We start from the raw sequence: 230,686 nt of genomic DNA, 5'->3' as shown, positions 1-230,686 counted from the left end.
CAACGCTGCTGATGCTGGTCAGCGCCTTTGCCGGACGTGAGAACGTGCTGGCGGCGTATCGGCATGCGATTGACCGGGAGTATCGGTTTTTCAGTTATGGGGATGCGATGTTTTTGGGGTGATGGGGGTGAAGTGTGGAGTGTGAAGTGTGGAGTGTGAAGTGTGGAGTGTTAGGTGTTAGGTGTTAGGTGTTAGGTGTGGTGGGGCGATTAGGGGTCTGAATGGTTGGGCTGGGAAGCAGTCGGGTAACAAGCGAGTAAGTGAAGCAACGGCGATGAATTTTGATTTGGTGACGACAGATGGACAGGCGCGGCGCGGGCGGCTGCGGTTTCCGCGGGGTAGCGTGGAGACGCCGGCGTTTATGCCGGTGGGGACTTACGGTACGGTCAAGGCGATGACGCCCGAGGAGTTGCGTGCGACCGGGGCCGAGATTGTGCTTGGCAATACCTTTCACCTGATGCTCAGGCCGGGCACGGAGGTGATCGGTGCGCATGGTGATCTGCACGATTTCATGGGTTGGTCGGGTCCCATTCTGACCGATTCCGGCGGCTTTCAGGTGTTCAGCCTGGCCGATCTGCGGAAGATGGACGAGGAGGGGGTGACGTTTGCTTCGCCGGTGGACGGTTCGAAGGTTTTCCTGGGGCCGGAAGAGTCCATGCGGGTGCAGCGCAAACTGGGCTCGGATATCGTCATGATCTTTGACGAATGCACGCCTTACCCGGCCACCGAGCAGCAGGCGAGCGAGTCCATGGAGCGTTCGCTGCGCTGGGCCGAGCGTTCGAAGACCGCCCATGGCGACAGTCCGGCCGCCCTGTTCGGAATCGTGCAGGGCGGCATGTATCCGGGCTTGCGTCAGCGATCGGCACAAGAGCTGATTCGCATTGGTTTTGACGGCTACGCCATCGGCGGGCTGTCGGTGGGTGAACCTCCCGAGGAGCGTGAACGGGTACTCGAAGCGACGACTCCACTGCTGCCCACCGACCGGCCCCGCTACTTGATGGGTGTGGGTCGCCCCGAGGATCTGCTCGCCGCCGTGGAGCGCGGTGTGGACATGTTTGACTGTGTGATGCCAACGCGCAATGCACGCAACGGACACCTGTTCACCAGCCGTGGCGTGATGAAGATACGCAACGCCCGATACCGAATGGATACCCGGCCGGTGGATGAAGAGTGCGAATGCTATACCTGCTCGAACTACTCCAGGGCCTATATCAAGCACCTTCACAAGTGTAATGAAATCCTTGGACACCGCCTGGCCACCATCCACAACTTGCACTACTACCAGCACCTGATGCGGCAGATGCGCGAGGCCATTGCCGACGCTACGCTTTCCGAGTTGAGCGCCGGTCTGAAAGCACAATGGGAGCAGGGCGTGCCGCCCTGAACTCGGTCTGTAATCGTGCCGGATTGACAGCAAGCACCTCCCGGACAGGCCGGGAGAAAGGGACCAGATCCTTGAACGACCCGGTGTCATTGCCAAGGATGAGCACGACATTTGCGACATAAGCGCGGCGCGCGTAGAGTTGCTTGCAGGGAGAACGTGCAGGTCATCAGATGGAGCACCGCCTGACCAGAATTCGACGCCGGGCGCTGAATCGGCTGCTGGATCAATACCTGGAACTCGATGGCCAGCCGGACCGCAACAGGTTCCGGGCCGAGTGCCGCAAGCGCTGGCCAAGACTGGGGCGTTGGTTCGAGGTGATGGTGCAGGCCAGCGAGTCGGATGCGACTCTCGCGGAACAGGTGCCGGAGTCTCTGGCTGCCAGTGCCGTGGAAGCTCGCCGCGAGGCGGTCGAGCCGGCCTCGCAGGTTCCGGGGGCTCTGCTGGGCCCATGGCGGGTTCTGGAAGAGGTGGGTGTCGGCGGTATGGGCCGGGTCTACCGTGGAGAGCGCGCCGACGGTGCGTTTGAAAAAGAGGTGGCCATCAAGCTGATTGCCTCGCCTCGCCCGGGGCTTTCCGAGCACCTGAAGCGAGAATGCCGCCTGCTGGCCCGCCTGGATCATCCGGCCATCACATCCCTGGTCGATGCCGGCATTGCCCAAGATGGGGCGCCGTTCGTGGTTATGGAGTGGGTCGAGGGGGCGGATCTCGAGCACTGGCTTCGTGAGCACCGGCCCGATGTGAGGCAGCGGCTTAAGGTATTCAGAAATGTCGTGGCCGCCGTTTCACATGCCCATCAGCGGCTCGTGGTTCACGGCGATATCAAGCCCGGGAATGTCCGCATGCGGGCAGACGGCCAGGTCAAGCTCATGGATTTTGGCGTCGCCTCCCTGCTGAGCGATCATGGAGAAACTTCTGCCCCCCTGCGCGGCGCCACCCCGGGCTATGCCGCGCCCGAACAGCTCAAGGGTGAAGCGGTCACCACGCGCAGCGACATCTGGTCGCTTGGTGCGCTCCTGTCATGGTTGCTGTATGGCCGTGCTCCCGACGAAGACGCTGAGCTTGAAAAGGTCGCGGATCTTTCCGGGAGTCGCGCGCGGGAGCTGGAGGCCATGGTCGCCATGGCCTGCGCCGAGGATCCCGAGCAGCGCTATGCCTCGGCCCAGGCGCTGGCGACCGATGTCGAGAATTACCTGGGGCATCATCCGCTTCTGGCGCTGCCGCCCTCACTGCCGGTACGGATACTCAAGTATGCGCGCCGCAACACCCTGGCTTTTGGCGCAATGGCGGCGGTCGTGCTGGCGCTGGTGACCGGCGTCATTTCATCGACCCTGCTCTATCTGCAGGCAGAAGCCGAGCGCGAGCGTGCCGAGCGGCACCTGGACGAGCTTGAGCAGGTGGCGCAGTTTCACGAACAGCAGCTTGGACAGATCGATACCGCGCTGATGGGTGTCCGCCTGCGCGAAAGCCTCGTGGAGGAAAGTCGAGGCGGGCTGCCCGGGCCGGACCGGGTTGAGTCGGCCGACGCCCCGGTCCCGCCGGAGTTCGAACGCCTGCTCGGCGAGGTCGATTTCACCGGCCTGGCACTGAACTGGCTCGACGAGATCGTGCTGGAAGAGGCGGTTCGGGGAATCGATTCCCAGTTCTCCGATCAGCCACTGATCCGGGCGCGGCTGCTGCAGGCCGTTGCCAGCACCTTGCGTTCGCTGGCGCTGATCGACCGCGCCTGGCCCTTGCAAAAGGAAGCGCTGGAAGTTCGCCGGAAGGTGTTGGGTGCGAAGCATCCGGCCACACTGGATTCGCTGGGCAGCAAGGCGCGCCTGCTTCGGGAGCAGGGCGATCTGGCCGATGCCGAAAAGCTGACCGGGAAGGTGTTGGAAGCGCGGCAGCGGGAGCTCGGTGAGGACCATCCCGATACCCTCGATTCGTTCCAGGAGATGGGGGCCACGCTGCGACAGAAAGGGCGTTTTGAGGAGGCTGAAGAGGCCTACCGCCAGGCGCTGCAAGGCCGGCTGCGCGTGCTGGGCGAGGATCACCCGAAAACCCTGTCTTCCAAGGGCAGCATGGGGGTGCTGCTGGTGGCCATGGGGCGGCTTGAAGAGGCTGAGCCTTACATGCGTCAGTCGCTGGAGGGCAGGCGACAGGTGCTGGGCAACACCAGTCGCGCTACCCTGATGTCCATCAACAACATGGGCGTGCTGATGCGCCACATGGAAGAGTACGCCAAGGCCGAGCGCTATTACCAGGAGGCGCTGGAGCGCAGCCTTGAGGTGCGGGGTGAGGACCATCCGTCAACGCTGGACATCATCAACAATATCGGTGCGCTGCTCGACCGGCAGGGCCGTGTCGAAGAGGCGGTGGATTACTACCGGCGGTCAATGGAGGGCAATCGCCGCATACTGGGCGACATGCATCCCAATACCCTGAACTCGACGCATAATGCTGCCTGGGCGTTGCGCGAGACCGGGCATCTTGACGAGGCCGAAGCGTTGGGCGCCAGGTTGCTCGAAGTGGGTCGCCAGGTGCTGCAGCCCGGGCACTGGCATGTCGGCATGTTTGCGGCCAACTACGGCAAAACGTTGCTCGAGTTGGAAGAATTCGGCCAGGCTGAGTCCTTGCTGCTCGAGTCATACGATATCCTTTCAGAAGCGCTGGGAAAGGATCACTCGCTGACCGGGGAAATCGCCGAGCATGTGGTCGATCTCTACAGCGTGTGGGACGATGCCGCACCCGGCGCCGGTCATGATCGGAGCCGCCGCGAGTGGGAGGCACTCGCGGGCCGGGGCAATTGATTCGGCTGCACTCGGACAGGGCCCCGGCAGGGCACGGTGCGGGTTTGCCGAACGGAAGGAGGGTTGACCATGAACAGCGATGATGCCGACCGGCAGCAGATGGACGATGCGGGGGAAGTCACCCACCTGCTGGAACGCCTCCAGCAATCACCGGAGTCACTGGAGCAGCTCATCGCGCTGGTCTACGATGACATGCGTCGAGTGGCTCACTTTCAGCGCGGCAACGCGAGCGGCGGGGCTCCGCAAACCACGATCCTGGTCCATGAGGCGTTTCTCAAGGTCTTCGGCAAGGACACCCCGGCGGTACAGAATCGCAAGCACCTGCTGCGCCTGACTGCCCTGACGGTGCGCCAGTTGATCGTCGATCATGCGCGCGCCAGGCTGAGTCAAAAGCGGGGGCAGGGGGCAGTACACGTTGAACTCAGCGACCACTCGGCATCGGTGTCTCGCGAGGAGGCCGAGCGCGTGCTCGTGATCGAGGAGGCCATCGACAGGCTGCAGGAGCATGACGCGAAGCTCGCCGAGCTGGTTGTCGGCAGCTATTTCGCCGGCTATTCCGCGGCCGAGCTGGCCGAGTTGAGCGATTGTTCGTCACGCACCATCAATCGCGAGCTCAAGCGTGCCCGGGCGTGGCTGCGGCTGGAAATGCACGCATCCTGAGCCGTCCCGGCTGGTCGGCTGACGATGGCTGTGCAATAATAGCCTGTTTGGATCCGACGCGATCCGTCCCAAGATAACCTGATACTCGAATACCCGAGGAAACCAACTATGGATTTTCTGATTGCCAGTGCCATGGCCCAGGATGCAGGCGCCCAGGAACCGAGCATGCTGGCCAGCCTGATTCCGCTGATTCTGATCGTCGTCATCTTCTGGTTTCTGCTGATCCGGCCGCAGATGAAGCGTAACAAGCAGCACCGTGAGCTGGTGTCCGGCCTGTCGGTAGGCGACGAAGTCGTGACCGCCGGCGGCATGCTGGGTCGCATCACCGAGGTTGGCGAAAGCTTTGTCTCGCTGCAACTGAACAAGGATGTCACCATCAAGTTGCAGAAACATTCCGTGGCGCAGGTGGTTCCGAAGGGAACCATGGATTCCGCCCACTGATCCAAGTATCGCGGGCCTGAAGTCTTGCGATCCCCGGAATTTTTGAAATATATCCCATGAACCGAACTCCCCGTTGGAAGTATGTCCTGCTGATCATCGTGATTCTTGCAGGCATCATTTACGCCCTGCCCAACATCTTCGGCGATGATCCGGCCGTGCAGGTGTCCTCGATGCGCGGCTTCGAGCTCGAGCCGGAACTGACCGGTGAGGTTGAGCGCAGCCTGGAAGCTGCCGGTATCGAGTACCGGCACATCGAGTTCGAACCACAGCGGCTTCTCGTGCGGTTCGAGAACACCGACCGTCAGTTGCGCGCCGCCGATGTGCTGCGTGAGGATCTGAGTGACGAAGATTATGTCGTGGCACTCAACCTGGCACCGGCAACTCCGCTCTGGCTGGCGCCGCTGGGCGCCGAGCCCATGGTGTTGGGGCTGGACCTGCAGGGCGGGGTGCACTTCCTCATGCAGGTCGACATGGATTCGGCCCGCGAGCAGCAGCTTGAACGCTATGTCAGCGATCTGAGAAACATCCTGCGCGATGCCGGCATTCGCTATCGCTCGGTGCGGGTTGATCGCAATGCCGTCGTGGCGGAGCTGCGTTCCGCGGAGGACCGGGATGCGGCCATGCAGGCCATCGGCCGCGAGATCGACGAGCTGGAACTCGAAGCCCGTGACGCAACCAACACCTTCAACGTCCGCGCCACCATCGACGAAGAGTATCTGGATGAACTCCAGCAGACCGCCCTGCGCCAGAACATCACCACCTTGCGCAACCGCGTCAACGAGCTGGGGGTTTCCGAGCCCATCATCCAGCAGCAGGGTTCGGATCGCATTGTCGTTCAGCTGCCCGGTGTCCAGGACACGGCCGAGGCCAAGCGAGTGCTGGGTGCCACGGCCACCGTCGAGTACCGGGCCGTGGATGAGCAGAATGACCCCTACGAGGCGCAGCGTACCGGGCGGGTGCCGCCGGGATCGCGGCTGTATTTCCATCGCAACGGCGAACCCCTGCTGCTGTCGCGCGAGGTCATTGCCTCTGGCGACAACCTGATCGGTGCCGCCGCCGGCTTCGATCAGCAGACCGGCCAGCCCAATGTCGTGGTCACGCTGGATGGTGTCGGTGCCCGACGCATGCTGGATCACACCAGCCAGAATGTCGGCAACCGCATGGCGGTGGTGTTCATCGAGCACCGGCCGGAGACGCGTATCGAAGATGGCGAGGAGGTGCATACCACCCGCCGTGTCGAGGAGGTCATTTCCGCGGCGGTCACGCGCGAGCCCTTCGGGCGTCGCTTCCAGACCACCGGGCTGGGCTCCTCGACCGAGGCCGCGCAGCTGGCCATGCTGCTGCGCGCCGGTGCGCTGGCGGCACCCATGCAGATCATCGAAGAACGTACGGTCGGCCCGAGCCTGGGGCAGGACAACATCGATCAGGGCTTCCGCTCGGTAATCATCGGCTTTGCCCTGGTGCTGGTCGTGATGGCCTTCTATTACAAAGTGTTCGGCCTGGTCGCCAACCTGGCGCTGACGGCCAACCTGGTGTTGATCGTCGCGCTGCTGTCGATGCTGGGGGCAACGCTGACCCTGCCCGGCATCGCCGGGATCGTGTTGACCGTTGGTATGGCCGTCGACGCCAATGTGCTGATCTTTGAACGAATACGCGAGGAGCTGAATAACGGCAACACGCCACAGGCGGCCATTCGTGCCGGTTACGAGAAGGCTTTCTCGACGATTGCCGATGCCAACGTCACCACGCTGATCGCGGCCATCGTGCTGTTCATGTTCGGAACCGGACCGATCAAGGGCTTTGCCGTGACCCTGAGCCTGGGTATTGTCACTTCCATGTTCACTGCCATTCTCGGCACCCGTGCTGTCATCGGCCTGATTTACGGTGGTCGCAAGCGGGTCAAGGCCCTGGCGATCTGAGGAATTATCACCATGCAAATCATCAAGCCAGATACCAAGATCGACTTCATGCGCCTGCGCAATGCGGCGCTGGTTCTTTCGGCCCTTGTCCTGCTGGTCGGCATCACCGCACTGGTGGGGCGCGGCCTCAATTTCGGCCTGGACTTTACCGGCGGAACGCTGATCGAGGTCGGTTACCCTACGGCACCGGAGCTGGCCGAGGTTCGCGAAGCCCTGGCCCAGGACGGTTTTGACGACTTCACCGTGCAGACCTTCGGCACGGCGCGCGAGATCGTGGTCCGCATTCCGGTCGGCGAAGCCGACGAGACCGGCGCCGACCTCAGTACCCGGGTGCTCGAGGCGCTTCAGCGCCATGAGGCCGGCATTGACATGCGCCGGGTCGAGTTTGTCGGCCCGCAGATTGGCCAGGAGCTGGCCGAACAGGGTGGGCTGGCGCTGCTCTATGCGCTGATCGGCATTCTGCTTTATGTGTCTTTCCGTTTTCAGTGGCGCTTTGCCGTGGGCGCGGTCGGCGCCCTCGTGCACGACGTGCTGCTGGTGGTCGGATTGCTGGCGCTGTTCCAGGTCAACTTCGATCTGACCGTGGTTGCCGCCATCCTGGCCGTGATTGGTTATTCGCTCAACGACACCATCGTGCTCTACGATCGATTGCGCGAGAACTTCCGCGTCAAGCGCAAGGGCACGCCGGAAGAGCTTTGCAATCTGTCGATCAACCAGATGCTGGGCCGCACCATCATGACCTCCATGACCACGCTGCTGGTGTTGTTGGCGCTGCTCTACTTTGGTGGCGAGATCATCCATGCCTTTGCCTTTACGCTGATCATTGGCGTGTTGGTCGGTACCTATTCCTCGATCTACATCGCCGGTAACCTGGCGTTGATCATGGGTGTGTCCAAGCAGGACCTGATGCCGGTCGAAAAGGAAGGATCCGACCAGCCTGATACGGAAGTGCTGCCCGAGCGCTTTCGCAACCGGGAGGCCTGACCGAGGTGAGGACGGGTCGGTACGCTCTGCTGCTTTGCCTGTTGTGGCTTGGCGCGGCACAGGCCAGTGATGAAGGGGCGCGCTTCCTGGTCGAGTTCGAGCTGTGGCTGCACGGCGAAGTCCAGGGCGAGCCCAGCATGATCGTGGAAGCCGGCCAGCCCGCCATGGTTGAAGTGGGGGGCAGCGATTCGGGCTGGCGCATCGAGGTCGAGGTAGAGCGGCCGGCTGCATACGAATCTGCGCCCGACCATGCCGTGTGGCTGCACCTTGCGGTGCATGAACAGATCGATGGCGAGTGGGAAGTGCTGGCCGATACCATGCTGGGCGTGCCGGAAGGTCAATCCGGGTTACTGATGGTGGCCGAAGAGGGGGCTGCCGAGCCTATCCCGGAAACCAGCACCGTTTTCCTGCGCGCAACCACATCACGCCTGCAATCGGGCGACATGCCCTCCGACTGAGTCCGGGTTCGGCGGCATGCGTTTGCCCGTGCAGACACGGCGTATCGGCCTTGCGCTGCTTAGCCTGGCTCTGATGGTTCTGCTGTTTGGGTGGCTGAGCGGGCAGCGTGATCCAGAAAACCACGTTCATATCGTGGCCACCGCCACGACCGGTGGCACGTTCTATCCCGTTGGCGTGGCCATTGCCACCCTGACCAAGCAGGTGCTCGAGGAAGAGCACGGCGTGGCGCTGGCGGCCATCAGCAGCGCCGGGTCCGAGGAGAATCTCAGGCTGATGCGCTCGGGAGAGGCCTCTTTCGCCATCCTCCAGGGGCTCTACGGCGCCTGGGCGTGGCGGGGCGAAGGCCGGCTGGAGGCCCAGGAGCCGTTTGCCGAGCTGCGCAGCGTGACTGCGTTGTGGCCCAATGTCGAGCACTTTCTGATTCGCCGGTCGCTGGCCCCGACCGGCACGATGGACGACCTGGGGCAGTTGGCGGGCCGGCGCTTTTCCATCGGCGCGCGCTATTCCGGCACCGAGGGCTCCAATCGACATATCCTGGGTGCACTGGGTATGGACCCGGATGCCGAGTTCCACCTGGTCTATCAGGGCTATGGTGCCAGCGCCGATGCCTTTCAGAATCAACTGATCGACGGCATGAATACGCCGGCGGGGGTGCCGGTCGGTGCGGTTACCCGAGCCATGGCTGCAGCGCGGGGGGAGGGCGTATTGCTATCATTCGAGCCGTCGCATCGCGATGCGGTCAATCGCAACTATCCCGAACTGTGGCAGTTCTTTGAAATCGAGGCCGGCACCTATCCGCACCAGGACGAGGCGGTCAGGACGATTGCCCAGTCCAATCTGCTGGCAGTGACGGCCGAGGTGCCTGATGCCCATGTCTACAAGCTGCTGGTCGCCCTGTACGACAACCTGGGTTTTCTGCACGCCTTTCATGCAGCGACCCGCTCCATGAGTCTCGAGGCAGCCCTGGATGGCCTGCCGGTTCCCCTGCACCCCGGTGCGGTGCGCTTTTATCGCGAACGGGGAATCGACATACCGGAGCCACTGCTGCCACCCGAGGAGCGGGCAGAATGAGTGGCTCGTCGTCCTGGCGCGAGCGCATCCTGGCTAGTGCACGATCCAGCCAGGGCACCGGAGCGCGGGACTTGCCACCCTGGGGGCAGGTGGTGTTGTTTGTGGGAGCTGCCGTCATTGCGGTGCTGCATGTCGCACTCAATACCTGGCTGATCTGGCCCGACCTGTGGGTGGCGACTTTTCATTTTGGCAGCCTTGGGCTGCTGGCTCTGGTGCTCTTCCCCAGCCGGGGTGTGGCCGTTGCGGGGCGAGCCGATATCGGTGGCTGGCTGGATATCGCCGCCGGGGTATTGCTGATTCTGGCCTGTGCCGCGGTCCTGTTGCTGGAGGAATATCTGTACGAACGCGGCCTGCATTTCTCGACGACTGACTGGGTGGCCTCTGTGGCCATCGTGACCCTGTCGATCGAACTGGCGCGGCGCACGGCGGGGGTGCTGATCCCGGCGCTGGTTGTACTTGGCCTGAGCTACGCGGTGTGGTGGGGGCAGCACATCGGAGGCATCTTCGCCTTTCCCGGTCTCAGTCTCGAGACCATGTTGTTCCGTTCGGTGTATACCTCGGAGGGAATGTTTGGGACGATTGCCCGGATATCATGGAGTTATGTCTTCATGTTCATCCTGCTTGGTGCATTCCTCGTGCGTTCCGGCGCCGGCGATTTCATACTGGCCCTGGCCAGGGCCACGGCCGGGCGGATTACGGGTGGCCCGGGTCTGGTCGCGGTGGCGTCTTCGGGCCTGATGGGGTCGATTACCGGTTCAGCCGTGGCCAATACGGCTTCCACCGGCGTGATCACCATTCCATTGATGAAGCGGGCAGGCTTCCCACCGAGGTTCGCCGGTGGCATCGAGGCGGCGGCATCGACCGGGGGTCAACTGATGCCGCCGGTGATGGGTGCCGGTGCCTTTCTGATGGCCAATTTCACCGGTATCGACTACCTGGCGATCATCGCCGTCGCGCTGATACCGGCGTTGATGTACTTTCTGTCGCTTGCGTTCTTTGTGCGTATTCGTGCGCGTCGGCTGGGGCTGGCGCCACGCGACGATGCCGACGGCATTCCACTGAGCGAGGCCTTGGCGCGCGGGTGGCCTCTGCTGCTGCCCCTGCTGGTGCTGATCGGGTTGCTGATCGCCGGGTTCACTCCGGTTTTTGCCGCCTGTATATCCATCGTCGCCGTGGTGGCTGCTTCGTGGCTCACGCCGGTGCGGATGGGGCCGTTGGCTGTGGTGGAGGCCATGGCCGCCGGGGTGCGGACCATGGTGCCGACCGCGATGCTGCTGATCGCCGTGGGCCTGATCATCAATGTGCTGACTACAACCGGAATCGGCAATACCTTTTCGATCATGATCGGGGAATGGGCCGGAATGAGCCTGTTGCTGGCGCTTGTGCTGGTGGCGCTGGCGTCGCTGGTGCTGGGCATGGGACTGCCGGTCACCGCGGCCTACATCGTGCTCGCTGCTATCTCGGCGCCCACGATCTACGGGCTGATGTTGCAGGCCGACCTGGTCAATGCCCTGGTTGCCGGCGAGATCAGCGACCGAGCACGCGAGGCCATTTTGCTGGCGCGGCCGGGTATCGAAAGCCTGCTGGGCTCGCCCATGCCCGTGGCCGAAGCCCAGGCCACGGTGGCGGCGATGACGCCGGAACTGCAGCGCACGGCTGCCGAGGCGATGCTTGACCCTGCAGTTCTGGCGGGTAGCCTGCTGGCCGCGCATCTGATCATTTTCTGGTTCAGCCAGGACTCGAACGTCACGCCGCCGGTGGCGTTGGCTGCGTTCACGGCTGCGGGAATTGCCGGGGAGCGCCCCATGCCGACCGGCCTGACGGCATGGAAGCTGGCCAAGGCGCTGTACCTCATTCCCGTCCTGTTTGCCTATACGCCACTGGTCAGTGGAACCTGGAGCGAAGCGCTGCAGGTGGCCGTGGTTGCCGTGACCGGCCTGTATGCTCTGGCCGGCGTGTTCGAAGGCTGGCTGGAAGGTCCGCTGAAGCCCGCGCAGCGCGTCTTGCTGGCCATGCTGGCGCTGGTGTTGCTGTTTCCGCACGACTGGTGGTGGGCCGATGTGATGGGCATGCTGCTGGTGGCGATACTTCTCTGGCGCAGCCGCCGGCTTTCCCCGCGCACGGTCTAGGTCTAGACTGATCATATGAGTAATCGTCCCGACTTGCTGCGATATCGACAGGCCAAGGACCTGGCCATGGCGGCGCTAGACCAGTCTTCCGTTGAGCGCGATGCATGGGTCAGGCAACAGTGTGGCGAGGACGGTGAGCTCCTCGACGAAGTGCGCTGGCTGGTGGCTGCGGCCGAGGACGATGATGCCGACGAGGTGCCCGAGCAGTTTCAGCAGGCCACCGAACAGGCATTGCGCCAGGTGTCCTTGCAGGTGCCGCTGCCGCGCGATTACCGCCTGATCCGGCGCATCAGCCAGGGTGGCATGGGTATTGTCTACCTGGCCGAACGGATCGACGGTGAAATGCGCCAGCGCGTGGCCCTGAAACTGCTGCACGTGACCGGGTCTCCCGACGAGGAGTTGAGGCAGCAGTTTGCCACCGAGCAGCAGATTCTGTCTCGTTTCACGCACCCCAATATCGCCCGCCTGATCGATGCCGGGATGACCTCGGAGGGGCGGCCATTCATGGCAACCGAGTATGTCGATGGTGAGCCCATTGATCGATGGTGCCGTCATCGCGACAGCGCTCTGAATGAGCGTCTGAAACTGTTTCTCCAGGTTTGCGATGCCGTCGACTATGCGCATCGTCACATGGTGATTCACCGAGATCTCAAGCCAGGCAATATCCTGGTCTCGAAAGAGGGTGAGCCCAAGCTGCTGGATTTCGGTATTGCCCGGCTGGTCGATGGTACCGACGGAGTGAGTGACGCGCCGTCGGCCGATTCGACGCAAGGTAATGCCCTGACCCTGGCCTACGCCAGTCCGGAACAGGTGGCGGGTCGGGACCTGGGCGTGGCATCCGATGTGTATTCTCTGGGCGTGGTGCTCTACGAGCTTTTGGCCGGGGTGGGTCCGTTTGCCGACAGTGGCTCTCCCGAGCAGCAGCGGGCGGCCATTCTCGCCGGAGAATTCGTCCCTCCGGCGAACGTGCAGAGCCAGTCAGTCGGTCGCATTCCCCGTGACCTGGAAGCCATCGTGCTCAAGGCCATGCGCAGCGATCCCGAGCATCGCTACGAATCGGTTCGGGCGCTCACCAGCGACGTGAAACGCTTTCTGGCTCATCGCCCGGTGCAGGCCCACCGGGCCGGAACCTTCTACCGCGTGGGCCGGTTTGTGCGCCGGCACCATCTTGCTGTGGTGGTCTCGGTTCTGGTGCTTGCGCTGCTGGCCGGGTTTCTCCTGGATCGGGAAGCACAACTCAGGCGAATCGCCTGGGAACGCGACCGAGCCGAGGCCGTCACCGATTTCATCGATGAGTTGTTCGCCGGTGCCGACTCCCTGCCATCGCGTGGCAACGAAGTGACCGTGCGCGAACTGCTGGATGTGGGCGCGGACCAGTTGCGCGATACCGATCATTACGGACCGGCGGTACTGGGTTCGCTCTACCTCGCCCTGGGGCGGGCCTACAACGGGCTGGGACTGGGTGAACAGGCCTTGCCGCTGCTCCGCGAGGCTCAGACGGCACTGGGAGACGGGATCAGCCTGCATGAGCGGGCCCTGGTTCAGGCCGAGATCGGTGCTGCACTGGATACGGCCGGCCGCGCCGTGGAGGCCATAGAGGCGGACCAGCGGGCACTGGACCTGTTTCAGCGTTCATCCGAGGGCCCCGAACGAACGTTGCTGGGCATTCGCATACGCCAGTTGCGAAACCATGCCAACGTCTTGGACATGCCGCTGGAAGAAACAGTGGCGCAGCTGGAAGACATTCTGTATGAGCTCGACAGTCGACCCGGGGAAGTGGCTGAATTGCGCTTCCAGGCGCTGACCGCGCTGGCCAGCGCTCATGTTTTCGGCCGCCGGGCCGAGGAGGCCATGGGCCATGCGCGCCAGGCCCGTGAGCTGGGCGAGGTGCTGTATGAACACCAGGACCCCCGGCGCCTGCGGGGGCGTTATGCCTATGCCAACGCATTGCTGTTGTCCGATCCTGAAGCAGCGGTGGAAGCCTTTGCCGAACTGGTGGCCGATCACGAGCGGCTCATCGGCCCCAGTCAGCGCCTGGCCAACATGATTGGCAACTACGGTGTGGCCCTTTCACGAACCGGTCGTGATCGTGACAGCATGGAGGCTTTCGGCCGGGCGGCGTCCATGATCGAGGACCTGGTCGGTCGTGATCACTACCTCTATCGTCTCTCGCAGTCCAACCTGGCTGCCTCGCACCTGCGTCTCGGCGAGCCCGAACAGGCCGAGGCCCTCGTCCGTGAAGTATTGGAAGCACAGGAATGGCCGATGGAAGAGGGCAGTGGTGTGGAAATCATGTACAGGGCATCGGCCCTGGACGTTCTGGGGGCGGCGCTGGCCCGTCAGGGCCGGCTGGAAGAAGCGGCCCAGGCTTACGAGACGGCGCTGGACATGCTGGACGCAAACGCCGACAGCACCTGGTCGGAGCTCAGGGCCACTGCTGCCTCGCGCCTGGCCGAACTGCGACAGGAACCCTGAATCATCCAAGCTGACGTTTCAGCCAGGCGCGGGCCATGCGCCATTCCCGGACCACCGTGGACCGTGAGATATCCAGGGTTTCGGCGGTATCCTCCATGCTCAGCCCCGCGAAATAGCGCAGTTCAACGATCCGGGCCTGGCGTGGGTCGATCTCGGCGAGTTGGCAAAGGACCTGGTCCAGGGCAATCAGATCACCACCGAAGTCCTCGCCGGGGTCCGAGATCTCGATATCGAGCTGCTGATGGCCCTGGGGACGCTTGGTGGCGCCACGGCGACGGGCATAATCGACCAGTACGTGACGCATGACCGTGGAGGCCACCAGCAGAAAATGCCGCCGGTCTTCCCAGTGCTGCTCGTCCTGACCGGCCAGTCGCAGGTAGGCCTCGTTGATCAGGGCGGTGGGCTGCAGGGTATGGCCGTGGCGCTGCCGGGCCAGCTGGCGTCCGGCCAGGGCCCGCAGTTCGTCATATACCAGCGGCAGCAACTCGTGAACGGCAGCCTCATCGCCGGAGGAATACTGCTGAAGTATTTTGTCCAGATCGCCCGCCGGGCCGGGAGCAGAGGAGGGCTGCGTGCTGTCAGCGTCGGTGTTCATGGGTGCTGGGTCTGCCGTGCCTGCCTGTTATCATGGTACACGAGATCGGGGTTTCCCTTGGCGTTGCAAGGCGCGTAAAATGGGGAGTAATTATTTGCACGCGGGGTCGTTGCAACAGGCATGAAGACAATCCGGCCGATAATAGGACTGTGGTGCGGCGCGGGGCTGATTTTGGCCGGGCTCGCCGCTGCTGTCAGTGCCGAGAGTGTCGGTGAGCGGGGTTGCCTGGGGCTTGATCTGTTGTCCGAATCCGCGCTGGAAGAGCAGCGGCTGGCTTTTCTTGCCACGGTCGATGACGAGGCGGGTCTGTTGCATCGTCTGGCTTGCAGCCGGGGCAGCGTGGAACGCCTGCAATTGCGTGCGGAGCCTGGCCAGCAGGCCCGGGTCGGGTTGCTGCTGGCCAACCCGGGCCCCGATCCGGTGCTGATCAGCCGGGACATGACGCGTGACGCCGCATGGGCAAGCGACTGGGTTTACCTGGAACTGCCGGGAGCCGAGATTCAGCCCGGTTCCTTTCTGCCTGCCACGCTGGTCATCACTGTGCCGGACGACTACAGCCCCGGAGAACGTTTCGAGCACCGCTTTGGTCTGCTGGAAGGCAGTGAAAAGCTGGAGTTGTCGGTGGCACTCGAGGTGATCCGTGAACAGCCCATGTTTCGCGACGATTTCGAGGTCGATCCGGTGATCGGACAGTTCAGCCAGTACTCCGGTCATTCGGACTCTGAGACTGTCAGCCCGGGGGGCTGAACTCTCCCGCAACCCAGTTTCCGTCCTTTAGTGTGGCCCGGCAGGCATTGGGCCGGAAGTGGTACAGCCAGTGGTTGATGTCGGGCGCGTCAATGATCGCCAGATCGGCGCGATAGCCCGGTTGCAGGCTGCCGTGGCTGTGTTGCAGGCCGATGGCGCGAGCAGCATGACTGGTCACCCCCCTCAGGACTTCACTCGGGCTCATACGCTGGTGTACCGCCGCCAGGGTCATGGCCATATGCAGGTGGTAGCTGGGCGCTGAACCGGGATTGAAGTCGGTAGCCACTGCCACGCGCGCGCCAGCCGCTATCCATGTCCTTGCCGGCAGAAACGGTTCGCGAAGATAAAGCGATGCGATGGGCAGGCTGACAGCCACCGTGCCGGCACTCGCCATGGCGGCGATATCGCGATCAGTGGCATATTCCAGATGTTCGGCCGATACCGCACCCAGCTCCGCGGCCAGTCCGGCGCCACCCCCGGCGGAGAGCTGGTCGGCGTGAATCTTCAGACCCAGGCCGTGCGCTTTCGCCGTCTCCAGGATTCTGCGCCCTTCATCCAGGGTGAAGGCGTTGTCCTCTATGAACACGTCGCAGAAGCGGGCCAGCTTGCGTTCGGCGACCTCCGGAATGATGTCCTGGCATAGCAGGGCGAGGTACTCGTCTCGTCTGTCGCGGTACTCCGCCGGCACCAGGTGGGCGCCGAGAAAGGTCGGTACGATATCCAGCGGTTGCACTGCATCGAGTGCCCGGTAGACCTCGAGTTGCTTGATCTCGTCATCTCGATTCAGGCCGTAGCCTGACTTGGCCTCGACCGTGGTCACGCCCAGGCGGGCCATGTCGGCCAGGGCAGCGCCTGCCTTGCCGGTCAGTTCGTCCTTGCTGGCTGCACGCGTGGCGTTGACGGTGGAGTTGATGCCGCCACCGGCGGCCTGGATGTCCTGGTAGCTGGCCCCCTCGAGCCGGGCGGCAAATTCGTCGCCGCGCCAGCCGCCGAAGCACAAGTGCGTATGGCAGTCGATCAGCCCCGGCACCACGCAGCGCCCGCCGGCGTCGAACGGTTCGGCATCGGAAAACTCGGACGGCAGCTCGGCAGCAGGTCCGGCAAAGCGAATCGTATCGCCCTCCCAGGCCACCACCGCATCGGCGATCGCGTCAACCTCATCATGCCCACCCTCGGCGGGCACGCGATACAGCATCGAGATGTTTTTCAGTAAGTTCATGGGGACCTATTGAACCGCAGATGAACGCAGATGAACACAGATGAAGGTAAAAAAGCAATGCGGCCAGTTCTATTCATCTTCATTAATCTGCGTTTATCCGCGTTCATCTGCGGTTGTAAATCAGTCGAGCGTCGTAATCGTGGACTGAACAGTCCGGGCCAGTTCGCCGGAGCGCAGCAGGCGGGTGCAGGTGTCTATGTCGGCGCCGACTTCGTAGTCTTCGTCGGCGTGGTTGACATGGTCGCGGACGAACTCGTGGGCGACAAGCACCCCCTTGCCCGGCTTCAGAGGCTTTCTGAAATCCAGTGCCTGGGCGGCGGTGAGCATTTCCACGGCCATGACACGCTCGACGTTGTGCAGCACATTCAGCAGCTTGAGCGCGCTGATCGAGCCCATGGAGACATGGTCTTCCTGGCCCAGCGAGGTCGGAATCGAGTCGACGCTGGCCGGGTGGCAGAGCACCTTGTTCTCGCTGACCAGCGCGGCAGCCGTGTACTGCGGGATCATGAAACCCGAATTGATGCCGGTGTCGGCCATCAGCAGCTTGGGCAGTCCGTCGTGGCCTTCCAGCAGCAGATAGGTACGCCGCTCGGAGATAGAGGCCAGCTCCGACAGCGCGATGGCGGCATAGTCCAGCGCCAGTGCCAGTGGCTGACCATGGAAGTTGCCGGCCGAGACGATATCGCCATTGTCGAACACCAGCGGGTTGTCGGTGACCGAATTGATCTCGCGCTCGACCACCTCGGTGGCATGGGCCAGTGCATCACGACTGGCGCCATGGACCTGCGGCATGCAGCGCAGGCAGTATGGGTCCTGGACCTTGCCGCAGTGGCGGTGGGACTCGAGGATCTCGCTTTCGACGAGCAGCTGGCGCATGTTGGCCGCCACCCTGATCTGGCCGGGATGCGGTCGCACAGCATGCACGCGCTCGTCGAAGGGTGCGGCCGAGCCCTGCAGGGCTTCCAGGCTCATCGCGCCGAGAATGTCGGCGGCGCGGATCAGGTGCAGGGCGCGGTGTAGGACAAATGCACCGTAGGACGACATCAACTGGGTGCCATTGATCAGGGCCAGCCCGTCTTTTGCCCCGGGCTCGACCGGCTTCAGGCCATGCCGGACCAGGGTTTCGGCAGCGGGCTCGGGACCTGTTCGTTCGGCATTCCAGCATTGGCCCTTGCCGATCAACGGCAGGCTCATGTGGGCCAGCGGCGCCAGATCGCCGGATGCCCCCACGCTGCCGCGGCTGGGGATGAAAGGCAGGATATCGAGCTCGCAGAACTTCAGAAGCTGCCGGAAGATCGGCAAGGAAATGCCTGAATTACCGAGACCCAAGGCGTGAGCCTTAAGCTGGAGCATCAGCCGCGTGATCTCTATCGGTACGGGATCTCCCGTGCCACAGGCATGGCTGAGCAGCAGGTTGCGTTGCAACTGCCCTAGCTGGTCGTCATCAATGCGCTTGCTGGCCAGCGCACCAAAACCGGTATTGACGCCATAGATGGCATGGCCACTTCCCAGCGCCTTGTCCACGATAGCTCGCGACCGTTCGACAGTCGAGGGGTCACTACTCAATCTCTGCAGGCGTTGGTCGAGTCGGCGGTCAAGGCCTTCAATGCGAATCATGTCGTTCATTCAGCCGCGGTCCATTCGGTAAGGGGTGAAGTCCGGTCGACCCCATGGCCGATCGGCACTAGCGAATGGTGGCAATACTAGCAAGTTCGGCTTCGGTCTATTGGGCTTGGCGGGAGGTGCCGGTCTCAGCCGGGTAGTGGTCGCCGTCGTCCCATAAAGGTATGCTCTGCACCTATCGTGCTCATGCGCACAATCAATTTCAACAATATAAGTAGTATCTTATACTGTGAAGCTTATTGGAGTTGTGGCTGGCGTACGCTTTCTTCAGCTCCGCAGGATTCAATACCAACGGAGGAAGCAGCAATGGCGAACCAAGGCAAGTGCCCGGTCATGCACGGTGGGCACACCGCGACCGGCAGCTCGAACATGGAGTGGTGGCCCGAGAACCTGAACCTGGACATCCTGCATCAACACGATGCCAAGACCGACCCGCTTGGAGAGGACTTCGATTACCGCGAGGAAGTCAAGAAGCTGGACGTCGATGCCCTCAAGAAGGATCTGGCCGAACTGATGACCGATAACCAGGACTGGTGGCCGGCCGACTGGGGTCACTACGGCGGTTTGATGATTCGCATGGCATGGCACGCCGCCGGCACCTACCGCGTGGCCGACGGCCGCGGCGGTGGCGGTACCGGTAACCAGCGTTTCGCGCCGATCAACAGCTGGCCGGACAATGCCAACCTGGACAAGGCCCGGCGCCTGCTGTGGCCGATCAAGAAGAAGTACGGCAACAAGCTGTCTTGGGCCGATCTTCTGATTCTGGCCGGCAACGTCGCCTACGAGTCCATGGGCTTCGAGACCTATGGTTTTTCCTTCGGTCGTGAAGACATCTGGCACCCGGAAAAGGACATCTACTGGGGTGCGGAAAAGGAGTGGCTGGCGCCCTCCGATGAACGCTATGGCGATGTCGAAAACCCGGCGACGATGGAAAACCCGCTGGCCGCTGTCCAGATGGGCCTGATCTATGTCAATCCCGAAGGTGTCAACGGCGAACCGGATCCGATCAAGACCGGTGCCCAGGTTCGAGAAACCTTCGCGCGCATGGCCATGAACGACGAAGAAACCGTGGCGCTGACCGCCGGTGGCCATACCGTGGGCAAATGCCACGGCAATGGCGATGCCGACAACCTCGGCCCCGAGCCGGAGGCCGCTGACGTCGAGGAGCAGGGCCTGGGCTGGAACAACAAGGTCAGCCGCGGTGTGGGCCGAGATACCGTGACCAGCGGTATCGAAGGGGCCTGGACCACCCACCCGACCAAGTGGGACAACGGCTACTTCCACCTGCTGCTCAACTACGAGTGGGAGCTGGTAAAAAGCCCGGCGGGTGCCTGGCAGTGGGAGCCGGTCGACATCAAGGAAGAAGACAAGCCGGTCGATGTCGAAGATCCCTCGATCCGTCTCAACCCGATCATGACCGACGCGGACATGTCGATGAAGATGGATCCGGAGTATCGCAAGATCTCGGAACGCTTCTACAAGGATCCGGAATACTTCGATGAAGTCTTTGCCCGTGCCTGGTTCAAGCTGACCCATCGTGACATGGGCCCGAAGACGCGCTACATCGGACCGGAGGCGCCGACCGAAGACCTGATCTGGCAGGATCCGGTGCCGGCCGGCAAGGCCGATTACGACGTCGACGCGGTCAAGGCGAAGATTGCCGAAGCCGGCCTGTCGATCAGTGAAATGGTCAGTACGGCCTGGGACAGCGCCCGGACTTTCCGTGGCTCGGACAATCGTGGTGGCGCCAATGGCGCGCGTATCCGCCTGGCGCCGCAGAAGGACTGGGAAGGCAACGAGCCCGAGCGTCTGGCCAAGGTGCTGAAGGCCTACGAGCAGATCGCAGCCGATACCGGCGCCAGCATTGCCGACGTCATCGTGCTCGGCGGCAACGTGGGTCTGGAGCAGGCGATCAAGGCAGCGGGCTACAGCGTCAGCGTGCCGTTCGCCCCGGGCCGTGGCGATGCCATCGAAGAGCAGACCGATGCCGACTCCTTCCAGTACCTGGAGCCGCTGGCCGATGGCTTCCGCAACTGGCAGAAGAAGGACTATGTGGTCAAGCCTGAAGAGATGATGCTCGACCGGGCCCAGCTCATGGGTCTGACCGCACCGGAAATGACCGCCCTGATCGGCGGCATGCGGGTGCTGGGTGCCAATCACGGTGGCAGCAAGCACGGTGTGTTCACCGATCGTGAAGGGCAGTTGACCAATGACTTCTTCGTCAACCTGACCGACATGTCGTACAAGTGGGAGCCCAAGGGCAGCAACCTGTACGAGATCCAGGATCGCAAGAGCGGCCAGACCAAGTGGACGGCTACCCGCGTCGACCTGGTGTTCGGTTCGAACTCCATCCTGCGTTCCTACGCCGAGCACTACGCGCAGGACGACAACCAGGAAAAGTTCGTGAAGGACTTCGTGGCCGCCTGGACCAAGGTGATGAACGCCGATCGATTCGATCTGGCCTGATTCATCGCCGTGGGCCGGTAACGGCCGCTGTATCAGCCCGGCACCGCACTACGGTGCCGGGTTTTTTCTCAAGGGGGGCGAGAAAGCCCGGTTTCCGGGCGAATCGATCCGGGGCTATCGAGAATTGACTCAGTCGAGCATCGGCACGTCCACGCCGCGTTCTTTCGCCGTGCTCACGGCTTCTTCGTAGCCGGCATCGACATGGCGGATCACGCCCATACCGGGATCGGCAGTCAAAACGCGTTGCAGGCGCTCGTAGCCTTGTTTCGTGCCGTCGGCCAGCGACACCATGCCGGCATGCAGCGAATAGCCGATACCCACACCACCGCCATGATGAACTGAAACCCAGCTCGCACCGCAGGCGGTATTGACCAGGGCATTGAGAATCGGCCAGTCGGCAATGGCATCCGAGCCGTCCTTCATCGCTTCGGTCTCGCGGTTGGGTGAGGCGACCGAGCCGCAATCAAGGTGGTCGCGGCCGATGACGATGGGGGCGTCGACCTTGCCTTTCTCGACCAGCCAGTTGAATTTCTCGCCAGCCTCGGCGCGTTCGCCATACTCCAGCCAGCAGATGCGTGCCGGAAGCCCCTGGAAGTGAATTTTCTCCCGGGCCTGGTGAATCCAGCGCTTCAGGTGTTCCTTTTCCGGAAATAGTTCGAGAATGGCCTGGTCGGTGGCGGCGATGTCGGCCGGGTTGCCCGAGAGCGCGGCCCAGCGGAAGGGGCCGGCGCCGCGGCAGAACAGTGGCCGGATATAGGCCGGCACGAACCCCGGAAAGTCGAAGGCATTGTTCATGCCGCGCAGGTCGGCGACCTGGCCGCGCAGGTTGTTGCCGTAGTCGAATGTGATCGCGCCGCGCTTCTGCATCTCGAGCATGGTCTCGACATGAACGACCATGGAATCGAGTACCTTTTCGTCGTAGGTCTTCGGGTCGGACTGGCGCAGGGATGCCGCTTCTTCCAGCGAGTATCCGACCGGGATGTAGCCGTGCCTGAGATCATGGGCCGAGGTCTGGTCGGTCAGGCAGTCCGGGACGATGTCGCGAGCCAGCATGTCCGGCAGCACTTCGGCAATATTGCCCAGCAGGCCCACTGACAGCGGTCCGTCCGATTTCTCAATCAGCGCCATGGCCTCGTCGATGGACGTGGCCTTGACGTCGCAGTAGCCGGTCTCGACGCGGCGGTCAATGCGCCATTCATCGACTTCCACCCCAATACAGTGCCCGTCGTTCATGGTGACAGCCAGCGGCTGGGCACCGCCCATGCCGCCGAGACCCGCGGTGACTGTGAGTTTGCCGGCGAGGGATCCGTCAAAGCGCTGGCGGGCCAGCTCGGCAAAGGTTTCATAGGTGCCCTGGACGATGCCCTGTGAACCGATGTAGATCCAGGAGCCGGCGGTCATCTGCCCATACATGGTCAGACCCTGCGCCTCGAGCTCGCGGAACGTGTCCCAGTTGCCCCAGCGCGGCACCAGGTTGGAATTGGCGATCAGCACGCGTGGGGCCATGTCGTGGGTGCGGATCACGCCCACCGGCTTGCCGGACTGGATCAGCAGGGTCTCATCGTCGTTGAGTCGTTGCAGTGTCCGAACAATCGCGTGGTAGCAGTCCCAGTTGCGCGCGGCCTTGCCCGTGCCGCCGTAGACAATCAGTTCATCGGGCTTCTCGGCCACGGCTGGATCGAGATTGTTCATCAGCATGCGCAGGGCGGCTTCCTGATGCCAGCCCCTGCAACTCAGGGTCGTGCCATGAGGGGCACGGATTACGGGTGCAGTGACACCCGATCGGGCGGTCTCATTCATGAAAACTCTCGCAGCAACTCGGTCAACCGTCCAAGTATAGCAATCGACCGCATTCCAGGGCAGTTCAGACTCGGGCAAGTTGCGCGAGGCGGCGGAGCTCTGCCATGTGTGCCGAGAAGGCCTTTCGACCCCGTGGTGTCAGCGACAACCAGGTGCGTTGGCGGGTATTGACGGTACGCTTGATCACCTTTACGTAACCGGCCTGCTCCAGGTGAGCCACCTGTTTCGACAGCACGGAATCCGAAACCCCCACCTCGTCACGCACCACGCCGAACTCGACATCGTCCAGCGGCGAGAGCACTGCACATATGCGCAGCCGGGTCGGCGGGTGAATGATGTCGTTGAAACGTGGTGCACTCATGATCCCGAAGTGTCCCGACGGTAGGCGCGCATCCAGGCCCGGCTCAGAATGAAGCTGATCAACACTGCGATGGCTGCCCCGGCAAATGCTGGCCAAATCAGTCCGAGTCTCAGTCTGATGATCCAGACCGAGATCATGATCGCGAACAGCAACACGCTGAGACTGATGGCGATGATGCGCGTACGTCCGCGACGATAGCCGGAAACCCACACGCCATATCGCTCCTGGTAGGAGCTCATCATCTTTGAAAGAGCGAACACCAGGGCGAACACGGCCAGCAGGTTGAAGGGCATGGGCAGCACCGGAGTAATCACCAGGCCGCCGATGCAGGCGAGCCAGATCAGTTCGTACCAGGAATCGTTTTCCGGCAGGCGCGCCGCGGCAGAGCGGCTGTGTGCTTCGGCATCTTCCAGTGCGTCACGTGCCTGATGGGGATCATTGGAATTCTGGGTCATTGGTTCACCTGTCACTTTCCACCGTGGAAAATGATAGCGGCGACTTGCTGCTTCGTCAAGTCATGATTTTCCGTAATGGAAAGTGCTGGCCCGCCCGCTCATGCGGGCTTGGGGGGGGGCGTGGTGCTGTCAAGTCGTCCTGGATTGGTTATCCTGCACCTTCTACTCCGTTCCGTTGATGCAGGAGATTGTTACCGTGTCGATTCGCAGCCTGTTCCTGACTTGCCTGTTCATCCCCCTGTTCTGCCTGGCCGGGGACCAGCAGCCCTGGCCCGGCGAGGTGCCGGAGCGCTCGGAAGGGGAGGGTCCCTTTCCCAGGCTGATTCTGCGCGGGCCCGTGGTCATCGACGGCACCGGTGCGCCTCCCTACGGCCCGGTGGACATCGTGATCGAAGCCAATCGGATCGTCGAGGTGCGTAACGTTGGCCTGGGTGGCGTGTTCTTCGATGATGACCGGCGACCCCAAGCCGATGAGGACACGCGGGAGTTCGATCTGACCGGTCAGTACGTACTGCCGGGATTTGTTGACCTGCACGGTCATGTTGGTGGGCGCGGCCAGGGCGTCTCGGCCGATTACGTGTTCCGGCTGTGGATGGCCCATGGTGTGACCACGGTGCGTGATCCGGGCAGCGGTGCTGGCGTGGACTGGATGGTCGAGCATCGTCGAAAGAGCGCGGACAACGTGATTACCGCACCACGGCTGCATCCATATGTCACTTTCGGCAGCGGACATGACGGGCCCATCACCACGACGGAGCAGGCACGTGAGTGGGTACGTGGCATTGCCGATGCCGGGGCAGAGGGCATCAAGTTCTTTGGCGCTCGTCCGGACATCCTCGAAGCGGCCATTGACGAGGCCGGGGAGGTGGACATCGGCACCACCATGCACTTGGCACAGCTGCATGTAACCCGCACCGACATGCTGGATGCCGCCCGCATGGGCCTGGACAGCATGGAGCACTGGTATGGCCTGCCCGAATCCCTTTTCACCGACCGGCGTATCCAGGACTATCCACACGACTACAACTACAGCGACGAGCAGGACCGCTTTGCCGAGGCCGGCAAGCTGTGGCGTCAGGCGGCAGGCCTGGACAGTGAGCGCTGGCAGCAGGTGCGCGATGAACTCATCGAGATGGACTTCACCATCGTGCCCACCTTCAATATCTACCAGGCCAATCGCGATTTCATGCGCGAGCGTACGGCCGAGTGGCATCCGCTCTATACCAAGCCGGCCCTTTGGGATTTCTTCGAGCCTTCGCGCACCGCCCATGGCTCGTACTGGTTCGACTGGACCAGCGGCATCGAGAACGACTGGAAGGACAACTTCCGTCGCTGGATGGAGCACATCAACGACTACAAGAACCACGGCGGCCGTGTGGTCACCGGCTCGGATTCCGGTTTCATCTACAAGACCTACGGGTTTGGCTTCATCAGCGAGCTGGAACTGCTCCAGGAGGCCGGCTTCCATCCACTGGAAGTGCTGCGTGCGGCCACGCTCAGCGGGGCCGAGGCGCTCGGCATCGACGACGAACTCGGCACCATCGAGCCCGGCAAGCTGGCCGACCTGGTGGTCGTGGAGGAAAACCCGCTGGCCAATTTCAAGGTGCTCTACGGCACGGGCGCCGTCCGCGTCGATGAGGACAACAACGTCTATCGCACCGGTGGGGTGCGCTACACCATCAAGGACGGCATCGTCTACGATGCCGAACAATTGCGCGAGGGCATTCGCGCCAAGGTGCGTGAAGCCTGGGAAGCCGAAGGTCGTGAACTGACCCAGCCGGGAATGTAGGGGCTTTCTCCCGCTTGCTGTAGCAAAGAATGCACCACGGAGACACAGAGATCACAGAGAAGGATTTCTTGTAAGTCGCAAAAATTGACGATTAAATGTAAAATATCGCCATAAATCGTCATAAGTGGCGCCATGAGTATTGCAAATACAATGTCCGATGAAGCGGTGTTGGCCGAGCTGGGGCGGCGGCTGGCGCAGCGGCGGCTGGCGCTTCGTCTGAGTCAGGCCGAGCTGGCCGAACGGGCCGGTGTGGGCAAGCGCACGGTCGAACGTATCGAGGCGGGGCAGTCGGCGCAGATGACCAGTGTGGTCCGGCTGCTGCGCGTGCTGGAGCTGATGCCGGCGCTCGATGCCATGATTCCGGCCGAAACCGTGCGTCCGATGACCCTGCTCAAGCAGGGCGGCAAGCTGCCGCAACGGGTACGCAAGCGCGATGATGAGCAACAGGTGCGGGAGGCTGGGTCCTGGGCCTGGGGTGAGTCCGAGTGAGTACGGTAGCCGAAGTCCGGCTGTGGGGGCGCACCATTGGTGCCGTTGCCCTGATGGACGGGGAGCAGACGGCCGTTTTCGAGTACGCGCCTGCATTCATCGGCAGCGGGATCGAGGTCGCTCCGCTGACCATGCCGCTGTCTGATCGGGTCTTCCGCTTTCCCGAGTTGTCCCGGCAGACATTTCACGGCTTGCCCGGGTTGCTGGCCGACTCGCTGCCCGACAAGTTCGGCCATCTGCTGATCAATGCCTGGCTGGCCCGGCAGGGGCGCTCACCCGGCTCGATGAATGCGGTCGAGCGCCTCTGCTATACCGGCCGGCGCGGCATGGGCGCACTGGAGTTCGAGCCTCGACTTGGTCCGAAGGCTCGTGAGTCACGTCACCTCGAGGTGGATGCGCTGGTCGAGCTGGCGTCTGAGGTGCTCAGTCAGCGCGATGAGCTGCAGGCCAGTTTCGGCGAGGACACCAGCGAACAGGCCATGGCCGATATCCTGCGCGTGGGGACCTCGGCTGGCGGTGCCAGGGCCAAGGCGGTCGTGGCCTGGAATCCCGAGACCGGCGAAGTGCGTTCCGGCCAGGTCGATCACGGCGCGGGATTCGAGCACTGGTTGCTGAAGTTCGATGGCGTGAGCGGCAACCGTGATCGCGAGCTGGATGATCCGCAGGGATATGGTGCCATTGAGTATGCCTATCACTTGATGGCTGTGGATGCCGGGATTGAGATGACTGAGTGCCGCCTGCTCGAGGAGAACGGCCGCCGGCATTTCATGACCCGGCGATTTGATCGGACATCCGATGGCGGCAAGCTGCACATGCAGTCGCTGTGTGCCATGGCCCACTTCGACTACAACCTGCCGGGTGCCTATAGTTATGAGCAGGCCTTTCAGATCATGCGTCAGCTTGGCTTGTCCATGTCCGAGCTGGAACAGTTCTATCGTCGCGCCGTTTTCAATATCCTCGGCCGCAACCAGGACGATCATGTCAAGAACATTGCTTTCCTGATGGATCGGCACGGCCAATGGCGCCTTTCGCCGGTCTTCGACCTGGTTTTCAGCTACAACCCGGAAGGTGACTGGACGGCCCGCCACCAGATGACGCTCAATGGTCGACGCGATCACTTCAGTTTTGATGATTTCCGCTCACTGGCCGCTGCCGCCGGGCTCAAGCGGGGCCGGGAGCGGCTGATCTTCAACGAGGTCCGCTCCTGTCTGCTGGACTGGCCGCACTACGCCAGCCGTGCCGGATTGCCGGCAGCGACTGCACGCCGTATCGAGCAATTGCTGCGTGCCGAGGACGTCAGCCCCGGAAAGTCGGGCTATTGATGTATGTTCTTGATCGTGTGCCACCATGGCAGTACCGTGCAGGATTGATCTGTAACCGGCCGAATATCCGGCGGAATGCGCTAATGACTCGAAAAACCCGGAAATGGCTGATCATTTCGGCATCGGCTGCGGTCCTTGTAACGGCGCTTTCGTTTCTCCTCTTTTTCAATGCGGTGCCGGAGCCGATGCGGGTGGCCGAACCACTTGCCGACGTTCCGGCGGTCGATAGCGAGGAGTTTCGGCATCTGCAAACGGTCACTCTCGGAGGTGCGGTCGTGGCGGGCAATCGCATCGAGATCTTCGAAAATGGCGAGGAGATCTATCCTGCCAAGCTGGAGGCCATCGAGAACGCAACGCGCAGTATCACCTTTGAAACCTATGAGTACTGGGGAGAGGAGATTGGCGCTGACTTTGCCGAGGCGCTGGCCAGTGCCGCCGAGCGTGGGGTCTCGGTCCACGCCATTTTCGATTACATCGGTTCCATCCAGGCCAGTCGAGACAAGTTCGACCGGATGGAGGACGCCGGAGTGGAGGTGGTGCGCTGGCGAAGACCGTCCTGGTACCAGTTGTCGCGTTTCAATCATCGCACCCATCGGAAGCTGCTGGTCGTGGATGGAGAAGTCGGCTTTACCGGCGGGGCCAACGTGGCCGATCCGTGGCAGGGGCATCCGGACGATGGCGGTTACCGGGAGAATCACTACCGCTTCGAGGGGCCGGTAGTGGCACATTTGCAGAATGCTTTCATGCAGAACTGGCTGAATGCCAGGAAGAAACTGCTTTACGGCTCCGAGTACTTCCCGCTGCTCGAAAATGCCGGTGAACTCGAGGTGCAGGTCGTCAACAGCTCGCCAAGCGAGGGAACGCACCGGATCCGGCTGATGCTGCTGCTGGCTTTTGCCGGTGCCCGTGACAATATTCGCCTGGCGACTCCGTACTTCTATCCCGACGACATGATCATGGATGCCTTGCTGGATGCGACCGAGCGCGGCGTGGAGGTGGATATCCTGCTGCCCACCGCCGAGCATTACAGCACCGCTGTTCGCGAGGCCTCCAGGAATCGATGGGGAAAGCTGCTGGAGGCGAACGTCCGCATTCACGAATACCAGCCCTCGAAGTACCACGCCAAGCTCTACATTGTGGATGACTACTGGGTCTCGATCGGGTCGTCCAACCTGGACAATCGCTCGTTTCGTCTCAACGACGAAACCAATGCCATCATCATGGACCGCGAGCTGGCCGGGACGCTGGCATCGCAGTTCGATCGCGATCTGGAGCGGACGGAAGGCTATGATCTGGAAAGGTGGGAAGATCGAGCCTGGACCCGTCGTTTTCTGGGCTGGCTGACGATGACCATTGGATGGCATCTGTGACGGGCGTTGGCACAACAGACGGGATCGCACATGTCAGGTGAACGTTCGCCTGCGTCGGCAATGCGCGCACAACTCCAATCCGGCCGTGAGCTGCTGGTGGTTAAGGTCGGTTCATCCTTGCTGATCGACCGGCGCGGTCGGTTGCGCAAAAGCTGGATCTATACGCTGGTCAGCCGGCTGGTGGCTCGTGGCGGACCGGCTATCGTGGTGTCTTCCGGGGCCATCGCGCTGGGGCGTGAGGCGCTGGGTCTGGCTGGTCGGCCGCGCATTCTCGCCCAGGCGCAGGCGGCAGCTGCCGTCGGACAGATTCATCTGGCGCGAAGCTGGGCCGAGGCTTTCGCTCGGCATGGCGGCACTGCTGCCCAAGTGCTGCTGACCCTGGGTGATCTCGAGCATCGTCCGCGCTACCTCAATGCCCGCGCCACCCTGGAAATGTTGCTGGAGCGTGGCATCGTGCCGATCGTCAACGAGAACGACACGGTGGCGACCGAGGAAATCCGCTTTGGCGACAACGACGGCCTGGCCGCACGTGTGGCGCAGTTGCTGGGCGCGAGGCTATTGCTGTTGCTCAGCGATGTCGATGGCCTGTATACCGCTGATCCGACCACCAGTCCCGATGCCCGCCGTATTGACCGCGTGGAATCGATCAATGAAGACATCGAAGCCTTGGCCGGTGCACCTCGGTCTGATGGCGTGGGGACCGGCGGCATGATCAGCAAGCTCCGGGCGGCGCGCATTGCCACTGAGGCGGGGGCGCATGTCTTGCTGGCTTCCGGTCTGCCAGATGATCCGCTGGGCGGACTGATCGAGGAAGCGCCGGCCACGCTGCTCGTTGCCGGCTCCAGGCCGAAGGCTGCTCGAAAACAGTGGTTGAGAACGCTGCAGCAGCCCGCGGGCCGACTGGATATCGACGCCGGTGCGCTGGCCGCACTGCAATCGGGTTCCAGCCTGCTGGCCGTTGGCGTGCAGGCGGTGCATGGCGAATTCGGGCGCGGAGACCTGGTCACCCTGGTCGGCCCCGATGGACCGTGCGGGCAGGGGTTGTGCGGCTACCGCTCCGAGCAGGCGCGGTGTATCGTTGGTTTGAGCAGCGACCGTATTGCCGAGGTGCTCGACGAAGCGGGGCGAGGCCCCCTGGTGCATCGGGATGATCTGGTGCTGTTTTGAGTTACCCGCTTTTACTTGACTCTTGCCTCCTGACCTTCTTTGGCTTCGAGGTCGACCCCAAGCGGCAGGAACTGCTTCAGTTCGACGCGGTGGCGAGGCCTTCAGCAGTTCCTGCCACTTGGGGCCGACACGCTGTGCCAGTGTCATTGCATTCGCCTTGTCAGAAGGGTGTCATTCCAACCAGTTAGAGAGAAGATATTTAGTCCAATGGGTTTTGACGATTTGATGGAGAAACTCGGCAAGGCCGCGCGCCAGGCGACCCGCAGCCTGGCGGCACTTGATGGTGAACATCGCGCGCAAGCGTTGCGCCGATGTGCCGCGGCCATCCGCAATCACCAAGCCGACTTGATGGCTGCCAATAAGCAAGACCTGGAAGCCGCCCGAGAGCGCGGTCTGGCCGGCGCCATGCTGGATCGGCTGGAACTTACGGCAGAGCGAATTGCCGCCATGGCCGACGGGCTGGAGGCCATTGCCGATTTGCCCGATCCGCTGGTCCGGGTGCTGGCCGAGTGGACCCGGCCCAATGGCCTCAGGATTCAGCGGGTGGCGGTTCCCATCGGCGTGATCGGGGTGATCTACGAGAGTCGGCCGAATGTCACCGCCGATGCCGCCGGCCTGTGCCTGAAATCCGGTAACGCGGTGGTCCTGCGTGGTGGCTCGGAAGCCGTTGCCAGCAACCGGGCCATCCTGGCGGCATTGCATGAAGGGCTGGAAGCAGCCGATGTCGATCAGGGTGCGGTGCAGATGCTGCCGACCCAGGACCATGAGGCGGTCGGCGCCATGCTCAGGGCGCATCAATGGCTGGATATGGTGGTACCGCGCGGCGGCAAGCGTCTGGTGGCCCGGGTGCAGGCCGATGCCCGTGTGCCGGTGCTCGCGCACCTGGATGGCAACAATCACCTCTACATCCACTCTTCGGCCGAAGCGGAGATGGCGGTGGAAGTGGTGGCCAACGCCAAGATGCGTCGCCCCGGTATCTGCGGTGCATTGGAAACACTGCTCATCGACAGCGATGCACTCCCGATGCTGCCGGCGCTTGTCGAGCGGCTGACCGAGCTGGGATGCGAATTGCGCGGCGATGAAGCGCTGTGTGATCTGGATGCGCGTCTGGTTCAAGCCAGCGAGGAAGACTGGGCGACGGAGTACCTTGATGCCATCCTGGCGATGAAAGTGGTGGATGGGCCGGATGAGGCGCTGGAGCATATCGCGCACTATGGTTCCGGTCATACCGATGGCATCATCGCGGCCGACGAGGCAGTCGCCGCTGCCTTTCTGGTGCGGCTCGACAGCGCGATCGCGGTACACAATACCTCGACCCAGTTTGCCGATGGCGGCGAGTTCGGTTTCGGTGCCGAGATCGGCATTGCCACCGGACGCCTGCACGCCCGCGGTCCGGTGGGCGTGGAACAACTGACCACCTTCCAGTACCGGGTCTTCGGCAGCGGTCAGACCCGATCCTGACGCGGGGTGGTGCATAATCCGGGTTCATCTGCGGTTTCATAAATCTGGACAGCGCATGTTCTACAATCATTCGTTCGTAACGTGCCGTTTATTCCACGACTGGTCTTTTTCATGAAAAACATCGTCCTGTTCAACATACTTGCAATTGTTTTCTCCCTGATTCTCTCTTCTGCCTGGGCGGATTCCCCGCTCCCTCAAAGAGCCATTGATCCCGAAAGTGCGGTGACCACGGAAGACCAGGTCACCATCGATGGGCAGCGCATCCGCTACGAGGCGACTGCCGGCACCCAGCCGGTCTGGGGCGAGGAGGGCGAGGCTGTGGCTTCGCTGTTCTATGTCTACTATCGGCGCAGCGATGTCGAGGACGTGGGGGAGCGGCCGCTGGTGTTTTCATTTAACGGCGGGCCGGGCTCGGCTTCGGTGTGGATGCATGTCGGCTACACCGGGCCGCGCTTTCTGCGGGTCGACGACGAGGGCTATCCCGTTCAGCCTTACGGCGTGACCGAGAATGAGCACTCCATTCTCGATGTCGCCGACATCGTCTATGTCGATCCGGTCAATACCGGATTTTCGAGGAAAGTGGGTGAAGACGTTGATCGCGATCAGTTTTTCGGTGTCGAGGCCGATGTTGAATACTTGGCCGGCTGGATCGAGAACTTCGTCTCCCGTCACGGTCGCTGGACCTCGCCGAAGTACCTCAAGGGCGAGAGCTATGGCACTACCCGCGTGGCCGGACTGGCGCGCGAGCTGCAGAGCCGGCACTGGATGTTCGTCAACGGCGTGATCCTGGTCTCGCCGACCGGGCTGGGCCTGGAGCCGCCGGCGATGCCGCCGCGCTCGGAGATTCTCAAGCTGCCGTATTATGCGGCCACCGCCTGGTATCACGAGGCGCTGGAGTCCGACCTGCAGGCACTCGACCTTTACGATCTGTTGCCCCGGGTCGAAGAATTCACCATTGACAAATACCTGCCGGCGGTCGCTCGTGGTGGTTCCCTGGACAGTGAAACGCGCGACGAGATCGCCGCCCAAGTAGCCCGTTACTCGGGCATCGACAAGCAGCACGTGATCAATCACAACCTGACCCTTCCGGTGAACTTCTACTGGAAGGAGCTGTTGCGCGACGAGGGCCTGACCGTCGGCCGGCTGGACTCGCGCTACCGCGGGATCGATCGCATGGACGCGGGCGACCGCTACGATCACGACCCGGCCCTGACAGCCTGGAACCATGCTTTCACGCCGGCGATCAATCATTACCTGCGCGAGCATCTCGGATACGAGACCGACCTGAAGTACAACATTTTCGGGCCGGTTCACCCCTGGAACCGCGACAACGACACCACCGGCGAGGACCTCCGGCGCGCCATGGGCGAGAACCCCTTCATGCAGGTGCTGGTGCAATCGGGCTACTACGACGGGGCCACCGACTACTTCTCGGCCAAGTACGTGATGTGGAACATGGACCGCAGCGGCAAGGTCGGCGACCGCATGCGCTTCGAAGGCTACCGCAGCGGACACATGATGTACCTGCGCCAGGAAGACCTGGCCACCTCCAACGAGCACATCCGCGAGTTCATCCGCGACTCGATGACCGGCGGTGAGCCGGCCCGTTATTGAGGTTTCGGTGCCATGGCAGGGTAAGGAAGCCTCTGAACAACTCGTCGCGCTCCGCGCAGAGTTGTTCAGAGGCTTCTTAGGTGAAGCGAGGGCACAGGAGGGGGTGGTACCTATCCGACGGGCACGGCCCGCATGTTGGCCGGGGCTGCGTCCCCGACGCATTGGCTGAGTCAGCAATTGCCGAGCGCAAGCACCTTGCGCTCGAGTTCGAAGACATGGGTATCGTCGGCACCGAGACCGCGCAGGGACCGGGCCAGGTCGAGCAGGTAGTCGCGGTTGCTGCCGCTGGGACCGTGGCTGTGATTGATGTGCCGGGCAATGTCGGCGATATCGGCCGGACCCAGCCAGGCAGGGTTGTTCCGGCCGGCAAAATAGGTCAGTCCGCCAACCGTGGCGTCTGCATCGTGCAGCCGGATTCTGACTTTCCGGCGCTCGTAGCCGTTCTTCTCTCGATGATCGAGATGCTCGAAGACCTCGTGCTCGATGAGATAGGCCATGCCCAGGCAGACCTGGTCGGGCGAGGAGGGCACGAGCGTGAGCACGCGTCCTGGAGATTCCGGTGTGCCTCGATGGTCGTGCGATCCTTGCCAGAATCGCCGTTCCCAGCCGCGGATGCTGGCCATGGAGCGCCGGACATACGGAAAGTCCACCTTGTAGATCAGTGAGCCGTATCCAAAGACCCAGTGTCGGCTGTCATTCGTCATCTTTGTTGGTCGATCAGACTACGATTTCCGATGATACCTGTCGCCGCACTCTCCTGAACCCCGATGCGTCGGTGAGGTCGGACGGAGAGTCCTATACAATTGCCGTCATGAACCGACTGATCGAAGGCCGTACCCCATTCTTTCTTGTGTTCCTGGCCTGTGCCGGGTTGCTTGCCTATGCCTACTATGCCCAGTTCGTGCTTGGGCTGGAGCCCTGTCCGCTGTGCATTCTGCAGCGCTTTGGCTTCATGATCATGGGTGGCGTGGCCCTGGTGGCCACGATTCACGGGCCGAAGGGCTGGTGGCGCTGGGTGTATGCCGTGCCCTTTGCCGCCGGCGCTGGCTGGGGGATTACCACCGCGTCCAGGCACGTGTGGCTGCAGAATCTGCCCGCCGACCAGGTGCCCGACTGCGGGCCCGGCATGTATTTCATGCTGGAGCTGGATTATCCGGTCATGGAGATCCTTCAGGAAGCGTTTACCGGTGCCGGTGAGTGTGCCGAGGTGGACTGGAGTTTCATGGGATTGTCCATGCCAGCCTGGACCCTGGTGTGGTATGTTCTGTTGACGGCTTTCATGCTATGGGCAATGATAGCCAGAAGATCCTGATTTTTGTCCACAATTAACCGCAGCGAGTAGAGCGGCATGAGCGAAAGACTGAAGACGATTACACCGGCAAAGGGCTGGAGTCCGGACTCCTGGCAGCACAAGGAAGCGAGCCAGCAGGCGACCTATCCCGACGAGCTGGACCTGGAGCGAACGCTTCGTCGCCTGTCGAACATGCCTCCGCTCGTGACCTCGTGGGAGATCAACGCGCTCAAGGAGCAGATTGCCGAGGCCCAGGCAGGGCGGCGCTTCGTGCTGCAGGGGGGCGATTGTGCCGAGCTGTTCGACGAGTGTGTTCCGTCGATCATCGCCAACCGCCTGAAGGTGCTGCTGCAGATGTCGCTGGTCATGCTGCATGGCATGGAAATGCCGGTGCTGCGCATCGGTCGATTTGCCGGGCAATACGCCAAGCCGCGTTCCAGTGACACCGAGACTCGCGATGGCGTCACCCTGCCCAGTTACCGCGGTGATCTGGTCAATTCGCCGGAGTTCACCGAGTCAGCGCGTCGTCCCGATCCGTCGCGTCTGATTCAGGCCCACTCCTGCTCGGCAATGAGCATGAATTTCGTTCGCGGGCTGATCGATGGCGGATTTGCCGATCTGCACCATCCCGAGTACTGGGATCTGGGTTGGGTCGAGCACTCGCCACTGGCCGACGAGTTCCATCGCATTGCCGATTCGATCGGCCATTCGGTTCGCTTTGTCGAAACCGTCACCGGTCGCACACCAGGCAGCCTCAAGCGAGTGGATTTCTACACTTCGCACGAGGCGTTGCATCTTGGCTTCGAGCAGGCACTCACCCGTCAGGTGCCGCGTCAGTGGGGCTGGTTCAACCTTTCGACCCACTTCCCCTGGATTGGCATGCGAACCGCCAACCTGGACGGTGCGCATGTAGAAATGCTGCGCGGAATTCGCAATCCGGTCGGTATCAAGATCGGACCGGCCATGACCCGATCCTGGCTGAAGGACCTGATTCGTACCCTCAACCCGGATAATGAAGCCGGGCGCCTGGTGCTGATCCATCGCATGGGGGCGAGCCAGGTGGCCGACAAGCTGCCACCGCTCATCGAGGCGGTGCGCGAAACCGGTTCGCCGGTCCTGTGGGTGTGCGACCCGATGCATGGCAACACGGAATCGACCTCTGGCGGGGTCAAGACCCGACGTTTTGCCAACATCGTGTCGGAGGTCGAGCAGTCATTCGAGGTGCATGCACGCTGCGGTTCGCGCTTGGGCGGTGTGCATCTGGAACTGACCGGTGAGAATGTGACCGAGTGTATCGGCGGGGCCAGGGCGCTGGACGAGGAAGACCTCAAGCGTGCCTACAAGACCACCGTCGATCCGCGCCTGAACTATGAGCAGGCACTGGAGTTATCGATGCGGGTGGTACAGAAGCATCGCAGCCTGACCTGAACGCCAGTTGGGCGTTCAGGCCGGGGAGAGGGGTGGAGGAGAAGAGGGGGAGAGGAAAAACACTCAAGGGCTTTCCCTCTCGTTCTTCCGTCTTCCCGTCTTCCCCTCTACCCGGAGCTCCTCGTCAGAGCAGTTCCTTCACCGCTTCGCGCTCTTCGCGCAGTTCCTTGTCGGTCGCGTCCATGCGCTGGCGCGAGAAATCGTCGATCTCAAGATCCGGAACGATGTTCCACTGGCCATTCTCGCAGGTGCAGGGGAACGAGTAGATCACACCCGGTTCGATGCCGTAGCTGCCATCGGAGGGCACGGCCATGGAAACCCAGTCGTCGCCGGTTCCCAGGGCCCAGTCGCGAATATGGTCAATGGCGGCACTGGCCGCACTGGCGGCGCTGGAGGCACCCCGGGCCTTGATGATGGCGGCACCACGTTGCTGGACGGTGGGTATGAACACGCTCTCGTACCACTTCTGTTCGACCTGATCGAGCGCCGGCTTGCCGGACACCAGTGTGTGGTGCAGGTCCGGATACTGGGTCGAAGAATGGTTGCCCCAGATAATCATCTGACGGATATGGGTGTGGTGCTGGCCGGTCTTCTCGGCCAGCTGCGCCAGTGCCCGATTGTGGTCGAGGCGGGTCATGGCGGTGAAGTTCTCCGGTGGCAGATCCGGGGCATTGGCCTGGGCAATCAGGGCATTGGTGTTGGCCGGATTGCCGACCACGAGCACTTTCACGTCGCGGCTCGCCACGGCATTGAGGCTCTTGCCCTGCGGTCCGAAGATCTTGCCGTTCTCAGCCAGCAGGTCGGCGCGTTCCATGCCCGGCCCACGCGGCTTGGCGCCCACCAGCATCGCATAGTCGGCATCCTTGAATCCTTCGTCGAGGTCGCTGGTGGCGACCACGCCGTGCAGCAGCGGGAATGCGGCGTCTTCCAGTTCCATGACCACGCCCTTTAGCGCGTCGAGGGCCGGAGGGATCTCCAGCAACTGCAGGATGACGGGCTGGTTGGGACCGAACATGCCGCCGGAAGCGATGCGGAAGCACAGCTGGTAGCCGATCTGTCCGGCTGCCCCGGTGATGGCAATGCGTACGGGTTGGTTCATGGAAGACTCCTGAATGCGGTGGGCTAGAACAACCGCGTATTTTAGCGCATCCGGGCCGAACCTTGTTGCGACAGCAGCGGACCCGGGTGAGTATGCGGGGTCCGTCGTGACATGTTCTGCAAAATGAGCCGGGTTGTGGTGGAATAGTCTGCCCGAATTGTCTGAAACCGAGGATACAAGCATGAAAAGAATCGCACTGACAACGCTGCTGATCGCCCCCCTTTCAATGGCCTGGGCGAGTCCGCTGGACGAGTACTGGTCCAACCTGGAAAGCCTGTGTGGCAACGCTTATGAGGGAGAGCTGATTCAGCATCCGGAAGGCGAGACCGATTTCGTCGGTCATCGACTGGTGATGCACGTTCGCGACTGCAGCGAGGATCGTATCCGGATTCCCTTTGTGGTCGGCGACGACCTCTCGCGCACCTGGGTGCTGACCCGCAAGGATGATCGCATAGAGCTCAAGCACGACCACCGTCACGACGACGGCACACCTGAAGAGACCACCATGTACGGTGGCACCTCGACCAACGAGGGCCGCGCCAACGAGCAATACTTTCCGGCTGGTGAAGACACCCGCCAGGTGATCGAGGCGGCGCTCTCCAACGTCTGGGTGATGCGTGTCTACCCGGACGAGAAGTTCACCTACGGCCTGTGGCGGCTGGGCACGCCGCGCGTCTTCCAGGTCGACTTCGATCTGACCGAGACGGTTGAGCCGCCGCCGGCACCCTGGGGCTGGGAAGACTGAATCCGTCGTGAATCCCTACCTGGAAGAAGTCATCGGGCTGCTCGATCTCGAGCAGCTCGAAGACAACCTGTTTCGTGGCGAGAGTCGTGATATCGGCGCGCCGCAGGTGTTTGGCGGACAGATTCTCGGGCAGGCCCTGTCGGCGGCGCATCGCACCGTCGACGGCACGGCGCCGCATTCCCTGCACGCCTACTTTCTCCGTCCCGGAGATTTTCACTGCCCGGTGGTCTACCAGGTTGAACGTTCGCGTGACGGCAAGAGCTACGCCAACCGTCGCGTGGTCGCCATTCAGCACGGCCGGCCCATTCTCAACCTGGCAGCAAGCTTCCATGGCGGGGAGCAGGGGTTTGATCACCAGGACGAGATGCCGGAGGTCGATGGTCCCGAAGGCCTGACCCGTTCGATTGACATCCACGCCAGCATCATCGACCAGGTGCCCGAAAAAATGCGACGCCTGCTGTCGCACAAGCCGCCGTTCGAGTTCCGTCCGGTCGAGCCGCCGAAGTTCATCGAGCCCGGGGCGCGACCGCCCCGCAAGCATGTCTGGATGCGAGCCTGGGACCGACTGCCCGATGCTCCCGAGTTGCATCACAATCTGCTGACCTACGTTTCGGACTACGAGTTGCTGGGGACCGCCACCCTGCCGCACGAGCTTAATTTCACCACCCGCGTGGTGCAGATGGCCAGCATCGACCACGCGCTGTGGTTTCATCGGCCCTTCCGGGTCGACGACTGGCTGCTGTATGCCTGCGATACCCCCTCCAATTGCGGAGGACGCGGCTTTGCCCGCGGCCAGATCTTCAATCAGTCCGGCGAGTTGATTGCCTCAACGGCCCAGGAAGGCGTCGTCCGCCCCTGGGATCCATCCCGGCGGAAACACTCACCACAGAGACACAGAAAGAAGAACTGATTTTTCTCTGTGCACTCTGTGTCTCCGTGGTGCATGTCGTTCAGAGGATTCTTAGCTGTCCCCGTAAGGAAAATCGTCGGCTTCCAGCGTTTCGGTGTAGTCGCCGACACGTTCGTGGGCGATATCGGTGCGGTGGAAGCGGGCGATGTGAAAGAGGGCATCACCCTCATTGACCAGCGGGAGATTCAGCCGGCCAATTACGATGCCTGAAAACGGCGCTGATATCTCTTGCTCGGATTCGCCAAAGGGATCGGAGATTGCCCCGAGCACGGTCTCGTCTTTTGCGATCCGGTCACCCAGGTGCGCGTAGGCGCGGAACAGGCCGCTCTGGGGTGCTCGAATCCAGCTGCTGGAGCGGGCCACGGCCGGATCCCGGGGTGCTTTCCTGCGTGTCTTTGGCAGCATGCCAAGCATGCGCATGACGCGGATGATGCCCTCGACGCCGCCACGAATCGAGATCTCGTCAAAACGCAGCGCCTCGCCGGCTTCGTAGAGCAGGATGGGGATGTCATGATCCTGCGCGGCACCGCGCAGTGACCCGTCGCGCAGGGCGGAATTGAGAATCAGCGGTGTGCCGAAGGCGCGTGCCAGTTCCAGCGTGACCGGATCGTCCAGGTTGGCCCGGATCTGGGGCAGGTTGGTTCGATGCACGGCACCCGTGTGCAAATCGATGCCGTGCGTGCACTGGCTGACGATTTCGGTCATGAACAGATTGGCAACGCGGGCGGCCATGGAGCCCTTCTCCGAGCCGGGAAAGCTGCGGTTGAGATCGCGCCGGTCGGGAAAATAGCGTGACAGGCTGATAAATCCGTGCAGGTTGACGATGGGCACTGCGATCAGGGTGCCCCTGATGCGCTTGAGCGCCGGCACCTTGAGCAGTCGGCGGATGATTTCCACACCGTTGAGTTCATCGCCATGAATGGCGGCACTGACAAACAGCACGGGCCCGTCCCGCTTGCCACACAGGACCTGCACCGGCATGGTGGTCGGGGAGTGCGTATACAGGCGACCGACTTCCAGGTCGATGCTGTGACGTTCGCCGGGGTTGACGGTCACCCCGCCGATCGTGATCGGGTTGTTCGTGTTTCGGGACGCTCGCGTGGGCACCTGGGATCCTGGGCTGGGATACGTCAGAAGGTTAACCCGGATCGCAAGGGGATTGCATGCGAGGTGGCAACAGGGCAGAATCGCCGGCCTTGCTTCCTGGAGAACTCAACGATGCCGAAACTCTCAAGTTTCACACCGATCATGTTCCTGATCCTGGCCGGCTCCGTTCAGGCCTCGCCCGCGGATGAATTCTGGGACAAGCTGAATTCGTTGTGCGGACAGGCCTTTGAAGGCCGGCTCCTGGCCTCTCCCGATGGCGACATGGAAGGTGAGCGCCTGGTCATGCATGTCCGTGACTGCACGCCGGAGCAGATCAGGATTCCCTTTGTCGTCGGAGACGATCTCTCGCGCACCTGGGTGCTGGCGCGCATGGGTGGACGAGTCATGCTTCGTCACGACCATCGCGACCGTGACGGTGAACCGGAAGAAGTGACCCAGTATGGAGGCGTCTCACCCAACTACGGCAGTGCCAACGCCCAGATTTTTCCGGCCGACGATTTTACCCTCGATCGCATGCCGGACAACTATCCCAATGTCTGGGTGATGGAAGTCCACCCCGGCGAAAAGTTTGTCTACTACGTCCGGCGCCTGGTCACCGATCGCTACTACCATGTCGAGTTCGATCTGACCGAAGCAGTCGACCCGCCCCCAGCCCCTTGGGGCTGGGAAGACTGAGCTGGCACGTCAACGTGGGTCAGTCGTCTGCTTCAAACTGGCTGTCGAAGATGCGGTCGATTCCCATATCGATGACCGGCAGGTCCGCACTGACATCCTCCGTATCGATGGAAACGACAAATCCGTCCGAGCTCAAAGGAGCGTCCATGCTGCCGGGAGATGTACTGGTGCTCGTGGCCGAGACCGTGCCTGACCCGCCACCCGCGGAAACGGATGTATAGGCAGGCGAAACGATCGGAACCAGTGTGTAGTCTCCGGGGGGCAGGGCGGTAGTCTGGTACTTTCCAGTAGTCGGGTTGACCCGATAGCTGCCGACGAATGCGCCGTTGCTGTCGTACACCTCGACCTGACCATTGCTCAGTTGCAGTCCGCTGGGTTGAGCCGTGATGCGTCCGCTGATCACCGGCCCCTGATCGACTCGCAGCTCGAAGGGACCTGCATCATCGCCGGTGAGGTTGATGGCGGTGCCGTCGACCGCGTTGCACAGCTGCTCGGAGCAGGGGGATGTGCTGCCGTAAAGGTGGTCGAAGTATGGGAGCTGCGGTCCGGTGTCGCCAAGACCCGGGCTGCTGGACATGGATGTTCTGAGATAGTACTCGCCGTCCGGAAAGCCGCCCACGAGAAACTCTCCATCCTCATCGGTGTACACGGTGGCAAGCGTTTCGTTGTTTGCCGACAGCACGCGGACGATTGCGTTGGGGATGGGCTCATCGGTTGCATCATCGACGATACTGCCCGTAATGCTGCTACCGGTTGACAGCTCGATGGTGATGGTGGTGATTTCTCCATCGGTGACCGATACCGTCTCAGCGGCGGACAGGTCGCATTTCACTCCTGCGCAAGCGACATCGGGGTACATGGCATCGACGTAGCCAGGCAGATATCCGGTGCTCGAATCGCCGGTCAGTCTCCGATATCCGATTCCGTCTCCGAAAAAGGTACTGTAGGTGCGCACGTAGTATTCCCCGTCCGGCAGGGCAGCCGAGGGCCACAGCAGCACATCGCCGTCATCCACCAAAATGGAGCCGCCTCCAACCACGGTGCCATCGTCGGAAACGATGTCATATGTGCCCAGGGAGTTCTCGCCGGCGATCACCGGCGCCTGGCCGGTGTCGGCATCGATCAGTTCGCCATCGATCTGCCCCCCGGACTCCAGGGTGATTTCGGGCAGGGTCAGGGAGGCTCCGGATGGAATTACCAGGGGAGAACCCGTGGCTCGGTCGCAACCGGAGAAAGGGCAAAGCAAGCCATTGTGCAGCACTCTGAGCCATGGTTCGGACGAGAGCATTGGGCTGAGTTCCACGTAGTAGCTTCCGCCGGCCAGTCCGGTGAACTCCCACTGGTCCTCGTTCGATTGCCATGACTCGAAGAAGTAACTGCCGAGCATTAATCCGCTACCGTCGTAGAGCCGGACCACCCGGTCGATATCGTCCGGTAACAGTGTGCCGGAAACCGTGGCGCCATCCTTCAGAGCAAAATCCAGATCGTCCGTGACGTTGCCAGCTGTAATCTCGATGGCGTCGGTGTCGAGTATCGGGCATTCTTCAAGCTGACACGAGTAGTCCTGCCAGGCCTGGATGACATAGTTGTCGCCATGGCCGGGGTGGGCCGTGAGGTGGTAATCTCCCGGCGCAATGGCCAGAGTGCTTTCGTAGGCTCCGGTTTCGTCGCTGAAGCCACGAAAGTGCGGACTGCGTAGCGCGTGCAGTGCATCGGGGGACAGGATCCTGACCATGGCGTTCTCAAGCGGCTGGCCGTCGCTGCTGCGGGTGACCGTGCCACTAAAGCGGCCTCCGGGCTCAAGACTGATGTCCAGCCCGGTGTAGGTCTCTTCCGGCTGGATGGTGAACTCGCCGTCACCACCACCACAATTGAAGTAACAATCGAAATCAACCGAGCCGCCGTGGCGATTCGGGGCGTGCTCCGGTCCGGCTGCTTCCACGACCACGGTCAACTCGGGCTGGCCGTTGAACTCGACTTCCGCGCTCCACTCACCGGCTGCGTTGGTGGTGGTTTCCTTCAGGGGTGGCATGGGCTGATCGATATTGCCAATGAACACGGTGGCGCCCTCGACAGGACCATTTGGGCCCGAGGCGGTGATCACGCCGGAGAGTGTAGCGGTGTCGTCGGCAAAAACACTGGTAAGCTGAAACGTCAGAGCGAGTAGTATTAGGGCAGGTGAAGCCCCCTTGTTGACATTTGTGAGCATGCGTTTCCTCGCAGAGCTAGCGGAGTCGGTTTATTGGTTTTCACCCTGACGTTACGCAAAAGGGTTGGAAATAGTGACAGTTCGCGGGGAAATATCAGCTTCCAGGGGCGCACAGGCTCTATAATGCGCACCCCACGGATTCCCACGAGTTGTTGATGAAGCTTCGCAATATCGCCATCATTGCCCATGTCGACCACGGCAAGACCACCCTGGTCGACCAGCTGCTGCGCCAGTCCGGCGAGTTCGCCGCCCATGAGCGCGTCGAGGAGCGCGTCATGGACTCCGAGGACCAGGAGCGCGAGCGCGGCATCACCATCCTGGCCAAGAATACGGCCATTACCTGGCGAGACTGGCGCATCAACATCGTCGACACCCCCGGGCACGCGGACTTCGGCGGCGAGGTGGAGCGCGTGTTGTCCATGGTCGATTCGGTGCTGCTGCTGGTCGATGCGGTCGACGGCCCCATGCCGCAGACCCGCTTTGTCACGCAGAAGGCCTTCGCCATGGGGTTTCGGCCCATCGTCGTGATCAACAAGGTAGACCGGCCGGGTGCGCGTCCGGACTGGGTGCTCAACCAGACCTTCGACCTGTTTGACAAGCTGGGTGCGAGCGACGAGCAGCTCGATTTTCCGGTGATCTACGCCTCGGCCATCAATGGTTATGCCGGCACCGAACAGGATGTGAGTGATGGCGACCTGTTGCCGCTGTTTGAAACCCTGGTCGAGCATGTGCCGGCACCGTCGGTCGATCCCGAAGGCCCGTTCCAGATGCAGGTCTCCTCGCTGGCCTACTCCAGCTATGTCGGACTGATCGGTATCGGTCGCATACAGCGGGGCCGGGTCAAGCCGAATCAGCCGGTCAAGGTCGTGGATCGCGATGGCAACACACGCTCCGGCAAGGTGTTGCAGGTACTGGGATTCAAGGGCTTGAAGCGAGAAGAAGTGCCGGAAGCGTCGGCTGGCGACATCATCGGGATCTCCGGCATCGAGGAAATCGGTATTTCCGATACGCTGTGTGATCCGTCCACGGTCGAGGCCCTGCCGGCATTGACGGTCGACGAGCCCACCATTCATATGACCTTCCAGGTCAACGATTCACCTTTCGCCGGCCGTGAAGGCAAGTACCTGACCAGCCGACAGCTACGAGCCCGACTGCTGCGCGAGGCCAGCCACAATGTGGCGCTGCAGGTGTCGGAAACAGGTGACCCCGATCAGTTTGACGTAGCCGGCCGTGGTGAACTGCACCTGGCCGTGCTGATCGAGGCCATGCGCCGTGAGGGTTATGAGCTGGCGGTCTCGCGCCCACGAGTTCGCAAGCGCGAGGGCGAAGACGGCTCGATCCAGGAGCCGTGGGAGCAGGTCGTGCTGGATCTGGAGGAGGACTTCCAGGGTGCCGTCATGCAGGCCATGGGCGAGCGCAAGGCCCAGCTGCAGGACATGCAGTCCGACGGTCGGGGCAGGGTGCGGCTGGATTACATCGCGCCCGCGCGCGGCCTGATTGGTTTCCAGAGCGCCTATCGCACGATGACTTCAGGCACCGGTCTGTTCTTCCGTGTCTTCGATCATTGGGGTGCAGCCACAGAGCGTGTGGCCGAGCGCTCCAACGGGACCCTGATCACCATGGAAAACGGCACCACGGTGGCATTTGCCCTGTTCAACCTGCAGGATCGCGGCAAGCTGTTCATCGGCCCCGGCGAGGATGTCTATGAGGGCCAGATCATCGGACTGCATGTCCGCGAAAACGACTTGATCGTCAATCCGATGAAGGGCAAGAAGCTGACCAATATCCGTGCTGCCGGCAAGGACGATGCCGTGCAACTGGTACCGCCCAACCGGATGACGCTGGAGCAGGCACTGGAGTTCATCAACGATGATGAGCTGGTCGAAGTCACGCCTGAAAACATCCGCCTGCGCAAGCGTCTTCTGAAGGAGCATGAACGCAAGCGCGCCAGCCGTTCCGGCGATCAGTCCTCAGCCTGAGTTTCCGTGGGCCGGTTGAAAGCGATCCTGAAACAGCAAGCCGGGATTGCGTTGCAGGCAAGTGGCGTTCTCGAGCCTGGGCTGCATTGCATCCAGGCTGCATTGAGAAAAGGTTTGATTTGAGACGTTGATCATCGAGTTCATGATGCCTGCCTCAGTGCCACTGGGGCAGTGCGATGAATCGTCGTGCCGTGCCCCGAAATTGTGGCCCAGCTCGTGAGCCAGTATCAGGGCGCTAATGGTATCGCTCCATAGACCCTCGTTGACTCCGACTCCCCAGTCCGTGCTGCAGGTTACACCGACATAGGCCATGCCCGCGGCATTGGTGATCGCTCGACCAGTCACTAGGTGAGCCTGGCCCTCGAAGGGAATGTTGCTGCCATCGTCCGAGGACATGAATTCCTGGAATTCACGCAGGCTGGTCCCGGTCAACGAGCCGTTGTCCTCCAGCGTTTCATGGTGCCAGAGCATGATTCCGGTACCCACCTGGCTTTCATAGATTCCATCGATAAAGTTCATTCTGCCCGCTACAACGGCCCCTGTGTCGGCGCCGTATTCATCTCCGAACTCAACATCTGTGACGATGGTCACCGGCACCATGTAGGCGGCAAAGTCCGCTCCCGACCTATTCGGGGATCCACGCGTCGATGGTCGGTGACCGGGCGGGTCTGCCAATTCGTCCGTTTCGGCGGGCTCATGATGGTGCTCGATGCCCCCGTCATCGATGCGCCAACCGGCAGACAGATCTTTCAGGCGAAAGGCTATGGTGCGATCGGGTTCAATCCTGCGCTCGTCCGGCAGCAGAAAACCCCTGGCCCGGTCGATCATGTAGAGATCCGTGCCATCGGAAAACATGCCGGTGAGCGTGTCGCCAATGCGGTTGATTCGCGCCCACGAGCGCGGATTGTCCGCCAGCCGCCCCCGGTAAAAGGCGTTTCGTCCATCGCGCAGCACCTGGTCCCTGCGCGCTGCTTCTTGCGGCGACCAAAGCGATTCATTGGGCACAAGCTCCAACACGAATCGCTTGTCGAACGCTTGAAGTGTCAATCGGGCATCGGCTGCGCGTTCATGCATGGAGGTGTCAGCAAGGCTGAAGGCTTTCAGTTCGGTGTCTTCGTTGGCCTGGCTCCATAGTGGTCCTGCCACAAACAGGAACAGCAGGAGCAGGGTGCGCAGCGAATACGTGATGACCATCCTGGATTCTCCGGATTGGCTTCGTGTTTTTCTTCATGGAATGCCGACCAACATGATGACGACGATCCCTTGGCTCGAGTTTACCCGGTGAGGGTGTCGATTTCGACCGGTACTTCCAGGTCGGCTGTTGTCAGCCCGATATCGGGACTGGCCGCTGGAGCAGCGCAACTTGGTAACATGCAGAGCGACCATCTGCCCGAGGAGCTGCCCGACATGGATTTCACACCCTCAGCCAAGGCACAGGAGATTGCCGGGGCGTTGGACCGCTTCATGCTCGACGAAGTGGAGCCGGTCGAGGCGGATTGTCTGCGTGATTTCAACGCAATGGACTATCCCTGGCAGGTCTCGCCGGTAGTAGAGGGGCTCAAGCAGAAAGCCCGTTTAGCGGGGCTCTGGAATCTTTTTCTGCCCGATGACGAGCTGGCGCAGGGGCTGGCCAACCTGGACTATGCGCCGCTGGCCGAGCGCATGGGACGTTCGCTGATTGCGCCGGAGATCTTCAACTGCAATGCCCCGGACACCGGCAACATGGAAGTGCTCTACCACTACGGCAGTGACGAGCAGAAATCGCAATGGCTGGAACCCTTGCTGGCCGGCGAAATCCGGTCAGCCTTTTGCATGACCGAGCCGGGCGTGGCCTCTTCGGACGCCACCAACATGGAGGCCACTGCCAGCATCGAAGGGGAAGAGGTGGTGCTCAACGGGCGCAAGTGGTGGTCGACCGGAATTGGCCATCCCAATTGCAAGGTGGTGATCTTCATGGGGCTGACCGACGCCCATGCCGATCGTCATTATCGCCACTCCATGGTACTGGTGCCCCTGGATACGCCGGGAGTGAAGATTGAGCGCATGCTCAATGCCATGGGGTATCACGATGCCCCGCTGGGTCATGGCGAGGTGAGTTTCAGCAATGTTCGGCTGCCGGTCTCGGCCATCATTGCCGGGCCCGGCAAGGGCTTCGAGATCGCCCAGGGGCGGTTGGGCCCCGGACGAATCCATCACTGCATGCGCCTGATCGGGCTGGCGGAAATGGCGCTGGAGCGGGCCTGCCGCAGGGCGCTGGAGCGCGAGGCGTTCGGTCGGCCGCTGGCAAAACTCGGCGGCAACGCCGAACGTATCGCCCAGGCGCGCATTGCCATCGAACAGGCCCGGCTGCTGGTGCTCAAGGCCGCCTGGTCGCTGGATCATCGCGGCATCACCCGGTCGATGAGCGAAGTCTCTCAGATCAAGGCGGCGGTGCCGTCCATGGCCCAGGACGTGATTGATCTGGCCATGCAGTTGCATGGTGGTGGCGGATTGTCGGATGACTATCCACTGGCCGCGGCCTGGACAGCGGCCCGCGCACTGAGACTGGCCGACGGTCCGGACGAGGTACACCGAGCGTTGGTGGCCCGGCTGGAACTGCGGGGGTATCGCTGATGGCCTTCTTGCCGCCCCCGATCGATTTTCGGCCCCGCATGGAGTGTCCCGAATGCGGATTGCTCAACCTGAAGAAAAACGAGCAGTGTGTGCACTGCGGGTACCGCTTCCCGGAAGCGTGGCGCCAGCGTCAGAAAGCCGCGGGAAAGGAGCGCAGGCGTCGCGCCACGTGGGCTGCGGTCATCATACTGCCGGCCCTGCTGCTGTTTCTTACGTTGTTGTTTCAGCTCGCCGAGACCTGAGACCAGCGCAAAAAAACCCGGCACCGAGTGGGTGCCGGGTGATTGCAGGGTGGTACATCGGGCCAGGTTTTTCTCGGGGAAGGTGTTTCGATCACCCCCGGCCCACTAGTTGTTGTCACTGCTGGCTTCGAACCGATCCTGAAACAGGATCTCGGCCAGTTCTTCGAGTGTATAACCCCAGAAGCCGCCGGTCAGTCGCCATGCGCCTCCCGACAGTGCGCGTGCCTCGGTGGCCTCCCACTGCCCGATGGTGCCGGACAGCTGCCACTGCCCGTTACTCGACTCCGATTCGAGGGTCCCGCCGCCGGCGATGGTCCAGGACGAAATGCAGAACTGCTCGCTTGCATCGCAGGACACACTGTTGTTTCCGGCACTGGCCACGGCCGGCATGAGAAATGCCGCGGCAAGGAGAAGTGCCGGCGCGAGCGGCAATGCATATCGGGGCCGGCAATGTTTTTTCATCATGTCATGGGCTCCGTGTTGGTCTCACCAGAAGGTTGTTTGTCGTTTTCCTGTTCTACTTAACGACAAAAGTGCACAGGGTACGCCATCGAAGTTGCCGCGGCGGCGGATCGAGCGGCTTGCGTCGGGGTCGCGATACACTGTGTTCTCGACATTTCTGCCATGGAGTCCCCATGTCCGACAGCGAGACGTTGCTAGACCAGCCCCGCTCATTGCGAGAAGAGGACCGTTTCGATATCGAAGCTGTCGATCAATGGCTCCGAGGGCGGGTAGCCGGGCTGGAAGGACAACCACAGGTCGAGCAGTTCTCACGCGGCGCTTCCAATCTGACCTATCGCCTGCGCTATGCCAACCGGGACCTCATCCTGCGCCGCCCCCCGCCCGGGACCAAGGCGAAATCGGCACACAACATGGTACGCGAGTACGAGATCCAGAAGGCACTCCGACCAATCTATCCCTATGTGCCTGAAATGCTGGCGCTGTGTACCAATGACTCTGTCATCGGATGCGACTTCTACGTCATGGAGCGTGTCCGGGGGATCATCCTGCGCAAGAACCTGCCCCCGGGCCTGGAGCTGGACCGGGAACAGACTGCCACCCTCTGTCGCAATGCCATCGAGCGACTGATCGAGCTGCACTCCGTGGATGTCGAGGCGGCGGGGCTGGATCGCATCGGCAAGGGCACGGGTTACAACCGTCGCCAGATCGATGGCTGGTCGGAACGCTACCAGCGGGCCAAGACCTGGAATGTGGCCAGCGGCCGCTACGTGATGCAGTGGCTGTCCGACCACGTTCCCGACGAGGTCGCCATACGCGTCATCCACGGCGACTTTCGCTTCGACAACCTGGTGCTGGATGCCGATGACCCGCTGCGGATCGTCGGGGTGCTGGACTGGGAGCTGGCCACGCTGGGTGACCCGCTGATGGATCTGGGCAACTCGCTGGCCTACTGGGTACAGGCTGACGATGATCGCTATTTCCGGGGATTCAGACGTCAGCCCACGCACAGGGCCGGCATGATGACGCGTGCCGAGGTAGTTGACTACTATTGCGATCGAATGGGTCTGAAACCGGACAACTGGGCCTTCTACGAGGTCTACGGGCTGTTTCGTCTGGCCGTGATCGCCCAGCAGATCTACTTTCGCTATCACCATCGGCAGACCCGCAACCGGCAGTTCCGGTACTTCTGGGTTGCGGTCAACTACCTGCTGTGGCGATGCCGTCGGATTATCCGTTCGGCGTGACCTTTGTCACTGATGCCGAGATTGGCTCGCCGGCTACAATGATGGTTGTTTGCCTGCCCAGGGAGTCTGTTTGCCATGTCATCGATACCTGATCCGCCAGCCGGGTTCAGCAACCGCAGTGTTTCGGTCTCGGAGTTGCCCGATTTCAGGGCTGTCAACCTGAACGACGTGGCGCCCGGATACCACCTTCATGTGCAACTGACCAACGCCGTGTTCTGGCTGGTCCTGGTCGTGATTGCGCAAGTGGTCAGCTGGTTGCCGGTCTGGGAGTTCAGTCTGCCATGGTGGGTCAGTGCTGCCCTGCTGGGGTTGCTCGCGCTCAGCGCGGTCCACGCGGTTTTCGATGCCCGGTTCCGTGGCTGGGCTTTGCGTGAACACGATTTCATCTATCGTCACGGTGTCATCTGGCGCAAGACCATCATTCTGCCCTTTACCCGTATCCAGCACGTGGAGACGGCATCGGGGCCGATTGAACGTCTGTTTGGTCTCATGCGGGTCAAGTGTTTCACCGCCGGAGGCACGACGGGGGATCTCACCGCCGTCGGGCTGCATGCCGACGATGCCAGACGGGTCCAGCAGTATCTGCTGGAACAGATCCGTGAGCACGGGGATGCCGCCGTCGGCCAGGCTCCCGGACACGAAGGATCGGACCATGTCGGAGATTGAGCTGGCGGTCTGGCAGCGGCTGTCTCCGTTGGCGCTGTTCGACCTGTTCATTCGCTCCCTGCTGAAGTTCGTGCGAGAAAACCTGTACCTGTTTGTCGGGGCAGGTGCCGGGCTGGCATTTCTGGATTGGCTGGGGCTGCGCGAATTGCTGCTCGGACTGATCGGCCTGCTGGCGCTGATCGTGGTGGGGGCGGTGATGTACTGGCGGCGGTTTACCTTCCGCCTGGAAGCCGATGCGGTGCGGGTACGCAGTGGCGTGTTCGAAAAGAAAGATCTGCGGGTTCGTTTTGCCCGGGTTCAGAACATTCAGATTGGCCAGCCCTTCTACTTTCGGCCTTTTGGCGTGGTGCGTTTCAGTCTGGAAACTCCCGGTTCGGGTGACAAGGAGGTGGAGCTGCCCGGGATCGAACGGTCGCTGGCCGCCTGGATGCGCGACAGAATTGCCGACGTGCAGTCCGAGACGCCGGGCGATGGTGCCGATACACCGGACCTGACCGGTGATGAACCGGCTCGAAGTGCTGAACACGCGAGCCCGGAGGAGGGCGATGAGCCGGTCTGGCGGGCCGGGCATGGGGCGCTGTTTCGGCATGGCCTGGCATCCAACCAGGTGTGGGTGCTGGCCGGGATTCTGGGTTACCTTTCCAGCCAGTTTTTCGGCCGCATGGAGGGCTGGCTGGAGGATCTCGGCGTGGATGCCTGGCTGGCCGGTCTGCTCGAGACCGGCTGGGCTTTCATCGTGGCCCTGGTGGTGGTCCTGGCCGTGCTGATCTTTGTTCTTTCCGGGATGATCGCGCTGGTGCGCTTCCATCGCTATGAACTGCATGACCGAGGCGATCGCCTGGTCGCGATCGGTGGGCTGCTCGACCGACGTGAGCAGACACTGCGCCGGGAGAAGATCACCGGTCTTTCGCTCAAGCAATCGGCCATCGGCCGTCTGCTGGGTATCTGGTATCTGGTAGCGCGTCAGACGCGGGCCAGTGACGAGGAGCTCGATGGGGGGCGCAAGAGTTTCATCGTTCCGGGCCTGGGCCCGGCTCGCGACGAGCTTTGCCGTGTCGTGCTGCCCGGAACCCAGCCCCCGGAGGAGCTGGCTCGCATCAGTTTTCACTACCGGCGTTTCTTCTGGACACGCGGTGCCGCGTTCTTCGTGCTGCTCGCGGCAGTGCTTTTCGCTCTGCCGGCCGCGGCAAGCTGGAATGCCTGGCTGGTCCTTGGGTGCCTGCCCCTGTGGCTGCTTTTGATCCAGTTGACCTACCGCCACTGGGGGTGGCGCGAGGAAGAGGGCGTGGTGTGGGTGCAGCATGGTCTTTTCGGGCGCCAACTGGATTGCTTCGCGCTTGAGCTGGTGCAACAAGCCTGGTTCCGACAGAGCCCTTATCAGCGTCGACACCAACTGGCTTCCGTACAACTGATTCTCCCTCAGGGCAGTGTGTCCATTCCGTGGATGCCGGCCGGGCAGGCCGCCGAGCTGGTGAACCTGGCCATGGCCCGGGCGGAGGTGGCCCCGATGCACCGGGTCTGACCGCGCCGTCCGACGGGAAAGCCTGGTCTTGCGTGGTAGAATGGCGGGCTATTTCGATCAGGATAGTTGCCCATGAGCCAGATCTCTCCCGGAGCCCGTTTTCGCAAGCTGGTGGCCGATCAGCCGCCGCTGCAGGTGGTTGGCACGATCAATGCCTACAGTGCCCTTTTGGCCGAGCGGGCAGGGCATCAGGCGATCTACCTGTCGGGCGCCGGCGTGGCCAACGCCTCTTATGGGTTGCCGGATCTGGGGATTACCCAGTTATCCGACGTGGTCCAGGACGCTGCCCGCATTACCTCGGTCAGTGACTTGCCGTTGCTGGTCGATGTCGATACCGGCTGGGGCAGTGCGTTCAATATTGGGCGCACCGTGCGCGAGATGGAACGCGCCGGCGTGGCGGCCATTCACCTGGAAGACCAGGTGGCGGCCAAGCGCTGCGGCCATCGACCCAACAAGGCGCTGGTCAGCCCCGAGGAAATGGCTGACCGTGTACGTGCGGGCGTCGATGCCCGCCAAGACGATAATTTCGTGTTCATGGCGCGTACCGATGCGCATGCCTCCGAAGGCATGGCCGCGGCCGTGGATCGTGCCAATCTCTACGTCGAGTGCGGTGCCGACATGATCTTCGCCGAGGCGCTGCACACGCTCGAGGAGTTCACCGAATTCACCCGCCAGGTGCCGGTGCCGGTGCTGGCCAACATCACCGAGTTCGGCCGCACGCCGCTGCTCAGCGTCCAGGAACTGGACTCGGCCGGCGTCAAACTGGTGCTCTACCCGCTGTCGGCCTTCCGTGCCATGAGCAAGGCGGCCCTGGCGGTCTACGAGTCCATTGGCCGCGAAGGCCACCAGAAGAACGTGGTCGACATGATGCAGACGCGCGAGGAGCTCTACGATGTCCTCGGTTACCACGATTTCGAAAATAAACTGGATCAGCTGTTCAGCAAGGAGTCCAAATGAGCGAAAAGAAAACCGGAGCCGGCCTGCGTGGTCAGACCGCCGGCAAGACCGCCATCTGCACCGTGGGTGCGGCGGGAAACAGCCTGCGCTATCGCGGCTATGCCGTCGACGACCTGGCCGAACACGCCAGCTTCAACGAAGTCGCCCATCTCGTGCTCAAGGGGCATCTGCCCAACAGCGAGGAACTGGCCGCCTACACGAAGCGACTGAAGTCGCTGCGCGGCCTTCCGGACTCGCTCAAGGAAGTGCTCGAGCGCATTCCTGCCTCGGCGCATCCGATGGACGTGCTGCGAACCGGCTGCTCCTTCCTGGGCAATATCGAGCCGGAGGGCGATTTCGACAACCAGCAGGGCATCGCCGACCGTCTGCTGGCTTCCTTCCCCTCGATGATCACCTACTGGTATCGCTACAGCCATGACGGCGTGCGCATCGACGTGGAGACCGACGACGAGGGCATCGGCGGTCACTTCCTGCACCTGCTACGCGGGGAGGCGCCCAACGAGCTGCATGCGCGCGTCATGGATGTCTCGCTGATCCTCTATGCCGAGCACGAGTTCAACGCCTCGACCTTTACCGCCCGTGTGTGTGCCTCCACCCTGTCGGACATGCACTCCTGCGTAACCGGGGCGATCGGTTCGCTCAGAGGCCCGTTGCACGGCGGTGCCAATGAAATGGCCATGGCCATGCTCGAGCAGTACGGCTCGGTCGAGGAGGCACGCGCCGATGTCATGCGCATGCTCGAGGCCAGGGAAAAGATCATGGGCTTCGGTCATGCCGTCTACCGCGAGAAGGATCCGCGCAACGCCATCATCCGCGAATGGTCGCGCAAGCTGGCCGACGATGTAGGCGACAAGGTGCTGTTCCCGGTTTCCGAAGAGGTCGAGCGCATCATGTGGGACGAGAAGCGCCTGTTCGCCAATGCTGACTTCTACCACGCCTCGGCCTATCACTTCATGGGGATTCCAACAGGGTTGTTCACGCCCATCTTCGTGATGTCGCGCGTGACCGGCTGGGCCGCCCACATCATGGAGCAGCGCGCCGACAATCGCATCATCCGACCGGGTGCTGAATACATCGGACCTGAGGACCGCGCTGTCCCGCCGATCGACCAGCGCTGAGTTGGCACAAGCCCCGGCCGTTGCTGGCCGGGGCTTTTCAGTTTTTTGGGGTCTATCCGGATCTCGCAACAATAGTTGACCAGAGTACGGTGCGACTTTACACACATGCTACCGTCAGACAGGCAAGTTTCTTCCACTCGTTGACCTCCACCCACCAGCACCCGATTCCTGTGCGCATTCCGCTGGCGATGTGCCCAAGAGAAAGTCTTCTACACCGTGAGTCGAATCAAGGCCCTCATGACATCAGCCTTTTGCACAATCTGGATATCGCCGTTTTTTACTTAATAGTTGTAGTCGACGCGGATGCCTTCCATGACCCAGCCATCAGGTGAAACTGCCTGAAAGCTTCTGTCACCCAGATTGCCGATGGGCATGTAGAAAAGGCGGATTTCATCATCCGGAACCGGATGGAACGTATATGCGATGCACAAGGGCTCATCACCGGTTATCTCAGGAAGTACATTCTGTCCGCTGAAATCGTCTGCCCGGCGGCAGTCAATGTCTCCAGCATGCTGAACATTGATATTGCCCTCGCGCTCCCAGAACGTCATGCTTAAGTGGCTTTCATCAGAGGGAACACGCATTTTTGCCATCAGTTCATTCCTGAGCACATGTGTTTCCCGTGAGTGGTCAAATTCATCCGGATCATCCTCGTTCTTGTAGAACATGATGATCCAGGAGGTTGTGACATCAAGCTCCACTCCTTCGTGCTCTGCAGTGTATTGCGGAAGTCGGTAGGACGCCTCGGGTTCAAATAGCGGGACCTGTCCGCTTCCGAAAACCTGCGGCACGAGGCGACGATAACTGCCCCCGTCAATACTGAACCGGATCAGGTGCCGCTGCATCACCTCGAAGTGAATATTGCCGACCACCTCGTAATCCGGATGCCGGTATTCGCCATTGATGACCTCGCCATTGGTGGTCCTGTACAGGTCGGCCTCTAGTTCCCGGTAGCTGTTATCGCCTTCCGATTTCTCCAACTTGCCGCTGAAGGTATACCAGACCGGTTCGCCGTCCTCCCGGTATCCGTAGTAGACCGCGGCCATGATGCCGTTCTGAACATCAATATTGATGCCGGTGCCTGAACGTTCCGGGTCGAACCAGAGCCCGGATTTAGGATATGGGGGCTTCTTGAACTCCGGACAGCCTGGGCAGGCGGGTGCGTAGGGGCCAACTTCTTCAGCCAGGACCGAAATGGAGCAAAGGGCCAGAACAAAAAGTGTGTAGAGGTGTTTCATCGAATACTCCAGGCCAAGTGTTGCCCGCGCATTGGCGGGCAACAAGGGTATACCAAAATCGATTAGAGACAGCCGGCATAGTAGGTCGTCGTAACTTGCTGGCTGTCGGCGCTGCATCCGCCGGCATTGCAGGCACGAACCACCAGAGTGGTTGGGCTACTGTAATTGACCAACGTCTGGGTGCCAGGTCCACTGTAGACCGGTACGCTCGAGTTGGTTTGGAAGACCCGATACTCGGTTGCATCAGGTTGGGCTGTCCACTGAAGTGTGTTCATGCCCCAGCAGAACTCTGGTTGGATGCTGACCGGGTTGGGCGGCTGCGGTGGTGTGGGCTGCGGTCCTTTCCAGCCTGCTGCATAGGGCATATTGGTGTCCAGCGCAGCTGCCATATTTCGGGATGTTTCACCCGTTTTCTCACCGATGTAGTTCACATCGGGATTGGACCATCTGGCAATCCTGACAGTTGGCTGCTGATCGGGCGGATCATTTTCTTCAAAATCGCAGTTTACATAGCCGCCCATTATGGTTTGCCAGTCACAGTGGCTCGGTGCATATCCACAGGCAAAAGTAGGTTGAGGGCTGCCGCCGCAGTCTTCATGCCTGCCATTGAGAACATGACCGATTTCGTGAATGGCAGTCAGGTCGGCCATTGCAAAAGTATGCGTTGTGTTGGCGTAAGGGAAGGGGTGTTCAGGATAAGCTGACTCCGGAATAAAGAAGGCAGCACCTCCATATGCTCTGGAGTACCATGGGCTGCACTCAGTGTAGCCGGTTTCGGTGGTCATGATAGTCAGGCCCATATCAGCCCAGTCCTCACTCATCCAGTCGGAAATGTTTGAGAAGGCCTCTTCCTCATTACTCTTGTCGAACAGAATTTCGTCTCTACATCTGTGACCAGATGTGGAGAGGTTATCGTTAATGTTTCGAAGGCCAGCAAGAGTGACAAAGTTGGAGCTGTTTACTCCGCTATACGACAGGCTTTGATTGAAGGTCGCAATGATATTGTTGGCCATCAGTGCAATGTTCTCTTGCTGGGCCACTGCGGGGGTATACATCACCAGTACCCTGACTTCCCCGCCCGACGACATGGGTTGGGCGGATTGATCTCGCCTCGTTGGCGCTTGCTTCTGCTCCTGCTCTACATTTTGCGGAGATAGGTGGTTGTGGTGCTTCTTTTCCGGCCGAGGAATCAGTGTTTGGTCGATTATGCTCAATGTGTATTGCGGGCTGTCGAGTCTACTTTCAAGGAGGTAGGTGAATCCCTCGGAGTGGTGTATCCTGCCCAGGAGGGCTTCTTGATCAACGGTGATGGCAACGAGTGAACCGTCATCACCATCAATCTTTCCCGCATAGGTAATCATGCCGTCTTTGCCTTCGTGGACCGTATCGATCTTGAGCTGAAGTGGAGTGCTCCGCTTCGGAACTGGCAGGGCCAGCCGTTGACCAGACAGGGGCGCGCCACGGTCTGTGGCGATACGTGTTCCGTTGGGGCCTTCTATGGCGGTCAGTGCATCCAGGTCAAGATTCACTGTCCATGATTGAACTGTTTCATCGCCGAGAAAGCGACGAAGTTCGTTGGCGCGGTCTGAATTCTCCGATTCAACCGCCATGAACTCTTGCGGGCCGCCTGTGGATGTTGTTAGGGGGGGTAGCCAGAACTGGCGCTGCCAACACGCTCGTCAAGAAAGAGAAAATGATGGGAACTTTTCGCATAATTACTGCTCCGTTGCTTTTGCCAATCCAGGTGCCAAGACCTGCCACGCATGTCGCCCCGTTCGCCTTGTGCTGCCAACAAGGCGACGGTAGATTTCTACCTGATTCTGTTGGTGGTTGTCAAATGGTCTCTGTGGCGGGGGTGCCAAGGATGACAGCTTGGGTGGACACTGCGGTCGAGCTCGTTTGCTGCACTTATGTGAAGCCTTTGGTTTAAAAATCGAGCCAGAAAAGCCTCAGGCCGCTCAATCCCGAAACAAGCAACGAGGACTGGTACAATCGGCAGGTGATTTCGGAACCGAAGGTTTCGCATGAACCCGCCGGATGCGTCAGTTCACCGCCTCACCGACGTCACGATCCCCGCCGTGTCATTGCCGCGGTCAGAATCAGTCTTACGGCATCCTCGAACGGCATGTCCACCGGTTCGCACCATTCCCTCGGCACGAAGATCGTGTAACCGGCAATCTGGTAGCTCAGGGGCAGGTAGACGGCGACCTCGTCTTCCTTGCCGAAGGGCAGGTTGGAAAAGTCCTCGCGGGTGACGAATCCCAGCAGTGAAATCTCCAGGCCGGGATGGCGCACCAGTACCACCTGGTTGAACTTTCCTTCATCATCGCCTGAGAAATACTCGACGAAGTCCTTGGTCGCACGATAGACCGACTTGACCACGGGCATGCGCGCGAGTATGGCTTCGCCAAAGTCGATCAGTTTCTGGAACAGCAGGACCTGGCTGAGCAGCCCGATGACAATCACGATGATGATGCCGCCAAACAGCCCCATCCCGCGGATATACCAGCTTTCCGGCAGCACCAGCTGTATGAGACTGCCGATGCCCCCCTCGGCCAGCCCGGCCAGCCAGAACACGATCAGCAGCGTCAGGGCGATCGGAATGATCGTGGCCAGACCCTTGAAAAACAGTCGGACGATCGTACCGGCGATGCCGGTGGCGTGATGGCTGTGGTCTTCAGAGCTCATCGATCTTCCGCTTCAGTTGTTCACGCTGGTCGATGACGATCCGTTCGAGCGTTTCGATACGCTCACGCAACTCGTTTTCGAGTTGGTCGATTCGCTCCCCGTCGATGCCGGGGTGGCGGCGCGACTCGAACCAGTATCGGGCAACAGCGACCACGCCAAGAATTGCGGTGATGGCGACCATGGCGGAAAAGAGATTCATTGTTTGGGGCTCCGGCCGGTTACCTGGGGACTGCCCCCATGATAACGGCAAATGCCCGTTGGGTGCTGCAGCGTGGAGTCCGGCATCCGGCCCGGCGGAGAGCTCGCCGGGCCGGGGATTCCGGATCAGTCCTCGCGGGACATGAAGCCGTCGCCGAAGATATCGTCGTTCGTCATGCGTGTGAACACCACGATGGCATTGTCTTCGTTGGCCACGACGTAAAGGTGGCGATTATCGGGGCTGACTGCCATGTCCGTCGGTCCACCCATGCGGGAAATATTGCCCTGGTTGTTGAACAGCGTTGCGCGTATCTCCAGCTCGTCGCTGTCGTCGTCGCGCAGGAAAATCGTCAGACTGTGATCGTCGAATCCGGTGACGAACATTTCCACATTGTCCGGCGTGAGCTGGAGATGCTGCGTACCACCCATGCCCGGCAGGTTGGTTTCTCCACGCTTCCAGCTTTCTACGATCTCGAGGTTGCCGTCGCCATCTCGGACCAGACGTGTCATGCCGGCTTCGTTCTCGGCAGCCACGTAGAGATTGGTGCCGGCACTATCTATAGCCACGTCAATCGCTCCGTCCAGGTCCGTGACGCCGGCCAGGCCTTGCTGAAGAGTCGTGTGATGAGTCAAACGGCCGTAATCATCACTTTCTGCGTCCTGTTCCCGGTCGAACACCAGTAGCGCATTCCCATGGCGAGCACTGACGAACAGTTGCGAGCCGTCGGGCGAGAGTGTGAGCCCGGCGGGACGGTCCATGCCCTGCGGAAGGTCACCCCCGGATCCGGTCGACTCGAGATAGGACAGTGATCCGTTGTCGGAGTCACGCTCGAATACGGCGACGGCCGCGGCGCCTGAGCCGCTGGCATAGAGATGATCGCCGTCGGCGCTGACATGCAGGCGCGAGACATCAGAAAGTGACTCGATTGCACCCTCGCCGCCCTGGATATTCTCGATATGGGTGAGCTCACCGTTGTCGATGTTCCTGGCGAAAACCACGATGGCATTGCCCTTCTTGGCCGCAACGTAGATGTTCTTGCCGTCGGGACTGATCACCAGGTAAACCGGGCCGTCGAGATTGACATCGGCGAATCCCTCGGTGCCATCATCGATCGTGGCAAGGAACTCTAGCGTGCCGTTCGCCTTGCGACGGAAGAAGCTGGTGATCTGACCACTGGACTCGCTGGTGACGTAGACATGATCGCCATTGGGGCTGACAACCACCGAAGTCGGGTCCGGAATGCCGGTCACGCCTTCTTCGCCATGGACGACATCCTGCTCGTGCCGCAGCAAGGGCTCTATTCCGGGATTGGCGATGATGCCGGCCACCGTGGAGCGTTCAAGCTGGCCCTGTCTTTCTGCATCGAGATGCAGGGTGAACGACTTCTGCGGAATATCGTCGTTGGTGGCATTGACCGTCACACGGATTTCGCTGCCGGTGCGCCCGGGCTCGATTTCGACCTGGCCGGAAGCGGCCTGGTAGTCCTGTGGGGCGGTGGCCGAGCCGTCCTGAGTCTGCCAGTCGAAGCTGACGGTGCGGTCATGACTGCGCGACAGGGTGACGTTGAACACCATTTCGGCGGTGCCCGATGACGGCACGTTGAGCCAGCCGTCGGCAACCCGGATGTCGGGAATATCGTCGTCGTCGATGATGGTGACTGTCGCGGTGGGTCTGGCGATTACGCCATCACTTTCGGCGTGTGGCTGGATATGGACAAGAAAGGTCTCATCGGCCTGGGGGACGGTGTCTCCGCAGACCGAGACTTCGATATTGCCACTGAGGGCACCGGCGGGGATGACAATCTGTCCGGTTTCATGGATAAAGTCGATTCCTGCACCACATTCGGGTCCCCCGACCGCAGTATCGTCTTCGGTTTCCCATTCGAGGACGATGTCCTCGTCATGGGTAGTGTTCATTTCCACCTGCAGTGTGGCCGTCGTGATGCCCGAGTCGCCCTCGAGTACCTCGGTATCATGAATGCTGATGCTCGGGCCGGTACCGAGATGCTGTGGATCGATGTCGAGTCGTACGGCCCGTCCGATGGCGCCGACAACCGGTTCGGCGGCAAGCTGGCTGCCGATATAGATTTCGACCTCGTCGCCGGGTCGGGCGCGGCCTTCGGTACGCGGATCAACATCGTCCATCCGAATCGGCAGCGCGTATTGGTCACCCAGTGCGGGATCTCGTCCCATTTCGTAGCGCACGAGAATATCGCCGTCGGGCACACTGCGGACCTCGATGTTGGTCCCCGATTCGACCGCTTGGCCGTAGAGCGTGGCGTTGCCGTAAAAGATGTGGCTGGGCTGGTCGATCCGTGCCTGGCCGGTGGTGGCTGCCAGAAGCAGGGCCAACCCGACCATGATGGTGCGTGTCGTTATCTTCATGGTCAGTTCCCCGGATAAGCGTAGGTTTCGAAGAAGATACGGATATCGTCAATTCCTTCTCCGTCGCGTTCTCCACCCGAATCGGGAATCTCCTCGCCGTGGATGAAGGTCTCCAGACCCTCGACCGGATCGTTGAGGAAGGTGCCGCCGGGAATGATCATTATCCAGCGCCGGTTCCAGACCGACCGTCCAATGAGCCGGCTGTCGGATATCACCTCGGAGTCGTCGAACGGTTCGGAAAAGTGGTGCGCCGGAATGCGTGCATAGCGCCGGATATCGATCGGTGACTCGGCCACCGTATCGGAGATCGGTTGCCAGTCGAATCGGCCAAGATCCTGCGACCCGATGGGGAAGGGGATGGGTACGGCCTGATCAACAATCTTCCATTCGCGAGTGGTGAAATCATGCGCATCCGGAGCCCGGAGCACATCGGCACCGACCGGGAACAGATAGATGCGGGGATTGTCAGCCAGCGGCAGCCCGGCGTAGTTGTCGAACCAGCTGCCGACCGAGCGCACCCGGGTCGAGAACTGGCTGGAATCATAAGAGCCGTCGCCCGGTCCGAGGTCCCAGCCGAAGAAGTTCAGTCCGAAAGTGACGTTGGTCGAAAACTCGATGACCAAGCCCGGTTGGGGGCCGGCAGACTGTGGCGCGAACGGGCGGGCGTAGCGACGGAACTCCGGAACATTCCACAGGTCATCGACGCGCGATTCCTCCAGCTTCCGCCTCCACTGGCGATCACCTGCCGAACCTTCGGGTATGCGGAACAACTCGCTGCGCAGTGAGAAACGATTGGTCTCGATCTGCGGATTGTTGAAGCCCATCTGGCCTTTCAGGACCTCGAAGTTGAGTTTGAGCTGACCGAGCGCATCGGCAAGTCCCGGTGTGCCGGGTATCGGTGCTCCGTCAATGAGCTGTCCCAGGCTGCGCTCGCGCACGATGTCGGTCAGGAACTCCTGACCCGATCGCCCGTCGCTGCCCAGCAGGTTGGTGTCGTAGTCGTAGGCGGTCGCGGCCAGGTAGACGTAGCGGGCGGCCATCTCGAAGGCGGCTCGATATTTCTGCAGCGCATCATTGCGGAAGATCCGGAACGCCATGTCCTGGTAACGGAACTCCTGGATCTCGGCTGCACCGGCCCTGCGGAAGTTGATCATTTCTTCCTGGATTCTCAGCCCTCGCGCCAGGGTGGCCTTGTAGTCACCGACCAGTTGCTGAATGGCTTCGGCGCGAGCGAAGATTTCCGACCGGAGGACCGGTTCTTCCCGCATCAGGGCATCGACCTGGCCCTTGGCATTGAAGATGTCCAGTCGCGAGTCGTTGATCATGGTCTGGATGCCGGCCAGCTCGGAAACATCTTCCTTGGCCGCTTCGGTGGCGTTGGCCGTGACATCGAGAAGGTCTGCGCCGGTGTCGAGCGCAAACTGCGCCTTGCTGCCACCAATCTGGATGGCACAGCGTGGTCCGGAGGTCATGTCGCCACCGGCGGCAACCCCGGCAATCGTGCTTTTTGGCAGGCACTCGGCCTTGTTCTTGAATGTCGTGCCAAGGAACTCGCCGATCCGGCGGGCCGCGATTGCACTGTTGCGCATCGTTTCGGTGGCGATGGTCAGGTCCCGCAGTTCGCTGCGTCTATTATTGGCAACCTTGAGGTTGGCATCGGCCAGATCGAAGGTTGCCTGGAGGGTCCGTATCTCGTCCTCGATCGATTCCCGCAACTGGTCGTACTCCACCAGCGCCTGCTTGAGTGATATCCGCGCCTGCAGCATCTGGTGAAGGATCTGCTGCAATTCACCGGGTGCGCGGCGTTCTCCGGTCCAGTCATCGGGTGTGGTGAACCAGAAACCAAAGTCCGGTGATTCGATGGTGGTGTACTCGACATCGAGCGGATCGGAAGTGTCGAGCTCGCCGAGCGCGCAGCCGGCCGCCAACGGTGCGAAAAGGCACAACTCGCCATCGGAACCGGTGCGTTCGACATCAGCCTCGACGGGCTCGACTTCGAAGAAATTGACGCCGTGCGGGGCCGGGTCGTATGAGGCGGTGAACTCGCGGATCCGGTTGATGCCGAGGTTGTTGATGTCGTCATCGAAGTCGAACTCGGTGCCGGCCAGCGCCGGAACATCGATATACATGTAGTGATACAGGTCCGGACCGTCATAGCCGGCGGGATAGGTGCCACCCGGACCGATGTCGTCGGGGTAGGGGTAGCCGAAGATCTCGATCAATTGGTTGGAGAAACTGGTCTCCTGTGCCGCGGCATCCGCACTGATGTCGTCGACCTCGTTCTGGTTGCGGCGCATCTGGTTGTCGAGCTGGTTGGCGAAATCCCAGACCTGGACGGCATTCTCCAGTGCTCGGATCGCACGGTCGGCGATCTGTTCGAAATGCGATTCGTTGCCGTCTATCCGGGACGGATCGATATCGAAGGGCACGACATCGCGTGCCAGTCCCAGCGGATTGAGGCCGGCGTCGGCCTTGTCGACCTGGCTCTGTATGTCCTCGTACTGGCTGGCGATTTCGCCAATCTCGCGCACCGTGTTGCGATCGATTCGCTGGATACCGACGTTGTCCGGATTCGGGTCGACCTCGGGTAGCAAAGAGTTGGCCGTCACCCAGTCGTAATAGGCGCCCGTGCCCGCGCGACGCCCCCACTCGGAGAGACCCCAGGCACGTTCGGGGTCGCTGTCCTCGTAGCCTTGCCATTGACCGTCAGGGTCCTCGACATACATCGATCGGTAGGTCAGGTCGACGATTTCCGCACCGGTCCGTGCCTTGGCGACGGCGGTTTCGGCGAACTGGCGTTCGTCGAGGAAATCGACCTGGATGGGAACACCGGCAACGGTGACCGCTTCGGGTCTCGGCTCCCAGGTGAAGAACGGATGGCGAAGCAGGTCGTAGTAGGTCTTGATGGCCGTCAGGTAGTGACCCCATGCATCGCCGTGACCCTGTGGAAACATGATGCGGGCATCGAACTCGTCGATGACACCGTCGTTGTTCTGGTCCGTGATGTCATAGGCCTGCTGGTAGGCGATCTCGCCATCGCCCATGGTGAAATTCCAGAACAGGCGGTTATAGACCGGTGATGCAGTGACCGGTCCATGAGAGGTGTCGCGGCCACGCAGCAGGACGAGCTCCTCTTCGAGCAGCGAAGGCAGCTGATTCTGAAAGGCGAAGATGCTCGGGGCCAGCGAGAGGAAATCGCCGTCGCTGGTCCCGATACCGATGGTCGGATCCTGTGCATCGGCGAACGCCTCGTTGCCGAGCAGGGTGTAGAAGTCGACCAGTCGGGAGGCGACCAGCAGGATGGCATTATTGGCCGGCCCATAGTCAACCGGTGGTGTGCCGCCAACCGACAGTTGCATGGCCCGGCGCATGACAGTGGTATAGGCTTCGATCAATCCGAGCTGATTGAGGTTGTCCGGATCGTCATTGAGTGCCACCGGGCCTTCGTAGCGTTCGCCGAGCTGGATGAGCATGCTCACGTAGTTGTTGGTTTCGGCCTGGGCGAAGTCCTGGACACGCGCCTCGAATGGATTGAGGCGGTCGAGAACCCGTTTGACCCAGCCTTCGGCAAGCTGCGCCAGCGGCTCAAGCGGGGTTGCGCCGGGATTGCCGGCGAACACGTTCCAGTTTTCCTGGTTGCCGCACTCCGGCAGCCCGCGGTAGCGCGCCAGGTACCAGTTGTCCGAAAGCGTCTGTATGTTGGCGCCCTCGATACTGATCTCGACCGCACCCTGGGGATCGTCAACCGGGTACTGCAGCCAGCCGTGCATCTGCCCGCCTTCGGGGTCGGGCGGTGGCATCGGCGGAGAGCCGTCGGTGTCGGGCTGGTAGAACCACTCGAACTCGACGGCGTCGGGATTGCCGCCGAAATCACCGCTATGGCGCAAGACCAGTTGTTCATCGAAAATGTTGTCGGGTGCGATAACGTTGATCTGGCCTTGATAGCTGGCGACAAGGTCGGGTTCTTCAGGAGGTGGCGGATTGACCAGGCAGCCCACTTCGATGATTTCCAGACTGACTGGAAGCGGGCTTAAGGACTGGTCGTTGTTGAAGGCAACCGTGATATAGCCGGTGTCCTGCGACAGGCCGGCAGTGAGTGCCGCATCGACACCCACTGCCTGGAATGGCTGGAGAATGCCGTCGTTGTCTTCGTCCTGGTAGCCGATCAGCACATCGCTGGCTTCCACGTCGCGACTCTGTTCGCAGATCAGCTCCCGGTCCATGGTCATTATTTCCTGGGTGCATATCTGCTCGATCTGCTGCGGATTACGAGACAGTCGGAACAGGGCCTCGACGGCTTCATCCCAGTCACAGCCGGAATCGGGCGAAAGACAGTCATTGGTGAATCCGGTCGCTTCCGAACCGTCGCCACCGTCAAGCGTCTTGAGTGTGACCCGGTCGCGCTTGGACAGCACGTTGAGCAGCAGGAACGGGTCGCCAGCGCCGCTCTCGTCGAAGATGCCCCTGACCGAAAGCCGGTTGTTGAGTGGATCGTAGCTGATGCGATCCCGTATCGAGACGGGCAGGTTGATGCTGCCATCCGCCGAGCCGAGAATTGATTCGGTACCGTCGGTCTGCATTTCGGTAGCGATCTCCGACGGAATCTCGTCGAGGTAGACATAGCGCGGATTGAGTGGGTCGATCAACTGCGCCAGCGTGTCGTCGGGAGTGGCCCCTTCGGTCGTTGCCTGATACTGATCAAATATGACTTCGACAGCAGCCTGATTGATGATGTCGGGCAGACCACGCTTGGGCGATAGCAGTGTCTCGCCGATGGTCAACAGTGGAATGTCGTCGGGCCACGCGATCTCGTAGGTGACCTTGATGGGCTCGATCGGCGAGCGCGATCCGCCCTCGTCTTCCGGCAGCCGCTCCAGCCAAGGCACGCAGTCGCCGGCTTCGATCTCGTTTTCGTCGTTGTTTTCCAGGTCCAGGAAAAAGTTGGGCTGAGCGGGATAGTAGTAATGCACGGCGCCTGATCCGGCCGACGAAGACCAGAGCTGATTGGAGTAATCCTGGAAAAACGGCGGTGGCGGTGGTTGTCCTTCCGCCTGGCCGTCAACGAATGTTTCGGCGCAGCCGGGCACGAGCAGTTCTACCGGGTAGGGCGGCGAGACGGTCGTGGCCGCAGTTCCGCCATAACGGAAATCGTTGAAACCGGCGCCAGTGGCATCGACCTTGTAAATCCGAAAGCGCCACTCCGAATCGGCATCGTCGAAATACTTGACCAGGACGTACGGGTCGGAAGCCGCACCGATGTCGCCTTCGAGATTGCTTCCGAAATCCGAGCGCAGGGCAAAGACCGCATCGTGCCCTGAGCCAGTGCTGGATGGCGCCATGAAGGCATGCTCATCGTTCGGGTTGTAGCCCGGCTGATCAAAATCATTCTGCACGTAGATTCGTGCCGAGGGATAGTTCTGCGGGTCCAGTGGCGTCTGGCCGAGCACTTCGCCGCCCTGTTCGCTGGCCACGATGATGCGATCGGGGTCGAAAGGCCAGCGTGGCGCATAGCGCACCGACTTGGCGGGCCAGTACACGCCCTTGGGGTTGTCGCGGTACCAGGCAACAACCAGTTCACGTCCCTGCTCCTGCGGGCGGGAACTGCTGTAGCGATTGACCGGGATGATGGATCCGGAACGGTTGCTGCGATTGTAGGCGGCATCGGAGCCACGTCCATCGTAATAGGCAAGTTCGTTGACGACCCAGCCGGTTCGACCGGGTTCATTATGGAAGGGATCCGAGATTCTCTGCCCGATCTCCACCTCGACTCCATCAACGAACTCCGGTGCGGCCGTGTAGGGAACCGAGCGCACCACCTCGACGACGACCGGGTGCTGGGTCGGATCGATTTCGGGGCCGTTGACATAGACGATGACCGCATTGCCGGTGCGTTCGGTTGTGAACGACCCGCCACTGAACTCCGGGCCGCTGGAGCCGGTATTGGGGTCGATGACTTCAAGTACACGGTAGTTGCCGGTGGCGGGTTCGGCCTCGACCGGGGCCCCGGCGATGTGGATCTGGTGACACTCGGAAGTGACGTCATCGTTGCAAGGCTGGTTCGGCCAGCCGATGCCGCCGAACTCGCTGATCCGGCCTTCATCCTGTATGTCTTCACCCTGAATTCGCCAGCGGACCTCGATTTCGGGGATCGGCTGCAGCGGAATGAGCCGTGCATCTTCGTTGCCGATTGGCGGGGCCCAGAAGAAAATGCCTTCGCCGAGCGCGTCGAACTCCTCGCCGCCCACGGCGAAATCCGGCTCGTAGGTAACATCATCGACCTTGGCGTCGGCCGGTGGGGTCAATGCAACCCCGGCAGTCCAGTTTGCTTCCGTGAAGAACCGTCCGTCGATGCCCAGACTGAGGAAGAAGGCATCGTCACCGCCGAGTGCGGCCAGCGTATCAGTGGGTCCGAAATCGGCAATGGCCCGAAACCGGCCGCCTACATACAGGCTGCCGGCATCATCGGTCGAGATCGCGGTGCCCGAGTCGTCCTCGAGACCACCGGCGTAGGATGGGATGCCGGTTTCCTCGTCGTGGAAGTTGCCGCCGGTGACCCACGACCAGTTTCCTTCCGAATCAAGCGAGCCGATGAACACGTCGCTACCGCCGTCGCTTTCCAGGGTGCCGCCATCACCGCTATGGAAAGTGGCACTATCGCGGAAACGTCCGGTCACGAAAACACGGCCCTGCGAATCGATCGTGACCGACTCGGGAGTGGCATCGTTGACGGCTCTGCGCCATTCGCACAGTTTGGTGTTCAGATCGATGGCCGCCAGCCACGTGCCGAGATTGTTCGACGGCGAGCACGGGCTGTAGCTGACCTCGCCAAATTGTCGCGCAGCGATGACCAGCTGATCGTTGTCAGCGTCAAGCGCGATGTCCCGGATCTCGAATTCCCCGGCCAGGTCCATGTCACCGGACAGGTTGGGGCCGTCCTCGTCGAGTACATTGGACACCTCGACCAGAAATGGTACCTGTGCACCAACGGCTTCGACCTTGATGTGATCCACATACCACCAGCTGTGGTACCAGGTCTCGTTGTAGAACGATTCGGTGCCACCGCCATTCATCAGACGCACTCGAATCCGAAAATTCTCGTGAAAGGCATTGCTGTTGGTTATGACAAGTGCCTCGGTACCCGAGTAATCCCGCTCTTCTGCCGCTGGTCCCGCTCCACCCTGCCATGATTGAGGTACAGGTCGCCAGCCGTCGCTGGCCGACAGGTATTCAAACCGAAGATTCTCACCGAAGTGCGGCTTGTCGGATATCAGCCCATGCAGAGGCCAGTCTGGATTGAAGCCGCGCATGGTCAGCGCGGAGACATTGAGTATCTCTGCATCTGAAGTGTCGTAGGTCGGGGAATAGGCATAGGAGTGTTCAGCCCGCAGTGCCAGTGCCCGGTTTCCCGTGAAAAAGGAATAGCCACGAGTGAATGACCCCCACCACCACCAGCTGATGGTCTTGACGCCCTCGGTATCGAAAAGCAGGGCATACTCTTCATTGGAAGATTGCCAGCCGCTCCAGCTATTGAAGTTCTGATCGATGATCGTTTCGGTTCCGCCCTCGACGCGCTGGCCGATGGCATAGATTCGGTTATTGCTGTCGATTTCCAGGTGATCGAATGACTCCACCCCGGAGGCGTCGTCTCCGCGATTAACCGCCCAGATCAAATCGCCGTCGGTGGCGGCGAAGCGCGCAAGAAAGACATCACTGGCACCCGGTGCGCAGTTATCATTCTCCAGGATATCGCCGTCGATCACTGCCTGGCATTGGTATTCGCCGCCAACGACCACGGATTCCGGAACGGGCGGGGCAATGGTGCTGTCGCCGGGGACGGTTACCACGTCATTGGCGCTGGCTCCTAAAATGCCGGCGATGTCTTGGGCCCATCCCCAGCTGCCCTGGTTGTCGATCTTGGCCACGAAACCGTTGTTGCCACCGCTGTCGAGATCTACGCCGCCAAAGCGGGCGTCTTCCATGTATTCGCCAACAAAATAGATGTTGTTGGCATCGTCAAGCGTCATGTTGTGAACAGTGATGTCGAACTGGCTACCAGCCGAATCGGCCCAGACCACCTGGCCGGCCGCGTCGACGCGTACCACGAAGATGTCCTGACCGCCCCGGGAAATGAGCGTGTGCTCGCCAAGTTCCATCGTGCCGTGAAAGTGGCCGACGACAAAGACGTCACCGCCGACCCCGTTTTCCATGGCGACGACCTTGTCGTCGCCGCTGCCACCGGCCGAAAATGGCCAATCGGCGTGGCCGGGCAGGGCAATGGAAACAAGCAGGGCCAGTACCACGGCCTGTAAAATGCCGGGGAAGGTGACGCGGTTGAATCGGGTTGAGCGCATGATCGTCGTCCCTCGAGAACTACTGGTTCAGAACCGGAATGGCCGAAATGCGGCGCATACGGAAAATGCCGGATGTAAAGATGGTGTTGCGGTGCAGCCCGGTCAGCGATCCTTCATAGACGCCGCCGACTATGGAGTCGCCCCAGCCCGGCGGCCTGCGGCCGAGTGGGTCTTCTTCGGTGAAGATCAGGCGCATGTCGCGCGATACCTGGTAGGCCTCTTTTTCAAAGTTCAGGAACTGCGCATCCAGATTGTCGTGGTCGGGGTGATAGCGATGCAGGAAGGGGTTGGTCGGAAAATCCGGTTCGGTGACGAGCGTCGTATTGAGCTGCTCGCCGGGACCGAAACCGCCGGAGAGGTCCTGCTCGGTGCCCTCGAAATCATAGCCAATGGTGCTGTAGCGCAATCCGACTGATCTACCGCCGCGCAGGGCCGCGCCCGAGTAAAGGGAGATCAGGTTCTTGTCGGTCAGCAGCACATAGCGGCCCGGTTCATCGACTTCATCGAAGTCCGGATCGAAGGCGCTTGGGGCAGTGGTGCCGTCTTCCCACATCTGGATGACATCCTTCAGCAGCCGGGCCTGTCCGGAGGAGTCAACATGGACAATGACCCGCTGAACGAAGCTGTCACGGGTCGGGGTCGGGGTCACGCCGGCCTGCTGCGATTCGCTGACCGCGTCGACTTCGATATCACCGACCCATAGTCCGGCATACGAGACCGTTTCCTGCGTGTCGCCGTCGCGCAAGGCCTGTATCGATTGGGTCGCCGGCCCGATCAGAGGCTGGATGGTATTGCCGCCGATATGCAGCAGAATGCGCTGGCCCTGTTCGTCGGTGACCTCGATGACCTGTTCCATACGCGAGCTGGTGAACTGCTCGCGCAGAATGGCCAGTGTGACCTGGACATCCTCGCCGGCCGGTGCCTCGAGCACCAACTGATTGCGCAGGGTGGGCCAGGAGGCTTCTCCGGTTTCAGGATCCTCTCTCTGCCAGGCAAGTGGCATGGTGTCACCGCCCACGCGGCGGATGAGGAAGGTGCCGTCCTGATCGCTCCGGTTTCTCAGGACCATGAGGTTCTCGGTCAGGGCGGCACTGAACTCCAGTGAATCGCCGGAGTCGAGCACAAGGTTCATCTTTCCCTGGAAGCGGGAACTGCCCTGTGTGCGGACCCAGTAAGCCTCACCGTCATTGATCGCGGTCGTCGCCGGATTGACTTCATGCCAGCTGCCGTCGGGGTCGAGCTGGTAGATCGGCTGTCCCTGGTGTGACGATGAACGTTCGAAGAACTCGGCGAAAGTCGGCGGAGCTTGTGGGTCGATCGACAAACCGGTCAGCGTGAATGAATCGGTTTCCCAGTTGATTCGCTGGAAGCGCGGACGTCCCTCGACAACAATCTCCCTGGTTTCGTTGCCTTCGAGCTCGATCAGATAGGCCTGGTTGGCATCGATCCGGAACAGATTGGACAGGAAAGCCTCAGGTCGCGGTTCCGGGAACCAGGCGAACCAGCCCTCAATATTGTCGAGCCCTTCCGACGGATCGCGCACGAAATCCGAACCCGCCTCGTCGGGAATCCAGCGCCAGACGCTGGCAACCGGAACGCCGGAGAACACCCGGCGGATGTCGCGGTCGACCGGATCGACGTTCATGTACACGGCGTTCCAGCCCGGCTCCAGTTCGATGGTCTGCTCGACCGTGCCATTGTCCTGGGCTGCCACCGGAGCGGCGAGCATCAGGGCGGTACCCAGCGCGGCGGTGGTGGTCATGATGGAGGATCTAATGGACATGGTCTGTCTACCTCTCCGAGCCGGAAGCAGGTACTGCCGGCGGTTCACGGTCGTCACGGGCCGGGGGACCCAGCGGCTCGATGGCTTCCAGGCGTGACATGCGAATGCGGGTATCGAAGCGCGAAAGCAGGTCCTCGCGGAACTCGTTCTCGATTTCCCGGTGCCGGTCGCGCAGGATCCCCTGGCGAATGCCAGTGGCTAGCTCGTCGACCGGTCGGCTGCGCTCAGGTTGATATTCGACAAGGCGAACGATGTACAGGCCGTCGTCACCCTCGAGAATGCCGGATGTCTCGCCGGAATCGGTCATCCGGTTGGCGGTCTCGACGACGACCGGATCAAAGCGATAGCGTTCTGTGGCATGCTCGCCGATCCAGCCGATGGCCCCGCCACGGTAGCGACTGGTCTGGTGATCGGAATACTCCCGCGCCACCGCTGCGAAGTGGACGACGTCCTCGTCAAGTTCCTGAACGGCTTCATAGGCCTCCGTGATCCGATTTCGGGCGGCCTGCTTCATCTCCTCGCTGGCCTGTTCGGGTACGCCAATTCGGATCATCGCAACACGTCGGCGTGCCGGCACACTGTATTCCTCGGCACGTTCGGCATACACCGCTTCGATTTCCTCGTCGGTAACGCGAAGCTCTTCCTGCCTGGGTCGCAGATTTTCCTGCACGTACTTGTTGACCAGGATTCGCTCCATGGCACGCAATGTGGCCGGTTCACGGTCCAGCCCGGCGTCGCGCGCAGCTCGCACGGCGGCCTTGCGATACAACAGTGAGTCGAGCAGCTCCTTCTTCTGGTCGAGCTCGTGATACTGACCGGGGCGCTGGCCACCACGGCGCTCCATTTCTGCAATGAACTCGGTTTCACCGACGTAGACGCCGTTGATCTCGGCAATCCAGTTGTCCGGTGGAGGCTCGGCTGATTGCTGCATGGCCAGCCACCAGCCGGCGGCCAGCCCGATGAGAAGTGTGGCGATTGCGGTCAATACGGCTTTCATCAATTGCCTCCATCGTTCGTTGCTTCAAACCGGTCTCGGAAAATGACCAGTTTGATCGTGGTCTTGTCGTAGTCCGAACTGTTATCCGGATTAATGTCGTCATTGCCGGCGAGGTTCGCTTCGGCCTGCTGGACCAGGATCACGGGGGAGTCGTGGTTGTCGAGATTCGGAGTGACTTGTGCGGTGAGTTCGTAAATGACAGTCTGACCGGCATCCAGGTGAACTGTATCGGCAAGATCTCCAACACCAGAGGCGGTGCAAGCCACATCACTTTCCTCCTGACAAATCCACTCCACATCGCTCAGGTCTTCACTGATCGTTGCGCTGATATTCACACTTTCTGCCATCTGTGAACCGATATTGGTTGCAGTGATGATGTAGGTGACCACTTCATTCAGCACAGCCACTTCCTGGTGATTGTCGATATCGACGGTGACATCCGGCCCATTGACCAGATCAATGACATGTGATGCGTCATTGTTGGAAAGATCGGGATCATCATGCACCGTCGATACCACGCCACTCAGCGTCAGGCTGTCCTCCACACCATCGAGCTCGGCAAGGTCCGAAACCTGTACTTCGATGCTTGTTGCTTCACCGACGGTAAGTGCGCCGCTGTCGCACATCCAGCCATCTTCTTCGGTGACACAAGCATTGTTGACCAGTGCCGAGATCGGCTCGTCAAAGGCAAACTCGACGATCGAGTCGATTGCGTCTGAAGGACCGAGATTGTCGATAGTCAGAATGAGGTTCAGCTCGCCGGAGCCATCCGGATCAAAGGCGGCGGGGCCATCAATGGACAGCGCGAGGTCGGGTGCAATGACGATCTCGTGGCTGGTCGACGACTCGTTGTTGTGCAGATCCGGGTCTTCAACCGGTTCGGCGGGCCAGGCTGAAGCCGTGTTTGATACCGTGCCCGTGGCCGAGGCGGGGAGCTCGCCGCCGACGGAGACCGTGACGCTGCCATCGGCCGGTACGTTGGCGTTGAATTCCGGGCTTCCACTTCCTGAGCCCGGGCAGCTGCCGCCATCGGTGCCAGTGCAGCTCCAGTTCACGTTCTCGATTTGAGCATCGACGAGGTCGGTCACGGCGACTTCGGGTGCGTCGCTTGGGCCGGCATTGTCGATCTGCAGGATCCAGGTCACGGACTCCCCGGCCACCACACTGTCGCCTTCGAGTGACTTGTGGATCGATACATCGGCTACGGCCGAGACTTCGGTGACATGCGAGGAAGTCTGGTCTTCCGGGTTGGGGTCGGTGGCGTCCTCTTCGGGAATGATGAACGCGGTGTTCTGCAGCTCACCGATCACCCAGGGGGCGATGGTTGCATCCACTTCGATGGTCAGCTCGTCGCCAACGAGCAGATCGGCGCTGAAATCGCTGCCGTCACCGCTGCCCGTACAGGTGGACGCGCCGGTGGCCGTGCAATTCCACTGCTGGTCAATCAGGGCATCAGCCGGGTCGGTTACATCATTGACGCCAATGCCCAGGGCGTCACTCGGACCGGCATTGGTGACAACAAAGGTGAAGCTTGCATGCTCCCCGGCCACTGCTTCTGCCGGCCCGGTCTTTTCGATGGCGAGGTCGGAAACCACCTCGATCTCGGTCACGGAGATGCCGTCGCTGTTGTCCGGATTCGGGTCCACTCCCTCGCCGGGAACGATGCCCGCCACGTTGATCAGTTCGCCCCGGGCCGAGGGATGCACCATGGCGTCATAGACGATTGTGGAATATCCGTCGACGCCAAGATCGATATCCAGATCGATGACATCCTGCTCGCCGCCAGCATCGAGACAACGTGACAGGGCCAGTTCCGGCCATGTCAGCAGCTCGTCGTTGGCAATAGACCACAGGGTGCCGCCGGAGCGGTCGCTGGCAAGCAAGCTGCCGCCGTTCAGGGGTTCACTGTGGCGATGATCGAGCATGCCGTCGGTCCAGTCGCGTGCAAACACGTGAATGGCCTGATCATCGACCAGGTAGAGGCGAGTGCCTGCCGGATCGAGATGAATGGCGGCGGTCTCGCCCATTTCCGGCAGGTCTTGCCAGGAATGAATCCAGGTCAGATCGCCATTGTCATGGCGGTCGAACAGTGCCAGTCCATCGTCGCCCAGGATGTAGAGATGACGATCGCCGGGACTGGTGGCCAGATCGAAGGCGCCATTCAGTGCAGCCAGGGCGCCGTTGTCCGAGTCTTCGCCATTGCGCCAGACCGTCTCGAAAGTCAGTGTGCCGGTCTGTTCGTCGCGCGTGAAATGCGCCACCGAATCCGAGCCCGAGGCGACCGAATACAGGTCGCGGTCGTTGGGCGCCATGCTCAGGGCCTCGATCTGAACGATGACCTCGCTTTCTGGCGCGATGGTGCCGGCACCATCGCCGATATGTGCGATGAAGGTGAGGCCGCCGGTGTTTTTATTGCGCTCGAACATGGCGATGGCACCGGCATTTAATGTGCCGGTGAAACGGCTGGCAACATAGACATGCTCACCGTTGCCGGAGAGCATGACATCAACCGGTTGCAACATTCCGAAAACCTGGTTGCTGCCGGAGACGTAGGATTCGAAAAACTCGAAGTGGTCGTCTGCTTCGGCCCGGGTGAATGCGGTCAGGGAGTCGGCCTGGTAGCCGGTCACGTAAACATTCAGTTCGTCATCACTGACATCCAGGGCCGAGGCACCTGCGATTGTCGGATCCGTGATGACCTGGGCTGACTCGAAGTCTGGCAAGCCATTGTCCAGCGGCGCGATCAGCAAAGAATCGGCTTCCGCGCTGACTGCGTAGAGTGTGTCCTGACCAAAGTGCACATCACTGAGCACCAGTCCGGAGTCATGGCTTTGCGGTTCGTCGAGTGGCGGATTGGCCTCGCATGACCATGTGCCGGTTCCCTCGATCAATCCGCCTTCCTCTTCGGGGTGAATGGGTGGCTCATCCAGGAACGCGGCCATCATCGCATCACTCGGTCCGGCGTTGGTGCTGTCGATGTAGTAGCGAATCGATTCGCCGGCCACGACCGGATCGGGTACGGCAGACTTGACGTTGGCCAGATCCTGGGTCGGAACCAGGGTGCTCACGTCGGTGCGTGTATTTGTTTCCGGATTGAGTTCCTGTTCGGGCAGCGGAGTATCCGCGTCGACGCGATAGTGGATCTCGCCGCTGGCATTGGCCTGGATCATGGCACTGACCTGGTAGACCAGCTGGCCATCTGCGGCGATTTCGACGGACTGGCGCCCCAGGTTGCCGTCGCCAAGCACCGGACAACGCGAACCGGTTTCGCGGCTCCAGGACGTGAGTTCACCGGCCAGGGTGTAGAGCTGGCTCTGATTCGGGCCCATGGCCACATTCGAAAGACCGGCAAGCTCTGGCTCACCGGAGTAGGTCTGGATAATTTCCGGTTCAGGCCGCATCAGCCCGATGAGCAGGACGCGCTCTTGTTCCTGAACGTAGAGCCGTCTGCGATCGGCCTCGTAGACCATCCGGTCGGGAGAGTCGAGATTGTCAAGATCCAGTGTGTCGGCGGTGAGGGCGCCGGTGTATTGCAGTTCGATCTCGTCGTCCTCGTCAATCACGATCTCGAATTGATCGATACGGTCGGCGTCCGGGGAAGAGATGAACAACTCATTGTCCTCGCTGACCACAATCGAGGTCGGGTCGGTCAGTGCCTCCGAGCTTTCGGTGATCTGGAAGTCAAGGCGGACGGCCTCCTGGCTGAGCGTGCCAGTGGCGGGGTTGCGACGGAATACACTCAGCGAGCGGTTGTCAGTCGCCGTCACGAAAAGCAGGTCGCCGTCGGCCGACCAGGCCAGGTCAGACGGTGTGTTCAGCCCATCGATACCATCTTCTCCCTGGCGCAACACTTCAATCGGCTCTAGCGATCCGTTATCGGTATTGATGTCGAAAACCACCAGTGCATCGTCGGCGCTGCCCAGCGCATACAGGCTGGCGCCATCCGGACTGGCCAGCAACTGACTGACTCCTCCCAGTCCGGAAATGTCCGGATCGGAATTATCGATGGCTTCGCGAAACTCCAGTTCTCCGCTGAGCGTGTCACGTTCGAAGATGGCGATGCTGTCAGCATCGCTGCCGGCTGCATAAAGGAAACGGCCGTCAGCACTCAGGGCAAGCGCGCTCACGCCCTGCAGTCCGATGATGTCATCCTGGCCCTGGCGCAGGGTCTGCAGCCTTTCCAGTCGGCCGCCGATGGCAGCGCGACGGAAGGCGGAAACGGAGGCTAGACCGCTGTCGATGCCGGCGACGTAGGCGTGCCGACCATTGGCTGCAAAGACGATGTCGTGATGGGCGGTCAGGGGCTCGTCCGCGGCTCTTGCCGTCCTCAGCATTCCCGGTCGTGGATCCGGCGTGCATTGCCAGGCAATGTCGTAGAGTGCCGCGGGAATGTAGTCCTGCAGCGCGATGCTGTGCGCGTAGGATGGTCCGAGGTTGGTCACCGTGATCTCGTAGTCGATGGGTGCGCCGGGAACAGCGGGCGAATCACCGGCATCGATATCGACAACCAGGTTCATGGCCGGAGCCAGGACAGTGTCGTCGTCGGTGTCCTGCTGGGTTTCCGGATTGGGATCGAGGAATCCTGAGCCACTGACTGATGCAGTATTGACCAGGGTGCCGCTGGCATCGTCCTTGATTCGACCGCCCGCGGTGAAGGTCACTCGGCCACCGGCCTGCAAACTGACGGTGGTATCCAGGTCTCCCTCGCCTTCATCCGCCACGCAACCGGCCAGCGGATTGGAAGTACACGACCAGGTCACATCTTCGAACTCATCGGGGAATTCGTCGATGACCACCGCGCTGGGCACGTCGCTGGGGCCCAGGTTCTCGACCACGATGGTATAGAAAACCATTTCCCCGGGTGCGATACCGCCAAGGCCGTCGATGAGGATATCGCGGAAATGCAGATCGCCTGCATCGATCAGGCCACGCTCGAAGGTGAGCAGGGCATCCGATCCCGCCGCGGTGGCATAGAGATGCTGACCACCGCTGCTGATCATCAGGTCGCTGATTTCCTGAACTCCGAAGACTTCACCGCCGGTCAGCGGGCTTTCATCGCCATTGGCGATCTGCTCAACCAGGCTGATGGTGGCATCTTCCGGGTCGATGGCATAGACAGTGATGGCTTCCTCGCCACCAACGTAGAGAAAGTCGCCGGAGTCGCTGATTTTGATCACGCCGGCATTGTTCAGGCCGGTGGTGTCACCGAATCCGTCCTGACGGAACTCGATGAATTCCAGGTGCCCATCGGATTCGTCTCGCTCGAACAGGGCAATGGTGCCGGCGTCGTCGCCGAGCACATAGAGGTCCAGCCCATCGGCCGACATGGCCAGGTCTCGCACGCCGCCAAGACCGGCCACGTCGTCGGATTCGTTGGTGTAGTGCGTGGTGTAGCTGAGCTGACCGAAGCCGGCGCTTCCTTCACTGGGATTACGTTGAAACAGTGCCAGCGTGTCGGAATCACGCCCGAGTACATACAGATGCATTCTGTTGGGCGAAAGCGCCAGAGACATCGGCGAGCCGATGCCCGCGACACCGTCGACGGCATCCTCGATACGTTGCAGGAACTCGAGCTCTCCGTAGTGATCATCATCGGGATCGTTGTTGCGTCTGAATGCCACGATGGAGTTGGAGAACTCGCTGGCGACATACAGGTGTGCCTCGTCGCCGCTCATGGTCATCACATGGGCGCCAGAAAGTCCGCTGACGTTGTCGACCCCGTTCTGCAAGAACTGCACGGGCTCTATTGCGCCCGTAACTGAATCTCTCTCGAAGACGATAACCATGTTGTCCGTGCGCGATACCGCATAGAGGTGCGACTGGCTCGAGTCAATCAACAGGTCCGTCACCCCGTTGAGACCGGTCAGTCCGGCATCGCCGTCGCGCACGACATCGTCGAACATCACCTCTCCGTAATCACTGGATCCGGGGTTGTCGTTGCGTCGGAAGATGGATATGGCACTGTCATCTCGTCCGGCCACGTAGACAAAGTCGCCTGTGCCGGCCACCGCAGCGGCGCCTTGCAGTCCGTCGTATTGGCTCAGGCCGTCGTCCTTGGTCAGCACCAGGTCGGCGACACGGGAGATCGGGTTGGTATGTGAGTCGGAGTGGTTGCTGGTGTTGCTGTCGCGGTCGGCCACGACCGTTGCCGTATTGGTGATCTGCTCGTCGACCGAGCTGAGTACATCAGCTTCGATATGGAATGTCACCGTGCCGCCGGCGCCGATGTTGAAGGGTTCGCTCTCGATGCTGCCGGTTCCGCTGGCGGTACAGAAGGAGTCGGCCTGACGGTCGAAACGGGCAAGCGCCGGTTCCTGGCTTCCGGCGACATAGAGTTGATCGAGTGAAGCATCGAAGACCATGTCCGATGCACCGAGCAGGCCTTCGACCAGGGCCGATGAATCGGCCCTGAGACCGCCGTAGTTCAGTGAGCCGTCTTCGGCATCGCGTACGAACCAGGCAACCGAACTGCCGACCGGGCTGGTGGCATAGAGGTGATTGTCGTCATCGGTCAGGGCCAGGTGCCGCACGCCGTTGAGGCCGAATATTCCGTCCTCGCCATGGACCATGGTCGAGGCGGTCGAGAGCTCACCATCGCTATTGCGATCGAGAACCAGAATCCGATCTGCTCCGGCAGCCGCGACATACAGATGCTGTCCGTCGCTGTCGAAGACGGCCGAGCCAATGCCAGCGGTCGGCTCGAGCAATGAAGTCTCGCCAAAACTGCGGTTCCACGCCAGCTCGCCGGTGTCGGCATCTCGCTCGAACAGGCCGATGCGCCCACTGCTGCCCGATAGTGTGTAGAGCTGCGAACCATTCGGGCTCAGCACGAGAAACTCGACATCAAGCAGGCCGTCGACGGTGCCGCCGTTGTCGTTCGGGTCGGAGATGCCGTGCTGTTCGGACTCGATGAAGCTCAGGCTGCCGTCAACTTCGTCGCGGCCGAACACGGCCACGGCATCGTCGTTGCTGCCGGCGACATAGAGCTGTTCATCGTCGGGGCCGAGTACCAGGTGAACGGCACGGTCCAGACCGGTATGGCCGTCCTGCACTTCAATCAGTTCCACGCCCGGCGTGCCGTTGTCCGCAATCAGCTCGAACACCGTCACGGTATCGGCAATCCGACTGGCGACATACAGGAAACGACCGTCGGCGCTGGCTGCCAGCGAGCGCGCCCCGGCCAGCGAAGCGACCATCTGTTCACCAACACCGACGACATCGCCGTCGCGGATGATGACCGGATCGGAAACGCTGCCATCGACCTCGTCGAGCGGGAACAGCAAAATGGCGTCGTCAAACGTGCTGGCGCCCGCGAGAATCGGCAGGTGACCGTTGACCGTTTGGATCTCGGTTCGGACCAGGCCGGTCAGATTGCCGATGGACTCGAATCCGCCGTTCTGCTCTTCCGTATCGGCCAGATAGGCATCGAGAAATTCCAGCGATCCCGAACCGCTGGCCTCGCAGCTCCAGGTGGCGCCGTCGACGTCGAATACGTTGGGGTCGAGCGAATCGGTCAGCGTCAGTTCGTGATCCGGTTCATTCACAAGGTTGCTCGGACCGGGATTTCTGATCGTGATTTCGAAAGCTGCCCGTTCGCCGGCAACAACCGAAAGGTCTTCGGACGTCTTGGTGACGCTGATATCGCCCTCGGGAATCAGGCTGATCAGGTCGGTGTCGGAGTTGTTGCCCGGATTCGGGTCATTGAAGCGCTCGGGTGGCGACACGATGGCGGTGTTTTCCAGCATGCCGGTGGCATCGGCCCTCACGGTGGCATTGGCGCGGTAGACCAGGGCACCGCCGACACCGATGTTGACCCGGTCGTCGATGTTGCCGCCACCGCCGGCGGTGCAGCTGGAACCGGCACCGAGCAGAAATGCCGACAGCGAGGCCCGATCGGCTGGCGGACTACCGAAACTGACGCTGTAGACATTGCGGGAATCGGGACTGACTGTCAGCGAGCGCACCTGGCGAAGTCCGGCCACGCCATCGACGCGATTGGCTCGGGTCTCGACCAGGCTGAGTTCGCCAAAGCGTTGCCCCGATTCATTGACGTCACGATCGAACACCAGGATGGAGTGATCGTTGGGGGAGGCGACATAGACACGGTTGCCGTCGGGGCTGACTTCGACATCGCGTGGGCCTGACATCGATTCGATGTCGTCTTCGTTGTTGTTCAGAATGGATATGGGCTGGATCTGGCGAAATGCCGAGCTGGTCGGATCGGTGACCCTGCGCAACACGGCGAGCGTGTGGCTCTGCTCGCTGACCACGTAGACATGCTCGCCGGCGCCCCGGCCGCCGGCCGGTGGCACGCTCAGCGCCACGGGACGATCGCCGATGCCGCCTTGCATGACCTGCAGCATCCTCAAGTCGCCGCGATCAGCGCTGACCAGGTCGTTGTTGCGTTCGAACGAAACCAGCGTATTGTCGGTCACGCTCACGCCGAGCAGTTGTTCGTCGTCGCCGGTCACGACCAGGTCGCGAATCCCGTCCAGGCCGCTGACCCCGCTTTGACCGCTGCGCACCGAATGTCGGTAGGAAAGCCCCAGGGTGTCGAGGTCGCGATCAAAAATCGCGATGGTGCGATCGAAACTGCCGGCAACATAGAGATTGCGTCCTTCCGAGTCCATGGCCATGCCCTTGGCGCCACCCAGGCTGTCGATGTCGCTGGCACGGAATTGCTCGCGGAAGGTGAGAAAGCCGAACTCGGCGCTCCCCTCGTCGGTATTGCGATCGAAAACGGCCAGTGAATCATGGTTCTGGCTGGTCACGAAGACGCTTCTTCCATCAGGACTGACAAAGACACGGCGGGCACCATTCAGGCCATCGATTTCATCATCACTGTCGAAGTAGCTGATGCGGTGGTCGAGATGCTGGCCCAGCGTGTCATCGGTCAGTCCCAGGGCCGGATTGCGGGCAAATACACTCAGAGAATCGTCTTCAAGGCTGACGGTGTAGACATGCGCACCGTCGGGGCTGGTGACAACATCATTGGGCGACTGCATGCCGTCGACTTCCTCGTCGATTTCTTTCTCGATAAAGGCAAACAGCGGGTCGGGCGCCTGGCGCGAGAATCGTGCCAGGGTTCCGGCGGGTGAATCGTCAACAATCACCAGCGCATGACGACCGTCAGGCGTGATCAGGATGTCGCTGGCCTGTTCGAGCACAGGACCATCGTCCTCACCCTCGCCGGGGTCGATGTCGATCTCGTCGTCTGTAATCAGTTCCTCGGGTGATAACCCGCCGCCGATGACATCGCGGCGATACCGGTACAGCGCGCCCTCGTCGCGGCTGGTCACCAGCACATGCTCACCGTCGATGGCAATGTCCAGGCGCGAAAACGGGCCGAACAGGTCGTCGCCAAGTCCGCCGGGTGGCTCATAGCGAAATGCAACGCTGATCTCTTCTGTCTCGTTGACATCCGAGTAGTCGATAACGATCAGTTCATTCGCGCCGGCCGACATGCCATAAAGATGAGCAGCATCAGGGGCCAGCACCAGGTCGACCAGATCTTCAGTTTCCGCATCGTCAATGGAATGGAGCTTGTCCAGGCTGCCTGCCGGATGACTGCCACCGGCCGGGCGGATGGTGAATGCAAACAGGCCGGGTGATTCGTCGTTGGCGGCAAACAGGATGTCGTTACGGTGGTCGATGATCAACGAGCCGGGACTATCCAGTCCGGGTTCTTCGTGATCATCCTGGTGTTCGGGCAGGCCGGTGGCCGGGTCCTGGTTGAATATCGCGATCTGTTCATCACCGGAAACGTAGATGTGACCGCTGGTCATCGTGATGCGTCGCGCATCCTCGGGCAGATCATCGCGAACCTGATCCTGGTAGGTCAGCGTGCCGTAGTCGGGATCGGCCGGATTGGTATTGCGCTCAAAGGTGGCAATGGCCGGTGCGATGGTTTCGTCGGGTATGTTCTCTTCCTCGTCTCCTTCCATGAACAGTTCTTCGGACAACACGTAGATGTATTCCCCATCGGGCGACATGACCATGTCGACCGGTGCGTGCAAGCCGCGCACTGTCGAGCCCGTACCCGGCGTCTGTATGCCTTCGATATGGGTTTCGAGCAGATTGATGCGCCCGAAAGTCGCGCCGGGCGTGGGATCGCGATCGTAGATCAGCAGCCGACCAGTATCCTCCTGTGCGGCTATTACATAGATCTGGCGCCCGTCATGGCTGGCCAGCGAGGCGCGTGCCCCGGACTCCGACGGGGAGTGCATGCGCTGAAAGGTCAGATCACCGGGTACCGGCGTGGTCGCCTCACAGCTCCAGGCAACGTCTTCGAGCTCCGGAGGGAAGATGTCGGTGACCGCGGCGCCAAATACATTGTCCGGCCCGTCGTTCTCGACCGTGATCACGTACTCGATCTCGCTGCCCGGGGCGATGAAAGTCCGATTCGATGTCTTGCTGATGGAAAGATCGGCTTCGCCGGCGAGGTTGGTCTCGATCGTGGTATCGGCAGTGCCGGCCGGGGAGGTGACCGAGGCAGTGTTGATCACGACTCCCTCGGCAATGACAACGGTCTCGACCTCGATGATCAGCCGAACTTCGCCGCCGGGTGCGATATCGACTGATTCCTCAACCGAGGAGACCCCGGTGATCGGCGTGTCCGGGCTGGTTGTCAGGCACTCGGTCTGGTCGACGGCTTCGGTAACCAGGCAATACCAGCTTGCGCTGCCGTCGGCGAACAGGTCACTGTCAAGCTCGTCGGCAATGGTCGCATCGAATGCGTAGCTGGGCCCGCGATTGGATACATCAATCTGGTAGGTCAGGGTGTAGGGAGGATCTCCCGTCTCCGGCTGGAAATCGATCAGCGACTTGTCGATTCGCAAGTCGGCTTCGGGGAAGACGTTGGTGGTGACTGTCGATTCGTTGTTGTCGAGATTGGGGTCGTCAAAGCCATCGGGCAGGATGATTTCGGCATGGTTTACAAGATCGCCTTCGGCGCGGGGATCAATGGTACCCACAACCGTGTAGACAACAAATGATTCGGACCCGAGGTCAATCAACTCATCGAGTTCGTCTGCCTCGTACCAGTCGGTGGGTTCCCCGCCGGTTCCGCTCTGGCCATCGAGATTGCAGTCGGCGTTGCCGAATGCCTGGCATCTGAACTGAATGCTGCCGGGAACAAAACCGACATCTTCTTCGTTTTCGTACAGCGGTAGAGGATCGACCACACCGACTCCTTCGGCCCCGATGAACCCCGGGTTGCTGACGACTATCTCGTACTCGTGTTCGGTGCCGGCAATGGCATTGTCGGTATCGTCCTCCTTGAGAATGGCCAGATCGGAGGCAACGATGACGTTCACGTCCACGGAGTCGATGTTGTCATCCGGTGAGCCTTCTTCGGTGACCGGACTTTCCGAATGCAGTGAAACCGTCGCCGTGTTCGAGATGGTTCCTTCCGAAGCGGTCGGGGAGGTCGACACGAATACCCGGACCAGGCTGGTGTTGCCGGCCGCAATCGAAAGCGCCAGGTCGGTGATGTTGCCTTTATCGAAATCGACATCGCCCGGGCAGTCGTCCGGGCCGAACTCCATGCCTTCACCCTGTTCGCCGGTATCGCCGTGGTCGGTGGTGCACCAGGTCCAGCATGGGGTGCTGCCGTCGCCGTCCGGGCACTCGCTTGCGATGCCGTTGAGCAGCGAGTCGAAAATGTCTTCTACCATCACGCTGTCTTGGCTGTCGGGGTCGTGGCCCAGGTCGCTCGGACCGCTGTTGGTGACGCGAATCTCGTATGCGAATTCGCTTGCCGGCGCGGTTTCTTCCTCGGTCGCGGTCTTCTCGACCGAGATTTCGGCACGGCGGTCAATATCGAAACTGGCCTGGTCGGCAGTGTTGCCAGTGTCGGTCTCGACGTCGTCATCCCCGGCAGCGATCGAGACGTTGATTTCCAGCGGGTCGGACAGGGCCCGGCTGTTGTAGTCAACCTGGAGTTGCAAGTCGATTTCCGCATCCGCTGCCAGCTCGACCTCGATTTCCAGCTCCCCGTCGTCTTCGGACAGTTCAGTGCAGTCCGCCGGCAAGCAGGAGTATCCGAGGTTGTCGATGTCGTCGGCCGGGTAGCTGATGGTGACCGTCGCTGCGGAGGCGTCGGCCGGGCCATCATTGGCCAGCGTCACGCTGTATGCCTGGCCGGTAGTGCCCGGGACGTAGTTGTCAGGCAGGCCGGGTGCGAAGGCTGCCGACAGGTCGACGCGGGCTTCGCGATGGAGTTCCACGCTGTCTTCCTCGGTCTCGCCGTCGGGATTATTGAGATCTGCGGGAATGGAAAGGGTTGCCGTGTTGGTCAGTGTTTCGCTTTCGGCATCGCTGTCGTAGCTGACATCGAGGTTGTAGATCAGGGTGCCACCGGCGGGAATGGCGAGCGTCTGGTCGATGTCTCCCGACCCGTCCGCTTCCGGGCAGCTTGCGCCGTCCTCGCCCGAACAATCCCAGGCATCGATGGTCATGCCCACGGGGGCGTTGTCGACCAGTTGCACGTCGGAGGCATCCGAAGGCCCGTCGTTGGTGACCGTGATGGCCATGGCTTCATCGACACTGGCTCCGGGAACGTAGGTTTCCTCGGTCGCGGTCTTGGTGATGCTCAGGTCGGCTTCGAGTCGCAGATCACTCTCAACCGTTTCGGACAACTCGTTAGTGTCACCATCGGTGACTTCCGCGGTCAGCTCCAGCGGATCATCGTCAAGATCGGAATCGAACTCGACGGTGAGGGTGTAGGTGATTGTCTGATTGGGAGCAATCTCGTTGCCGTCTTCGTCGATATTGCCGTTTCCGCTCTCCGGCGGGCTGCAATTGGAAGGGGAAGGGGCATTGCAGGTCCAGGAGACATCGAGACCTTCGGGAAAGTCGATTTCGACCGATACCTCGTCGTCGGTCTCCTCACCTTCGTTCTCGATTGCCAGCGTATATTCGATTCCGCTGGTGCCGGGGGTGTATTCAGACGGCCCGGTGAACTCGACGATGAGGTCGGATGCGGCGAGTGCCTGGCTTGCCAGCAATGCCGCGAGCACGATGCCGGTCCAGGTTGCGGTCATCACTGCGCCCGGAAAGCGGCCAGTCCCTGATCGAATTTTCACGGCTTCTCCCTCGAAGTTCCTGCAAGAACGAGCACACCGGTCCTGTGATTCCGGCTGCTCTCCAGCTGCCGTGCTGATTACCCGTTGCGCAGACTTCAGAAGGGGTGATGTTCCGGATTAGGCTGGATTCCAGCCCTCACGTCCCGTTGCGTGATGGCCTGGCGGCGTCCCTCGTTATGCTCCGGAAAACCTTGTGGCAGTTGCCGCTGTGGCAGGACCGGATGGTTGAAAATCCGGATCCGGGCGTGAACCAATTACCTCAAAGCTCGAATATCTGATGTTCTATTACGCTGGATGGATGTCGCACGAAAACTTGATGTTCGTCACACTTTCAGGGTACCTGCGTACTCCCGTGTTTTCAACCGCTGTCGGTTGCATCCGCGAAAATGTTGACGCTGCCGCGGCATCAAGTTGCTTTTTTTGAGAGGATTTTGCGGTATTCAGTAGCGTTTTTCGGGCAATGTCGACCGATGTCGGGCGTGTTCGGTCTCCATGCGCTCACTACTCAGGCGTTCCATCAGGTGACACAGGCAGTCCTGGCGAATGATGCGCTCCTCGGTTGTCAGCATGGCCGGCATCAGCGGCCTGCTGGTCACGATATCGCCATCACGGACCGAGAACCACTCGCCGGACACATCGTGACCATCATGAGTTACCGCTACCAGCGGCAGGCCCGAGTCTCCATTGACCCGGCCCAGGCGCGTACCGGGCGGCACTTCCTCGAAGTTGAGCCGGTCGAGGTCCGGGCGTAAGATCAGCGATGAACCGTCCGGAGCAAAGCTGAAGGAACGGTCAGGCGCGACGTTGACGGTTGCGATCATTTCGTAGAGTTCGAGATTCTCCGGAGATGGCGCCTGATCGGAAATCTGATCGAGGTTGAGAATGGTATCCAGGAAGGTCATGGCATGGTCAGTACCGTCGAGCCGGTGGGGCGGACCGCACTCCAGGGTGACCGCCGGGCAGAACTCGCCGAATGCCATGGATTGCACGCCCCGAGGACGCGTGAAATAGATGACGGTACGCGAGAACATGGAGGCCAGCCGCAAGGACTGCGGAGCGATGCGATTGACGGCAGCGTAGTGCGGGTTCTCTCCGCTGTTGTTGTGGATGTCGATGCTGGCCATGGGTCTGAGTTCGCGAACGTGCCGCGTGAGGTCGGCAAACATTCGGTGCCAGGGGGTGTCGCCGGCATCGGAGCCGGGCCAGCAGCGGTTGAAGTCGGGCTGGTCGGTCAGCTTGCGCTGCCGTCGCGAGGCCGCGCGTACATTGGCGATGAACAGGATCAGGCTGCGGGGCAGGGGGTCGCGCTGGTAGCGTCCCTTGAGCAGCCGGCGCACGGCGTCCCACCCGGAAACCTCGTTGCCGTGCTGGAGCACGGAGACAAAGACCGGCTGCGGACGCCGGCCCGACAGGTGGATCACGGTGGGCGCCTGGAGTCGGTTGTTGAGCTCGGTGGCGTGGCAGTCCAGCAGGCCGTCGGGCAGATGGTCAAGCATGACCGGCTGCATAGAATCTCCAGCAACGGAAAGCACAATAAACTACCCTGTCCCGGCGGGTCTGAAAAGGCCCGTGATTATCGAACTTGAATGCGGCGGCTGTTGTCCCCATTGCCATCCCGTTCCTGAAACGGCTGACACCAAAACGAAAACGAGGCTGAAACAAGGATGCTCAAGGCCAGTGAACTGACACGCCGCTTCGGTCCCCTGCTGGCGGTCGACCGGCTTTCCTTCGAGGTAGAGCCCGGTACGGTGCTCGGCTTTCTGGGTCCGAACGGGGCCGGAAAATCGACCACCATGAAGATGTTGACCGGCTTTCTCTCCCCCAGTTCAGGGACTGCCCGGGTTCTGGGGCACGATATCGTGCGCGAATCGGTGGCGGCCCGGCGGGTCATGGGCTATCTGCCCGAAGGCGCGCCGCTGTATGGCGAACTGACCGTCGGTCAGCTCCTGCGTTTTGCCGCCGAGGCTCGAGGCTTTCGTGGCGACGAGTGCCGTCAGCGCGTTGCCCGCTCGGTCGAGCGGCTGGAGCTGGGGAGTGTGCTCGGGCAGACCGTCGAGACCCTGTCGAAGGGTTTCAAGCGCCGGGTCGGGCTGGCCCAGGCCATCCTGCACGACCCGCCTGTGCTGGTGCTGGACGAACCCACCGACGGGCTGGACCCCAACCAGAAACACCAGGTCCGCGGCCTGATTCGCGAGATGTCACCTGATCGGATCATCATCATCTCGACCCATATCCTGGAAGAGGTTGATGCCCTGTGTTCACGTGCCATGATTATCGCCCGCGGTCAGCTGCTGGCCGATGACTCGCCACGCGGGCTGCTGGCCCAGTCGCGTTACCACAATGCCGTCAGCCTGGAGCTGGATGCGCTCGACCGGGCCGCCTCGCGTCTCGGAGAGTTGCCGGAAGCCCGTGAGGTCGAAGTGCGCCGTGGCCGACTGACGGTGTTCCCGTCCGGCCAGGGCAATCTTTTCCGGGCGGTGGGCCGTGTGATCGAGGATGAAGGCTGGCCGGTGCGCCATGTTCAGCTGGAGACCGGCCGGCTCGACGAAGTCTTTAGAACCATTACCCGCGAGGAGGCAGCATGAGCCCGGCAAACGTCATGGTCGTGCTGCGCCGTGAACTGGCCAGCTATTTCGCCACCCCGGTGGCCTACGTCTTCATCGTGATTTTCCTGGTTATGTCGGCGGCTTTCACCTTTTACCTGGGTGGGTTCTACGAGCGCGAGATCGCCGACCTCCAGCCTTTCTTCCAGTTTCATCCCTGGCTGTACCTGTTCCTGGTGCCGGCGGTCGGAATGCGACTCTGGGCCGAGGAGAGAAAGTTCGGAACCATCGAGCTGCTGCTGACGCTGCCGATTACCGCGACCGAGGCGGTGATCGGAAAATTCCTGGCGGCCTGGCTGTTCGTAGGCCTGGCGCTGGCCCTGACCTTTCCCATATGGATCACGGTCAACGTACTGGGTGATCCCGACAATGGGGTGATCGTGGCCGGGTACATCGGAAGCTGGCTGATGGCCGGCGGCTTTCTGGCCATCAGCAGTTGCCTGTCGGCCACCACGCGCAACCAGGTCGTTGCCTTTATCCTGGCGGTCGTGGTGTGCTTCGGCTTTCTGCTTTCAGGCTTGCCCATGGTGCTTGACCTGTTTCGCGGATGGCTGCCACAGCCACTGGTCGATGGTATTGCCAATCTCAGTTTCCTGATGCATTTCGATTCGATATCTCGCGGGGTGATCGACCTGCGCAACGTGGTTTATTTCATGCTCGTGATCGGCTTCTGGCTGGTTGCCAACCGTATCGTGCTGGAACTCAGGAAGGCGGACTGACATGAAGCATTTATACAGTGCAAGTGCCCTGCTGTTTCTCGCCCTGCTGTTTCTCGCCCTGACGCTGCTGTCGGGCGCGCTGCTCAAGGGAGCACGGCTGGACCTGACCGAGCAGCAGCTCTATACCCTCAGCCCGGGAACGATCAATCTGCTCGAAGCCATCGAGGAGCCGATCACGCTGGAGTTCTACTTCAGCGAAGGCAGCAGCAGCGATTTTCCCATGGTGCGCGATTACGCCCGTCGGGTTCAGGAGCTGCTCGACGAGATGGAGACTCGGTCGGGAGGGCAACTTCGGGTGCGCCGGATCGACCCGCGTCCGTTCTCCGAGGAGGAAGACCAGGCGGCACGGTACGGGCTGGAGGAAATCCCGGTCGGCACGGCCGGCGACAGCCTGTACCTCGGGCTGGTGGGAACCAACATGATTGACGGGCTGGAGGTTCTGCCCTTTCTGTCGCCTTCACGCGAAGCCACCCTGGAATACGAACTGGCACGCATGATCTACGTGCTCAGTCGGCCGGAGCGGCCGCGCGTGGGCTTGCTTAGCGGCCTGCCCATGGATGAACGCCTGGACATGCAGACCGGTCGGAGTCAGCCAGCCTGGGCGGTACGTGAGCAGATCGACGAGATGTTCGAGGTCGAAACGATCGAGCCTGTGGCCGATGGCTTGCCGCAGGATCTTGATGTGCTGGTCATCGTGCATCCGCCCGAACTCGATGAGGAACTGATGCGCGATATCGACCGGTTTGTGCTCGGGGGTGGCCGCTTGCTGGCGTTTGTCGATCCGTACTCCGAGTCCGATCCCGACCCCGAGCAGGGCGATCCTGCCGCCGCCATGGCCATGGAGCGTTCCTCGTCGCTTTATCCGCTGTTCGAGGCCTGGGGCCTGGAATTCGACCCGGATCGTTTCGTCGCCGATCTCGGGCAGGCCCTGCAGGTGTCCATGCAGAGTGGCCAGCGCCCGGTGCGCCACCCCGGCATCATCGGCGTGACCCGTGAGCACATGAGTAGCGAGGATGTGGTCACGGGGGAACTCGATGCGATCAACCTGGCCAGCCCGGGGGCCTTGTCTCTGGCCGAGGACAGTGCATTGACACTCAAGCCACTGATGCAGTCCAGCCCCAATGCCGGATTGATCGACGCCGAACGACTGCGGTTCCTGGAAGATCCCGGGAGTCTGATGGCCGAGGTGGCGGCGACCGGCGAACAGTATGTGCTGGCAGCACGACTGAGCGGGGAGGTTGACAGTGCCTTCGACGAACACCGCAATAGTCCTGGCCAGCTTGAAGCCATCGTCGTGGCCGATACCGACCTGCTGGCCGATCGTTACTGGGTGCAGCGACAACAGTTTTTCGGCACCAGTATCCTGGAGCCATTCGCGGGTAACGGCGATTTCGTCATCAATGCCATTGACAACCTGATGGGCAGTGCCGACCTGATCAGTGTGCGCAGTCGGGCGACTGCCGCGCGGCCTTTCACCCTGGTCGAGGCGCTGCGGCGAGAGGCCGAGCAGAACCTGCTGGCGACCGAGCAGCGACTGGAGGCGGAGCTTGCCGAAACCGAGGGTCGGCTGACCGAGTTGCAACAGGCGCGGGCGGATACCGATCTGAGTGTACTGACATCCGAGCAGGAAGCCGAGCTGGACCGCTTCATGGAACAGCGCATCGAGATTCGCCAGCAGTTGCGGCAAGTCCGTCGCGACCTCGATCGCGATATCGAAGCGCTGGGAGCGCGAGTCAAAGTGCTCAATATCGGATTGATGCCGGCCCTGGTTACCGTGCTGGCGCTTGTGCTGGCGTGGCGTCGGCGCCGGCGGGCAAAGCGTAGCGCGGAGGCGCAGCAATGAAGCCGGGAAGTGTTGTTGTTCTGGGCGTCATCGCTCTTGCGTTGCTGACGCTGGCCCTGATGATGGGGCGTGGTCCACAGCCGGTCGAAGTCGAAGACGACCGGGCGTTGCTGCCGGATTTGCGTACGCAGGTCAATGAAATCGATGCGCTGGAGATCATCGGGCCTGACGGCGAATACGTGGCCCGGCTGCATCGTGATGCCGAGCACTGGCGTGTGCGTGAGCGTGATGGCTTCCGCGCGGATTTTGCTCTCATTCAGTCATTGCTGCGCGATCTGCTTGAGGCGCGTCGCGTGGATGAGCGAACCAGCAACCCGGAATGGTATCCGCGGCTGGGCGTGGCCGATCCGGGTGAGGGCGGCGAAGGGGTTCTGATACGGTTTCCCGGTACCGGGTTGCCCGATGTCATTATCGGTATCCAGGATCAGTCGGGAACGGGCCGCTTTGCGCGGTTGGGAAACGAGGACAGGAGCTGGCTGATTGATCGCGACCCCGAGGTTCCGGCTGACCTTCGTGACTGGCTTGAACGTGCCGTGATGGATATTCCGGCCTCGGAGCTGGCCGAGATCACGTTGCGACATGATGATGGTGACACCGTGCGGTTGCGCTCGACCGACACCGAGGACCGTCGATGGGTATTGCTCAATGTTCCGGAAGACCAGGAGGTTCGACCGGAGTGGTATGTCAGCGAGCCGGCCACGAGCCTGACCGCTTTCGAGTTCGAAGATGTCCGTCGGCACGAATCGCTACCCGATGGCGCCACACGTGCGTTGTTCAGAACCGTGGACGGGCTCAATTTCCTGGCCAGCCTGTTCGAGGACGAATCCGGGCAGTGGGTGCATTTCAGTGTCAGTGCCGAAACCGCGGCGCTGGAGCCGGATGAGGCCGACGACGAGGCTACCGAACTGGCCGTTGATGCCGCGGCAGTTGACGCTCGCCTGTCCGGGTGGCAGTTCGCGATCGATGCCGACCGCTATGGCCGGATGACCCGGCGTCTCGAGGATTTTCTGATGGCCAAAGAAGAAGTGCACTGACTGCGGCTTACACGATATCAGGGCCAGACCAGCCCGACATGATCCGGTCGCGACGTGCATAGTTTCAACCGACCGGATTCGATCAGGTCGGGGATTGCCGGTGAAATTCTTTTTGGCAGGGGCTCGGGGCTGGATGGCTCGTTCCAGCAGACACCGACCCAGGCGTCGCGCCAGCTTTGCTTGGCGGCATACAGGCAGCGGTCGGCCACGTTGATGACTTCTTCCCAGTGGATGCGATCGGGATTGGCCGGGAACATGGGGTATTGGGCAAAGCCGATTGAACAGGTCAGATGAGTCCGCTCTCCCTGGCCAAGATCGAAGTCGTGCTCGGCCATGGTCTTGCGCAGGCGTTCGGCCATTGTGGGCGCGAAGTCGGCGTCGGTAAAGCGGGCGACGATCAGAAACTCCTCGCCGCCCCATCGGACCGCGGTGTCTGACTTGCGAATGCAGTGATTGAGTATCTGGCTCATCTGCTGCAACACTCGGTCACCGGCGGCGTGACCGTGAATGTCATTGACCTGCTTGAAGTGATCGATGTCGATCATCAGGAACAGCAGATCGGTGTTCTCGGCAACCCGGTCGCTGTCGTTGAGCTTGGCGTCCCGATACTGACGCTCGACCAGGGCGATGTCGGTCGGTGCCTGTTCTATCAGATAGCGACGGTTGCGCAGGCCGGTCAGGGGGTCGGTCAGGCTCTGCTCGGCCAGTGCTTCGTTGGCACGTGAGAGCTCTTTCGTCCGCTCTGCCACACGCTCCTCGAGGGTTTCCTTGGCTTCCTTGAGTGAAGCCAGGGCGCGCTTGCGCTCCAGGCTGCTGGCGATCTGGCTGGAGACAAAACGCAGCAGCTCAAGATCTTCTGTCCGGTAGATTCTGTCCTCACGGTAGCTCTGTACGGCCAGAAGTCCCAGGGTGCGACCTTCGCATTGTAGCGGCACGCCGATCCAGGCGTGAGCGTAAGGCCCGTGGATCTCGATCTTTCCGGTGTCGACCAGCTCCCTGATTTCGTCCTGCAGTAGCAAGACCCCACTGTCGGAATTTAGTGCATACTCGGTCAGGCCGGCGCCCAGAGATCTCTTCTTCTGAGACTTGAGGTACTTGTCTGCGTAGTAGCCAAATTCCAGTGCCGTGTCGTTGTCGACAAGCAGCGCAATAAAGAAGTTTTCGGCATAGATCAACTCACTGATTTCACGGTGGACCAGTTCGAAGAAGTCTTGTTCACCTCCGGTTTCGCCGGCCTGTTCGGCAATGTGATAGAGCGCCTTCTGCAGGTGCTCGTTGCGACGGCGCTGGTCCACCTCTTCCTTGAGCGCCTGGTTGGCTTCGGCCAGCTCGCGGGTTCGGGCCACGACCTCCCGTTCCAGATCGCGGCGCGTCTGGCGCCGCTGCAGCATGGTCAGGACATGGCTGGCAACGAAGCTCAGCAAGTTCTGGTCTTCGGCGCTATACAGGTTTTCCTGCTCATAGCTTTGCAGAACCAACATGCCCTTGACTTCGGTGCCGTCAAGCATGGGCACGCCCAGCCAATCGCGGGATTCTGCACCCAGTGTCTTGAGCGGTCCGGGCAAGGTGCGTTCGATTTCTTCAAGGGATCCGCGCAAGGGTTGGCCGTAGCGGATCACATACCAGGTCAGACTGCGAGAGATGCTTTCCAGAGGGATCTCCGCTGCGGTAATTCTGTCGGTACTGGCCTGGTCTCCGGGCTCACCATTTGGGTCGGAAAGATGAAGGTCCTGCGACAGGTCTCCAGGTTTGGTCGCTGAATCAGCAAAGTAGCGAAAGCGGACGGTATCTTTCTCATTGTTATAGAGAAAGATATAGAAATTTTCCGCATACATCAGATCGGAAATGATCTGGTGCAAGCGTTTGAGGATGTCATCCGTATCGAGTTCGGCGCCGGCTAGGTCGGAAATCCGGTAAAGGGCCTTCTGGATACGTTCGGCTTGCCGGAGTTCCTCGATGGTTTGTTCCAGCTGCTGGCTGTTGGAACCCTTGTCTGCAGGCATGAAGCGGAATCCAGTTCCTTGTGGATTGCAGTTTGTGTGCCGGGTCTGAGTCGAACGCCGGCATGCCATCGAGGCCACATCGGCCAGGCAATTTGGCCCTGCAGCCCTTGCGCGACAGTTTAGCAGCTTTTTGGTGCTTCGCAGGTGTCGTCTGGTAATCAGGATTCGAGCAGGCTGCCGTCAATCCCAGCGAAAATCGCGGACAATTCCTCGAGGAAGTCGGCCAGGGCCGTGGTTTTGCGCCATACCATGGCAATTCGCCGGCTGGGCCCCGGTGACGTGAATGGACGGGTGACGAGATTGGGCGTGGCCGCCACGGGCGGTTTGACCGCCAGCAGGGGCATCAGGGTAATCCCGGTGTTGGCCGCGACCATCTGGCGCAGGGTTTCCATGCTGGTGGCGTGAAAGTCCAGTTTCTCGTGCGCCCCGGCAAGCTGGCAGACTTCCAGGGCCTGGTCGCGCAGGCAGTGGCCATCCTCCAGTAGCAGAAGTTCCTCGTGTTGCAGTTCATCGAGGTCGATCTGCTTGCGTTCGGCCAGGCGATGGTGCTCGGGCATGGCCAGCAGAAATGGCTCTTCGAACAGCTCCCGCACCTGCAGTCCGTCATGATGGAGTGGCAGTGCAAGCAGGCCTGCATCGAGCCGGCCCTGGTCCAGCATTTCGAGGACGTCCTCGGTTTTTTCCTCGAACAGGCGCAGCGTCAGTCGTGGAAAGCGCTTGCGGATGCAGGGCACGACATGCGGCAGCAGATACGGCGCCAGGGTCGGGAAAATGCCAATGCGCACGGTTCCGCTGTGAGGATCGCGCGAGCGCCGCGCGATGGCCCGCATTGCCTCTACCTCGCTGAGAATGCCGCGGGCGCGTTCGACCACCTCCTCGCCCACCGCGGTCAGCATGACCTGGCGCGGATTGCGTTCGACCAGCTGAACACCCAACTCTTCCTCGAGCTTGCGAATCTGTGTGCTGAGCGTTGGCTGGCTGACGTGACAGCGTTCGGCGGCACGCGAGAAATGGCGCAGTTCAGCCAGCGCAACCAGGTACTGGATGGCGCGAATATTCATGGTAGCTGCTCTTCCGAAATTTGCTGCCACGGTCGGATGTGGACCCGTGGGCCTTGGTCTGGCCTGGACTCGGGCTGTTGCGGGCACTCAGCATGCCCGGCGCGTCGCTGCCCGTCATAGCCACTCTGGATGGTAATGATATAGAAAATCTATTTGAAGTGGGGGGCGGTCGTCCTCACCTGTTTGGGCTGGCGCACGGGGCCCGTGCGTCGTGTACGTGCTCAATCAGTTTACGAACCAACACACATAAGACAGGAGAACAGACAAAATGTTGACGATTGGTGACAAGTTCCCCAATTACAAGCTGAAGGCCGCCGTTGGCACCGACATCGAGTCGGCCTTTACCGAAATCGAGAACACCACCTACGAAGGCAAGTGGCAGCTGGTGTTCTTCTACCCCAAGGATTTCACCTTCGTCTGCCCGACCGAGATCAAGGCATTCAGCGACCTGTCGGACGAGTTTGCCGATCGCGACTGCCAGGTCCTGGCCGCCAGCACTGATACCGAGTTCGTGCACCTGGCCTGGCGCCAGCACCATGAGGACCTGAAGGACCTGCAGATTCCCATGCTGGCCGACGTCAAGCGTGAGCTCAGCTCCGCGCTGGGCATTCTTCATCCGGAAGAAGGCGTGGCTACCCGGGCGACCTTCCTGGTCGATCCGCAGGGCATTATCCGTCACGTTTCCGTGACTGACATGAGCGTGGGCCGCAACCCGAAGGAAGTGCTGCGCATCCTCGACGCGCTGCAGACCGACGAGCTGTGCCCGTGCAACTGGCAGCCGGGTGACGACGTGCTCAAGGCCGCCTGAGGCAGGTCTTGATAGCGACCATGCGGGAGCACTCTCGCTCCCGCATGCTTTATTCCCAGGGGTTTAGTCAGATTCAGGAGGCACAGCATGAACATCGATCACATCAAGCAGCGAATTCCGGATTACGCCCGGGATCTTCGAATCAATATCGGCAATGTGCTCGACCCGGAGCGTTCCGAGGGCCTGAGCGCCGAGCAGATTTATGCCACGGCCGTGGCCACCGCGCGCGCCAGCCGCAACCCCGGACTGATCGCCGCCATCGAAAGCGAGGCGTCGAAGCATCTGGATGATGCCTGGCTCAACGCCGCGCGAGCCGCGGCCGCGATCATGGGAATGAATAATATCTATTACCGGTTTGTTCACCTGGCCTCCAACGATGAATACGGCAAACTGCCGGCGCGTCTGCGTATGTCGGTCATCGGCAATCCGGGCATCGACAAGGCTGACTTCGAGCTGATGTCGCTGGCGGTCTCCGCCATCAATGGTTGTGGCATGTGCATTGACAGTCATGAGCGCGTTCTCAAGCAGGCCGGTGTGTCATCCGAAGCGATTCAGCATTCGGTGCGCATCGCCTCGGTGCTGCATGCTGTTGCCGCCGTGATGGATGCCGAGCAGGCGGTCGACATGGAAGCCGCTGCCTGAGCTTTGCCGAAAAGACCCTCCATCGGTTGAAGTTGCCCCAAACCTCGACCGTTTTTTGACCCCGCTTCGGCGGGGTTCTTTTTTCGGGTTCGAATAGTCGCCGACAGCCTGCCGCCATACGCTCAGCTCTCGTATACTTGCGCCCATGACAGAGCATGCTTCCAGAACCGAACAATCCCGCACCCGCATCACCAAGCTGGTGTTTCCGCAGGACACCAACCCCATCGGCACGCTGTACGGGGGGACTGCGCTGCAGTGGATGGACGAAGCCGCGTTTCTTGCCGCCACACGGTACGCGCGTTGCCAGGTGGTCACGGTGTCCATGGGACGTGTGGATTTCAAGGTCTCGATACCCGAGGGCGCCATTGTCGAACTGGTCGGTGAAGTCGTCAGGGTGGGTCGCAGCTCGATGACCGTCAACGTGAAGATCCTGAAAGAAGACACGCGGGCCAGCACCCAGGAGCTGGCCATTGAGGGCAGTCTGGTCATGGTCGCCGTGGACGAAAATCTCAGGCCGATTCCGCTGCCCGGGCAATCCTGAAGCTTCAGGCACCTGGCCGCTGTTGTTCCGAAGTCTGTTCAAGCCGCTCGATTGTTTCCTTCAACTTCACGGCCAGATTGTCGCCCTGTGCGATTACGTCACCCCCAACCAGAACGGCGCAGTCGTTGCCCAGGCGTTGGGCGGTATCCGGTGCTTCGGCCAGGGTCTTGCCGCCGCCCAGGCAGGGCAGGGTCGGATGCAACGGTCCCAACGGCTGGGTCAGGGTATGACAGGTTGCCGCTTCGTCATCGTCGTGACGGGACTGGATTCTGCCGCCGCGCCCGGGAAAAATACTGATATCGGCACCCGCCGCGCGCACCAGCGTACCCAGCAGGACTGCAGAGCTGACGCCGGTGTCTTCCGGCTCGGTCAGGCTGCCGGCCAGGGCCGGATGGGCCAGCCACATCAGGCCATGCTCGCGCGCCCGAGTCGCGGCCGTTTCCAGGCCCAAGACCCAGGGACACATGACCACGCCGCCCAGTCCCAGCCGTGCCACGTATTCCAGTTGGCGTTCCAGGTGGCTGCCGCTGCCGGCGACGTGGGGCAGGTACAGGCAAGCCCTTCCGGTTTTGTCCTGCGCCTTTTCAATGGCTTGAGCGCACAACATGACTCTGTCTCTGAATTGGTCCAGGTCGTGCTCGACCAGGTTCTGGTCGTCCTTGACCAGGTCGCCTCCGGCGCTGGCAAAAGCGCCGGCCAGTCCGGCCAGGGATTTCGGGGTGGAGCCGCGTGGCTTGAGAACGGTCATCAGCAAGGCGCGGCTTCGAATGCCGGTCCAGGAGCGGACACCGGGCAGACCGGCCATCGGGCCGGGCAGGGTGCAGAGCAGCTCTGGCGGCAGCTCCAGTCCGGCCAGGCGGATGCGTGGGTAGAAAGAGACATTGCCATGAACCAGGTGCAGCAGCTGCCCGACCTGCTGGCTGGCCAGTTCGACCGGGTAGCCGATGATCAGGCGCCAGCGCTGTTCGTCAGTGGGCTCGACGGCCAGAACCCGGCCCAGCAGTCGGCGGGCGATGTCGTCCGGGATCAGTGATCGGGTCAGTTCCAGGCTTTGTTCGCGGGCGATGTTCTCGGCCAGCAATTCCGGATCGCGATCCGGTCGGGTGGCCATGTAGGTGGCCTTGATGAGGGGGCTTGCCATGGCTTGTGTAAGGAGTCCTTGTGCAGACAGCATGCAACGGGTTCGGCCAGAACGCTTACAATATCGGGCTTTGTGAATCGTGTGAACCTTTCCGATGGCCGAAACCAAGCGAGTGCTGACCGGAATTACCACCACCGGAACCCCCCATCTGGGCAACTATGTCGGTGCTATCAAGCCAGCGATTGCCGCCAGCCGGGACCCCGGTATTGATTCGTTCTATTTCCTCGCCGACTACCACGCCCTGGTCAAGTGCGAGGATCCCGAGCGGGTGCGCCGCTCGACTTTGGAAATTGCTGCCACCTGGCTTGCGCTGGGCCTGGATACCAGCCGGTCGCTGTTCTATCGCCAGTCCGATATTCCGGAGATTCCCGAACTGACCTGGTTGCTGACCTGTGTCACGGCCAAGGGTCTGATGAATCGGGCGCATGCCTACAAGGCCGCCGTCGACGAGAATGCGAAAACCGGAGAGGACGCGGACTACGGCATCACCATGGGGTTGTTCTGCTACCCGGTCCTGATGGCCGCCGATATTCTCATGTTCAACGCCCAGCGCGTGCCGGTGGGCAAGGACCAGGTCCAGCACCTGGAAATGGCACGCGATATCGCCCAGCGCTTCAATCATCGCTACGGTGAGCACTTTGCATTGCCGGAAGCCGAGGTCGACGACTTTGTCGCCACGCTGCCGGGAACCGATGGCCGCAAGATGTCGAAGAGCTACGACAACACCATTCCCCTGTGGCTGCCGGAGAAGAAGCTGCGCAAGGCCATCATGAAGATCAAGACCAATTCCCAGGAACCCGGCGAACCCAAGGATCCCGACAGCGCGGCGGTGTATTCGGTCTATTCGGCTTTTGCCAGTCCGGCACAGCGCGAACAGATGCGACAGGCCTTTGCCGACGGTATTGCCTGGGGCGAGGTCAAGCAGCAGTTGTTCGAGCTCATCAACGGCGAGCTGGCCGGGCCCAGAGAACGCTACGAGGCCCTGATCAACAACCCGGACAAGGTGGAGAAAGAGCTCGAGCAGGGAGCGGAACGGGCCAGGGCGCTGTCGCGGCCCTTTATCGCCGAGCTGCGTGAGGCCGTGGGTATCCGGCGCCTGGGATGAGCCGGTTGGTGGACTGGACAGCGCCCGCACTGACGGTGGCCGGCGGCGATGTATTCCCGGCCCGTCACGTCTGGTGCGTTGGCCGCAATTATGCCGAGCACGCCCGGGAAATGAACGCCGAGCCCGGCAACCCGATTTTCTTCAGCAAGCCGGCAACGGCCCTGGTCAATGACGAAACCATTGATTACCCGCCCGATACCTCCGCGCTGCATCACGAGGTGGAACTGGTGGTGGTGCTGGGGCGGGGTGGGCGCCGGCTCGGTCCCGAGGCCTGTCTCGAGTGCATCGCCGGCTATGCCGTTGGCGTTGATCTGACCCGGCGCGATGTGCAGTCACGGGCCAAGCAGGCCGGACACCCCTGGGAAGCCAGCAAGGGCTTTGATCAGTCGGCGCCGCTGGGTGCCATTGTGCCGGCCGAACGCTGGTCGCCGGATGCGGCCACGCCCATCGAGCTTCAGGTCAACGGTCAAGTGCGCCAGCAGGCCTGTCTGGGCGACATGATCTGGCCGGTGGGCGCGCTGCTGTCGCGGCTCTCCGAAACGTTTTCACTGCAGGCCGGTGACGTCATTTTCACCGGCACTCCGGCAGGTGTCGGGGCGCTTGAGCCCGGAGACCATGTGACCGCCTCCATTGGCAACCTGCCTCAGCTGTCATTCGGTATTTCACCGGAGCAATAGCCATGCAGGATGGTGGCATTCAGTTGCTCACGATCGTCCTGGTGGCTGTCGGCAGCGCGCTGGGCGGAATGGCCCGCCACATGGTCGGCGTAGTCATGGATCGAGTGCTGCCCGCTCGCATTCCCGGCGGCACATTGCTGGTCAATCTAAGCGGCTGCCTGGTCGTCGGTTTGTTGGCCGCGCCGCTTGTGCTACTGGAATCCGCTCCGGCCTCAAGCCTGTCGGTCTGGCTGGTGACCGGCTTTCTGGGAAGCTACACCACGGTGTCGGCGTTCAGTCTTCAGGTGCTGCTGATGGTGCGCGAGGGGCGGCCAGGTCGAGCCGCGATCTACGTGGGAGTTTCACTGATTGGTTGTCTGGCCTTGGCCGCAATCGGTCTCTGGATCGGACGACAACTGTTTTTATGAGTGAACCATGCTGAAACGGGAAGACGGGGTGCTGACCTTGCTGGTTGGGCTGGGCAGCCTGATCGGCGGTACGCTGCGCTACCTGCTGATTCTGCCGTTTCCGGCCGTCCAGGACGGTGCCTGGCCCTGGCCGACCCTGCTGGCCAACGCCATCGGCTGCATGGTGATCGGTGCCTGTATGGCCCTGGTGCATGCCCAGTCAGGCATGGTGGCCACCCCGAGGATGCAGGCGGCCGTGATGGGCGGGTTCTGTGGAGGATTGACAACCTTCTCGATCTTCAGTCTGGAAACACTGGTCATGTTCGACCAAGGCCGCCCCTTGTTCATGCTGGCTTGCGTTTCTTTTTCACTGGCCACCTGGATGCTGGCCGTCTGGGCGGGCTTTGAGTTGACCCGCCGAACCGTCCAACGATGCAAGGAATATGAATGATGGAGACACAGATACTGGTCGATATTCTCATTCTGCTGCCGGTGACCGGGTTCCTGCTGTGGCTGTTCTGGTTGACGGCGCCTGCAGGGCGCTCTTCGAGTCTGCGTCGACTGGATTGTCTGCTGGCCCTGGCAGCCTGCGGTGTCGCCGCTGCCGTTTTTTTCGCTCTGCACGGCTGGCTGGACATCGAGGGCATGGACCGGAGTATGATTGTGGTGGCTGTTTCCTATCTGAGTTTCATCGCCTCGATGGGATTGAGCTGGCTGGTTCGATGGCGCCTGGGCACGGGTTCCGGTGATTGATTTCGTGCCTGACGCCCTGAATAGAGGAGACGAGTTCCCTTGAGTGCCGAGCAGTCTCGATCGATCGATGACCTGCTGCAGTTTCTCAAGTCAGCGGGCATGGAGGGATTGATCAATCCGGCCGTGGCCCGGGCCCGGCGCAATGCCATTGCCCAGTTGTCGGCCGAGCTGACTGAGCGGGAGCGCGCGGATGTGTCCAGCATCGATGTCGATGACCTGGCCTCGCGTTTTCACAAGCTCGAAGGAGCCAGCATCCGGGTCGAAACCCTGTCGCTCTACGCCGAGCGCTTCCGGATGGCATTGACCGACTTTCTGTCCTGGCTGGATGACCCGGCGGCATTTTCCAGTGTCGGGGGAGAGCGCAAGCGGGCCATCACCCGCGGAACCCTCAGCCGTGAGCAGGAAGTGGCCGAACGCATCACCCTTGAGGCCAGCGACAACCAGGCCCGCCTGGTGCCGATTCCGCTGCGTCCGGACCTGACAGTGCATGTGGCTAATCTGCCCATCGACCTGACCGAGGCCGAGGCCGAACGGGTAGTCCGCGTGGTGCGCGCTTACGCCAGCAAAGCGACATCCGAGGACAACACGGGGCAGGGCGGGTGAGTCGGCTGCTCATACTCGGCCTGATGGTGATCTTTGCCGTCGCCGGCAGCAGCTTGTGGCTGTATTTCATTTTCAGTTCGGCGGAGACTGCCTTCCGCGAGGAGCTGGTGCCGGAACTGGTTGTTTTCTGCGTCGAGGCCTTCGTGCTGGTCGGTCTGCTCGGCCTGATTCAGCGCTACCTGGAAAATCGGCGTCGGCGGCAGATGTGGCTGAGCCTGAGAGGCGCCTTCAGGGATCTGCTGTCGCTGCTGGACGTGGCGCTGCTCGAACCCAATGCCGAGCCGACTTCCTCGCGCGAACTGGAGTCCGACCCGCGGGTGATTGCTCGGCTACTGGATGAACTGGCCGCCAAGCATCCGGACCTTCAAAGCCTGCAGGCTTTGAAGCTGGAAGGGCAGGAATCGTTGCCGCTCACGCGCAGCCTGGTGGGTGTGGCAGCCCAGCTTTCGGCGACCCACATGAACTGGTGGATCGCCATCGTGGACAGTATCCATCGACTGGCCGCAGCCACCGATCGGGTGACCATCGAGGCCAGCGTGCATGAAATGCTGATCAATATCCGGGAGTTCGACCGTCTCGACCTGCGTACCTGACTTCAACCCCGGCCCCGGGTACGGGTCTTGTTCTTCCTGGCGTTCTTTTCCATGAAGCCGACGATCATTCCGGCCACGTCCTTGCCGGTTGCGGTCTCGATCCCTTCCAGGCCGGGAGAGGAATTGACCTCCATGACCAGTGGTCCGTGATTGGAGCGCAGCAGGTCGACACCGGCCACGTTGAGACCCATGATCCGGGCCGCGCGTACGGCGGTGGAGCGCTCCTCCGGTGTGATCTTGATCAGTGAGGCCGTTCCCCCACGATGCAGGTTGGAGCGGAATTCCCCGGGCTTGGCCTGCCGCTTGATGGCGGCGACGACCTTCTCGCCGACCACGAAACAGCGGATGTCGGCGCCCCCGGCCTCCTTGATGTACTCCTGCACCATGATGGATACGTTCAGGCCCATGAAGGCCTCGAGCACGCTTTCTGCCGCCTTGCGGGTCTCGCACAGCACCACGCCGATGCCCTGGGTGCCTTCCAGCAACTTGACGACCAGTGGTGCGCCGCCAACCATCTCGATGACATCACCGATATCGGCCGCAGCCCGGCAAAAACCGGTCACCGGCATGCCGATGCCCTTGCGGGCGAGCAGTTGCAGTGATCTCAGCTTGTCGCGAGAGCGGGTCACCGCCACCGACTCGTTGAGCGGGAAGGTGCCCATCATCTCGAACTGTCGCAAGACAGCGGTTCCGTAAAAGGTGATCGAGGCACCAATACGGGGGATGACCGCATCGAAAGCATCAAGCTGGTGTCCCCGGTAGTGAATGGTCGGGCGATGCGAGGCAATGTTCATGTAGCAGCGCAGGGTATCGACCACCTCGACTTCATGTCCCCGCTCACGGGCCGCCTCCATCAGGCGACGGGTCGAGTAGATCTTGCGGCTGCGCGAAAGAATGGCGATTCGCATGTCGGCTTTCTGGCCCCGTGTGATTCAGTCGAGTCGTGGCTTGCCTTGCAAGAACGTTCTGGCCGGGTAGACCAGGGCATGGTTCTCCATGGCCGTTCGCCCCAGCAGCATACGATATCGCATTCGCTCGCGATTGGTCAGCGTAATGTCGACATCCCAGCGCGAATGTCCGATGACCAGGGGTGTGCGAATGGTAAATCGCTTCTCCAGTTCACCCGATGTGTTGCGTATGCGCCGTACCGCCAGCAGGTCGGCTTGGCATTGTTGCCAGCGGTCGGGCTGGGGGTGACCGAGGTGTACCTGAAATGACACCCGGCGCTGCCCATCGTCGTGCGGGATCAGTTCGATATTGCTGGCGTGCAGGGCACAGGACTTGGCGCCGGTGTCCACCCGTGCCCGCAGCCGGGTAATACCCAGCTCGGGCAGGGCAACCCACTCGCAGGCGCCGATGATCATGTTGGGCGCGATATGGGGGTTCATTGGCCGTGTGACGGACAGCGCACAGGTCGGCTGGCGGGCATTCGGTTCGTGGCGGAGCCTGCTGTGCAGGCCCCGCACGAATGCAATGCCAGGTTCGACGATCCGGCCTTCATGGTTTTACTCGGCCTTGGACAGATCGTCGAGCATGGCCTTGAGGAAGCGAGCGGCCTCGCCCCCGGTGCAGGCACGATGATCGAATGTCAGCGACAAGGGAATCATCTTGTGAACCTCCACGCCACCGAGTACCGGCACCACTTCGTGACGCAGGGCGCCGGCGGCGACAATGGCCACGCAGGGCGGGGTAATAACCGGCGTGGCGTAGCGACCGGCGAACTTGCCGAAGTTCGACAGGATGATGGTGTAATCCTTGAGGTCCTCCGGCGGAATGGAGCGATTCTGAACATTCTCTCGCAAGCGGTTGATTTCGCCACGAAGTCCGGCCTTGTCAGACTGGTTCACATCGCGCAGTGCGGCCACGAACAGTCCATCCGGGGTGTCGACGGCCATACCGACGTGCATGTTCTTGTGCACGATACGCATTTCCTGCTGGCCATCGAACCAGGCATTCAGGCCCGGTTCGGCGCTGGCGCCGGCCCACAGGGCCCGCAGCAGGCGAACGGTGATGTCCTCGCCCGCCTTCCAGCCCTGGATGTCGGCATCGTCCATCAATGTGGTCGGAACGACCGAGCGATGGGACTCGCTCATCACCCGGGCCATGGTGCGACGGGTACCGCGAACCGGTTCCCAGTCGCCGCTGGCCGTCGTCTCGCGTGGCGCAGGTTCCGGGCTGGCCTCGGTTTTCTGTTGCTGCGGCTGAGGGGCAGGCTGCGGCTGGGGGGAAGGGGCCGGCTGCGCCGGCGCTTCCGGCTTGCTGCCGCCTCCGGCCGGTGCACTGCCATCCTCGGCCGCCTTGCGCACGTCGGCTGCCGTCACAACCCCGTCGGCGCCGCTGGCCTGAACGGCCGCCAGGTCCACCTTGAGCTTGCGCGCCAGGGCGCGCACGGCCGGGGTCACCTTGACGCCGCCAACGGTGGAGGTGCGCTCGCGCAGCACTTCCCCGCCGGCCTGCATCTTGCCGACCACGGTGCCGGAATCTTCGCGATCGCCCTGGTCGCTTTTCTCTTCAGTGGATCCGGCGTCGTCTGCGGCCTGCGTTTCGGTTGCCGGCGGTTCGGTCTGGGTGGTGGCTTCGGCGCCAGCATCCCCTTCGACCTGGAACTCGGCCAGCGGGGCCCCGGTCTTGATGACATCGCCGGGGCCACCGTGAAACTTGGCGACCTTGCCGGTAAACGGGCTGGGGACTTCGACCACGGCCTTGGCCGTTTCCATCGACACCAGCGGCTGATCGACCGTGACCTCGTCTCCCTCAGAGACCAGCCACTCGACAATTTCGGCGTCCGGCAGTCCCTCGCCGAGATCGGGCAGATTGAAAACCTTCATGAAACCTCCAGAACCTGTTGAACGGCATGCACGATGCGCTTGACGCTCGGCATGTACTTCATCTCGTTGCGATACAGCGGCATCACGACATCATAGCCGCAGACCCGCTTGACCGGTGCGTGCAGGTGCCAGACACCGGCATCGGCCAGTCCGGCGGCGATCTCGCTGGCGACACTGCAGTGTCGCGGTGCTTCCTGGACAATCACGCAGCGTCCGGTGCGCTCGACCGATTCGATGATGGTCTCCATGTCCAGCGGACTGATGGTGGCCACATCGATGACTTCGACGCTGACGCCCTGGGCTTCGAGCTCGTCGGCGGCCTGCATGGTTTCCTTGATCATCGCGCCCCAGGTGACCAGGGTGACGTCATTGCCATCGCGCAGCGTGTAGCAGACATCCAGCGGCAGTTCCTCGCCATCGTCGACCACTTCTTCCTTCTGCCAGCGGTAGATTCGCTTCGGCTCCATGAAGATCACCGGATCGGGGTCGCGGATGGCCGCCAGCATCAGACCGTAGGCGCGCGAGGGCGATGAAGGGATGACCACCCGGATGCCCGGCATGTGGGCGTACAGCGCCTCGGGGCTTTCGGAGTGATGTTCTGGCGCGTGAATGCCGCCGCCGGAAGGAAAGCGCAGCACCATGGGGCAGCTCAGGCGGCCCCGCGTACGATTCCGAAGCCGACCGGCGTGGCACATGATGTGGTCGATCATGGGCATGGTGAAACCGCAGAACTGGGCCTCGGCCACCGGCTTCATGCCCTGGGCTGCCATGCCCACGGTGGTGCCGGCGATCATGACCTCGGCCAGTGGCGTGTCGATGACGCGGTCGTCGCCAAAGCGCTGATGCAGGCCGGCAGTGGCCCGGAAGACCCCGCCGTTGACGCCGACATCCTCACCCAGAACGACCACGGATTCGTCTTCCTCCATGGCCCGTGCAAGCGCCATGGTGACGCCTTCAATGAGTGTGATCTCTGCCATCAGTGATGTCCTCCGTCTTCCGGGAAGCGCTGTGCATACTCGCGTTGTTCGGCCAGGTCGTGCGGCAGCTCGGCAAACATGTAGTCGAACATGGCCGTGACGCCCTCGGGGTGATTCTCGACCTGCTCGACATACTCGTCGGCAGCCTGCTGTACCCAGCGGCTGCACTCTTCGAGCAGTTCGGCTTCACGCTCCTCGTCCCAGGCACCCTGGTCGATCAGATAGGCCTTGAGGCGCTTGACCGGCTCCTTGTCCCAGGCATCATCGACTTCGTCAGACGGACGGTAGCGCCGGGCATCGTCGGCAGTCGTGTGGTCGCTGAGCCGATAGGTCATCATCTCGATGACGAATGACCCCTTGCCCGAGCGGGCTGCGTTCACGGCCTTTTCCATGGCCCACAGGCAGGCGATCAGGTCGTTGCCGTCCACCTGGATGCTGGGCAGGCCGCCGGCAATGCCTTTCTGGGCCAGCGTGGCGGCAGTGTTCTGCTTGCTGCGCGGCACGGAAATGGCCCACTGGTTGTTGACGATGACCAGCACCAGCGGCAGCTTCCAGGCGCTGCCGGCGTTGATGGCTTCGAGAAAATCGCCTTTCGACGAGCCACCATCACCAACCACCGAAACGGCCACGCGCTCTTCCTTGCGCAGCTTGTAGGCCAGCGCGGCCCCGGCGGCGTGGAGGCACTGCGTGGCAATCGGAACACACCAGGAGAAGTCGTGGGCAGGGCCGGAGAAATTGTTTCCGCGCTCGTCCCCGCCCCAGTACATCAGGACCTCCGACATCTTGACCCCGCGACAGAACTGCGCACCGTATTCGCGGTACATCGGGGCAAAGCAGTCCTCCTCGCGCATGGCGGCTCCGATGGCCACATGCGCGGCCTCGTGACCCAGGCAGGAGGCGTAGGTGCCGAGCTTGCCGGTGCGTTGCAGAGCCACGGCCTTCTTGTCGAAGGTGCGGGTCAGTACCATGAGTTTGTACAGTTCGACCAGGCGGTCGTGGTCACGGGCCAGGGCAGGTATCTGCTGGTCCTCCACGAGCTTGCCATCTGGCTTCAGGAACTGGAAGTAATCCACCTTGAAGGCGGCGACCGTCTGCGCCATGTTGACTCCTCAGCTTGAAAGATTCTTGTCGGATCCCGGCGCCGGGAGAGCTCCCGTGCGCGTCGAGGCGGGCCCGTATTATACGCGCCCGCGCAGGGTTAGTCAGAGGCTCCTTGAGAAAGGTCGCCCTACAGCAGCGTATGGAAGCTGTGCCATAATCACGAACTCGTCAAATCGGGGATCGACCAATGAAAAGAATCACTCTTTTTGTCAGCAGCCTGCTGCTGGCCGCGGCCGCCCAGGCCCAGTCACCGCAATTGCCCGGGCTAAGCGGCGACGTGACTGTCTACACCGACGCCAACGGCATCCCGACCATCGTCGGGGAGACCGAGCGCGACGTGAACTACGTGCGTGGTTACCTGCATGCACGCGACCGTCTGTTCCAGATGGATTACCTGCGACGTGTGGCCTCCGGCACCCTGGCCGAGTTGCTCGGCGAGGGTGCGCTGCCCAGCGATGTGGAGTTGCGCACACTGGGATTGCGCCGTGGCGCCCTCAGAACCTGGCTCAACCTGTCCGCTGACGAGCGCGACTGGGTCAAGGCCTACGCCGACGGTGTCAACGCCTTCATCCGCGCAGGCGAGCTGCCGCCCGAGTATGGTGAACTGGAGCTCGGCACGGTCGAGGCCTGGTCACCGGTGGACTCCCTGGTCCTCGGCAAGCTGCTGGCCTTCCAGTTGTCCTTCGATTCCGGAGTGGTGGATCGCACCGTCCGGCTGGGCACTTACCAGGGTGTCGGGGATGCCGTGGGTTTCGACGGTTTGAGCCTGTATTTCGAGGACATCATCCGCAGCCAGCCGGCTGACGATCGTCTGTCGATCCCCGACTTCTTCGAGACCGCCGGCATCATTCCTGTCAGCTCCGGCGGGGAAGCCGCCCGGCTGCAGTCGGGCGAGGGTGCGCGGACATCCGGCTCGGCTTCCTGGAACAACCTTCCGCAGGTCAGCGAGCAGGTGCTGGATGGCCTTGGCAGCTACCTGGAACGGTTGCGCGACATTCCAGTGCTTGGCAACACCATCGGCAATGCCGAGAATCGGGCGGCAAGCAACTGGTGGGTGGTTTCGGGAGAGCATACCGACAGTGGTTTCCCGATGTTGGCCAACGACCCGCATCTGGGCCTCGACATTCCACCGATCATGATCAACGAAAACATCGTTATCCGTGACGAGGAACGGGTGGTCAGCGGTGTGGGTATTCCAGGCACGCCACTGACGCTGCTGGGCTGCAACCTCAATATCTGCTGGGGCCTGACCAATCACAACGTAGATGTGACCGACTGGTACCAGGAAGAACTGCTGGTCAATGCCTATGGGCTGCCGACACACACCTTGCACCAGGGTGAATCCGAGCCCCTGATCTATGGCTTCCAGAGCTATTTCGTCAATGCCATCGACAATGGCGAGATCGATTCCGTGGCAAGGGCCAACGTGGGATACGACGAAGGCGGCATTACCTTCATCGTGCCGCGCCGCAACAACGGTCCGATCGTGGCCCAGCCCGAAACCGGTGCCGGAATTTCCGTGCAGTACGCCGGCTGGGGCGCCACTTTCGAACTGTCGACCCTGCGCGAATTCGAGCGTGCCAGCAACATGGAAGAGTTCCAGGCGGCGATCCCGAACTGGAGCTTCGGCTCGCAGAACGTGGTGTATGCCGACACCGAGGGCAATATCGCCTACTTCACCACCGGTGGTGTGCCACTGCGTGCGGATCTCCAGGATCTCCGCGTGGACGGCGATGTGCCGCCGTTTCTCCTGCGTGACGGCAGTGGCGCCCTGGATCACGAGTGGTTGCCGGCCAACGAGCATTCGCCTCGCGGCTTCCCCTTCGCGACCCTGCCACGTGAGGAAATGCCGCATGTGATCAACCCCGACAGTGGCTACATCGCCAATGCCAACAACGATCCGGTCGGCGTCACCCTGGACAACAACCCGCTGGGACAGCTCCGGCCCGGGGGCAACGGCATTTACTATCTCAACCCCGGCTACTCTTCACTGCGCATGGCGCGGATCGATCGTGAGCTACAGGACATGATCGTCGATGGGCCGGTGACCGTGGAGCACATGAAGGCCTTGCAGGCCGACAACCGCATGTTCGATGCCGAACTGGTCGTGCCTCACCTCCTGGCCGCTTTCGAGCATGCCACCGAGGAGGATGCATGGCCGGGCCTGGCCCAGTTTGCACTGGACCCGGGTATCCAGGAAGCCATCGGACGACTGGCCGAGTGGGATTTTTCCACTCCGACTGGTCTTGCCGAGGGATTTGATCCCGGCGGCAACCCGGCAGGCGGCACCGAGCCCACAGCCGATGAAGTCGCCCATTCCATCGCGGCCACCATCTATTCGGTCTGGCGTGGGCAAGCCATTCGCAACACCATCGATGCCACCCTGACGGGAATCGGCCTGGGCGATCACCTGCCTGGTTCCCGTGATGCCTTCCGGGCGTTCCACAACCTGCTCGACAGCTTCCCCGAGAGCGGTGGAGTGGGCGCGTCCGGCATCCCGTTTTTCAACGTCGAGGATGCGCCCGACATGGCCACGGCACGTGATACGGTGCTGCTGGCCAGCCTGGCCGGCACGCTGGAGCTGCTGGCCAGCGATGAGTTCGCCCCCGCATTCGGCAACTCCACCGACCAGAACGACTATCGCTGGGGCCGCCTGCATCGCATCGTGTTTGCCCATCCGCTGGGTGCCGACCCGTTCAACGTGCCCAACGGCGGTGGCCTGAGTGACCTGGATGAGGGACTGCCGGGCGTGGCCAGGGCCGGTGGCTTCGAGGTGGTTGATGCTTCCGGTCACAGCTCGCGTGCCGACAGCGTGCATGGCTTCATGTTCTCGGCCGGCGCGGCGCGGCGGACCGTGGCGGAAATGACGCCCGGCCAGCCCAGCGTGTCCGAGGTCATTCCCGGTGGACGCAGTGGCGTGTTGGTCAGCCCGTTCTACACCAATCAACTCCGGCTGTGGCTGGTCAACGACTACCTGGAGCTCGGCTTTGGAGAAGGTGACGGTCAGGCCAGTGCCGTGAACGTGCAGGTATTCACCCCCTGACAGGTCTGGACCATATTGGCCGAAAACGCCCGCCGCGCTGCGGGCGTTTTCGTGTCTGCCCCTTCGCCGACAGCGGGCGCTTGGCAAGCCGCGCATGATTCCGGCTAAGCCGCGGCTTGCTTGAAAGCACCCTCGGCCGTGACCATACAAGGGGTTTCCCGGAATGCCTGAGCGACATGACCAATTTGCTGGAATACTTTGCCCTGGCGCACACGCAACTGACCCGATTGAATGCTGACTTGTCCGAAATTGTCAGCCAGGACAATCACTTCAACGCCAAGGTGGAGCTCAAGCTCACGCCGCTGGAGATGAAACATGACGGCGAGTTGCCCCAGTACCAGGTCAGTGCCCGCCTGCTGTGCCGGGGGCAACGCGATTCGGAAGCCAGCGACGAGCCCCTGTTTACTCTCGAGTTCGTATTACAGGCGGTGTATCGGCAGTTTCGTGGCGAGCCGGTGGATTTCGAAACCTTTACCCGCCACCACGCCAGCCTGACCCGCCAACTCTATCCGCTGATTCAGCATCAGCTTCAGCCTGTGCTCAAGCAGTTTGGCCTGGACCAGGTCAAACTGCCCCATGACCTGGTCAGCTCCGGTGGACAGGAGCAGTCGACGCGTCAGGTTCACTGAGATGCGGGACTCGACAGTTTGACTTGGCCGGAACGGGCGTGGTAGATGTTCTCTACCACAAGGGGACTCAAAGTTCATCCGTAAACCGGAGGGAAAACAACATGAAGAAAATCATTCGTGTCGGCATTGTAGTCGCCACCGTCTTTCTTGCCGCTCAGGTTTCTGTGGTTGGTGCGGCCGAAGTCGATCAGTCGATGGCCCACAAGGCCGAGCCGGCTGAGATCGGCATTACGCAAGCCTCGCCTCGAACGCGGCTGTGCGTTCGATTCCCGCCAGCCTGCAACATCGGCGAAGAGGAGGAAAACTGATCTCGTCCTGATGGGCCAGGCCCCGGTGGTGCGGGCAGGGACACCGCCGGGCGCTTTTCCGGGCAAGGCAATGGAATTCCCGCTGGCGTCGCCCTTGCGAATTGACCGGCTGCTCGGTGCGTGAAAGAATCCGGGTTGATCACCTCAACGAGGCGGCCGGATGAGCGACATCCAGCGAGAACCCATTTCCAATGTCGACCTGGCCTGGCTGCGCATGGAGCAGCCAGGCAACCTCATGATGATTACCGGGGTCATCGTGCTCGATCAGCCAGTGGCATTCGAGCGTTTCCGAGAGATTATTCTCAATCGCTTCCTGGCTTTCCGCCGGTTCCGACAGAAGGCCGTGGAGCATACACGCGGATGTTGCTGGGAAAAAGATGAGTTTTTCGAGCCGACCTCCCACATAATCCGCACCGCGCTGCCGGGGGCTGCCGGCAAAGAGGAGCTTGAAGAGCTGGTCTCCCAGCTGGCATCTACGCCGCTCGACAAAACCAAGCCGCTTTGGCAGTTCCACCTGGTCGAGAACTACAGCGAGGGCCCGGCGGTCATTTCCCGGATTCACCACTGCTATGCCGATGGCATTGCCCTGGTCCAGGTCCTGCTTTCACTCACCGAGAACAACGCCGCCGAATCGCTCAAGCTGGTACAACCGGAACACTGGAAGCGCCGTCAGGCCGAGCAGTCCGGTATCTTCCGGCGCCTGATGGCGCCGGCCAGGGAAGGGTTCGACGCACTGCAGCATCTCAGTCACAAGGTGATCGAGGAAGCGGCACAGATGATGCGACAGCCGCATTTGGCCAGCGATTACATGGGCGGCGCCGCCGAGGTCCTCGGTGAGCTCGTCAACGTGTTGCTGTTGTCGGACGATCCGCCGTCGCGCTTCAAGGGGGAGATCGGTGTGCGCAAACGCACGTCCTGGACCCGCCCGATTCCTCTCGACGAGGTCAAGGCGGTGGGCAAGGCGCTGGGATGCACGGTCAATGATGTGCTGATTTCGGTGATGACCGGGGCGTTGCACCGCTACCTGGTACAGCACGGTGATGACCCCTCAGCGGTCTCCATGCGCGCAACGGTTCCGGTCAACCTGCGTCCGCTGGAGCACGCCCGGGAGCTCGGCAATCACTTTGGGCTGGTCTTTCTGGAGCTGCCCGTTTCCGAGCCCAACCCGCTGGCCCGCCTGTACCAGGTGGCCGACTACATGTACGACCTGAAGCACTCCAAGCAGGCCATGATGTCACTCGGGTTGCTGGCGCTGCTGGGCATGGGGCCGGCGGCCGTGCAGAAGCCGGCGCTGGAGCTTTTCAGCCGCAAGGCCTCGTCCGTGCTGACCAACGTCCCAGGCCCCCAGCAGCCGCTGTACCTGGCCGGTGCGGAAATCCGCGAACTGATGTTCTGGGTGCCGCAAACCGGCTCGGTGGGCATGGGAATCAGCATCATCAGCTACAACGAGCAGGTCTATTGCGGCCTGATCACCGACAACCGCCTGGTCTCCGACCCCGACACGGTCATGGAGAACTTCCAGACCGAATTCCGCAACCTCCTGCACCTGACCATGCTGATCGGCCCCCAGGACGGACCGGTCGACCCCTCCATCGCCGAGATGATGCACGAGTGGATCGATGGGGAGGAGGATTGGGAAAGGTGAAAGGTGAGAAGGGTCGTTCACCCACTCTTTTTACCTTTCACCGTTTACCTCAAACCGACGCCTTCGCGTACTCCACGTCGAGCTTCTGCATGGCATCGATCGGCTCGATGGAAGCCGCTTTCTCGTAGGCGGCATTGGAGTCGTCCAGGCGCTTGTCGCCGAATAGCAGATACAGGCCGTTGCCGTACTCCAGGTTGGCAATCGGTGCGTTGGGGGTCAGCTCCAGCGCGCGCTCGAAGTGTTTCATGGCTTCATCGGTACTGGCGCCGTAGGTCATGCCACCGATCATCTTGCCGATCTTGTCGATGATCTCGGCATGGTAGACGCCCAGCGCGGTATGCGCTTCGGCGTGCTCCGGTGCCAGTTTCAGCGCTGTTTCCAGCGATTCCCTGATCTTGCCACCCACCCCCTGGGAAAGTGCCTTGGTGATCGAGATGCACTGGCTGTAGCGGCCGAGCAGAAAAGCGCGGAAATAGTGGGCATTGGCATCATCAGGATAGGTGGATATGGCCTGTTCGGCGTGAGCGATACCGGTTTCGTAGATAGCCTGCTTGATGTCTTCATCTTCTTCGAGGTAATCGGCATAGATGCCGGAGGCCTTGTTGGCCACCGCGTGCGCCGCGATGCCGATCTCTGTGGCCAGATCCACGGCACCGGCAAAATCTCCGGCGTGATAGAGGCGCCAGGCCTCCACGATCCGCTCGTCGTCGGGAAGGGGTTCCTGATCGCCACGATGGAGCTCCGGCCAGGCGTCGAGCAGGTCCTGACCATCGTAATTGAACGGGGTCGAGTCGTGCGGGAATGGGGCCCAGTGTTTCGTGTTCATTTTAGTGTGACCGCTCTAGAAACTATCCGTATCTTAATGCTTAACGGCATTTCGATCACAATCCGCAAGCCCGCGGAAAGGAGAGCAGGACCCATGGCCAAGAAGACCGCCAAGAAAAAGGTTGCCAAGAAGAAGGTAGCCAAGAAAACCGCAACGCGCAAGACGGCGACCAGCCAGGCGCAGGATTACGCCCACGAGATCTGGCTGGCCGGTCTCGGTGCATTTGCCATGGCCCAGGACGAGGGCGGCAAGATTTTCAAGCAGGGTCAGAAGACCATTGACGAGACCAGTCGCAAGGTGCTCGGTGAGGGTACTCGCCTGTTCGAGCGTCTCGTCGAGGAAGGCTCGAAGCTCGAGAACAAGGGACGCAAGTCGGTTACCGATACCGTCAGCGGCGTTCGTGGTGACGTAGAGGATACGGTGGGCAAGGTCCGCAAGTCGGCCCAGACCAACTGGGACAAGCTCGAAAAGGTATTCGAGCAGCGTGTTGCCCGCGCCCTCTCGAGACTGGGTGTGCCGACCTCCGACGAGATCAGCCAGCTCAGCGACCGGGTGGCCGAACTGAACAAGCGAGTCCGCGAGCTTTCCGAGCAGCAGAAATCCTCCACGACTGCCGCCAGCAAGGCACCGAAGAGCTCCAGCAACAACTGAATACTGTAGTCGACTCCTCCATGACTACCCCGAAGCAGTCCGGGTCTCCTCCCTCGATCCGACGACTGCGCACTTTGACCCGGCTCTGTCCGGGTCTTTTTTTTGTCTGCAGGGTGGACGGGTGACGGGGCGGGCGTCGAGTCCCTACGGGCGGTAGGCAGCGGCCAGCTCTTCCAGCTCCTCGCGCGCCGGGCCGACCAGGTAGGGGCTGACCAGGCTCATGACCTGCCAGGCCGCCCGTACGGGCTGGGGCTGGGCGTCATGCTCCAGCACTTGGTCAAAGGCGATCCAGTAGGTGCTGATCAGGACGATGTTGCGAACCAGGGCATCCATCTCGTCCCGGCTGGCTTCCAACTGGCCGTTGTCGGCCAGGCCCTGGCAAAGCCCGCGGGCGGTATCCATGGACAGTCGGAGGATACCCTGGAATCGGAAGTGCAGCCCACGGTTGCGGGCACATAGGTCAGTCAGGTCGCGGTAGAGAAAACGGTAGTCCCCGATGGCCTCGAAGGCCAGGTGCAGGAACAGCCAGATATCCTCGATATGGGGTTCACGTTCCTCCGGCGTGGCCAGCAGCCCCAGCATGCGCTGCTCAAACCGGGCGAACAAGGCATCGATCAGGTTCTGCTTGGTTCGAAAATGGTAGTGCAGGTTGCCGGGGCTGATTTCGAGCGTATCAGCGATCCGGTTGGTGGGAACGTGGGGTTCTCCGTCGCGGTTGAACAGATCCAGTGCGGTTTCGAGAATGCGCTCGCGGGTGCGGCCGGCCATTGCTCCCGCCGGGGTCAGCCCTTCAGTGACTCCACGAGGTCGATGTATTTCTGCATCGCTTCCTCGCGGGGCATGCCCTGGATCTTCTCCCAGGCTTCGTACTTGGCCACGCCGACAAAATCGAAGAATCCCGGCTTTTCTCCGGAAACGTCGCCCTCGGAACCCTGTTTGTAAAACGCATACAGCTTGAGCAGGGTGTCGTTGTCTGGACGTTCCGTCAGCCGCTGGGCGTCGGCAGCGGCCTGGGTAAAGCGGGTTTCAAGGTCGTTCATGGTTGTCGTCCGGGCTCTCGTTGTTTACTGGATTCTGGACATTTCTAGCATGCCGGCCTGACACGGTCAATCAATACCTTGCCGAAGTCCCGACAATGTCGTTTCGCAGTTGGCACAATCTGGTTGGACGCGTTATCTTTGCAGACCTGTCAGCCACCAATGTCACTTTCGGAGGGACGTCATGGCCTACTTCATCACCGGGGGCACCGGATTCATCGGACGCAATCTGATTGATCAGCTGGTCCGGCGCAAGGGAACGATTTATGTGCTGGTCAGACGCGGGTCGAAAAAGAAGTTCAACGACCTGGTGGCAGAGCGCTGGTCGGATCACAAGCGTCGCATTGTTGCGGTCTCCGGGGATCTGACCCGGCCGGCGCTGGGGGTGAGCAAGGCCGATACCGAAAAGCTGTCAGGCAAGGTCAGGCACTTCTTCCATCTGGCCGCCATCTACGATCTGGGTGCCGATGACGAGGCAAACGAGAAGGCCAATATCGACGGCACCCGGCACGCCATCGAGTTTGCTGAAACGATCAGGGCAGGGCGCTTCCACCACACCTCCTCCATTGCCGCGGCAGGTCTCTTCCCGGGCACTTTCCGCGAGGACATGTTTGAAGAGGCCACCGGACTCAGCCACCCGTATTTTCGCACCAAGCACGATTCCGAGGGGCTGGTCAGGCGGCAGTGCAGCATTCCGTGGCGCGTCTACCGTCCGGGCATCGTGGTCGGTCACTCCAAGACCGGCGAGATCGACAAGATCGACGGTCCCTACTACTTTTTCAAGCTGATCCAGAAAATGCGGCGCATGCTGCCGCCCTGGGTGCCGACTCTCGGACTGGAAGGCAGCCGCATCAATATCGTGCCGGTCGATTTCGTCGCCCAGGCCATGGATCACATCGCGCACAAGCCCCGGCTCGATGGCCAGTGCTTCCACCTTACCGATCCCAATCCGAAACGCATTGGCGAGGTCATGAATCTGTTTGCCGATGCCGCACATGCGCCGTTGATGTCGATGCGCATCGATGCCCGCCTGTTCTCGTTCATTCCGGCACCGGTCAAGCAGGGTTTTGCCATGCTGCCGCCGGTCAAGCGCATCATCAACCAGGTGCTGGAAGACCTGGGGATCCCCAAGGACATGCTTGGCTTTTTCAGCTATCCGACGCAATTTGACAGCCGCGACGCGGAAAAGGCGCTCAAGGGATCGGGAATCAAGGTGCCGCCACTCGAAGATTATGCCTGGGTCCTCTGGGACTACTGGGAGCGCCACCTGGACCCCGAGTTGTTCATTGACCGATCGCTTTCCGGGCAGGTGCGTGACAAGGTCGTCCTGATCACCGGCGCCTCTTCAGGCATTGGCAAGGCCGCTGCCCGGATGATGGGGGAGGCCGGTGCGAAAGTCATCATCGTTGCTCGTGGCGAGGAAAAGCTGCTTGAAACCAAGGCCGAGATCGAGGCAGACGGGGGAAAGGCATTCCACTACACCTGCGACCTGTCGGACATGGACGATGCCCAGCGGCTGGTCAAGCAGGTGCTGGCCGATCATGGCGGCGTGGATGTGCTGGTCAACAATGCCGGGCGCTCGATCCGACGATCCATTCAGCTTTCTTACCAGCGATTTCATGATTATGAACGACTGATGCAGCTCAACTATTTCGGGTCGCTGAAGCTGATCATGGGTTTCCTGCCGGAAATGACGAAGAAGGGCCGGGGGCATATCATCAATATCTCGTCGATCGGCGTGCTTTCCAATGCGCCGCGCTTTTCGGCCTACGTGGCGTCCAAGGCGGCACTGGACGCATTCTCGCGCTGTGCCGCCTCGGAATTTGCCGATACCGGGGTAGCGTTCACCACAATCAACATGCCGCTGGTGCGAACGCCCATGATCGCGCCGACCAAGATCTACGAGCACGTACCGACCATCACGCCGGAAGATGCCGCCGACATGATCAAGCAGGCGGTGATCTATCGGCCGCAGAGGATTGCCACGCGACTGGGCATTTTCGCCCAGATTCTGCACGCGACCGCACCGAAAATCTCCGAAATCGTCATGAATTCGGCCTTCCGGATGTTTCCGGACTCAGCGGCAGCGCGCGGTGAGCGTGATCGCGGCGGAGAGAAACCGACCCAGGAGCAGGTCGCTTTCGCTTCTCTGATGCGCGGCATTCACTGGTAGGCCGATACCAGCTCCCGCAGCCGCTCGATACCCTCGAGCAGGCGAGGGCCGGGGCGCCCCAGCCAGGCCTCGCTGATTGGATGAATGCGGTTGCCGGCAATTGCCGGCACCGTGTCCCAGCCTTCGCGGCGTTGCACCACGTGCGGACGATACTTGCTCTCGTCCACGCCGCACCAGCTCATCACGATGATTTCGGGTGCCGCCTCCCGGGCCCGGGCGGCTGAGATCTGAAGACTCTCGGCATCCTCGTTTGCCCATGGATTGCAGGCGCCGGCCAGCTCCAGCATCTCGTTGACCCAGGATCGGCGCCCCGGAACGATGACCGGCTTGGGCCACCATTCGACCAGGACAGGAACCGGCCGCGCATCCGGGCGGGGCTGTTCAAGTGTTTCGTTAAAGCGACCGGCCAGATCCCGCGCTTCACTGTCCGCACCAATGGCTTCGCCAATGCGCAAGATATCGTCGGCGACATCGGCCAGGCAGTGCGGCTGCGTCACCAGCAGGGGCAGCCCGGCAGCCTGTATCCGCTCCAGACAGCGCTCGTGTCCGGGCACGGTCAGCGAAGTAACGACCAGATCCGGTTTCAGAGCCACGATGGTCTCGACATCCACATCAAGATCCGGACCGATACGAGGCAACCGGCCGACCACTTCCGGCGGATAGTCGGAATGATCGTCAACACCAACCAGGCAATCCCCCCGGCCAAGGGCGCAGACGATTTCGGTATTGGAGCAGGTGTGGGTGACGATGCGCATCGAAGATAGTGTGAAGTGTGAAGTGTGAAGTTTTAAGTGTGAAGTTTTAAGTGTGAAGTGTGAAGTTTTAAGTGTGAAGTTTTAAGTGTGAAGTTTTAAGTGTTAAGTGTTAAGTGCGGCTTGCGGTTGGGTGGGTGGCGGCTTGGTTCTTTCGGGCTTCGTTGGGAATGGTTGGCTCTATGCAAAATACCTGACTATCCAATACTTTTCCCTTCTTACTTCAAGCTTTAGACGTCACACTCACCATAACACCTAACACCTAACACCTACCTGATTACGTACGTTTCTCAGCTATTGAGAAGGGTCGCTGATAGCGTCGTAACCATCTGATAAATAGGAGGTTACGACATGGCTCGAAATATGGTTCAGTTTCAGAAAGGTATGAGCTTGCCCACGTTTCTCGAAAAATTCGGCACCGAAGAAGCCTGTCGGAAGGCGCTTTTCGAACTGCGCTGGCCGGACGGCTTTAACTGCCCCGAGTGCGGGCATCACAGTCATTGCCAGCTCAAATCCCGAGCACTCATTCAGTGTAATCGCTGTCACCATCAGACGTCGCTGACAGCGCGCACCTTGTTTGATCGCACCAAACTGCCACTGAGAACCTGGTTCCTGGCCATCTTCCTGCTTACGCAAAGCAAGTCCGGTTTGTCGGCAATGGCATTGGGGCGGCATCTGGGCGTGTCCTACAACACGGCCTGGTTGCTCAAGCACAAGCTCATGCAGGCTATGCGTGAGCGCGATGATAGTAAGCCCCTGACCGGGGCGGTTCAGGTTGACGACGCCTTCTGGGGCGGTGAGCGCCGGGGTGGCAAGCGCGGTCGCGGTGCCGCCGGTAAGACGCCGTTTGCGGCTGCTGTAGCGTGCGGGGCCGACGGCCGGCCCCTGTCGATGCGGATGACGCCGCTGAAAGGCTTTCGCAGCGACTCCATCGACCGCTGGGCGCGCAAGCATCTGTCGCCGGATGCAGAAGTGACCTCTGACGGACTGCCATGCTTCCGAGCCATCGTTGAGACCTGCCCGCACTGGAGCATTGCCACCGGCGGTGGCCCGGCCAGTGTCGAAAAACCGGAATTTACCTGGGTAAACACCATGCTCGGCAACGTCAAAAATGCCATCCATGGCACCTACCACTCCATTCACGGCAAACATCTTGGTCGCTACCTCGGCGCGTTCGCCTACCGGTTCAATCGCCGCTTTGAGCTCGATCGAATGATCGATCGACTGGCCTACGTGGCTTGTCGCACAGCGCCGCTGCCTAAAAGGTTCGCTACGATGGCTGAAGTACATACGTAATCAGGAACACCTAACACCTAACACCTAACACCCAACGCCACCTCCTCTCTCCGCAAGCCACGCCGACCGGACCTCACCCAAACCAACCGCAAGCCCGCCCCTTCACACTTCACACTTCACACTTTACCCCTTCTCCCTCCACCCGTCAGCGATTCGCCGGCCGCGTTGTTCGTCGACGGGGATGACGGTGATCATGGCGGCGGCGAAGAGGGCCAGGCAGAAGATGATGGCGGTGGCCAGGCCCAGCCAGGCTTGCAGCAGGCCCAGGCCGAGTATGCCGAACACGGCGGCGAGTTTGGCCGAGGTGCCCCAGAAACCGAAGAATTCCGCGGCCTTGCCGTGGGGGGTGAGAACGCCGACCAGTGCGCGTCCGGCCGACTGGGCCGATCCAAGGCTCAGGCCGGCGAGGGTGCCGGCGAAGAGAAAGACATACTGGGCTTCCCACTCCACGTTGAACAGCGCCTGGGCGAAGTCTGTCAGCAGCGGTGTCTGCCAGATGGCAAGAATGGCGGCCATCCACAGTCCCAGTGTCATCAGGTAGGTGCGGCGGGCGCCGATGCGACTTTGCAGAAAGCCGAAGGTCAGGGCTCCGATGGCCGCAGTAATCTGCACTGTGACGAACATGATCACGCGTACATGCTCCTCCCAGCCGATGACCTGGGCACCGTAAATGAACGAGAAACTGATGATGATGTAAATGCCGGCCATCATGAAGAAGATGGAGATCAGCAGCGTTCGCAGGTCGCGAAACTGCCCCAGGTTCAGCCAGGTGGTCCTGAGCCGGGCAAAACCGGCCCCGATCATGGACTGGCCGGGCGGTAGTTGACGACGACGGCCGCGGTCGCGAACCCACAGGAAGGTGGGTATGGCGGCGAGCAGGAAGAAGACGGCTGCGAACGGCCCGACCAGGCGGACGTTGTCATAATTCTCGGCGCTCACCTCGCCGAGAATGGCCAGCGCGAAAATCGTTGAAGCCAGCCCGCCGATGTAGCCCAGCCCCCAGCCCAGCCCGGAAATCCAGCCCAGGTCTTCACGCGGGCCCAGTCCGGGCAGAAAGCTGGCGATGAAGCCTTCACCGATGGCATAGGCAAAATTGGACAGGATCACCAGCACCATGGCGAACACGATCCAGCCCGGCTCGACAAACCACAGCAGCGCCGTGGTGACCACGGTCATCAGGTAGCTGGCGAACAGGAACTGCTTGCGTCGACGCGAGTAGTCCATGATCGCGCCACAGACCGGGTTGGCGACCACCACCATCAGGTAGCTCACCGCCAATGCCACCGACCACAACAGGTTGCCGAGACGGTAATCGGGACCATCCCCGACAATCACCCGTGTAAACAGGTCACCAAAGACCACGGTGATGATCAGCAGGGTATAGGCCTGGTTGGCGAAGTCGAACATCGCCCAGCCGAGTATCTCTCTTGCCGGCGCGCGCTTGCGGGTGACCATGTGACATCCTCAGTGATCCTGCGCCCAAGGTTACCGCGAAGTGTTGGGGGTGTGGTGACGAGGGGTGGAGCGCCCGCCTCGCGGTGCACCACCCGCCAACCCTCCCATTTCGCGGTCCAGTCCAATCACGGTTAGAATGCCGGAAGCCGATAACAAACCAACAAAGCTAATCCGTTCCCATGAATTTTCGCGTCCCTCATACTCTTGCTCTGCTATTCTTTTTGATGATCGCCGCGCTGGTGGCCACATGGTTGGTGCCCCAGGGGCATTTCCAGACCGATGAGACCAACCGGGTGATTCCCGGCTCCTACGAGGTCGTCGATGAGCGTCATTTGATGACGCCGCTGGAGCTGTTCACCGCCGTGCCGCGGGCATTCGCGGCAGCCTCCGACATCATTTTCTTCCTGTTCATCATTGGTGGTGTGCTGGCCATCATCCGCGCCACCGGCACCATCGACGCACTGCTCGGGCGATTGCTGGAGCGCTTCGGCAACAAGCCCTCCATGCTGATCTTTGCCGTGGTGTTCGTGTTTGCGATGGCCTCGAGCGCGGTGGGTTCTTCGGGTGAGTACATCCCCTTCGTGCTGATTCTGGTGGCGTTGTGCCGGGCCATGCGCATGGACCCGATGACGGCCGTGGGCATGGTGGTGGCCGGCTACGGCGTGGGTTACGGGCTTGCGGCCTTCAATCCCTACACCGTGGTGGTGGCCCAGGGCATTGCCGAGCTGCCGACTTACTCGGGCTGGCCGGTGCGCCTGGCCCTGCTGCTGCCTTTCGTGCTGATTGCCGTGCACCATGTCTGGTCGTATGCCCGGCGCGTGCGCGAGAATCCGGAAGCCAGCATGGTCTACGGCGATCCGCTGCCTGAAGGGGGCGAACCACCCAGCGAGTATCCGGCCGTGCGTCCGGGGCATGTCGCCATCGTGTTCGGCTTTCTCGCCGCCCTGGGTCTGGCCATCTGGGGTATTGCCACGCGCGGGTGGTATCTCAACGAGCTCGGTGCGGCATTCCTGGTGCTCGGGCTGGTGGCGGCCGCCATTGGCAGGATGGGACCAAGCGCGGCGTCTGGCAAGTTCATCGAAGGCGCGCGGCAGCTCACCGAAACGGCCATCCTGGTCGGCATTGCCCGTGGCATCGCGCTGATCATGGAAGACGGGCAGATTCTGCACACCATCGTCCACTACATGTCCTTGCCGCTGTCGCTGGTCGGGGCAGAGTTCTCGGCGGTCGGCATGATGATCATCCAGGCCGTGCTCAACCTGTTCATTCCCTCGGGCTCCGGCCAGGCATTCGTGACCATGCCGCTGATGGCACCGCTGGGTGACCTGGTTGGCGTGTCCCGGCAGGTCGCGGTGACGGCCTACCAGATGGGTGACGGGTTCACCAACATGATCATCCCGACCAACGCCATTCTGCTGGGTATTCTGGGCATGGCTGGCATTTCCTATGCCAAGTGGTTCCGGTTCTGCCTGCCGCTGATTCTCAAGCTTTACGCGGCCGGCGCGATCACGCTAATGGCCATGGTCTGGCTGGGGTATTCGTAGGTGCCGGGCGTGACCGACGAGATTCGAACGGCTCTGGTGACCGGCGGAGGCTCCGGGCTGGGTGAGGCCATGGCCCGCCGATTTGCCCGCGACGGCTGGGCGGTGATCGTGGCCGATATCGACAACTCCCGGGCCCAGGCCGTAGCCACGGACCTTGGCGGGCAATCCATGGCGTTTTGCATGGATGTCACGCGCGAGGAAGACTGGCAGCGTTCCCGGGATGCCGTGGTTGAGCGGTTCGGTCACCTCGACGTGCTGATCAACAACGCGGGCGTGGCAGCGGGCGGCACCCTGGAAGAGACTTCCCTGGAAGACTGGCGCTGGGTGCTGGAGATCGATCTGATGGGTGTGGTCATGGGTTGCAAGACTTTTGCGCCGCTGATGCGTGAGCGCGGTCGCGGTCATATCGTCAATGTTGCTTCCTATGCCGGGTTTGCCGCCGCGCCGGGCATCAGTGCCTACGGCACTGCCAAGGCCGGGGTGATCGCCATGTCGGAGATGCTGCGGGCCGAGCTGCACGAGGCCGGGGTGTTCGTCTCGGCGCTGTGCCCGGCGTTTGTCACCACCCGCCTGACCGAGACCATGCGCGCGCCCGACGAGGGGTATCAGAAGCGCGTCAAGCGCTGGATGGAGAAATCCGGTGTCAGTGCCGAAGATGTGGCCGAGGTCGTGCGTCGGGCGATTGATCGCCCGCGTTTTCTGTTGTTGACTCACCGTGATACGCGCTGGTTGTGGCGGTTCAAGCGCTGGGCGCCGGAGGTGTATTTTTGGAGTTTGATGCGGCAGGTTAGGGGGGTTGTGAAGAGGAAGGGGAAGGTGAAAGGTGAAAGGTGAAAGGTGAAAGGGTGTTAGGTGTAAGTGTGAAGTGTGAAGTGTGAAGTGTGAAGTGTGAAGTGTGAAGTGTGAAGTGTGAAGTGTGAAGTGTGAAGTGTGAAGTGTGAAGTGTGAAGTGTGAAGTGTGAAGTGTGAAGGGGCGGGTTATTTTTGGATTGGAGTGGGTGATGAGTGAGTGGATGATTTATGGGGCGAATGGGTATACGGGGGAGTTGTGTGCTCGGGAGGCTGTGGAGCGGGGGTTGAGGCCGGTGTTGGCCGGGCGGCGTGAAGAGGCTGTGGCTGGGTTGGCTTCGGAGTTGGGGCTGGAGTTTCGTGTTTTTGCGCTGGATGATGCGGATGCGGTGCGTCGGGGCTTGGACGGGATGCCGTTGGTGTTGCATTGTGCCGGGCCGTTTTCGGCGACTTCCAGGCCGATGGTCGATGGCTGTCTGGCCACTGGGACCCATTATCTGGATATCACCGGCGAGATCAGTGTTTACCAGGCATGTCACGAGCGTGAGGAGGAAGCCAGGGCGGCCGGCGTGATTCTGATGCCGGGCGTGGGTTTCGATATCGTGCCGACCGATTGCCTGTCGGCGATGCTCAAGCAGCGGCTTCCTGATGCCAGCGAGTTGACACTGGCATTTGAAGCCGGGGGCGGGCCCAGTCCCGGCACGGCCAAGACGTCGTTCGAAGGCCTGACCCAGGGCGGAAAGATTCGCCGGGGTGGTCGGCTGGAATCTGTGCCACTGGCCTTCAGGACGCGCGACATCCCGTTTGCCGAAGGCCCGCGTCATGGCATGACCATTCCATGGGGAGATGTATACACGGCCTATGTCAGTACCGGGATTCCGGATGTCGAAGTCTATCTGGCCGTGCCGCCCCGGGTGGCTACACGGATCAGACGGATGAACAAGCTGCGCTGGCTGCTGGCATTGCCGCCGCTGAAAAAAGCCATCATGCGCCGAATCGAGCGCAAGACACCGGGGCCGGATGATGACAAGCGCGCCAGCACGGTGTCACGGGTGTGGGGCGAAGTGCGCAATAAGTCTGGTCAGTCGGTCAGCGCGGAGCTGCACACACCCAACGGTTATGACCTCACGGTCGACGCTTCGGTCTCGATTGCGGCCGAGGTGCTCGGCCGAGAGGCTATCGAGCCGGGTTACTTCACGCCATCACTGCTCCTGGGCGCAGACTATGTCACACACCTGAAAGACGTCAGCGTCAGTTTCAATCAATCACACCAAGACGCTTGCCCACCCGGGTGAAGGCATCAACGGCCTTTTCCAGGTGTTCGCGCGTGTGCGCCGCCGAAATCTGCGTGCGAATTCTGGCCTGGCCCTTGGGGACCACCGGGTAGAAAAAGCCGATCACGTAAATGCCTTCGGCCAGCAACTCGTCGGCCATCTTTTGGGCCAGTGGAGCATCGTGCAGCATCACCGGCACGATGGGATGTTCGCCGGGCAGCAACTCGAAGCCGGCCTCGGTCATGGCCTGGCGGAAGAAACGCGTGTTGTCCTCGACCCGGTCGCGCAGTTCGGTGGATTCCTCGAGCATCTCGAAGACCCGCAGGCTGGCAGCGACCAGGTGCGGGGCCAGCGAGTTGGAGAACAGGTAGGGGCGTGAACGCTGCCTGAGCATGTCGATCACCGGCTGACTGGCAACGGTGAACCCACCCATGCCGCCGCCCAGCGCCTTGCCCAGGGTGGAGGTGAAGATATCGACCTTGTCCATGACACCGTGATACTCGGCCGATCCACGGCCGGTGGGGCCGAAGAAGCCCGTGGCATGGCAGTCATCGACCATCACCAGTGCGTTGTATTGTTCGGCCAGGGCGGTGATTTCGTCCAGCCTGGCCACGTAGCCGTCCATGGAAAACACGCCGTCGGTGGCAATCAGCCGGGTGCGCTTGTCCTGGGTCTTTTTCAGGATATCTTCCAGCGCATTCATGTCGGAGTTCGGGTAGCGGTGGCGTTCGGCCTTGCACAACCGGATGCCATCGATGATCGAGGCATGGTTGAGCTGATCGGAAATAATGGCGTCCTCGGGCCCCAGCAATGGCTCGAACAGGCCGCCATTGGCGTCGAAGCAGGCCGCGTAGAGAATGGCGTCATCCTTGCCGAAAAAGTCGGCAATGGTCGCTTCCAGCTTCTTGTGCAGATCCTGCGTGCCGCAGATGAAACGCACCGAGGCCAGCCCAAAGCCGTAATCATCCAGCGCGCTCTTCGCCGCGCCGATGATATCGGGATGATCGGCCAGACCAAGATAGTTGTTGGCGCAGAAGTTGAGCACCTTGCCACCTTCGAGCGTATCAATCTCCACTCGCTGAGGTGTGGTAATCGACCGCTCACGCTTATACAACCCGTCAGCCTCGATCTGAGCCAACTCAACCCTCAACCTCTCTAACGTAGTCACATCACTCACAAAAAACTCCTCCAATCCAAAACCACCAACACCTACCACCTACCACCTAACACCTAACACCTCATCCCCCTTCACACTTCACACTTCACACTTCAATCTTCAAACTTCTCCCGTCCAGTCACAAACAACCTTGCCACACTGCCCCGAGGCCATCAGCTCGAAGCCGGTTTCGAAGTCGTCGATCGGGATCTGGTGGGTCAGGGCCTTTTCCAGCGGGAAGCCGGTCAGCACCATCTGGGTCATCTTGTACCAGGTCTCGTACATGCGTCGGCCATAGATGCCGTGAACCTCAAGGCCCTTGAAGATGACCTGGTCCCAGTTGACCCCGGCATCCTTGGGCAAGAGGCCGAGCAGGGCGACCTTGCCGCCGTGATACATGCAGGTAAGCATGTCGCGGAAGGCATGTGGGTTGCCCGACATTTCCATGCCGACATCGAAACCGTCGATATCCAGTTCATCCAGTATGTCGGTCAGCTTTTCACGCTGCACGTTGATGGTCCGGGTCGCGCCCATCTCCCTGGCCAGATCCAGGCGGTAGTCATTGATATCGCTGATCACGATATGACGTGCGCCGACATGTTTTGCGATGCCGGCAGCAATGATGCCGATGGGGCCGGCGCCGGTGATCAGCACATCCTCACCGACCAGGTCGAACTGCAGAGCGCAGTGGGCGGCATTGCCGAAGGGGTCGAAAAAAGCCGCCAGCTCCGATGGAATCTCGTCGGGGATGGGCCAGAGGTTGGTGGCCGGTACGACCACGTACTCGGCAAAGCCCCCGTCCCGATTCACGCCGATGCCCTCGGTGTGCGGACACAGGTGCGGTTTGCCGGCACGGCAGTTGCGACAGACCCCGCAGACCACATGGCCCTCGGCGCTGACGCGCTGACCTTGCTCGTAGCCACGCACACCGTCACCAATATCGACGATACGGCCGACAAATTCGTGGCCCAGGATCAGGGGCGGTTCAATGGTCCTCTGTGACCACTCGTCCCACTGGTAGATGTGCAGGTCGGTTCCGCAGATGGCGGTCTTCTCCAGCTTGATCAGCACTTCGCCGGCCCCGGCTGTGGGAACCGGGACTTCCTGGATTTCCAGGCCGGGTGCAGCCGCAGGCTTGACCAGCGCGCGCATCGTCTGGGTCATGGATTACTCCGGGAGTGGGAAAACGCCCATTATATCAATCAGGGCGTTGTCAGGCAGTCGACCAGTCGCGGCAGCCAGGTGGCGGCAGGGCCATCGAGGTGCCAGTCGGCCAGCGCGCTGATTGGGCCGGTCTCCGGGTTGATGTCGAGCAGGCGTGCCCCGTTTTCGGCGGCCATGGCGGGCAGGCTGGCGGCGGGCTGGACTGTTCCCGAGGTGCCCGCAACAATCATCAGTTCGCACGAGGCCGCGGCTTCGAACGCGGTCTGTAGCACGGCCGTGTCCAGGGCTTCACCGAACCAGACCACGTCGGGCCGTGCCAGGCCGCGGGGGTGGTGGGGCGAGGGCGGCGGCTCATGATCGCGGTGGTCCGAGATCCAGCGATCGGCAATGGTCTGCCGGGTTTGGGAGCAGATATTGCGCTGTATGTTGCCGTGCAGTTCGAGCACCCGATTCGAGCCGGCCAGCTGATGAAAGCCATCGACATTCTGGGTCACAAGCGTGAAGTGCTCGACCAGGTTCTCCAGCTCGGCCAGGGCCGTGTGTGCCGGATTGGGGTGGTTGCGGGCGATCAACTCACGGCGCCATTGATACCAGCGCCAGACCGTGCGCGGGTCCTGTTCAAACCCTTCCGGTGATGCCAGGGCCATGGGATCATGTTGGGCCCAGTGGCCGGTCTGGGCATCGCGAAAGGTCGGTATGCCTGATTCCGCCGATACGCCGGCACCGGTCAGCACGGTGATGGAGCGCACCTGGGGAAGCCATTCTCGCAGCTCTGGATTCATTCCGAGGGGGGCCGGGGGCTGGATGCTCCAGAATGCCGATCGGGCGGTGCAGTATCACCGGGTATGGGTCGCGAAAGCAGGAAGCCCTGTCCGATCTGACAGCCGGCCTTGAGCAAAAAACCCCGCTGTACCTCGGTCTCGATACCTTCGGCAACCATCTCCAGGTCCAGGGCTTGGGCCAGGGCAATTATGGCGCGAATGATGGATCGGTTGTGCCGGGACGTGGCAATTTCCTGGATCAGGGATTGGTCGATTTTTAACTGGTGCAGGGGCAGGCGGTAGAGCAGGGCCAGGTTGGAATAGCCGCTTCCGAAGTCGTCCATGCACAATTTCGCGCCGAGCACCTCCAGCCGTTGCAGCACTTTCAGGGCCAGATCCGGGTTCTGCATGAGTACGGTTTCGGTAATCTCGATCTCGACCCTTGCCGGATCAATTGCATGGTCGGAGAGCACTTTACGAACCATGTCCGGCAAGGCCTCGCTTTCGAACTCTCTGGCAGACAGATTGACCGAGATGCGTGGCACCCGATGGCCGGACTGATCCCATGCTGCGAGCTGACGGCACGCTTCGTTCATGACCCATCTGTCGATACGGGTGATCAGGCCGGTTTCCTCGGCCAGCGGAATGAATTCACCGGGGGCGACCGTGGCGCCGCCAGGTCGGCGCCAGCGCACCAGCGCCTCGACACCCCATAAGCGACCGTCATCAAGCCGGTACTGGGGCTGGAAGTGCAGGGTAAGCTCGTTCTCGTCTATGGCCTGGCGCAGATCACGTTCAAGGAATAGCCGGTGGGTCATTTTCTCGCCCAGCTGCGGACGGTACAGCGCCCAGTCCCCTCCACCGCAGCGCCTGGCTTCCTGCAGCGCGAGCTCGGCTGCTGCAAGAATCTGCTCCCGGGTATCGCCATGCTTCGGAAAGACGGCGACACCGATGCTGGCGGTGACAATCAGATCATGACCCAACACGGGTACTGTTGACTCCAGGGCCGCCGTGATGCCATCGAGCAACTCTCGACGTGACGCTTCATCGATTGGATGAGCAACCACCAGGCAAAATTCATCGCTGCCAATCCGGGCCACGGTTTCAGCATGTGGGCATGCTTTCTTGAGTCGGGCCGCCACTTCGTGCAGCACCTTGTCTCCAGCCACGGTACCCAGCGTGTCGTTGATGTTCTTGAAGCGGTCGAGATCGAGCAGGATGACCAGTCTCTGTTGCGTGGAATCCCGGGCACGCTGTAAAGACTTGCTAAGGCTCTCTTCGAGCGTGGCGCGGTTGGGGAGCCCGGTTCGAGGATCGTAGTAGGCAAGGTAGCGCAGCTGGTCGCGGCGTTTGTGCTCATCGGTGAGGTCGGTCCAGCTTCCGATGACCATGGCTTCGTGCCCGCCGGCAGCGGGTACCAGGCGACGCTCGTCACGGATATTTCGTACACGTCCATGCGCATCATGAAATCGGTACTCCTGAACGATATGGCCTTCTTCGTACAGGTCCTGATTCTGTTTGCGTGCCCCGACCAGATCATCGGGATGAATCTGTCGTTCCCACCAGCCGGGCTCCATGACGCTTTTCATTTCGAAACCCAGCAGGCGTTCCATGTTGGCGCTGACCCAGCGTGGATGACTCTGCCGGGGATCCAGCGTGTAAAGCACTACCGGGCTGCTTGAGAGTAGGTGTTCAAGCTGGCGGCTGGAGCGGTGGAGGCGAAATGATTGCAGACGAAGCCTGTCGCGCAGTCGCCAGGCCAGCCAGGACAGAAATGCCACCGCAATGACTGTGATGCCAAGCGCGACCCGGGTCCAGACGGGAACGACTTGCTCGCGTGAGGGAATGCTTGCAGCCAGCAGTGCGGCGAAATAGGGGGAGTCGGGGTCGGCTTTCCATTGATGCAGGTATCGGTCGATTGTATCGAGGTGGTCGTTGTTGCTTTTGGCGGGTGCGGCAAAATAGAGACTGGTCTGATCAAACGTGATGGCCGTATCGACCAGGCCATGAGCGGGCCCGTGGCGCGCACCGAAGAAGTTGTTGGTCGCTGCGGCATCGGTCCGTCCCGCGGCTGTTTTCTCCAGCACTTTGTCCATGCTGTCAAGAGCCAGCAGGTCGATCTGCGCTTCCAGCTCGTCTGATCGCCGGATGAGGAAGCGCTGTTGCACCGACCCATCCAGCACTGCCACCCGTTTGCCTCCCAGATCAGGCCAGTCCCGCACCGACAGCTCTGGTCGTGAGTAGATCTGGCTCCATGCATGAGCAACCGGGACATCGTGAAATTCGAAATGGGCAAGCCGATCCGGGGTCATGGCGACATCCGGCATCAGATCCAGCCTGCCATCGGCCAGTTGTTGCAGGCATTCGCGCCATTCGCAGGAGACGTACTCGATCTGCCAGCGTTCTCCGGCAGCCATTCGTTGCAGCAATTCGATGAACAGTCCTGCGGGACGACCGGCCTCGTCGGTATAAACCTTGGGAGAGTTTTCGTAGACGCCAACTCTTACCAGGGATCCATCAGTGCCGTGTCCATGCACCGACAGGGTCATCAACAGTATTCCGATGATGGCGCAACACCGACCGGGCAGCATCTTTGCATGTCCCTCAGTTTCAGATCTCATTGGCGGTGTCGAGTCCCAGGGCCGGATCTTGTCTGGAGTATACACCTGCGCCATTGATGTGCCGGCCGGGGCCTTGCAGTGACCAGGCGGGTTGGGTGTATAGTTGGGGCGAACGGGAAGGAGGCGATGAACCTGGAAACCGGATGGATAGTATGGTCGGGGGCGTTCCTTCTGGGAGGGTTGGCCGGCTATCTGCTCGCAGACCGGCTTGTCCGGCCTGGTTCACGTCGTGTTTCCACCAATGCCGGTAACGGTCGCAGGGAAGTCATACTGCACGGCCTTGCTTTTTCGGCACGCACCTTGCTCAATGCCCGCGACAAGTCGGAGGTCATGGAAGCGGCCCTGGCTTCCCTTGGTCGGGCGGTGGGTGTTGATCGGGTCTACGTGTTTGAAAACCACACCGACTCCCAGGATGGGCGTTTGCTGGCCAGTCAGCGTTATGAATGGTGCGGGCCGGGGGTGGCGTCGGAACTCGACAACCCGGACATGCAGGACATGGCCTACGAAGAGATTCTTCCCAATTGGTATCCTGCACTGGCTGCCGGCCAGCCAATTCATGGCCTGGTGCGGGAGATGCCGCAACCCGAGCGCGGCCTGCTTGAGCCCCAGGGTATCCGCGCGATTATTGTCGTGCCGATCACCATTAACCAGCGTTTCTGGGGGCAGATCGGCTTTGACGATTGCAGTCAGGAACGTGAATGGTCGCAGGCCGAGATCGATGCGCTGGGCATTGCCGCTGGAGTCATCGGTGGCGCCATCGTCAATATCGGGCAGGAGCGGGAATGGCGCAGGCTGGTCAGTACCGACTCATTGACCGGCGTGGCCAGTCGTCGCGCCTTTCTGCGCGAGGCGCGCAAGTTGTGCGAGCGGCAGGGGCCGGAGGTCGAAAGCCTCGCTCTCCTGCTGATGGATATCGATCGTTTCAAGACCATCAACGATACCCACGGTCACCTGGTGGGCGATGAGGCCTTGCGAAGTTTTGCCCGAATATGCAGCGCGCAGCTTCGCGAAGGTGATCTGATCGGACGAACCGGTGGTGAAGAGTTTGCCATACTGTTGCGCGGTGTTGATGAGGATACGGCACTGCGACTGGCTGAGCGCCTGCGCAAAGCGGTGGCCAATGAGCGAATCGCGGTCGACGATGAGTTGCTGGATATGACCGTCAGCCTGGGAGTGGCGTGCCCGGACGACGGACGTGACCAACGCTTCGAGGACCTGCTTGAGGCCGCCGACAGCGCGCTATATGCGGCAAAGCGCGCCGGTCGCAACCGCGTCATTGCCTCGGGGGGCGCCGGTGATCCTGCCAAGCAGCGAAGCGGCTGAGGGGTGCCGCATCAATCGCGTGGCCTGCCAGACTTGCCCGATAGGCCATGTTTCTTGAGAATGCCGCGTAGCTGGTCATAACTCAGGCCCAGCATTTCCGCTGCCTTGCCCTGGTGTTCGTCGCAGCGTGTCATGGCCAACTGCACAAGGCGTCTCTCTTCCCCGTCCAGGAATTCTCTCAGCTGAAAATCCGAATGTTCCGGATCGACCGGCCTGGTCGCTGTTCGGGCAGCATCTGAACCCGGACGCCAGGGCGAAGCGAAGGGATCGAAATCGATCTGGTCGACTGGCTGTTCGGGTTCCTGGCATCGGTAGACGGCTCTTTCAACGACATTCTTGAGTTCGCGCACATTGCCCGGCCATGGATGATCCAGCAGGGCTGCGGCGGCGTCATTCGAGAACCCGGCGAACAATTCCCGGCCCAGTTCGCGGCTGATGCGCATGGCAAAGTGTTCGGCCAGCGGCAGGATGTCTTCCCCGCGCTCGCGCAGGGGAGGCAGGGTGATTACGTCGAAGGCCAGGCGATCGAGCAGGTCGGCCCGAAAGCGACCGGCCTCGACCTCAGCAGGTAAATCGACATTGCTGGCCCCGACAATGCGGACGTCGACTTCGACGGGGCGTGACGAACCCAGTCGCTCGAATTGCCCGTATTCGATGACGCGCAGAATCTTTTCCTGGACTGCCAGCGATGTGCTGGCCAGTTCATCGAGAAACAGGGTGCCGCCATCGGCCTGTTCGAAGCGCCCCTTGCGCTGCCGGCTGGCATCGGTAAATGCCCCGGCTTCATGTCCGAACAGCTCCGATTCCAGCAGCGCCTCACTGATGGCCGCACAGTTGACCCGCACCAGGGGTCCGCCCCAGCGGGTGGACAGAAAATGCAGGCGTTCGGAGACCACTTCCTTGCCGGTGCCACGTTCGCCGACGATCAGGACTGGTCGTGACAGGGGTGCGACCAGCGATACCTCCTCGAGCACGGCCAGGAAAGCGGGAGATTCGCCGATGATGGGTTGTTCCTTCTGGTTCACGGGGCTAAAGGTACGGGAAAGTGGGGTGAAGGGAAAGGGGAGGTGGAAAAAGGGGAAGACGGGGAGAAGGGGAGAAGGGGAGAAGGGGAGAAGGGAGAAGGGGAGAAGGGAGAAGGGGAGAAGGAGAAGGGAGAAGGGAGAAGGGGAGAAGGGGAGAAGGGAGAAGGGAGAAGGAGAAGGGGAGAAGGGGAGAGGAGAAGGGGAGAAGGGGAGAAGGGGAGAAGGGGAGAAGGGGAGAGGAGGGAGAAGGGGAGAGAGAGGGAGAAGGGGAGAAGGGGAGAAGGGAGAGGGAGAAGGGGAGAAGGAGAAGGGAGAGAAGGAGAAGGGGAGAAGGGAGAAGGGGAGAAGGAGAGGGAGAAGGAGAAGGAGAAGGAGAAGGGAGAGAGGGGAGAAGGAGGAGAGAAGGAGAAGGAGAAGGGAGAAGGGGAGAAGGGGAGAAGGGGAGAAGGGGAGAAGGGGAGAAGGGGAGAAGGGGAGAAGGGGAGAAGGGGAGAAGGGGAGAAGGGGAGAAGGGGAGATGGGGAGATGGGGAGATGGGGAGATGGGGAGATGGGGAGATGGGGAGATGGGGAGAAAGGCTGGCTGGTTGTGATGAGGCGCCCTTACAATGGACGGATGCCGAAAACCAAGTCTGTTTACACATGCCGCGAGTGCGGTGCATCTTTTCCCAAGTGGTCCGGTCAGTGCCCGGACTGCCAGGCCTGGAACTCGCTGGAAGAAGGCGTGGCCGAGGCGGGTCCTGTCAAGGGTCCGAAAGGACGTGGCAACTGGACCGGTGTGGCTTCGGCACAAGTCCTGAGCCTGGCCGATGTCCAGGCTGAAGAGGCAACCGCCCGCCTGCCGTCTGGTCTGAGCGAGCTTGATCGGGTATTGGGTGGCGGATGGGTGCCGGGTTCGGTCGTGCTGCTGGGCGGAGACCCGGGTATTGGCAAATCGACCCTGTTGCTGCAAGTGCAGGATGCGCTGGCTGCTGGTCATGGCAGTCTTTACGTGACCGGGGAAGAATCAGCCGCCCAGGTGGCCATGCGCGCAAGACGACTGAACCTGGACCCGGCCCGGCTGGACTGCTTGACCGAAACCAGCCTGGAGACGGTGCTGGCCACGGCGGCTGAACGCAGGCCGGCCTTCATGGTGGTTGATTCCATCCAGACCCTTTGGACCGAGACGCTGCAGTCGGCACCCGGAGCCGTGGCCCAGGTGCGCGAATGTGCCGCCCGGCTGGTGCAGTTTGCCAAGCAGACGGGGTGCGCGGTGGTGCTGGTGGGGCATGTCACCAAGGAAGGCGCCCTGGCCGGACCGCGGGTGCTTGAGCACATGGTTGATGCGGTGCTTTATTTCGAGTCCGATTCGGGTAGCCGCTATCGGCTGATCCGGGCCGTGAAGAACCGTTTTGGCGCGGCCAACGAGCTGGGGGTGTTCGCCATGACCGACAAGGGTCTGAAACCGGTTGGCAACCCGTCGGCCATTTTCTTGTCCGGTCAGGAAGAGCCGGCGGCTGGCAGTTGCGTTCTGGTGACCCGCGAGGGCACCCGCCCGATGATGGTCGAGGTCCAGGCCTTGGTGTCGCCATCAACGCTTTCCAATCCCAGGCGCGTGGCTGTCGGCATTGATGGCAATCGGCTGGCCATGCTGCTGGCCGTCATGAACCGGCATGCCGGCATTGCCATTGGTGACCAGGATGTGTTCATCAACGTGGCCGGTGGTATTCGGGTGACCGAGACTGCCAGCGACCTGGCCATTGCCCTGGCGCTGCAATCCTCTCTGCGCGAAAAGCCCTTATCGGGCAAGCTGGTGGCGTTTGGCGAGGTGGGGCTTTCCGGGGAGCTGCGGCCCGTCTACAACGGTGAGGAGAGGTTGCGCGAGGCGGCCGGTCAGGGCTTCGAGACCGCGCTGGTCCCGGAGGCGAATCTCAAGGGGGTTCGTGCCCGAATGACCGTGCGTGGTTGCCGGCGTCTGACAGACGCACTGGCCATGGCGCGGGAGTAGTAAACTGTTCAGGCTGAATTCAAGCATTGCAGGCAACACTGACGTCCAGAGCCTCCGCTGAGGAGGTTGCTTCAGTCCCCAAGGAGAAACCGGGCCATGAATCGTTATCCGTCATTAGTTCTCATTTTTGCCACGCTGGCATTGGCTGCCTGTGTGACCATCAACGTCTACTTTCCCGAAGCGGCTGCCGAACGGGCGGCCGATCGCTTTATTCAGGACGTGATCGGCGAGTCCGGTGAACGCACTTCGGCCGTCGAGCCTGCGGGCAGTCAGCGGCTGCTGCCATCGCTGGGCCTGATCAGCAGCGCTCATGCCCAGCAACCCAACATCAATATCGACACGCCCCAGGTCCAGTCCATCCGCCAGCGGATGTCCGAGCGCCATCGTGAACATCTGGCGGCCTGGTATGATGCCGGCGCCATTGGTCTGAGTCGCAACGGCCTGGTCGAGATTCGTGATCGTTCCGCCGTCGGCCTGGCCGACCGCCGCAACCTCGAGCGTGTGGTCTCGGAAGAGAACTCCGATCGCAATGCGGTCTACCGAGAGATCGCCATTGCCAATGGTCACCCGGAGTGGGAGGAGGAAATCCGGCGAACCTTTGCGCGCCAGTGGGTGGCCAATGCGCGCGCCGGCTGGTATTACGAGGACTCCGATGGCGATTGGGTCCAGAAGTAGTCTGCCCGCTTTCTGCCCGGCCTGAACCAGGCCGGGCCTTGCGGCTCCACCATCACAGAACCGGGAATCAAGAGCAATATGGGAAGAAAGCGTCGTCGGCGGCTGCCAGCCGAACCGATCGAATTGGCCGTGACCGATCTTTCACATGATGGTCGCGGTGTCGGTCGCCATGAAGAGAAAGCGGTGTTTGTTCATGGCGCCCTGCCTGGCGAGACCGCCTCGGCCAGGCTGATCGATCGCAACCGCCGCTTCGACGAGGCGCTGTGCGAGCAGGTCATCGAGGCCTCGGCCGAGCGCGTCGATCCAGAATGCCCCTGGTTCGACCACTGCGGTGGCTGCGCCCTGCAGCACCTTGATCATTCCGCCCAGCTCGAGTGGAAACACAAGCGCCTGGTCGACAACCTCACGCGTATTGGCGAGGTCAGCCCGGCGTCCTGGTGGGATCCCATTGCCGCCAGCCCCTGGTTCTATCGGCGCCGCAGCCGTCTGAGCGCACGACTGGTCAAGGGCAAGGGCCGTGTGCTGGTCGGTTTTCGAGAGCCCCAGGGGCGATTCGTGGCCGATGTGGGCAATTGCCGGGTTTTGCACCCGGATTTCAGTAACCGCCTGCTTTCCCTGTCACAGCTACTGGGGAAACTTTCAGTGGCCGATGCCGTGCCACAGATCGAGACGGCCAGCGGAGATTCGGGGTCAGCCATCGTGCTCCGTCACCTCAGGCCTCTGACCACAGCCGATGAGCAACACCTGCGCGATTGGTCGGCCGAGAACGACATCGCCGTCTATCTGCAGCCCAAGGGCCCGAGTACGGTGCATCGTCTCTGTCCCGATCAGCATGAGCTGACCTATCGGCTCGATGAATTCGATCTGGAACTGGGTTTCCATCCCCAGAACTTCATCCAGGTCAATGCCGACATCAACCGAGCGTTGATCAGGCGGGCAGTGGAGTTGCTGGAGCCGACTGCCGATGATCGGGTGCTTGATCTGTTTTGCGGGCTGGGCAACTTCACTTTGCCGCTGGCCACTCGCGCTGGCAGTGTTGTCGGCGTTGAAGGGGATGAAGCCCTGGTCGAGGCTGGCCGGGCCAATGCCGTGCGTAACGGCCTGGACCAGGTCGAGTGGGAAGTGGCCGATCTGGCCGGCGATGTTTCCAGCCAGGCCTGGTATCGTGCCGGCTTCGATGCGGTGCTGATCGATCCGCCGCGCTCAGGGGCCTTCGAGGTTCTGCCTGTGATCGCCGGCAGCGGCGCCCGGCGCGTGGTGTATGTCTCGTGTAACCCCGCCACGCTGGCTCGCGATGCCGGTGAGCTGGTCAATCGCCACGGCTTTCGATTGAAGGGAGCCGGTATCGCGGACATGTTTCCGCATACTGCTCACGTGGAATCCATCGCACTGTTCGAGCGCGCATGAGTGTAGCCAGCTTGCCACTGGGTCCGCTGATTGTCGGTTTCGACGGCTTGAGGCTCGATGACGAGACCCGGGACATGTTGCGGCATCCGTCGGTCGGCGGCGTGATTCTGTTTGCCCGCAATTTCCAGTCTCCACGGCAGTTGACCGAGCTGACCGGCGAGATCGCGGCGTTGCGACAGCCGCGATTGCTGATCACCGTTGACCAGGAAGGGGGACGAGTCCAGCGTTTTCGGGATGGATTCACGTTGCTGCCGCCGCTGGCGGTCCTCGGGCAATGGTATTCCAGCCATCGGCAACGTGCCTGTGACCTGGCCTATCGTCATGGCCGGGTCATGGCGGCCGAGCTGCTGGCCCATGGGGTCGACTTGAGCTGGGCGCCGGTGCTGGACCTGGACCGCGGCAGTTGCGTGATTGGTGACCGGGCCATGGCGTCGACTCCCGCCGCGGTCATTGAAATTGGCGGCTGGTATCTTGCCGGCATGCGGGATGCCGGCATGCGCACCTGCGGCAAGCATTTTCCGGGACACGGTTCCGTAGAAGCCGACTCGCATCATGAAGTCGTTGTCGACAGGCGATCGGACACGGCGCTGGAGGAGGATCTGTCAACTTTTGCCGGGCTGTCCGACAGGCTGGATGGCGTTATGATGGCGCATGTTATCTACCCGGCGGTGGATGAGCGGCCGGCCGGGTTCTCACCGGCATGGGTCAGGGAGTGTCTGCGCGGGCGTCTCGGCTTTGACGGCGTGGTTGTTTCAGACGATCTCGACATGCTGGGTGCCGCGCCGGCCGGGACGCTCCCCGGCCGGTTGCAACAGGCGCTTGCGGCCGGGTGCGATGCCGTTCTGGCCTGTCGTGCCGAGTCGGCCAGGAGTCTGCTAGAGGATGCACCCCCGCTGCCGGCGCCGGCTGCCGGCCGGCTGGAATCGCTGTACGGAAAGGCCGCGCTGACTCTGGATGAGCAGCTTCAGGTGCCGGAGTTCCGGGCCTGGCGTGATTCACTCAAATTGCTAGCACAACAATGGAAGAAGTAACCGAGATTGTCGAGAATTTCAGCCTCGTTCTGGGATTGCCGGGATGGGTGATGCAGGCATTCGTCATCATTCTGGTGGCACTGCTTCTCGAGTTTGTCTATCGCCTGTTCGTCAACCGCCTGGCGGTTATTGCTGGCAAGACGGGTCACAAGTGGGATGATGCCATCGTCTATGCCGGCAAGCGGCCGGTTTCACTGCTGATCTGGTGGCAAGGTATCGTCATGGCTGCCCGGGTGGCGGCACCGCATACCGAGGCCATCGGTTTCGACCCGGATTTCCTAGGAACCGTGCAGCAACTCGGGCTGGTCGTTGCCGCGACCTGGTTCTTCTTCCGTCTGGCCACGGGGTTCGAGAATGCATTCGTGGCCGAACGGCGCAAGCGTAACGAGCATGTCGATATCACCACGGTCAGTGTGCTCGGCCGCATCGTTCGTATCGCGGTTCTGCTGACCGGCGTCCTGACGATACTCAGCATCCTGGAAATTCCGATCTCGGGCTTTCTGGCAGCCGGTGGCGTGGGCGGCATTGCCGTGGGTCTGGCGGCGCGTGACCTGCTGGCCAATTTCTTCGGGGGCTTCATGGTATTTCTTGACCGCCCGTTTTCGGTGGGCGACTGGGTGCGATCGCCCGACCAGGAAATCGAGGGCGTGGTCGAAAAGATCGGCTGGCGCATGACCACGATCCGCAAGTTCGACAAGCGGCCGATGTACGTGCCCAATGCCACATTCACCACCATCACGGTGGAGAATCCCTCGCGCATGACCCATCGCCAGATCTTCGAGCACATCGGCATTCGCTACGATGACTTCTCCAGCATTCGGGCGATCGTCGACGATATTCGGGATTATGTGCATTCCTGTGATGATCTGGACACCACCCAGACGACCATGGTGCATTTCAATGTCTATGGTCCCCATTCGCTCGACATCATGGTCTACTGCTTTACTCACACCGTGGTCTGGACCGAGTACCACCAGGTTCGCGAAGAAGTATTGCTGCAGATCGGCGAGATCATCAAGCGTCACGGTGCCCAGATTGCCTTCCCGACGCGCACCATCAAGCTCGAGGAAGCGCAGGCCATGGCCGAAGCGCAGTACGGAGGAAACAGTGGATGACTCGTCACCATCGGGCTGGCCTGCCAAGGCGAAGCGGATCGTCTCGGCAGCGCAAGTCAATGCAGCACTGGACGCCCAGGCAGCAAGACTGGCGCCCAGTCTGCCGGCGGATGGAACGCTGACGGTCATGGCCCTGATGACAGGCGGCATGTATCCGGCCACGGCACTGGCCCGCAGGCTGCCTCAACCCTTGCGCATGGACTATGTTCATGCCACCCGTTATCGCGATCGCATGCAGGGTGGGGCCATTGACTGGGTTCATATGCCAGACGGCCTTTTCGGGCATGTTCTGCTGATCGACGATATCTTCGACGAGGGCCACACCATGTCGGCGGTTCGCCAGCGACTGCTTGACAACGGTGCCAGCGCGGTCACCACGGCCGTGCTGGCGCTGAAGCGGCATGATCGTGGTCGGCCGCGCTCGGAAGTCGATGACTATGCGCTGGAAGTACCAGACCGCTACGTGTTCGGATGCGGTATGGATCTGCATGGACTGTGGCGCCAGCTCGACGAAATCTGGGCAGTCTGAATATGAATGAGCTGGCAATCATCGGGGGTACCGGCGCACTTGATCTTTTTCCGGGCGGGGATGAACGGGTACTGGAAACCGACTGGGGCGATCCATCGGCCAATGTGGTACGTGTTCGGCTGGGGCAGTACAAGGCGTGGTTCCTGGCACGTCATGGCCGGCCGCATCGCCTGCCACCTCACCGCATCGATTACCGGGCCAATATCGACGGTTTACGCCGCCTTGGGGTGAAGCGGGTTGTTGCCATCAATGCCGTGGGCGCTGTTGACCCGGGGCTGGCCCCAGGCAGCCTCGTAATTCCTGATCAACTGGTCGATTACACCTGGGGTAGGGCACACACATTCAGCGACGATGGCCGGCACCCGCTGGAGCATGTGGAGTTTGCCAAGCCTTTCGAGGGTCCACTGCGCTCAGCACTGCTCGCCGCCGGTCAGGCAGCGGACATCGGGCTGGTCGATGGAGGTTGCATTGCCGTCACGCAGGGGCCGAGACTGGAAACGGCCGCCGAGATTCGTCGCCTGGCTCGGGACGGTTGTGATCTGGTTGGCATGACGGCCATGCCGGAGGTCTCGCTGGCCCGTGAGGCGGGAATCGACTATGCAAGTCTTTGTGTTGTGGCCAATCCGGGCGCCGGCCTGGAGGAGGAACCGATCAGCCTGGAAGAGATCCACCAGGTTCTGAGCAGCGCCATGATCTCGGTACAAGATCTGCTTGCTCATCTGTCACTCTGAGCACGGCTGCCGGTTCGAATGCCCAAACTGTGAAGCGCTTCGCGTTGATTTTCATTGGTTTTTTCCGGCGCTGGCAGTATCCTGAAGGTACCATCAAAAGACCCGGTCTCTTAGCAGGAAAATGCCCGATACCCTGACGCTCTCAGTACTCCACACCCAGTCCAAGGACCTGACCGTGATGCGGTCCTTGCTCAAGCTTGTGGGTGGAGAGATCAACTGGGAGGTGACCGATGGCCCGGGCGGCGACTTCACCATCATCGATGTCGATGAGCCTGAGGGCGCTCGCGTCTGGCAGTCTCTGAAAAGCGATGGCATCGAACCTGTCGCACTGACCCGGCAGCGCAACTGCAAGGCGGCACTGCAACTGCGCAAGCCGATGCGTTCCCGTCAGTTCATTGATCTGCTGCATCGTCTGGCTGCCGGGGATGCAGTTCCTGATTCGGCGGAAGGTATTGAATCGACCCCGAGGTGGGAAAGCCTCACGCTGGATGAAGAACGTGCCGAGTTCACACTGGCCGAACACCTGCGAAGGGGATCGTGGACGGCTCCTGTTGTGCTGACCATTCAAGGCTGGCCGGAGATCATTATCGATCCGGGTTCGGGTACCTGGTGCTATGACGGCTCGATGTCGGACATGACACCGGCGATGTTCGCCCAGAGAATTCCCAAGTCGGCCGCTGAGCGGCTGAACAGCAACGAGCTGGCACGCCGAATGGGTGACATGCATCAGCGATCGCTCAGCGAGCTGAAATGGTTTGCCGGCCTGGCCCAGTCACGCGGCAAGCTGCATCCCGATCTGCTTGGTGAATTCGAGTTCATGCTGGCCCAGGTACCACCCCAGGCCGTGGGCAATCCACGCTTCCAGCGTCTGGCCAAGGTGTTGATTCGCGGACCGGTATCAATCGATCGTCTGCACGAGGAAACGGGGGAGCCTGTCGAGACGGTAACGGCCTTTCTCAATGCCTGTCATACCTGCGGTCGCCTGCTGATCAATCATCCGGTCAAGGCCGTCAGTTTCTGATATCAGCCGGGCGGTTCTGAATATGGCTTGCGTTCGTTCCAAGTCAATGGTTGTATCTTAAGCGCACGCCGGTCACGCCCGGCAGTCCCGACAAGGCGGCCAGCAACTCCGATGACGGGGCTACCTGCCATTCGTTTCCCAGCCGAATCAGGGCCTGGGCCTGTTCGTTTCTGAAGTGCACCATGACCGGGGTCTTGCCGCTGCGGTAGGGCTGCATCGCGGCTGCGAGGTCCTGATCGAACTCGGTGTCGGGATCCATCAGTTCGAGCTCGAGCCCGCGGGCGAAGCGTTCGCGTGCCTGGTCGACATCTAGTACTTCCTCGGCGACCATGCGATAGCCGCCACGAAAGTCATCGACTTCCACGCGCCCGCGCACCACCACGATTTCGTCGGCCACGATCTGCTCGGCGACCTGGTTATAGAGTGTATCGAACACGGCCACTTCCAGTCGTGCCGTGCCGTCATCGATGGCCACGAAAGCCCCCTTTCCGGGGCGTCGACGGATGGCCACGACCAGCCCCGCCAATGTCATCTCAACGCCTCGGTTGCGACCTCGCCCCCGGTTCTCCGAGCCGTTGCCGCCGAGGCGCTGACCGATGTTCTCCAGTGCTGTGGTGGTGACATCGGCCAATTCGCCGCGTACCTCGTCCATCGGGTGACCGGACAGGTACAGGCCCAGTGTTTCCTTTTCGGCGCGAAGTCGCTGGCGGTTGGTCCAGTCGGCAACCACGGGCAGGGGGCGCTCGGTTTCCTCCTTCAGAGGAGTACCTGAAGCCGGAACCCCGCCGAACAGACTGCTCTGGCCGGCGGCACGGTCGGCCTGGAAGCGTTCGGCCTCGCTGATCACGTCGGGAAGCGCCTGCATCAGTGCGGCCCGGTTCGGATGCAGGCTGTCGGCGGCACCGGCACGGATCAGGGTTTCGAGCGTACGGCGATTCAGGCGCGACAGGTCGACTTCTCGGCACAGCATGCCCAGCGAGGAGAAGCCTCCGACCTGTTCCCGCACCTCGATCAGGTTTTCCACGGCACCCCGACCGACGCCCTTGAGTGCACCCAGTCCGTAGCGGATGGCGCCGTCCTCGACCTGGAAGCGATAGTGCGAGTGATTGACATCGGGCGGCAGGATGTCGAGTTCCATCAGTCGACAGTCCTCGATCAGGTTGGCGATCTTGTCGGTCTTGTCGATATCGGCCGACAGGACCGCGGCCATGAACTCGGCCGGATAGTGTGCCTTCAGCCAAGCGGTCTGATAGGCCACCAGTGCATAGGCAACCGAATGAGACTTGTTGAAGCCATAGCGGGCGAAGGTCTCCATCAGGTCGAAGATGGGTTCGGCCTGTTCGGCGGGGATGTTGTTCTCGGCGGCACCCTTGACGAAGATCTCGCGTTGCCGCTGCATTTCCTCCGGTTTTTTCTTGCCCATCGCCCGTCGCAGCAGGTCGGCTCCGCCCAGGCTGTAGCCGGCCAGCTCCTGGGCGATCTGCATGACCTGCTCCTGGTAGAGAATTACCCCGTAGGTGGGTTCCAGTATGGGCTCGCAGAGCGGGTGGGGATACTTGACCTGGGCCTTGCCATGCTTGCGATTGATGTATTCGTCCACCATGCCGGCATCCAGCGGGCCGGGGCGATACAGCGCTACAGCGGCGACGATATCGTCGAAGCTGTCGGGCTTGAGTTTTCTCAGCAGCTCTTTCATGCCGGCTGACTCGAGCTGGAAAACTGCCGTGGTGTGCGCGGCCTGCAGCAGCTTGAAGGCCTCGCGGTCGTCGAGCGGCAGATCATCCAGATCCAGCGGTTCCTGCCCGGATTTGCGCCGGGTGTCATTGATGGCCTTGAGTGTCCAGTCAATGATGGTGAGGTTGCGCAGTCCGAGAAAGTCGAATTTCACCAGCCCGGCTGATTCGACATCGTTCTTGTCATACTGGGTCAGTACCGAATGCCCGTCGGGTTCGGTGTAGAGCGGGGTGAAGTCGGTCAGGTCGCTGGGTGCGATGACCAGCCCGCCGGCATGCTTGCCGGCGTTGCGCGCCAGGCCTTCGAGTGAACGCGCCAGGTCGAGTATGCCGCGGGTGTCGTCCTCGCGCTCATAGCGGGTCTTGAGTTCCGGTTCTTCCTCCAGCGCCTTGTCCAGCGTCATGTCCAGCTTGTTGGGGATCAGCTTGGCGATGGAGTCGACAAAGCCGTAGTTGTAGCCCAGCACCCGGCCGCAGTCACGCACGACGGCCTTGGCCGCCATGGTGCCGTAGGTAATGATCTGCGAGACCTGGTTGCGGCCGTAGCGCTCGGCCACGTACTCGATCACGCGGTCGCGTCCCTCGACGCAGAAATCCACGTCGAAGTCCGGCATGGAGACACGCTCCGGGTTGAGAAATCGCTCGAAAAGCAGCTCGTAACGAATTGGATCCAGGCCGGTAATTCCCAGGGTCCATGCGACCAGAGAACCTGCACCAGAGCCTCGGCCAGGCCCCACCGGCACACCATTCTTGTGGGCCCAGGTGATGAAGTCGGCCACGATCAGGAAATAGCCCGGAAACCCCATGGAGTTGATCACGTCCAGCTCCCGCTCCAGTCGCTGGTCGTAGTCGGCCCGTGTCATGTCCGGTGCCAGGCCATGGCGTTCCAGCCGCCGGTCCAGCCCTTCAGCAGCCATGTCTCGCAGAAACTCGGCCTCGGTCTGCCCTTCGGGTACCGGGAAAGCGGGCAGGGCATACTCGTCCAGCGTCAGCTCGAGATTGCATCGGCGAGCGAGGTGAACGGTATTCTCCAGGGCCTGGGGCAGGTCGGAAAAGGCTTCCTGCATTTCCTCGGGAGACTTCAGGTACTGCTGATCGATATACTCTCTTGCGCGGCGCTTGTCGTCGAGCAGCCGGCCCTGGTTAATGGACACGCGGGCCTCGTGTGCAAAAAAGTCGGACGCATCGAGAAAGCGCACATCATTGCTGGCAACCACTGGCAGTTGTCTTTCAACCGCCAGCCGGAGCAGGGCGTGTTCCATCGGCCGCTCGCCTTCGCGGCCCAGGCGCTCCAGAGCGATGTAGAGCCGGTCGGGGAACAGGGCCAGCAGGCTGTCCGCCTCACGGCTGGCCAGCTCGTTGCGGCCCCGTGCCAGCGCTTGCCCGGCGGCCGAAGCACGGCCGGCCAATGCGATCAGCCCCGCGGTGTGGTCGCGCAACCAGGCCGGGTGAACCCGGGGCTGTCCACGGTATCGACCCTCCAGAAAACTGCGAGAGAGCAGCCTGCATAGGTTCAGGTAGCCTTCGCGGTTCTCGATCAGCAGGGTCAGTACGCTGGCCTCATCGGCCTGCGAAGGGTCCTGGATGCGGATGTCGGCACCGGCGATGGGCTTGATGCCCCGCGCGATTGCGGCACGATAGAATTTGACCAGTCCGAACAGGTTGTGCCAGTCGGTGACGGCCACGGCCGGCATGCCCAGGGAAGCGGCCCGTTCCACCAGGTCGCCGATTCGCACCATGCCGTCCTCCAGCGAGTACTCGGTGTGCAGCCGAAGATGCACGAAGGACGATCCGGAGCGGGTGGTTTCGGACATGTATCGCTTCCAGTTAATACCAGGCCGGGGGGCACGGAGTCAGGCCTCCGATGGTCCCGACAGTGACGTTCAGGGCAATCCGGCAAGCCGCTTCATCCGGTTCGGACCATGGCCTGCAGAACCTTGCGGCAGCGTTCAAATCGCTCGCTCAGTTCGGCATGGTGCTCGGACGGATGGGGGTGGGAAGCATACCAGCGCTCGCACAGTTCGTGAAACTCCTGGTTCAGATCCGGGCCGGCATCGCGCTCGCCCAGTTGACGTGCCAGGCGGCTGACCTGGTAGTCCATGCGCTGTTGCCGGTCACCGGCGGGGGTTTCCAGCCCGGCAAGAAACTCCATCTCAACGGCCACCTGGCGGGCCCGGTCGTGTTGATCCGCCACCTCCCGTAGCCAGGCTTCACGACCGGAATCCGCCGACTGCAAACGATTCAGGCGCTCGAGCAGGGTGCGGGCCATGCCATCGTCTTTCAACAGTTCTGATTCATCCAGTATCTCGGATGCGGCGTCCCGACCATTTTCGAAGTCCTGCCATGCGGTCTGCAGGGCCGAGGCCAGCCGCTCAAGTGCCTGCTGCCGACGTTCCTGGTCCTTGAGCCGCAGGTCGACCAGGCGCTGTTCGAAGCGACGCTGGGCTCGCTCGAAGCGCTGTTCCAGGTCTCGGGGGTGGCGTTTGTGCTCCTGCCATTGATCGACAAGTCCGTTCAGCCGCCCATCGGCCTGGGTGATGTCCTGATCACCGAGCTGGGCCAGGGATTCGAGTTGTTCGCAGATGGATTCCAGCTCTGAACGGTTGGCTTCATGCTGCTCTCGACGCTCACGCTGTTGTGACTCAAGCTGCTCGAACAGCGGGTCGATCGGCTCCCGAAAGGCTTTCCACAGGGCCTGGTCCACACGTCGACGTGCCTGGCCGGCGCGCTGCCAGCGTGCCTGCAGCGCCTTGGCTTTCTCGATGGCGCTGGCAAGATCGGATTCGCGAGCCAGTTCCCGGGCCTCGGCCACCAGGCCGCGCTTGATCCGTTCGACTTCCTCGCTGGCCTGGTCGAGGCGCTCGTTGATTCTGCTCATCAGACGCTTGAGGTCGGCGGCGGCGCGGCCGCGGAACTTCGGTGGCAGGTCTTCCAGTTGCCGTATGGCCTGGCGTGCCGTTCGCAGGTACTCCTTGAGTGTTCCCGCCTCGGTCTCGCTGCCTTCGACCGCCCGGGAAACCTGGTCGATGAAAGCACTCAGAGCCTGCCGGTTCTCTTCCTTGAGTTCATTGCGTTTCTCGAAAAACGGACGGGCCTGGTCGAAGGCCTGCTTGCAGGCTTCCTGGAAGCGTCGCCATTGGCCAGGCGGGGCCGCAAATCGTCGACGGTCACCAGGCAGTACCTCCAGTGATTCAAGCTGCTGCCATTCGGCACGGATGGCTTTCAGTTCGGAACTGACGGCATCCGGATGGGAATCACCCCCGGCCAGTTGTTCGGCCCGGTCGATCAGCTCGTCACGAATCTTGTTGTTCGACCAGTGCTGCCAGTTGCGCATCTCACGCAGCCGGCCCTCCATGCGCTGCTGGCGACCCACGATGGCTTCCGGGCGTTGCCGTGCCGGCAGTTGTTTCAGCTCGCTGCGCAGGACACGCAGGCTTTCACTGGCAGCGGGCATGTCGCCCTGTTCGAGCTGTTCGCCCACCTGGTCCAGGCGCTGGTCAAACACGCTCACGTCGATTGCATCGTCTTTCGCGGGTTTCGATGGTGGCAGTTGGGTTGCGCCGTGCTGTTTCTGGAGCTCTCGCAGCAGGGGCAGCATTTCTTCGCGCAGTGCCTGTTCGGGTCCGCTGGGCGATGAAACCTGATTCCAGGCTCGATCCCAATCGGCCACTAGCTCCCGCGCAGCAGCCGGCGTGGCACTCTGGCCCACTTGCCTGATCCGCCAGGCCAGCGCATCCAGGTCGGGCGACACCGCCCGGGGCTCGTCGCTGCCTTGCGTCTCGGGGCCAGGCGTACTGGCCGGTGCAGGCGGCGCAGGGCGATCAAGTGCGCGTTGAATAATGCTGACGGCGCCGTCGAACCGGCGTTGCAGCGACTCCGGAACGGCGTCGAGTTCATTCCACCGGGTCTCGAGTCGTTCCAGCTCCAGACGCCGGTCGCCATGCCCGCTGCCACGCGCCATGGCCTCGGCGCGCTCGACCACGCGAGTCGCGATCTGGCCGATCGTCTCGCTGTGACCAACCTCGGCGGCCACGGCGGCGAGACGGCGTTCCGCTGCCCGCGCGCGACGCTTGCTGGTTCGGCGCAGCGAATCCACCAGGCGCTGCAGCGTGGATTCCTGGCTGATGCGTTCAAGCACCTTGTCGGCCAGGCGGTCGCTGGACTCTTTGATGAAGCAGTCGCCGAGAAATCCCGGGGAGTCGATTCGCTCTAGGGCTGCCTCGCGCAGGGCCTCGTCGGGTGCCTGACGCGCGATGCGACGGATGAAGTCTGAATCCGTTTGCTTTCCGAACCACTCCAGTCGTTCCTGCAGCCGATCGGGCGCGGTTTCACGCAGTACCGAACGTCTCAGGAACTCATCGGCAGCATCAAGGATGTCGGGGTCGTCCCCGCGCAGTCTTGCGTCCAGCCAGAAAGGCTCGGTATCGATACGCCGGAGCGCGGCCAGGCGCACTGCCGGCGATTCGTCATGCTGGGCCAGATGGGGCAGGTGTTTTGCCAGTTCGGCGTCGCTGTCTTCGGCAACGGCCCGGGCCCGGATGTCCGGGTCGCGGTGTTGCCAGGCGGGCTTTCCGAACAGTCTTGATCTGAGCTTGATGGCCATGAGGGTAAATGTTTTGATCCGAAGCTGCCTGTAGGATAGATTACCCCAGCAGCGCCCCCGCGGCAGGCCGGATTCGGAGGGTTTGGCCGAGAAGGCAACGGGCGATGTACCATAGTGCCGGCTTCGGCGAGTCTCAGGCCCGGCCAGGCTTGCAAACGATAACAACCAAGGATTCGATAACGCCATGTCCGAAAATACCCGGCAAGCGTCCTGGCTGCAGGCCCTGCTGCCACTGACAGCTCTGATTGCCATGCTGGTGGCTTCCGTGGTCCTGTTCGGGGACGATTCTTCTTATGGACCCAACCAGATTGCCCTGCTGATTGCCGCTGCCATTGGTTGCCTGGTCGGCTTTCGCAACGGGCTGAGCTGGAACCAGATGCTCGATGGCATCGTGCGCGGCATTTCTCTGGCGCTGGGCGCGATTCTGATCATCCTGGTGGTCGGGGCTCTGATCGGAACCTGGTTGCTGGCCGGCATCGTGCCGACGCTGATCTACTTCGGGCTGGAACTGCTCAGTCCGGACTGGTTCTATGTCGCCGCCTGCCTGATCTGCGCCATTGTCGCGCTGTCGATCGGCTCATCCTGGACCACCGCGGCCACCATCGGCGTGGCATTGATCGGGGTGGCCGCGGGCCTGGACCTGTCGCTGGCCATTACCGCCGGGGCGGTCATTTCCGGCGCCTATTTCGGCGACAAGATGTCGCCGCTTTCCGACACCACCAACCTGGCGCCCGCGGTCAGCGGTACGGAGCTGTTTGCCCACATCCGCTATATGACCTGGGTGGCGCTGCCGGCACTCATCATCGCCGTGATCGGCTACACGCTGATCGGGCTGGGCGCGGGAGGCAGTGCCGACGATGGTGGACTGGTGGCCATGCAGGATCAGCTTGTCGAGCTCTACAACATCAATATCTTCATGCTCATACCCCTGCTGGTGCTGTTCGGGCTGGCGGTTGCCCGGCAGCCCGCGCTGCCGAGTATCTTCATCGGCGCCATGCTCGGTGCGGTATGGGCGATCCTGTTTCAGCCCGACCGGGTCGCGGCGATGGCCGATGGTGAAGGGTTGGTGGCCGGTATCGAGCTGGCCTGGCTGGCGCTGGCCGACGGTATCGTGATCAGCAGCGGCGACGATGCGCTCGACAGCCTCCTCAGCGGCGGCGGCATGTCGAGCATGCTCAATACGGTCTGGCTGGTGATCTGTGCCATGACCTTCGGTGCGGTCATGGAGACCACGGGCCTGCTACAAAAGATTCTCAGCGGGGTCATCAGGATGGTGCGCTCGACCGCGTCGCTGGTGGCGACCACCATCGTCACCTGCTTCAGCACCAACGTGCTGACCGCCGACCAGTACATGGCCATCGTGTTGCCCGGCCGCATGTTCCGCGCCGAATTCCGCGAGCGCAAACTTGACCCTCGGGTGCTGTCGCGCAGCCTGGAGGGCGGGGCGACGATCACTTCACCGCTGGTGCCCTGGAATACCTGTGGCGTATTCATGTTCGGCGTGCTCGGCGTCAGCCCGCTGGCCTACGCGCCATTCGCCTTCTTCCTGCTGCTGGTGCCGGTTATCAGCATTCTGTACGCGGTGTTCGACTTCAAGATCCTGCGGCTCGATGAGTCAGCAGACGACGCCGCGGTCAGGCAACCTGGCGCGGCCTGACCGGTTTGAGCCGGGTCAGCTCATCAGTTGCTGCACCATGCGGAAGCCGGCAATCCAGGTGCCGGCCGCCGAGCCCAGATTGGACAGGAAGAACACCAGCAGAACCCGAGAAACGCGGTTGGTCCACCAGCCCGACAACTTGACCACGTCATCGCGCAGGGCCTCGAAATCTGCCATTTTGGGCTTGCGCAGGGTGGCCTCGACCGCGCCAGTCACCATGCCGGCCCCGATGGTTGGATTGAGCGAGGTCAGTGGCGCGGCCACCAGCGCGCTGAGCACGGTCAGGGGATGGCCGCGTGCCAGCAGGGCACCCAGGGCCGACAGCGTGCCGTTGATCACCACCCAGGTCGCCACCAGCGCCCAGCCCAGTTCCGGCGAGCGGTAGAAGCCGAAACCGAACCCGGTCAGAACCGCGACCAGAATGACCCAGGGCAGGGCCTTGAGGAACTTCGATGGCGGCGGCATGGCATTGAGTCTTTCCACGCTCTGCGCCGGGTCACCGTCACTCGAAAGCTCCCTGGCGGTGCCAGCCAGGTGACCGGCGCCCAGCACGGCCAGCACCTTGCGCCCGTCATGCCCGGCATTCTCCTGGCGCAGCCGGGCGGCCATGTACTCGTCGCGCTCGGCAATCAGCGATTCGTAGAGTTCGGGGGACGTGTCGGAGAACTCGCTGAAAGTCTCGGTCAGCAGGTCGCCCTGCTTGAGTCGCTCGATGTCTTCCTCGGGGATCTCCTGGCGACTGAACATGGACACGATCAGGCCGTTGATCATCAGCCAGCGCTTCCACAGCGACAGCCGCCTTGAAGCACGTCGCAGCGTGATGCCGATTTCTCGATCGATGAGCTGCACGGGCAAGCCGGCCTTGCGTGCGGCCTCGATCGCGGCCTTCATTTCCGCACCCGGTTCGATCCCGAACTGTTCGGCGATTCTCTTCTGGTAGGCCGACAGTGCCAGCGAGGCCATCATCATCCCGGCCTTGCCTTGCCGGATAATGGAAAACAGGTTCATGTCGCGCCAGGCATTGTCGCGGGTCAGGCTCTGGTAGCGCGATGCACACAGCTCGATGGCCACGGCATCGTAGTGCCCGCTCTCCAGCAGTCTCTGAACCGCTTCGGCGCTGGTCCGGGAGACATGGGCCGTGCCCAGCAGGGCATAGTCCACGCCGTCTCGCTGGACGTGCTCGACCGGCTCTCCGGCAAACAGTTCCTTGTGTTCCGGTGTCATCGTGATGGTCGGTGGTCGTTGCAGGCAGGACAGCGGGGCAGTGTAGCGGATTTTCCCCTGGAATCTAAGGGTGCAGCGACTACTGGTCGAAAGAATGGATGAGGTTCATAATCAAACCTTCATGGACCGGGTGCGAGGTGTTTCTCCGGTGAAGGCTTCAAAGCCAATGTTGAGCCCAGCGCGCTGGCGTCTGAATGAGTGCCGAAGTCTATCGCTGTCATGCGCCAGCTGATTGTGCTCTCCAGTGCCGGTGACTGGCCTCTGGAGATCCATGGGGTCGAGAAGGTCAGCGCCCGGCAATACCTCGCCGACCCTGCCTGGCTTGAAAGGCGCGCAACCCGTGTGTTCAACCTCTGCCGCAGCTACGGCTATCAGTCCAACGGTTATTACGTCTCGCTTCTGGCCGAGGCGCGCGGCCACAAACCGTTGCCTTCCGTATCCACGTTGCTGGATTTTCGGGCTCAGAATCTGGTGCGCCTGACGACCTCGGAGCTTGGACGTTTGATCGACCGCAGCTTGAAGCCTCTGCAGTCGGACCAGTTCGACTTGAGCGTGTATTTTGGTCGCAACCTTGCGCGTCGCCATGATCGTCTGGCCCGGGCCTTGTTCAATCTGTTCCCAGCGCCCCTGTTGCGAGCCCGCTTTCTGCGTGGACGCGATGGCTGGGTGCTTCGTCGAATTGCGCCCATTCCCTTCAGCGAGATTCCATCTCAGCACATGGATTTCGTGGCTGAATCAGCACAACTTTACTTTTCCGGCAAGCGCCCGCGGCCGGCGCGACGCAGTCGCAACCAGAGCCGCTTCGACCTTGCCGTGCTGGTCAATCCCGAGGAAACCAGCCCGCCATCGGATGCCCGGGCGCTTGCGCGTTTCCAGCGTGCCGGCGAGGCTTGTGGTTTCCAGGTCGATTTCATCGGCCCCGAGGAGATCGGCAGGCTGGCCCAGTTTGATGCCTTGTTTATCCGCGAGACCACGGCCGTGAATCACCACACCTACCGCTTTGCCCGCCAGGCCATGGCCGAGGGCCTCGTGGTCATGGACGACCCGGATTCCATACTCAAATGCACCAACAAGGTCTTCCTGGCCGAACTGCTTCAACGGCATGGGGTGGCTGTCCCCAGGACGCTGCTGGTTCATCGTGACAATGCTGACCAGATCGAGCCTCTGCTGGGGCTGCCGGTGGTGCTCAAACAGCCAGACAGTGCATTTTCTCGGGGTGTGGTGCGAGTTGACGATGCTGAATCCCTGAGCCGGTCGATAAGAGAGCTGCTCAACGGCTCGGACATGGTCGTGGCCCAGGAGTACCTGCCGACCGAGTTTGACTGGCGCGTCGGGGTGATCGATGGTCGTGTCCTGTACGTCTGTCGCTACTACATGGCCCGCGGACACTGGCAGATCATTCAGCACAAGGGCAATCGCATCCTGGAGGGTATGGCCGACACCCTCAGTGTGGATGACGTTCCAGGCACAGTGATCAGGGCCGCGCTCAAGGCGGCCGGGCTGATCGGCAATGGGCTCTACGGTGTTGATCTCAAGGAGGTCAATGGTCGGGTGGTCGTCATCGAGGTCAACGACAATCCGTCTCTTGACGCCGGTTGCGAAGATGCGGTCGTGGGAAAGAGGCTGTATGAAGAGATCATGGCGGTATTCCTCAAGCGCGTGACCGCGCGAAAACTGGGGAATTGAAACAACATGCCGGTTCTGAATCCGATCACACCGCAACCGCATCTGTCGGCATTCACCGGCTATGGAATCGAGTTGGAGTACATGATCGTCGATCGCCGGAGTCTCTCGGCCAGGCCACTGGCCGATCGCCTGCTGCGCGATGATGCCGGAACGGTCGTCAACGAGGTTGCTCAGGGCCCTGTTGCCTGGTCCAACGAGCTGGCCGCTCACGTCATCGAGCTCAAGACCAACGGGCCGGCGCCCGGGCTGGATTCCCTCGACAGCCTGTTTGCCCGGGCCATTCAAGAGATCAACGGCCGGCTGGCTGCTCACGATGCCATGCTGCTACCTACCGCCATGCATCCCTGGTTTGATCCGCATGCGGACACCGTCCTGTGGTCGCATGGTCAGAACGAAATCTATGATGCCTACGACCGGATATTCGGTTGTCGCGGCCATGGCTGGTCCAATCTTCAGTCCACCCACATCAATCTGCCGTTTGCCAACGAAGCGGAGTTTCGCCGATTGCATGCGGCCGTTCGCGTGGTGCTGCCACTGATTCCGGCGCTGGCCGCGTCTTCCCCGCTGGAGCAGGGGCGTCTGACCGGTTGGTGTGATCGTCGCCTGTTCCACTATCGTGGCAATCAGGGCGCCATCCCCGAGATAGCCGGCCTGATCGTGCCTGAGGCGGTGACCGGCATCGCGCAATATCATGAGCACATTCTGCACCCGATGTACCGGGCCATCGCACCCCGTGATCCGCACGGCCTGCTGACCGACGACTGGCTCAATTCACGGGGTGCCATTGCCCGATTCGAGCGACAAACCATTGAAATCCGGCTGGTCGACGTGCAGGAATGCCCCGCCGCGGACCTGGCGGTGGCTGATGCCCTGACAAGGCTGGTTCGTCGCTTCTACGACGCCCCTGAGGCACATTTTGACCGGCAACAGGCACTTGATCATGGAAACATGTCGCGAGTGCTGTTCCAGCTCGCGCGGCACGGTGGCCAGGGCATGATCGAGGATCTCGATTACCTTAGGCTGTTTGGTCTGGTTCAGCCCATGACTGGCCAGGCCTGCTGGCAGCATCTGCTTGCCGATGGCCTGATGGAAGGCAGTCCGATGGCTGAGATCATGGAGCGCATTGTCGACCGAGGCTCCTTGGCGGAGGCCATTGTCGGTCGCTTGACACCGACCGCTACCGATTCTGCAATCAGGAAGGTCTATGGAGAGATGGCGGAATGCCTCCAGAACAATCACCTGTTTCGTATTTGATCAGCTGCGAACATGCCAGCAGCTTCGTGCCCGTCCAGTGGCGGCACTTGTTCTTGGGGCACGAGTCAGAGCTCGACAGCCATCGCGGATACGATCGCGGCTCGCTGCAGGTGGCCGAGGTGCTGGCGCAGCGGCTCAAAGCGCCCTTGCTTGTGGGCAGAGTCACGCGCCTGCTGGTGGACCTCAACCGCTCGGCGGACCATCGGCAACATTTTTCGGAGTTTACTCGCCGGCTTCCGGCCGCAGAAAGGCATCGGCTGGATCTCGAATACTGGCATCCCCACTGGGGTCGCTATCGCATGTATCTGAACACGCTGCCCGGGCGAATACTGCATCTGGCCTGTCACAGTTTTGTGCCGGTTCTTGAGGGCAGGGAGCGCCATGCGGATATCGGCCTGCTCTATGACCCGGCACGAAAGCATGAACGCGAATGGTGCGGGGGGCTGGCCGCCAGGATTCGCTCGCATCTGCCGGATTTGCGTGTGCGAAGGAACTATCCATACCGGGGTAGCAGCAATGGCATGGGGCAGCAGCATCGGCAGTTCCTGCCGGAATCGCGACTGATCAGCGTGGAGCTGGAAATCAATCAGGCCTTGTGCGACCGCGGGGACTGGTCCAGTCTGCTGCAGGAGCTGGCCGAATTCGTGGAACAGGAGACGCTATCGTGAACCGACGCATATTGATCATTCAGGGGCATCCTGATCGGGAGACCTCTCATTTCTGTCACGGCCTGGCCGCCGCTTATCGCAAGGGGGCGGAAGAGGCGGGTTTCACCATCGACGAAGTGATCGTTTCGCAGCTGGACTTTCCCATGCTGACCAGTGAAGCCGACTGGCAGCAGACGGAAGTCGCCGACGATATCGTCCAGGCCCAGGAAAAAGTCAGGAATGCCGACCACCTGGTGCTGATCTTTCCGCTCTGGTTGGGAACCATGCCGGCCATGGTCAAGGCCTTTCTGGAACAACTGCTGAGACCGGGGTTTGCCTTCGACGAGGAGGCTCGCGAAGGGCCGGGGGGTGGATTGCTCAAGGGCAAGTCGGCACGCGTGATAATCACCATGGGCATGCCGGGCCTGTTCTATCGCTGGTACTTCGGAGCCCATGGCTATCGCAACCTTAAACGCAATATCCTGAAGTTCTGCGGCATCAAGCCGGTCAAGCACTGTTTCGTCGGCCTGGCCAATGCCGGAAAGCCGGAAGGGCGGCAACGGTGGTTGCAACGGATCGAGTCGCTGGGCCATCGCGGGGCATAGGGATGGGGGCTGGGTGGCGAGCGGTCTTGCCCGGGGCCGGGCAAGACCGCTCACCACCTGACGTGTGGGAGTAGGTGTATAACTCTATGTGGGAGACGGTGCCGGCATTTCGCTCTTAAGCCTTCTTCTACCTCTCATGACGGGTGGTATTCGGTCGAGCACGGGCTGGGCGAGTGGCGGTTGTACCACCTGAGCCATCCCGGTCCATCCGATACACCAAAGGCTTTGTCGAAGCCGATCAACCTCTGGGCGGCAACGTGCCAATCGTGTCGACTCAAGGGCCACCCGGCCCATACGAGTCAACTCGGTCGATCACTCGCCCAGCCCGTGCTCGACCGGATGCCGCCCGTCACTCTCCTCACTTTCGCCAGCGCTTGAGAAGATCCCCATAAGCATCAATCCGCCGGTCCCTGAGAAACGGCCAGATTCTTCTGACCCGTTCGCTGCGGCCCATGTCGATATCGACGATCAGGACTTCGGCCTCCGTGCCGGCTTCGTCGATGATCTCGCCCTGCGGGCCGATGACCAGGCTGTGGCCCCAGAATTCCGCATCGAGGTTGTTGCCGGACCGGTCGGGCTCGAATCCTACGCGGTTGCATGCTGCCACCGGAATGCCGTTGGCGACCGCGTGACCACGCTGCAGCGTGCGCCAGGCATCAAGCTGCCTGAGCTGTTCCGCTTCGTCGTCTTCCGGGTTCAGTCCGATGGCGGTGGGGTAGAGGAGAATTTCGGCGCCGGCCAGAGCCATCAGCCGTGCGGCTTCCGGGTACCACTGGTCCCAGCACACCAGCACGCCCAGCCGCCCGATGCTGGTTTCAATCGGCTCAAAGCCCAGATCCCCGGGGGTGAAGTAGAACTTCTCGTTGTAGCCCGGATCATCGGGTATGTGCATCTTGCGATAGATGCCGGCGCGTGAACCATCGTCATTGAACACCAGGGCGGTGTTGTGGGCAAGCCCGGGTGCGCGGTGTTCGAAGATCGAACCGACCACGACCACGCCATGCTCGGCCGCTGCTTCCGACAACATGCTGGCGCTGGGGCCATCCAGTGGCTCGGCCAGGTCGAACAGGTCTGGATCCTGGTACTTGCAGAAATACTCACTGGCATGAAGCTCGGGCAGCACGACCAGTTCGGCGCCGGACCGGGCCGCCTGGACAATGCCCTCGGCGCTGATGCGCCGGTTGTCCGATGCATTCGGGCTCATGGCGTGCTGAATCAGCGCGATTCTCAGGATTCGATTCATGCCTGCACGCTCAGGCCGGAATATGCATGGACGCGCAGTGTGGGCCGCCGGACTGCCGGATCATGATGCCGGCGGGCACGGAACGGACATCGAAATCCGGGAGCAGGTCGGCCAGAATGCCGCGCGCGACCTCGTCGTGGTCGCTGCCGAATGCCGGTACCAGGCAGGCGCCATTGACGAACAGGAAGTTGGCGTAGCTTGCCGGCAGATCCGCATTGATATCTTCGGCATGGGGCAGCGCATACAGCTCGAAAGCCTGGCCATCGGCGCTTCGCAGGCCTTCGAGCTGGTCGCGCAACTGTTGATTGCGTTTCTCTGAGGCCTGGAGTTGAAAGACCAGGATGTCCGGGGAAATGAAGCGGGTCAGCGTATCGATGTGACCGTCGGTGTCATCTCCGCTCATCGGTTCGATGTCGATGCCGATGACATGGTCGATATTGAGCAACTGGTGCAGTTCGTGCTCGATCTCGCCGCGGGTCAGGTGCGAGTGGCGGGCATGCATGCAGTGCCAGTTGACCAGCAGGGTGCCACGTCCGTCGCTGTCGATCGCGCCCCCCTCCAGCTCGAACAGGTACTGACGGAAGTCCAGCCTGGAAAAAAGGTGGTGCCGCGCCAGTTGCGTATTGACGCGATTGTCCAGTGCCGCCGGGTGCTTGCCGCCCCAGCCATCGAAATTGAAATCCAGGGCCAGGCGCGATTCGGGCCCAACCAGGGTGATGGGGCCATAGTCGCGGCACCACGTGTCGTTGAACGGAATATCGACCATGTGCAGGCGTGCGCGGCGGCCCAGCACCTTGCGTGCGCTGGTATCACCCGGGTGCGTGAGTAGAATGACCTGCTGACGAGGCAGGATGGCATCAATCAGGTGAAGGTACTCGTGCCGGATCTCGTCCAGGCAGTTCGCCCAGTCCGTCTCTTCATGCGGCCAGGCCAGCACGGTCGCACTTTGTCGTTCCCATTCAGCCGGCAGTCTGTACTCGGTATGCGACACCGCAAATCATCCTGTCCTTTATGGCGAGTTGCGCCTTTCCGCTTCGCGAACCACGGCTTCGTGATGAACCACGCTCTCGATAACCAGTTCGTGCTCGAAAAATACGCTGTAATCCTCGTAGTCCCAGCGTGTGATGGGAGGCTCGCCCACGGCAGGGCGACGCTCCAAGGGTTCACCGAACCGCTGCTCGACCTGGGACATGCTAAGGCCATTGTCCGGCAGATTACGAGCCATGCGTTCTCTCACCTTCTCGATCAGCAGCACATCGGCTGCCGCGGTACCAATCATCGCCAGAAAAACGACCCCCCAGATCAGTTTGCCCTTAGTCGTTCCGAACATGGTCATCCCTCGGTTGGTTGGCCCCGGTTTGCCGGGGAGTTGATGGTCAGGTCACACAAAAATAGTAGCATAAGGAGTTGGTATTCAGACTTTTCTGCACAAAAGGAGCGGTATCGCATGAGAACGGCAGTTGTAACAGGTGCCAATCGTGGCATCGGACTGGAGCTGGTCCGCCAGCTATCTGATCGTGGCTACCGGGTCGTTGCCGTATGCCGGACGTCCTCGCCCGAACTCAATGCCGCCGAAGCGCAGGTCGAGGAGGGGGTCGACATCACGTACTCAGAGGGACTGGCAGACCTGGCTGATCGCCTGCGCGGCACGCGCATTGACCTGCTGGTCAACAATGCCGGAGTCCTGGTGCCGTCCAGCCTGGACACCATCGAGGATGAGCTGGACGACTGGCGGCTGCAGTACGAAGTCAATTCCCTGGCGCCCCTGCGGGTCACGCAGACACTGCGCAATCATCTGAACGATGGCGGCCGGGTGGTCATCATTTCCTCCCGGGTCGGGTCGATCGCCGACAACTCCTCGGGTGGCGCCTACGCCTACCGGATGTCCAAGGCCGCAGTCAACATCGCCGGCGTCAGCCTGGCGCATGAACTGGCAGACCGTAACATCGCCGTCGGACTCCTGCACCCGGGCTACGTGCGCACCGGCATGACCGGCAACCGCGGCGACATCGAGCCGGCCGAAGCAGCCGCCGGCCTGCTGGAACGCATCGAAGAGTTGAGTATGGAGAACACTGGCAGCTTTCGCCATGCCAACGGAGAGACCTTGCCGTGGTGAGGGGCGGTTAAGTGTGAGGTGTGAAGTGTAAAGGGGCGGGCGTGGTCGGGCGTCTGAGGGAGAGTGATTCGTGTTGCCTTGCGGGGCGGGTTGGGAGATGGGTGTTAGGTTTTAGGTGTTAAGTCACTAGTGTCCGGTTTAAAAGCCGAATAGATTCAATTGGTTACCGTCTTTGATCTGATCCAGATCGCTTCGGTCGATCGTAACCGCCTGTTTCAACTGTGTTTTTTCAAATACAGTTATGGAGATAATCTGTAGCATTGCGTGCAGCGAAATATCGAGGTCCAAACGCTTTTTGATGATGGCGATCAGCACATAGGTCGACACAGCAATCCAAATTTGTGTCTTGACTGCGTTCTCCGATCGGCCGAAGAAGCACTTGATACGGAGATTTTGCTTGATCCACTTGAAGAACAGCTCGACCTGCCACCGGCTTTTGTACAACGCGCAGATCGTAAGAGCCGGGAGTTGGAACTGATTGGTGAGAAATACCAGGGTCTTTCCGGTTTCCGGGTCCTTGAAGCGAATGCGTCTCAAGTGTTGAGGATAGTACTTGCTTGGACGCTGGCCGCAGAGCGCAATAGTTTGGTCGCAGATCAGCCCAGCTTGCCGATCTGTAGCAGCAGAATAGACCCGCCGGAAGTCCAGGTTTGATTTGGCCCGGATTACAAAGAAGGCGCCGGCCTGGGCCAGATTGAATAGTCGAGCATAGTCCAGGTAGGCCCGATCCATCACGTAAAACGAACCTGCCTCCGGAATCAGCAAGTCTAGAACATTGACGTCGTGCAGCTTGCCGTCGGAGATATGAATGAAGCTGGGAATCGATCCGCGCAGATCCAGCAGGGTATGAAGTTTGACTGCCGCTTTTGCCGTGCGAAATGGTGCCCATGGGAACATCGACAGACATAGGTCGATGGTGGTTGAGTCGAGTGCGTAAACCGTATCGGGAAGACCCGAGCTTATGGATTCGTCGACATAGAGGCTTCTCGCTTGTGCAATCAGATGCTGGGCATAGTCGCCGTAAATTCTCCAATCTCGCGACTCGTTTGCATCGGCAAGAGTTGCTCGACGAATCGGCTGGCGAAAGCCCATGTGGTAAAGCTTTGCAGACTGAACCTGGAGACAGGCTTCGATGTCCCGCAGGCTCTCGCGGTAGGTCAGCTGGGCAAAGGCCATACAGCGGAACTGTTCGGCGCAGCTCAGAGTTCGCACTCGCCGGTTGCCGTCGTATCGGTCGACGGTGCGGTGGAAAGTCTTCCAGGGAAGGAAATCCATAATCTGAGCAAAAAGCGTCTTGCCGATGTTCATTTGCCACTCCGGAGGGCACGGTATCGGCTTGGTTATACACCGCGAACTCCGCGTTCAAATCGGGGACACCTTTTTCCGCTTGTAATGTGCTGTAAAACATGCGATTTTCGGGATTCATGTCAATGGCCATCTATTTTGACCCACTTTTGGCCATTTATTTTGACCCACCGTGTGTCGTCTAGCTCGTGGTTTTCTGTTTCAAGCGATAGCTCTCTCCTCCCAGCATGAAGATGTGTGAGTGGTGGATGACGCGGTCAATGATCGGTACCGCCACGGCGTCATCGTGGAAGAAGGCTCCCCAGTTGCTGAAGTCCTTGTTGGTGGTCAGGATGATTGAGCGGTACTCATACAGGCTATTGATCAGCTGGAACAGGTTGTAGCGGGCTTGCCGGGTCATGGGCAGGTAGCCCAGCTCATCGATCACCAGCACATCGTACTTACCCAACTGTCTCAGCCGTTTTTTCAGTTCACCTTTCATCTCGGCCAGCTCCAGGTCTTCGACCAGCGCCAGTGCCGTGCGGAACAGCACCTTGTAGCCGGCTTCAATGGCCTTCAGAGCAATGCCGATGGCCAAGTGCGTTTTGCCCACCCCGGGCGGACCGATGAACACCAGGTTTTGGCGCTCATCGATGAAGCCGAAGTCCAGCAGGGCGCTGACCTGACGCTTGGTGATGGTGGTCTGGTGGCGGTAGTCGAACGCTTCTAGCGGCTTGTGCGCCGGCAGCTGTGCCTGTTTCAGGTGCCGGTCGATGCGGCGGCGGGTGCGCTCGGCCAGCTCGTGCTCGGCGATCTGCCGGGCAAGCTCCAGATAGGACAGCTCGTTGGCTTCGGCTTGGGCCAGCAGCTCACCCAGGTGCCCGGCGGTGGCGCTCAGGCGCAGGCTGCGGTACTGGGACTGGGTCTGTTCAAGCCGACTCATGGGTCACCTCCTGGCCACTGGAGCGGCCAACCTGAGCATAGGCTTGCAGGGCCGAGACAGGCATTCGGTCCTCGTGATCAGGCGTTGTGTTGGTATCGGGGGCTCGCCCGCGGTCTCGAGCTTGCTGCCACGCCTCCAGGTAGCGTTGCACGGTGCTGGCGGTCAACCGGGGCTGCTGAGTCAGTGTCTGCAGCAGTTCGGCGTCGACGGGTCCATGCCGGTTGAGCAGATCACGCAGGCCTGCCAGTTGGTCCTTGTAGATCCTCGGCGAGGTCACCTTGAGCAGGTGGCACAGCGTCTCGCCCTGACCGTCGGGCAGCTGTTGGCAGATGGCCGCTTCCAGATCCGCGATGCGCTGGGCCGGATCCCGGTAGTGGTGGTTGTTCTTGATCGTGCGGCCTTTCTCCAGACACAGCACGTGCTCAGCAATGTGCTCGCCGCTCTCCAGGTCATGGATATGCAGGTGCCCCTCCTGTTCAGAGACACCCACCTGGGCCCGCTGCCAGCGCAGGGGCACTGAGTACTTGTTGGCTTTCCACGAGATCAGCCCGGTTTTGTCGGCCCGGCGGGTCTCGTGGTCAGGGCGAGCCTGAAGCAGGCTTTGCGCCACAATGTAGGGACGCAGGTGTGCGCGCTCGTCGGCCTCGAAGTGGGCCCGCGGCTGGCGACCGGTGGCGCCGTGCTTGCGAACATTGGCCACGGCCTCCAACCAGCCTTGCAGGTGCTGGCACAGCGCCGTCTCGCTCTCGAAGCACTCCCCGTAAAGGGCGTCCTGCTTGACGTACTTGACCCCGGCCTCCACCTTGCCCTTGCTCTCGGGATCATAGCCCTCGCAGGCATGGATCCGGTAACCGGCAGTCGTGGCGTACTGGTGAAAGCGTTGATTGAGCGTCAGCTCTCGGTACCGCTCGTGGATCACCACGAGCTTGGTCTGATCGTATACACACTCCTCAGGCACACCACCAAAGTAGCGGAAGGCTTCGTCGTGAAGCTGGATGAACGCCTCGGTGTCCAGAGGCTGGAATCGCACCCCCACGTACATCAGCCGTGAACAGGCCAGAACGAAGACCACGAAGTAGACCACCCGCTCCACCCCTGCGATCATCACTCCGCGCAGCTCGCCGGGGTCAACCTGGCACTGAACGCCGGGTACGGCGTCAACCACCGGCTCGTAATAACGAGTCTGGCCGTTGGCGATTTGCTCCTTGAGTGCTCGCACGTAGCGGCGCAGGCTACGCTCAGAGGCTGGCAACTCGCCCACTTTCTCACGCAGTCGCCGAGCCAGCTTGATGGCGCTCAGCCGGGGATACGTCTTGAGCTGGTGGATGAGGAAATCTCGATACTCGTCCAGACGCTTGCTACGCGAGGGATCCTCCTGGGCCTGGCTGATCGCCATCTCGTTCAGTCTCAGGTACTTGCGAACCGTGTTACGGGCAATGCCCAGTTCCCGGCTGATCGCCCGGACCGATAGGCCCCGCCCCTGATCGTGTAATGCTTTGATTTTGTGAATCACAACCCACTCCTTCAATGATCTGTCCCGGCTTATTTGTCTGGCACGGGACGCTACAGTGTTTTGTGGCCAAAGCCACCCGGGGTGGGTCAAAATTGTTGGCCAATAGTGGGTCAGTTTAGTTGGCCATTAACAATTCAGAGCACTTTTAACCGGACACTAGTGGTGTTAAGTGTTAAGAGGCGGGCGTATTGGGGCTTAGTGGAGGTTGATATGTCGGGGTTTCCTTTGGGCTCAAGGTGCGAGGTACGAGATTCGAGGTTCTAAGCCCTAGGTCAATCGAAACCCAAACCTGAGAGCTCACTGAAAGAGTAAGCCGCAAGCCCATGATCCCTAACACCTAACACCCGACAACCCCCACCAAAGCCACCCCCGCCTCAATCTCCCACACAGCCCCCGAAGCCCGCCCCTTCACACTTCACACTTCACATTTTCTTCTTCCCAATCCGCCTCTGTTCGTCCAGCAGTCTGAGCCAGGCGGTGTGTCTGAATTGGGGGATGTCTCCCTGGGTGACGGCGGCGCGTACGCCGCAGTTGGGTTCGGTCTGGTGCAGGCAGTCGCGAAAGCGGCACTGGGTGGCGGCCCGGGAGAACTCCGGGAATCCTTGCTGCAGGGTGTGGGCTGGCATCTGCCATAGTCCGAACTCCCAGACTCCGGGGGTATCGACCAGCCAGCCATCGTTGCCGTACTGGTACAGGGTGGCGCTGGTGGTGGTGTGGGTGCCCTTGCCGGTGACCGATGACAGCGAACCGGTTTGAAGTTCCAGGTCGGGCAGCAAGGCGTTGAGCAAGGATGATTTGCCGACGCCGGATTGGCCGGCCAGCAGGCTGGTTCGTCCCTCAAGATGGGTCGCCAGTGGGTCAATCTCGATCCTCGGGTGGCACTGAGTGTAGAGGGTGGAGTAGCCCATTCCGGAGAGTTGATCCAGCTCGTCGAAGGGCGGGCGGTCGGGCGTTGGCAGGTCGCACTTGTTGACCACGATCCGGGCCGGGATGCCCTGGATGTGGGCGGCTGCCAGGTAGCGGTGCAGCAGGTCGGGGCTGGGCGCGGGGCGGGCGGCGATCACGATCAATACCTGGTCCAGGTTGGCGGCCAGTGGCCGGAAGAGGCCCCGGGAGTCGCCGCGACCGAAGTGGTTCTTGCGCGGGTCGATTCTGGCCACCGCCCCGGCCGCATCGATCGCGACTGTGTCACCGGGCAGCGGGCGGCCGACCTTTCGCCGGAATGTCACCGGGGCCAGGTTTCCCGAAGGGTCGCGGGCGATGCCGCGGTTGGTGCCCGCCTGGATCATGCGCCAGGAAACGTGGGTCTCTTTCCGGTTCATGGGCTGTTATAGTCACCAGTTGTTTTCCCGGCCCTTGCGACGATATGCAACAAGACAATCTGATCTGGATCGATCTGGAAATGACGGGGCTTGATCCGGATACCGATCACATTATCGAGATTGCCACCATCGTGACCGATGCTCAGCTTGCGGAAATCGCTGTCGGTCCCGAGTTGGCCATTTCCACCCCGCGCAGCGTACTTGAGGCAATGGATGAATGGAATACGCGCACGCACACCGAATCGGGGCTGGTGCGGCGCTGCCTGGACAGCCAGGTGGATCTGGCCGCGGCCGAGCGCCAGACCCTGGCCTTTCTCGAGCAGTACGTGGCGGCGGGCGCCTCGCCGATGTGCGGAAACTCGATCTGCCAGGATCGCCGTTTCCTGGCCCGCCTGATGCCGGAACTGGAAGCCTTCTTCCACTACCGCAACCTCGATGTCTCCACGGTCAAGGAACTGACCCGACGCTGGGCACCGGAAATTGCCGAAGGCTTTACCAAGGAATCGTCGCATCAGGCACTCGAGGATATCAGGGATTCCATCGACGAGCTGCGCTACTACCGACGGTTCATGGGGGAGGTTGGGGGGTGTGAAGTGTGAAGTGTGAAGTGTTAAGTGTTAAGTGTTAAGTGTTAAGTGTCATGGGCTTGCGGCTTTCTTTTCGGGTGGATTCTCGGGGACGGGTTTCGATTGACCTAGAACCTAGAACCTCGCACCTCGCACCTCGTGCCTCGCACCTCGCACCTCGCACCTTGAGCCAAAAGGAGACCCCGACTCACCAGCCTCCACCAAGATCCATTACGCCCGCCACTTCACACTTCACACTTCACACTTCACACTCCCGAGCCCTACTTTGCCAGCTTGCGCCAGGTGTCGACTACGGTGTCGGGGTTGAGTGACATGCTTTCGATGCCCTGGTCCAGGAGCCACTGGGCGAGGTCGGGGTAGTCCGAGGGGCCCTGGCCGCAGATGCCGATGTATTTTTCCTGTTTGCGGCAGGCTTCGATGGCCATCGACAGCATGGCCTTGACGGCCGGGTCGCGTTCGTCGAAGCGGTGGGCGACCAGGCTGGAGTCACGGTCCAGGCCCAGGGTGAGCTGGGTCATGTCGTTGGATCCGATGGAGAAGCCGTCGAAGTGCTCCAGGAAGGCTTCTGCGCAGACTGCATTGGACGGCAATTCGCACATCATGATCAGTTTCAGGCCGTTGTCGCCACGCTTGAGGCCGAATTTCTCCATGACTTCAACTACGTCTCTGGCCTCCTCGACGGTGCGCACGAAGGGAATCATGGCCCAGACATGGTCCAGGCCCATTTCCTCGCGCACCTTTTTCATGGCCCGGCACTCCAGCTCGAATGCCGGCTTGAACTGCTCATCGACGTAGCGCGAGGCACCGCGCCAGCCGAGCATGGGATTCTCCTCGTCGGGTTCGTAGCGTTCGCCGCCAATCAGGTTGGCGTACTCGTTGCTCTTGAAGTCCGACAGCCGCACGATGACCGGGTTGGGCCCGAAAGGTGCTGCAATGGTGGCGATGCCCTCGGCCAGCTTGTCGACGTAGAAGCTTTCGGGGTCCTTGTAGCCGGCGCTGCGCCGGTCGATTTCTGCGCGGATGTCCTCAGCCTGGTCATCGTAGCCGAGCAGGGCCAGGGGATGGATGCCGATCATGCGGTTGATGATGAACTCCAGGCGGGCCAGGCCGATGCCATGGTTGGGGATCATGGCGAAGTCGAAGGCCCGATCGGGGTTGGCGACGTTCATCATGATCTTCAGCGGGGCCTTGGGCATGTCATCGAGAGAATCTTCACTGACGCTGAATTCCAGCTTGCCCTCGTAGATGCGCCCGGTGTCGCCCTCGCTGCATGAAACGGTGACTTCGGTGTCATGCGGCACGCGCTCCGTGGCGTCTCCGCAGCCCACCACGGCCGGAATGCCGAGTTCGCGCGCGATGATGGCGGCGTGACAGGTTCGACCGCCACGATTGGTCACGATGGCCGAGGCGCGCTTCATGATCGGCTCCCAGTCCGGATCGGTCATATCGGTAACCAGCACATCTCCGGACACCACATCGTGGATCTGCTCCAGCGATTCGATCACCTTGGCCTTGCCCTGGCCAATGCGCTGGCCAATCGCGCGGCCTTCGGCGACCACCTTGCCCGTGCTCTCCAGTCGGAAACGCTCCATGGTCTGCCCGGAACGGCTCTTGACCGTTTCCGGCCGGGCCTGGAGGATGAACAGTTCGCCGGTCTCTCCGTCCTTGCCCCATTCGATGTCCATGGGCCGACCATAGTGCGCCTCGATGGTCAGCGCCATGTTGGCCAGTTGCGTGGCTTCTTCGTCACTGATTGAGAAACGCTGACGATCGCTTTCCGGCGTGTCTTCGGTGTGCACGCCACCGCCATTGCCGGTGCCGTAGATCATGCGCGAGGCCTTGCTGCCCAGTGAGCGCCGAAGAATGGCCGGCTTGCCGGCTTTCAAGTTGGGCTTGAACAGGTAGAATTCATCCGGGTTGACCGCGCCCTGGACGACGGACTCGCCCAGGCCGTAGCTGGAAGTAATGAACACCACATCCCGGTAGCCGGATTCGGTATCCAGGGTGAACAGCACCCCGGCCGCCCCGCTGCCAGCCCGCACCATCAGTTGAATGCCGGCCGAAAGCGCCACGTGTTCGTGTTCGAAGCCGTGGTGTACGCGGTAGGCAATCGCGCGGTCGTTGTAGAGGCTTGCGAATACGGCGTGGATCTTCTCGAGGACGGAATCGATGCCGCACACGTTGAGGAAGGTTTCCTGCTGACCTGCAAACGAAGCGTCAGGCAGATCTTCGGCCGTGGCGGAGGATCGAACGGCAACTGCGAGGTTGTCGCCATGCTCGGACTGCATGCGCGAGTATGCCTCGCGGACAGACTGCTCGAGTTCGGCCTGCAGCGGCGTTTCCATGATCCACTGGCGGATCTGCTGCCCGGTGCGGGCCAGGGCGCGCGTGTCCTCCGGGTCCAGGCTGGAGAGGTGGTCCTTGATTCGCTCGGCCAGACCGGACTGGTCGAGAAAGTCCCGGAAGGCCTGCGCGGTGGTGGCAAAGCCACCGGGGACGCTTACCCCGGTTTCGCTCAAGTGGGAAATCATTTCTCCCAGCGAGGCGTTCTTGCCACCAACCTTTTCCAGGTCCCCCATTCCAAGTTCGTCAAGCCAAAGGATATACTCCGACACCTGAGAAGATTCCTTGCGTAATGGATTTGAGCAAACTCTTATTGTAACTCCACGGACTCCCGATGAAACGTACAGTTTTCTTTGTCTCCGATGGCACCGCGATTACCGCCGAAACCTTCGGGCACAGCCTGCTCACGCAGTTTTCGGATATTGATTTCCGCCAGGTGCGCCTGCCCTTCGTGGATACGCCGAGCAAGGCGCGCGATGCGGTTTCCCTGATCGAGCGGGCCGGTGTCGACCAGGACAACCGGCCCATCGTGTTCAGCACCATTGTCGACCCGGAAGTGGGCGAGATCGTCGCCGGGACACAAGCGCACGTGTTCGACATGTTCCGCACGTTCATCGGGCCGCTTGAGAAAGTGCTGGGTACCGAGCGCTCAGACAAGGTCGGTCGGGCCCATGGCATGGGCGATTCCAGCTCCTACGAGGACCGCATGGAGGCGACGAACTATGCGCTGACTCACGATGACGGCATATCCAAGCGACTCGACAATGCCGATGTCATCCTGGTGGGGGTCTCGCGTTCGGGCAAAACGCCGACCTGCCTGTACCTGGCGCTGCATTACGGGGTCAAGGCAGCCAACTATCCGCTGACAGAAGAGGACCTGGAGCAGAACCGACTGCCCGAGTTTCTGCGGCGACACAGGAACAAGCTGTTCGGGCTGACCATCAATCCGGAACGCCTGTCCCAGATCCGTGAAAATCGGCGGCCGGGCTCGCGCTATGCCTCGATGCGGCAGTGCCGCTACGAGGTCGAGGCGGCCGAGGCCATGCTGCGTGGCGAGGGGGTGAGAATGCTGTCGTCCACTGATTCTTCGATCGAGGAGCTGGCCAGTCACATACTGCTCGATCTTGGTCTCGAGCGCGATCATCGCTGAGTCTGGTTCAGGGTCTGGAGATTGTGACGGGCCGGTGATATTCTCTGCCGGCCATGCTCACCGCAACCCGTCAACTGCATCCGTCCAGCCGTATTCTGGCGCGACGGCTGCCCGAGCTTCACAGTGCCCTGTACCAGGCGCTGAACGTCCTGCTGCCCGATGGGCTGGCGGTGAGCGACCTGCTTTATTCGCGTGCCGGCGACGGGCCGGTGCTCTACCTCGAAGTCATCGAGCGACATGCCTACACCACATTCGTGCGCCTTTCGCACGTGATCGGTGAAGAGCGCCAGCACAATCCAAATGCTCACGTGCGTATCTATCACGATGCGGCCATGGCCGAGGCCACGGCCTTTAGTCCGGAGCAGGGCATTCAGCGATTTGCCGGGCCGGATCTGTCGGTAGGGGGGCTGGTTGTGCGCAGCTGGCGCCTGAACCGCGCCCTGATGAAATGGCTGGACTACCTGATTGCCCAGGGGCACGGCCCGGATACCATGGTGCCGGCACCGGTCGGAGGGATGAGCGAGGCGCTGTCGGACGGCGCGTGATCGGCCTGGCGGCGTGCTTCGCCACCCGGATCGAGGTCGGATGAGTCACCGAATCACTGGCCGGCGGCGACGGCTTGGTTTACAATTGCGCTCCGGAAGCCGGACGTGGTTCGGCAAGAAATGCGGGCCATGCCGTTTGTCGGTTGGGCCCGCTTTTTGTACCCGGAGGATGTGAATTTGTCCCGAATGAAGGCAATTCTTGCGCTGGAAGACGGCACGACGTTTTCCGGCCATGGTATCGGCGCGCCTGGCGTGAGCGTGGGCGAGGTGGTGTTCAACACGGCCATGACCGGTTACCAGGAGATTCTGACCGACCCCAGCTATGCCGGCCAGCTAGTCACCCTGACTGCTTCTCACGTTGGCAATACCGGCATCAACCCGGTGGATGTGGAGTCATCCTCGGTACATGCTGCCGGCCTGATTGTTCGCCACTATCCCCGTCGGCACAGTTCCTGGCGTGCCACGCTGTCGCTGGGTGAATGGCTGGCAGAGCAGGGGCGAGTCGCCATCGCGGGTATCGACACGCGGGCGCTGACCGTCCTGTTGCGTGAAAAAGGTGCGCAGAACGGCTGCCTGATGGCCGGCGACAGTATCGATGTGGACGAGGCGCTTCGTCGTGCGCGTGAGTGCGAGCCGATGAGCGGGCGCGACCTGGCCAGCACCGTGACCACGCAAGCCAGTCACGAATGGACGGAAGGCACTTTTGAGCTTTCCAGCACGGAATTTGGCCATGCCGATGCTCGGCATCACGTGGTCTGCTACGACTTTGGTGTCAAGAACAATATTCTGCGCCTGCTGGCCGACAATGCGTGTCGGGTCACGGTTGTGCCAGCCAGAACGCCGCTGTCCGATGTGCTGGCACTCGATCCTGACGGCGTGATGTTGTCCAACGGCCCGGGTGATCCCGAACCCTGCGACTACGCCATCGAAACAATTCGCGGCCTGCTTGAGAAGAGCGTGCCGACCTTTGGCATCTGCCTGGGCCATCAATTGCTGGGTCTGGCAGCCGGCGCACGAACCATGAAGATGAAATTCGGCCACCATGGCGCCAACCACCCGGTCAAGGACCTGCAGACCGGGCAGGTCATGATCACCAGCCAGAACCATGGCTTCGCCGTAGACGAGGATTCACTGCCCGAACACGTGATTCCCACTCACCGTTCGCTTTTTGACGGCTCACTGCAGGGCATCCGTATCCAGAACAAGCCGGCCATGGGGTTCCAGGGCCACCCCGAGGCCAGCCCCGGGCCGCATGATTTGAGGCCGTTGTTCGCGCGCTTTGTGGAAATGATGGGGACCGCAGATGAACGCAGATGAACGCAGATCTGAACCAGGTTTCGGAGCAAATCATAGGCTGCGTTTACAACGTGAGCAACGGGCTGGGAAGCGGTTTTCTGGAATCGGTTTACGAGAACGCTCTGGCGATCGAGTTCGGCCGACAAGAGCTTTCCTACCGTCGTCAGGCAGAGGTCAATGTTCGCTACGATGGCCATGTCGTAGGTGCATTCGTAACGGACTTTATCGTCGAAAACAGTGTGGTCGTGGAACTCAAGGCAGTCAGCACACTTCTTCCGGAGCACCAGGCACAATTGCTCAACTACCTGCGCTGTGGGTCTTTTCGTCTTGGGTTGCTGGTGAACTTTGGCCAGTCGAAAGCGCAAATAAAGCGCATGGTCCATCAGCTATGACCTTTAATCTGCGTTCATCTGCGTTCATCTGCGGTTAAAAACTTCATGCCAAAGCGTACAGATATCCAATCCATTCTCATTATCGGTGCCGGGCCGATTGTCATTGGTCAGGCCTGCGAGTTCGACTATTCCGGGGTGCAGGCGGTCAAGGCGCTCAGGGAGGAGGGCTACAAGGTCATTCTGGTCAATTCCAACCCGGCCACGATCATGACCGACCCGGAGATTGCCGATGTGGTCTACATCGAACCGATCCGCTGGGACGTGGTGCGCGACATCATCGAGAAGGAGCGCCCCGATGCGCTGCTGCCGACCATGGGCGGACAGACGGCCCTGAACTGCGCGCTGGACCTCGACCGCGAGGGTGTGCTGGAAGAGTTCGGCGTCGAGATGATCGGTGCCTCCAAGCAGGCCATCGACATGGCCGAGGATCGCGAGGAGTTTCGCGAGGCCATGCGCGACATCGGCCTGGAGTCTCCTGAAGCCGAGGTGGCCCATTCGCTGGAGGAAGCCATCGAGATCCAGAAGCGCATCGGATTCCCGATCATTATCCGTCCCTCGTTCACGATGGGCGGATCGGGCGGCGGCATCGCCTACAACCGCGAGGAGTTTGTCGAGATCGTCGAGCACGGGCTCGACTTGTCGCCCACCAACGAGGTGCTGCTCGACGAGTCGTTGCTGGGCTGGAAAGAATTCGAGCTCGAGGTGGTGCGCGACAAGGCCGATAACTGCATCATCATCTGCTCGATCGAGAATTTCGATCCCATGGGGGTGCATACCGGTGATTCGGTCACTGTGGCGCCGGCGCAAACCCTGACCGACAAGGAATACCAGGTATTGCGCGACGCCGCCATTGCCGTGCTGCGCAAGATCGGTGTCGATACCGGTGGCTCCAACGTACAGTTCGCCGTCAACCCGGACAATGGCCGGCTCGTGGTCATCGAGATGAATCCGCGCGTCTCGCGCTCCTCGGCGCTGGCTTCCAAGGCCACCGGTTTTCCCATCGCCAAGGTCGCGGCCAAGCTTGCCGTGGGCTATACGCTCGATGAACTGGACAACGAGATTACCGGAGGGGCGACGCCCGCTTCGTTCGAGCCGACCATCGATTACGTGGTCACCAAGATTCCACGCTTTGCCTTTGAGAAGTTTCCGGCGGCCAACGATCGCCTGACGACGCAGATGAAGTCAGTCGGCGAGGCCATGGCCTTTGGGCGGACCTTCCAGGAGTCGCTGCAGAAAGCGCTCAGAAGCCTGGAAACCGGGCTGGTCGGCCTCGACCCGGTCGAGTTCGAGTCGGGTGACGATGTATTGACCCTGATTCAGCGTGAACTGCGAGAAGCCGGCTCGGATCGCTTGCTGTACGTGGCTGAAGCCTTCCGGCGCGGCATGTTTTTTGATGAGGTCCACCGACTTTCGCAAATCGACCCCTGGTTTCTCGACCAGGTCCAGGAGCTGGTCGAAGTCGAACAGTCCATCCATGATGGCGGGATTGCCGCGCTGGATTGTGACCGACTGCTGGAGCTCAAGCGCTACGGTTTTGCCGATGCGCGCATTGCCGAACTGGCCGGGGTGAGCGAACGGTCGATCCGGGACTTGCGCAGCAACCATGGCATTCGTCCAGGTTTCCGTCGCGTGGATACCTGTGCCGCGGAGTTTTCGACCACGACGGCCTACATGTACTCGACCTGGGGCGAGCAGTGCGAGGCCGCGGCCACCGACAAGCGCAAGATCATGGTGCTCGGTGGCGGGCCGAATCGCATCGGGCAGGGCATCGAATTCGATTACTGCTGTGTGCATGCCGCCATGGCCATGCGCGAGCTCGGGTTCGAGACCATCATGGTGAACTGCAATCCGGAAACCGTCTCGACCGACTATGACACGTCCGACCGCCTGTATTTCGAACCCCTGACGCTGGAGAACGTCCTGTCCATCGTCGAGGTCGAGCGGCCCGAGGGCATCATCATTCAGTTCGGTGGGCAGACCCCGCTGAAGCTGGCACGTGACCTGGAAGCCGCCGGGGCGCCCATCATCGGCACCACGCCCGATTGCATCGACCTGGCCGAAGACCGGGAGCGCTTTCAGCGTCTGCTCAATGACCTGGGTCTCAAGCAGCCGCCCAATCGCACGGCCCGCGACCCCGACGAGGCGCTGGTGCTGGCGCGCGAGATCGGCTATCCGCTGGTCGTTCGACCTTCCTACGTGCTGGGCGGGCGTGCCATGGATATTGTCTATGGCGAAGACGAACTCAACCGCTACATGCGCGAGGCCGTCAAGGTCTCCAACGACTCGCCGGTGCTGCTCGATCACTTCCTCGACCACGCGATCGAAGTCGACGTCGATGCCGTGTGTGACGGTGAGCAGGTCATCATCGGTGGAGTCATGGAGCACATTGAGGAAGCCGGCGTGCATTCGGGCGATTCGTCCTGCAGCCTGCCGCCGTTCTCCCTTGAGGAGGACTGCATCGAGGAACTCAAGCGCCAGACCCGCCAGATGGCTTTGGGATTGAACGTGGTCGGCCTGATGAACGTACAGTTTGCCGTGCGCGAGGGCGAGATATTCGTGATCGAGGTCAACCCCCGCGCATCACGGACCGTACCCTTTGTTTCCAAGGCCACCGGTGTGCCGCTGGCCCAGGTGGCCGCCGGCTGCATGATTGGGAGAAGACTTGAAGATCAAGGTATTACAGAAGATCTTTCATCTCCGTTCTATTCCATCAAGGAGCCAGTGTATCCGTTCATCAAGTTCCCCGGCGTCGACCCGATTCTGGGGCCGGAGATGCGGTCGACTGGTGAGGCCATGGGCGTGGGTCGGTCATTCGGTGCGGCCGTGGCCAGGGCGCAGCAGGGGGTGCATATCAACATCAAGCATTCAGGACGAGTGTTCCTGAGTGTGCGAGATGCCGACAAGGACCGCCTGCTGCCGGTGGCGCGGGAACTGATCAAGCGTGGTTTCAAGCTGGTGGCCACCCAGGGCACCTGGCAGTTCCTGGTTGAAAACGGCGTCGACTGTGACTACGTCAACAAAGTGATTCAGGGTCGCCCCCACGTGGTTGACATGATCAAGAATGACGAGATTGACTACATCGTCAACACCACCGAGGGGCGCCAGGCCATTTCCGATTCGTTTTCGATCCGGCGCGAGGCCCTGCAGCGCAAGGTCAACTATTCGACCACGATCGCCGGCGCACGGGCGACGTTGAAAGCCCTGGATCATTGGCACGAGCGAGGCGTGCGCAGCCTCGAAGAACTGCATCAAACCTGAGGAGACGAAATGACGACCCAGACACCGCTGACACGGGTGGGCGCCGAGCGCCTGCGCGCGGAGCTAGATCGTCTCAAGAAGACCGAGCGGCCGGCCGTGATCGAGGCCATCGCCGAGGCGCGGGCGCATGGTGATCTAAAGGAAAACGCCGAGTACCATGCCGCGCGCGAGCAGCAAGGTTTTATCGAGGGTCGCATCCAGGAGCTCGAAGCGGCCCTGGGCAATTCTCGGGTCATTGATGTGTCCACGCTCAATGCAGGCAGCAAAGTGGTGTTTGGCGCGACCGTCACCTTGCTCGAGGATGTCGAGGATGCCGATGAGGTGACCTGGCAGATTGTCGGTGAGCTGGAAGCCGATGTCTCGGCAGGCCGGCTGTCGATCAGCGCCCCCCTGGCGCGAGCGTTGATCGGCAAGGAAGAGGGTGACCAGGTGGATTTCCAGGCCCCCAACGGCAAGCGCAGTTATGAAATCGTCGAGGTGCGCTACGAAGGCTGAGCGGCGATTCATTGTCTGGGTTCCCGAGCTGGACGCACTTCGCCGAGAAGTCGTTCGGCTGCCTTATCGGCTCCGGCGCCTCGTGGCCGGTCCGCCTGCTGCCACTCACGCTGCCACTGAAATGCCGGCCAGGCTGGTCGCGGACAGGGAGCTGGGCTGGGCGGCGCTGACCCGCATGTTCGACTGCCCGACGGATGCCGCGGGGATCTGGCTGCGTGCCGATCCGGTTCGGCTCCAACCCGATCTGGGCGCGGTATGGGTGGATGCTGGCGCCCGCCTTCCACCCGAATCACCGGCCGCGCGTGAACTGATTGACCTGTTTCACGAAGAAGGGATGGCGCTGAGCTTTGCTGACGAGCTGCGCGGGTATGTGCGGCTGGAATCACGCCCGGATGTCCGGTTCATGCCGCCCTGGACGCTCGCGGGGCGGAGTATGGAGCTGCGATTGCCAGTGGGTCCCGAGCAGCAACGCTGGCGCCGTCTGCTCAGCGAAACCCAGATACTGCTTCACCAGCATGCCCCGTCATTGCCGTCGTTGACGCGTCCGGGCGGATTGTGGTTCTGGGGGGAAGGTTCGCCGCTGCCGAGCGACCCGGTGAGTCCCCGGGTTTCGGCCATTCAGGCTCACGATCCGGTTCTGGGCGGACTGGCGCGCTGGCTGGCTCTGCCTCTCGAATCGCCTGGCAAACACCCCATGCAGCCCGGTCAGATGCTTGAGTGGCAGGCCGATCAAGCGCTTTCGGCCGAAGACAATCTGGGCGTTCTGGAGCGGTTGCTGCGCCGCGCGTGGCGGGCGCTTCGCCTGGGACGCATCCATGGCCTGGAGTTGGCCGACCGGCAACGGGTCTGGCGCTTCGGTCGCCTGGCCGCCTGGAGTCGCTGGCCATGATTCGACAGGTTCGCATCAAGCGGCGGGACGTACCCCGTTCCCTCCCGGAGGGGTTGCACCCCGTGGCCGCGCGCGTTCTGGCCGCGCGTGGCCTGAAGCAGGCACCGGATTACAGCCTCGCCGGCTTGCTGCCGCCCAGTCTGGGCGGTATGGATCAGGCCTGCCGGCTGCTGCACCAGGCTATCGTGGACAATCAATCCATTCTGGTGGTGGGAGACTTCGACGCCGATGGCGCCACGGGCACGGCCTTGGCAGTACGCGGGCTGCGCGCCATGGGAGCGCGTCGGGTGGGCTGGCTGACCCCGGACCGGGTGCGCCATGGCTACGGATTGGGGACACAGCTGGTCAGCGAGATTCCCGACCCGGTGCCGGACCTGATCCTGACGGTCGACCAGGGCGTGAGTTCCGTGGAGGGCGTTGCGCTGGCCCGACAGCGAGGCATGCGCGTCATTGTCACCGATCATCACCTGCCCTCCGAGCAGCTCCCGGCGGCCGATGCCATCATCAATCCGCAACTGCCGGGTGAGCGTTTTCCGTCGGCATGCCTGGCCGGTGTCGGTGTGATGTTCTACCTGCTTATGGGCTTGCGTGCTCATGTCCGGGATCAGGGTGGGTTTGCCGGCAAACAGCCACGTCTTGATGCCTGGCTTGATCTGGTCGCCCTGGGCACGGTGGCTGACCTGGTACCACTGGACGAAAACAACCGCCGCCTGGTCCACCAGGGGCTGATGCGAATTCGGGCCGGCCGCTGTAGCCCGGGGGTGCGATATCTCCTGGAAGTGGCGGGTCGCAACCTTCGTCATGTCACCGCCGCGGATCTCGGGTTTGCCGCCGCCCCGCGCCTCAATGCCGCCGGTCGACTGGACGACATGGGGATCGGTGTGCGGTGCCTGCTGGCCGAAAGCGAAAGCGAGGCTCATGCGATAGCCGGACAACTGGATGCGCTCAATCGTGAACGGCAGTCCATCCAGGCCGAAATGCAGGAACTGGCCGAGGAACAGGCCGAGGAACAGGCCAGGCGGCTGGCCGAACAGACCCGTGGTCAGCCGAACGGACTGTGTGTCTTCGATCCCGACTGGCATTCCGGGGTGGTCGGGCTGGTGGCGGGCCGCCTGATGGACCGCCTGCAACGCCCGGTCGTCGCGTTTGCCCCGGCAGATGCCACAGGCGGGTTGCTCAAGGGGTCGGCGCGTTCACCGGCCGGGATCCACATGCGTGATTTGCTGGTCGAGATCGATACCCGGCAGCCGGGCCTGATCGATCGTTTCGGAGGTCATGCCCGGGCGGCGGGCTTGAGCCTGTCGTCAGCGAACCTGGAGTCGTTCAGGGAATGCTTTGACAACATACTGGAAAGCAGGGAGTTCGGAGAGGACGTGGTCTGGAGCGACGGGGCGCTGGACGGTCACTGGCTGACCACTGAAACGGCAGAGGCGCTGGATCGTGCCGGCCCATGGGGCCAGACCTGGCCGGCCCCGCTGTTCGATGACCGCTTCCAGGTTCAGGAGCGACGCGAAGTGGGATCCGGGCACCTCAAATTGCGCCTCAAGCCACTCGACGGGGGAGCGAGCGTGGATGCGATCGCTTTCGGCGCCGGCCGACTTTGTTACCAGGAGCTGCCCGATCCGTTGCACGTGGCCTACGCTCTGGAGGTCAACCGCTGGAAAGGGCAGTCACGCCCCCAGCTTCGCATTCTCTACCTGGTTGACAGAGACTGAAGCAGACGGCCTCGCCGGCTGATTGGCTACTGGAGCTCGGTATCGATTGCTTCGGCAATCTCGCCGACCTTGGCGCGGGTGAGGTTGCGGCTGATCTCCAGGACCACGGTTTGCCGGGTGTCGTCGTCGAGCGCCTTGCGCAGCATCCCCAGCAGACGCGGTTCGGCGACCACGATCAGGTGCTTGTAGCCGCCGTGGACTCGATCCTCACGCAGCTTGTGGGCCAGTTCACGAGCAAAACTGGCCGCTTCGGCCGTTCTCGGGTCGGTGGGCTCTTCATTGATGTTTTCGCCGGGCGTGCGTGACTCGAACACCTGGCCGGGACGGTCGCTGACCAGGTCCTGACGCCTCAGTCGCGATTCCGGGTGGACCAGGCTGTCGATTTCGACCGGGGGACTGAACTTCTTTTCACGAGAAAACAGGCGCGCGCGGGCCGCATCGGCCACCAGGATTCGATATTGCGTCATGTTCTGTCTTGCTCCTTGGAAGGTCTTGCCGGGGTAGCCGTATTCTGATTGCCAGCAGGCCTCCGTCCTGATCCCGGGTCACTGACCGGACCGACGGTGGAATGCTGCGAATCTGCAGGTTCCACTATACCCAATTGCGATCGGATGTGACCGAATACAAGCGCCGTGCCGACAAACGCGATGAAGTCGACGTCGATTCTGCTAAAGACCGCGCTCGCCGAGGCCGATAAAGGAAGTGGAAGCATGGCATGCGCCCCGACGAATTTGGGGGGCAGCCAACTTACCCAACAACATAATGTTATCAACAGGAATGACAGGAGAACGTGAAGTGACCAAGTACGTCATAGCCGCAATGGCGGTGTGCATGTCGATGGCGGGAGCCGAGGTTGCTATGGCCGAGTGTGCCCGTTCGGACTTCAATGTCGAGAACTTCGACGTGGAAGTGCAGCAGTGTTCGGGGCGGCGTTGTCCGCGGCTGCGTGTGACCGGCACCTTGGTCAACAATTGCAGCTCCGAGGCGGCCGCGCAGGTCGAGATTCAGGCCCTGGATGGCGGCGGCGGTGTGGTGACAACCGTCGAAGGCTGGCCGGCGGCAACCGCCAACCTGGCCCCCGGTGAACAGCATGATTTCGACTTCGGTCCGATGATGCGCTACAACAGCAACATGGCCGAGTTCTCGGTTGCCATCACCGACGTGCAGGTCTGGTAAGGGCCAGCCTGCACCACGATTCGCACACCGAATTATCCAGACATCAGGGCCCGGTACTGTTCCCGGGCCCAGGCCAGTGCCTCCATGTAGGCAGAGGTCAGTCGTTCCACGGGATAGAGGTCATGATCGATCTCGTCCCATTCCCCCTGTTCGTAACGTGTAACGGCCGTCAGCAGACGGCCGTAGGGCCCGTCGCGGGTTTCCAGGGCCTCGATCAGTGGTTCGTCCAGCGGCAACTGCGGAAGAATCCTGTCCATGGGAATATCCAGCATGGCATCGAGGAGCGAGAACAGCCCGACGGTAAAGGCCGCTTCACTGGCCTCGTCTGACAGGTTTTCTGTCAGCAACTGACACATGCGGGCCCGGGTCAGTGCCAGCCTGACCAGTTCACTGGGCCGGTCTTCCAACCCCGAGAGCACCAGCAGCCGGGCCCAGCTGCGAATGGTGGGAATACCCAGGTAGACCACGGCATGCGAAATCGAGCGGATCTTCACGGCCAGCCCGTAGTAGGCCGAGTTCACCGTTCTCAGCAGCCGGTAGTTCAAGGTCACGTCGTGCTGGATAATCTCTTCAAGCTGGGCGGGCGTGACATCCGGCTCCTGCAGCTTTGCAATCAGGCGCAGGGTGTTGAGCTTGCTCTCCGGCAGACGACGTGCGCTGAGTGTCGTGGGCTTGCACAGGAAAAAGCCCTGGAAGTAGTCAAAGCCCAGCCGGCGGCACATCTCCATTTCTTCATGAGTTTCAACCTTTTCGGCCACCAGCTTGACCTGCTTGTTCTGCAGCTCGGCAACAATCCGCGGCAGTTCTTCCCGGTCCAGATCCTGGATATCGAGCTTGACCATGCTGGCTACCGACAGCAGCCGGTCTGCACCCGGCCCCCAGGTGAAGTCATCCAGCGCGATCTCGTAGCCCAGCAGTGCCAGGTGCTCCAGTGCGTTGAGCAGATCGTCGTCGACCTTGGAGTTCTCCAGCACCTCGATACCCACATTGGTGCTGCTGAAGGGCAGGTCGGTGCCGGCGAGCAGGAACTCGCGCGTCAGGTTGAAAAAGGCGATGCGATCGCCGACCAGGTTCTCGAGGTCGAACTCCATGATGGAGTTGAGCATGACGGTGGAGGTTGCCGCTTCCCCGGCACCGGCACTGCCGGAAATTTCCGCCTGGTCAGCCTGACCTGAACCACGGAAGAGAAGTTCGTATCCGTAGACCTCGAGATCGCCATCAAAGATGGGCTGTCGGGCCATGTAGACGCGATGCCGGTCCTGCTCTTCCTCGGTAAGCTCCTGAACGGAAAGTGAATCCCTGCTTTCTGTCATAAGAATTGCTGCCTTGTCGGGCTGGAATGTCAGCGCGTGTGATCGGTGCGAATGGCTAGTCGCTCCAGTTCGGCGACCAGTCGCTCAAGCTGGCGCCGCTGTGCCGGATCCATTTCCACGAAACTGGCACCGAGACGATTATAGCGCGGCTGGGTGGAGTCGGTCAGCGACCGGATCTCGGCCTGCAACTTCAGCCTCTGGTTATGCAGCTCCAGGCTGCAGTCGACCCGCTCGAACTCCGCCAGGTCAACGTCACGACTGATCAGGGCGCCGAACCCGCCCACCGAGATATCGATCAGCGAGCCGCTTATCGATGTTTCGTTGTCAATCGAGATCTCGATCGGTGCTGCCCGGGCCGCCAGCTTGACCCGAAAACTGCGACGTCGCTGGCGGTACATGATCCGGTTGGGCCAGTAGGCGGCCAGCGCCCTGAAGCCCTGGAGATCGGTCAGACCGCGCAGTTGAACCGAAAAACGCAGGTCGATTCCGTCCAGCCGGGTCCGGACCGTCAGGTCTTCGTTGCCCTCGTAGTGCTGGCTGGCCGGTTCGGGGGGCAGGTCGAAGACAAGCTCACGCCTTTCGGGATCGACGGTCAGCAGCATGGAGAGATCCGGTTCGGCCTGGTCAGGCCGGCGGATGTGCAAGAGAACGCGCTGATCCCGAAGGCGGCCGAGCAGCCCGTATGTCTGGGCATGATCGGTAATTTCGGTGTCACGCATGGCAAGCGAGGCTCATTATCTGCTGAATGGGGGTTTGGCAACCCGCCATGTTACCTGCTTCAGCCCTCGGCCAGTAGCCTGGATCCTCCATCCGGGCCGCTGCGACCATCCGGTCCATAAGTCAGCATGTCGGTGTGGGCATCACGCAGGATATTCAGGGCGCGCCGGACATGACCGAGGCGTTGCTGAACGATCAGTCCGTTGCGCTGGTTGGCCTGCTGGCACTGAATGATGCGTTGGGCGGCCTGTTCGTGGGTTCGGGCCAGGCTGCCGTCTTCATCGCACCAGCTCAAGACCTGGCTCATGCTGTCGGGGGAAGTGCCGGAGGGCAGGGAGCGAAGCAACTGCTGCTGGCGCCGGTCAAGACCTTCCATGCGCTCAACCAGGGCGTTCTTCTCAATGGTGGCGGTCTCGAGTGCGGCGGCATCGCCGGAGGTCAACGCTTCGCGTTCATGCTCAAGCGCCTCGAGCAGGGCGACGGCACATTCATGCTGTCCGGAGAAAAGTTCGGCCAGTTCCCGGGCGCATTGTTGCGGGCCGCGGATCATTTTCAATCTCCCATCTGCCGGTCGAGCGACAGCAGCCGCTCGGCGATGTCCTGCGCATCGATACGATAATCGCCGCTTTCCAGGGCGAGACGAATCTGCTCGACCCGGCTGGTTTCGGCAGCCTCATTGCCTTCGGCGGTGACCAGAAGGCGCTGCATCTGCTCGGCCGAACGGGTCAGGCTGACCGAATCAGACGCCCTTGAATGGGTGGCGTTCCCGGCCGACGCGCCCTGACTGACCGATTCCCGGCCACCAGTGCGCGTGGGCTGTTGGGTGACCTGCCTCGATACACCCGTGATCTTGTCGGTCATTGGACTGCCTCCGGAAAAAACCAGGCTTCTGTGAACTCTATCGGCCGTCTGGCTGCAAACTTTAGGCCACGATCGCAAAAAAATTCACGCTGCATCATTGTACCGTCACCTCGGTGGGACTGCGAACCACCCCCTCGATGACCCGGCCGGACGACAGGTTGCGAACCTGTACGCGTTGCCCGCGGCGGCCGTCGGAAAGGGCTTCGGCGGGGGCACGTACGGCGACCGGGCCGTCGCCGGCAATCAGGGTAACCCGCTGCCCGCGACGGACCATGGCCGGCTGGGCGACCACTGCGGGACTCAGAACAGTGCCGCCGCCCACGGCACGAGTCAGAGTGCGTCCCACCAACTCGTCCTTGCGGGTGAAATAGCCGCGGGCGTGTCGCGACACGTCGACCTCGATGGTCTTCAGGTCGTCGTCGTGCAGCACGCTGTCGCGGCCCATGGCATGCCGCAGGGCAATGACTTCACGACGCATCTCTACGCGCACGGGCACATACAGGGTCCAGCCCGGTGAGTCCGGGCAGCGTACGCCCACGCTGGTGTTGCCGCCACTGTTGCTGCCGGCCGCAGAAAAGGTGTCCAGGGGCTGATCACAGCGCGACAGGCGCAGCCGACGGTCGAGCTGACCGGGCTCGGCATGGGCGTACTCTGCCCGGCTACCCAGTCTTTCGACCACGTGCGTCCGAGCTGCCGAACGAATGTCATCCAGCGGGTGGATGTCGGCATACAGCGGCCCCGACAGCATCGTGGCGGTAAAAAACATGATCAGAAGTGCTCGGTTATTCATGATCTCTGTACCAGGAGGCGGACTGTCGCCATGCAGTCGGTCTGTTGCAAAGCATGTGCCAGCCAGAGCGGGACCGGGCCGGAACCGGGCGGCAGAATCTTGCCGCTTCGGGCGGCATTGATTGGCCGTTGCCGGCTACCGCCATCCGCGATCCATTTGCCCAACAGGGCATGCGGCTGAGCATATGCGTGCATTGCCGGGCAGATCGGAAGGGGTGGCACAGGCTTTGCATCCCCAATGGGCAGGACAAAAGCGGACCCGGCAAGGGGCCTGAACTCGAGCAAGCGATCATGAGTATCAATCTCGACAAGTATTTTGGAATCCATGCCCAGGCGCTTCAGTTTCGCTCGCAGCGAAACGAAGTTCTGGCATCCAATATCGCCAACGCCGACACGCCGGGCTACCGCGCCCGTGATCTGGACTTCAGTGCTGCACTTCAGGCGGCACAGGGTCAGGCGGCGAGCGGTGATCGCATGCAGGTGACTCACGCCAGTCACATGGGCGGCAGTCATGGCGCCGGTGGTGCACAGAAGATTTATCGCAATTCCCTGCAGCCCAGCCAGGATGGCAACACGGTGGACACCCAGGTCGAGAAAGCCGAGTTCGCCCGCAATTCCATCCAGTATCAGGCCAGCCTGGAGTTCCTCAATGGACGCATCCGATCGCTGGTTGCCGCGATCAAGGGAGGCAGCACACCATGAATCTGTTCAAGGTATTCGACATCGCCGGTTCCGGCATGAGTGCGCAGTCGGTTCGGCTCAACACCACGGCATCCAACCTGGCCAATTCCGATTCGGTCAGCGGCAGTGCCGAAGAGGCCTATCGTTCCCGTCAGCCGGTCTTCGAAACCCTGCTTGAACGCAGCATCAGTGGTGATACCGCCGGTGGTGTCAGGATCAGCGCGATCACCGAGAACGGCGCACCCCCGGTCAGCGAGTACGCACCGGGTCATCCCCTGGCCAACGACCAGGGCTACATCTTTCGCAGCAACGTCAATATTGCCGAAGAGATGACCAACATGATTTCGGCTTCGCGCTCGTTCCAGAACAACGTTGAAGTTCTCAATACATCGAAAGAGATGCTGCTGAGAACCATCAATCTCGGCCGCTGATTAACTAAGGAGAGTCTTCAAATGCTGGACATCTCGCAGATAGAGAATCTTTCAAACGTGAGAATGCACGACGGCCACCAGGGCGGGCGTCAGCATACCGACAGCCTGGGCCAGGAAGACTTCCTGCGCCTGATGATTGCCCAGCTCCAGAACCAGGATCCTTTCGACCCGATGGAGAATGGTGACTTTCTGGGGCAAATGGCCCAATTCTCGACCGTGAGCGGCATCGGCGATTTGACCGAGCGGGTCGAGGAAAACTCGGAAATTCTGCTCGGGAACCAGACACTGCAGGCGGCCACGCTGGTCGGGCGTTCGGCGCTGGTCGAGGCCGATGTCATCGAGCATGACGGCCTCAGCCCGGTGGCCGGTGCGGTACGACTGCCTGACGGCGTCAACCAGGGCACTGTGCGGATTCGTGACGCTACCGGAGAAGTCGTACGCGAAATCGCTGTCGGGCGTGACGACGGGGGGCGGGCGCGATTCGAATGGGATGGCCTGGACGATGATGGCAATCCCATGGCTCCCGGTCAGTACTCAATAGACGCTCGATTCAATTCCGGCAACCAGTCAGAGCCGGCCGGCACCCTGTTATGGGGGCAGATTCAGAGTATTACCTTCGCCGATGAAGGCGAAATCACCATGCAACTAAGGGGTCTGGGTTCGGCATTGCTCAACCAGGCCAAGGAAATTTCCTGAGTTAGAACCCTGTTCCAAGGAGAACATCATGCCATTTCAGGTATCACTTTCCGGCCTCAACGCCGCATCATCCGATCTCAATGTCACGGCCAACAACGTGTCCAATGTCAACACGACCGGCTTCAAGCGTTCACGCGCCAACTTCATGGAGTTGTTCGCCACGGGTTTGCAGTCGGTATCGTCCAATGCCACGGGGCAGGGTGTCCGCCTGGCCTCGGTGGATCAGCAGATTACCCAGGGCAATATCGATTTCACCGAGAACAATCTCGACCTGGCCATCAGCGGTGACGGCTTTTTCACGCTCAATGACGGCGGCGCCACCACTTACACCCGCGCGGGTGCATTCGGGGTGGATCGCAATGGTTTTGTCGTCAACGCAACCGGTGCCCGCCTGCAGGTCTATCCGGAGCAGGGGGATGAGTTCAACACCGGCCAGCTCGAAGACCTTCGTCTGATTACCACCGACAGTGCACCCCAGGCCAGTAGCGAAGTGGAGGCCGGGTTGAATCTGCCGGCCGATGCAATCGAGCCGGGCGTGGCATTTGATCCCGACGATCCCGACAGCTACAACCATACCCGGTCAGTCACCATCTTCGATTCCCTCGGTACCGAACATCAGGCCACCTACTACTTCCGCAAGACCGCCAATGACAACGAATGGGAAGTACACCTGCAGATCAACGATGATCCGGTCGGTGGTGCCGAGCTCATTGAATTCGATGGGTCCGGTTCGCTGATCGATCCGCCCGGTGGCACGCTCAATTTCGGTATCTGGACGCCGCCCACGGGTGCCGACGACATCGATCTGGACACCGACTTTTCCAACACGACGCAGTTCGGCTCGGCCTTCACGGTCAACAACCTGACCCAGGATGGTTTTGCCAGCGGTCGACTCATCGGTGTTGATATCAGCGAGGAAGGGGTGGTGTTTGCGCGCTTTACCAATGGCCAGTCCGATGCCCTGGGCAAGGTGGCGCTGACTTCATTCGCCAACCCGCAAGGCCTGGAGAAAATCGGTGATACCGCATGGGCCGAAACCTTCGAGTCGGGCCAGGCGCTTCGTGGCGAGGCGCGCACGGGAAGCTTCGGCGTGATTCAGTCGGGCGCTCTGGAGTCGGCCAATGTCAACCTCACCGAGGAACTGGTCAACATGATCACCGCCCAGCGAAATTTCCAGGCCAATGCCCAGATGATTTCGACGGCCGACAACATCACCCAGACCATTATCAATATCCGCTGATCATCGGATTTCTGATGTCCCGGTGACAGCCAGGAGGTGAACGTCCATGGATCGCTCGCTTTACGTCAACATGACCGGCACCCGGCAGGTAATGGATGCGCAGGCCGTGACCTCGCACAATATTGCCAATGCCAACACGCCGGCCTACAAGGCCATCGAGCACGCTGCGGTTTCACGCGAGGTCAGTGGCCCCGGCGCTCCCACCCGGGTCAATACCCTGACTCGTGAGGCTGGCGTCAACCTCGATGCCGGAACACTCATGACTACCGGGCGAGATCTCGACGTGGCCGTGCGCCAGGAAGAGGGCTGGATCGTGGTTCAGGACCCCGAAGGAGGCGAGTCATTGACTCGCCGTGGCGATCTGCAACTCGACGCCACCGGCCTGCTCACGACCGGCGATGGTCATCCGGTGCTCGGCGATGGCGGCCAGATTGCCGTGCCGCCACACGCCAAGCTGACCATCGGCGAAGACGGCACGGTATCAGTGGTGCCCATGGGGCAGGGACCCGAGGCCCAGGCCGTGGTTGATCGGATTCGCCTGGTCGAGGTCGAGGCCGAGCAGGTGCGACGCCGCGAGGATGGCCTGTTTGGCGTGGCCGAAGGTCCCATACCGCCGGCCAGTGCCGAGGTCAAGTTGCTCAGCGGACACCTGGAATCGAGCAACGTCAACATGGCCGAGGCCATGGTCGACATGATCGGCCTGGCGCGCAAGTTCGAGCTCCAGGTGCGGATGATGCGCAATGCCGAGGAGAACGCCGGCAAGGCCGCTGAACTATTGCGAATGAGTTGACCTGGCACCGCTTTTGCAGCGGTACCGGTAAACGGCCTGTCGCCGTTGTGAACCATTCTCTTGCAAGGAGATGTCATGCAGTCACTGTGGATTTCAAAGACCGGCCTCGATGCGCAGCAGACGCGCATGTCGGTGGTCTCCAACAACCTGGCCAACGTCAATACCACCGGCTTCAAGCGCGGTCGGGCCGTGTTCGAGGACCTGATATATCAAAATGTACGCCAGGCCGGCGGACAGACCTCGCAAGAAAACGAGATGCCCTCCGGCCTGTACCTCGGCACCGGGGCACGGGTCGTGGCAACCGAAAAGATGTTTACCCAGGGCAACCTGGTCAAGACCGACAACGCCTTCGACATGGCAGTGCAGGGTCGCGGTTTCTTTCAGATCCAGATGCCCGACGGCACCCAGGCCTATACCCGCGACGGATCATTCCAGATCAATTCGCAGGGTGAAATGGTGACCGCCAGCGGTTACCTGCTGCAGCCCAACATCAATATTCCCGAAGGTGCCCAGAGTCTGACCATCGGAACCGACGGCACGGTCAGTGCACGGCTTCCGGGGCAGGCCGAGCCGGTCCAGGTGGGTACCGTCCAGCTGGCTGATTTCGTCAACCCCGGCGGTCTCGAGCCGCGCGGCGAGAACCTGTTTCTCGAAACCGGTGCCAGCGGCCCGGCGCTGACCGGAACACCCGGGCTCAACGGCCTGGGCACGCTGGCCCAGGGCATGGTCGAGGGCTCCAACGTCAACGTGGTCGAAGAGCTGGTCAACATGATCGAGACCCAGCGCGCCTACGAGATGAATTCGAAGGCCATCGCCACCTCCGACGAGATGCTGCGTTATGTCAACAATAACCTGTAACCCCATGAAATGGTTGGCCAGTCTGGCGGCCATTGGTCTGTTGGTCGCCTGCGCCACACCGCAGCCCATCGACGACTGGACTGCAACCATGCCTGAGCCGCCGGTCATGGCCGAGGAACCCGTTCCAACCGGTTCGATCTACCAGACCGGCCGGGGGGGAGGTCTGTTCGAAGACGTCAAGGCTCAACGCGTCGGCGACACCATCACGGTGCGGCTGGTCGAAAGCACCACGGCCAGTGCCAGCGCCAGCACCAACACCCAACGCGGTACTTCGTCGGAGATCTCCAACCCGACATTGTTCGGAAACGAACCCACCCGCCGCAGCGGGCTGCCGCTGTTTTCCAACGTGCTGGGTTCCGATCACGAGTTCAATGGCGAGGGCAGCAGCGAGCAGAGCCATCAAATGGACGGCAACATCACGGTCACCGTCTACAAGCGACTGCCCAACGGCAACCTGATGGTGCGTGGAGAGCGCTGGATCACGATCAATCAGAGTCGCGAGTACCTGCGCATTGCCGGCATCGTGCGGCCGGCCGATATCCGGCCCGACAACTCGGTGCCTTCTTTCAAAGTGGCTGATGCCCGTATCGACTATCGCGCCACCGGCACCCTGGCCGACAGCAACCGCCAGGGCTGGCTGTCACGATTCTTCCAGTCCCCTCTTACGCCGTTCTGATGCGAGGAAAGTTCATGAAACTGCTGATCCGTTCGGTCCCCTTCGCCCTGATGGCCCTGGTCCTGTCGCTGCCGCTTTCAGCAGACGAGTTTGATCCGGCCATGCCGGGAGAGCGCCTGAAAGATCTGGCTTCGGTCTCGGGCGTGCGGCCCAACCAGTTGATCGGGTATGGCCTGGTGGTGGGGCTGGATGGCACCGGCGATCAGACCAGCCAGGCACCGTATGCGATCCAGTCCATCGCCAACATGCTCAAGCAGTTTGGCGTTACGTTGCCGGACAACATCAATCCGCAGTTGCAGAACGTGGCTGCGGTGACGATTCACGCGGAGCTGCCGGCTTTTGCCAAGTCGGGCAACCGGATAGACGTCACCGTCAATTCCATTGGTAACGCCCAGAGCCTGCGTGGTGGCAGCCTGCTGATGTCTCCGCTGCGCGGTGCCGATGGCGAGGTTTACGCCATTGCCCAGGGCAACCTGATCGTGAGCGGGTTTGGCGTGGCCGGTCAGGATGGCTCCAGCATTACGGTCAACGTGCCATCCAGTGGGCGCATACCCAACGGCGCCACGGTCGAGCGCGAAGTGCCGACTGCATTTCTTGAATCCGACACGCTGATGATCAACCTGCACACGCCGGATTTCACCACCGCGCATCGGGTGGTCGAGGCAATCAACCGGGTCATGGGCATGGGCACGGCCCGGCCTCTGGACGCGGTCTCGATCGAGGTCCAGGCCCCGGATGATCCGGCCCAGCGCGTGGCCTACATGGCCATGCTGGAAGAAATAGAAGTGCAGCCAGGCGAAGCACCGGCCCGGGTCATCGTCAATTCCCGTACCGGCACGGTAGTGATTGGAAGCCATGTTCGGGTAAGGCCGGCGGCTGTGTCGCACGGCTCGCTATCGGTCACCATTACCGAACGCCCCGAGGTGGAGCAGCCACGTCCATTTACCGAAGGCGAGACCGTGGTGGTGCCGCGAACCGAGATCGAGGTCGTGGAAGAAGATGCCCGGATGTTCCTGTTCGAAGCCGGTGTGTCGCTCAACGATATCGTTCAGGCGGTCAACCAGGTTGGAGCCGCCCCCGGTGATGTCGTTGCCATCATGGAAGCCTTGAAGCAGGCGGGTGCGCTACGCGCCGAGCTGATGGTCATCTGAACATGAGTGTTGCGCCGACAAACTCTGCTTTTTTCGGCGATACCAGTGCGCTGGCCAACCTGCGTCCGGCTGCCCGCGAGAACTCGCCCGAGGCCGTGCGCGAGGTGGCCGAGCAGTTCGAGGCACTGTTTGTCCAGATGATGCTCAAGGAGATGCGTTCGGCCACCATCCAGGGTGGTTTGTTCGACAGCTTCCAGATGGACACCTACCACGAAATGTTCGATAAGCAGGTCGCGATGGACATGGCGCGCAGCGGTGGCCTGGGCCTGGCCGACATGATGGTCCGCCAGCTCAGTCCCGAGGCCGCCAGGCAGGAAGGTGCGGAAGCGACCGATCCGGAAGAGATGCATTGGCCCGAGTCAGTTGTGCCGGCGCGACCCGAACTGCCGGTGGCACCGCCGGTTGAGCCCGCTCCTGCTGCCCGGGCCAGCGAGTCACCGGCCTATCGTGACGAGGCGTTCTCCAGTCCCGCGGAGTTTGTTTCCACGCTGGCGCCGCTGGCGCGCCGTGCTGCCGCCGAGCTGGATGTGCCGGCCGAGGCCATCATCGCCCAGTCGGCACTGGAAACCGGCTGGGGCCGGCATGTCATGCATCACGGCGATGGGCGCCCGGCCTGGAACCTGTTCGGCATCAAGGCCGGCAGTGACTGGGACGGCGAGACCGTCAGCGTGATGACCACCGAAGTCATCGATGGCGAAGTGGTGCGCGAGCGCGCCGAGTTTCGTGCCTATGACTCTCCGGACGAGGCAGTAGCCGATTACACCCGCTTCCTGGGTGAACGGGCCCGCTACCGGGATGTGCCTGGCACCGGCAATGACCCACGACGCTTCGCCCAGGCATTGCAGGCGGCCGGCTATGCCACCGATCCGCAGTATGCCGACAAGATCACGCGCATCGTCGACAGCGTGCGTCCGCATTTCGGTACCTGAATGCTTGGAGTATCCAGCATGACTTCATATCCGCTCATCGCATTAAAGGATTTTCAGCCGCGGCCGCTGAAGAGTCGAATGGTGGGTCTGCCTGATGCGGTTGCTGCCGCAAGTGCCGCCACCCAAAGTCGAGGTTTGTCATGGTAGACATGCTGCAATCATCTCTTTCGGGCCTGAGAGCCTTCCAGCGTGCGCTGGCCACTACATCCAACAACGTGGCCAACGCCGCGACCGACGGCTATGTCCGTCAACGCGTGGATTTTTCCAGCCGTCCGGCCGGCCGGGTGGGCAATGCCTTTATCGGCAATGGTGTCCAGATTGCCGATGTGCGGCGCATCTATGACGGTTTTCTGACCTCGGAAGTGCGTGGCGGACAATCATCGAATGCCAGACTCGAAACGCTGCATAGCCTGTCGGAGCGCACCGGCGACCTGCTGGGCAGTGAGTCCGGCGGTCTGTCCGGTGGTCTGCAGAATTTCTTCGAGTCAGTGCAGGGCCTGACCAATGACCCGGCATCCACGCCGGTGCGCCAGACCCTGCTGGGACAGGCCGAAAGCCTGGCCCAACGCTTTTCCGACCTCAACGGCCGGCTCGATGCGCTCGATCGCGAGTCGACGACCCGCATGAGCGATTCGGCTGACACGATCAATCGTCTGGCCGAGTCGATTGCCGACATCAATCGCCGCATCGGCAATTCACCCGGTGCTTCCCAGGGGCAGTTTCCTCCCGATCTGCTCGATGAACGCGATCGCCTGCTCAGTCAGTTGTCGAAGGAAGTCGACGTCGACGTGGTCGAGCAGGACATGGGCAAGATCGATGTCTCCATCGGCAGCGGCCAGACCCTGGTGCTGGGCAATCGGGCCAGCACGCTGAGCGTGGAGGATGGCCGCTTTGGGCGCACCGATCCACAGGTGCGCCTGGATGGTGTGGTCGTGACCAACCAGGTCAGTGGCGGCAAGCTGGGTGGACTGATCGACTTCCGCCAGGAAGTGCTCGCGCCGGTTCAGAACGACCTGGGCCGTGCCGCCGTTGCCCTGGCCGATGAATTCAATGCCCAGCATCGACAGGGCATGGATCTCAACGGCAATCTGGGCGGTGACTTCTTCGCCGTGGGTGCCCCCGAGGTGAATGCTGCCACCGGCAATACGGGCACGGCCGAGCTGGATGTGGCCATCACCGACCCGGCTGCATTGAGTGGTGACGACTATCAGGCACGCTTCGACGGCACCGAGTGGTCTCTGCTCAATACCAGCACCGGGCAAACCGTTGCCACCGACCCGGATGGCAACTTCAGTATCGACGGTATGGAGATCGAGGTCGGCAGCGGTGCTGCCGCTGCCGGCGACAGCTTCCGCATCCGACCGACGCGCAATGCCGCGGAAGACATGTCATTGCTGATCAACCGACCCGAAGAGATCGCCGCGGCATTCCCGCTCAGCACCGGTGCCGATATTGGCAATACCGGCAATGCCGAGATATCGGGCGGCGAGATTCTCGATATCGATGATCCGGACCTGCTCGAGGAGGTGAATATCACCTTCATCGATGCCAACACCTACGAAATCGATGGCAACACATTCACCTATACCAGCGGCGACGATATCGACGTCAATGGCTGGCGCGTGCAGATCAGCGGTACACCGGCGGCCGGTGACGAGTTCACCGTGGGGTCGAACACCGGCGGTGCCGGTGACAACCGCAACGCACTGGCCATGGCGGACGTGCGCGACAACGGCATACTCGAAGGCGGACAGCGTTCCATCGTCGAGCAGGCCGATGCCATGCTGGCCGATATTGGTGGCACCACCGCTGCGGCGCAAACCGCGCTGGAGTCCGGCCAGGCCCAGCTTGCGGCTTCGCAGGAGGCTCTGGAGTCGGTCAGCGGGGTGAACCTGGAGGAAGAGGCCGCCGACCTGATGCGCTTTCAGCAGGCCTACGAGGCCAATGCGCGCGTGGTGCAAACGGCCAATACCATTTTCCAGTCTCTGCTGCAGGCAGTCGGGAGGTAAGTGATGCGTGTCTCTACCCAGTGGCTGTACCAGTCCGGACTCAACGGCATACTGGGCCAGCAGTCCAATCTCAATCAGACCCAGTTGCAGCTCACCACTGGCCGGCGCATCAACAACCCGTCCGACGACCCGGTTGGCGCGGCGCGACTTCAGGAACTGGAGCGCTCGGTCAAGCAGCAGGAAGTCTTTCAGAAGAACATTGACCGCGGGCGTCAGCGCATGGGAGTGGCCGAACAGGCGCTGTCGAGCACTGGCAACACCGTCCAGCGGGCGCGCGAGCTGGCCGTGCAGGCGGCCAATGACACCCTGGGCAGTGATCAGCGCGCCATGGTGGCCGCCGAGCTGCGCCAGCGCGTCGAAGAAATGCTGCTGACCGCCAACAGCCAGGACGGGGGCGGTGAATACATCTTTGCCGGCTCACGAACCGGCGACAAGCCCTTCGTGCGCGAGAACGGCGAGGTCGTTTACCGGGGCGACAGCCAGGCCCGGGAGCTGGTGATCGGTCCCGGCACCACGGCGGCCGAATCGCTGACCGGCGACCAGGCCTACATGCGCATCCGCGACGGCAATGGCATCGTGCGTGCCGAGCCGGGTGCCGGCAACACCGGATCGGGCGTGGTGCAGGTCGGCCAACAGGTCGATCAGGCGGTTTATGACGGGGGCACCTACACCTTGCAATTCGCCGGGCCCGATCCGGACGACTGGCAGGTCGTCGACAGCGATACACCGCCCAATGTTGTGGCCACCGGCACCTTCGAGCCGGATTCGGTGATTGCTTTCCAGGGCGTGGAGATCACGATCGGCGGTCAACCCGAGATCGGGGATGAATTCGTCGTCGAGCCGGCCCGAAACACCTCCATCTTTGCCACCGTGGAAAACCTCGCCGCAGCGCTGGAACAGGCCCCGGCCAACGATAGCGAGCGTGCCGCACAGCGGCAGACCATCGACGACACATTGGCCCAGTTCGACCGCTTTGAAAACCAGTTGTTGACGTTACGTGCCGACCTGGGCGCGCGCATGAATACCTTCGACGATGTCGAGGAAAGCCATTCCGAGGTCAAGCTCTCGCTGGAAACCCTGGTCTCGGAAGTGCGCGATCTGGACTACGCCGAAGCCATCAGCCGCTTCCAGTTCCAGCAGACCGCCCTGCAGGCCGCCCAGCAAAGCTTCATGCGAGTTCAGCAACTCAACCTGTTCAACTTCATGGGCTGACCTGGCTCGCGCAAGAGAGCCGGGGACACGCGCGGCCGGATTCCAGCGCGGCCCCTCTTGCTGCGCATGCCGCCCCGCCCTTCCACCCTGCGCTACCCCGGTCTACACCGGCTAATGATGCCACCTCGTAGGCCGGCCTTGCATGGCCGGCGTTCCGCGGCATCTATCCGGCGTCCGTGCACCGGGGATGCAACCCCGGTCTACGCCTGAGACTCGGCCACCGGCAATATTGCGGGTGCGGTATTCCTGGGCCGGCGTTGCGTCGCCGGCGTTCCCGGCATCGATTCAAGCTCCCTACACCGGGGATGCAACCCCGGTCTACGCCTACACCGGCTAATGATGCCATCTCGTAGGCCGGCCTTGCATGGCCGGCGTTCCGCGGCATCTATCCGGCGTCCGTGCACCGGGGATGCAACCCCGGTCTACGCCTGAGACTCGGCCACCGGCAATATTGCGGGTGCGGTATTCCTGGGCCGGCGTTGCGTCGCCGGCGTTCCCGGCATCGATTCAAGCTCCCTACACCGGGGACGCAGCCCCGGCCTACGCCTACACCGGCTAATGATGCCACCTTGTAGGCCGGCCTTGCATGGCCGGCGTTCCGCGGCATCTATCCGGCGTCTGTGCACCGGGGATGCAACCCCGGTCTACGCCTGAGATTCGGCCACCGGCAATATTGCGGGTGCGGTATTCCTGGGCCGGCGTTGCGTCGCCGGCGTTCCCGGCATCGATTCGGCGTCCGTGCACTACACCGGGGACGCAGCCCCGGCCTACGCCTGCACCGGCTAATGATGCCATCTCGTAGTTCCCGGCATCTATCCGGCGTCCGTGCACCGGGGATGCAACCCCGGTCTACGCCTGAGATTCGGCCACCGGCAATATTGCGGGTGCGGTATTCGTGGGCCGGCGTTGCGTCGCCGGCGTTCCCGGCATCGATTCGGCGTCCGTGCACTACACCGGGGACGCAGCCCCGGCCTACGCCTGCACCGGCTAATGATGCCACCTTGTAGGCCGGCCTTGCATGGCCGGCGTTCCGCGGCATCTATCCGGCGTCTGTGCACCGGGGATGCAACCCCGGTCTACGCCTGAGATTCGGCCACCGGCAATATTGCGGGTGCGGTATTCGTGGGCCGGCGTTGCGTCGCCGGCGTTCCCGGCATCGATTCAAGCTCCCTACACCGGGGACGCAGCCCCGGCCTACGCCTACACCGGCTAATGATGCCACCTTGTAGGCCGGCCTTGCATGGCCGGCGTTCCGCGGCATCTATCCGGCGTCCGTGCACCGGGGATGCAACCCCGGTCTACGCCTACACCGGCTAATGATGCCACCTCGTAGGCCGGCCTTGCATGGCCGGCGTTCTCCCACCCCCGATCTACTCCAGATTCAACCCACCAATCGAATCCGGTTCCCGCATACCCCAACACGGCTCATACAACCCGCGCTCGACCCAGGCATGAAAACTCGACCACCGGTACTGACGCGCCATGGCGACATAACCATGCCGCACCGGGTTGTAATGGATGTAATCCATGTGAACCCGGAAATCGCGATCATCACGCAGGATATGGTCGTAATACCGCGCCTGCCACAACCCCCGCCACGAAAGGCCGCGATCGCGGCGTTCAAAACATACCCGCCGCTTGAGCGAAGACACCAGGGCAGGGATGTCATGCCCTTCATCGGCAATCAGCAGCCAATGCAGATGATCGTCAAGAATCACATGCGCCAGATGCCGGAACGGCAGGTCACGCTTGAGGGCCCGCATGCATTGCAGCAATTGCCGCTTGTCTCGACTTTCACGCAACCAGGGCCGGCGGTTTCCGGTCACCAGCGTCAGGAATACCCAGTCTTCGGGTTGAAAGTATCGTCTGAACCGCGCCATGCGCATATTTTCCGAGGAGACCCTGGGCGGGTCATCAGAAAAAGGGCGCGAACGGTTGTAGGAATTTTCCGAATCATGCCAAGCTACGATGGGAAATGATGCCACTGGTAGGCCGGCCTGGCATGGCCGGCGTTCCCGGGCATCCATCCGGAGTCCGTGCGCCGGGGACACGCGCGGCCGGATTCCAGCGCGGCGCTTCTTGCTGCGCAAGCCGTCCCGTGCTTTCACCCTGTGCTACCCCAGTCTAAGCCGGGAAATGATGCCACCTGGCGTAGGCCGGCGTTGCATCGCCGGCGCTCTACTCGTCCGACGTTTTCTTGATGTTGATGCTTTCGTATCCCTTGACCAGGGGCTCAAGTCGGTGATGAAAAGGCTTTGAAAAGCCGATGAAGTCATCGCGCAGGGCCATTGGTGCATCGACGGAGCCGGCCGGGCCCAGCGCGGCGGCCAGGTCCTGGCGGGTGTCGAGCACGTCCAGATACTCCGGCTTCCATTCGCGGCCAAGAAACTCGTGAATCGTCCGGGCGGTTTGCTCGGGCTGGCGCACGACGTCCTCGTAGTGCACTTCGAGCATGGGGTTGGGAAGGTATTCCAGCCACAGGTCGATAAAGGCATCGTTGAGCCGGATTTCCTGGCCCAGGGCAGCGAGATCGTAGCTGTACTCGTGGCCCTGTGCATAGCGCTTGAAATAGCATGACAGGCCAAGATCCATCAGGTCCCGGCGGCAGAAGATGATCGGGGTCTTGGGCATCCAGAGTGGAAGAAAGCCCAGCAAGGGGAGGTTGCCCGGGTTGGTCAGCGTCCGAGGCATTCGTTCGGGGTTGTACTGGTCCAGATAGCGTGCGGCTTCCCGTCGACTCTCATCTGCCTCAAGTTCACGGATGTAATTGATGAGATGGCGGGACGAGAACTTGTTCTTCTCGGCGCCGAGTCTGCTGTGCCCGAATACCATGAAATCGCGCTGTTCCCGGCATGGCGTGATGTCCGGGTCGCCGGTGATCAGGCTTTCGACCAGCGACTTGCCGCTGCGTGAAAAGCCCATCACGAAGATCTCACACGCATCGGTGTCCCCGAAGTCCTTTCTTTTTTCGAGGAATCCCGGTTTCATGAATCCACCAAAGACCTTCAGAAGCCCGATCGCCAGCTCAGGCTGATGTTTGCCGTAGAGCTTGCGCGCGCAAAGGTTGGCCTGTTGGTAGCGCTGGAAGGCGGCGTCTTCTTCACCGAGGTCCAGCAGTGCCTTGCCCAGTGCGAAGCCGGCGAACACCTGTTCCTGCAAAGGCAGGTGCCCGGCATCAAGCGCTTCGGTCAGTGCCTGCAAATGCTTGTCTTCAGCATCGGCCCAGGTGGTGAGATCACCGACGGCTTCCAGGGTTTCGATTCGATGCGGGGCCAGTCGCGCGGCTTCCCGGTAACAGGCCAATGCCTCTTCCGGCTCGCCAAGATCCATATGAACCGAGCCCAGGTTATGAAGAATGTCCGGCTGGTCCGGCTTCAGTTCCAGTGAGCGCTTGTAATGGTCGCGCGCACTCAAGGTGTGGCCGTCATCGCGGTCCACAGTGCCGAGGTTGGCCTCGGCGGCGAAGTAATCAGGTTGCAAGTGTCTTGCCTGCTGGTAGGCTTCTCTGGCCGCATCGGTTCGTTTCAGGCCGCGCAGCGCGTTGCCCTTGTTGATCAGGGCACTGGGAAAATCGGGCTTGATGGCCAGCGCCCGCTCGGCATGTTCAAGGGCGGATTGGTCTTCGTTGAGACTGTGAAGAACGGAGGCCAGTTGATTGTGCACCCCGGCATTGTCCGGCTCCATGGCCAGCACCTGTTCAAAGCACTTTCGTGCATCGCCCAGTTGCCGCAGGCTCTGAAGACAGCTACCGAGAATGGCCAGTACCTCGGTATTCTTGCGGTCGAGCTTGTGAGCCTCGTAAAGCGGCTCGATGGCTTCGCGGTGCTTTTGCTGGCGGGCAAGGATCTTTCCCAGCAGTTGCTGAACTTCAAAGTGTTCTGGCCAGCGGCGGACCAGATCCGCCATGATTTTCTCGGCCCGACGGAACTGGCCACGCGATGCGGCCTTGTTGGCGTCGGCCAGCTCTTTCTTCGCATGGTGTGGCAGTTCCGCCTTGGGACCGGAATCGTCGCCCAGAACCCCGGCGGCCTGACCTTCGGCCAGCACCTTCCCGGCATCATCGGGAAAGCCGGCCAGGGTCAGGGCACGCGCCAGGGCCAGCCAGTGGTCCGGGTTGCCGGGTTCGGCATGCAGTGCCTTCTGCAGCAACTCGGCCGCGGCGGCCGGTTGATCGGAAGCCAGGGCCACGCGTGCAAGACCATGGTGGGCGCTGGCATGTCCCGGTTCCAGGGCCAGGATTTCGCGGTACTGGGTTTCGGCTTCGGACAGTTTGCCCTGTTCGAGAAGATTGTGGGCGCGGGCGAGTTTTTCGGTGCTCATGGCGGGTTCCGAATCGGGTTCTGGTCTGCAGGTTATTGTGCAATTTTTTTGCCAGGGGGGCATTCAAGCTTGTTTACCGGAGATGCAACCCCGGTCTACCTGGGTTGTGGCGTCTGGCGTAGGCCGGCGTTGCATCGCCGGCGTTTTGGGCGGTGGTTTGGCGCTTGTTCACCGGGGATGCATCCCCGGTCTACGCATTCGGGTGTTTTCCGGACGATCTGACGGCATGTTCCGGATATCCATTTGCGTGATGGGTTTCACGCAATGATTTCGGTGATGTGGCCGGTATTGGCTTTCTCGGCGCGTTGAAAAAAAACCGGAAAAAATCGCTAAAGGAATTCTGGAATGTTCCGCTACCGGGGTTGAACGCGAGTTTCGGTTCGCGCCGATGCACCCCGGGAGCCAAGAGAAAAGGGGGGTATCGGGGACGCAGGGCCGGCAAGCGGGTAACGACTGACAACATCCCAAGGAGGCATACAGTCATGGCAGTTATTAACACCAACATTCTTTCGCTGAACGCTCAGCGTAACCTGGGTCAGTCCCAGGGTGCCCTGGCGACCTCGCTGGAGCGTCTGTCATCGGGCCTGCGCATCAACAGCGCCAAGGACGATGCGGCCGGCCTGGCGATTTCGGAGCGTTTCACCACGCAGATCCGCGGCCTGAACCAGGCGGTTCGGAACTCCAACGACGGCATTTCCCTGGCACAGACCGCCGAGGGTGCGCTGGGTGAGCTCAACAACAACCTGCAGCGGATTCGTGAGCTGGCCGTGCAGTCGGCCAACGCCACCAATTCCAATGCCGACCGCGCCGCGCTGGACCAGGAAGTGCAGCAGCGCCTGGCCGAGATCGACCGCATTGCCGAGCAGACCTCGTTCAACGGCCGCAACGTGCTCGATGGCACCTTCGGCAACGCCACCTTCCAGGTTGGTGCCAACGTCGGACAGACCATCGGCGTGGACCTCAACACCAGCATGCGCCTGGATTCCATCGGTGCGGTGGCCACGACCTCTTCGGTCGACACGAGTGGCCTGATCTCTGAGGGTCAGGATGGTGTTTCGGGTGCTGCCGCCGTTTCGACCACCGGTGAAATCGATCTGGCTCAGCTTGATTTTTCTACGGTGTCGGGTAGCGCGGCTACCTTTACCACCGACGACCTGACGCTTGGCGACTTCGGTACAGGCACAGAGTTTACCGTTACCGCGCCTGGTGGAACTACGGTTACGGTGGAGCTGGTGTCTGGAGATAACTCGTCACTTAATTCCCTTTCAGTCGCAATCAGTGATGCTGCGGCTTTAACCACAGGGGCCAATTTCAGCACGAGTGTTTCAGGCGATGGAATTGAATTCACAGCCCTCGACAACAGCGCCGGCAACTTCAGCTTTGGTGGAACTGATGCTGGGCTGCTGACAGCCGGAGATACCGATGATGTCGCAGGCGTGGCTGACGATTCCTCGGCCAATGTCACTTTCACGGTCACCGGCCCGACGGCCACCGGAACTGGATTCAGTTCTGAAATCACGCTGAACAGTGATTTGTCTGGAAGCATCTCGGACTTGGTCACTGCCATCAACGCTGCTGGCAGCGGGTTCTCGGTTGCCGCGAATACCGCCGGCGAGCTGGTCTTTACTTCCGACGATGAAGGCGATGGCGTAATCGGCATCTCCGGTGATGACGCCTTCTTCAATGGTCTCACCACGACCACTGAAGGTGACGAAGCGCAAGCGTCGGTTGCCGGCAGCACGATCGAAGTCGCCGGAGACTTCTCGATCCAGATCGGTGACGCCAGTGCGGTAGCCGTGGCTGACGGCACGTACGACAGCGCGCAGGGTCTGGTCGATGCCATCAACCTGGCTCTGGCCGGTGAAGGTCGTGCCAGCCTCAACGACGACAACGAAATCGTGCTCAGCGCCCAGGAAACCATCACGGTGACCGCCGGTGGCGATGCCGCCACGCTGGGCTTTGACGCCGTCTCCGAAGCCGGTGGCAGCCTGGTCGGCACCAACGTGCTGGACGTCGACGGTGCCAACGACACGATCTTCCGTGTCGACGCTGCCCTGACCTCGGTCAGCGACCTGCGCAGCGACTTCGGTGCGGTGCAGAACCGCTTCGAGTCGACCATCGCCAACCTCAATGCCACGGTGGAAAACCTGGAGAGCTCGCGCAGCCGGATCCAGGATGCGGACTTTGCGGCCGAAACGGCCAATCTGACCCGCGCCCAGATCCTGCAGCAGGCCGGTATCTCGGTCCTCTCGCAGGCCAACGCCCAGCCGCAGAATGTGCTGGGACTGCTGCAGTAAGCAGCCGACAATCGATCACCCGCTCCGGCGGGTGATCGGGCCCAGGGGGTCGGGCGGTCTTCCGTCCGGCCCTTTGGTGCATCAGGAACCAGGTTGAGGGGTGTCTCATGGACAACACGCTTTCGACTGTACAGATGAAGCTGGCCCGGGCGGGGGAGCAAAGCCCGGAACCGTTGCGCAAGGCAACCGGGGAGCGGTCGGCGCCCAGCGTCGAACAGCTCGAAACGCGCGAATCACCGGCAGAAAGCCAGCGGGCCATGATGGAAAAGCTGGCCGACCAGTTGGCCGAGTTCGTGCGCGAGTCGGGCCGCCAGCTGGAATTTCAGGTCAACGAGGAACGCGGCCGGGTGGTGATCCTGGTCAAGCATTCCGAGTCCGGCGAGGTGCTCAGAACCATACCGCCGGACGAGGCCCAGCGCATGGCTATGAGCGCCGGTGCCGAAGGCGTGTTGATCAACCGCCGGGCCTGAGCCTGCCCAGGCAGGCACACTTTTTGCTAGGGTTGGATTACGGTCGCCGTTTGGCCGGTGAGTTCAGCCAAGGAGTATGACGATATGGCAACGATTCAATCGATGGGCGCGGGTTCCGGCATGGACATGGACCGTCTGGTCCGTGATCTGGTGGCCGCCGAGCGCCAGCCGGTAGAGGATCGTCTCAATCGCAGCGAGGCCCGCTTCAGCTCCCAGCTTACGGCCATGGCCGAGTTCAAGGGTGCGCTGTCGGCGCTGGGTGATACCGCCCGTTCGCTGGAGCGTGGTGGCGGCCTGTCGGAACGCTCGGCGACCAGCTCCGACCCGGAAGTCTTTACTGCCAGCGCCCAAAGTGGCACGGCACCCGGCCAGTTTGATATCGAAGTGCTGGAACTGGCTTCGGCCCACAAGGTGGCCACCGACCCATTTGCCAGTCGCACTGATCCGGTGGGTACCGGAACGCTTGCGTTTTCAGTGGGCGACTCATCGTTCAGCATCAATGTCCAGGAAGGCAACAACAGCCTGGCCGATATCCGCGATGCGATCAACAGCGCGCCTGACAATCGTGCCGTGACGGCCAATATCATCAACGAGGATGGCGGCAGTCGCCTGGTGCTTACCGCCCGGGATACCGGCGCGGAGAATGTCATCGAGGTCAGCGCCAGCGGCGGTGACGGTGGGCTGGCTGCCCTGACGTCGTTCGATGAGCTTACGGCCGCCGCCGATGCACGGGTGCGGATCGAGACCTTTGAGTTCTCCAGTGCATCCAACCAGGTCGAGGGTGCCATCGACGGCGTAACGCTGGATCTGCAACGGGCCGCACCGGGCGAGATACAGACCCTTACGGTCAGCGAGAACCGCGAGTCGACCATCGAGTCAGTTCAGCGCCTGGTCGAGCGATTCAATGCGCTGGCCGACATTAACCGCAACCTGGCCGGTTACGATCCGGTGGCCGAGCAGGGCGGTCCGCTGCAGGGCGATGCCACGGTGCGCGGTGCCATGTCCCAGGTCCAGCGAATTCTCAATGGCCTGGTGGAAGGCGCCGATCCGCGATTCAACAGCCTGCCGGCGCTGGGCATTACCAGCAATGCCGAGGGCCGCTTCGAGCTGGACGAGCAGGCGCTGAACCGGGCGCTGGACGAGCGTCCGGGCGTGCTCGACGAGGTCTTCGGCGGCGATCGCGGAATTGCCACGAACCTGTCTTCCTATCTGGGATCCGTGCTGGGCCCCGGCAGCCTCATGGAGGGCCGGGTGGCCGGCCTGCAGTCCCGTCTGGACAGTATTGCCGAACAGCGGGTCAGGCTCGACACCCGGATGCAGTCGGTCGAAGCGCGTTACCAGCGTCAGTTCGGTGCCCTGGATTCCATGATCGCGCAGATGAACCAGACCAGCGAGTTTCTGGCCCAGCAGTTTGCCGCCCTTGAAGGGCAGGGTCGGCGCTGAGCGGCTTGAGTCGGTATTGATTCTGCACTGCAGGCTCTGGTCTGAAGCGGGGCTGCCAAGTGGCAGAAACCTGATCCCAGAACAGGTGAATCCAGCTCCAGCGCCCCTAAAGATGCCGTCAAGCGGGCCGCTAAAGTGGACAGGATGCACATTGCAGGTCTGGTAACGGGACAACACCATGAATGAAATGCTCAATGCCTACCGTGAGAACAGCGTGGCGAATGCCGAGTACTCCGATCCGCATCGATTGATCTCGATGCTGTTCGACGGTGCTGCCGAATATCTGATGCGTGCCATTGGTCATACGGAACGCGGTGAGGTTGCACGCAAGGGAGAATGCCTGGGGCGCGTGGTCTCGATCATCGACACGCTGGATGCCAGCCTGGATCATGGCGCGGGCGATGGCAGCATTGCCGCCAACCTGGCCTCGCTATACGATTACATGCAGCGTCGTCTCACCGAGGCCAATTTCGAGAACGATGCCGCCAAGATGCGCGAGGTGCATGGCCTGATTACCGAAATCAGGGATGGTTGGAATGCCATTCCGCCGGAAGCGCGGGCTCAGGCGGCATCGGGTAACGACGCCTCATGAACGCCGATGCCCGCCCTGAGCAGATGGAAGCGATCCGCCAGATCGGGCAGCGCATTCGTGAGCAGGTGCGCCAGGCCGATCTGGAAACGGCCGGAGACCTGGCCGTGGAGCGTCACCAGCAGGTCGTGGCGCTGTTTTCTGACCTGGACGGAGACGGTGATATGCTGGCGGCAGGCATCCGGGAATTGCTCGACGAAGATCGCGAGCTGATTGGACTGCTCACCGAGCTCAGGAGTCGGCTGGAGCAGGAACTGGGTTCGGCCAGGCGCGGTGCGCGTTCGGCCCGGGCTTACATGGAAGTCGCCGATCGGCGTTGAATTCGGAGGTGTGCCATGGTCCATTACGAAGATCGGCTTCCGCTGAGCTGGATCATGGAGCGTCCTGATAGCGACCTCGATCGGCATCATCTCGAATCGACCAATCTCTCGATTCTCAATGGTGTGGCCGCTGTCGAGGAGTTGCCGATCGAGCGCCTGAAGGAAGAACAGCCCGAGCTGCACCAGGAGCTGGCGCGTCTGGATGCCAAGCTCCACCTGGTGCTGGACATGGTGGCCCGTCTGCTTGAACGCGAGGAAGCTCGTCCGGAATCGCGCCTGGTTCGTCTTTCGGTGGATGCCATGGACTTCGCTGACCCCGAGCACGAGTTTGAAGTCGGACAGCGCGGCACGCTTCGGTTGCACCTGCACCCGGCCATTCCCGCTCCGCTGGCACTACCCGGTGCTATCGAGGAAGACTGCGAGCACGATGGAAAGCGCTGGCTCCGTTTCAAGCCCGACACCATGCCGCAACCCCTGCGCGATGCGCTTTCACGCCATATATTCCGCCATCATCGTCGCATGGTGGCCGCTGCACGCCGCAACGACTGATACCCCCTGGCTGGCCCCTTGGCCGCCACAACGCTACAATTCCCCCATAGTCCGTATCCAGAATGACACGAGCAAAGGGGGAATGGCATGAACCGGAGTGCGACGGGATCGGTGGAAACGCGATTGAAGTCGAGTGAGATCCAGTTTCTCAAGGTCTTTCGCTACAACCCCATCGCCATGGTGTTGGTCGAGCCTGATCTGAGTCTGGCACACACCAATCAGGAGTTCAGGCGCCTGATCGGCCACGCCAATCGCGATCTTCTGGGCCGTTCGATCGGTGATCTCGTCGACGGCGAGGATGGCAGCCGCATGGTTCTGCGACTGCGACGCTCACTGGATTCCGGCAGCCCGGAGCAGGCCGAAAGCTGGGAAGAGTTCAGGTTGCTTCGTCAGGATGGGCAGACGCGCTGGATTCGTCTCAATACCGAGGAAATCCACGACCGCGACGGCGAACTGATCTACCTGCTCCTGATGTTCGAGGACATTACAGAGCGCAAGTGTTTCGACCAGGAGCGCGAGGCCTACCGGCAGCGACTGGAGCATCTTTCCCGGCGATTGCTGGAGTCGCAAGAAGCGGAGAGACGAAAGCTGGCGCGAGAACTTCATGATGAATGGGGTCAGACCCTGACAGCCATCAAGATGGGCATGCAGGCAGTGCGTGGTGGACCGGGTGTTGACGGCATTCTGGACACGGCCACGGCCGAGGTCGATCGGCTCATCCGGCACGTGCGTGAGTTGTCGCTGCAGCTGCGGCCCTCCGTACTGGATGATCTGGGGTTGGAGGCCGCATTGAATTGGCTGATTGCGCAACACAAGCGCGCTGGTATGAAGCTGGACCTGCATGTGGACCTTGACGGGCAGCGACCTTCGGCAGAAGTGGAGACGGCCTGTTTTCGCGTGGTTCAGGAGGCCCTGACCAATGTTCGTCGGCATGCCGGTGCCGAGCATGTGGAGGTACGCGTGGGATGTCGGCATGGGCAACTGGATTTGTTGATCCGTGACGATGGCGAGGGCTTTGATGCCCACCGGGCTCAAGAGCATGCCGGCCGGGGCCGGAGCCTGGGACTGCTGAGCATGGAAGAGCGGGTCAGCCTCCTTGGTGGGGCATTCGAGCTACTCTCTACGCGGGGTGTGGGTACTCGCATCACGGCCCGCCTGCCGCTGCATGCGGGTACTGAAGAATTTCCCTCATCGCCATTGGCGGCCCAGGACGGGGTGCTGGGTACATGAAGCAGCGTATTCTGCTGGCCGATGATCATGCATTGATGCGTGCCGGCATGCGGGCCCTGATCGATGGTATGGGGCATGCTGAAGTGGTGGCAGAGGCCGGCACCGGGCTGGAAGCCGTGGCCCTGGTTGCCGAGCACCAGCCGGATATCGTGCTGATGGATATCAGCATGCCGGAACTCAACGGGCTAGAGGCGCTGGCACGCATTCGCCGACGTGACGCCGATGTTCGCGTGATCATGCTATCGATGCATGCTGACGAGGAGTACATTGTTCAGTCCCTGAGGCTTGGTGTGGCCGGATACCTGCTCAAGGACTCGGCCACGATGGAGCTGGAGCTGGCGCTGCGCTCGGTGGCGGCAGGAGAAACCTACCTCAGTCCGGCCATTTCCAGGCAGGTGGTTGATGACTACCTGGGTCGTCTGGCCGACTCCGATGGTCCGCTGGACCGATTGACTGCCCGTCAGCGGCAGGTGTTGCAGCTCGTGGCCGAGGGGCATTCGACGCGTCAGTGCGCGGAGTTGCTCAATGTGTCGGTCAAGACCGTGGAGTCTCACCGGGCCAACCTGATGGATCGTCTGGGGGTGCGCGACCTGCCGGGTCTGGTGCGTTTTGCGGTGCGCCATGGACTGGTCAGTGCCGAGGGCTGATGGCCTGGCCCGAATTGTGCACTGATTCACAGGTCTCGCTATCTCCGCCCTTTTTCAGGGCTCCCCCAGATCAAATTCAGGGTTTCCCCGAACCCTGATTCAGGGTTTTCCTGATCGTGTCAAAGCGCTGACGGCGTAAAACTGTCACTGAATTCGCGCTTGTCGGATTTTTGACGAAACGACACGAAAAGGGGTACGCCATGCTGCACAATGGGCTTCAGATTCGCACCGGCCAGCAACTGACCGTCACGCCACAGTTGCAACGCGCCATCCGCCTGCTGCAGCTTTCCTCGATCGAGCTCGATGGCGAGTTGCAGCAAGCGCTCGATGACAATGTCTTTCTGGAAACCGAAGAAGCCGACGAGATCGGGGACTCGGGGGGGGCGGAACGCGAAACGGTCGGGCCTGCAGCATCGGCCAGCCCGGGTGGGGTGCTGCCGGAGCGCGAACAGGCCGCACCCGATGCCGACCTGCATGCGCACCTGGCCTGGCAGCTGGGCATGTCGTCCCTTTCGGAGCGCGATCTTCAGATCGCCGAGTTGATCATTGATGCGCTGGACGAGGATGGCCTGCTGGCTGCCGATCCTGACGGGTTGCGCCGATTGGTCCCGGGCGCTCCGGCCAATGCTGCGGAGTTCGAGGCGGTGCGGCAGGTCATCATGGGCTTGGATCCCGTCGGCTGCGGTGCGGTTGATATTGCCGAATGCCTTTCGGTGCAACTCCGGCGGCGCGAGCTGTCATCAAAGGTGCGTGAAGCGGCCGACGCATTGCTGGCGCTGGGTCTGGAAAGCCTGGCTGGTGCCGATACTGAAGAATTGGCGGCCTCCATTGGAGAGAATGCGGCCACGGTGTGCGCCGCCATGGAAGCGTTGCGCCTGCTTGACCCGCGGCCTGGTCGGCGCTACGGCGCAGTCGATGCCGAGTACATCGTGCCCGATGTCGTGGTGCGGCAGTGTCGTGGACGCTGGGTGGTGGAGCTCAACCCGCAGGTGTTGCCGCGACTCCGGGTCAATGAACTCTATGAGCGCCTGATGGCCGAGCAGGCCGAGGGCCACCGGGCCATGCATGGTCAGCTCCAGGAGGCTCGCTGGCTGGTGCGCAGCGTGCAGATGCGCAACGAAACGTTGCTCAAGGTGGCCGGAGCCATCATGCGACACCAGAGTGGTTTCCTGGAACATGGCGAAATTGCCATGCGTCCGATGGTGCTCGAAGAGATTGCCGCGGCCGTGGGCATGCACGAGTCGACCGTGTCCAGGGTCACCACGCGCAAGTACATTCATACGCCGCGAGGCAACTTCGAGCTCAAGTACTTCTTTTCCAGTCGGCTGGGTACCCGTAATGGCGGGCGCTGTTCGTCGACAGCGGTGCGGGCGCTGATTCGTCGCATCGTCGAGGGCGAGGAAGCGGGTCAGCCGCTGAGTGATGGTCGCATCGCCAGATTGCTGTCCGAGCGTGGTGTACGCATTGCCCGGCGCACAGTGGCCAAGTACCGCGAAGCGATGGGTATTCCCCCGGTGGCCGAACGTTTGCTGGCGGTCGAGCGGGGCGAGCGGATTGCCGCCCACCACTGATTCCGGCTGGGAGGGAAGCATAGCAATGAGTACTGGAGATCGAACCATGGATGCAGCCATCGAAATACCGGTTGATTCGAAATCAGCCAGCGTGGACGGTTTCATGACCGAACCACCAGCCAGTTCCGACCTGACCGGCCTGATCGGCGAGTCGGAGGCCATCGGCGAAGTGCGTGCGCTGATCCGGCAGGTGGCGGAGTTCGACAGCAATGTACTGGTGCTGGGTGAATCCGGCACGGGCAAGGAGCTGGTGGCCCGGGCCATTCATGACATGTCCGATCGCGCCGATCGGCCGTTCGTGCCGGTCAATTGTGGTGCGATTCCCTCCGAGCTGCTGGAAAGCGAACTGTTCGGTCACGAGAAAGGCGCCTTTACCGGTGCGTTGGCGCGGCGTCGCGGACGTTTTGAACTGGCCGAGGGCGGCACCCTGTTCCTGGACGAGATTGGCGACATGCCGGTGGCGATGCAGGTCAAGTTGTTGCGCGTGTTGCAGGAACGTTCGTTTGAACGCGTCGGCGGTACTGAAACCCTGCGCTGCAACGTGCGGGTCATTGCCGCAACACATCGGGATATCGAGACGCGCATCGAGCGTGGAGAGTTTCGTGAAGATCTGTACTACCGGCTCAACGTCTTTCCGATTCAGGTGCCTCCGCTGCGCGAACGGCCCGAGGATGTGCCGCCGCTGGTCGAGCATTTTCGGGCTGCCTTGTGTCGCCGCGGCATGGGCGAGACTCGCTTCTCGGAAGGGGCCCTGGCCGCGCTCAGTACGCATGCCTGGCCGGGCAATGTCCGCGAACTGCTGAACCTGGTCGAGCGCATGACCATTTTGCGGGCCGGACGCAGTGTCCAGGCCCGCGACCTGCCGCCACGCTATCGCCAGGAGCTGCCAACCGACGAGGATGCGCTGGGTCGTCGTGTCGCGACCGCGTCGCCGGATCTGCCCTTCGAAGAGCGTGCCTTGCCCGAACTGCCGGATGAGGGCGTGGATCTGAAATCCTACCTGAGCAACGTCGAGACCGATCTGATTCGCCAGGCGCTGGAGGAAACCGGGGGCACGGTGGCTCATGCCGCCGAGTTGCTGGGTCTCAGGCGCACCACTCTGGTGGAAAAGATGAAAAAGCACGGCCTGAGCGCGACGGAATACTGACGCGGACCTCATCGGGCTGGAACGAATTTTGCCTCTTATTCTGATGACACCCATCAGGCCAGGTGGCCGGTTGACGATGCAGCGATCTCATGAACAACTTGAAGAAGCCTTTGGTGCCTTCAACCGGCTTTCCGAGCAGCTGTCGTCGGCCTATCGTGACCTTGAAAAGCGGGCGGCCGACCTGGCCGGAGAACTGGCCCGTTCGCGCCAGGAAAAGGCACAGCTTGCTGATCGTCTGGGTGCCTTGATTGATTCTTTGCCCGGCGGGGTGGTGGTGGTTGATGGCGATGGCCTGGTCAATGACTGCAATGCCACGGCGCGCCAATGGCTGGGCGATGACCTCAACGGCAATGACTGGAATGCGGCGCTGGAAGCAGCCGCCGGCCAGATTTCGGATGACGGCCGTGACGTGTCTATCGGCGATCTCGAGTTGACGCTTTCTCGCCGCGAGCTTGAAGGACAGTCCGAAACGATCTTCCTTCTGACCGATGTCAGTCAAGCGCGTCGTCTGCAGGCGGAACTGGACCGTCACCGACGCCTGGCGGCCATGGGCGAAATGGCCGCCCGCCTGGCCCACCAGGTCCGCACACCGCTGTCTTCGGCAGTGCTCTATGCCGATCACCTGACCGAACGGTCGCTGGATACCGACCAGCGTCGGCGATTCGGGCAGCGCCTGATGGCCCGCTTGCGTGATCTCGAGCAGATGACTCGCGACATGCTGGGATTTGTGCGCGGCGGATGTGCTGTCGCAGAGAACGTCGATGTGGCCGGTTTGATCGACAGTGTGCGTCAGACGCTGGAACCGGCCTTCCGGCAGGGCCGGCGTCTTCGTACGGGTGCCGTCCTCCCCGGGCTGGTGGTGCGCGGCGATCGCCGGGCGCTGACTGGCGCTCTGTGCAACCTGATCGAGAATGCCTGGCAAGCGGACGAAGCGGCCACGGTTCGACTCGAGGTGTCCCGCAGCCACAACGGGTGGGTGGATATCCGGGTTGAAGACGATGGTCCAGGCATTGCCGCTGGCGAGGCCGATCGGGTGTTCGAGCCGTTTCATTCCGGTCGCAGTGACGGAACCGGGCTGGGCCTGGCAGTCGCCCGGTCGGTGGCCGAGGCGCATCGCGGCCAGCTCGAACTGCTGCGACATGCACCCAAAGGTGCGCTGTTTTCACTCAGCCTGCCGCTGCACGTCACGGCGGCCGGTCGGGAAGGGGCAGCCAGGCTGCCAGGAGAGATGGCATGACCGAATTTCATGTGCTGATCGTCGAGGACGATGCCGACTTGCGCGAGGCCTTGCGCGAAACGCTGGAGCTGGACGATATCAATGTCAGCGTGGCGGCCGATGGTCCGAAAGCGCTTGAACTGCTGGAGCACACAGCGGTTTCCCTTGTGGTATCGGACATCCAGATGCAGCCCTGGGACGGCCTGGAACTGGTCACCCGTATCAAGCTGCGCCATCCGGGCATCCCCGTGGTGCTCATGACCGCATTCGGCAGTGTTCCCCAGGCGGTGCAGGCCATTCGTGAGGGGGCGATTGACTACCTGGTCAAGCCCGTCTCGTCCGCAGAGCTCCTGGACATGGTCCGCCGTTTCGACGCTCCGGCGGTCGAATCCGAAGGTCTGGTGGCCGAGGATCCACGCAGCCGGGAATTGCTGGGGCTGGCGACCCGGGTGGCGCATGCAGATATCAGCGTGCTGCTCAGCGGGCCCAGCGGCAGCGGCAAGGAAGCCTATGCCCGATTTATCCATGCCGAGAGCGATCGGGCCGGACAGCCGTTCGTGGCCGTGAACTGTGCCGCGATTCCCGAACATATGCTTGAGGCCGAACTGTTCGGCCATGAAAAGGGCGCGTTTACGGGTGCGACCCAGGCTCGCATCGGCAAGTTCGAGCATGCCGATGGCGGCACGCTGCTGCTCGATGAGATTTCCGAGATGGACCTGTCGCTGCAGGCCAAGCTGCTGCGGGTTCTGCAGGAGCGCGAGATCGAGCGGCTGGGTGGCAACCGCACCATCGGGCTCGATGTGCGTGTCATTGCCACCACCAACCGTGATCTGCCGGCCGAAGTCGCAGCGGGGCGTTTCCGGGAAGATCTGTTCTACCGACTCAATGTTTTCCCGCTGAACCTGCCCCCACTATCCGAGCGTCCCGGCGATATCGAGCCGCTGGCCCGGCGTTCGCTGCTGCGACACTGGCGCGGCAGGGCAGCACGGCCCTCACTGACCACCGAGGCGCTCCAGCGGTTGCTGGAGCACCACTGGCCGGGCAATGTTCGCGAGCTCGACAATGTCATCCAGCGCGCCCTGGTGCTTGCTGGCGAGAGCAGTGAGATCGGGCCTGCGGAGCTTTACTTCGAAACGGTCCCCGGCAGCGCCACGGCTGCGAACAGCCCGCGTCCCGCGACCGAGAATCTTCACGAAGCCGTCGAGGATCGCGAAAGCGATGTGATTCTGGCTGCACTGCAGGCCGAGGGCGGGCATCGCGGGCGAACGGCCAGGCGACTGGGGATCAGCCCGCGAACGCTTCGATACAAGCTTTCGCGCATGCGCGATGCCGGTCTGAACATTCCCGGCAAGGCTGGCCCGCAATTTGCAGCGTCTGGCCGGTAAGAGCGTGGTGGCGGCTCGACGCCCCGAGGAGGAAAGGAAGCGATGAGCGAAATGTCCATTCAGCAGGTGCTGTCCCAGATGCGGGCGCTGCAGAGCGACGCGACCGGTCAGCCGGAGTCGACGCAGGGGACTGCCGGAACCCAGTTTTCCGAATTGCTGAGCCAGTCGATCGAGCAGGTCAACAACAATCAGCAGCAGGCCGCCGAGCTCAGTTCAGCCTTCGAGCAGGGTGACCCGAATGCCGATCTGACCGAGGTCATGATCGCCATGCAGAAGGCACGAGTCTCGTTCGAAGCCATGACCGAAGTAAGAAACAAGCTGGTCGAGGCTTACAAGGAAATCCAGAACATGCCGATCTGATCGCCATTGCGATTGGTGAGGTCGAACCGCGAATGAACAGGTAATCAGGACCATGGCAGCACAGGACGTGATGACAGTGAACTCCCGGCTGGCGGTGATCGACCAGGTCCCCGGGCTCAGGCAGTTGCTCGTGCTGGTGGGCATTGCAGCCGCAGTGGCCGCGGGGGTCAGCATGGTGCTTTGGTCCTGGGGCGATACCGAAAGCATCCTGCACAGCAACCTGTCTGATCGCGATGCCGTGGAGATTGTCCAGACCCTGGATGCGGCCGGCATTCCGAACAGCTACGAGGCCGGCAGCGGTGTCGTGCGGGTGCCGGACAATCACCTTCATGACGCAAGACTGGCGCTGGCATCGGAAGGACTGCCCAGTGCCGCAGGCACCGGGTTCGAGATGCTGGGCGAGGAGAGAGGGCTGACCAGCAGCCAGTTCATGGAGAATGCCCGCTACCAGCGTGCCCTGGAGGTCGAAATACAGCGCACTATTGCGTCGATCAGCGCGGTGCGCGCCGCGCGGGTGCACCTGGCCGTGCCGCGCGAGAGTGTGTTCGTTCGCGATCGCCGGCCCGCCAGTGCTTCGGTGCTGCTCAATCTGCATTCCGGGCGTCGTCTGGAAGGTGCCCAGGTCGAGGCGATCATGAACCTGGTCGCTTCATCCGTGCCTGACATGGAACGTGCCCAGGTTTCGATCATAGACCAGCACGGAACGTTGCTGTCCGCGGATTCTGCCGGCGGTGGCAGTCGCACTGGCGATGAGGCCTACCAGCGGGCACAGCAGGTGGAAGAGCGTCTGGCGCGTCGGGTCGAAGATCTGTTGACGCCAATTGTCGGTTTAGGACGCGTTCGGGCCCAGGTGACGGCAGACATCGATTTTACCGTGCGCGAGGAAACCGAGGAACTGTTCGACCCGGAAGGGCAGGTGATACGCAGCGAGCAGATCAGCGAAGAGCCGGGCGGACGTGAATGGGTGCGCGGCATTCCCGGCGCGCTCAGCAACCAGGCCGATGCCGATGTTGCCGAGAATGACGAAGCCGATGAGAACAACCCCGAGGTGCCGATGTCGCGGCGCTCGACCCGAAACTTCGAAATCGGTCGAACCATACGCCATAGTCAGACTCCAATTGGTAGTGTCCGCCGCCTGTCGGTGGCTGTCGTTGTCGATCAGCCGCGAGAGGCAGACGAGGAGGGCGTGATGCGGCCTGTTCCCTACAGCGAGGATGAAATCGAGCACCTGACCGGACTGGTGCGTGAGGCCGTTGGTTTTGATGTCGATCGTGGCGACAGTGTCAGCGTCGTCAACCGTCCCTTCCGCGAGGTCGAGATGGACGATGCCGGCACGACTGATGATTTCACGCTGCTCGAACGGCTTGATGTTCTGGGCATCCTGCGCATCGTCGCCTCGGTGTTCGTGGTCCTGTTGCTGATCCTGCTGGTCGTGCGGCCGCTGTTCCGCCAGTTGCTGTTTACTGCGCCCGCCACGCAGCAACAGGCGTTGCCCGCCGGAGCGGGCGGTACGGCCATGTTGCCCGACGAGGATGATCGGCTGCGCGAGCGGGAGCAGGCGCCCATGGACCCCAAACAACGCTACGAGGAACGCATCAATCAGGCGCGCTCGGCGGTCAACCAGGACCCCAAGCGGGTGGCACAGGTCGTCAAGCAGTGGGTGAACGAAGATGGTTGATCAGAAGACCTTCGCCCAGAAAATTTCAGGGACCGAGCGAGCGGCAATTCTGTTGATGTCGCTAGGCGAGAACGAAGCTTCCGAAGTGCTCCGGCACATCGGCGCCAAGGAGGTTCAGAAGATCGGCACTTCCATGGCGACCATGAAATCGGTGTCGCGCGACGAGGCCACCGATGTTCTGGAGCACTTTGTGACCACCGTGGACGAGGAAACATCGTTGGGTGTGGGTGCCGACGAGTACGTCCGCCGGGTGCTGACCCAGGCCCTGGGCGAAAAGGCCTCAAGTCTGATCGACCGGGTTCTGCTGGGCCAGAAGAGCAAGGGACTGGAGGCGTTGAAGTGGATGGATCCACGCAGCGTCGCCGAGATGATTCGCCAGGAGCACCCGCAGATCATTGCCATCGTACTGGCCTACCTGGAAAGCGATCATGCCGCCGAGGTGCTGAGCGCGCTGCCCGACCAGGTCCGTCCCGACGTGATCATGAGAATTGCAACACTCGATGGCATTCCGCCATCGGCTTTCAATGAACTTGACCAGGTCATGGAAAAGCAGTTTGCCGGCAACGAGAACCTGAAGTCGTCCAGTGTAGGCGGCATCCGTTCGGCCGCCGAGATTCTCAACCTGGTCGAGGGCAGTACCGAAGAAGAAGTGATGGAGGCGGTGCGCGAGAGCGACCAGGCGCTGGGCGACCAGATCCAGGAACAGATGTTCGTGTTCGACAATCTCAAGGAGATCGACGATCGAGGCATTCAGTCCCTGTTGCGCGATGTGCAGTCCGACACCCTGGTGGTGGCGTTGAAGGGCGCGGACAACGAGATCAAGGAAAAGATTTTCGGCAACATGTCGCGCCGCGCCGCGGAAATGCTCGAGGAGGACCTGGAAGCCAAGGGTCCGGTTCGCATCTCCGATGTGGAGGCCGCGCAGAAGGAAATTCTGACCACGGCACGACGGCTGGCCGACCAGGGCGAGATTCAGCTCGGCGGCAAGGGAGAGGAATATGTCTGATCTGCTTGAGCGCGAAGACCTGGGCGAGGTCGAGCGTTGGCAGGCGCCATCGGTTGCAGCCGGCAGCCCGGAGTCGCGCGCGGCGGGCCGGAAGGAGCGACCCTCCTACATTCACAGTGCCCGTGAGCTCGAGGAGCTGCAGAAGCGGGCCTGGGAAGAAGCCTGGGCGCGCGGCGAAGCCGACGGTCGCAAGGCAGGCGAGAAGGCAGTGCGTGCCGAAGCCCAGAAGCTGACGCGCATCGCAAAGTCCATGGCCCGGCCGCTGGACGAGGTTGATCAGGCGGTCGAGGAGGAGCTCGCCTCCCTGGCCCTGGCCATTGCTCGCCAGGTCATTCGACGCGAGCTGCGCACCGAGCCCGAGCATGTCATTGCCGCGGTACGCGAGGCGCTGGAAGCACTGCCTTCCAACAGTCGCGAAGTTCGTGTACACCTGCACCCCGACGATGCCCGGCTGGTTCGAGAGGTGCTCGCCAATCCCGAAGGCGAGATCGCCTGGGATATCCGCGAGGACCCGGTGCTTGAGCGTGGCAGTTGCCGGGTCAGCTCGAACAGTGCCAGAGTCGATGCCACGCTGGAATCGCGTATTGCCGAGATCGCCACGCGTGTGCTGGGTAGCGACCGGGCGCGAGGCGGTGATGCCGGCGACGAGGACGATCAATGAGTTCGGCAAGAGCAAAACGCTGGGCCGACAGTCTCAGACAGCGACGGTCGCTTGCGGCCGCCGGAGGCAGTGTAAAAGCGTATGGTCGGCTACGCCGGGTCGTCGGGCTGACGCTGGAGGCGGTCGGCGTGGAAGCGGCCCTGGGCGAGCGCTGCTGGGTGGTTGATCAGCACGACCGGCGGATCGAAGCCGAGGTCGTGGGCTTTGCCGAAGACAGCGTCTACCTGATGCCAACCGAGGAAATACGAGGGCTGTCGCCGAACGCCAGGGTCATGCCCGGCGGCGGCGTGCTGGATGCACCGGCGGGCAGGGCCTTGCTGGGACGGGTCATCGACGGCGCCGGCGAGCCGCTGGACGGACGCGGACCGCTACGCGCCGAATCTCGCACCCGTCTGCAGGGTGACACCATCAATCCGCTGGAGCGAACCCCGATCCGTGAGCCACTGGATGTGGGGGTTCGCGCCATCAACAGCCTGTTCACCGTGGGCCGGGGGCAGCGTCTTGGCCTGTTTGCCGGTTCCGGTGTGGGTAAGTCCACCCTGCTGGGCATGATGACGCGTTTTACCGAGGCCGACGTGATCGTGGTTGGCCTGATCGGGGAACGTGGACGTGAAGTGGCCGACTTCGTCGAATCCACGCTGGGCAAGGAAGGGATGCGGCGGGCGGTGGTTGTGGCCAGTCCGGCCGATCGTGCTCCCCTGATGCGCATGCGCGGCGCCTGGCTGGCCACGGCCATTGCCGAGCACTTCCGCGATCAGGGCTTGAAGGTGCTGCTGCTGATGGATTCGCTGACCCGGTTCGCCCAGGCCAAGCGTGAAGTGGCCCTGGCCGTGGGCGAACCACCGGCAACCAAGGGCTATCCACCTTCGGTGTTCACCAGCTTGCCGACACTGGTCGAGCGTGCGGGCAACAGTGTTCGGGGGGGCGGCTCGATTACCGCCTTTTACACCGTACTGGTCGAAGGCGATGACAGTGCCGATCCGATTGCCGACGCCTCGCGTGCCATTCTGGATGGCCATATCGTGCTGTCGCGCCAGATGGCCGAGTCCGGGGTGTATCCGGCCATTGATGTCGAAGCCTCGATCAGCCGATCGATGATGGATATCACCTCCGAATCACACCAGGCAAAAGTTCGCCGGTTCCGGCAAATTCATGCCACTTATCGTCAGAACGAAGACCTTATTGCCGTGGGTGCCTATCGCCAGGGCAATGATCCACGCATTGACGAGGCCGTCGCTTATCGTCCGAAACTGCTGGATTTCCTGCGTCAGACGCGTGAAGAGGCGGTGCCGCTGGCCAACAGCTTCGAGCAGCTGGAGGCATTATTGGGATCCGAGGCCGAGTCCGGACAGTCTGGCACATGACTTGCTTGTATGTAGGGCAGACGCGGATTGCCGAGATTTCGACAGATGACTGAAAAGGGGATGACAAGGTGACAAGATCCGAGCGACTGAACCGTGTGGCCGGGCATGCCGAGAACGAACAGAACGAGGCCTCAAGCCAGCTGGCGGCATTGCAACAGCGACTCGATGCCCAGGAGACTCGGCTGGCCGATCTGCGCGAGTACCTGGCCAATTACCATCGCGAGCTCGATCAGGCACGCCAGGGGGAAGTCAAGGCGTCCTGGTTGAAGAACTACGCCACATTTCTGGATCGGCTCAAGCAGGCCGTGGATCAGCAGGAAAACCAGGTCCAGGCCGCACGCCATGACTACGAGCGTCAGCTACAGGTCTGGAAGGAAAAGCGCTCGCGCACGCAGGCGATTGCCAAGGTGGCCGATCGACGTCGCCGGCAGGAAGCCCGGGACGAGGATCGTGCCGAGCAGCGCGCGACCGATGACCTGGTGCTTGGCAATTCACTCTACCGGAGCATCTGACCATGATTCCAGGCATGCAGGCTGTCGGCAGTGGTGGCGCCAACGGATCAGCATCACCGGCTACTCCGCAGGCCGATGGCGAGGCCTGGGCCGGGATTCTGGCGCTTTTTGCCGATCTGGGAGAAGCCGGTCTGACGCTGGAGGGCACCGATACGCAGATGCCGATCGCGCTCGATGCGCTGGACCCGGATATCTTCGAACAGTTGCCCGGCGGCATGCCCGACCAGGAATTGATGGACTGGATCGTCCAGATCGAGATGCTGCTGGCTGATCCTGAGGCATTGGCTGAAGATTTCGAGCAATTGGTCACCGATCTGCGTGACGCCGGACCGATCGGGGAGACGCTGGCCGGACTGATCGAACAAGCACGGGTGGCTCAGGCCGAAGGCGACGAGTCGGCCCGGGAGCGACTGGTCGTGCTGCTCAACCAGGTATCGGATCGGCTCTCTGCCGAGTCGGTATCACGTCCGGACGCTCCAGGTCGCGACGAACGGCCGGTACAGGTCGGCTCAAACAGCCAGTTTGCGGCTGCGACAACTCGAGTTCAGGGCGAGACCGAGCGCAGTATTCCGCGGGCCGAGAACCTGCGCCTGGATCGCATTGTCGCGGAGCCTGAGCGCATGGTGGGCGAACGCGAACCGGTGCAGTTTTTGCGCGACCCCGTTCAGGCCCGTCCCGAAAGCCGCTTGCCGGCAGCCTGGGCGGGTGGAGCAGAGTCTTCTTCGTCAGCCGCTCGCGCCGATCTGGCAGGTCTGCTGAACGGTACGCTCAGCCCCCTGCGGTCGCAGGCCCTGCCTCCGCAGACCCCGGCAAGCCCCGAGGCTCGCGCGGCAGCCGAGCAGACTTTCGAACGGGTAGCCTGGATGAGTCGACGCGAAGGAGGACAGGCGCGTCTTCAGTTGCGTCCTCCGGAACTGGGTCAGGTCGATATTCGTGTCAAGGTGCAGGGCAAGGAAGCCAGCATCCAGATGAGTGCGGCCAACGCCCAGGTGCGAGAGGCGCTGGAACAGATGCTGCCGCGCCTGCGCGAGCTGCTGGAAGGGCAGGGCTTGCACATGAGCGATGCTTCCGTGGCCGATTCGGGTACCGGGCAGGCGGGTCAGCAAGGCGATGGGCAGGAACGCTCAGATTCCCCGTCGGGCCAACGCCTGCAGGCCTCGGACGAGGCCGAGCAGGCCGCTTCACGCCCGACAGCCGGCCAGGGACTGCTGGATTTGTATGCCTGAATTCTGACGGCGTCGGTTTTCCGACGCTAGTCGCCTGCCAGGCCTGGCACGGCTTTTGCTCCCATAGGGTTGACGCAGTGATTCAACCCAGCCAGGGAGTGAAACCGGAATGGCCGAAAGTCAGAATGAAACCCCCGCGGTGAAGGAATCCGGCGGGATCATGAAGATCCTGCTGATCAGCATGGTGGTTGGTTTGTTCATGTCGGCGATTGTCGCCGGCACCCTCTTTTTTGTACTCAGTGACGACCTTCTGGGCGACGATGAGAACGGCGATGCCGAAGCCACGGAGGAAGTCCGTCCGAGCGGTCCCCCGATATACCACGAGTTCGATCCCCCCTTTATTGCCAATCTGAAAGATTCGGGCACTGTGCGGTTTCTGCAGGTCACGGTTCAGGTCATGGCCCGTGATCGGAAGATTATTGAGGCCGTGAGTGAGCATGAGCCGGTCATTCGCAACAACCTGCTGATGCTGTTTTCCGACCAGACTCGCGAATCCATACGTGAGCGGGAAGCCCGCGAGGCGCTGCGCGAGGCCGCCCGTGAGGAGATACGCGAGATTCTGCGTGATCAGGATGCCCCTGATGACGTCGAGCAGGTCTACTTCACCAGCTTTGTACTGCAGTAGCCGGAGCAGCCCATGAGCAATCGCAGCGATATTCTTGACCAGGACGAAATCGATGCCTTACTGCACGGGGTCGATTCCGGAGATGTAGATACCGAAGGCGGGGCAGCCGTCGAGGGTGAGGTCCAGAGTTTCGATTTCGCCAGCCAGGACCGGATCGTTCGCGGGCGCATGCCCACGCTGGAAATGATTAACGAACGCTTTGCGCGCTACTTCCGCATCGGTCTGTTCAATATGCTGCGGCGATCGGCCGAGATTTCGGTGGCCGGCGTGGAGATGATGAAGTTCCAGGAGTACATGCGGCAGCTGCATGTGCCCACCAGCCTGAACCTGATGCGAGTGCGGCCGTTGCGTGGCACCAGCCTGCTGGTGCTGGATGCCCGCTTCGTGTTCGCGGTGGTCGATACCTTTTTCGGCGGCGATGGACGATTTCACGTGCGTATCGAGGGGCGCGAGTTCACCCCGGTCGAAACGCGGGTCATCGAGCGCCTGCGCAACCAGATCTTCGTGGATCTCAGCGAGGCATGGAAACCGGCCCTGGACGTGGATTTCGAGTTCAGCAACATGGAGATCAATCCACAGTTCGCCAATATCGTCAGCCCGTCGGAGATCGTGGTCGTGACGCGTTTCAGCGTCGAGCTGGAAGGCATCAGTGGCGAAGTTCACGTCACCATCCCCTATTCCTCTCTGGAGCCAATCCGGGAGACGCTGGATTCGGGCATGGCATCGGACCGGATGGAAAAAGACGAGCGCTGGATGAAGGCGCTGCGCGACGAGATCCGCGGCGCCGATGTCGGCATCAAGGCCGAGTTGTGCCGCAAGAAATTAACTGTGCGTGACCTGGTGCGAATGCGCCCGGGCGATGTTATTCCGGTGGATTTGCCCGAAACCGTACCGGTCATCGTCGAGGGCGTGCCTTGCTTTCGCGGCACGGTCGGTGTTTCCCGCGATCGCTATGCGATCAAGATTCAGGAGCGGGTCGAGCAGGTCCGCGACACCAGTTTCAAGCTTGAGGAGGCCTGAGTGCCATGAACGACAAGAGTAACGACAACAGCAACGACAAGCCCGAACCGTCGGAAGACGCAGCCGAGCAGCAAGACAGTCGCCAGGAAGAGGCGGAGAAGGCCCAGTTCGAACAGATCGAACAGGAGGCCGACCCGGCCGACGGCGATGTCAATCTGGATGTCATTCTGGATGTGCCGGTCACGCTGGCCATGGAAGTGGGGCGAACGCACATCAGTATTCGCAACCTGCTACAGCTCAATCAGGGGTCGGTGGTCGAGCTTGATCGCATGGCTGGCGAACCACTGGATGTCTACGTCAACGGCACCCTGGTTGCGCATGGCGAAGTGGTGGTGGTCAACGAAAAGTTTGGTATCCGCCTGACCGATGTGATCAGCCCGTCCGAACGCATCAAGAACCTGCAATGATCCGCCTGCTGCTCCTGATTCTGACTTTCGCCGCACCGGTTGTCATGGCCGGGGAGAATGGCGCGGTCGATGCAGCCGGACACCTGGGCCGCACCGCGCTGGGACTGCTGCTGGTGCTCGGCCTGGTGTTTGCCCTGGCCTGGGCCGCGCGGCGCAGCGGTCTGGCGGGGCTGAGTACCCGTGGCAACGATGGCCCCATTCGACTATTGGCCCAGCGTTCTCTGGGCGCACGTGAACGCCTGGTGCTGGTCGAGGTGGATGGTCGCAAGATGTTGCTGGGCGTAGTGCCCGGCCGGATCAGTCGGCTTGATGAAGCCGGAATCGACAAGCCGTTTTCCGAGCACCTGTCGGAAGCGCGGGGTGAGCAGTGATGGGCCGCACCATACTGTTGCTTCTGCTGCTGATGCCCTTGCCGCTGCTGGCACAGGATATTGGTGGGCTGGAAGTGGTCACGGTGACACCGGACGGCGAGGGCGGCCAGACCTGGAGCCTGACCATCCAGGTGCTGGTACTGATGACGGCACTGACCCTGTTGCCGTCGATCGTGCTGATGTTTACTTCCTTTACCCGCATCATCGTGGTGCTGGCCATCATGCGCCAGGCCATGGGCACGGCCACCACGCCACCGAACCAGGTGCTGATCGGCCTGGCCCTGTTTCTGACCTTCTTCATCATGGCGCCGGTGCTGCAGGAAATCAACGAACACGCCCTGCAGCCCTACCTGCAGGAAGACATCAGCCTGGAGGAAGCCATAGAGCGCGGGCGAGAACCCATCCACGCCTTCATGCGCTACCAGGTCCGCGAGCGCGACCTGGCCATGTTCGCCTCCCTGGCCGGATACGAGAACGGCTTCGAGGAGCCCGAAGATGTGCCGTTTTCAGTGCTCGTGCCGGCGTTTCTTACCAGTGAGCTGAAAACGGCATTCCAGATCGGTTTCATGATCTACATTCCGTTCGTGATCATCGACCTGGTCGTGGCCAGCACGCTGATGTCCATGGGCATGATGATGCTCTCGCCGATGCTGGTCTCGCTGCCATTCAAGCTGATGCTGTTCGTGCTGGTCGATGGCTGGGGGCTGGTGACCGGCACACTGGCTTCAAGCTTCCTGACGCCGGCATTCTCGTGATGCATGCGAGGAGTGAATTGACATGACGCCCGAAATGGTGATCGATATCGGTCGGCAGGCGCTTTGGGTGGTGGCGCTGCTGCTCTCGCCCATGCTGTTGTCGGCGCTGGCGGTCGGTTTGATGATCGGCATGTTCCAGGCTGCCACCCAGATCAATGAAATGACGCTGTCGTTCATTCCCAAACTGGCGGTACTGATTCTGGCCCTGGTACTGGCCGGGCCCTGGATGCTGGAGCTGATTGTTTCGTTTACTCATGACATGATCTCCAACGCGCCCAATCTGGTTGATCCGAACTAGCCATGTTCGAGGTCACCGAATCCCAACTGCTGGAATGGCTGAGTGGGTTCCTGTGGCCGTTTTTTCGCATTGCCGGCATGCTGATGGTGGCGCCACTGTTTTCGGCGGCATTCATTCCGGTGCGGATTCGCATGCTGCTGGCCTTCACTCTGTCGCTGGCCGTGGTGCCGTTGTTGCCACCGCCCCCGGATGTGCCCCTGTTCTCGATCGAGGGCATGTTGATCGGCGTTCAGCAGGTGCTGGTTGGCTTTGCCGCCGGATTCCTGCTGCAACTGGTGTTCGATGCCGTGGTGGTCGGGATACAGACCGTGGCCATGAGCATGGGCTTGGGTTTTGCTGTCATGGTCGATAGCCAGAGTGGTGTGCAGGTGCCGGTGCTCAGTCAGTTTCACGTCATCATTGCCACCCTGCTGTTTCTGGCCTTCAATGGTCATCTGCTGGTTATTTCCATGCTGATCGACAGTTTTACTCATTTGCCGGTGGGGCCCATCGGCTTGAGTGCCGACAGCTTCTGGATACTGGTCTCCTGGGGCAGCAACATGTTTGCCGGTGCGGTCAACATTGCCCTGCCGGCAGCGACGGCGGTGCTGGTGGTCAACCTCTCGATCGGCGTGATCAGTCGCGCAGCGCCCAGCCTGAACCTGTTCGCCGTCGGCTTTCCCATCACCATGCTGACTGGCTTCGTCATGCTGATGGCAACGCTGCCCATGCTGCAGGGCACGCTGGCTCGATTGATCGAGGAAGCCATGCAGGCCATCCGGATGATGTGGGGGTAAGTCATGGCCGAGAACGACAACAGTCAGGAGAAAACCGAACAGCCAACGCCGAAACGGCTCAAGGATGCGCGCGAGAAAGGCCAGGTTCCCCGCTCCCGGGAATTGACCATGACGCTGGTTATGCTGGTTGGCGCGACCACCCTGTATCTGACCGGCGGACGCTATGCCGAACGGCTCTCGGGTGTGCTAGAGCGGGGTTTCAGTGTCGAGCGTGGCAGGCTGTATGATGATCAGTTCATACTCGAGTACCTGGCCGCGCAGATTGCCGACGGTCTGCTGACGGTGGCGCCGAAGCTGCTGATTCTGGTGATTGTTGCCCTGATGGCGCCGGCGCTGATCGGGGGCTGGAACTTCAGCCAGAAAGCGCTGGTGCCCAAGCCCGAGCGCCTCAATCCGATCAAGGGACTCAAGCGGGTGTTCGGTCCGCGCGGACTGATGGAACTGTTCAAGGCCATGGGCAAGTTCCTGCTGGTGGGTTCGGCCGCCATCCTGGTGGTTTACCTGTCTTCCGACCGGTTTTTGACGCTGGGCAGCATGCCGACGCTGCCGGCCATGGCGACCGCGGTGGGCATTGCCGGTTTTGCCCTGATCAGCCTCAGCGCCACGCTGATCCTGATTGCAGCCATTGATGTGCCCTTTCAGTTGCACACCCATAACAAGCAGTTGCGCATGACCCGCAAGGAAGTGCGCGACGAACAGAAGGAAACTGAAGGTCAGCCCGAGGTCAAGAGCAAGCAGCGCAGCCTGCAACAGGAAATCTCAAGCCGCCGCATGGCCGAAGCCGTGCCAAAGGCCGACGTGGTCGTCACCAACCCGACCCATTTTGCCGTGGCGTTGAAGTACGACTCGGACAACATGGCCGCACCGGTGGTCGTGGCCAAGGGCGCCGATCACATGGCCGCGGCGATTCGCCGCATCGCACAGGAGGCCGGGGTTCCCCTGCTGGAAGCGCCGCCGCTGGCACGCGCGTTGTTCCGCAGCGCCGAAATCGGCCAGTCCATTCCCGCAGAGCTGTACGTGGCGGTCGCGGAGGTCATGGCCTGGGTCTACCAGATTCGGAACCCGGCCCGACGTGGCGAGCGGCTCAAGCCCCCCAACCCCGATGTGGACGAGGCGAACGAGGACTGATTTTATGGTGGCAGGCCAGGGGGGTGGTCCGCATTTTGCAGATTGAGCATTGAAGGTCTTTCTGCGGAGTCTGCCGGAGCATGAACAGCACCAGTTTTCCATTACTGCTGAAGCGCGTCAACGCCATTGGCATCGGTGCGCCGATCCTGGTGTTGATGGTGCTGGCCATGGTGGTGCTGCCGCTGCCGGCACCGGTGCTGGATCTGTTGTTCACTTTCAATATCACCCTGTCGCTGGTGATCATCCTGGCAGTAATCTACGTGCTGCGTCCGCTGGATCTGGGCGTGTTTCCCACCATCCTGCTGGTCGGCACGCTCCTGCGCCTGGCGCTCAATATCGCCTCGACCCGGGTCATTCTGCTCAACGGTCATACCGGCACCGACGCTGCCGGTCGCGTGATCGAGTCTTTTGGCGACTTTGTCGTGGGGGGCAATTACGCCGTCGGCCTGATCGTCTTTGCCATTCTGGTGGTGATCAACTTCGTGGTCGTCACCAAGGGCGCGACGCGGGTTTCGGAGGTCACGGCCCGCTTTACCCTGGATTCGATTCCGGGCAAGCAGATGGCGATCGACGCCGACCTCAACGCCGGCATCATCGATCAGTACGAAGCGCGTGAACGGCGCGAAGAAATCCGTCAGGAAACCGACTTCTACGGCTCCATGGACGGTGCCAGCAAGTTCGTCCGGGGCGATGCCGTGGCCGGCATCATCATCTTGCTGATCAACGTGGTCGGTGGGCTGCTGATCGGCACCATGCAGCATGGCATGGCGTTCGGTTCGGCCGTCGAGACTTACACCTTGCTGACGGTGGGCGATGGCCTGGTGGCACAGATCCCGGCCCTGCTGCTGTCAACGTCGGTGGCCATCATCGTGACCCGGATGTCGCGGTCTCAGGACATGGGCAGCGAAATGATCTCGCAGGTCTTCGGTCAGCCCAAGGTGCTGGCGTTGACGGCCAGCGTTCTCGGCCTGCTGGGGCTGGTGCCGGGCATGCCCAGCATGGCGTTTCTTCTGCTGGCCACCCTGGCTGGCGGCGCGGCCTGGCTGCAGTACAAGCGCCAGATCGAACAGGAGACCGAGGCCGTGCAGGAAAGCGACCGGGCCGAGCAATCCAGCCAGGAGGACAAGCCGAAGGAGCTGGGCTGGGAAGATGTCACCCAGGTTGATCCGGTCGGCCTGGAGGTCGGCTACCGTCTGGTACCACTGGTCGACAGCCGCCAGGGCGGCGAGTTGATGAACCGGATCAAGGGTGTGCGCAAGAAGCTCTCCCAGAGCCTGGGCTTTCTGATTCCTCCGGTGCACATCCGCGACAACCTGGACCTGGCGCCGACCCGCTACCGGATCACGATATTCGGTGTGCCGGTGGCCGAGGCCGAGGTCCACCCGGACCGTGACCTGGCCATCGATCCAGGGGGAACCAGCGGCCGTGTCCAGGGTATCGAGACGCGCGACCCGGCTTTCGGCATGCCGGCAGTCTGGATCGAGCGAGGTAGTCGTGAACATGCCCAGACCATGGGCTACACCGTTGCCGACGCGGCCACCGTGGTCGCCACTCACATGAGCCATTTGCTGAAGAAACATGCCCATGAACTGCTTGGCCACCAGGAAGCCCAGCAGATGCTTGACGTACTGGCCAAGAGTGCGCCGAAACTGGTCGAAGATCTGACGCCCAAGACCCTGCCGCTGTCTGTGGTGGTGAGGGTGTTGCAGCAGCTCCTGGTCGAAGGTGTGCCGGTGCGCAATCTGCGCAGCATCTGCGAGGCTCTGCTTGAGCATGGCACCCGCACCCAGGACCCGGATGCACTGCTGACCGAGGTGCGCATTGCACTGGGACGACAGATCACACAGGAGGCCGGAGGTAACGGACAGCTGCCCGTCATTACTCTGGCGCCCGAGCTGGAACAACTATTGCACGACATGGTGCAAAAGGGCGATGCCGGCATGCTGGAACCGGGCCTGGCCGAAAAGCTGCGCGAGGAATTGCATGCCAGCGCCCGCCAGCAGGAAACACGAGGTGAACCGGCAGTGCTGCTGGTTCCACCCACCATCCGCAACATGCTGGCGCGGTTTGCCCGCCAGGCGGTGTCGGGACTGCACGTACTGTCCCACAGCGAAATCCCGGAGGACCGGGAACTACGGCTGGTCGGATCGGTATCACGCTGAAGCCGGGATGCCGGCAACCGGGAAAATACGAGGTAGACGGCGATGAAGATCAAGCGATATGTGGCATCGGACATGAGGCAGGCCCTCAGGCAGGTGCGAGAGGAGCAGGGGCCCGATGCGGTCATCCTGTCGACCCGGACCCTGCCCGATGGCCTGGAACTCATTGCCGCGGTGGACTATGACGAAACCCTGATCGACTTCGCAAGCGACCGCGGCGAGACGGGCGGATACGCGCAGGGCCAGGCAGCCTCGAGCAGCGATAGTGAATCCGACGTTGACGAGGAGGGTGCGGCCGGCGTATCGCGCACTCGTTCCACTGACACCGCGTCGGATACCGTTGTCCGGCCCATGGCCAAACCCGCCCCGACGCGAACGCGTCGCGTGCCACGATCCACCCCGAAGCCGGCGATACTGGAAGCGAATGGCTATGCCGACGAAGCCGCTTTCGGACACATGAAAGCCGAGATCGCCGCGCTGAGGCAGATGCTGGAGTCACAGCTCTCCAGCCTGGCCTGGAACGATCTGGCGCGCAGCAGCCCGGCGCGGGCGGCTGCGCTGCGCGATCTGGTCCGCATCGGCCTGGCGCCGGATCTGGCCCAGGACCTGGTGTCCAGGGTGGGGCCGGAAGACTCCGATCTGATGCGCATACTGCACGCATCGCTGGGTGAACTGACGCGACGCTTGAAGACCGTGGGCACGGATCCACTCAAAGGTAGCGGCGTGGTTGCCCTGGTCGGGCCCACTGGCGTGGGCAAGACTACCACCATCGCCAAGCTGGCGGCTCGCCATGCCCAGCGTCATGGTCCGGAGAACGTGGCCCTGATCAGTGCCGATGATTATCGTATCGGTGCGCAGGAGCAGTTGTTTACCTACGGGCGCATGCTCAATATTCCGGTGTACGTGGCCACCAGTGCCGAGCAGTTGCACGAACGGGTGCAGCGACTGGAGCACGCCGATCTGGTATTGGTCGACACCGCGGGCATTGGTCAGCGCGACCAGCGCTTCGAGCGGGTACTGGAATCGCTCGACAGCTCGGGACGGCGGATCAATCCCTACCTCGTGCTGGCTGCCAATGCCCAGATTCAGTCGCTGGAAGAGGCGGTGGCAGCATTCCGGCAGTTGCCCCTGGCGGGAGGTATTGTCACCAAGCTCGACGAGGCCGGCAGTCTGGGTGGACTGCTGTCGGTACTGGAACGGCACAAGTTGCCGTTGGCTTATACTGCCGATGGACAGCAGGTGCCGGAGAACCTGCGGCGTGCCAGCACCCGCAACCTGGTTCGCCGGGCCATTGAGCTGATGAAGGAATCGGGCAGGAAACCCATGAATGAAGACTACCTGGCCCAGCAGTTCGGAGAGATTCGTCATGCCCATGCTTGAAGAAGGGGGGCAGGCTGCTGGCCTGCGGAATCTCCGCCGTCAGCGCCCTGTGCAGGTGGTGGCCGTTGCATCCGGAAAGGGCGGAGTCGGCAAGACCAACGTCTCGGTTAACCTGGCAACTGCCCGGGCGCTGAGCGGCAAAAAGGTCTGGTTGCTGGATGCAGATCTTGGCCTGGCCAACATTGATGTGTTGCTGGGGCTGAACCCGCGACAGAACCTTTCCCATGTACTCAGCGGCGAATGTGAGCTCGGGGATATCGTTTTGCCGGGGCCGCCGGGCGTACGCATCATTCCGGCGGCATCGGGCGTGCAGCACATGGCGTCGTTGTCGGCGACCGAGTGTGGGGGGGTGATACACGCCTTTTCCGAGCTGGGCGAGGACCTGGATATGCTGGTGGTCGACACGGCTGCTGGTATCAACACCTCCGTGACCATGTTTGCCCGCGCCGCCCACGAGGTGCTCGTGGTGGTCTGCGACGAGCCTGCTTCCATTACCGATGCCTACGCACTGATCAAGGTGCTTTCACGCGATTACGGGGTACAGCGTGCCCGCGTAGTGGCCAACATGGTCCGCTCCGAGGCCGAGGGGCGGGCGCTGTACAGAAAGATCGCGCGCGTCAGTGACCGCTACCTGGACCTCACGCTGCACTATGCCGGCTGTGTGCCGCACGACGAGTTCCTGCGCCGGGCCCTGCAGCAGCAGGAGCCGGTGATGACCGCATTTCCCTCCAGCCGGGCTGCTTCGGCATTCAAGAAACTGTCCGAACATGCCGATACATGGGATGTGCCGACCGGTGCGCGCGGCCATCTGGAGTTCTTTTTCGAGCGAGCACTTGTCGGTACCGAGTCATCCCGCGGGGTGGCCTCATGAACAGCCCGAGGGAATACCTCGAGGTTCAGAGGCTGGACCAGGATGACCTGGTCGAGCGCTATGCCCACCTGGTGCGGCGCATAGCCTACCACCTGGTCGGCCGGCTGCCGGCCAGTGTGGAGGTCAACGACCTGATGCAGGCCGGGATGATCGGCCTGATCGAGGCGGCAGGAAAATACACCGGTGATCGCGGCGCGAGTTTCGAAACCTATGCCGGTATCCGGATCAGGGGCGCGATGCTCGACGAGTTGCGGCGAACCGACTGGGTTCCGCGTTCGGTACACCGCAAGGTTCGCGACATGGTGGAAACCATTCGTCAACTCGAGGCCCGATTGGGTCGGCGAGTCAGAGACACCGAAATTGCCGAGGAGATGGGCCTGGGTCTCGACGAATACCATCGTATTGCGGCCGAAGCGGCGACCTGTCGCATGTTCAGCATGGACGAGTTGTCGCCGGTCGACAGCGAGGAAAGCCCGCTGCCGGGCGATGAGAAAAGCCCTGAAGAGGGCCTGGAGGCGCAGGATATCGAGAAGGCGCTGGCCCATGCCATCGAGACACTGCCGGACAGAGAGAAGCTGGTCATGAGTTTGTATTACAGCGACGAATTGAATCTGCGCGAGATCGGAGAAGTCATGGGCGTGAGCGAATCGCGCATATGCCAACTGCATGGCCAGTCGCTGGCCAGGTTGCGCGCGGATCTGGCCGATCTGCGCTCGTGAAGCTCGTGCATGGCAGCATGAACGGATAGCAGAACCCATTTTGCAAGGAGACGAACTTGGACAAGAACATGCAGCTACTGGTGGTGGATGATTTTTCGACAATGCGTCGCATCATCCGCAATCAGCTCCGGGAGCTGGGCTTCAGCAATATCAAGGAAGCCGACGATGGTAAATCGGCCCTGCAGGTGCTGAGGTCCACGCCGATCGATTTCGTCGTGACCGACTGGAACATGCCCGGCGTGACGGGCCTGGAACTGCTCAAGACCATGCGCGCCGACGATGACCTCAAGAGTATTCCGGTGTTGATGGTGACCGCCGAGGCCAAGCGCGACCAGATCGTCGCTGCCGCCGAGGCCGGAGTCAATGGCTACGTGGTCAAGCCGTTTACTGCCGAGACCCTCAAGGACAAGCTCGAGAAGGTCTTCGAACGTCTGGAGGCAGGCTCATGAATGACGCAGATTCGGTTCGAATAGCCGAGGCGGGCAAGCCACAGGACTATCTCGAGACCATCGAGACGCTGGCAAGCGCTGCCCGTGCCGGCGACGAGGCCACTTTCTATGCCAACCTCGACGAACTGACGGCATTGCGTGAACGCTCCCTGTTTCAGGATATCGGACGGTTGACCCGGCAGTTGCATGAGGCGCTGACCAACTTTCAGGTCGATCCGCGCGTCGAGGCCCTGGCCAAGGAAGAGTTCCCCGATGCCCGTCACCGACTCGACCAGGTGGTGGCCATGACCGAGGAGTCGGCACACAAGACCATGGACCTGGTCGAGGAGAGCCTGCCCCTGACCGAGTCTCTGGCTGAAAGCTGCGAGTCACTCGATGGTCAGTGGCGTCGATTCAGGCGTCGTGAAATGTCAGCCGCCGAGTTCAATGAACTGATCAGAACCACCCAGGCCTTCTTCGAGCAGACCCGCGCCGATAGCGGCCAGCTTCGCGGCAATCTCTCGGAAGTGCTTCTGGCCCAGAATTTCCAGGACCTGTCCGGGCAGACCATTCGCAAGGTGGTTCGACTGGTGCAGGAGGTGGAAACCACCCTGATCGACATGATCCGGCTGTCCGGCCAGGTTTCCGACAAGGTCAGCGAAGCCGGGCAGGCGGCTGAAGCGTCAGCGCCGAAGCGCAAGAAGAAAGCCGAGGAATTAAAGAACCAGGACGAGGTCGATGACCTGCTGTCCAGTCTCGGCTTCTAGGAGGCAAGCATGAACTACCAGGTCGATGACAGCATACGCGAGGACTATCTCAATGAGGCCGGTGAGATCGTCAATCAGCTTGGTGAACAGCTGGTTCGGCTGGAGCGCCAGCCTGATGACCGTGAGCTGCTGGACAGCATTTTTCGAGCTTTTCACACCATCAAGGGCGGGGCGGGATTTCTCGATATCGCCCCGCTGGTGGACTGCTGTCATTGTGCCGAAGAGGTCTTTGATGCCCTGCGTCGCAAGGAAGGCGAGCTTGATGCCGACATCATGGATGCCATCCTGCACGCGCTGGACGTGGTCACCGCCATGCTCGAGGCCCTGCGGGCCGGAAGTGAACCGCAACCGGCGCCGCCGGCACTGCTCGATCAGTTGCGTGGTTTCGTGCGCCAGACGGGTGGCGCCGGGCCCAAGCAGGCGCCTGCGCAATCCGCCGGCACCGAGGGGGGTGGCGGTGATGTGACCGACGACGAGTTCGAGAACATGCTGGCCGAAGCACTGGAAGGTGATTCGGGCACGGGTGAGTCGAGCGAGCTGGACGTGGCGGGCAAGAACGAGGAATCCGACGAGATCACCGAGGACGAGTTCGAGGCCCTGCTCGACCAGATGCAGGGGCAGGGCGAAGAAGTGAGTGCTACCGAATCAGACGCTCGTGTCGAGGACAAGGCCGCCGCCCCGGAGATGTCTCGGACCGAGAGCGACAGCGAGGACGAGATTACCGAGGCAGAGTTCGAGGCCCTGCTCGATGAGCTGCAGCAGGCTGGCAGTGGGCAGCAGGAAACCCCGGCGCCGGATCCTGTTCAACCGGAACAGAACAACGAGGCGCAAAAGGCCGCGCCCCGGGTTCAGACACCGACGACCGTGGCCGAATCGACCGTCAGGGTCGATGTGTCGCGCCTTGATACGGTCATGAATCTGGTGGGCGAACTGGTGCTGGTGCGCAACCGCCTTACCAACCTCGGAGCGCAGCTGAAGAACGAGGAGTTGCAGAATGCCGTGGGCAACCTCGACCTGGTGACGGCGGATCTGCAGATGGGCGTGATGCAGACCCGCATGCAGCCCATTGGCAAGGTGTTCTCACGTTTTCCGCGTCTGACCCGAGACCTGGCTCGCAATCTGAACAAGGAAATCGAGCTGACCATGCAGGGCGAGGACACTGACCTGGACAAGAACCTGGTCGAGGCACTGGCCGACCCCCTGGTGCACCTGGTCCGCAATGCCATGGATCATGGTATCGAGTCCCCTGGCGAGCGCGAGGCCAAGGGAAAACCGCGAGCCGGCCACGTCGAACTGGCGGCAGCCCAGGAAGGCGATCACATCGTCATTACCATACGCGACGACGGCGCCGGCATCGATGCTGATGCGCTGCGACGCAAGGCAGTGGCCAAGGGGCTGGTGTCGAATGAAGTGGCCGCCAAGCTGGAACGTCACGAGTGTTTCGATCTGATGCTGCTGCCCGGGCTGTCTTCGCGTGACGAGGTGTCGGAAGTCTCCGGTCGTGGCGTGGGCATGGATGTGGTCAAGACCCGTATCGGAGAGCTCAACGGGACCATCGACATTCAGTCGGAGCCGGACCAGGGGACGACCTTTCGGGTGCGTGTGCCGCTTACCCTGGCCATCCTGCCGGCGCTGATGGTGCAGCTTGGACGTCGCCGCTACGCCTTTCCGCTGTCTCACGTGGTCGAGGTATTCTTTCTTGAACCCGATGCCGTGCGCCAGGTCGAGGGTCGTGACGTGGTCATGGTGCGTGACAAGCCATTGCCGCTGGTCTTCCTCGATCGCCTGATGCAGTTGGGCGATGAAGGTCAGGATGACAATAGCGGCTATGTGGTGGTGATCCAGGTGGGCAGCGACGCAGTCGGTTTCGTGACCGACGATGTGCTTGGCCAGGAAGAAGTGGTCATCAAGCCGCTCGGTACCCTGCTGCAGGGTCTGACCGGCTTTGCCGGAGCCACCATCACTGGCGATGGCTATATCGCATTGATCATGGACGTCAACGGGTTGATGAAACGGGTCGGCAGGCTGCGCTAGGAACTGGCGATGGACCTTCTCAGCATCATCGGTTTCATTCTGGCCCTGATCGCCATTTTCGGCGGCACGGTGCTCAAGGGCAGTGGCATTGCCGCACTTTGGTCCGGTGCTGCCTTTGTCATCGTGATCGTGGGCACCGTGGCGGCCACGCTGCTGCAGACGCCCATGGCCGTGATGATGCGGGCCATGAATATCGTGCGCTGGGTGTTCTTCCCACCTGATCTGGGTAGCGAAGCGGTCATCGAGAAGATCATCGAGTGGAGCCAGGTCGCCCGCAAGCAGGGACTCCTTGGGCTGGAGTCCAATGTCGAGATGGAGTCCGATCCATTCATTGCCAAGGCCCTGCAACTGCTGGTCGACGGCAGTGAGCCCGATGCCATACAGAACATCATGGAGGTCGAGATCTCCACCCGCGAGGAACTGGACCTGGCTGCGGCCAAGGTGTTCGAGTCCATGGGCATTTACGCGCCCACCATGGGAATCATCGGCGCGGTCATGGGGCTGATCGCGGTGATGCAGAACCTGGCCGATCCCGAGTACCTCGGCCGAGGCATCGCCGTTGCCTTTGTTGCCACCATCTACGGGATTGCCTCGGCCAACCTGTTTTTCCTGCCGATGGGAGGAAAACTCAAGGGTGTGGTACAGACCCAGAGCAAGGTGCGCGAAATGATTGTCGAGGGCATCGTCTCGATCGCCCAGGGCGAAAACCCGCGCAATATCGAAACCAAGCTTCAGGGTTTCCTGAACTAGGGGCTGGCCATGGCACGCAAGAAGCGACAGGAAGAACATGCCAACCATGAAGCCTGGGCCATTCCCTATGGCGATCTGATCACCCTGCTGCTGGCTTTCTTCGTGGTCATGTACGCGGTCTCTTCGGTCAACGAGGGCAAGTATCGCGTGCTGGCCGAGTCGTTGACTGCGGCCTTCCGTGGTCCGCCACGCAGCGTCGAGCCGATACAGGTGGGTGACCCCAGCCCTCCGGCCATCGACCAGGGGCGTCTTGATATCACGCCGCGCAGCTTGCCGGATCCGCGGGTTCAGACCGAGATGCCCCGGGAACGCATGCCAGGTCGTGAAGCGCTGGAAGATGCGGGATTGATTCCGGACACCGGCGACGACCTGGATGTCCGTGCCCGCGAGCTGGAGGCCGGGCTGCAGATCATGGCCGATGAAGTGCGCGAAGCACTGGGCGAGCTGATCGAGCTTGAGCAGGTTCGGGTGCGCGAAACACCGTTCTGGCTCGAAGTCGAAGTGATGACCGATATTCTGTTTCCTACTGGTGTAGCCGATATTTCCGAAGCGGCCAGGCCGATACTCCGGCAACTGGCCGAGATTCTGGCACCTTTCCCCAATGCCATCCGGGTTGAGGGGCATACTGACGATGTGCCCATCGCCACCCAGCGTTTCCCGTCGAACTGGGAGCTGTCGGCGTCACGAGCCACCAGCGTCGTGCGGCTGTTCCAACGGCACGGCATCGAGCCCAACCGGCTCGCGGCCCTGGGTCTGGGCGAGTATCGGCCCGTGGCCGACAACGAAACGGTTGAAGGGCGCAATCGCAATCGCCGGGTCGTCGTCATCATCCTGGCCAGTGACGCAGTGCCCGAGGAATTCGCCGGCAGGGGCACCGAAGCGGAAGCCGAGTCCGAGGCGGCAGATCACGAGGAGGTAGCACCATGAATACCTGGGCAGTGGCCAATCAGAAAGGTGGAGTGGGCAAGACCACGACCGCGGTTTCGCTGGCCGGATGGCTGATTCTCCGAAAGCAGCGCACTTTGCTTGTCGATCTCGATCCGCATGCCTCGCTGACCAGCTACTTCGGACTGGATCCCGAGAACCTTCCGGGTAGCGTGTACGACCTGTTTGGTGAAGACGGTGCGGCCGATGCGCGCCGGTTGATTCTGGAAACCCAGGAAGAAGGTCTGGATCTACTCCCTGCCGAACCGGCCATGGCCACCCTGGACCGGCAGTTGGGCAGTCGCCAGGGGCAGGGACTTGTCGTGTCGCAGGCACTGCAAGCCGTGGCCGGGAGTTACGACCGGGTGATCCTCGACTGCCCTCCCACCCTGGGCGTTCTGATGGTCAATGCTCTGGCCGCCGCCTCGAAGGTGATCGTCCCGACCCAGACCGAATACCTGGCCCTCAAGGGCCTGAAACGAATGAGTCGTACCCTGGAGATGATCAACCACTCGCGGGGGGAGATGCTGCCGCACCTGGTTGTGCCGACCATATTCGACCGTCGCACTCGTGCATCCATTCGGGTGCTCAGGCAGTTGCGCGAGGACTATGAGGACGTGCTCTGGGAGCAGGTGATTCCGGTGGATACCCAGTTCCGGGAAGCCAGCCGGCAGGGTCGACCGCTACCCTGTCTGGATCGCGGCAGCCGAGGTGCAAAGGCATTCAAGGTGCTGCTGGACGATCTGCTGGCGCTGGAGCAAGAGCGGGCCGACGAACCGGCTGCCGAGGAGGCAAGCGCATGATGAATACACATTCCGGATTGACCGGCGCCAGCCGGGCGCTGCAGGAGTACCTGGAGCAATTGCTCGGGGGCGACCGGCCGGCAAAGCGCAATGGTGTGGAGGCATCTTCTGAACCACTGTTGGCGCCCGCGCCGGAGATGGCGGCTGAGGAGTTGACGTCGGATCTCTACTATCGTTTTGTTGCCGCAGGTCTGACCCTGGCCATTCCGGCCGGAAGAATCAGTTGCGAGATGGCCCTTCCCGAGATCATGACGCCGCCGCTGGCGCCGCACTGGCGGCGCGTGGCCGAAACCGACTCCGGTCCCTTGATCGTGGTCGATACCCGTACCCTGGTGTTGCCACCCGGACAGGCCGATCCCGGTCTGCGCCTGGCCAATGATTCACATCATCTGGTCGTGCTGGACGATGGCGACTGGGCGCTGGTGGCCGAAAGCGAGGGCATTGAGGAAGAGCTTGACCTGGACGATGTCAGCTGGCGCAGCACCGCCGGCAAGCGAATCTGGCTGGCTGGTACTGTCGCCAGTCGGCGCATGGCGCTGCTGGATCTCGACGAGATTCGTCGGCTGGTCAGGTAAACGGACCAAGGAGTATCGGAACAATGAATGCCAAGGCAAAAACTCAAGCTGACGACATGGTTCGGGCCGACTGGGACGAATGGCTGCAGTTTGGTCTGGATGGCCAGCAATATGGCCTGAATGTGCTCCAGGTGCAGGAGATCCTGTGCGGCGCTCGCATCACTCCGGTACCCGGTGCACCCGCGTTCGTGTTGGGGCTGATCAATCTGCGCGGAAGCATCGTCACCGTGGTCGATGCCCGACAGCGTCTCGGACTGGTGCCGCGGCCGGCCCGGGAGACTGACTGGATCATCATTCTCGATGTCCAGGATCAGTCGGTCGGCCTGCTGGTCGACGAGGTATCCGAGGTCATGGTGCTCGATCCGGATCGTATCGAGGCCATGCGCGGCAACGACACCGGAGAAGATTCACGTCACGTCCAGGGGGTGATTCAGACCCCGGCGGGCATGCTGATTCTGCTGGATATCGAGAGCCTGGTGGGGCTCAAGGAACTGCGGTATGAACAGGCAGCTGCAGCCGGTTGACCCACTGGGCCCGACGCACCCGGTACACCCGGTGCGTCGCCCCGATCCGCGCCGGCAACCGCCGGAAGAGCGACGGCGTCGCCGCGATGAAGAGGCAGAGGAAGACAGGAAGTCCGAGCGCCCGCCGCCCCGTGACGATGATGACGACGGGCCACTGATTGACGAGTATGTCTGATATTCAGGCCG

Annotated in this window: 194 protein-coding genes (2 of these 194 only partly in view); 134 read left to right on the top strand and 60 right to left on the bottom strand. The window is 61.7% G+C overall.

From position 1 onward, the window contains the following. From queA to IC757_RS09840, 11 genes are all read left to right on the top strand, one after another. Positions 1–122, top strand: partial view of a tRNA preQ1(34) S-adenosylmethionine ribosyltransferase-isomerase QueA gene (gene queA, locus IC757_RS09890; RefSeq protein WP_190974157.1) — the 3' end only. The gene continues 898 nt to the left of window position 1, outside the view; only the last 122 of its 1,020 coding nucleotides appear in the window; the start codon falls outside the window, past its left edge; it ends in the stop codon at positions 120–122. A 152-nt stretch (positions 123–274) separates the two neighbouring features. Then, entirely contained in the window at positions 275–1,384 is a 1,110-nt protein-coding gene (gene tgt, locus IC757_RS09885; protein WP_190974156.1) for a tRNA guanosine(34) transglycosylase Tgt, read from the top strand. Between the two features lie 170 nt (positions 1,385–1,554). Then, positions 1,555–4,173 carry a serine/threonine-protein kinase gene (locus tag IC757_RS09880; protein WP_190974155.1) on the top strand — a complete coding sequence of 873 codons (2,619 nt, stop codon included), beginning with the start codon at positions 1,555–1,557 and terminating at the stop codon, positions 4,171–4,173. A 69-nt stretch (positions 4,174–4,242) separates the two neighbouring features. Then, positions 4,243–4,833 carry an ECF-type sigma factor gene (locus IC757_RS09875; protein WP_190974154.1) on the top strand — a complete coding sequence of 197 codons (591 nt, stop codon included), beginning with the start codon at positions 4,243–4,245 and terminating at the stop codon, positions 4,831–4,833. 108 nt (positions 4,834–4,941) lie between these two features. Next, positions 4,942–5,274, top strand: coding sequence for a preprotein translocase subunit YajC (gene yajC / locus IC757_RS09870; RefSeq protein ID WP_190974153.1), 333 nt, complete (start codon positions 4,942–4,944; stop codon positions 5,272–5,274). Positions 5,275–5,330: 56 nt separating this feature from the next. Beyond that, positions 5,331–7,193, top strand: coding sequence for a protein translocase subunit SecD (secD, locus tag IC757_RS09865; protein ID WP_190974152.1), 1,863 nt, complete (start codon positions 5,331–5,333; stop codon positions 7,191–7,193). Between the two features lie 12 nt (positions 7,194–7,205). Then, positions 7,206–8,177: a protein translocase subunit SecF gene (gene secF, locus IC757_RS09860; RefSeq protein ID WP_190974151.1), complete on the top strand. Its 972-nt coding sequence runs from the start codon at positions 7,206–7,208 to the stop codon at positions 8,175–8,177. A gap of 5 nt (positions 8,178–8,182) precedes the next feature. After that, on the top strand, positions 8,183–8,635 hold the full coding sequence (locus tag IC757_RS09855) for a hypothetical protein (RefSeq protein WP_190974150.1): 453 nt from the start codon (positions 8,183–8,185) through the stop codon (positions 8,633–8,635). A 16-nt stretch (positions 8,636–8,651) separates the two neighbouring features. After that, positions 8,652–9,707, top strand: a complete 1,056-nt coding sequence (locus IC757_RS09850; RefSeq protein WP_190974149.1) for a TAXI family TRAP transporter solute-binding subunit — start codon at positions 8,652–8,654, stop codon at positions 9,705–9,707. Next, entirely contained in the window at positions 9,704–11,836 is a 2,133-nt protein-coding gene (locus IC757_RS09845; protein WP_190974148.1) for a TRAP transporter permease, read from the top strand. The genes IC757_RS09850 and IC757_RS09845 overlap by 4 nt, the downstream gene beginning before the upstream one ends. Before the next feature lie 15 nt (positions 11,837–11,851). Continuing rightward, the gene (locus IC757_RS09840) at positions 11,852–14,311 is read left to right on the top strand and encodes a serine/threonine-protein kinase (RefSeq protein WP_190974147.1); all 2,460 of its coding nucleotides are present in this window, start codon (positions 11,852–11,854) and stop codon (positions 14,309–14,311) included. Position 14,312: 1 nt separating this feature from the next. On the opposite strand, the gene IC757_RS09835 is transcribed toward IC757_RS09840, so the two are convergent. After that, positions 14,313–14,906: a sigma-70 family RNA polymerase sigma factor gene (locus IC757_RS09835; protein WP_190974146.1), complete on the bottom strand. Its 594-nt coding sequence runs from the start codon at positions 14,904–14,906 to the stop codon at positions 14,313–14,315. A gap of 120 nt (positions 14,907–15,026) precedes the next feature. Here IC757_RS09835 and IC757_RS09830 point away from each other — a divergent pair, with 120 nt between their 5' ends. Continuing rightward, positions 15,027–15,653, top strand: coding sequence for a hypothetical protein (locus IC757_RS09830; protein WP_190974145.1), 627 nt, complete (start codon positions 15,027–15,029; stop codon positions 15,651–15,653). Here the strand turns inward: IC757_RS09830 and hutI are convergent. Together hutI and hutH are read right to left on the bottom strand one after the other, a co-directional pair. Next, entirely contained in the window at positions 15,637–16,872 is a 1,236-nt protein-coding gene (gene hutI / locus IC757_RS09825; protein WP_190974144.1) for an imidazolonepropionase, read from the bottom strand. The two genes, IC757_RS09830 and hutI, sit on opposite strands and share 17 nt — an antisense overlap. A gap of 120 nt (positions 16,873–16,992) precedes the next feature. Beyond that, a complete protein-coding gene (gene hutH / locus IC757_RS09820) occupies positions 16,993–18,498 on the bottom strand; it encodes a histidine ammonia-lyase (protein ID WP_190974143.1) in 1,506 nt (501 codons plus the stop codon). Between the two features lie 303 nt (positions 18,499–18,801). Between hutH and katG the strand changes: the two genes are divergently transcribed. Then, complete coding sequence (gene katG, locus IC757_RS09815; RefSeq protein WP_190974142.1) at positions 18,802–20,961, top strand: catalase/peroxidase HPI; 2,160 nt, start codon at positions 18,802–18,804, stop codon at positions 20,959–20,961. A gap of 129 nt (positions 20,962–21,090) precedes the next feature. Here the strand turns inward: katG and hutU are convergent, their stop codons facing one another. The 3 genes from hutU to IC757_RS09800 form a co-directional block, all read right to left on the bottom strand. Next, complete coding sequence (gene hutU / locus IC757_RS09810) at positions 21,091–22,761, bottom strand: urocanate hydratase (RefSeq protein ID WP_190974141.1); 1,671 nt, start codon at positions 22,759–22,761, stop codon at positions 21,091–21,093. Positions 22,762–22,825: 64 nt separating this feature from the next. After that, entirely contained in the window at positions 22,826–23,122 is a 297-nt protein-coding gene (locus IC757_RS09805) for a transcriptional regulator (RefSeq protein WP_190974140.1), read from the bottom strand. Beyond that, on the bottom strand, positions 23,119–23,577 hold the full coding sequence (locus IC757_RS09800; protein ID WP_190974139.1) for a hypothetical protein: 459 nt from the start codon (positions 23,575–23,577) through the stop codon (positions 23,119–23,121). Before IC757_RS09800 ends, IC757_RS09805 begins: the two co-directional genes overlap by 4 nt. A 196-nt stretch (positions 23,578–23,773) precedes the next feature. On the opposite strand from IC757_RS09800, the gene IC757_RS09795 reads away from it, so the two are divergent. From IC757_RS09795 to IC757_RS09765, 7 genes are all read left to right on the top strand, one after another. Continuing rightward, positions 23,774–25,366, top strand: a complete 1,593-nt coding sequence (locus tag IC757_RS09795) for an amidohydrolase family protein (protein ID WP_223846087.1) — start codon at positions 23,774–23,776, stop codon at positions 25,364–25,366. Between the two features lie 132 nt (positions 25,367–25,498). Then, entirely contained in the window at positions 25,499–25,855 is a 357-nt protein-coding gene (locus tag IC757_RS09790) for a helix-turn-helix domain-containing protein (protein ID WP_190974137.1), read from the top strand. Beyond that, positions 25,852–27,177 carry a type II toxin-antitoxin system HipA family toxin gene (locus IC757_RS09785; RefSeq protein WP_190974136.1) on the top strand — a complete coding sequence of 442 codons (1,326 nt, stop codon included), beginning with the start codon at positions 25,852–25,854 and terminating at the stop codon, positions 27,175–27,177. The genes IC757_RS09790 and IC757_RS09785 overlap by 4 nt, the downstream gene beginning before the upstream one ends. Positions 27,178–27,260: 83 nt before the next feature. Further along, positions 27,261–28,547, top strand: a complete 1,287-nt coding sequence (locus tag IC757_RS09780; RefSeq protein WP_190974135.1) for a phospholipase D-like domain-containing protein — start codon at positions 27,261–27,263, stop codon at positions 28,545–28,547. A 60-nt stretch (positions 28,548–28,607) separates the two neighbouring features. Beyond that, the gene (proB, locus tag IC757_RS09775; protein WP_223846086.1) at positions 28,608–29,714 is read left to right on the top strand and encodes a glutamate 5-kinase; all 1,107 of its coding nucleotides are present in this window, start codon (positions 28,608–28,610) and stop codon (positions 29,712–29,714) included. A gap of 207 nt (positions 29,715–29,921) precedes the next feature. Beyond that, positions 29,922–31,175: a glutamate-5-semialdehyde dehydrogenase gene (locus tag IC757_RS09770; protein WP_190974133.1), complete on the top strand. Its 1,254-nt coding sequence runs from the start codon at positions 29,922–29,924 to the stop codon at positions 31,173–31,175. Positions 31,176–31,286: 111 nt separating this feature from the next. Next, positions 31,287–32,789, top strand: a complete 1,503-nt coding sequence (locus tag IC757_RS09765) for a S10 family peptidase (protein ID WP_190974132.1) — start codon at positions 31,287–31,289, stop codon at positions 32,787–32,789. Between the two features lie 170 nt (positions 32,790–32,959). On the opposite strand, the gene IC757_RS09760 is transcribed toward IC757_RS09765, so the two are convergent. Continuing rightward, positions 32,960–33,493: a gamma-glutamylcyclotransferase gene (locus IC757_RS09760; RefSeq protein ID WP_190974131.1), complete on the bottom strand. Its 534-nt coding sequence runs from the start codon at positions 33,491–33,493 to the stop codon at positions 32,960–32,962. A 107-nt stretch (positions 33,494–33,600) separates the two neighbouring features. Between IC757_RS09760 and IC757_RS09755 the strand changes: the two genes are divergently transcribed. After that, positions 33,601–34,101, top strand: a complete 501-nt coding sequence (locus IC757_RS09755; protein ID WP_190974130.1) for a disulfide bond formation protein B — start codon at positions 33,601–33,603, stop codon at positions 34,099–34,101. A gap of 36 nt (positions 34,102–34,137) precedes the next feature. Further along, complete coding sequence (locus IC757_RS09750) at positions 34,138–35,508, top strand: class II 3-deoxy-7-phosphoheptulonate synthase (protein ID WP_190974129.1); 1,371 nt, start codon at positions 34,138–34,140, stop codon at positions 35,506–35,508. Between the two features lie 124 nt (positions 35,509–35,632). Here IC757_RS09750 and IC757_RS09745 read toward each other — a convergent pair whose 3' ends face one another. Then, on the bottom strand, positions 35,633–36,607 hold the full coding sequence (locus IC757_RS09745; protein WP_190974128.1) for a malate dehydrogenase: 975 nt from the start codon (positions 36,605–36,607) through the stop codon (positions 35,633–35,635). Between the two features lie 181 nt (positions 36,608–36,788). Here IC757_RS09745 and IC757_RS09740 point away from each other — a divergent pair, with 181 nt between their 5' ends. Beyond that, on the top strand, positions 36,789–37,352 hold the full coding sequence (locus tag IC757_RS09740) for a hypothetical protein (RefSeq protein WP_190974127.1): 564 nt from the start codon (positions 36,789–36,791) through the stop codon (positions 37,350–37,352). 7 nt (positions 37,353–37,359) lie between these two features. Further along, positions 37,360–38,262 carry an acyl-CoA thioesterase gene (locus IC757_RS09735; protein WP_190974126.1) on the top strand — a complete coding sequence of 301 codons (903 nt, stop codon included), beginning with the start codon at positions 37,360–37,362 and terminating at the stop codon, positions 38,260–38,262. Positions 38,263–38,313: 51 nt separating this feature from the next. On the opposite strand, the gene IC757_RS09730 is transcribed toward IC757_RS09735, so the two are convergent. Next, positions 38,314–39,369, bottom strand: coding sequence for a succinylglutamate desuccinylase/aspartoacylase family protein (locus tag IC757_RS09730; protein WP_190974125.1), 1,056 nt, complete (start codon positions 39,367–39,369; stop codon positions 38,314–38,316). A 111-nt stretch (positions 39,370–39,480) separates the two neighbouring features. Between IC757_RS09730 and IC757_RS09725 the strand changes: the two genes are divergently transcribed. Further along, positions 39,481–40,044 carry a hypothetical protein gene (locus tag IC757_RS09725; protein WP_190974124.1) on the top strand — a complete coding sequence of 188 codons (564 nt, stop codon included), beginning with the start codon at positions 39,481–39,483 and terminating at the stop codon, positions 40,042–40,044. 19 nt (positions 40,045–40,063) lie between these two features. Here IC757_RS09725 and IC757_RS09720 read toward each other — a convergent pair whose 3' ends face one another. Beyond that, a complete protein-coding gene (locus IC757_RS09720; protein WP_190974123.1) occupies positions 40,064–42,253 on the bottom strand; it encodes a collagen binding domain-containing protein in 2,190 nt (729 codons plus the stop codon). A 149-nt stretch (positions 42,254–42,402) separates the two neighbouring features. On the opposite strand from IC757_RS09720, the gene typA reads away from it, so the two are divergent. Continuing rightward, entirely contained in the window at positions 42,403–44,232 is a 1,830-nt protein-coding gene (gene typA / locus IC757_RS09715; protein ID WP_190974122.1) for a translational GTPase TypA, read from the top strand. On the opposite strand, the gene IC757_RS09710 is transcribed toward typA, so the two are convergent. Further along, positions 44,224–45,426, bottom strand: a complete 1,203-nt coding sequence (locus IC757_RS09710; protein WP_190974121.1) for a M12 family metallo-peptidase — start codon at positions 45,424–45,426, stop codon at positions 44,224–44,226. The genes typA and IC757_RS09710 overlap by 9 nt on opposite strands. Before the next feature lie 177 nt (positions 45,427–45,603). On the opposite strand from IC757_RS09710, the gene IC757_RS09705 reads away from it, so the two are divergent. Next, complete coding sequence (locus tag IC757_RS09705; protein WP_223846085.1) at positions 45,604–46,845, top strand: acyl-CoA dehydrogenase family protein; 1,242 nt, start codon at positions 45,604–45,606, stop codon at positions 46,843–46,845. A gap of 38 nt (positions 46,846–46,883) precedes the next feature. Continuing rightward, positions 46,884–47,087 carry a hypothetical protein gene (locus IC757_RS09700; protein ID WP_190974120.1) on the top strand — a complete coding sequence of 68 codons (204 nt, stop codon included), beginning with the start codon at positions 46,884–46,886 and terminating at the stop codon, positions 47,085–47,087. Positions 47,088–47,192: 105 nt separating this feature from the next. Here the strand turns inward: IC757_RS09700 and IC757_RS09695 are convergent, their stop codons facing one another. Beyond that, positions 47,193–47,552: a hypothetical protein gene (locus IC757_RS09695; RefSeq protein WP_190974119.1), complete on the bottom strand. Its 360-nt coding sequence runs from the start codon at positions 47,550–47,552 to the stop codon at positions 47,193–47,195. 170 nt (positions 47,553–47,722) lie between these two features. On the opposite strand from IC757_RS09695, the gene IC757_RS09690 reads away from it, so the two are divergent. The 5 genes from IC757_RS09690 (at position 47,723) to prpC (ending at position 53,056) form a co-directional block, all read left to right on the top strand. Next, the gene (locus tag IC757_RS09690) at positions 47,723–48,793 is read left to right on the top strand and encodes a phosphotransferase family protein (protein WP_190974118.1); all 1,071 of its coding nucleotides are present in this window, start codon (positions 47,723–47,725) and stop codon (positions 48,791–48,793) included. Positions 48,794–48,868: 75 nt separating this feature from the next. Beyond that, a complete protein-coding gene (locus IC757_RS09685; RefSeq protein WP_190974117.1) occupies positions 48,869–49,459 on the top strand; it encodes a PH domain-containing protein in 591 nt (196 codons plus the stop codon). Further along, complete coding sequence (locus IC757_RS09680; protein WP_190974116.1) at positions 49,446–50,981, top strand: PH domain-containing protein; 1,536 nt, start codon at positions 49,446–49,448, stop codon at positions 50,979–50,981. Before IC757_RS09685 ends, IC757_RS09680 begins: the two co-directional genes overlap by 14 nt. A gap of 72 nt (positions 50,982–51,053) precedes the next feature. Beyond that, positions 51,054–51,938, top strand: a complete 885-nt coding sequence (gene prpB / locus IC757_RS09675; RefSeq protein WP_190974115.1) for a methylisocitrate lyase — start codon at positions 51,054–51,056, stop codon at positions 51,936–51,938. After that, on the top strand, positions 51,935–53,056 hold the full coding sequence (prpC, locus tag IC757_RS09670) for a 2-methylcitrate synthase (protein ID WP_190974114.1): 1,122 nt from the start codon (positions 51,935–51,937) through the stop codon (positions 53,054–53,056). The genes prpB and prpC overlap by 4 nt, the downstream gene beginning before the upstream one ends. 281 nt (positions 53,057–53,337) lie before the next feature. Here the strand turns inward: prpC and IC757_RS09665 are convergent, their stop codons facing one another. The 10 genes from IC757_RS09665 to IC757_RS09620 all read right to left on the bottom strand — a co-directional run bounded on the left by IC757_RS09665 (position 53,338) and on the right by IC757_RS09620 (position 85,277). Next, on the bottom strand, positions 53,338–54,294 hold the full coding sequence (locus IC757_RS09665) for a hypothetical protein (protein ID WP_190974113.1): 957 nt from the start codon (positions 54,292–54,294) through the stop codon (positions 53,338–53,340). 62 nt (positions 54,295–54,356) lie between these two features. Next, positions 54,357–55,904: a M12 family metallo-peptidase gene (locus tag IC757_RS09660; RefSeq protein ID WP_190974112.1), complete on the bottom strand. Its 1,548-nt coding sequence runs from the start codon at positions 55,902–55,904 to the stop codon at positions 54,357–54,359. Positions 55,905–56,358: 454 nt separating this feature from the next. Then, positions 56,359–56,982 (bottom strand): DUF502 domain-containing protein, encoded by a 624-nt coding sequence (locus IC757_RS09655; protein WP_190974111.1) that lies wholly within the window; start codon positions 56,980–56,982, stop codon positions 56,359–56,361. Continuing rightward, a complete protein-coding gene (locus IC757_RS09650) occupies positions 56,972–57,181 on the bottom strand; it encodes a hypothetical protein (protein ID WP_190974110.1) in 210 nt (69 codons plus the stop codon). Before IC757_RS09650 ends, IC757_RS09655 begins: the two co-directional genes overlap by 11 nt. A 125-nt stretch (positions 57,182–57,306) precedes the next feature. Then, on the bottom strand, positions 57,307–59,565 hold the full coding sequence (locus IC757_RS09645) for a beta-propeller fold lactonase family protein (RefSeq protein ID WP_190974109.1): 2,259 nt from the start codon (positions 59,563–59,565) through the stop codon (positions 57,307–57,309). Positions 59,566–59,567: 2 nt separating this feature from the next. Beyond that, positions 59,568–67,916, bottom strand: a complete 8,349-nt coding sequence (locus IC757_RS09640; RefSeq protein ID WP_190974108.1) for a hypothetical protein — start codon at positions 67,914–67,916, stop codon at positions 59,568–59,570. Between the two features lie 19 nt (positions 67,917–67,935). Beyond that, positions 67,936–69,699, bottom strand: a complete 1,764-nt coding sequence (locus IC757_RS09635; protein ID WP_190974107.1) for a hypothetical protein — start codon at positions 69,697–69,699, stop codon at positions 67,936–67,938. Between the two features lie 7 nt (positions 69,700–69,706). After that, positions 69,707–70,696, bottom strand: a complete 990-nt coding sequence (locus IC757_RS09630) for a peptidylprolyl isomerase (protein WP_190974106.1) — start codon at positions 70,694–70,696, stop codon at positions 69,707–69,709. Continuing rightward, positions 70,696–83,739 (bottom strand): beta-propeller fold lactonase family protein, encoded by a 13,044-nt coding sequence (locus IC757_RS09625; RefSeq protein ID WP_190974105.1) that lies wholly within the window; start codon positions 83,737–83,739, stop codon positions 70,696–70,698. Before IC757_RS09625 ends, IC757_RS09630 begins: the two co-directional genes overlap by 1 nt. Positions 83,740–84,221: 482 nt before the next feature. Beyond that, entirely contained in the window at positions 84,222–85,277 is a 1,056-nt protein-coding gene (locus IC757_RS09620; RefSeq protein WP_190974104.1) for a M14 family metallopeptidase, read from the bottom strand. A 168-nt stretch (positions 85,278–85,445) separates the two neighbouring features. Between IC757_RS09620 and IC757_RS09615 the strand changes: the two genes are divergently transcribed. From IC757_RS09615 to IC757_RS09600, 4 genes are read left to right on the top strand one after another with little or no spacing between them, the layout of a single operon-like run. Continuing rightward, a complete protein-coding gene (locus IC757_RS09615) occupies positions 85,446–86,366 on the top strand; it encodes an ABC transporter ATP-binding protein (RefSeq protein WP_190974103.1) in 921 nt (306 codons plus the stop codon). Beyond that, on the top strand, positions 86,363–87,103 hold the full coding sequence (locus IC757_RS09610; RefSeq protein ID WP_190974102.1) for an ABC transporter permease subunit: 741 nt from the start codon (positions 86,363–86,365) through the stop codon (positions 87,101–87,103). The genes IC757_RS09615 and IC757_RS09610 overlap by 4 nt, the downstream gene beginning before the upstream one ends. 1 nt (position 87,104) lies before the next feature. After that, entirely contained in the window at positions 87,105–88,946 is a 1,842-nt protein-coding gene (locus tag IC757_RS09605) for a GldG family protein (RefSeq protein ID WP_190974101.1), read from the top strand. Continuing rightward, positions 88,943–89,980 (top strand): DUF4340 domain-containing protein, encoded by a 1,038-nt coding sequence (locus IC757_RS09600; protein WP_190974100.1) that lies wholly within the window; start codon positions 88,943–88,945, stop codon positions 89,978–89,980. Before IC757_RS09605 ends, IC757_RS09600 begins: the two co-directional genes overlap by 4 nt. A 17-nt stretch (positions 89,981–89,997) precedes the next feature. On the opposite strand, the gene IC757_RS09595 is transcribed toward IC757_RS09600, so the two are convergent. Both IC757_RS09595 and IC757_RS09590 read right to left on the bottom strand, forming a co-directional pair. After that, the gene (locus tag IC757_RS09595; protein ID WP_190974099.1) at positions 89,998–91,983 is read right to left on the bottom strand and encodes a sensor domain-containing diguanylate cyclase; all 1,986 of its coding nucleotides are present in this window, start codon (positions 91,981–91,983) and stop codon (positions 89,998–90,000) included. Positions 91,984–92,141: 158 nt separating this feature from the next. Continuing rightward, positions 92,142–93,044 carry a LysR substrate-binding domain-containing protein gene (locus IC757_RS09590; protein ID WP_190974098.1) on the bottom strand — a complete coding sequence of 301 codons (903 nt, stop codon included), beginning with the start codon at positions 93,042–93,044 and terminating at the stop codon, positions 92,142–92,144. A gap of 268 nt (positions 93,045–93,312) precedes the next feature. Between IC757_RS09590 and IC757_RS09585 the strand changes: the two genes are divergently transcribed. The 3 genes from IC757_RS09585 (at position 93,313) to IC757_RS09575 (ending at position 95,035) form a co-directional block, all read left to right on the top strand. Continuing rightward, positions 93,313–93,852 carry a peroxiredoxin gene (locus tag IC757_RS09585; protein WP_190974097.1) on the top strand — a complete coding sequence of 180 codons (540 nt, stop codon included), beginning with the start codon at positions 93,313–93,315 and terminating at the stop codon, positions 93,850–93,852. Positions 93,853–93,939: 87 nt separating this feature from the next. Beyond that, positions 93,940–94,494 carry a carboxymuconolactone decarboxylase family protein gene (locus IC757_RS09580; protein WP_190974096.1) on the top strand — a complete coding sequence of 185 codons (555 nt, stop codon included), beginning with the start codon at positions 93,940–93,942 and terminating at the stop codon, positions 94,492–94,494. A gap of 145 nt (positions 94,495–94,639) precedes the next feature. Further along, positions 94,640–95,035: an acyl-CoA thioesterase gene (locus IC757_RS09575; RefSeq protein ID WP_190974095.1), complete on the top strand. Its 396-nt coding sequence runs from the start codon at positions 94,640–94,642 to the stop codon at positions 95,033–95,035. Positions 95,036–95,039: 4 nt separating this feature from the next. Here the strand turns inward: IC757_RS09575 and IC757_RS09570 are convergent, their stop codons facing one another. Further along, positions 95,040–96,176 (bottom strand): RuBisCO large subunit C-terminal-like domain-containing protein, encoded by a 1,137-nt coding sequence (locus IC757_RS09570; protein ID WP_190974094.1) that lies wholly within the window; start codon positions 96,174–96,176, stop codon positions 95,040–95,042. A 94-nt stretch (positions 96,177–96,270) separates the two neighbouring features. On the opposite strand from IC757_RS09570, the gene IC757_RS09565 reads away from it, so the two are divergent. From IC757_RS09565 to IC757_RS09535, 7 genes are read left to right on the top strand one after another with little or no spacing between them, the layout of a single operon-like run. After that, positions 96,271–97,281, top strand: coding sequence for a tryptophan--tRNA ligase (locus IC757_RS09565; RefSeq protein ID WP_190974093.1), 1,011 nt, complete (start codon positions 96,271–96,273; stop codon positions 97,279–97,281). Beyond that, positions 97,278–97,958, top strand: a complete 681-nt coding sequence (locus tag IC757_RS09560; RefSeq protein WP_190974092.1) for a fumarylacetoacetate hydrolase family protein — start codon at positions 97,278–97,280, stop codon at positions 97,956–97,958. Before IC757_RS09565 ends, IC757_RS09560 begins: the two co-directional genes overlap by 4 nt. Before the next feature lie 2 nt (positions 97,959–97,960). Further along, complete coding sequence (gene crcB / locus IC757_RS09555; protein ID WP_190974091.1) at positions 97,961–98,365, top strand: fluoride efflux transporter CrcB; 405 nt, start codon at positions 97,961–97,963, stop codon at positions 98,363–98,365. Positions 98,366–98,372: 7 nt separating this feature from the next. Next, positions 98,373–98,795 carry a fluoride efflux transporter FluC gene (locus tag IC757_RS09550; RefSeq protein WP_190974090.1) on the top strand — a complete coding sequence of 141 codons (423 nt, stop codon included), beginning with the start codon at positions 98,373–98,375 and terminating at the stop codon, positions 98,793–98,795. After that, positions 98,792–99,097, top strand: coding sequence for a hypothetical protein (locus tag IC757_RS09545; protein WP_190974089.1), 306 nt, complete (start codon positions 98,792–98,794; stop codon positions 99,095–99,097). Before IC757_RS09550 ends, IC757_RS09545 begins: the two co-directional genes overlap by 4 nt. A 39-nt stretch (positions 99,098–99,136) precedes the next feature. Further along, entirely contained in the window at positions 99,137–99,700 is a 564-nt protein-coding gene (locus IC757_RS09540; protein WP_190974088.1) for a hypothetical protein, read from the top strand. Continuing rightward, positions 99,697–100,293, top strand: coding sequence for a hypothetical protein (locus IC757_RS09535; RefSeq protein ID WP_190974087.1), 597 nt, complete (start codon positions 99,697–99,699; stop codon positions 100,291–100,293). The genes IC757_RS09540 and IC757_RS09535 overlap by 4 nt, the downstream gene beginning before the upstream one ends. Positions 100,294–100,295: 2 nt before the next feature. Here the strand turns inward: IC757_RS09535 and rimK are convergent, their stop codons facing one another. The 5 genes from rimK to pdhA form a co-directional block, all read right to left on the bottom strand. After that, positions 100,296–101,201, bottom strand: a complete 906-nt coding sequence (gene rimK, locus IC757_RS09530; protein WP_190974086.1) for a 30S ribosomal protein S6--L-glutamate ligase — start codon at positions 101,199–101,201, stop codon at positions 100,296–100,298. Positions 101,202–101,225: 24 nt separating this feature from the next. After that, positions 101,226–101,681, bottom strand: a complete 456-nt coding sequence (locus tag IC757_RS09525; protein WP_190974085.1) for an ATP-dependent zinc protease — start codon at positions 101,679–101,681, stop codon at positions 101,226–101,228. A 117-nt stretch (positions 101,682–101,798) separates the two neighbouring features. Continuing rightward, positions 101,799–103,121 carry a dihydrolipoamide acetyltransferase family protein gene (locus IC757_RS09520; protein ID WP_190974084.1) on the bottom strand — a complete coding sequence of 441 codons (1,323 nt, stop codon included), beginning with the start codon at positions 103,119–103,121 and terminating at the stop codon, positions 101,799–101,801. After that, positions 103,118–104,098, bottom strand: a complete 981-nt coding sequence (locus IC757_RS09515) for an alpha-ketoacid dehydrogenase subunit beta (protein ID WP_190974083.1) — start codon at positions 104,096–104,098, stop codon at positions 103,118–103,120. The genes IC757_RS09520 and IC757_RS09515 overlap by 4 nt, the downstream gene beginning before the upstream one ends. Next, complete coding sequence (gene pdhA / locus IC757_RS09510) at positions 104,098–105,198, bottom strand: pyruvate dehydrogenase (acetyl-transferring) E1 component subunit alpha (RefSeq protein ID WP_190974082.1); 1,101 nt, start codon at positions 105,196–105,198, stop codon at positions 104,098–104,100. Before pdhA ends, IC757_RS09515 begins: the two co-directional genes overlap by 1 nt. Before the next feature lie 188 nt (positions 105,199–105,386). Between pdhA and IC757_RS09505 the strand changes: the two genes are divergently transcribed. The 4 genes from IC757_RS09505 (at position 105,387) to IC757_RS09490 (ending at position 110,824) form a co-directional block, all read left to right on the top strand. Then, positions 105,387–108,242: a penicillin acylase family protein gene (locus IC757_RS09505; protein ID WP_190974081.1), complete on the top strand. Its 2,856-nt coding sequence runs from the start codon at positions 105,387–105,389 to the stop codon at positions 108,240–108,242. A 176-nt stretch (positions 108,243–108,418) separates the two neighbouring features. Continuing rightward, entirely contained in the window at positions 108,419–108,871 is a 453-nt protein-coding gene (locus IC757_RS09500) for a hypothetical protein (RefSeq protein WP_190974080.1), read from the top strand. A gap of 101 nt (positions 108,872–108,972) precedes the next feature. Then, the gene (locus IC757_RS09495) at positions 108,973–109,179 is read left to right on the top strand and encodes a hypothetical protein (RefSeq protein WP_190974079.1); all 207 of its coding nucleotides are present in this window, start codon (positions 108,973–108,975) and stop codon (positions 109,177–109,179) included. 160 nt (positions 109,180–109,339) lie between these two features. Further along, positions 109,340–110,824: a WS/DGAT/MGAT family O-acyltransferase gene (locus IC757_RS09490; RefSeq protein WP_190974078.1), complete on the top strand. Its 1,485-nt coding sequence runs from the start codon at positions 109,340–109,342 to the stop codon at positions 110,822–110,824. Positions 110,825–110,873: 49 nt separating this feature from the next. Here the strand turns inward: IC757_RS09490 and IC757_RS09485 are convergent, their stop codons facing one another. Beyond that, complete coding sequence (locus tag IC757_RS09485) at positions 110,874–111,650, bottom strand: hypothetical protein (RefSeq protein WP_190974077.1); 777 nt, start codon at positions 111,648–111,650, stop codon at positions 110,874–110,876. A 93-nt stretch (positions 111,651–111,743) separates the two neighbouring features. On the opposite strand from IC757_RS09485, the gene IC757_RS09480 reads away from it, so the two are divergent. Beyond that, complete coding sequence (locus tag IC757_RS09480) at positions 111,744–112,301, top strand: phasin family protein (RefSeq protein ID WP_190974076.1); 558 nt, start codon at positions 111,744–111,746, stop codon at positions 112,299–112,301. Positions 112,302–112,445: 144 nt separating this feature from the next. On the opposite strand, the gene IC757_RS09475 is transcribed toward IC757_RS09480, so the two are convergent. After that, on the bottom strand, positions 112,446–113,069 hold the full coding sequence (locus IC757_RS09475; protein WP_190974075.1) for a TetR/AcrR family transcriptional regulator: 624 nt from the start codon (positions 113,067–113,069) through the stop codon (positions 112,446–112,448). A gap of 14 nt (positions 113,070–113,083) precedes the next feature. Beyond that, entirely contained in the window at positions 113,084–113,341 is a 258-nt protein-coding gene (locus IC757_RS09470; RefSeq protein WP_190974074.1) for an acyl-CoA-binding protein, read from the bottom strand. Between the two features lie 181 nt (positions 113,342–113,522). Between IC757_RS09470 and IC757_RS09465 the strand changes: the two genes are divergently transcribed. Beyond that, a complete protein-coding gene (locus IC757_RS09465; protein ID WP_190974073.1) occupies positions 113,523–115,511 on the top strand; it encodes an SDR family oxidoreductase in 1,989 nt (662 codons plus the stop codon). Here IC757_RS09465 and IC757_RS09460 read toward each other — a convergent pair. Continuing rightward, entirely contained in the window at positions 115,502–116,266 is a 765-nt protein-coding gene (locus IC757_RS09460) for a cobalamin-binding protein (protein ID WP_190974072.1), read from the bottom strand. The genes IC757_RS09465 and IC757_RS09460 overlap by 10 nt on opposite strands. A 348-nt stretch (positions 116,267–116,614) precedes the next feature. Between IC757_RS09460 and IC757_RS09455 the strand changes: the two genes are divergently transcribed. After that, a complete protein-coding gene (locus tag IC757_RS09455; RefSeq protein ID WP_190974071.1) occupies positions 116,615–117,559 on the top strand; it encodes an IS1595 family transposase in 945 nt (314 codons plus the stop codon). 123 nt (positions 117,560–117,682) lie between these two features. Here IC757_RS09455 and IC757_RS09450 read toward each other — a convergent pair whose 3' ends face one another. Continuing rightward, complete coding sequence (locus IC757_RS09450) at positions 117,683–119,014, bottom strand: MFS transporter (RefSeq protein ID WP_190974070.1); 1,332 nt, start codon at positions 119,012–119,014, stop codon at positions 117,683–117,685. 179 nt (positions 119,015–119,193) lie between these two features. On the opposite strand from IC757_RS09450, the gene IC757_RS09445 reads away from it, so the two are divergent. From IC757_RS09445 to IC757_RS09435, 3 genes are all read left to right on the top strand, one after another. After that, the gene (locus IC757_RS09445) at positions 119,194–120,558 is read left to right on the top strand and encodes a YfcC family protein (protein WP_190974069.1); all 1,365 of its coding nucleotides are present in this window, start codon (positions 119,194–119,196) and stop codon (positions 120,556–120,558) included. A 9-nt stretch (positions 120,559–120,567) separates the two neighbouring features. Next, entirely contained in the window at positions 120,568–121,392 is an 825-nt protein-coding gene (locus tag IC757_RS09440) for an SDR family NAD(P)-dependent oxidoreductase (protein ID WP_190974068.1), read from the top strand. 167 nt (positions 121,393–121,559) lie between these two features. Continuing rightward, the gene (locus tag IC757_RS09435) at positions 121,560–122,642 is read left to right on the top strand and encodes a saccharopine dehydrogenase family protein (protein WP_190974067.1); all 1,083 of its coding nucleotides are present in this window, start codon (positions 121,560–121,562) and stop codon (positions 122,640–122,642) included. On the opposite strand, the gene kbl is transcribed toward IC757_RS09435, so the two are convergent. The 4 genes from kbl to IC757_RS09415 form a co-directional block, all read right to left on the bottom strand. Beyond that, positions 122,605–123,789: a glycine C-acetyltransferase gene (gene kbl, locus IC757_RS09430; RefSeq protein WP_223846347.1), complete on the bottom strand. Its 1,185-nt coding sequence runs from the start codon at positions 123,787–123,789 to the stop codon at positions 122,605–122,607. The genes IC757_RS09435 and kbl overlap by 38 nt on opposite strands. A 108-nt stretch (positions 123,790–123,897) precedes the next feature. Then, positions 123,898–124,929: an L-threonine 3-dehydrogenase gene (gene tdh / locus IC757_RS09425; protein WP_190977002.1), complete on the bottom strand. Its 1,032-nt coding sequence runs from the start codon at positions 124,927–124,929 to the stop codon at positions 123,898–123,900. A 50-nt stretch (positions 124,930–124,979) separates the two neighbouring features. Continuing rightward, positions 124,980–125,723 carry an SIR2 family NAD-dependent protein deacylase gene (locus IC757_RS09420; RefSeq protein WP_190974065.1) on the bottom strand — a complete coding sequence of 248 codons (744 nt, stop codon included), beginning with the start codon at positions 125,721–125,723 and terminating at the stop codon, positions 124,980–124,982. Continuing rightward, on the bottom strand, positions 125,720–128,323 hold the full coding sequence (locus IC757_RS09415; protein ID WP_223846083.1) for an EAL domain-containing protein: 2,604 nt from the start codon (positions 128,321–128,323) through the stop codon (positions 125,720–125,722). Before IC757_RS09415 ends, IC757_RS09420 begins: the two co-directional genes overlap by 4 nt. A 126-nt stretch (positions 128,324–128,449) precedes the next feature. On the opposite strand from IC757_RS09415, the gene IC757_RS09410 reads away from it, so the two are divergent. Continuing rightward, positions 128,450–129,646 carry a sensor domain-containing diguanylate cyclase gene (locus tag IC757_RS09410; RefSeq protein ID WP_190974064.1) on the top strand — a complete coding sequence of 399 codons (1,197 nt, stop codon included), beginning with the start codon at positions 128,450–128,452 and terminating at the stop codon, positions 129,644–129,646. An 11-nt stretch (positions 129,647–129,657) separates the two neighbouring features. On the opposite strand, the gene pspF is transcribed toward IC757_RS09410, so the two are convergent. Then, positions 129,658–130,671 (bottom strand): phage shock protein operon transcriptional activator, encoded by a 1,014-nt coding sequence (pspF, locus tag IC757_RS09405; RefSeq protein WP_190974063.1) that lies wholly within the window; start codon positions 130,669–130,671, stop codon positions 129,658–129,660. Between pspF and IC757_RS09400 the strand changes: the two genes are divergently transcribed. From IC757_RS09400 to IC757_RS09360, 9 genes are all read left to right on the top strand, one after another. Further along, a complete protein-coding gene (locus IC757_RS09400) occupies positions 130,646–131,263 on the top strand; it encodes a hypothetical protein (RefSeq protein ID WP_190974062.1) in 618 nt (205 codons plus the stop codon). The genes pspF and IC757_RS09400 overlap by 26 nt on opposite strands. A gap of 23 nt (positions 131,264–131,286) precedes the next feature. After that, a complete protein-coding gene (radA, locus tag IC757_RS09395; RefSeq protein WP_190974061.1) occupies positions 131,287–132,657 on the top strand; it encodes a DNA repair protein RadA in 1,371 nt (456 codons plus the stop codon). 96 nt (positions 132,658–132,753) lie between these two features. Continuing rightward, entirely contained in the window at positions 132,754–133,332 is a 579-nt protein-coding gene (locus IC757_RS09390) for a YdbL family protein (RefSeq protein WP_190974060.1), read from the top strand. Between the two features lie 78 nt (positions 133,333–133,410). Further along, positions 133,411–134,739, top strand: a complete 1,329-nt coding sequence (rlmD, locus tag IC757_RS09385; RefSeq protein WP_190974059.1) for a 23S rRNA (uracil(1939)-C(5))-methyltransferase RlmD — start codon at positions 133,411–133,413, stop codon at positions 134,737–134,739. Beyond that, on the top strand, positions 134,736–135,770 hold the full coding sequence (nagZ, locus tag IC757_RS09380; protein WP_190974058.1) for a beta-N-acetylhexosaminidase: 1,035 nt from the start codon (positions 134,736–134,738) through the stop codon (positions 135,768–135,770). The genes rlmD and nagZ overlap by 4 nt, the downstream gene beginning before the upstream one ends. Then, on the top strand, positions 135,758–136,885 hold the full coding sequence (locus IC757_RS09375; RefSeq protein ID WP_190974057.1) for a mechanosensitive ion channel family protein: 1,128 nt from the start codon (positions 135,758–135,760) through the stop codon (positions 136,883–136,885). The genes nagZ and IC757_RS09375 overlap by 13 nt, the downstream gene beginning before the upstream one ends. Continuing rightward, positions 136,878–137,414 carry a phosphoribosyltransferase family protein gene (locus IC757_RS09370; protein ID WP_190974056.1) on the top strand — a complete coding sequence of 179 codons (537 nt, stop codon included), beginning with the start codon at positions 136,878–136,880 and terminating at the stop codon, positions 137,412–137,414. The genes IC757_RS09375 and IC757_RS09370 overlap by 8 nt, the downstream gene beginning before the upstream one ends. A 2-nt stretch (positions 137,415–137,416) precedes the next feature. Further along, entirely contained in the window at positions 137,417–138,145 is a 729-nt protein-coding gene (locus tag IC757_RS09365; RefSeq protein ID WP_190974055.1) for an S-methyl-5'-thioinosine phosphorylase, read from the top strand. A gap of 121 nt (positions 138,146–138,266) precedes the next feature. Beyond that, positions 138,267–139,166 (top strand): hypothetical protein, encoded by a 900-nt coding sequence (locus tag IC757_RS09360; RefSeq protein WP_190974054.1) that lies wholly within the window; start codon positions 138,267–138,269, stop codon positions 139,164–139,166. A 43-nt stretch (positions 139,167–139,209) separates the two neighbouring features. Here IC757_RS09360 and dnaE read toward each other — a convergent pair whose 3' ends face one another. Continuing rightward, positions 139,210–142,713 carry a DNA polymerase III subunit alpha gene (gene dnaE / locus IC757_RS09355; protein WP_190974053.1) on the bottom strand — a complete coding sequence of 1,168 codons (3,504 nt, stop codon included), beginning with the start codon at positions 142,711–142,713 and terminating at the stop codon, positions 139,210–139,212. A gap of 92 nt (positions 142,714–142,805) precedes the next feature. Then, positions 142,806–145,502 carry a DUF349 domain-containing protein gene (locus IC757_RS09350; RefSeq protein ID WP_190974052.1) on the bottom strand — a complete coding sequence of 899 codons (2,697 nt, stop codon included), beginning with the start codon at positions 145,500–145,502 and terminating at the stop codon, positions 142,806–142,808. A 184-nt stretch (positions 145,503–145,686) separates the two neighbouring features. Between IC757_RS09350 and nhaC the strand changes: the two genes are divergently transcribed. Further along, entirely contained in the window at positions 145,687–147,159 is a 1,473-nt protein-coding gene (nhaC, locus tag IC757_RS09345; RefSeq protein WP_190974051.1) for a Na+/H+ antiporter NhaC, read from the top strand. 15 nt (positions 147,160–147,174) lie between these two features. On the opposite strand, the gene IC757_RS09340 is transcribed toward nhaC, so the two are convergent. Then, a complete protein-coding gene (locus IC757_RS09340) occupies positions 147,175–148,383 on the bottom strand; it encodes a TraB/GumN family protein (RefSeq protein WP_190974050.1) in 1,209 nt (402 codons plus the stop codon). Between the two features lie 219 nt (positions 148,384–148,602). Here IC757_RS09340 and IC757_RS09335 point away from each other — a divergent pair, with 219 nt between their 5' ends. The 4 genes from IC757_RS09335 to IC757_RS09320 are packed head-to-tail and all read left to right on the top strand — an operon-like array spanning position 148,603 to position 152,575. Further along, positions 148,603–150,069: a RimK family protein gene (locus IC757_RS09335; protein WP_190974049.1), complete on the top strand. Its 1,467-nt coding sequence runs from the start codon at positions 148,603–148,605 to the stop codon at positions 150,067–150,069. A gap of 6 nt (positions 150,070–150,075) precedes the next feature. Further along, entirely contained in the window at positions 150,076–151,323 is a 1,248-nt protein-coding gene (locus tag IC757_RS09330) for a glutamate-cysteine ligase family protein (RefSeq protein ID WP_190974048.1), read from the top strand. Positions 151,324–151,376: 53 nt separating this feature from the next. Beyond that, the gene (locus IC757_RS09325) at positions 151,377–151,991 is read left to right on the top strand and encodes an N-formylglutamate amidohydrolase (RefSeq protein ID WP_263405551.1); all 615 of its coding nucleotides are present in this window, start codon (positions 151,377–151,379) and stop codon (positions 151,989–151,991) included. Further along, positions 151,988–152,575, top strand: coding sequence for an NAD(P)H-dependent oxidoreductase (locus IC757_RS09320; RefSeq protein WP_190974046.1), 588 nt, complete (start codon positions 151,988–151,990; stop codon positions 152,573–152,575). Before IC757_RS09325 ends, IC757_RS09320 begins: the two co-directional genes overlap by 4 nt. 358 nt (positions 152,576–152,933) lie before the next feature. Here IC757_RS09320 and IC757_RS09315 read toward each other — a convergent pair whose 3' ends face one another. Genes IC757_RS09315 through IC757_RS09305 form a run of 3 tightly spaced genes read right to left on the bottom strand, consistent with a single transcriptional unit; the run spans position 152,934 to position 155,148 of the window. After that, the gene (locus IC757_RS09315) at positions 152,934–153,818 is read right to left on the bottom strand and encodes a carbon-nitrogen hydrolase (protein ID WP_190974045.1); all 885 of its coding nucleotides are present in this window, start codon (positions 153,816–153,818) and stop codon (positions 152,934–152,936) included. Between the two features lie 10 nt (positions 153,819–153,828). Next, positions 153,829–154,809, bottom strand: a complete 981-nt coding sequence (locus IC757_RS09310; protein ID WP_190974044.1) for an agmatine deiminase family protein — start codon at positions 154,807–154,809, stop codon at positions 153,829–153,831. An 18-nt stretch (positions 154,810–154,827) separates the two neighbouring features. After that, positions 154,828–155,148: a hypothetical protein gene (locus IC757_RS09305; protein WP_190974043.1), complete on the bottom strand. Its 321-nt coding sequence runs from the start codon at positions 155,146–155,148 to the stop codon at positions 154,828–154,830. A 117-nt stretch (positions 155,149–155,265) separates the two neighbouring features. Here IC757_RS09305 and IC757_RS09300 point away from each other — a divergent pair, with 117 nt between their 5' ends. Continuing rightward, positions 155,266–155,934 (top strand): SDR family oxidoreductase, encoded by a 669-nt coding sequence (locus IC757_RS09300; RefSeq protein ID WP_190974042.1) that lies wholly within the window; start codon positions 155,266–155,268, stop codon positions 155,932–155,934. Positions 155,935–156,072: 138 nt separating this feature from the next. On the opposite strand, the gene IC757_RS09295 is transcribed toward IC757_RS09300, so the two are convergent. The 4 genes from IC757_RS09295 to rsgA form a co-directional block, all read right to left on the bottom strand. Further along, the gene (locus IC757_RS09295) at positions 156,073–157,242 is read right to left on the bottom strand and encodes an IS4 family transposase (protein ID WP_190974041.1); all 1,170 of its coding nucleotides are present in this window, start codon (positions 157,240–157,242) and stop codon (positions 156,073–156,075) included. Between the two features lie 178 nt (positions 157,243–157,420). Then, positions 157,421–158,161 carry an IS21-like element helper ATPase IstB gene (gene istB, locus IC757_RS09290; protein WP_190974040.1) on the bottom strand — a complete coding sequence of 247 codons (741 nt, stop codon included), beginning with the start codon at positions 158,159–158,161 and terminating at the stop codon, positions 157,421–157,423. Continuing rightward, the gene (istA, locus tag IC757_RS09285; RefSeq protein ID WP_190974039.1) at positions 158,148–159,674 is read right to left on the bottom strand and encodes an IS21 family transposase; all 1,527 of its coding nucleotides are present in this window, start codon (positions 159,672–159,674) and stop codon (positions 158,148–158,150) included. Before istA ends, istB begins: the two co-directional genes overlap by 14 nt. Before the next feature lie 422 nt (positions 159,675–160,096). Beyond that, positions 160,097–160,996, bottom strand: coding sequence for a ribosome small subunit-dependent GTPase A (gene rsgA / locus IC757_RS09280; protein WP_190974038.1), 900 nt, complete (start codon positions 160,994–160,996; stop codon positions 160,097–160,099). A 44-nt stretch (positions 160,997–161,040) separates the two neighbouring features. Here rsgA and orn point away from each other — a divergent pair, with 44 nt between their 5' ends. After that, positions 161,041–161,595: an oligoribonuclease gene (gene orn, locus IC757_RS09275; protein ID WP_190974037.1), complete on the top strand. Its 555-nt coding sequence runs from the start codon at positions 161,041–161,043 to the stop codon at positions 161,593–161,595. Between the two features lie 248 nt (positions 161,596–161,843). Here orn and ppsA read toward each other — a convergent pair whose 3' ends face one another. Beyond that, positions 161,844–164,198, bottom strand: coding sequence for a phosphoenolpyruvate synthase (gene ppsA, locus IC757_RS09270; protein ID WP_190974036.1), 2,355 nt, complete (start codon positions 164,196–164,198; stop codon positions 161,844–161,846). Between the two features lie 62 nt (positions 164,199–164,260). Between ppsA and IC757_RS09265 the strand changes: the two genes are divergently transcribed. The 8 genes from IC757_RS09265 to recJ all read left to right on the top strand — a co-directional run bounded on the left by IC757_RS09265 (position 164,261) and on the right by recJ (position 173,666). Further along, a complete protein-coding gene (locus tag IC757_RS09265; protein WP_190974035.1) occupies positions 164,261–165,076 on the top strand; it encodes a pyruvate, water dikinase regulatory protein in 816 nt (271 codons plus the stop codon). Between the two features lie 53 nt (positions 165,077–165,129). Continuing rightward, positions 165,130–165,621, top strand: coding sequence for a DUF1249 domain-containing protein (locus tag IC757_RS09260; protein ID WP_190974034.1), 492 nt, complete (start codon positions 165,130–165,132; stop codon positions 165,619–165,621). Between the two features lie 186 nt (positions 165,622–165,807). Further along, the gene (gene carA, locus IC757_RS09255; protein ID WP_190974033.1) at positions 165,808–166,938 is read left to right on the top strand and encodes a glutamine-hydrolyzing carbamoyl-phosphate synthase small subunit; all 1,131 of its coding nucleotides are present in this window, start codon (positions 165,808–165,810) and stop codon (positions 166,936–166,938) included. Further along, entirely contained in the window at positions 166,935–167,309 is a 375-nt protein-coding gene (locus IC757_RS09250) for a GxxExxY protein (protein WP_190974032.1), read from the top strand. The genes carA and IC757_RS09250 overlap by 4 nt, the downstream gene beginning before the upstream one ends. A gap of 45 nt (positions 167,310–167,354) precedes the next feature. Further along, positions 167,355–170,567, top strand: coding sequence for a carbamoyl-phosphate synthase large subunit (carB, locus tag IC757_RS09245; protein WP_190974031.1), 3,213 nt, complete (start codon positions 167,355–167,357; stop codon positions 170,565–170,567). A 9-nt stretch (positions 170,568–170,576) separates the two neighbouring features. Next, entirely contained in the window at positions 170,577–171,062 is a 486-nt protein-coding gene (greA, locus tag IC757_RS09240) for a transcription elongation factor GreA (RefSeq protein ID WP_190974030.1), read from the top strand. Between the two features lie 121 nt (positions 171,063–171,183). Beyond that, the gene (locus IC757_RS09235; RefSeq protein WP_190974029.1) at positions 171,184–171,951 is read left to right on the top strand and encodes a hypothetical protein; all 768 of its coding nucleotides are present in this window, start codon (positions 171,184–171,186) and stop codon (positions 171,949–171,951) included. After that, positions 171,948–173,666 (top strand): single-stranded-DNA-specific exonuclease RecJ, encoded by a 1,719-nt coding sequence (recJ, locus tag IC757_RS09230; protein WP_190974028.1) that lies wholly within the window; start codon positions 171,948–171,950, stop codon positions 173,664–173,666. Before IC757_RS09235 ends, recJ begins: the two co-directional genes overlap by 4 nt. A 26-nt stretch (positions 173,667–173,692) precedes the next feature. Here the strand turns inward: recJ and IC757_RS09225 are convergent, their stop codons facing one another. Further along, positions 173,693–174,133, bottom strand: a complete 441-nt coding sequence (locus IC757_RS09225; protein ID WP_190974027.1) for a host attachment protein — start codon at positions 174,131–174,133, stop codon at positions 173,693–173,695. Between the two features lie 328 nt (positions 174,134–174,461). On the opposite strand from IC757_RS09225, the gene IC757_RS09220 reads away from it, so the two are divergent. Beyond that, a complete protein-coding gene (locus tag IC757_RS09220) occupies positions 174,462–174,842 on the top strand; it encodes a hypothetical protein (RefSeq protein ID WP_190974026.1) in 381 nt (126 codons plus the stop codon). Between the two features lie 32 nt (positions 174,843–174,874). On the opposite strand, the gene IC757_RS09215 is transcribed toward IC757_RS09220, so the two are convergent. The 5 genes from IC757_RS09215 to flgA all read right to left on the bottom strand — a co-directional run bounded on the left by IC757_RS09215 (position 174,875) and on the right by flgA (position 178,523). After that, on the bottom strand, positions 174,875–176,155 hold the full coding sequence (locus IC757_RS09215; protein WP_190974025.1) for an EAL and HDOD domain-containing protein: 1,281 nt from the start codon (positions 176,153–176,155) through the stop codon (positions 174,875–174,877). A gap of 29 nt (positions 176,156–176,184) precedes the next feature. Next, complete coding sequence (locus tag IC757_RS09210; protein ID WP_190974024.1) at positions 176,185–176,874, bottom strand: flagellar brake protein; 690 nt, start codon at positions 176,872–176,874, stop codon at positions 176,185–176,187. A 59-nt stretch (positions 176,875–176,933) separates the two neighbouring features. Further along, complete coding sequence (locus IC757_RS09205) at positions 176,934–177,422, bottom strand: flagella synthesis protein FlgN (RefSeq protein WP_190974023.1); 489 nt, start codon at positions 177,420–177,422, stop codon at positions 176,934–176,936. Positions 177,423–177,424: 2 nt separating this feature from the next. Then, entirely contained in the window at positions 177,425–177,733 is a 309-nt protein-coding gene (gene flgM / locus IC757_RS09200) for a flagellar biosynthesis anti-sigma factor FlgM (protein ID WP_190974022.1), read from the bottom strand. Positions 177,734–177,827: 94 nt separating this feature from the next. Beyond that, positions 177,828–178,523 (bottom strand): flagellar basal body P-ring formation chaperone FlgA, encoded by a 696-nt coding sequence (gene flgA, locus IC757_RS09195; RefSeq protein WP_190974021.1) that lies wholly within the window; start codon positions 178,521–178,523, stop codon positions 177,828–177,830. Between the two features lie 290 nt (positions 178,524–178,813). On the opposite strand from flgA, the gene flgB reads away from it, so the two are divergent. The 11 genes from flgB to flgL all read left to right on the top strand — a co-directional run bounded on the left by flgB (position 178,814) and on the right by flgL (position 189,195). After that, on the top strand, positions 178,814–179,224 hold the full coding sequence (flgB, locus tag IC757_RS09190; protein ID WP_190974020.1) for a flagellar basal body rod protein FlgB: 411 nt from the start codon (positions 178,814–178,816) through the stop codon (positions 179,222–179,224). Further along, positions 179,221–179,634, top strand: a complete 414-nt coding sequence (gene flgC, locus IC757_RS09185) for a flagellar basal body rod protein FlgC (RefSeq protein ID WP_190974019.1) — start codon at positions 179,221–179,223, stop codon at positions 179,632–179,634. Before flgB ends, flgC begins: the two co-directional genes overlap by 4 nt. A 21-nt stretch (positions 179,635–179,655) precedes the next feature. Next, entirely contained in the window at positions 179,656–180,330 is a 675-nt protein-coding gene (locus IC757_RS09180) for a flagellar hook assembly protein FlgD (RefSeq protein ID WP_190974018.1), read from the top strand. Between the two features lie 28 nt (positions 180,331–180,358). Continuing rightward, positions 180,359–181,570 (top strand): flagellar hook protein FlgE, encoded by a 1,212-nt coding sequence (gene flgE / locus IC757_RS09175; RefSeq protein ID WP_190974017.1) that lies wholly within the window; start codon positions 180,359–180,361, stop codon positions 181,568–181,570. Positions 181,571–181,616: 46 nt separating this feature from the next. Continuing rightward, positions 181,617–182,360 carry a flagellar basal body rod protein FlgF gene (locus IC757_RS09170; RefSeq protein ID WP_190974016.1) on the top strand — a complete coding sequence of 248 codons (744 nt, stop codon included), beginning with the start codon at positions 181,617–181,619 and terminating at the stop codon, positions 182,358–182,360. Between the two features lie 75 nt (positions 182,361–182,435). Next, a complete protein-coding gene (gene flgG / locus IC757_RS09165; protein WP_190974015.1) occupies positions 182,436–183,218 on the top strand; it encodes a flagellar basal-body rod protein FlgG in 783 nt (260 codons plus the stop codon). A gap of 4 nt (positions 183,219–183,222) precedes the next feature. Continuing rightward, the gene (locus IC757_RS09160) at positions 183,223–183,894 is read left to right on the top strand and encodes a flagellar basal body L-ring protein FlgH (RefSeq protein ID WP_411913457.1); all 672 of its coding nucleotides are present in this window, start codon (positions 183,223–183,225) and stop codon (positions 183,892–183,894) included. A gap of 50 nt (positions 183,895–183,944) precedes the next feature. Next, complete coding sequence (locus IC757_RS09155) at positions 183,945–185,045, top strand: flagellar basal body P-ring protein FlgI (protein ID WP_223846346.1); 1,101 nt, start codon at positions 183,945–183,947, stop codon at positions 185,043–185,045. A gap of 2 nt (positions 185,046–185,047) precedes the next feature. Continuing rightward, positions 185,048–185,974 (top strand): flagellar assembly peptidoglycan hydrolase FlgJ, encoded by a 927-nt coding sequence (gene flgJ, locus IC757_RS09150; RefSeq protein ID WP_190974012.1) that lies wholly within the window; start codon positions 185,048–185,050, stop codon positions 185,972–185,974. Positions 185,975–186,123: 149 nt separating this feature from the next. Next, positions 186,124–187,983: a flagellar hook-associated protein FlgK gene (gene flgK, locus IC757_RS09145; protein WP_190974011.1), complete on the top strand. Its 1,860-nt coding sequence runs from the start codon at positions 186,124–186,126 to the stop codon at positions 187,981–187,983. A gap of 3 nt (positions 187,984–187,986) precedes the next feature. Further along, positions 187,987–189,195 carry a flagellar hook-associated protein FlgL gene (flgL, locus tag IC757_RS09140; RefSeq protein WP_190974010.1) on the top strand — a complete coding sequence of 403 codons (1,209 nt, stop codon included), beginning with the start codon at positions 187,987–187,989 and terminating at the stop codon, positions 189,193–189,195. A 1,370-nt stretch (positions 189,196–190,565) separates the two neighbouring features. Here flgL and IC757_RS09135 read toward each other — a convergent pair. After that, complete coding sequence (locus IC757_RS09135; protein WP_190974009.1) at positions 190,566–191,075, bottom strand: REP-associated tyrosine transposase; 510 nt, start codon at positions 191,073–191,075, stop codon at positions 190,566–190,568. Positions 191,076–191,373: 298 nt separating this feature from the next. Further along, complete coding sequence (locus IC757_RS09130) at positions 191,374–193,515, bottom strand: tetratricopeptide repeat-containing sulfotransferase family protein (protein WP_190974008.1); 2,142 nt, start codon at positions 193,513–193,515, stop codon at positions 191,374–191,376. 482 nt (positions 193,516–193,997) lie between these two features. On the opposite strand from IC757_RS09130, the gene IC757_RS16865 reads away from it, so the two are divergent. The 40 genes from IC757_RS16865 to IC757_RS08935 all read left to right on the top strand — a co-directional run bounded on the left by IC757_RS16865 (position 193,998) and on the right by IC757_RS08935 (position 230,675). Beyond that, positions 193,998–195,812, top strand: coding sequence for a flagellin (locus IC757_RS16865; RefSeq protein ID WP_190974007.1), 1,815 nt, complete (start codon positions 193,998–194,000; stop codon positions 195,810–195,812). Between the two features lie 107 nt (positions 195,813–195,919). After that, complete coding sequence (locus tag IC757_RS09120; protein WP_190974006.1) at positions 195,920–196,282, top strand: flagellar protein FlaG; 363 nt, start codon at positions 195,920–195,922, stop codon at positions 196,280–196,282. Positions 196,283–196,366: 84 nt separating this feature from the next. Then, positions 196,367–197,725: a flagellar filament capping protein FliD gene (gene fliD, locus IC757_RS09115; RefSeq protein WP_190974005.1), complete on the top strand. Its 1,359-nt coding sequence runs from the start codon at positions 196,367–196,369 to the stop codon at positions 197,723–197,725. Positions 197,726–197,903: 178 nt separating this feature from the next. Continuing rightward, complete coding sequence (gene fliS / locus IC757_RS09110; protein ID WP_190974004.1) at positions 197,904–198,317, top strand: flagellar export chaperone FliS; 414 nt, start codon at positions 197,904–197,906, stop codon at positions 198,315–198,317. Beyond that, a complete protein-coding gene (fliT, locus tag IC757_RS09105) occupies positions 198,314–198,634 on the top strand; it encodes a flagellar protein FliT (protein WP_190974003.1) in 321 nt (106 codons plus the stop codon). The genes fliS and fliT overlap by 4 nt, the downstream gene beginning before the upstream one ends. A gap of 15 nt (positions 198,635–198,649) precedes the next feature. Beyond that, positions 198,650–199,183 carry a PilZ domain-containing protein gene (locus IC757_RS09100; RefSeq protein WP_190974002.1) on the top strand — a complete coding sequence of 178 codons (534 nt, stop codon included), beginning with the start codon at positions 198,650–198,652 and terminating at the stop codon, positions 199,181–199,183. Positions 199,184–199,306: 123 nt separating this feature from the next. Then, entirely contained in the window at positions 199,307–200,413 is a 1,107-nt protein-coding gene (locus tag IC757_RS09095; protein ID WP_190974001.1) for a PAS domain-containing sensor histidine kinase, read from the top strand. Further along, positions 200,410–201,060, top strand: a complete 651-nt coding sequence (locus IC757_RS09090; protein WP_190974000.1) for a response regulator — start codon at positions 200,410–200,412, stop codon at positions 201,058–201,060. Before IC757_RS09095 ends, IC757_RS09090 begins: the two co-directional genes overlap by 4 nt. A gap of 200 nt (positions 201,061–201,260) precedes the next feature. Further along, on the top strand, positions 201,261–202,631 hold the full coding sequence (gene rpoN / locus IC757_RS16730) for an RNA polymerase factor sigma-54 (RefSeq protein WP_223846080.1): 1,371 nt from the start codon (positions 201,261–201,263) through the stop codon (positions 202,629–202,631). Between the two features lie 46 nt (positions 202,632–202,677). After that, positions 202,678–203,778, top strand: coding sequence for a sigma-54-dependent transcriptional regulator (locus IC757_RS09085; RefSeq protein ID WP_223846079.1), 1,101 nt, complete (start codon positions 202,678–202,680; stop codon positions 203,776–203,778). Between the two features lie 76 nt (positions 203,779–203,854). Further along, positions 203,855–205,015: a sensor histidine kinase gene (locus tag IC757_RS09080; RefSeq protein ID WP_190973998.1), complete on the top strand. Its 1,161-nt coding sequence runs from the start codon at positions 203,855–203,857 to the stop codon at positions 205,013–205,015. Beyond that, positions 205,012–206,379 carry a sigma-54-dependent transcriptional regulator gene (locus IC757_RS09075; RefSeq protein ID WP_190973997.1) on the top strand — a complete coding sequence of 456 codons (1,368 nt, stop codon included), beginning with the start codon at positions 205,012–205,014 and terminating at the stop codon, positions 206,377–206,379. The genes IC757_RS09080 and IC757_RS09075 overlap by 4 nt, the downstream gene beginning before the upstream one ends. A gap of 42 nt (positions 206,380–206,421) precedes the next feature. Next, entirely contained in the window at positions 206,422–206,739 is a 318-nt protein-coding gene (gene fliE, locus IC757_RS09070; protein WP_190973996.1) for a flagellar hook-basal body complex protein FliE, read from the top strand. Positions 206,740–206,791: 52 nt separating this feature from the next. Further along, on the top strand, positions 206,792–208,417 hold the full coding sequence (gene fliF / locus IC757_RS09065) for a flagellar basal-body MS-ring/collar protein FliF (protein WP_190973995.1): 1,626 nt from the start codon (positions 206,792–206,794) through the stop codon (positions 208,415–208,417). After that, positions 208,410–209,423 carry a flagellar motor switch protein FliG gene (fliG, locus tag IC757_RS09060; RefSeq protein ID WP_190973994.1) on the top strand — a complete coding sequence of 338 codons (1,014 nt, stop codon included), beginning with the start codon at positions 208,410–208,412 and terminating at the stop codon, positions 209,421–209,423. The genes fliF and fliG overlap by 8 nt, the downstream gene beginning before the upstream one ends. Next, positions 209,416–210,084, top strand: coding sequence for a flagellar assembly protein FliH (locus tag IC757_RS09055; protein ID WP_190973993.1), 669 nt, complete (start codon positions 209,416–209,418; stop codon positions 210,082–210,084). The genes fliG and IC757_RS09055 overlap by 8 nt, the downstream gene beginning before the upstream one ends. After that, positions 210,081–211,448 (top strand): flagellar protein export ATPase FliI, encoded by a 1,368-nt coding sequence (gene fliI, locus IC757_RS09050; protein ID WP_190973992.1) that lies wholly within the window; start codon positions 210,081–210,083, stop codon positions 211,446–211,448. The genes IC757_RS09055 and fliI overlap by 4 nt, the downstream gene beginning before the upstream one ends. Positions 211,449–211,516: 68 nt before the next feature. Continuing rightward, positions 211,517–211,960: a flagellar export protein FliJ gene (gene fliJ, locus IC757_RS09045; RefSeq protein ID WP_190973991.1), complete on the top strand. Its 444-nt coding sequence runs from the start codon at positions 211,517–211,519 to the stop codon at positions 211,958–211,960. Between the two features lie 2 nt (positions 211,961–211,962). Further along, positions 211,963–213,186, top strand: coding sequence for a flagellar hook-length control protein FliK (locus IC757_RS09040; protein ID WP_190973990.1), 1,224 nt, complete (start codon positions 211,963–211,965; stop codon positions 213,184–213,186). 109 nt (positions 213,187–213,295) lie between these two features. Next, positions 213,296–213,811: a flagellar basal body-associated protein FliL gene (gene fliL, locus IC757_RS09035; protein ID WP_190973989.1), complete on the top strand. Its 516-nt coding sequence runs from the start codon at positions 213,296–213,298 to the stop codon at positions 213,809–213,811. A 12-nt stretch (positions 213,812–213,823) separates the two neighbouring features. Further along, positions 213,824–214,831 carry a flagellar motor switch protein FliM gene (gene fliM / locus IC757_RS09030; protein WP_190973988.1) on the top strand — a complete coding sequence of 336 codons (1,008 nt, stop codon included), beginning with the start codon at positions 213,824–213,826 and terminating at the stop codon, positions 214,829–214,831. A 5-nt stretch (positions 214,832–214,836) separates the two neighbouring features. Then, positions 214,837–215,238, top strand: a complete 402-nt coding sequence (gene fliN, locus IC757_RS09025) for a flagellar motor switch protein FliN (RefSeq protein WP_190973987.1) — start codon at positions 214,837–214,839, stop codon at positions 215,236–215,238. Continuing rightward, on the top strand, positions 215,235–215,609 hold the full coding sequence (fliO, locus tag IC757_RS09020; protein WP_190973986.1) for a flagellar biosynthetic protein FliO: 375 nt from the start codon (positions 215,235–215,237) through the stop codon (positions 215,607–215,609). The genes fliN and fliO overlap by 4 nt, the downstream gene beginning before the upstream one ends. Next, positions 215,609–216,364: a flagellar type III secretion system pore protein FliP gene (fliP, locus tag IC757_RS09015; RefSeq protein WP_223846078.1), complete on the top strand. Its 756-nt coding sequence runs from the start codon at positions 215,609–215,611 to the stop codon at positions 216,362–216,364. Before fliO ends, fliP begins: the two co-directional genes overlap by 1 nt. Positions 216,365–216,386: 22 nt before the next feature. Next, a complete protein-coding gene (gene fliQ, locus IC757_RS09010; protein ID WP_190973985.1) occupies positions 216,387–216,662 on the top strand; it encodes a flagellar biosynthesis protein FliQ in 276 nt (91 codons plus the stop codon). 2 nt (positions 216,663–216,664) lie between these two features. Continuing rightward, positions 216,665–217,438, top strand: a complete 774-nt coding sequence (gene fliR, locus IC757_RS09005; RefSeq protein ID WP_190973984.1) for a flagellar biosynthetic protein FliR — start codon at positions 216,665–216,667, stop codon at positions 217,436–217,438. Positions 217,439–217,441: 3 nt separating this feature from the next. Then, positions 217,442–218,566: a flagellar biosynthesis protein FlhB gene (gene flhB, locus IC757_RS09000; RefSeq protein ID WP_190973983.1), complete on the top strand. Its 1,125-nt coding sequence runs from the start codon at positions 217,442–217,444 to the stop codon at positions 218,564–218,566. A gap of 80 nt (positions 218,567–218,646) precedes the next feature. Then, positions 218,647–220,728, top strand: a complete 2,082-nt coding sequence (gene flhA / locus IC757_RS08995) for a flagellar biosynthesis protein FlhA (RefSeq protein ID WP_190973982.1) — start codon at positions 218,647–218,649, stop codon at positions 220,726–220,728. A gap of 42 nt (positions 220,729–220,770) precedes the next feature. Then, positions 220,771–222,105: a flagellar biosynthesis protein FlhF gene (flhF, locus tag IC757_RS08990; protein ID WP_190973981.1), complete on the top strand. Its 1,335-nt coding sequence runs from the start codon at positions 220,771–220,773 to the stop codon at positions 222,103–222,105. Beyond that, a complete protein-coding gene (locus tag IC757_RS08985; RefSeq protein WP_223846345.1) occupies positions 222,098–222,976 on the top strand; it encodes a MinD/ParA family protein in 879 nt (292 codons plus the stop codon). The genes flhF and IC757_RS08985 overlap by 8 nt, the downstream gene beginning before the upstream one ends. Beyond that, positions 222,973–223,695, top strand: a complete 723-nt coding sequence (locus IC757_RS08980) for an RNA polymerase sigma factor FliA (protein WP_190973979.1) — start codon at positions 222,973–222,975, stop codon at positions 223,693–223,695. The genes IC757_RS08985 and IC757_RS08980 overlap by 4 nt, the downstream gene beginning before the upstream one ends. 56 nt (positions 223,696–223,751) lie before the next feature. Next, on the top strand, positions 223,752–224,144 hold the full coding sequence (gene cheY, locus IC757_RS08975) for a chemotaxis response regulator CheY (protein WP_190973978.1): 393 nt from the start codon (positions 223,752–223,754) through the stop codon (positions 224,142–224,144). Then, positions 224,141–224,890, top strand: a complete 750-nt coding sequence (locus IC757_RS08970) for a protein phosphatase CheZ (RefSeq protein ID WP_190973977.1) — start codon at positions 224,141–224,143, stop codon at positions 224,888–224,890. The genes cheY and IC757_RS08970 overlap by 4 nt, the downstream gene beginning before the upstream one ends. 9 nt (positions 224,891–224,899) lie before the next feature. Further along, positions 224,900–226,924 carry a chemotaxis protein CheA gene (locus IC757_RS08965; protein WP_190973976.1) on the top strand — a complete coding sequence of 675 codons (2,025 nt, stop codon included), beginning with the start codon at positions 224,900–224,902 and terminating at the stop codon, positions 226,922–226,924. 9 nt (positions 226,925–226,933) lie between these two features. Next, positions 226,934–227,674, top strand: coding sequence for a flagellar motor protein (locus tag IC757_RS08960; RefSeq protein WP_190973975.1), 741 nt, complete (start codon positions 226,934–226,936; stop codon positions 227,672–227,674). A 9-nt stretch (positions 227,675–227,683) separates the two neighbouring features. Then, entirely contained in the window at positions 227,684–228,601 is a 918-nt protein-coding gene (gene motD, locus IC757_RS08955) for a flagellar motor protein MotD (protein ID WP_190973974.1), read from the top strand. Beyond that, positions 228,598–229,401, top strand: coding sequence for a ParA family protein (locus IC757_RS08950; RefSeq protein ID WP_190973973.1), 804 nt, complete (start codon positions 228,598–228,600; stop codon positions 229,399–229,401). Before motD ends, IC757_RS08950 begins: the two co-directional genes overlap by 4 nt. Further along, positions 229,398–229,976, top strand: coding sequence for a hypothetical protein (locus IC757_RS08945; RefSeq protein WP_190973972.1), 579 nt, complete (start codon positions 229,398–229,400; stop codon positions 229,974–229,976). Before IC757_RS08950 ends, IC757_RS08945 begins: the two co-directional genes overlap by 4 nt. Positions 229,977–229,999: 23 nt before the next feature. After that, positions 230,000–230,500: a chemotaxis protein CheW gene (locus IC757_RS08940; protein WP_190973971.1), complete on the top strand. Its 501-nt coding sequence runs from the start codon at positions 230,000–230,002 to the stop codon at positions 230,498–230,500. After that, positions 230,475–230,675, top strand: coding sequence for a hypothetical protein (locus IC757_RS08935; RefSeq protein ID WP_190973970.1), 201 nt, complete (start codon positions 230,475–230,477; stop codon positions 230,673–230,675). Before IC757_RS08940 ends, IC757_RS08935 begins: the two co-directional genes overlap by 26 nt. A gap of 3 nt (positions 230,676–230,678) precedes the next feature. Here the strand turns inward: IC757_RS08935 and IC757_RS08930 are convergent, their stop codons facing one another. Next, positions 230,679–230,686: the final stretch of a putative bifunctional diguanylate cyclase/phosphodiesterase gene (locus IC757_RS08930; protein WP_190973969.1), read on the bottom strand. Its footprint extends 1,825 nt past the window's final position; the window shows 8 of its 1,833 coding nt (coding positions 1,826–1,833); its start codon lies beyond the right edge, outside the window; it ends in the stop codon at positions 230,679–230,681.

The sequence above is a fragment of the Wenzhouxiangella sp. AB-CW3 genome (assembly GCF_014725735.1).
In the GTDB taxonomy this organism is placed as follows: domain Bacteria; phylum Pseudomonadota; class Gammaproteobacteria; order Xanthomonadales; family Wenzhouxiangellaceae; genus Wenzhouxiangella.
This window is presented reverse-complemented; position numbering and strand designations above follow the sequence as displayed.

Bases quoted from the DNA above. Each gene is read 5' to 3' on its own strand.
- tgt (WP_190974156.1), top strand. From the start codon at position 275: ATGAATTTTGATTTGGTGACGACAGATGGACAGGCGCGGCGCGGGCGG.
- IC757_RS09880 (WP_190974155.1), top strand. From the start codon at position 1,555: ATGGAGCACCGCCTGACCAGAATTCGACGCCGGGCGCTGAATCGGCTG.
- IC757_RS09875 (WP_190974154.1), top strand. From the start codon at position 4,243: ATGAACAGCGATGATGCCGACCGGCAGCAGATGGACGATGCGGGGGAA.
- yajC (WP_190974153.1), top strand. From the start codon at position 4,942: ATGGATTTTCTGATTGCCAGTGCCATGGCCCAGGATGCAGGCGCCCAG.
- secD (WP_190974152.1), top strand. From the start codon at position 5,331: ATGAACCGAACTCCCCGTTGGAAGTATGTCCTGCTGATCATCGTGATT.
- secF (WP_190974151.1), top strand. From the start codon at position 7,206: ATGCAAATCATCAAGCCAGATACCAAGATCGACTTCATGCGCCTGCGC.
- IC757_RS09850 (WP_190974149.1), top strand. From the start codon at position 8,652: ATGCGTTTGCCCGTGCAGACACGGCGTATCGGCCTTGCGCTGCTTAGC.
- IC757_RS09845 (WP_190974148.1), top strand. From the start codon at position 9,704: ATGAGTGGCTCGTCGTCCTGGCGCGAGCGCATCCTGGCTAGTGCACGA.
- IC757_RS09840 (WP_190974147.1), top strand. From the start codon at position 11,852: ATGAGTAATCGTCCCGACTTGCTGCGATATCGACAGGCCAAGGACCTG.
- IC757_RS09835 (WP_190974146.1), bottom strand. From the start codon at position 14,906: ATGAACACCGACGCTGACAGCACGCAGCCCTCCTCTGCTCCCGGCCCG.
- IC757_RS09830 (WP_190974145.1), top strand. From the start codon at position 15,027: ATGAAGACAATCCGGCCGATAATAGGACTGTGGTGCGGCGCGGGGCTG.
- hutI (WP_190974144.1), bottom strand. From the start codon at position 16,872: ATGAACTTACTGAAAAACATCTCGATGCTGTATCGCGTGCCCGCCGAG.
- hutH (WP_190974143.1), bottom strand. From the start codon at position 18,498: ATGAACGACATGATTCGCATTGAAGGCCTTGACCGCCGACTCGACCAA.
- katG (WP_190974142.1), top strand. From the start codon at position 18,802: ATGGCGAACCAAGGCAAGTGCCCGGTCATGCACGGTGGGCACACCGCG.
- hutU (WP_190974141.1), bottom strand. From the start codon at position 22,761: ATGAATGAGACCGCCCGATCGGGTGTCACTGCACCCGTAATCCGTGCC.
- IC757_RS09805 (WP_190974140.1), bottom strand. From the start codon at position 23,122: ATGAGTGCACCACGTTTCAACGACATCATTCACCCGCCGACCCGGCTG.
- IC757_RS09800 (WP_190974139.1), bottom strand. From the start codon at position 23,577: ATGACCCAGAATTCCAATGATCCCCATCAGGCACGTGACGCACTGGAA.
- IC757_RS09790 (WP_190974137.1), top strand. From the start codon at position 25,499: ATGAGTATTGCAAATACAATGTCCGATGAAGCGGTGTTGGCCGAGCTG.
- IC757_RS09780 (WP_190974135.1), top strand. From the start codon at position 27,261: ATGACTCGAAAAACCCGGAAATGGCTGATCATTTCGGCATCGGCTGCG.
- proB (WP_223846086.1), top strand. From the start codon at position 28,608: ATGCGCGCACAACTCCAATCCGGCCGTGAGCTGCTGGTGGTTAAGGTC.
- IC757_RS09770 (WP_190974133.1), top strand. From the start codon at position 29,922: ATGGGTTTTGACGATTTGATGGAGAAACTCGGCAAGGCCGCGCGCCAG.
- IC757_RS09765 (WP_190974132.1), top strand. From the start codon at position 31,287: ATGAAAAACATCGTCCTGTTCAACATACTTGCAATTGTTTTCTCCCTG.
- IC757_RS09760 (WP_190974131.1), bottom strand. From the start codon at position 33,493: ATGACGAATGACAGCCGACACTGGGTCTTTGGATACGGCTCACTGATC.
- IC757_RS09755 (WP_190974130.1), top strand. From the start codon at position 33,601: ATGAACCGACTGATCGAAGGCCGTACCCCATTCTTTCTTGTGTTCCTG.
- IC757_RS09750 (WP_190974129.1), top strand. From the start codon at position 34,138: ATGAGCGAAAGACTGAAGACGATTACACCGGCAAAGGGCTGGAGTCCG.
- IC757_RS09745 (WP_190974128.1), bottom strand. From the start codon at position 36,607: ATGAACCAACCCGTACGCATTGCCATCACCGGGGCAGCCGGACAGATC.
- IC757_RS09740 (WP_190974127.1), top strand. From the start codon at position 36,789: ATGAAAAGAATCGCACTGACAACGCTGCTGATCGCCCCCCTTTCAATG.
- IC757_RS09725 (WP_190974124.1), top strand. From the start codon at position 39,481: ATGCCGAAACTCTCAAGTTTCACACCGATCATGTTCCTGATCCTGGCC.
- IC757_RS09720 (WP_190974123.1), bottom strand. From the start codon at position 42,253: ATGCTCACAAATGTCAACAAGGGGGCTTCACCTGCCCTAATACTACTC.
- IC757_RS09710 (WP_190974121.1), bottom strand. From the start codon at position 45,426: ATGGTCATCACGTATTCGCTGCGCACCCTGCTCCTGCTGTTCCTGTTT.
- IC757_RS09705 (WP_223846085.1), top strand. From the start codon at position 45,604: ATGCAGAGCGACCATCTGCCCGAGGAGCTGCCCGACATGGATTTCACA.
- IC757_RS09700 (WP_190974120.1), top strand. From the start codon at position 46,884: ATGGAGTGTCCCGAATGCGGATTGCTCAACCTGAAGAAAAACGAGCAG.
- IC757_RS09695 (WP_190974119.1), bottom strand. From the start codon at position 47,552: ATGATGAAAAAACATTGCCGGCCCCGATATGCATTGCCGCTCGCGCCG.
- IC757_RS09690 (WP_190974118.1), top strand. From the start codon at position 47,723: ATGTCCGACAGCGAGACGTTGCTAGACCAGCCCCGCTCATTGCGAGAA.
- IC757_RS09685 (WP_190974117.1), top strand. From the start codon at position 48,869: ATGTCATCGATACCTGATCCGCCAGCCGGGTTCAGCAACCGCAGTGTT.
- IC757_RS09680 (WP_190974116.1), top strand. From the start codon at position 49,446: ATGTCGGAGATTGAGCTGGCGGTCTGGCAGCGGCTGTCTCCGTTGGCG.
- prpB (WP_190974115.1), top strand. From the start codon at position 51,054: ATGAGCCAGATCTCTCCCGGAGCCCGTTTTCGCAAGCTGGTGGCCGAT.
- prpC (WP_190974114.1), top strand. From the start codon at position 51,935: ATGAGCGAAAAGAAAACCGGAGCCGGCCTGCGTGGTCAGACCGCCGGC.
- IC757_RS09665 (WP_190974113.1), bottom strand. From the start codon at position 54,294: ATGAAACACCTCTACACACTTTTTGTTCTGGCCCTTTGCTCCATTTCG.
- IC757_RS09660 (WP_190974112.1), bottom strand. From the start codon at position 55,904: ATGGCGGTTGAATCGGAGAATTCAGACCGCGCCAACGAACTTCGTCGC.
- IC757_RS09655 (WP_190974111.1), bottom strand. From the start codon at position 56,982: ATGAGCTCTGAAGACCACAGCCATCACGCCACCGGCATCGCCGGTACG.
- IC757_RS09650 (WP_190974110.1), bottom strand. From the start codon at position 57,181: ATGAATCTCTTTTCCGCCATGGTCGCCATCACCGCAATTCTTGGCGTG.
- IC757_RS09645 (WP_190974109.1), bottom strand. From the start codon at position 59,565: ATGAAGATAACGACACGCACCATCATGGTCGGGTTGGCCCTGCTTCTG.
- IC757_RS09640 (WP_190974108.1), bottom strand. From the start codon at position 67,916: ATGCGCTCAACCCGATTCAACCGCGTCACCTTCCCCGGCATTTTACAG.
- IC757_RS09635 (WP_190974107.1), bottom strand. From the start codon at position 69,699: ATGTCCATTAGATCCTCCATCATGACCACCACCGCCGCGCTGGGTACC.
- IC757_RS09630 (WP_190974106.1), bottom strand. From the start codon at position 70,696: ATGAAAGCCGTATTGACCGCAATCGCCACACTTCTCATCGGGCTGGCC.
- IC757_RS09625 (WP_190974105.1), bottom strand. From the start codon at position 83,739: ATGACCGCAACCTGGACCGGCATCGTGCTCGCGGCATTGCTGGCAAGC.
- IC757_RS09620 (WP_190974104.1), bottom strand. From the start codon at position 85,277: ATGCTTGACCATCTGCCCGACGGCCTGCTGGACTGCCACGCCACCGAG.
- IC757_RS09615 (WP_190974103.1), top strand. From the start codon at position 85,446: ATGCTCAAGGCCAGTGAACTGACACGCCGCTTCGGTCCCCTGCTGGCG.
- IC757_RS09610 (WP_190974102.1), top strand. From the start codon at position 86,363: ATGAGCCCGGCAAACGTCATGGTCGTGCTGCGCCGTGAACTGGCCAGC.
- IC757_RS09605 (WP_190974101.1), top strand. From the start codon at position 87,105: ATGAAGCATTTATACAGTGCAAGTGCCCTGCTGTTTCTCGCCCTGCTG.
- IC757_RS09600 (WP_190974100.1), top strand. From the start codon at position 88,943: ATGAAGCCGGGAAGTGTTGTTGTTCTGGGCGTCATCGCTCTTGCGTTG.
- IC757_RS09595 (WP_190974099.1), bottom strand. From the start codon at position 91,983: ATGCCTGCAGACAAGGGTTCCAACAGCCAGCAGCTGGAACAAACCATC.
- IC757_RS09590 (WP_190974098.1), bottom strand. From the start codon at position 93,044: ATGAATATTCGCGCCATCCAGTACCTGGTTGCGCTGGCTGAACTGCGC.
- IC757_RS09585 (WP_190974097.1), top strand. From the start codon at position 93,313: ATGTTGACGATTGGTGACAAGTTCCCCAATTACAAGCTGAAGGCCGCC.
- IC757_RS09580 (WP_190974096.1), top strand. From the start codon at position 93,940: ATGAACATCGATCACATCAAGCAGCGAATTCCGGATTACGCCCGGGAT.
- IC757_RS09575 (WP_190974095.1), top strand. From the start codon at position 94,640: ATGACAGAGCATGCTTCCAGAACCGAACAATCCCGCACCCGCATCACC.
- IC757_RS09570 (WP_190974094.1), bottom strand. From the start codon at position 96,176: ATGGCAAGCCCCCTCATCAAGGCCACCTACATGGCCACCCGACCGGAT.
- IC757_RS09565 (WP_190974093.1), top strand. From the start codon at position 96,271: ATGGCCGAAACCAAGCGAGTGCTGACCGGAATTACCACCACCGGAACC.
- IC757_RS09560 (WP_190974092.1), top strand. From the start codon at position 97,278: ATGAGCCGGTTGGTGGACTGGACAGCGCCCGCACTGACGGTGGCCGGC.
- crcB (WP_190974091.1), top strand. From the start codon at position 97,961: ATGCAGGATGGTGGCATTCAGTTGCTCACGATCGTCCTGGTGGCTGTC.
- IC757_RS09550 (WP_190974090.1), top strand. From the start codon at position 98,373: ATGCTGAAACGGGAAGACGGGGTGCTGACCTTGCTGGTTGGGCTGGGC.
- IC757_RS09545 (WP_190974089.1), top strand. From the start codon at position 98,792: ATGATGGAGACACAGATACTGGTCGATATTCTCATTCTGCTGCCGGTG.
- rimK (WP_190974086.1), bottom strand. From the start codon at position 101,201: ATGCGAATCGCCATTCTTTCGCGCAGCCGCAAGATCTACTCGACCCGT.
- IC757_RS09525 (WP_190974085.1), bottom strand. From the start codon at position 101,681: ATGAACCCCCATATCGCGCCCAACATGATCATCGGCGCCTGCGAGTGG.
- IC757_RS09520 (WP_190974084.1), bottom strand. From the start codon at position 103,121: ATGAAGGTTTTCAATCTGCCCGATCTCGGCGAGGGACTGCCGGACGCC.
- IC757_RS09515 (WP_190974083.1), bottom strand. From the start codon at position 104,098: ATGGCAGAGATCACACTCATTGAAGGCGTCACCATGGCGCTTGCACGG.
- pdhA (WP_190974082.1), bottom strand. From the start codon at position 105,198: ATGGCGCAGACGGTCGCCGCCTTCAAGGTGGATTACTTCCAGTTCCTG.
- IC757_RS09505 (WP_190974081.1), top strand. From the start codon at position 105,387: ATGAAAAGAATCACTCTTTTTGTCAGCAGCCTGCTGCTGGCCGCGGCC.
- IC757_RS09500 (WP_190974080.1), top strand. From the start codon at position 108,419: ATGACCAATTTGCTGGAATACTTTGCCCTGGCGCACACGCAACTGACC.
- IC757_RS09495 (WP_190974079.1), top strand. From the start codon at position 108,973: ATGAAGAAAATCATTCGTGTCGGCATTGTAGTCGCCACCGTCTTTCTT.
- IC757_RS09490 (WP_190974078.1), top strand. From the start codon at position 109,340: ATGAGCGACATCCAGCGAGAACCCATTTCCAATGTCGACCTGGCCTGG.
- IC757_RS09485 (WP_190974077.1), bottom strand. From the start codon at position 111,650: ATGAACACGAAACACTGGGCCCCATTCCCGCACGACTCGACCCCGTTC.
- IC757_RS09480 (WP_190974076.1), top strand. From the start codon at position 111,744: ATGGCCAAGAAGACCGCCAAGAAAAAGGTTGCCAAGAAGAAGGTAGCC.
- IC757_RS09475 (WP_190974075.1), bottom strand. From the start codon at position 113,069: ATGGCCGGCCGCACCCGCGAGCGCATTCTCGAAACCGCACTGGATCTG.
- IC757_RS09470 (WP_190974074.1), bottom strand. From the start codon at position 113,341: ATGAACGACCTTGAAACCCGCTTTACCCAGGCCGCTGCCGACGCCCAG.
- IC757_RS09465 (WP_190974073.1), top strand. From the start codon at position 113,523: ATGGCCTACTTCATCACCGGGGGCACCGGATTCATCGGACGCAATCTG.
- IC757_RS09460 (WP_190974072.1), bottom strand. From the start codon at position 116,266: ATGCGCATCGTCACCCACACCTGCTCCAATACCGAAATCGTCTGCGCC.
- IC757_RS09455 (WP_190974071.1), top strand. From the start codon at position 116,615: ATGGCTCGAAATATGGTTCAGTTTCAGAAAGGTATGAGCTTGCCCACG.
- IC757_RS09450 (WP_190974070.1), bottom strand. From the start codon at position 119,014: ATGGTCACCCGCAAGCGCGCGCCGGCAAGAGAGATACTCGGCTGGGCG.
- IC757_RS09445 (WP_190974069.1), top strand. From the start codon at position 119,194: ATGAATTTTCGCGTCCCTCATACTCTTGCTCTGCTATTCTTTTTGATG.
- IC757_RS09435 (WP_190974067.1), top strand. From the start codon at position 121,560: ATGAGTGAGTGGATGATTTATGGGGCGAATGGGTATACGGGGGAGTTG.
- tdh (WP_190977002.1), bottom strand. From the start codon at position 124,929: ATGCGCGCGCTGGTCAAGCCTGCGGCTGCACCCGGCCTGGAAATCCAG.
- IC757_RS09420 (WP_190974065.1), bottom strand. From the start codon at position 125,723: ATGAATCCAGAGCTGCGAGAATGGCTTCCCCAGGTGCGCTCCATCACC.
- IC757_RS09415 (WP_223846083.1), bottom strand. From the start codon at position 128,323: ATGAGATCTGAAACTGAGGGACATGCAAAGATGCTGCCCGGTCGGTGT.
- IC757_RS09410 (WP_190974064.1), top strand. From the start codon at position 128,450: ATGAACCTGGAAACCGGATGGATAGTATGGTCGGGGGCGTTCCTTCTG.
- IC757_RS09400 (WP_190974062.1), top strand. From the start codon at position 130,646: ATGATGGGTTGTTCCTTCTGGTTCACGGGGCTAAAGGTACGGGAAAGT.
- radA (WP_190974061.1), top strand. From the start codon at position 131,287: ATGCCGAAAACCAAGTCTGTTTACACATGCCGCGAGTGCGGTGCATCT.
- IC757_RS09390 (WP_190974060.1), top strand. From the start codon at position 132,754: ATGAATCGTTATCCGTCATTAGTTCTCATTTTTGCCACGCTGGCATTG.
- rlmD (WP_190974059.1), top strand. From the start codon at position 133,411: ATGGGAAGAAAGCGTCGTCGGCGGCTGCCAGCCGAACCGATCGAATTG.
- nagZ (WP_190974058.1), top strand. From the start codon at position 134,736: ATGAGTGTAGCCAGCTTGCCACTGGGTCCGCTGATTGTCGGTTTCGAC.
- IC757_RS09375 (WP_190974057.1), top strand. From the start codon at position 135,758: ATGGAAGAAGTAACCGAGATTGTCGAGAATTTCAGCCTCGTTCTGGGA.
- IC757_RS09365 (WP_190974055.1), top strand. From the start codon at position 137,417: ATGAATGAGCTGGCAATCATCGGGGGTACCGGCGCACTTGATCTTTTT.
- IC757_RS09360 (WP_190974054.1), top strand. From the start codon at position 138,267: ATGCCCGATACCCTGACGCTCTCAGTACTCCACACCCAGTCCAAGGAC.
- dnaE (WP_190974053.1), bottom strand. From the start codon at position 142,713: ATGTCCGAAACCACCCGCTCCGGATCGTCCTTCGTGCATCTTCGGCTG.
- IC757_RS09350 (WP_190974052.1), bottom strand. From the start codon at position 145,502: ATGGCCATCAAGCTCAGATCAAGACTGTTCGGAAAGCCCGCCTGGCAA.
- nhaC (WP_190974051.1), top strand. From the start codon at position 145,687: ATGTCCGAAAATACCCGGCAAGCGTCCTGGCTGCAGGCCCTGCTGCCA.
- IC757_RS09340 (WP_190974050.1), bottom strand. From the start codon at position 148,383: ATGACACCGGAACACAAGGAACTGTTTGCCGGAGAGCCGGTCGAGCAC.
- IC757_RS09335 (WP_190974049.1), top strand. From the start codon at position 148,603: ATGCGCCAGCTGATTGTGCTCTCCAGTGCCGGTGACTGGCCTCTGGAG.
- IC757_RS09330 (WP_190974048.1), top strand. From the start codon at position 150,076: ATGCCGGTTCTGAATCCGATCACACCGCAACCGCATCTGTCGGCATTC.
- IC757_RS09315 (WP_190974045.1), bottom strand. From the start codon at position 153,818: ATGAATCGAATCCTGAGAATCGCGCTGATTCAGCACGCCATGAGCCCG.
- IC757_RS09305 (WP_190974043.1), bottom strand. From the start codon at position 155,148: ATGTTCGGAACGACTAAGGGCAAACTGATCTGGGGGGTCGTTTTTCTG.
- IC757_RS09300 (WP_190974042.1), top strand. From the start codon at position 155,266: ATGAGAACGGCAGTTGTAACAGGTGCCAATCGTGGCATCGGACTGGAG.
- IC757_RS09295 (WP_190974041.1), bottom strand. From the start codon at position 157,242: ATGAACATCGGCAAGACGCTTTTTGCTCAGATTATGGATTTCCTTCCC.
- istB (WP_190974040.1), bottom strand. From the start codon at position 158,161: ATGAGTCGGCTTGAACAGACCCAGTCCCAGTACCGCAGCCTGCGCCTG.
- rsgA (WP_190974038.1), bottom strand. From the start codon at position 160,996: ATGAACCGGAAAGAGACCCACGTTTCCTGGCGCATGATCCAGGCGGGC.
- orn (WP_190974037.1), top strand. From the start codon at position 161,041: ATGCAACAAGACAATCTGATCTGGATCGATCTGGAAATGACGGGGCTT.
- IC757_RS09265 (WP_190974035.1), top strand. From the start codon at position 164,261: ATGAAACGTACAGTTTTCTTTGTCTCCGATGGCACCGCGATTACCGCC.
- IC757_RS09260 (WP_190974034.1), top strand. From the start codon at position 165,130: ATGCTCACCGCAACCCGTCAACTGCATCCGTCCAGCCGTATTCTGGCG.
- carA (WP_190974033.1), top strand. From the start codon at position 165,808: ATGAAGGCAATTCTTGCGCTGGAAGACGGCACGACGTTTTCCGGCCAT.
- IC757_RS09250 (WP_190974032.1), top strand. From the start codon at position 166,935: ATGAACGCAGATCTGAACCAGGTTTCGGAGCAAATCATAGGCTGCGTT.
- carB (WP_190974031.1), top strand. From the start codon at position 167,355: ATGCCAAAGCGTACAGATATCCAATCCATTCTCATTATCGGTGCCGGG.
- greA (WP_190974030.1), top strand. From the start codon at position 170,577: ATGACGACCCAGACACCGCTGACACGGGTGGGCGCCGAGCGCCTGCGC.
- IC757_RS09235 (WP_190974029.1), top strand. From the start codon at position 171,184: ATGCCGGCCAGGCTGGTCGCGGACAGGGAGCTGGGCTGGGCGGCGCTG.
- recJ (WP_190974028.1), top strand. From the start codon at position 171,948: ATGATTCGACAGGTTCGCATCAAGCGGCGGGACGTACCCCGTTCCCTC.
- IC757_RS09225 (WP_190974027.1), bottom strand. From the start codon at position 174,133: ATGACGCAATATCGAATCCTGGTGGCCGATGCGGCCCGCGCGCGCCTG.
- IC757_RS09215 (WP_190974025.1), bottom strand. From the start codon at position 176,155: ATGACAGAAAGCAGGGATTCACTTTCCGTTCAGGAGCTTACCGAGGAA.
- IC757_RS09210 (WP_190974024.1), bottom strand. From the start codon at position 176,874: ATGCGTGACACCGAAATTACCGATCATGCCCAGACATACGGGCTGCTC.
- IC757_RS09205 (WP_190974023.1), bottom strand. From the start codon at position 177,422: ATGATCCGCGGCCCGCAACAATGCGCCCGGGAACTGGCCGAACTTTTC.
- flgM (WP_190974022.1), bottom strand. From the start codon at position 177,733: ATGACCGACAAGATCACGGGTGTATCGAGGCAGGTCACCCAACAGCCC.
- flgA (WP_190974021.1), bottom strand. From the start codon at position 178,523: ATGAATAACCGAGCACTTCTGATCATGTTTTTTACCGCCACGATGCTG.
- flgB (WP_190974020.1), top strand. From the start codon at position 178,814: ATGAGTATCAATCTCGACAAGTATTTTGGAATCCATGCCCAGGCGCTT.
- flgC (WP_190974019.1), top strand. From the start codon at position 179,221: ATGAATCTGTTCAAGGTATTCGACATCGCCGGTTCCGGCATGAGTGCG.
- IC757_RS09180 (WP_190974018.1), top strand. From the start codon at position 179,656: ATGCTGGACATCTCGCAGATAGAGAATCTTTCAAACGTGAGAATGCAC.
- flgE (WP_190974017.1), top strand. From the start codon at position 180,359: ATGCCATTTCAGGTATCACTTTCCGGCCTCAACGCCGCATCATCCGAT.
- IC757_RS09170 (WP_190974016.1), top strand. From the start codon at position 181,617: ATGGATCGCTCGCTTTACGTCAACATGACCGGCACCCGGCAGGTAATG.
- flgG (WP_190974015.1), top strand. From the start codon at position 182,436: ATGCAGTCACTGTGGATTTCAAAGACCGGCCTCGATGCGCAGCAGACG.
- IC757_RS09160 (WP_411913457.1), top strand. From the start codon at position 183,223: ATGAAATGGTTGGCCAGTCTGGCGGCCATTGGTCTGTTGGTCGCCTGC.
- IC757_RS09155 (WP_223846346.1), top strand. From the start codon at position 183,945: ATGGCCCTGGTCCTGTCGCTGCCGCTTTCAGCAGACGAGTTTGATCCG.
- flgJ (WP_190974012.1), top strand. From the start codon at position 185,048: ATGAGTGTTGCGCCGACAAACTCTGCTTTTTTCGGCGATACCAGTGCG.
- flgK (WP_190974011.1), top strand. From the start codon at position 186,124: ATGCTGCAATCATCTCTTTCGGGCCTGAGAGCCTTCCAGCGTGCGCTG.
- flgL (WP_190974010.1), top strand. From the start codon at position 187,987: ATGCGTGTCTCTACCCAGTGGCTGTACCAGTCCGGACTCAACGGCATA.
- IC757_RS09135 (WP_190974009.1), bottom strand. From the start codon at position 191,075: ATGGCGCGGTTCAGACGATACTTTCAACCCGAAGACTGGGTATTCCTG.
- IC757_RS09130 (WP_190974008.1), bottom strand. From the start codon at position 193,515: ATGAGCACCGAAAAACTCGCCCGCGCCCACAATCTTCTCGAACAGGGC.
- IC757_RS16865 (WP_190974007.1), top strand. From the start codon at position 193,998: ATGGCAGTTATTAACACCAACATTCTTTCGCTGAACGCTCAGCGTAAC.
- IC757_RS09120 (WP_190974006.1), top strand. From the start codon at position 195,920: ATGGACAACACGCTTTCGACTGTACAGATGAAGCTGGCCCGGGCGGGG.
- fliD (WP_190974005.1), top strand. From the start codon at position 196,367: ATGGCAACGATTCAATCGATGGGCGCGGGTTCCGGCATGGACATGGAC.
- fliS (WP_190974004.1), top strand. From the start codon at position 197,904: ATGAATGAAATGCTCAATGCCTACCGTGAGAACAGCGTGGCGAATGCC.
- fliT (WP_190974003.1), top strand. From the start codon at position 198,314: ATGAACGCCGATGCCCGCCCTGAGCAGATGGAAGCGATCCGCCAGATC.
- IC757_RS09100 (WP_190974002.1), top strand. From the start codon at position 198,650: ATGGTCCATTACGAAGATCGGCTTCCGCTGAGCTGGATCATGGAGCGT.
- IC757_RS09090 (WP_190974000.1), top strand. From the start codon at position 200,410: ATGAAGCAGCGTATTCTGCTGGCCGATGATCATGCATTGATGCGTGCC.
- rpoN (WP_223846080.1), top strand. From the start codon at position 201,261: ATGCTGCACAATGGGCTTCAGATTCGCACCGGCCAGCAACTGACCGTC.
- IC757_RS09085 (WP_223846079.1), top strand. From the start codon at position 202,678: ATGGATGCAGCCATCGAAATACCGGTTGATTCGAAATCAGCCAGCGTG.
- IC757_RS09080 (WP_190973998.1), top strand. From the start codon at position 203,855: ATGCAGCGATCTCATGAACAACTTGAAGAAGCCTTTGGTGCCTTCAAC.
- IC757_RS09075 (WP_190973997.1), top strand. From the start codon at position 205,012: ATGACCGAATTTCATGTGCTGATCGTCGAGGACGATGCCGACTTGCGC.
- fliE (WP_190973996.1), top strand. From the start codon at position 206,422: ATGAGCGAAATGTCCATTCAGCAGGTGCTGTCCCAGATGCGGGCGCTG.
- fliF (WP_190973995.1), top strand. From the start codon at position 206,792: ATGGCAGCACAGGACGTGATGACAGTGAACTCCCGGCTGGCGGTGATC.
- fliG (WP_190973994.1), top strand. From the start codon at position 208,410: ATGGTTGATCAGAAGACCTTCGCCCAGAAAATTTCAGGGACCGAGCGA.
- IC757_RS09055 (WP_190973993.1), top strand. From the start codon at position 209,416: ATGTCTGATCTGCTTGAGCGCGAAGACCTGGGCGAGGTCGAGCGTTGG.
- fliI (WP_190973992.1), top strand. From the start codon at position 210,081: ATGAGTTCGGCAAGAGCAAAACGCTGGGCCGACAGTCTCAGACAGCGA.
- IC757_RS09040 (WP_190973990.1), top strand. From the start codon at position 211,963: ATGATTCCAGGCATGCAGGCTGTCGGCAGTGGTGGCGCCAACGGATCA.
- fliL (WP_190973989.1), top strand. From the start codon at position 213,296: ATGGCCGAAAGTCAGAATGAAACCCCCGCGGTGAAGGAATCCGGCGGG.
- fliM (WP_190973988.1), top strand. From the start codon at position 213,824: ATGAGCAATCGCAGCGATATTCTTGACCAGGACGAAATCGATGCCTTA.
- fliN (WP_190973987.1), top strand. From the start codon at position 214,837: ATGAACGACAAGAGTAACGACAACAGCAACGACAAGCCCGAACCGTCG.
- fliO (WP_190973986.1), top strand. From the start codon at position 215,235: ATGATCCGCCTGCTGCTCCTGATTCTGACTTTCGCCGCACCGGTTGTC.
- fliP (WP_223846078.1), top strand. From the start codon at position 215,609: ATGGGCCGCACCATACTGTTGCTTCTGCTGCTGATGCCCTTGCCGCTG.
- fliQ (WP_190973985.1), top strand. From the start codon at position 216,387: ATGACGCCCGAAATGGTGATCGATATCGGTCGGCAGGCGCTTTGGGTG.
- fliR (WP_190973984.1), top strand. From the start codon at position 216,665: ATGTTCGAGGTCACCGAATCCCAACTGCTGGAATGGCTGAGTGGGTTC.
- flhB (WP_190973983.1), top strand. From the start codon at position 217,442: ATGGCCGAGAACGACAACAGTCAGGAGAAAACCGAACAGCCAACGCCG.
- flhA (WP_190973982.1), top strand. From the start codon at position 218,647: ATGAACAGCACCAGTTTTCCATTACTGCTGAAGCGCGTCAACGCCATT.
- flhF (WP_190973981.1), top strand. From the start codon at position 220,771: ATGAAGATCAAGCGATATGTGGCATCGGACATGAGGCAGGCCCTCAGG.
- IC757_RS08985 (WP_223846345.1), top strand. From the start codon at position 222,098: ATGCTTGAAGAAGGGGGGCAGGCTGCTGGCCTGCGGAATCTCCGCCGT.
- IC757_RS08980 (WP_190973979.1), top strand. From the start codon at position 222,973: ATGAACAGCCCGAGGGAATACCTCGAGGTTCAGAGGCTGGACCAGGAT.
- IC757_RS08970 (WP_190973977.1), top strand. From the start codon at position 224,141: ATGAATGACGCAGATTCGGTTCGAATAGCCGAGGCGGGCAAGCCACAG.
- IC757_RS08965 (WP_190973976.1), top strand. From the start codon at position 224,900: ATGAACTACCAGGTCGATGACAGCATACGCGAGGACTATCTCAATGAG.
- IC757_RS08960 (WP_190973975.1), top strand. From the start codon at position 226,934: ATGGACCTTCTCAGCATCATCGGTTTCATTCTGGCCCTGATCGCCATT.
- motD (WP_190973974.1), top strand. From the start codon at position 227,684: ATGGCACGCAAGAAGCGACAGGAAGAACATGCCAACCATGAAGCCTGG.
- IC757_RS08950 (WP_190973973.1), top strand. From the start codon at position 228,598: ATGAATACCTGGGCAGTGGCCAATCAGAAAGGTGGAGTGGGCAAGACC.
- IC757_RS08945 (WP_190973972.1), top strand. From the start codon at position 229,398: ATGATGAATACACATTCCGGATTGACCGGCGCCAGCCGGGCGCTGCAG.
- IC757_RS08940 (WP_190973971.1), top strand. From the start codon at position 230,000: ATGAATGCCAAGGCAAAAACTCAAGCTGACGACATGGTTCGGGCCGAC.
- IC757_RS08935 (WP_190973970.1), top strand. From the start codon at position 230,475: ATGAACAGGCAGCTGCAGCCGGTTGACCCACTGGGCCCGACGCACCCG.